Below are 230,686 nucleotides of genomic sequence, written 5' to 3' on the forward strand. Positions count from 1 at the left end.
ACCACCGATCGACGGAGATGTTTGCAAATACGGAGAAACTAATCAAGGACATTATGGTGTGGGGACAGCAAGAAGGTGAATTCACAACGGAGTACAACGCCGAGGTATTGGCGGAATATCTGCATAACGTAAGCATTGGGTTAAGGGGGATGGCCAAGACTTCGATGACCAAGGAAAAACTGCTTCGTATAGCGATGCTATCCATGGATCTCATACTAAGGTAGTCTATTTGTTACTATTATAGAATGTTCATTCTAATTGATGTTCCAGATGAAACATATTTTATAGAAAAGAGAGGCAGGTCACGATATGAGAAAGACAGTTCTAATCACAGGGGTATCGGGTGGGATCGGTAAAGAGTTAGCAAATCGGTTTGCCAAAGGTGGACATCATATTGTGCTGGTAGCACGAAGCGAGGGTAAAATACAGGATCTAGCTCAGGAGTATCGGAAAAAGTATGGCATTCAGGCGACGGTTATTGCCAAAGATGTAGCAGCACCTGGGGTACCACAGGAGATTTATCATGAGCTGAAGGAAAAGGGCATTGTTGTTGACTATCTTGTCAACAATGCAGTTTCGGTCTGTTCGGGACGTTTATGGAAACGGATATGGAACAAGAAGTTAATATGATTGACGTGAATATCAAGGCTTTAACCGTCATGACAAAGCTATTCTTGCCGGATATGATCCAACGTGGGCAAGGCGGTGTGATGAATGTGGCTTCGTTGGTAGGTTTTTTCCCTGGACCGATGATGTCGGTATATTATGCGACGAAAGCGTATGTACTATCGTTCACTGAAGCTTTGGAGAATGAAGTAAACGGTACTGGTGTTACGGTGACAGCACTGTGTCCAGGTCTGACATCTACCGGATTTGTGGATCGTTCGGGTATGGGTGTCTCGAAGATGTTGCAGGGTCCGATTATGGAAGCTGGACAGGTGGCCGAAGAAGGGTATCGAGGATTTTTACGTGGCAAGACGTTAATTATGCCTGGAGCTCGGAACCGATTCATCGCGTTTATGCCGCGGTTGTTGCCGCGTAAGATGATGACTCGCATAATTAGATCCTCACAGGACAAGACAGGACATTAAACATATAAAGAGGATAAATCAAGTCTTCCTCAAGTCGATCGATACACATTGTCCTTCATCTTGTCTTTTACGACAAACATATACAAAAACAGGAGGGAAGCTGAAAGGCACAAATTGAATTTTCTCCATCTCAAATAACTCAGCTAATTGTTTCCTCATATGAAGGGAGTACTGGTATAAAACTAACGTGCCTCCAGGTCGGAGCGCTGTATGGATCTGTGACAGGATGTTTTGTCTCATTTCTCTGGAAAAATTAAAAAAGGGCAGTCCGCAAATGATGCTATCCAACTGTTGGATATATTCTTGATTGATCCTTTTTAATAGATAGGATGCATTGGAATGGAACATGAATTCAGGATATGTTTTCTTCAGATTACTTCTCATTTTGGGGTCTCTTTCAAATAAAAACACGGTTGCAGATTTCGGTAAATGTGCTCTCATGAGATGTGTGACGGCCCCTGTTCCTGGCCCCAGCTCAGCAATGGTTCTTACCTCATCCCATCGTACAGACTGGACAATTTTCTTAGCCAAATATTTGGAGCTGGGGAGGACACTGCCTACTCGTTTGGGGTTCCTCAGAAATCCTTGCAGAAAAAGAAGTGGTTCGAATGTTTTCATCGCGGTATCCTCCATTATCAATGCTATTGATGTATCACTGGATGTTAGAAGGCAAGCTTAGTTGGAATATAAATACGTTACGCGTATGTTTTAGTGTTAAAGTCCCCTGATGTAAATCCGCAATATTTCTCGCAATAGAAAGTCCCAGACCAGATCCTGATTGAATACCTTCGCTATTCCTCGAATAATCCACCTTATAAAAGCGATCAAACAGTCTGTTTTTTTGTTCTATCGTTAGTGGTATGCCTTTATTCTCTACTTCAATGGTAACGTGATTATGCTGCACACTCATTCGAACATGAATCGTGCCCGGTTTAAAGGAATACTTGAGTGCATTCATGAGGAGATTGTCGATGGCTCGAGCGATCTTATCACTATCCAGGGAAACCATGATTGGAGCATTACCGAGTGTTTTTTCAATACGAATCCCATGCTCCTGAGCTAAAGGTTCGAATTCAAACAACAATTGGTCCAATAGCTGACAGAAGTCAATATTTTTCAAATCCAATTGGGTGTTCACTTCGTTAAGACGCGTATATTCAAATAAATCATCGAGTAACTTCTTCAAATGCGTTGCTTTGTTATAGGTATTTTGGATGAAACGATCATACTCTGCTTTGTCTTGAAATGATTCTGATTTGAGAAGCTCAATATAGCCAATTATGCTGGTAAGCGGTGTACGCAGGTCATGTGAGATGCCAGTGATCATGTCCATCTTGGATTGCTCCAATTCGCGTTCTTTAGCAATCTGTTGCTTTAACTGTTCTGTCATATGATTGATGTTGGAAGCAACGCGTCCAAGTTCATCTTGTCGATTAACGGGCACCCTATAATTCAGATTTCCTTCAGATATGATTTGAAGTCCTTGCTCTAATGTAATGAGATCTCTCACAATTTTTCGTGTGGAAAACAAAAAAAATAACGTGAAAATTACGATAAAGATTGGTGTTAGAACGTAAGGGAAAATGTAGAGGAGCGAAGGCCAATTAAATCTTTCACTAATTTTTGCGGCAGCTATGATCAACATATTATTTACACCCACAGAGCCAACAAACGAAATCAATAAACTGATCAACATTTGATATAGGATGTTAATCTGTATCTTTTTTTTAAAATGTGGTAATCGTTTAATCAATTTTATATCCCACTCCCCATACCGTTTTAATGTAATGAGGTTCCCGCGGATTTACTTCCAATTTCTCTCGCAGGTTACGAATGTGGACCATCACCGTATTATCTGAATACCCGTAAGGTTCTTTCCATACGGTTTCGTAAATTTTCTCGGAGCTAAATACTTGTCCAGGATGGCTGGCAAGCAACACCAGAATGGAGAACTCCAGTGGTGTAAGCGAAATGTCATTATCTTGGAGCTTCACAGAATGTTTACTGGTATCAATGACAAGGTCCTTGATCAGGATAAGTGAATTGGATTCTGGTTTTCCGATCAGTGTTTGACGTCGTAACTGAGCTTTAACGCGAGCCAGCAATTCTAGTGGATTAAACGGTTTGACCATATAATCATCAGCCCCGGTAGTCAGGCCCGTGATTTTATCAATGTCTTCTTCCTTGGCGGATAACATAATAATGGGAGTGGGTGATACTTCTCTTATTTTGAAGCAGGCTTTGATTCCGTCCATGATGGGCATCATAACATCCAGTATTACGAGTTGGACCGATGTTGTTTTGATAATATTTAGTGCTTCCTCACCATTGGCTGCTTCAATGACTTGATATCCTTCGTTACGTAAATAGACATGAATGACATCCCGGATATCGGGTTCATCATCAACAACAAGAACGGTATTCATAATTCAACACTCCTTAAAAATTAGGATAACATCAGTGTAAACGATCGTCCGGAATGTTTAAATTGTTTCCTTTTTGCGACAGACATAAACGAACGCAGAAGGTATATTCAAAGGCACGAATTCTATTTTTTCGATGATAAAGTGTTCGGATAATGTTTTTTTCATTTGAAGTGAATATTGAAAGGCGATGAATAATCCTCCAGGTTTGAGTGCCTTATGGATCTGGTCTACCAACGTATTTCTTAATTCAGGTTCAAAGTTGAAAAACGGCAATCCGCTAAAAATGTAATCCAGTTGCTGAATGCCCTCTTGATTCATAGATTCTACCAATCGAGCGGCGTCTGGATAACAGGAGAACTCCGGGTATGTCGTCTTAAGAGTGTTCCTCATCGTTTCGTTCATCTCAAACAATAGGACTTTGGTGGAATCCTGTACTTGTTGATGAATATAACGAGTGATCGGACCTGTACCCGATCCAAGCTCGGCGACTGTTTTTGCCTCTAGCCAAGAGGCTTGCTTCACCATTTTGCTGGCGAGAAACCGGGAACTGGGTATGATACTGCCGACATGTTTAGGGCTTTGCAGAAAGCTTTTCAAAAATAAAACAGGTTCATTGGAATTCATAGGGTTCCTCCATAATGTGATGGTATGTTATCCAAACCAGTTAGAAATGTAATAAATGAAGCGTAGATAGAATGGGGCCACCGAAGTAAATTCCCGCTGTAAAATACGTTATGGTCCATAACAAAGCACTGGAATAGGAGATAAGAGCAAATTTTCTATACTGCACGCCACTGAGTCCCATCACTAAAGGGAGAATATATCGCACGATTGGAATGAACAAACCGATGCACATCGCCCAATTGCCACTTTTATTCAGAATGAGTTCAGCCTTAACGAAGTGTCTATGATGTTGGAATCTGTGTTTTATCTTGGGTCCAAATAACTTCCCTGCAAAATAAGCAAAGGTAATGGCTGTTAATAGTCCTGATAAAATACAGAAGTATGTGATCCATGAATTGATAACTCCTGTGTGGCTCAAAATGGCACCGCTGATAATCGTGATTTCATTTGGGATTGGAATACCGAAAGGCCCTAATGAGAAGGCAAAATAAAAAATCAGATAACCATACTGATGAAGTAGCTCTAAGATCGTATTACTGATCATTGTTTTGCCTCCTCTCTTGTTGATATAGCAATCTTAATTAAAAAAACTAAGGAATTAATGAGCATAAATCTAAAGAAAATCTAAAGAATACATAAGCAAAGCCAAACAACTTATGTTTAAGAGAAAAAAGCCTTGCCAACGTACTGGCAAGACTTGAACAGGTAGACATATTTAGGAGCGGTGATCAAGTGATATGAATTTCTGAATACCAAATAAAGTTTGCCTCAAAAAGGAACGTATAGGCGAGCTCGAGTTGATTACCTATATCTTTATCTGCAAGGAAGAGGATGATCAAAGAAGAGCCGAGACGTCATAATGACGACTCAGCTCTTTTTTGATGTCCCTGGGGATCAGACTTCTTTGAAATCAGATTATTGTAGGAAGTAGAACCAGTTAAATTTTTTACCAGCAACAAAAAACAAAACAATCCATCCCCATAGAAACAACAAACGTAAAGGTCGTGGAATCAGGAGATATTCTGAGTACAATTTGCTGAAAAGTTTCATTACAGTAGTGACCACCCCTGCTAAGTTACTCCCTTATATCCGCTTTCGAAAGAAAAAGAGACGATAAGATAACCAATATCCCAATAAGTCTGTATACCGTGGCGTAGGCCGCGAAGTAGCTTCTGGCGATTACCAATCCGATGATCGAAATAAGATAATAGCAAAAGACCAAAGGGGATCTTATAACTCAGATGCAGAAACTCCAATAATAACAAAATTAGGTATATTATATCATGATAAACACCAGATCAATAAATAAATCGAACGATATGATGCTGGCATGCCAATATATAGTGTAAGGAGGAGGGGGATAGATAATGAGTGAGCAAGATGAGTACATAGAACTTGTAACGTTAATACGGGCGGGGCATGAAGAAGCTTATGGAGAATTATATGAGAAAACAGTGACGAGGATATATCAAACTGTGCGATTTCTCATCAAGGACAAGTCTGATGCGGAGGATGTAGTACAGGAGATTTACATTCAGGCGTATCGATCATTGGCGCGATATGATGCGGAGCGTGCTTTTCGTCCCTGGTTGATGGGGGTGACGATGCGACAGGTTCAGAGTTATCGACGCAAAAGGTTGATGCAGTTTCGGTTTGGCAAGCGGATCGAAAGATCTGACGTGGGACTAGAATATGATTTTTCCACTGATCTGGTCAACAAACTGGCAAATCGTCCTCTGCTGGAACAGGTGCACCGTTTGCCGTACAAGTTGCAGCAGGTGGTTACACTTCATTATTTGAATGAATACACGCAAGAGGAGATTGCTGGCATATTGGAGATTCCGCTTGGAACCGTAAAATCGCGCATACATGCGGCGCTGGCGAAGTTAAGACAGAAAGAGAAGATGAATCCAAGATTGCGGGGAAAGGTGGAGGATCTGCATGAAACTCGATGAACAGTTGCGAACAGCCTACCAGGAAGAGACCAAAGACTGGTCCGTTCCTGCGAGAATTAAACATAAAATGATGGATGGTATTCGAAGTAATTCGCACATCAGAAGAAATCGAAAAAAATGGCTGATCACTGGACTATTAGCTGTTGTGCTCATTATTCCCACCGGAGCCTACGCAGGATACACCTATCTCGCAGACGGAATATATGGTTCGCAGGAGAATATCAAAGCTATGGGGGGAACAGCTGAGGATTATATGAGGTTGGAAGCAAAGCTGCAGACGGCCAAGGCCCATTTCAGCGAAGAAGAATTTGTTCAATATATGGACTTGCTGAAGCAATTAGGGCAAATGGCCGTGAAGTATGCCGATTCTCAGGGCAATATGTATCCAGAGCAGTGGAGTACAGTGGAGCAGGAACGATATAACCTTCTTGTAGCTGAGCTGGAACCGTTTTTCGAGAAGCTGGAAGCTGTGAGTACTGCTTCACAAAAGGATCCTATGAATGAGCAACAATTCTGGACGGAGCAGTTGGCGCGGGCGGAGGAGATGTTAACTAAAGAGGAGTTTACCGAGTTCAAATCTGTGTATGAACAAATGAAGGCGTATGAAGTGATGGTGGTAGACAAGGATGGAAGCATTCATGATGAGCGCTTGTCAGTGGAACAGAAGGATGATTTGAGGCAATTAAGAGAGCGACTTATTCCGTATTTGGAGAAGTTGGGGCTTGATGTGCGGTGAAGCAAGTGAAATCGGTTTGTACGAGAAGAAGCGGAGAAGTGAATTCTTTCGCTTCTTTCTTGTTGTTGTGATCCATTACTTCCTCCCCTGCACTTTCAGCCGATATTGATGTGGTGTAGAGCCTGTGGTAGTACGGAATACTTTGCAAAAGTAGGAGGGGCTGGTCATACCAACACGGTGACCGATTTCGGGAACGGTGAGCGAGGAACGGGTGAGCAGCACACAGGCATGACGAATGCGGGTGGCTTGAGCATAAGCAACGATTGTGGTTCCGGTCGCTTTTTTGAAAACATGAGACAGATGATAGGGAGATAAATGAAGTGTATCTGCGATATGCTCCAAACGAAAAGGCTCATGGTAATGCTGTTCAATCCATTGCATGATGGCTTCGGCATGAGGTGGAAGAACGCTTGCACTGGACGAGAGTACATCCTGGGAGCGGCGCTGTTGCCCATCTTGCCACAGATAGCGAAGCTGTGCGAACAGATCCAATAAAAAGAGGTGTGTATCCTCTTCTACTTCGTGGGGAAGCAGACCTGGATACGTATCTGCATATTGCTCCATTCGTTGAACGAGTGGGGAAGTGTCAGCAAGTCGGATCGGCTGAATGGGGGATTGCTCTCCCAGCAGATCCTGTATGAAGTAGTGATTCGCCACAAAATGCGACCAAAGTGCCTTCAATATATCAAGCTCAACCATGAGTACATTTCGAATGAAAGGCTGCTGTCTGGATACTTGAATCTGGACGTGATGCAATTGAAAAGGTCGAAAAATCATGAGCATACCAGGTTCAAGGGAGAAAACCTGACCTTCGGTTATCAACTGCCCATATCCTTCATGGATATATGTTATCTCCATCTGCGAATGAGCATGAAACACTTCGCGAAACGTAGTGTTGGATGCACGACGACAGACCAGATTAAATTGTTCTCCCAGAAAGATGGACTTCATCAATGCCTCCCTTATCATGCGCAAGATAGTTTTATTTTAGCACAAGATGAACGCATAAAAGCGCTTTATTATTGTGTATTGTGAAGGGAATAAGGGAGGTATGCAACGATGTTAAAAGTGGCGATTATCGGAGCAGGTGCAATTAGTGGAGCACATATCTCAGCATATTTGGCGTTCCCTGAGCGATGTCAGATTGTTGCTGTGGTCGATATCTACGTGGAAAAAGCACAGAAGCGAATTAATGAATATGGTCTGGAAGGTGCACAAGCTGTCACGGATTACACAGAGTTACTTGCCCTAAACATTGATCTGGTATCAGTCTGTACACCACCGTATACGCATGCTCCCATTGCGTGTGATTTCATGCAAGCAGGTGCACATGTGTTGGTTGAAAAACCGATGGCATCTTCCCTGGAGGAAGCGGATCTGATGTTGAGGGCAGCGCAAGCAAGTGGTAAGTTGTTATCCGTAGTAGCACAGAATCGTTTTACGACACCAATGATGAAGCTAAAAGGTGTGCTGGACAGTAAACGGATGGGACCGATTGTACATGTGCAGGTTGATTCGTTCTGGTGGCGGGGCCACAATTATTATGATCTGTGGTGGCGCGGGACATGGGAAAAAGAAGGCGGAGGCTGTACCCTTAATCATGCGGTGCATCATATTGATGCCATGCTTTGGATGATGGGACCTCCAGTGGAATTACAGGCGATGATGGCAAATACGGCACATGATAATGCCGAAGTTGAGGATATATCCATGTCGATGCTTCGCTTCCAGGAAGGGGCGCTTGGCATGATTACCAGTTCCGTCGTACATCACGGAGAGGATCAGCAGTTAATTTTTCAGGGCAAAGAAGCCCGGGTATCTGCACCTTGGAAAGTCGTTGCTTCTACCGCCCGGAATAACGGATTTCCGGAACCGAATCGAGAGTTGGAACACCAGATTCAGAAGCTCGCTGACGAATTACCAGATGTTATTCATGTCGGTCACGCTGGGCAAGTTGAGAATGTGTTAAATGCTATTGAGACAGGATCTCCCCTTCTGGTGGATGGCCAAAGTGGTCGGAATACGCTTGAACTGATTGTGGGTATCTATAAGTCGGCAAGTACGGGAGAAAAGGTTGTTTTTCCACTTGGGTCGGAAGACGCGTTTTACACAAGAGAAGGAATTATGCAACATGCCGTACACTTTTATGAAAAAAAGACGACTGTGGACAACTTCGAGGATTCGAGTATTACACTCGGGAGCAAGTTGGATTCGTAGTATTTTACGTGAAAAAGATGCTCCTCACATAAGTGAGAATGGGCATCTTTTTTTGTACTAGGTCGATTACACCTACATCACCATAAAAAATAATACCCCCGGTTTTTCCATCCATTTAATTCGCAATCGCTTCAAGATCATAATCTCCATAGTCAGGGATTGGATCGATGAGAGCTACAATCAGTCTCGTAGTCGTGTGAGGGAGAATAGGAAGAATCAGTGCTGTTTTGCTTCAGATTTTGAGTCGGTTGGATCAACAGAAAGAAGGCGCAAATGAAACGCTTTCACATTTAGCGGATTCACGTCATTTGAGACACTCGGAGAAGAAGATGTAGTGGATTGAAAAGCATTTCAAATATGAGATCAAATTGGACCAGATGGCGGCAGATGTTCACCTGTCCAAATCGTATGCTTACCGTATTTTTCATCAAGAGACAGGTAGCAGCATTACGGATTACGTCACAGCTCGAAGGTTGAAGCAGGACTACTTACGCCTTGATATATAATAACATTTTCGGTGGAGGAGATTGGCAGACGTGCCAGATTTCCGAACGGATGTATTTCATCCAGTTATTTCGCAAATCTGCCGGGACGAGCCCGTTGTATTATCGGAAAAAGTTTGAACGGTGCAGTAAGCATTATTTTGAGTTTGCAAAATAATAGCGTTATTACGTCTCTATATATACAATTAGTATTTACCGTTTGAATTAGAAAAATCCCGGATACGGATTGCATTAGCCAATTGCTAAATGCGATACTCCACCTCCGGGATTACACATCGGTAACCTTCAAGCTAAATAAACATTAAGGTTTTCCTCAAGCTGTTACAGCCACTTATCAGCCCAACGTTCCACGGCGCTTAGCGCTCTCCCCAGTTCCGTTCCTTTTCGTGACAACATATATTCAGTCCGAACTGGACGTTCCGTGACCACATGGCGAACCACAAGTCCTTCTTCCTCCAATTCCTTCATTCGCTCATTTAACACACGTTTGCTCAAGTCAGGGATATAAGCGTGAATCTCACTGAAGCGTTTGGGTTCCTCCATCAACGCATGGATAATGAGGGCTACCCATTTTCGGCCAATGATCTGATAAGATTGTTCCACTTTTGTACATATTTGCTTGGCATTCTCATCATCGCTCATGATTGTACTCCTTTGGTTTAGTATTGCTTGTAATATCATTAGTATACTTATTGTAACCTACTTGTCCACAGGCCATATGTGTAAAATGTCACATACCAATTGTTCTTAATGTTACCACATAAAGCGTTATCATCAAATAAAAACCCTATAAACACTGGAGTTCACAGGTTCGACACGATTATTGACGAATTGTGACGACAGGTGTAATATGGGTAACGTTAATTCAAATGGTTACAATTTATAACCTAAACACAGGTTGTGGAGAGAAGGAATGTTCCATGGTTGAATTCAGGCGTGTTATATAAACGGAGGCAAGGCGGGGAACACACCCACTTATTCCGTCTTTTGTCATGCTTGGATTTGAACATTTTGCAACATCATATACTATACTGCACAGATCACAGGAGGCACTCCAATGGATGCAATGACATTTGTCCTGTTCGGGGCAACAGGCGATTTAGCCAAACGCAAGATTTACCCTGCATTATATAACTTGTACATGGATCAGAAAATGCCGAAATCTTTCTCCGTTATCGGATTGGGACGACGTGAATTGTCGGATACGGACTTCCAGGCGAATGTTGAAAAGTCACTGCATGAATTCTCACGTCAGACGCCGGAAGAAGCATCTCAGGTTCGTGATTTCATTGGAGCTTTCCGTTATTGTTCTTTAAATAATACGAAGCTTGAAGATTACACCAAACTGTTGGAACTGGTTCAACAGCGTGAACAAGAGCTTAACATTCCCGAAAACCGCATGTTCTACATGTCGGTGGCACCGGAATTCTTTGAGCCAATCGCATTGAACATTCAAGAAAGTGGCCTGGGTAACACCAAAGGCTGGAAGAAACTGATTATCGAAAAACCATTCGGACACGACCTGCAATCAGCTCGTGATCTGAACGAAAAACTGAGCAATACCTTTGCGGAAGAAGAAATCTATCGCATTGACCATTTCCTCGGTAAACCGATGGTTCAAAATATTGAGACGCTCACCTATGCAAATCCGGTGATTCAGGCGTTGTGGTCTAACCGTTATATTGCCAATGTACAGATTACGGCAAGTGAGACGGTGGGTGTTGAAGAACGTGCCGCGTATTACGACCAAAGTGGAGCCCTTCGTGACATGTTCCAAAACCATATGCTTCAGTTGCTGATGATGATTGGTTTGCATTTGCCAAAACGCTGCACACCGGAAGAAATTCAATTCAAAAAGCAAAAAATTGCTGAGGCACTTCGTCCGTTGACAAAAGAAAATATCGCTTCTGAAGTTGTTCGTGCGCAATATGCAGCAGGTGAGCTGCAAGGTTCCTCGGTTGTTGGATATTTGGACGAGCCTGGTATTCCAGCCGGATCTCAGAACGAGACCTATGTTGCCGCAAGACTTTGGATCGATGATCCATTCTGGAGCGAGGTTCCATTTTATATCCGTACAGGTAAACGCCTGGCTGAGAAATCCACCCGAATCGTTGTTGAATTCAAGTCTCCACTGAAGACCGGTCATGAATCCGAAAACACAACAGAACCTAATCTGCTGACGATTGAAATTGGTCCGGGAGAAAGTATCTCGCTTCAATTAAATGCGAAGAATCCATTGAACCATGGTGAAGTGGAACCAATGCATATGACCTTCAACTCGGGTAAACGTAACATCCCTGAAGCTTACGAGAATCTGATCTTTGATGCGATGCGTGGAGATTCCACCTTCTTTGCACATTGGAATGAAGTGGAGCTGGCATGGCAATGGGTGCAACCGATTCAGGAAGCATTCGAAGCAGGCAGCGTACCACTGGATACGTACAGCGCAGGTTCGCATGGACCAGAGTCAGCAGATCGTTTGACAGCAGCAGACGGCTATCGTTGGTGGTAAGTGAAACAAAAAAGTGAGCACAAGAGAACAGAATAGTAAAGACAACACTACAATCCGTTCTGCTCACAAATAATCATTTGCACAAATCCAAACAAACCTTTCCAAGTTAACAGGATATAGAACGAAATGTTTTATTCCCCTAGAGCTTGTACTCAGGATCAAGTTGGATCGAATGATGCAAAATACTGAGATATACAGTAACTATTACGAATCATACCGTTCCAATTTTGCATAAGTCCTTCCGGTTATTGGCCGGAAGGCCGTGAAAATTTTTGAATATAGATTAGCGGACGCACTGATTTTTTTGCCTAAGTAGCGATGTAGTGTAGGGTACGGAATCGATTCTGTAGAAGCAAAGCGTTCGCCTTTGTATCCAAATTTCATCAATTTAAAGGTTGATGAAAAGAAATTTGGATACAACAGCGATCGAAAGAACGAGCCGTAACCGGAACGGTTGCTGCGAAACGGCAATGTAGTCTGGCGCTCTGCAACAAAATGAAATTTAAACATTGTTCATAACAGGAGGATTTTGAAATGAAACTTGGACTTGTCGGATTAGGAAAAATGGGATTGAACCTGGGTAGAAACCTGATTGATCACAAACACGAAGTGGTTGCTTTTGACCTGAACGCTGAAGCAGTAAATGAAATGAAAGAATACGGCGCTGAAGGCGTATCTTCTTACGCAGAGATGGTGGCTTCGCTCGAATCCCCACGTGTATTGTGGATCATGGTTCCCCACAACGTAGTAGACGCTGTATTGGCTGAAGTTAGCCCATTGTTGTCCAAGGGCGACATCATTATTGAAGCGGGTAACTCCCACTACAAAGAATCCATTCGTCGCTACGAAGAGATGAAACCTAAAGGCATTCATTACATGGATGCAGGTACATCTGGCGGTATGGAAGGCGCACGTAATGGAGCATGTTATATGATCGGTGGAGACCCGGAAGCTTGGGCAATCGTTGAACCTGCATTCAAAGACACTTCCGTGGAGAATGGCTACCTGTATGCTGGTAAAGCAGGCAGCGGTCACTTCCTCAAAATGGTTCACAATGGTATCGAGTACGGTATGATGGCATCCATCGGTGAAGGTTTTGACGTATTGGAGAAAAGTGGATTTGACTTCGACTTCGAACAAGTGGCTCGCGTATGGAACAACGGTTCCGTTATCCGCTCTTGGTTGATGGAGCTGACAGAACGTGCCTTCTCCAAAGATGCAAACCTCGATGAGATTAAAGGTGTAATGCACTCTTCCGGTGAAGGACGTTGGACGGTAGAAACGGCATTTGATCTTCAAACCGCTACACCGGTTATCGCTTTGTCCTTGCTGATGCGTTATCGTTCCCTGGAAACAGATACATTCACAGGTAAAGTGGTAGCAGCATTGCGTAATGAATTTGGCGGTCATGCAGTAGAGAAAAATTAATTTTATATATAACTGTTAACATATGATGAACATCGGGTAATGACTTATATCGTGTTTACGAATTCATCAAGTGGAGGGAACATATCATGAAATTTTTCTTGGATACAGGGAATGTGGAAGAAATCAAACGGATCGAACGTCTGGGTCTGGTGGATGGAGTCACGACTAACCCGTCTTTGATTGCCAAAGAAGGTCGCGTATTTAAAGAAGTCATTCAGGAGATCTGTGGCGTTGTTAAAGGCCCGGTCAGTGCTGAAGTCATCGGTCTCAAAGCCGAGGATATGTTGAAGGAAGCTTATGAAATTGCAGAATGGGCACCAAATGTAGTCATTAAATTGCCGATGACCGAAGATGGGCTGTACGCTTGTCATGAGTTGACGCAAAAAGGGATCAAAACCAATGTGACGCTGATTTTCTCCGCAGCACAGGGCCTGATGGCGGCGAAAGCCGGTGCAACCTATATCAGTCCATTCGTTGGTCGCTTGGATGATATTGCGGTGGATGGTATGAAATTGATTCGTGATCTGCGTCTTATTCTGGACATGTATGATCTGCCTTCCGAGATTATCGCAGCAAGCATTCGCAATATCAAACATGTAGAGGATGCAGCCCTTTCCGGTGCGCATATTGCCACCATTCCGGGTTCGCTTCTGCCGACACTTTGGAAACACCCACTTACGGACAGCGGAATTGAACGTTTCCTGAAAGACTGGGAATCTGTTCCGAAATAAAAGGATAGACCTGGCCTGAATCTTTGGGTGGTCTGAACATAAAACCTTTCGCCTTGCAGAGTAATTTGCGGGTGAAAGGTTTTTTTATCTCTGTTTATGTAGTATCCGATTCGAGGTTAGTTTAACCAATGAGGAGTACTTGTCCCTTTCATGTTGTTGTTACTTTCTGTCCAGTGTCCACGTACTGTCCTTCTTTTTCGGGACAACGGTGCATAAGGTTAACATATAGCCTATAGCTCATCCCGTAGGGGAGGGACACTTCGATGATGAGAAGAAAATGGCGAAGCCGGAGACGCCGTAAGCCGCCAAGCGGCAAACGCAAAATGTGGTTGATCATTTTATTGGTCACCGCGTTTTGTTTGATGCAGGGCTTTGCTTATGTGGATAAAAAGATGAAGCCCCCCATCATGCACTTGGCCAAGATTAGAGTGAAGCAGATTGCAACTGAAGCGATCAACAAGGCGATTACAGCACAGGTTGCCGATGGCAAAACCAACGAAGGATTGATTGACTGGAAGACGGATACCGCCGGGAAAGTGTCCGGTTTCATGCTGAACTACAATGAACATATGCGAATCACTGCAAGTACGATGAATATTGTGCAATCCACGCTGCAGAATGTACACATGTTAAAAGAAAAAATCCCGCTGGGGCAGGCGCTGGGCAGTCCGGTGTTGGCTTCATTTGGCCCGAGTATACCGGTCCGTATTGAGCCCCAAGGCGCTGTCAAAGTGGATCTGAACACCCGTCAACAGAATGCGGGTATTAACATGATTTTGGTGGAAGTGTACATTCACATCATTGCTGAGGTTGCGGTCGTGGTACCCTTCGACATGGAACCCGAAACGGTCGATACGGAAATCCCGATTTCCTACCTTCTGGTTGTTGGGGATGTGCCAATGTATTATTACGATAATCAGGGCAAGCCAGTGGGCAGTAACGGCAGTAATGCCCCAGCTATTGCGCTGCCATCAGGTCATACGGGTGTATCAAGCGGTAATGGAGTAACTACGAATCCCCCTAGCCAGAATCAGCAACAAACGCCGTCAGACCATTTGCAAGGGAATGAACTTGAAGAAATTGAACCGGATGATCTGCCTGATGTGAATGGGGGATTACAGCTCAATAAGGACGCGCACCCATGATACACACAAATTTGAATTGTAAAGCAAAGAAAGGGGCCTCTATTAAAGAGGTCCCTTTTTCGAATACTTATCGTGCATATCCTCGTCTCACTTACTTTTCTTGTTCTTTTGTTTGCGTTCATCCTGTTCCCAATGTTTCAGTTGTGGATAAGGGTCGAACGACCATTCGTGCAGTCCGCTGTCCCGGTAGATACCATAGTGCAGATGCGGAGGAAATTTGCCCTGTGTTCCAGGTTTCCCGTAACCCGAACTGCCAACCCAACCTACGACCTGACCGGGGATAACCACTTCACCGATGCGTGCACTTTTGTCAAAACCCGAAAGATGGGCGTAATAGTGATAATGGTTGTTCAAATCCCGAATTCCGATGCGCCAGCCGCCAAACGGGTTCCAGCCTTTGATCTCCACGACACCGTAACAGGTACTGCGTACAGGCAGGCCATGCGGAGCGAAAATATCTGTTCCCTCATGAATGCGATAACCGCCCCAGCTTCTTTTTGTCCCCCAGGTACTGCGATAGGAGTAGTTGGTTCCGAGCGGGACCGGAAAGGCATGTCCGAACAGATCCAGATTGTCAAAATGCTCATATAACTTCGCGAATTGCTGTATCCGTTGCACAGCACGGGAGTTGTGATAATATTCCCACAAGGCAATGTTGAAGTCCTCTTGTTTGTTCCCGTAACCTTGAATAACAGAAGCCAAGCTGTACAGCACATCCTGATCATTGTTGGCGTCTGCTATACCGTCTCCTGAACCATCACGTCCATATCCTTTGAAAAAAAGAATGGATTCGGGATGTTGATCCGTCTCATCGGGATTTAGCCATCCTCTCCAGGCCGGAGGGGTCATGAAGATACCCGTAAGCCGCTCTGGATGCTTACGATCCTTTGGGTGTGCGCGAGTAATCGTACGTTCATACTGATCAATGGCGGCAAGCCTGTACCAGGGAATCTGAGTCATCTGACCGATGGTTTCATATAAATGGCGACGTGCAGCGAAAACTTCTGCGGGTTTTAACTCGGTAGCCTGTGGTTTGGGAGCGGCCTGGGCGGGTTCACCGTAAACTTCAACAGGCAAGAATGGGAGAAGCAGAGTACCTGCAAGTAATGTTTTGATCCAAAAGCGGTACGTGTGCCTGAAGGTCAAGCGTTGTTGCACTGGGATGCAGCCCCTTTCCATTAGAATGATACAAGGTACCCGATGAACCAAGCTAAAGGTTAGCGTTCTTCAAAAGTTCTCATTTTATCCATGTAAGCTCTTGGGGGGGAATCCAATTATACAAATTGTCCATATCGGGCATGAATGCACAAGATGTGACAAATGGGGGTTTTTCCAGCGCTTTCATGGTATAATATGTTCCGAGCAACAGCCTAACTTCAGTAGAAAGAAGGTTTATGCATTGGCTAAACGTGTTAAAGAACCGAAGCCGGATTGGATTCGGATCAAATTGACAACCGGCGATAACTATCAGGAAATGAAAACGATGATGCGTTCCAAAACGCTGCATACGGTATGTGAGGAAGCGCGGTGTCCGAATATTTATGAATGCTGGGCCAATCGAACGGCCACTTTTATGATTTTGGGCGACATTTGCACAAGGGCATGCCGTTTTTGCGCGGTGAATACAGGCTTGCCAACGGAGCTTGATTTGCAGGAACCAGAACGTGTGGCGGAAGCAGCAGAGCAGATGAATCTGCAACACTGTGTAATTACAAGTGTAGCTCGTGATGATCTGAAGGATGGAGGAGCTACGATTTTTGCAGAGACGGTGAAGGCCGTACGGCGGCGGTTGCCATTGTGCAGCGTTGAAGTTCTCATTCCAGACTTTCTGGGTAATCGGGAATCTTTGCAGATTGTAATGGATGCCAAACCGGACATTCTGAATCACAATATTGAGACGGTTGAGCGGTTGTCAGACAAAGTGCGTGCCAAGGCAAAATATAAACGTTCACTGGAATTGCTTGCTCGTGCCAAAGAGATGCAACCTAACATCCCTACGAAATCAAGCATTATGCTCGGTGTAGGTGAGGAATATAATGAAATTTTATCAACAATGGATGATCTTCGTGCGGTGAACTGTGATATTATGACGATTGGTCAATATTTGCAGCCATCGGAGAAACATCTGTATGTTGAAAAGTATTATCCGCCAGAGGAGTTTGCTGCATTGAAACAGGAAGGATTAAAACGTGGGTTCAGCCACGTCGAATCCGGCCCGATGGTACGCAGCTCCTACCATGCGCATGAACAGGTGAAATCGGCTACCAAACATGCTGAACAGGCGGCAACACACGCGTGATGGAGGATACCGGATTGGAAGAAGAAAAAATCACAGAACAGATTCAGGACCAACTTCAGGAGCAGATCCAGGAGCCGGTTCAGGAATCAGTTGTTGAATCAGTTGAGGAAAAGCCCAAAGAACCGATCATTGTACAGATCGGCGGCAAAAATTATGAAATCGTCCAGAACCACAAAGAGGGCTGGAATCCAGAGGTTTTCCGTGATCGTTACAGTGAAGTGCTGGAGCGTTATGATTATATTATCGGAGACTGGGGTTATAGCCAGTTGAGGTTAAAAGGTTTTTACCGTGATAACCATCCAAAAGCAACGAAGGATTCCACAATCGCCAGTATGGTGGATTATATCAATGAATATTGTAACTTTGGCTGTGCGTACTTTGTGCTTCAGAAGAGCAAGGATCAGCCTCAAGCCAAAGCAAAAAGCGGTTCCTGAGAAGGACCGCTTTTTTGGTGTGTTATTTTAGTCAAGAAATGCCGTGCGAACCCGGTTCCAGAATGGATAAGGGCGGAAACGTGCAAAACTGACCTTGTGACTGGATACCTGACAACGGACGGAGATCAGATCCTCCACCATCACATTCACATGATCAATCGTCATCAATAACCGCTGATCCTTGCGGGAGAAAATATCACAATGATGATGCTTGGGCAAAATAACCGGTGAACCAAGTGTACGATAGACCCGGTTATTAATCGATGCAATCTCCGCAATCTGAATCGCCTCGATGGTTGGATGAACCATGGCACCGCCAAGGGCCTTGTTGTATGCCGTGCTGCCTGATGGCGTGGATACACAGATGCCATCCCCACGGAACATCTCAAATGTCACATCGTTAATATCGACCTGGGCTACGACGGTACCGTCTACACCTTTTAACGTAAATTCATTAAGGGCGATGTAAGAGGAATTCCCCGACTTTTTACGAATCTCAAGCTCCAAGAGTGGGTATTGTACAATACGTGGTTTGAGACGCTCCGGATCTCCCTTGCCACTCATCAGCCTGACTAACTCCCGTAATTCTTCCTTCTTCCAATCGGCGTAAAAGCCGAGATGGCCTGTATGAACCCCAACAAAAGCAATATCCGGAATACGGTCGATGAAATTGTGAAATGCCTGTAGCATCGTACCATCGCCCCCGATGGAGATAACAATCTCCGGCGATTCTGCATCCAGCTTGAACCCTTCTTCCTTCGCCAGCGCATGAAACTGCTGACTGAGATCAATCGATAACTGGTCTCCGCGGTCTTGAACATAGTATCTCAAGATGAAAGCTCCTTTGTGGTCATTATACTACCGATGATAATCAATTCCGCGGAAGAACACAACGTTTGGGCGCATATTCCGTTAAATATAGATGAATCGTTCACTTATTTTTTGGCATGTCGTCTAGGCTTGAGAATGGAACTTAATATTGCAAGGAATAACAACAACACGATGAGGCTTACAAAAACAATCATTCCGGATAAGAAAATCAGTCCCCAGTCCGGTGTATACGTTGATAACGATGGGATGAAACCGGGCTCCATGAGAACGGGTGAAGAGGAATGCCCCATCATGGGTGTCCATAACAGCAGGACCAGCACAGGTGCGATTAGCGCATGGATTGCTCTGGCAAATAGAAATGGACCGTATCTCATGGGTGTGTTGCTAAGAACACTCATAATCTGTGCATGGACGGATAATCCGCCCCAGGAGAGAACAAAGGCTGCTGCTGCCACTTTATAGACGAGTGGGATGGATGCCCCGGCACTCCCAGCCTCTTTGTTCCCCAGCGTTACTTCAAACAGCCCACCGACCAAGCTAGGAGATAAGGATGGAGGCAGTCCGCTATGTCGTAACAATTGCTCGGTTATCCCGTATAATCCGCCAAGCCAACCAGTCTGGACAAGTAGCTCCATCATGACCGAGAAGAATACAACCAGCCCTCCTACGATAATAATAAGGCGAAGGGATGAGGAGACTGCCTGGCGCAGCAGTTCACCGAATGCCCGTCCGTCAGCTTTTCTTGCTTCATGCATCGCATAGATGGCCCGGACCAGTTTGTTTCTAGGTATCCCCTTCGATGGAGATCCAAAAGAACTGTCTGGGTGTGAGCCTTTTGCTGTACCCCCGTGAAAACGCATGAGCATACCCACCAGAAAAGCTGCAGCGTAATGGCTCGCAACCAATACTGGAGCAATGGCGACATTATGGAAGAATCCAACCGATACCGCTCCAATCATGAAGATCGGATCGGATGATGTAGTGAAGGCAACGAGCCGTTCTCCTTCTTCCCGGGTAACCAGCTTTTGTTCCCATAACTGAGCGGTCAGTTTCGCCCCTGTAGGATAACCGGATGCACAGCTCACGGCAAATACAAAACCACCGCTTCCGGGAACACGAAACAATGGACGCATCAGTGGATTCAGCAAGGTACCTAGAAAATGAACAATGCCAAAGCCGAGCAGCAGCTCGGACAGCACCAAAAAAGGAAAAAGGGAGGGAAACAATACGTCCCACCAGATGGACAGTCCGCGTACACCTGCATGCCAGGTTTCCGCTGGATACAAGACCATTAACACACAAAGGGTCAGGAGAGCGAGTGTGACCAGGACATGGGTGAGTCGTTGTGAAGCAGCCATGAATTCTTCTCCTTTATTTTTGGAATGGTCGGTGTGCGGAAGTCTGTGGTGTTATTGCCATCAATATATGAAAAAAAGTGGACAAACAGTACAAAATTATACGTAGAAAGCGCTTGCAAAAGTGGCTGTGTTTTTGAGTGATGTGTGCTAAAATGAGAAAAACGCCTGAACGTCACCTAATTGTCTCCAAGGTGGAATTCAATTCGGATGGAGTGATGATCATGAGTCTTGTCACCGGAATCCTGGTCTGTGCTTTTGTATATGTGATACGTGCCTCGCTGGTACGCTCTGAGGAAGAGGACTGGCGGAGTTATTAATGAAATATCTAGTGCGCCAACCCAAGCGGTTGGCGCTTTTTTTGTGTTACATTTTGAATAAGGTCCTATACACAGATGACAGGTTACATGTCCTGATGATTTCATGTTATATAGGACTTTTTGGTTTTTTTTGATAGAATGGAGATAAAGGCTTTTGTGGCCTGGATATTGTTACTGTTTTCACAATGTTCACGGAACGTGTAATATATGGCAAAATTCGACATCAGAAAGGGGAATCAGACGAATGAATCCCAGTTTGAGTATTTATGACAATCTTGGCGGTGAGAAAGGTGTTCGCGCATTGGTCGAGGCTTTCTATCCGATCGTTCAGCAGAATGAGCAGCTGGCTCCGCTTTTCCCGGAAGATATTCAGCCGGTCATCGACAAGCAGTATATGTTTTTGTCTCAGTTTTTTGGAGGACCAGGGCTGTTTTCCGAGGCGTTTGGACATCCGATGATGCGTGCCCGTCATATGCATTTTGAAGTGACTGTTGAACGGGCTGAGGCGTGGCTTGCATGTATGGATCAAGCCTTAACACAGATTGGTGTGGAGGAGCCCTTGCATTCGTTTATCCTGCAGCGTTTATCCGGGCCTGCACATCATTTTGTGAATACACCGTAGATCCGAATATGATTATAAGCGTACGGGAGAGGGATGGAAGAGATTGGAATTAGAGCCGCTGTATAAGGTGAAAGTGACCTGCCATTATTGCGAAACCGAGTATGAAACCTCACGGGTAAGACCGAGTTTGAAAAGGCCCTACCGGACGGATTCGGATTTTTGTGCTTACTACAAGCTGGAGAATCCAGATTTTTATGTGGTTCGCATCTGTCCGCAGTGCGGGTTTGCCACGACGGAGAACGCAACGGAGCATTTAAATGATGCTCAGCGCAAGGCTTTTAAGGAACAGATCGGTAACCGCTGGGTTAAACGTGATTATAGCGGAGCACGAACACTGGAACAGGCGTTGGCAACGTACAAGCTTGCCTTGCTGTGCGCACAGGTTATCCGGGAGAAAGATCGTGTCGTCGCTGGTCTGTTGCATCATATAGCTTGGTTGTATCGTTATATGGAGGACCATGCACAGGAACATCGTTTTCTTGAATTTAGCCTGGAAGCCTATGTGAAGGTGTTCGAACGTGAAGGAACGGGTGGCAATGAAGCCAAACTGTTGTATTTGCTCGGGGAATTGAACCGCAGGGTAGGCCGGTTTAATGAAGCAGTGCAATGGTTCAGCAAGGTCATTCATGACAAGCGGATCACAGATGCGGCCATGATTCGTGCTTCAAGGGAACAGTGGGCTGTGCTGCGTGAGCAGATGATTTCAAGTAAGTTGGAACTCCCTGAAGAGATGCTGGAAACAGACAAAGAGGCTGCGAAGCGCAGCCCCCTCTAGGTTGATCTTACATTAGTTACGGACAGGACGGCTGGATAACAAATAGTCACTGTCGTTGTCGATCACGGTCATGCTTGTATTACAGCAGGGAAAGACCAGTAATTTCTTTTTGCCTTCGCGAATGAGCACAAGCTCTTTGGGTTTGAGGGGGAGCAGCACGTTGCTTGCGTGACAGTAGGGACATTGCTGTACATAGATGTCTCCCATCACAATATCGTAAGGCCAGCTGTTCTCAAACGGAATCATTCTTGTTCGCCTTCTGGTGCGGAAGGTTTGGAGGTTTCTTGTTTGGCGAGTTCCGCAATCTTCTGCATCAGGATATGTTGGGGCATGTGCATCAGGTGCTCCAAAGGTACGCCTAATGATTCTGCTAATTTGACGGCTGTATCAGCCGATACTTGTAAAGGTTTCATACGTTTACCTCCTGAAAGTTACTATGAATACATGTTCAAAAAGTCTGGTTTTCAGTACCGAGAAGATGGAATGAAGCTAGAAATGGAGTAGCGGAGCGTAGGCAAACTACGTGAGCAACGGACATTTCGGCTGAATTTCATATTCGATGCTGATGATGCCGTTAGGCATGATTCGTAATCAAAAGTGGACTTTTTGAACCACCTCTGTAGCTATTTCTCTAGTATAGAGATATGGCTCACAGAAAACCAGTTTTTAATTCAATCCTAACCATCCAATTTATAGAGAGAGGTGCCTTATTAAATGAAAACACCATTACACCCCGTATGGGATCTGGAGTCCATTTTTAGTGGAGGTTCTTCCTCCGAGACATTTGCTGCGTATCTGATTGAACTGGAAGAGGATGTACGTAAACTGCAACATCTGTTGAACGAAACAGCTGCACCGAGTTCATTAGAAGAGACGGCTGCATTTGATCCGATTTTGGAACTGCTGCAAAGCTGTTATATCCGCATATCGGAAGGATCTGCGTTTGTATCCTGCCTCTCATCGCAAAACCAGAAGGACAAAAAGGCAACGCAGCTTCAAGGCGCCATCAGTTCCCTTGGTGCGATGCTGAACGGCAGCAAATCGAAGTTTGATAATACACTCAGTCAGACATCAGATTCGGTGTGGGACGCTTGGATTGCTCGGGAAGATATTCAGCCGCTGGCATTTGTACTGAACGAGAGTCGCACGCTGGCTCGTGAGAAGCTGTCGCCTGAACTGGAAGGCCTTGCACTGGATCTGGGTGTGGATGGTTACCATGGTTGGGGCAAATTCTATAACACGATTGTCAGCAAGGTGAACATTCCATTTGAGCAAGATGGGGAAACGGTGATGCTCTCCGCAGGACAGGCTGCCAACAAGCTGAGCGATAGTGATCGGAATGTACGCGAGACGGTATTCGCAAACTGGGAGCAAGCTTGGACCGATGTCGAAGATTTCTGCGCTGACACGCTGAATCACCTCGCGGGATTCCGTCTGAAGTTATATGAGAAACGTGGCTGGCATGATATCCTCAAAGAACCCCTGGCCATCAACCGGATGTCACGTCAGACACTGGATACGATGTGGGATGTGATTAACGGTGCCAAACCTGCGCTTGTTCAATATCTGGAGCGCAAGGCAGAACTGCTGGGGGTAGACAAGCTCAGCTGGAGCGACGTAGATGCACCTGTAGGTAAATCAAGTGGCAAAATCACTTACGATGAGGCAGCCATCAATATTGTTGAACAGTTTGCCAAGTTCAGTCCTAAACTTTCCTCGTTTGCAGAGATGGCTTTTGAGAAACGCTGGATCGAAGCAGAAGACCGTCCTGGCAAGCGTCCAGGCGGATTCTGTACGTCTTTGCCACTTAGCAAAGCAACCCGAATTTTCATGACCTTCTCCGGGACACCATCTAATGTGTCGACTCTTGCGCATGAACTTGGGCATGGATATCATCAACACATTATGGAAGAGTTGCCTGCATTGAATCAACGTTATGCGATGAATGTGGCTGAGACAGCGTCCACGTTTGCTGAACTGATTGTAGCAGATGCCCTGGTGCAGGCGGCAACAGATGAGCAAGAGAAGCTGGCTTTGCTGGAAGACAAGATACAGCGAAGTGTGGCTTTCTTTATGAACATCCATGCCCGGTTCCTGTTTGAGAATCGTTTCTACGAACAACGCAAAAAAGGCTTGGTCAACGCGGATGAATTATCCAAATTAATGGTGGAGGCGCAGCAGGAAGCGTTCTGCGGTGTGCTTGCATCAGATCATCCTCATTTCTGGGCATCCAAACTGCATTTCTATCTGACAGGTGTGCCATTCTATAATTTCCCATACACGTTCGGTTATATGTTCAGTGCGGGAATCTATGCAAGAGCGCAGCAGGAAGGTACAGCATTTGCAGATAAATATGATGATTTGTTGCGGGATACAGGGCGTATGACGGTCGAAGAACTTGCTCAGAAACATCTGGGTACGGACCTGACACAACCGGAATTCTGGCAAAATGCTGCGGACTTGGTTATTGCCGATATTGAGCAGTTTCTGCAGATGACAGCAACCGAAAAATAAGTTGAATATAATAGGTTGAATATATATAAAAAGGCTGCAATTCCGTGTTAACAGACACAGGATTGCAGCCTTTTTTTGTACAGAATCCTCATTTTCGATTCTCGAAGATTTTGTCGTAATTAATTGAAAAAGCTCAGTTTAAGGGAGCGGAATGGCAATTAATTGTGCAAATCATAGTTAGAAATACCCAACTTTGCCGTTCTTTGTTGAATGAGCACATATGATGTCATATAATGAGTCGTAAGTCCTTGCTGTATAGGACTATAAGCATATAAGGAGAGTGTTAATATGAAAATTGATGAGCTTTCATTAGCGAGACAGTTGGATCTGGTATTCAAAGAACTTGATAATGAGTTATCAGGGTTAGATTCAGGGGTAGTTTTTGTGCAAATACGAAACAACGTAATTGGGAAGTTCGGTATTCGACATAATCCGATAGCTGGACGAGATGGGCAGATGGATGTGGAGGAAGGGGGGCTAAACGTAACCCAGAGAACTTCTTTCCGGGCGATGGCGCTGGAGACGTTGAAATTCAAACGTAATTGGACGCATGGCGAAATATCGTACGACTTCACAGTAAGACAAGGTATGATTTTGGTAGATGCAACGATGGAGTCTAATTACAATATGGCGAGCCTGATGATTCGTTACCCTAGAACCAATACATACAAGGATTCAGATATGGAGTCGACCTCCTAATTAGTTGCACAAGAGAAAGCGGCACTTCCGAAGAAGGCCGCTTTTACTTTTGGATTCTGCTTAGGCTCAAGCAATAATTACGAGCTTACGAACGACCCGATAATTGCTGCTCAGCGATTTGCACCAGACGTTTAGTGATGTATCCACCCAGAGAACCTGTCTCACGGGAAGTATAGTTACCGTAGTAACCATCTTGTGGAATAGTTACACCCAGCTCTTGAGCAGCTTCAATTTTCAATTGTTGCAATGCTGCTGTTGCTTGGGGAACGACCAGGTTGTTGGAGCGGCTACCGCTACCTTGGTTTTGACTTCCGTACATATGTGTCACCTCCTTATGGGTTGGTGATGTTAGTATGGTTAGAGAATACGGAAATATACATGATATGGCGTAAGGGAAAATATGGATAACTATCAGTGCACAGGACACATAAAAAAGCCGACCCAATGCGGGTCGGCAAGTTGTATTTGGATATCAAAATATAGGGTGATATGCGTAAAAGCAAAATAGAGCATGATCAGCTCGCTTAGTCTGTAGGAGGTATAACCTCAATACGTGTAAATAACTCAACAGGCTGTTCCGGTTCCAAGCGAATCAACCCGGTTTGTTCATCCGATAAAGCCAAATTAGGTGCATCCGGGAGCCAAGTGTACGGTTCAATGCACAAGAACTGATCGGATTCACCTTTGGTAAAGAGAACCCAATGTTTGAAAAATGCTTCATCTGCTGAATATTTCAATGTATATCCATCTTGCCTGCGTAAGTAAGCCGTAGCCGGTTCACCTTCGGTAGCTTTCAACAGGGTATCCCAGTTACGTCTCTGCAAATTGATGCCTTCGTTCAGAGCAGACCATTCACCCAGGGATTCCAGTTCACCTGTCGGTAGTTGTTCTTCATTCTGTCCGTATATTCCGGAAACAGGCAGTTGCAGTGTCCAGTCGGCAGGTTTGCCGTCTAACAAAAACCATGTATGATATCCCATCCCAAAAGGAGCAGGTGTTGAGCTCAGATTGGTGACTCGCAGACGCTGGCTAAATACAGCGTTTTGCAGACTGAACGTCATCTCAAGTTTTAGGGGAATCGGGAATTGGGCCATCCAATGCTCTTCATTTTCGGTCAGTAATTCAGTCGTAATTGCACAGCCGTCTTCATCTTCCTCAATGTCACTGACACACCAGGATTGGGTACGGTGGAGACCGTGAATATGGTTGTCATTCGCCGTGTTCTGATCGAACTGGTAACGAACGCCTTCATATTCGAATTGTCCACGATGAATGCGCCCTGGTGGAATCAGGAGAGGAACGCCAAAATGGTACGGCTTCTGCAGATAAAAGGCAAGATCGTCTTCATCCGGACGGCGGACGACATCTCTGTCCTGCACTAAATCGCGAATAGAAATAATATTATTTCCAAGACGCGGCAGCAGGGTGATTTCCAATTCACGGCTATGTAGGATATACGTGTCGTAACCATTCCATTGGCCTTTGGTCACTTGTTTCATATCGATGCTCCTTTTCCCACTTGAAATCTGTCTGCAAGCAGTTGTGATGAAGCTACTGCTACAGGCGTGTCGTTGTGTACATGCCAGCTATTTCCTGCGCTATTTTGTGTGAAGTAGGCAACAGGATAAGCAATTCCATCATAACAGATTTTGATGTCTCGGGTAAAAAAGTTCAACTCATTTTGACATTCACGCCTGTGCGCATTAAGATGGAACTCTGAAAGCATTTATTAGAATTAAATGACATGAAATCGATGACAGGGATAAGTAGGCCAAGAGAATCCTCTCCAGAAAGCCGGTGGTTGATGTGAACCGGTGTGAGCTCTTTACCGAATGGACCCTTGAGTGTAGGTTTGAACAGGTTAAGCCAGAGATGGGCTTGCCCCACTAGAGTCTGCCGTATAATCCACGTTACGGAACAATGAAGGCATTTCTTCAGCTTGACTTGATTTCAGGGTCAGGAGCAATCGAAGAAAAGCGAATAAGGGTGGCACCACGGTCTCACGTCCCTTGCGGATGTGGGGCCTTTTTGCGTTCGCAGAGAATGGCAGGAGTTTTTTATATACAATCAGGGAGGCGTTATGTGTAATGAAAACAGTACTTTCAGGTATTCAGCCAAGCGGTAAGCTCACATTGGGTAACTATATTGGTGCAATCAAAAATTTTGTAAAACTCCAGCATGACTATCAATGTCATTTCATGGTGGTTGATCTTCATGCCATCACCGTGGCTCAGGAGCCAGCAGCATTGCGTGAACAGTCGGAAGCGGTAGCTGCGCTGTTTATTGCAGCAGGCATTGATCCGTCGAAATCTAACGTATTTCTGCAATCCCATGTACCGCAGCACGCGGAATTGGGCTGGTTGATGACAACGCTGACCTCCATGGGTGAGCTTGAACGCATGACTCAGTTTAAGGATAAATCATCCGGTAAAGATTCCGTTGGTGCCGGACTGTTTGTGTATCCATCATTAATGGCGGCTGATATTTTGTTATACAATGCTGACCTTGTACCAGTAGGTGAGGACCAGAAGCAGCATCTGGAACTGACACGTGATCTGGCAGGACGTTTTAACCACCGTTATGGGGAGTACTTCACCATTCCAGATCCGTATATTCCGCAGGTGGGTGCACGGGTAATGTCACTTGATGATGCCTCTTCGAAAATGAGCAAAAGTAACCCTAACGCTGGCAGCTATATTGCCTTGCTGGATCCGCCGGATGTGATTCGCAAAAAAATCAGCCGTGCCACTACAGATTCGGGACGTGAAGTCGTATATGATCCGGCAAACAAACCGGAAGTCAGCAATCTGATGAGTATTTATGCTGAATGTGCAGGTATGACGCTTAAGGAAGTAGCTGAGCGTTATGAAGGCAAGATGTATGGTCCGTTCAAAAAGGAACTGGCTGAAGTGGTTGTATCTGTGATTGAACCGCTGCAACAACGATATAATGAGATTCGTGAGTCTGGCGAATTGGCGGATGTTCTGGATACGTCAGCCCGTCGTGCAGAAGAAGTTGCTACTCAAACGTTGGATGCAGTGAAAGAACGTATGGGATTTGTTCCGAGACGTAAACAGTAGCCCTGAACAAGATCTTCATTTCATGCAATGAATAGTTAACATAAATAAAGAGGAGCCCTATTGAAGGACTCCTCTTTATTTGTGCGTTCATTATTGAACTATCAAATGACCTAATCAAGAAGTGGGCTCTGAAGCAGCCGAACGAACTTCCTGACGTTCTTTTTTGGCACGAATCACAAATCCCCAGCCAATGTTGGCAATGGACAGGACAAACAGTAGTGCAGCAAACCAACCGGAGTAGGAGATCATAATTGCTGAAACCGTTAACAAGATAATCGAAGAGAATGCGAACCATAAAGACAAGCCTTTACTCATTGGGAAAAACCTCCATCTACAAATTTAGTAAAACTCCGTATAACCTGTAGCCTACGAGCCATAATAATCTTGCAAGCTTGCAATTACATTACAGACACAGATTGAAGGGAGATTATAAATATGGCTCAAGGATCTCGTTCTAACAACTTGGTGGTACCTCAGGCAAATTCAGCACTGCAACAATTGAAAATCGAGGCTGCACAGGAACTGGGTGTAACTATCCCACAAGACGGTTACTATGGTAACTACACTTCCCGTGAAACAGGATCTTTGGGTGGATATATCACCAAACGTCTGGTACAAATCGCTGAGCAGTCTCTGGCTGGGTCTGGCAAATAATTTATTTTAACCAACAGCAACAAAACAGGATAAACAGAAAGCCCGGAGCGGAAACGCTCCGGGCTTTCTCGCGTATCAGTTCCTATGTCTGATTGTGCCTTGCCATGCTCACTTCGTCAAGGGCGTGCAGATAAAAGTTTTTTATCCATTTTCTCATCGCTTAACCAGCCTACATACGTATCAATCGTCTCAAAATTCCGATCCATCACAATCACAGCGACAAATGGATATTGTTTCCGGTGTCGATAACGTACATCTGCCCAGCGGACCTTGTAACCAGCAGGCAGTTCTTCAACCTCTGCCACCGCATAGGAGGTGAAATAGAGGAAGGCACTGACTTCCGGCGATTTGCGTGAAGCAGCAACGGCCGCGTGAGTAGAAGACGAGGCGTGCAGACTCCATACCAGATTAGAACCATCCATTTTACCGATCACATAACTGCCGTCCTCAACTCGTTTAACCACATGCCAGCGGTTCCAGGATATCGTTGGAATGACGATGTATCTTGCCTGCTCTGGGCTGTTGTCGAGACGTCTAACTTTTCTGACTGCTTGTGCACGAGCAATCGTTCGCCATATATAATATAAACCGGTCAAACTATACAACGTAACGAAGAGTGGTGCAGGGGCGATCAGATCAAAGGCCCATAACAGGATAGCTATGACATGGGTAGTGAATAGAAACGGATCAAAAATATGAATGATGTTCCAGGCAATCCAGCGTTCTGTAAAAGGCCGGGCGGCTTGGGTTCCATAGGTGTTGAACAGATCGGTGAATACGTGAAAGCCTACGGCCACAGCGGTCCAGGTGGCAACGTGTCCAATAGGGACACCAGGGAATATCAGTGCAATGACGCCGGTGATGAGCAAAACCCATAACAGGAGAAATGGCAGAGAGTGTGACAAGCCCCGATGATTCCGAATGTAAAGCGAATTGCTTTTGAGACGTAACGCAGTATCAATGTCCGGGGCCTGGGAACCGGCGATCGTGCCAACCATTACCGCAGCTGCAAGCATGGGACTCGCCGCGACGACAGGATCGACATAAGCCAGACCGGCTAGACCAATCCCCATGACAAAATGTGTAGAGGTATCCATAAACGTCTCCTTTGTGTGGTATATCGTTCTAAGGCATATTACTTCTCTATCTAGGTGATACCCATATATAGTGTATAATATCCGTTTGTCAGGATGCAAAACATCCCTAATTTCAAAGTTATGACAATTTCCTGTGCCACACCCAATAAATGTACGTAGTTTGTCAAACTATTTTGGCATTTCCTATGATAAACTTTATATCGGATACAGTGAGAAAATCGCCAGAGAACGTACGATACTATTCGAATGATATACAATGCTAAAATAATTTATGGGCATTGTTCCTTTAAACCGTTACAATAATATAGAATCTCATAAAAAGTAGGTTTCTTTGAATACATATGTCACAGTAGATGGATAAAGCGAAACGAACGTGATTTTGGATTCACATATGTATGCGTATTCATAAGAAAAGATACAGAAGGGACGAGGAAGATGCTGAAAAAGTACAAATGGACATGGATGCTGCTCGGGCTCGCACTGATTATGGCTGTGTATCTGATGTGGGGCACCGTATTTGCCAGTAAGGAAAAATTACCCGAGATTCGTGAAATCCAATCCTTTTCTATGGAAAATGTAGATGGCAGTACAGTATCGCTGGAGGATACTCAAGGGAAAGTCCGCTTGTTCTACTTTTATTTCACCAGTTGTCCGGATGTCTGCCCTATTACGACCTTTACGTTATCCCAGGTGCAGGATCTGTTGAAAGAGGACGACACCTTTGGTAAAGATGTCTCATTTGTATCTATTTCATTCGACCCGAAAGTCGATACAAGAGAGAAGATTAAGACGTTTGCGGACCGCTTCCACGCGGATTATTCCGGATGGTACTTCTTGCGAGGGGATATGGACAAAACCAAACAGTTTGCCAGGGAATCATTCCAGATCCTGATCGATGGGGAGAGTAAGGATGATTTTGCCCATATGAATATGATTGGTCTGGTGGATGAGAACAACCAGCTACGCAAGGTATATAATGCATTTAATACAGAGGACGTTGTGCCTGCTGTCATTGCCGAGGATATTCGCAATCTGATTAAGGAATAATCATCTGACCATCATACTGTAAAGGCTGCCTCTGGTTGGATATCAATCCAAAGGCAGCCTTTTGGTATTTCATTTTAATAGGAAGGATGTTCAGGGTATTGGATGTATGTCTCTAACCCGGCCTTCTCCAGCTGGGCAATGATATACTCATCAGGTGTTCCTTCCACACCCGCATATCCTCGTCGTGTATACATCTGTACTGCATCCGGGAAAGCATCCCGAAGTACACCTCTAATTTTTTTGCCGGAACTGTCATTATCCATAAATAAAAAGACTTCATCATAACCGACCTGCTTGCGCAGAGTCTCCAGCTTGAGGGAATTAAGTGTTCCAAACGTACATAGAATGTTGATTTCGGGTCCAACCAGACGTTTCAGTTTGCTTCGGTCATTCTTACCTTCCACAATGACATGAATAGGCATGATATTCACCTCTTGTTCGAGAGCTTATGTCGACATTCCCCGGGAAATGTTGCAGCGAAAATCGACTGATTATATAAAATGGACTCCTTTCTTTACACTGTTCACCACGCGGACAGGAGCACCTCTGATTTCTAAATTCTTTTTCACATACATTAGGAATTAATTCTGATCAGTAGTGACCGTTACGGTTACGGATCGTTCCTTCGATCGCTGTTGTCTCCAAATTTCTGATTGATTTTATTTTTTATAGGTTGAAATATGGAGACAAAGGCGAACGCTAACGCTTCTTCAAAATCGATTCCGTACCCTTCACTACTTCCAATGATCATACATACCCAATGATGGTATTCAAAAAAAGATGAAATCTTAAAGACGGTGCTGATGATCCCTAGGCCGCTCCGTTCGTGTGTAAAACGTCAGTCCATTTTATATAGTTTAGCTGTAAATGGGGGAATGATGCAAAGCTAATGAAAATACAGACCTAATTACTGTCATAACGGTAGGGAAGAAAAAGCTTGATACAGGCCTAATTCAATATACTTTTCGGATCGGACAGGGAAGCTTCGCGTCTGGATGTATAGTATGGAAGCAGCAACATACCAATCATTAACAAAAGAAACGCGATGAAATAGGGTGATAACCCAACACGAAGTTGCCCGGCTGTGATGGGGCCGATGAAAGAGCCGATGGAGGTGGCAATGGATTGCAACGAGAAAATGCGGCCCAACTTGCTTCCTCCGCTCAGACGGATAAATAGGGTTGCCATAGCTGGAAAGATGATGCCTTTGGACATCCCGAGTACAAATAATACAGTAGACAACGGAACTTGCGGAATGGCTGCCATCACAAAAAAACACAAGGACATTAACAGTACGCCCACAACCAGACGCAGCTTGGGGGAATACCGATTGAGAAATAACATGCTGAGGGTGAAGAGTGCCCCAATACTGATTATAGAGAACAGCAGTCCGGTAGACATGATGGACGATTGTCCTCCGCCCCGCAGGGGTAATTCGAAGAAGAGAATCCCTTGGGCACAGGCAATCACCAGAGGCAAGGCGAAGTATCGCCAGGACACCGGCAGGAATACGCTTGTGGCATCTGCTGGTGAAGCGTCAGGTTTAGCAGGTACCGTTACTTTCTCATGCTGTTTGACGATACCACGGGGCATGGTCATGAAAGCAATGACACCTGTGAGAATAAGCAGATAGCCCAAACCTGAGAATGTAGCAGAGAATCCCATGGAACCCACAATGATCGCACCGGCTGCTGGCGATACAACAGAAGCGAGGGTATGTACTACCCCGTGACCCGACATATACTTCCCCTGTTTCACCGGATCGCTGGATAACTGTGCAAGCAGGGCGAGACATGCAGGAGACAGGAAGGCCAGTACAAAACCGCTGATGGAACGCAGCGCCAGCAGTTGCCATGGTGTTTGGACATAGGCTTGCAGGAGCAGGATGAATCCTGCACCGAGCAGACTGAATACAATGTAGCGGCGACTGCCATGTTTATCGATTTGTGTTCCAGCAATCAGATTGCCAGGAAGATGTGTTAAGGAATAGATGCCCATCATCCAGCCAATGAAAGTAGGGGCGGCTCCCAGCGAGATGGCAAAAGGGGTCAAAATGGGATACTGGGCGTGCAAATCAAATACGGCAAGGAACAAAAACAGGTATAGCCAGATGGCCGTTTTCACATAAGCCCCTCCTTGTTAAGCGATGCATGTTCAAACTACAGGTCTTGAACGTGTTCCCCGTTCGCCCGGCAGAACCTCATGGTACTACTTGTACGCCCGGCGGGACGAACTTAGACCGTTTATTTTTAAGGGAGAGGGCTTAGCTGACAGCAGCTTCGGAAATCATGTATAATATTCGGGAGTGTTACGAATGAATTCTAATACGGAAGGTGTAGTCATGAACATAGAAGTAATCAAAGAGTTTGTGATGCAGAACTGGCTGGTGATCGTGGTTGCATTGATCATATTGTTCTTTGTTCTAAATGTGGTCAAAACCGTATTGAAATGGGCGATTGCCATCATCATTATTGCGGCTCTACTGATATACAGCGGCATCTCCATTGATCAGATCAAACAGACAGTGACAGACGTACAATCCAGCACGATGGACACATTGAAGAAGGAAGCAACCAGCATGATGCTTAAGGAGGCTTCCAAAGCGAAATACGTCAAAGGACAGGATGGAGCGTTCACCATCACAAGTCCCAATGTGGAGATTAAGGGCAGAACTCAATCGGATAAAGTTGATGTGACCTTCCGCGGAATTTCACTTGGCGAATGGAAACTCGACAATGAAACTATACGTACGTTTGTCGAACAGGCACAGGAGAACAAAACAGCACCAGCATCGTAGTAAAGGGGGAATCGGTACGTGCTGCAGAATTGGCTGGACAGCCTGAAGGAATTGAATGGCATCACGATTATGCTGTTGCTGATTGTGGCTGCTTCATTATTGCAGGGTTGGTCCAGAGGGGCTTCGCGTTCAGCAGGCAGACTCTTTGGGTTCCTGATGGATGGCATTATGGCGGTCGTTGGTATTCTGTTGTCGATCGGTTTAACGTTGTGGCTTGCGCCATATGTACAGCAGTGGCTGTCTGAGTATGCTTCAGCCATGCCTAACCGTGAGTTGAACCGGTGGGAACAGATGTATTATACGTTGGTTACGGCGATTGCAGATTTTCCGCTGATGCGGTTCGCTGTATTATTTGTACTTAGCTATGGACTCATCCGACTGATTCTCGGGTTTCTCTCTTCATTTATTTTTAGTAGCAGGCAGAGGTCAGCCGAGGAAAGTGCGCCTAAAGGTATGTTTAGTCGCTTGACGGGTGCATTCATTGGCACGATCATAGGCTCCGTCCGCGGAATGATTGTCATCGCAGTTTTGTTCATGATTGTCAGTCTTTACCCTGGAAGCATGTTCAGCCGATATGTGGAAGCATCCCCGATCTATATGCAAGGGGCCAAATCGGTTATCGAACCGTTGTCTGGCACGTTTATCAAGGACAAGCTACCCGTCTTTACGCAGGCTGTGCAGAAGGAACTGGGCGGCATCCTGCAACGCAAATATGAAGTCATCGACCACAATATTCCGACGGATATTGAATCTGCAGCGAGTGAGATTGTCAAAGGCCAATCGACAGATGAAGCCAAAGCAAGAGCGCTTTACGACTGGGTAGGTTCACGTATTCAGTATGACTATGGTAAAGTGGATGACTATGAGCAAAAGGGCATATGGCATGAACAAAATCCACAGAATACATTTGATACACGCAAAGGCGTATGTATTGATTATGCCCGTCTTTATGCCGTGATGGCCCGTTCACAAGGACTTGAAGTCAAAGTTGTTACAGGACTTGGTTATAACGGCCAGGGAGGGTACGGTCCGCATGCGTGGAATGAGGTGTATTTGAGTGGTTCCGAGAGCTGGGTTCCGCTTGACCCGACATGGGCGATCAGTGGAGACTGGTTTAATCCTCCGAATTTTGCCGACACCCATCTAAAGGATCAATCAGCTTAGCAATACAACGGACATGGGTCCGGAATATGACGACGTTGCCAGGTTATCATGCCGCGGAGAATCAGTTTGAGCGGTATGCATCAAGTCATGAAAGAGGTAGGATGGATGAAAAAACATTCCAATGAGAAGGATGAACTTACGGACAAACGGCGCTTCAGTTACCGAATGAACGTATTTTTCTTCGCTTCCTTTGTTATTTTTAGCGTTATTATTGTACGCTTGGCCTTTTTGCAATTCGTGGAAGGGCCTGAACTTAGCCAGGAAGAAGCAAGTAACATTACCAAGGATGTACCACTTCCTCCTGTGAGAGGCACGATCTATGATTCTACAGGTGAGGTGAAGTTGGCTTACTCCAAGCCCATTCAGTCTCTCTACCTGACACTGTATAAAAACTATGGGGATGTTGATGGGAAACCGAGTCCTAACATAGGGGAAGTGCAGGATATTGCAACCCGGTTGCATGATGTGTTTGAACAGTACAAGCTGAAGGACTCAGAGCCACTTACGGTGGAGAAAATTATTGAAGAGATGGACTTGAACTCCCGCAAAGCGAACGGTTTTATGCCACGTCTGATCAAGAGTGATCTGTCCGAGGAAGAAGTTGCTTATTTCCTACAGCACAAGGACGAGTTCAAAGGTATTCAGATCGTCGAGGAGAGTGTACGATTCTACGATCCGGATACGGTAGCGGTTCAGACCATCGGTTATCTGAAGAAGTTCAGAAGTTCGAAGTCCTTGAACAAATACAAAGAGGTGGACGAGGCCAATAAAACGCAAACGGATCCGGGCCTGGTGTATACAGAGAATGAATTTGTAGGCTTTGATGGACTGGAACTGCAATATCAGGATGCTCTCCGCGGCAAAAGCGGATATACATCCGTTGATGTTGATTTGCGTAACTTGCCTGAAGGTGTAGCAGGTTCTACCCCGCCGCAGAAAGGGTACGACCTGATTTCCAGCATTAACAAAAACGTTCAGGTGAAAACAGAACAGGCCATCTTGGATCAATTGAATTGGCTCCATCGCAATCCAGTTTCCGGTAAATTGCATCTCAATGCCAAGACAGGATTTGCAGTTGCGATGGAAGTGGACACCGGGAAAATCGTATCTGCTGCGAGTATGCCGGACTATGATACCAACGTATGGAGAACTGGCGGTATAAGTTCTGAAGATTACGACAACATAAAATATATTTATCAAAATGGTACCATTCGTGGATTCCCGCCAGACGATTCAGGTAAACGGGCGGAATCTGTTGTATTGCTTGGTTCCACAATTAAACCGCTCAGTGTATTGATCGGTTTGAAAGAAGGTTTCTTCACTACAAATACCGTATATTCAGATAGAGGTTCAACGACCTTTGGTGGAGACAATCGCAGAGTGCAGAACTCATCAGGGCATGTGTATGGTGCAATGTATCCTCGTGATGCGATTCGTCATTCCTCGAACGTGTTCATGATTGACGAAATTGGTAAAAAGCTTTACTCCAAGTATGGTGCAAAGGGTGTCGACGTGTGGGACGAATACATGGAGAAATTTGGGTTAGGTATCTCCACAGGTGTAGACCTGCCTAATGAATTTCTTGGGCGCAAAGAATATGGTGAGGACAGCATCGAGAGTTCTTTGACCAAGCTGGTGTATGCCTCCTTTGGTCAACAAGGAAAATATACAACGATGCAGCTTGCTCAGTACACGACAATGCTGGCGAACAAAGGAAAGCGGATGGAGCCACAACTGGTTAGAGAGTTCCGTGATTCGGAAGGCAACGTGGTCGAGAAGGTAAAACCGAAGGTACTCAGCACGGTAGAGTTTAACGACTCCTACTGGAATGAAGTGCAACGAGGCATGGCCACCGAAGTTTCGGCATTTAGCGGATTCCCTTATGACTTTGCTAGAAAAACAGGAACATCGACACAGGTAGTAGGTGGCAAACCCGTTGATAATGGGGTGTTTATTGCCTATGCACCACGTAATAATCCAAAGCTTGCTGTCGCTGTGGTTATCCCCGAAGGGGGCTTTGGATCGAGCAGTGCGGCTCCGGTTGCACGTGCGATCTTCGATGCCTATGACGAGGAATTTGGTCTCGACGGTGTACCGAAAAAAGACAAAAATAAAGATTCGGATTCGGAATCAGGCACACAGTAATGTGAGGCATTGGTTACAGAGGGGACCCTTCGTGGGTCCTCTTTTTTGTTTTTACGTGGAGAATGGATCGTAAGAGTGAACTAATTAGTTGCATTAATATGTAACCATATGAGCTGTACCACGTTTATATAAGGGAAGGGTAAACGCGATCTGGAGAGCGGGACAACGTTGATATGTCAGTGTTTACATTGAAACCGGTAGATGGGGTAGTGTAAAAGTTCTGTTTACGAAAATGTAACCAAATATTGAAAGACGTGACAGCTAACCTTTGGTAGACTTGTATGAGAAAGGATTAAAAATCGGATTGAACGCGTTCACAAGACGGATTAAATATTTTATTTTTATAGAGGAACGGGAGAGGCTTAAAACATGTTTAACCGATTGAGGAAGAAACCCATGACTGAGGAAGATACACCCGTCAACAAGCCTTCCACCGCAAGGCTGAATCTGTTTTTTTTCGCGGCATTTGTCATATTCAGTATCCTTATTTTCAGATTAGCCTTTGTGCAGTTTGTGGAGGGTCCTGAACTGACGTATATGGAAACGAGTCGTAATACCAAAGACATTCCACTCGCACCTGTTCGTGGTCCCATCTATGATGCGACAGGGGAAGTCGCGCTCGCTTATTCCGAACCTGTACAGTCCCTGTATGTGCTGTTATATGAGGATTATCGGAATGATGAACGTAGACAGGAAGCAGAGGAACTGGCTCATGATCTGGCGGCTGTGTTTAAGCAGTTTAATCCAGGGGACAAAGAGCAGCCGGACGGGGAAGAGATCATCAAACGATTGGATCTGGATTACCAGAAAACGTTTGGGTATGTGCCGAGGCTTGTGAAGTCGGATCTATCGACCAAAGAAATTGCCTTTTTCATGGAGAAAAAAGCGGAATATCCAGGCGTTATGGTGCTGGAAGAAAACATAAGAAAATATGACCCGGATGGCGTAGCGGTTCAGGTTGTGGGTTACACAAGAGAGTTCAAGCGAGCACCAGATTCCATTGCCAAATATAAGGCCATCCGTGAAGGAGCAAGTACCCAGCGTGATCCAGGGCTTGTCTATCATGAGGAAGAGAAGGTTGGCTTCGATGGGCTGGAGCTTCAATACCAGGAAGAACTCCGTGGACGAAGCGGTTACCAATCCATTGATATTGACGCACGTAATCTGCCAGATGGAACGATGTTACAAACTCCACCTGAGAAAGGCTACAGTCTGGTCTCCACCATTAACAAGGAAATTCAGATGGCCGCACAAGAGGCGATAACGGACGAATTGCGCAGACTTCCGAAGGCAATTACCGGATACGCAGTAGCCATGGAAGTGGATACAGGTAATGTGGTGGCTATGGCAAGTATGCCGGACTATGATCCGAACGATTGGGATTATGACAAAATCAAATATGTGTTCCGGAATGGAACCACCGAGTCGTTCCCACCGAATGATGCCAAGCCTAGTCGGGCGGAATCCGTTGTACTTCTTGGATCAGTAATCAAGCCGCTAAGTGTGCTGATTGGATTGAAAGAGGGATTATTTACAGCAGGAGAGACCTATCATGATCAGGGATATGCGGTTTTGGGAAAAGACGGACGACAAGTGAAGAACTCGCATTCTGCATATAATGGTTCTATTACGGCGAGAAGAGCGATTGAGAAATCCTCCAATGCCTTCATGATTGATATGGTGGGTAAACGTTTGTTACGTAATTATGGCTCAGAGAAAGGCATCGATGTCTGGCACAAACACATGCAGGAATTTGGCTTGGGTGTGTCCACTGGTGTAGATCTGCCTAATGAATTTCTGGGTAGGCTAGAATATACTAATGAAGACGAATCAGCTCTAACACGTTTGGCATTTGCCTCATTTGGGCAACAAGCCAAGTACACTACGATGCAACTCGCACAATATACCACCATGCTTGCCAATAAGGGCAAGCGCATGGAACCACATCTGGTGAAGGAAATCCGTGACGCGGACGGCAATGTGGTGAAAGAGATCAAACCTAAGGTGCTTAATGAAGTTGATTTTGCAGATGCGCACTGGAATGAAGTGCACAAAGGAATGGTTACCAAAGTAAGTGCATTTGACGGTTTCCCTTACGATTATGCTCGGAAAACAGGAACATCAGAGCAGGGAACCGGACCGAACAAAAAAGAGAATGGTGTATTTATTGCCTTTGCACCACGAGATAATCCAAAGCTTGCTGTCGCCGTTGTTGTACCGGAAGGTGGATTCGGATCAGTCAGTGCTTCACCAATAGCACGGAAAATTTTCGATGCATATGATGAAGTGTATGGTCTCGATGGAACGCCGAAAGGTAAGAAAGGCGAAGGGAAAGACAAAGAGTAATGCAAAAGAACCTCGCGGAAGTTAGCTCTTTTAACATCACATCTAACAGGTTAATGAAGTGAACAACATATGAATTTGGACAGGCAGGGGAAATAATCCCTTGCCTTTTTTTTTGGCTTCGGATAAAATTTGCACAAGGGAAACATTATTAGTATTGATTAAAACTTAATGCCTTGTACAACAAAATTAGATGTAGACAAGTATTTTAGGAGAGGGAAAGGGGTTGGTTGAATTGTTAATGGTGAAAATGAGGAGTATTCAGAGGGGGGTCATTACGCTAGCCGCTCTGGTTCTGATTGTTGTACTTACGGCATGTTCCAGTGATGCAGAGACGAGCAGTGGTGGCAAGCTACAAGTAACCGCTACAACGGGAATGATCGCTGACGTAGCACGTGAGGTAGGCGGGGGATATGTTGATGTTACCGGGCTAATGGGCCCGGGAGTTGATCCCCACTTGTACAAGGCATCCCAAGGTGATATTCGCAAGCTGGAACAAGCAAAAGTCATTTTCTATAATGGACTGCACCTTGAAGGCAAAATGACAGACATTTTGGAGAAAATGTCCTCAAGCAAGCTGGTTACTGCTGTTACAGAGACTATTCCAGTTGAGGAGTTACACTCAGGCAAAGATACAGGCGGCACCGAATATGATCCACACGTCTGGTTTAACGTCAGCCACTGGATGCATGCGGCAGAAGCCGTACGCGATACGCTCGTGGAGGCGGACCCGGACCATGCGGAAGAGTACAAGGCTCAGGCAGAGGCGTATCTGGCGAAGCTCGAAGTACTGGATGCCGAGGTGCGTGAGAAGATTCTGGAGATTCCGGAAGCAAGCCGGGTATTGGTTACGGCGCATGATGCATTTGGATATTTCGGTCAGGCTTATGGCATGAAAGTGATGGGGCTTCAGGGCATCAGTACAGCAGCCGAATACGGTGCAAAAGATGTTAGCGAACTGCGGGATTATCTCGTAGATAACCATATCAAAGCAGTATTTGTTGAATCGAGTGTGCCCGCAAAAGCGATGGAAGCCATCATTGCCGGAGCAGCTCAAAAAGGACATACGGTCAACATTGGTGGAGAACTGTTCTCGGATGCCATGGGGGCTGAGGGGACGGAAGAAGGCACATACATCGGTATGATTCGCCATAATGTTGAGACGATTGTAGAAGCACTGAAATAATGAATCACAAGAAGAGAGGAGTTACAGGATTATGGAAGATACAACTTTATTGAAACAAACTCCTACGAAACTGAACAATAGTCACTTGCAGGGAACGCAGCCAACATCGGCTCCTCTTAGTGTGAGGGATCTGGCTGTTGCGTATCACAAAAAGCCTGTGCTTAGCAGCGTATCCTTCGATATTCCGGAAGGACAACTCATCGGAATACTCGGACCAAATGGTGCAGGAAAATCCACCCTGATCAAAGCGGTTCTGGGACTCGTACCGAAGATGCATGGAGAGGTACGGATCTTTGGACAATCGTACAGGGAACAACGTCGCCGCATCGGTTATGTGCCCCAACGGGAATCGGTGGACTGGGATTTCCCTACGCATGCGCTTGATGTGGTGATGATGGGACGGTATGGTCATCTAGGATGGTTCCGTCGTCCGGGGAAAAAGGAGCGGGACCTGGCGGCGCACTGCCTGGAGCAAGTCGGCATGGGCGATTACATGTACCGCCAGATCAGTCAGCTGTCCGGAGGACAGCAGCAACGTGTCTTTCTGGCGCGGGCACTCGTGCAAGACGCGGATCTGTATTTCATGGATGAGCCGTTTGCAGGTGTGGATGCCACCACAGAGAAAGCAATCATTTCGCTTTTGGAACAGTTGAAGAAACAAGGCAAGACCGTACTGGTTGTTCACCATGATCTGGCGACAGTCGAGGAATACTTCGACCATGTGTTGCTGCTCAATGGACGACTGGTGGCAGGTGGGCCGACAAGTGAAGTATTTGTACCGGATACACTGCAAGAGACGTACGGAGGCCGGATTGCGATGATCGGAAGCCGGACGGAGAAAGGCCAGGTGTAGGGCATGTGGAACTGGATCGTTACCATCTTATCTGACCCCAATACACGTTGGATATTGCTTGGCTGTCTGTTGTTAGGATTCAGTAGCGGAATTATTGGCTCCTTCACCTTTCTTCGTAAACAGAGCCTGATGGGGGACACCCTTGCTCATGCTGCTCTGCCTGGGATCTGTATTGCATTTATGTTGACGGAAACGAAGTCGGTCGGATTATTCCTGTTCGGTGCTCTGGTGGCTGGCATTGTCGCTACCTTCGGAATCTCGTGGATTACGCGCTACTCCCGAATCAAGCAGGATGCGGCGATGGGAATTGTGCTGACCGTCTTTTTCGGGGTTGGTGTAGTGATGCTGACGCGCATCCAGCATGGGGCGAGCGGAAGTCAAAGCGGACTCGATAAATATTTGTTTGGGCAGGCGGCATCCATGGTCATGACGGATGTGTATGTCATGGGTGGCGTATGTCTCGTATTACTGATTGCCTGTCTTGCCTGGTTCAAGGAATTCAAACTGGTGAGTTTTGACCCAGGCTTTGCAAGAGGTATGGGACTGCCAGTTGCCATGTTGGAGCAGCTCATCCTGCTCTTAACGGTAATCGCGGTGGTGGCCGGAATACAAGCCGTTGGTGTCGTGCTTGTTGCGGCCTTGCTGGTAACCCCAGCAGCAGCGGCACGTTGCTGGACCGACTCACTCGCACTAATGGTGGTATTGGCTGGCATATTTGGTGCATTGAGTGGTGCAACAGGGACTATCTTCAGTACGCTTGTACCTAATCTGCCGACAGGACCTGTAACCGTTCTTGCGGCTACGGTGTTGTTTGCCGGGTCAGCCTTACTGGCTCCGCGTCGTGGATTATTAGCTCGACGTTTGCGTAGTATTCAGGCAAAATCGGCGTATATGCGTGAAGAGCGGGCTACACTCCAGACTCTCGCCACACAACGAAATCAGCAGGAACGGGGGGAGATGTAATGGCAACGTTTTGGATTATCTTAACAGCCGTATTGGTTTCTTCCGCCTGCGCCATCCTCGGTTGTTTTCTGATTCTGCGGCGAATGGCTCTGGTCGGTGATGCGATCAGCCATGCGGTCCTCCCTGGTATTGCGATTGCTTTCCTGTGGAGTGGTTCCAGAGATTCGTTATGGATGCTACTTGGTGCAACGGTGTTTGGACTACTGACGGTGTTCTTCATACAGAGTTTGCAGGCGGGTGGACTCTCGTCTGATGCCTCGATCGGAATTGTGTTCACAGCACTCTTCGCAGTAGGGGTCATTCTGATTAGTCTGAACGCCCAGCATATTGATCTGGATCTGGACTGTGTTTTGTTCGGTGAGATCGCTTATGTTCAGTGGGATACGCTAACCCTTGGGGGTACGGATGTCGGTCCGAGGGCAGTTTGGATGCTGGGTATCACTTTGCTAGTCATCCTCGTCGTTATTGGGCTGTTCTACAAACAGTTCAAGCTATGTGCCTTCGATCCGGCGCTGGCTGCGGCCTGCGGCATTCCAGTAGTGCTGTTCCACTATCTGCTCATGGGACTCGTTTCGATGACGTCCGTAGCTTCATTTGAAAGTGTTGGTTCGATTCTCGTTGTGGGCATGCTGATTGTACCTGCGGCGGCGGCTTACCTTCTCACTGATCGTCTGGGCAAAATGATTCTGTATGCCGTCCTAATCGGAGCAACATCCTCGGTTGGAGGTTATATCATGGCATATGCCCTGGATGCTTCCATTGCGGGCTGCATGGTAGCTGTTGCTGGAATTTTGTTTGTTCTCGCACTGTTGCTGTCACCGAAACATGGCATTGTATTCCGTTACGCTCGTCGCAAATTCGCGGCAAGGTAATGGAAGTTTAAGTGAATAACAGGTGAATAAATAAAATTATAAGAAGCCGTCTGCATCGCAGGCGGTTTTTTTGCGTGTCTGGTCGTATTACTTTGACAAGGGCGACCGGATATAACATATGCAATATAAATTGATAATGTAGCGTCATCCTGCTGATTACGGGTTATTTTGTTGCATACAGATGATCTGTGGTAAAATGTCGTTAGCTGTGACGTCCGGAGCGTCCGTTGTTACGGGTGCCGGGCGATCTTGTTGTGAGAGAATGTTTAAAATAGATAAAGAGAACCTTTAAGTTGAACTGGAGAACCATTGTGGAACGTAGAGGGCAGAAAGGATCTAGAGAAGGGAAATTTGTTTATGAATTTCCTTCTTGATGTTAGGTGTTATGAGCTCTAAATACAAAGGTGATGTAGTGAAGGGGACGGAATCGATCTGAAGAAGCGATAGCGTTCGCCTTTGTCTCCGAATTTCTAACCTTTAAGAAGAGAGAATCTAGAAAATTCGGAGACAACAGCGATCGGAAGACGATCCGTACACGTAACGATTACCTCGTATAATCTCAATACACTAAAGAAAAAGGTAATTCTAAAACAAAGATACTACCACTCGAAAGGTTTTCTGCCCGCGTAGTGCCTGAATGGATATCCATGAGTTCATTTTGGAGAGAGACAAAATAGGAGGAACTACTGTATGAGTGAACTGAAATACAAATTGCTTGCATTGGATATGGATGGAACATTACTTAACGATAATCATGAAATTACACAGGAGACCGCCAAGTGGATTCAAATTGCCATTCGTGGGGGTGTACATGTGTGCCTTTCTACGGGAAGAGCGGTATTCCACGCCATGCCTTATGCGGTCCAGCTTGGGCTGGAGACACCGATGGTTACTGTTAATGGTAGTGAGGTCTGGAAAGCCCCGCATGATCTGCATATGCGTCATCTGATGGACCCGGCATTGATTCGCAAAATGCAGGAAATTGGTGAGAAATATAACAGCTGGTACTGGGCATACTCCGTGGAAGAACTCTTCAATCGTGACCGCTGGACGGACAATATTGAAGGTCTGGAATGGTTGAAATTCGGCTTCAATACGGAAGTGGATGAAGTGCGTCACCAGATCATGATGGAACTGCAACAAATGGGCGGTCTGCAAATGACCAACTCCTCACCCGTTAATATTGAGATCAACCCTGCCGGCGTATCCAAAGCCAGTGGTGTAGCTGAAGTCTGCAAGCTGCTGGGCATCGAGATGTCCGAAGTTGTTGCTGTCGGAGACAGTTTGAATGATCTGGCTGTCATTGAGGCCGTGGGTCTTGGTGTAGCGATGGGTAATGCGCAGGAGCAGGTGAAGGAAGCGGCTGATCTGATCGTAGCGAGTAACAATGAAGACGGCATCGTCGAAGTGATCCGTGAACATATTTTGAAGGGGGAGTAACCTTTGCTCGCAACCGTTGCCTGGATTTTAATTGTGCTGCTGTTTGCAGTGGGGATGGCTGGAACGGTATATCCCATACTGCCTGGTGCTGTAGCGATTTTCTTCGCGTTTCTGGTCTACGGCTGGTTCTTCAGCTTTGATCCGTTTGGTGTGTGGTTCTGGATCATTCAGATTCTGATTGTTGTTGTGTTGTTTGTGGCTGATTATGTCGTCAGTGCATGGGGCGTGAAGAAGTTCGGTGGCTCCAAGTTATCAACAACGCTGAGTACCATTGGTGTTATCATTGGCCCATTTGTCATTCCGGCATTTGGACTGGTGCTGGGACCATTTATCGGTGCATTTATCGGGGAACTGATCGGAGGGTCTTCACCTTCCAAAGCGTCGAAAGTTGGATTTGGTTCCGTTGTGGGGCTATTTACGAGTACTGTGATGAAAATTATTTTGCAAATCGTCATGATTGTTCTCTTTATTATCTGGGTGGTAAGATTCGCCTAAACGTTCAGGATTAGCTTCAACGGGATGCACGTCCGGTGTGGAGGAAAGAAGGGGAATTCGTTTGTCTAAGAAAGAAACATTCATTAGGGGTACGCTCATTCTGGCGGCCGCTGCACTGATCGCAAGAGTACTCGGATTGGTTCAACGGGTGCCGCTGGAGCATATCCTCGGCGATATCGGTAACGCATCGTTTACCATCTCCAATACGGTATATTTAATGCTGTTAACTGTAGCAACGGCGGGCATACCGAGTACACTTAGTAAGATGGTATCGGAACGCTATGCGCTCGGACGCGCGAGTGAAGCCCAACAGATCTACCGTGCAGCCCTGATCTTTGCCGCTGTTGCCGGGGTAGTCATGTCTGCTTTGTTGTGGTTCGCGGCACCTTATTATGCTACGTATGTGTCCAAAGTACCGGAGTCGGTCAGCGCCATTCGCGCCTTGGCTCCAGCGTTACTACTTTTCCCGGCTATTGCGATGATGCGTGGATATTTCCAAGGACGTGGCAACATGACAGCGGGTGGTATTTCACAGATTGTTGAACAGTTCGCCCGTGTAGGTACAGCCATTATCGTGGCTTATGTCATGCTGCAATGGAATTATGATGACCAGACGATTGCTGCAGGTGCTTCATTTGGTGGGGTATTAGGAAGTGTGGGTGCCTTCGGTGTCATGCTGTACTTCACCTTGAAGCTACGTCGTAGCGACCGTGCGGCCCAATTGAATTACGAGCGTGCAGAGCAGTTGCCGATGCGAGGTATCTACAGTGATATCTTTAAGCTGTCTATTCCAATTGTGCTGTCTTCACTTGCGGTTCCAGCCATTAACTTCATCGATTCATCCCTTGTGGTACCACTGCTAAGTGGCCAAATCGGACTCGAAGAAGCGACTGGTGTACTTGCGATCCTGGGTGCGAAAGCCCAAAGTATTGCGGGTATTCCTCCGATTCTGGCTATCGCTTTGAGTCAATCATTGGTGCCTGTCATATCGGCAGCATTTGCCCGCAAGGATGAAGCGCATCTGAAAAGTCAGGTTACACTTGCCTTGCGCATTTCGATTCTGACTGGTATGCCGATTGTCATTGCACTTTGTGCGGCAGCGTATTCGGTCAACGGATTGCTGTTTACCAATCTGGATGGAACGCCGATCATTGCCTTGTTAACATTCGGTACCATTTTCCAGATTACGATGATGACCACCAACTCTATTTTACTAGGGGTAGGGAAACCGCGGATTACGATGATCAGTGTCGCAGCAGGTGTTGTGATCAAACTGATCGCAAGTCTGATTCTGGCGCCGATCTTCGGCATTTACGGCATCATTATTGCAACGGCCCTCTGCTTCTTGGTCATCACGTACCTGAATCTGCGGGTCCTTCGTAAAATCGTTGATTTCTCCATCATGGGAGATCGTTGGAAAGGATTTATCATTACAGTGTTGCTTGCAGCAGGTGTAGGATTTGCAACGAACTGGATTGGCAATACGATCTTTGGACTGTTCCTGCCAGCGCGTGTATCCTTCTTGTTTACCTGCCTTGTGGTTGGTGTGCTTGTTGTAGTGGTGTATCTGGTTCTCATGGTTGTGCTGCGTGTACTGCGCAAGGACGAGCTGGGCAGTTACCCCCGTATTCTGCAAAAAATTCTTCGTCCACTTATGCGTCTTCAACGTGGAGCTGGGCAAAGAGGTTAAACATGCAAGGAGCATCATCCATGCTCCAATATTTTGTGAAAATAGGATACAGGCTCTGTCTGCTGTTTAGCGGACAGGGCTTTTTGTATAGTTAAGGAGAGTTGAGCGACTGAACTCGACATTAGCCCAGCAAGCGAGGATTAGCGGTACATCGGGTATCACATCATCCGTCTTTGCCTGCTCTATATGATTTTTAGCATTAGTGTGTGATGGCCTTGGCATCATGAGCCAGTGCTGTTTTCAGCATGCCATACCGGTGTTCGTGACTCATCTCAAACAGCCATGGCCGACGCGGTGCCGTCAGATAACCGAGACAATCCCGAGTCTGAAGCCAGTCCTGTCTGGTGATCGGTTCATAAGGCGTGTCCCCCCATACGGAGAGCAGTTCCGGACTATATAATCGTTGCCCTTCTGGAAGCCATTCTTCATCCATTAGCTCCTGAGCATAAAGTGTATGTTCCCCTGCCTCGTCTTCACGATTGGTAAACAGCCCAGGCCAATATTCAGCGCGCGAGCCACGATGGGGAACCAAGCGTGCGAACTCCAACACTTGTGTGTGTACTTGCTCCACGCCAAACAACAGGGCATATAGCCCTTTACCAAACATGATTCGCTCATCTAGTTTGCCAAAATGTTCAATGACGCGTCCTGCGAGTCCTGCTCCCTGTCCAAGAGGAAAGACGATATGATTCAGACCGGCCAGATTATGCAGATGGAATGCGGGTTTGGAAAGTACTTCTTTTTGAAAATAAGGATGTTGCACCACCCGGCTCTCGATATAGTTCTGCTCATTAATAATTAATGCCACACTTAGCAGTGAACTGCATCGTTCCAGCCAAAAGCGTTCCCAAAACGGCGTCATAAACGCCGATACGTGAAAGTGCGACAAGAGATGGAAACAGCTACGTCCGATCCGGCGACTGTTCATATACAGCAGAAGCTGTGGATATGCATCCTGGAAAATGAGTGCATTGCACCGCTCCAGCAGCCGATACATATGCTCGCGATCGCTTTGATTCTGTAGATTATGCATTAAGTCACTCTGAAGATCTGTCATGTGATATCCGCCGTTGCGAGAGACCATATGGGCAAGTAGTGCCCAATGCAGTTCGGGATATTGTTCATAACATTCCAGATAGGCTGCCGTGCGAGTGATATTACTCCGATTGTGCTCCTGAGTCAGTGTCTTAATCTCTTCCAGAATGATGCAATCTTCTTCGCAGACGAGTGCGCTTTGAACCTGGTCCGTGCGTGCAAAAGATTTGTTGCCGGCAGGTAACAAACGCTCCACCTCAGACTGTAAGGCAGCTGCCGTATCTGTATCCCACTCGATGTCACGCAAAGGGTGACGAAGCTGTGCAGAAGCTTGCCATGCAGCCTGTTTGCCACGCCAGATTTCACGGGCAGCACCCGGAATGGAACGGACCATCTGCAGAAGGGACCCGTGATGTTGTTCGCTGGAAGAATCGGTTCTGGTGGAAGTCATGATGTGACATCCTTTCATGATGTTCTGGGTTTAATTTCACAGACTATGTGGTTTATTCTAAGTATGCGCTGATTATTTGACTTCCACTCGCCAATTTGCTTCACTTAGGGTAAGACAAGGTACAGAAAGGGAGATGAACTGAATGGAACAGATTACTTCCAAACCGGCTTTTGATGTAGCCATCCAATCCCCACGTTTGACGATTGCCGTATTCAAGGCAGACTGGTGTGGTGACTGCAAATACATCGATCCGTTTATGCCTGAGGTTGAAGAGAAATATGCACGTGAACTGACCTTGATTGAGGTCGACGTGGATCAGGTTGGAACCGTTAGTGAAGAGCAGAATATTCTTGGCATTCCGAGCTTTGTGGCGTATACAGATGGCCGCGAACTCGTACGGTATGTGAACAAGCTGCGCAAGTCCAGAGAAGAGATTGAGCAGTTCCTGGATCGCGCAGTTGAAGTGTACAACACGATCCATAAATAATGTTATATAAGTTCGATAAATGAATATTTACACAGACACACAGACACTCCGATGACAGAATAACCTTCCGATCGCTGTTATCCCCAGATTTCTTTGATCCCTTTTATAAAGGGGAGAAATCCGGGGATAAAGGCGAAGCATATGCTTCCGATGCAGCTTTCTTTCAGAAAGCTTTTAGCTCCGCTTCTTCAGGCTATTTCTGTCCTCTCCGTTATTGTGTAGATGTTTCATTGAACTTATATAAAAGTATGACAGGTTCATGTTGTAAAAGGGTATACTAGATGAAACGCCATTTCTCTTGAAATAGGGAAATGGCGTTTGCGTTTGTGTGTTCAGGATTCTGTTTAAGACACAATTGAACTGGCATATCCCTCAATTACATATCCTCAATGACCTGCGGGTCATTATTTCACCAGACGTTAACATTTTGTCACAAAGCGCGACGTCAATGAACATTTTATCCGGTATAATGAATTTAGTTGTGAAATAAGTGTCAAAGTACCGAAACAAGCGGAGAATATTCTTCGCCATCTTAAACCAACAGCGGGTGAGAAAAAATTGAAACACTTAACTTTGTTTAAATGGTTAACCGTATTAACCTGTCTTGTCATGTTTCTGGCCACTTTTGGTGGAGGCATCGTAACCAAAACGGAATCGGGCCTTGGCTGCGGAACAGAATGGCCTTTATGTAACGGAAAACTCGTTCCCGCACATACTGTGGCTTCACTCATTGAATATTCCCATCGCGCTGTAAGTGCACTGGCTGGACTGTTGTCCATTGCCTCGTTTGTTGCTTTTCTGCGGTTTGGCAAGTCACGCCGTGACCTGCAATTGTTTTCTTTCTTAACTCTGGTATTTGTTATCGTCCAGGGAATCATGGGGGCTTTTGCCGTTGTCTTCTCCCAATCTTCAGCAGTCATGGCACTGCATTTTGGTTTTGCACTGATTGCTTTTGCCAGTTCTCTAATGATGGCGCTGGGCATAAGGCAGGAGGCCAAAGATGGCGGATTGGAGCGCCTGAATAAATACCCTCGGGTTAGCAAAAAATTCAGGAATCTGGTCTGGTTCTCCACCATTTACACATATCTCGTGGTATACACAGGTGCATTTGTGAGTCACACGGATTCTGCCGGCGGATGTTCTGGATTTCCGCTCTGTAACGGGCAGATTATTCCTGAGCTTTCGGGTGGGGTAGCGGTTGCTTTTGCTCACCGTGCAGCAGCTGCGTCGCTCGTGATTGTTATCGCAATCCTGGGTCATTTCGCTTACCGTAATCATCCGGACAACAAGGAAATGCGTACTCTGGGTGTGGTATCCGTTGTTCTTATTCTGATGCAAGTAGTCATTGGTATTTTCATGATGGTGACAATGAACCGTCCGGAAGTATACATGTTCGTAGCTCTTGCTCATATGCTAGATATCGCCATATTGTTCGGAGTCTTAACGTATATGAGTTTCCTGGTGTACAAGCTACATCGCCCGGCTAATCGTTTTTAAATATGAAAGTCCACCATCCAGTGATGTACATCATTGGACAGGTGGACTTTGTTTGATGTCAGAGGGATCAGGGCAACCTATGGCAAGCAGCAATTACACGGAATGAATGATGTTTCGTTCACGGTGATGAATTCTTGTTGATTTGGAAAAGAGGAGGTTAGATATGCTGCGAACGTTGTTGGGGGAAAAGCCACGTATAAACGAAGGTAAATTGAAGGCAGCGATGGACGCAATGGCGCATACGCTTGAGCTATTTCAACGACAAATGCATGTGGACCATGATCCCACGCATGACTATCGGAAACTGTATGTGTGGACTCAGGGACTCATCTCCTCACTGGATGAACTGGAGCAAAGCTGTTTCGCTGCTGCTCATTTTCGCAAAAAGGTCGTTGCAGGCTCAACGGATGATATGACGGCGACTGAAAAAGCCGAGTATGCACGTTATGTGTATTTCTACAAAGATGGCTTTATCCGCTGCTTTGCCATTCTGGATAAAGTCGGCACAGTATTAAATGAAATATTCCAGTTGAATACTTCAAATACCAAAGCGCATTTTTCTTATTTTACTGTGTTAAGACAGTTCGACTATGCGAGGGAACATCATGATCTTGCGTTGCAATTAATACAGATCAAGGACTCTTATCGTGAGCCGATGAGCAAGCTGCGCAAGCGACGTAATATGGAAATTCACTACATGAACTCAGAAATGCACGATGACCTGTGGCAGTTACATCAGACCTTGCAAGGTAAAGTGAAATTGGAGGATCTGAATCAGCATGTGCAGGAAATGCGTCAGGGCGTCGATATGGTCTGTGAAACGTTAACAGCCTCTTATAGTTATATCAACAAAATATGGAAAAGAAATAATTCCCTTTGACAAATCGGAATACTTGGAATATACTGAGTTTCAATTGAATGTTACATGGATATAACTGATATTTCGGAAGTTACGTTCACATTATAAAGCATAAACTACATGAACTTATAAAATCCTACAACAACATATTTCTTATCGAGAGCGGCGGAGGGACAGGCCCGATGAAGCCCGGCAACCGATTTGTAATGACATGATACATGTATCATTCGTTATAGATGTTAGGTGCTAATTCCTACAAAATGGTGCAAGACACGATTTTGGCAGATGAGAAGGTATATTCTTTCACGTGAAGAGCCCTCTTTGTATCTGCAAAGGGCTCTTTTTTTGTACTTTAAGGGGAGTTTTCCTTTAGATCGGGTAAAGATACATGTAGGTGTTTGGAAAGGGGCAAGTGCGATTGATTGAATTAAAAGGTTTAACGAAAACGTACGGCAAAGGGGCAAAATCTACAACAGCGTTATCCGAGCTGAATTTGAGCATCCAAAAGGGTGAAATCTACGGTGTGATTGGCCATTCCGGAGCTGGAAAAAGCACATTGATTCGCTGCATTAATTTGCTGGAACGGCCTACGGAGGGTGAGGTATGGGTCGACGGAATCAACCTGACTGAACTGAGCAAAACCGAATTGCAGCAACAGAGACGCAAAATCGGGATGATTTTTCAACATTTTAATCTGTTATCTTCGGCAACGGTATATGACAATGTAGCTTTTCCACTAAAGCTTGTGAATACACCCAAGGAAGCCATTGATCGCAAAGTGAAGGAAATGCTTACATTGGTTGGTCTGGAGCACCACAGCAGCAAATATCCGGCTCAATTATCGGGCGGCCAGAAACAACGTGTAGGGATTGCGAGAGCACTTGCAAGTGACCCAAATGTTCTTCTCTGTGATGAGGCTACTTCGGCACTTGATCCGCAGACGACAAATTCAATCCTGAAGTTATTACTCGACATTAATGAAAAGTACAACCTTACGATTGTGCTGATCACACATGAGATGCATGTCATTCAGAACATCTGTGACAAGGTGGCTGTCATTCATCAAGGTGGCATTGTGGAACAAGGACCTGTAACAGACGTGTTCCTGAAGCCGCAGCATGCGATTACGCGGGACTTCATGATGCGTGACCATGAAGCTGGACTTGCTCTGGAAGAGACCGCTCTGGCAAATGCAGGCGTTGAATTGCAGGCAGGTGCTGCTTCCAAACTTGTGAAGATATCCTTTCTGGGTAACAAAACGTATGAAGCGATTTTGTCTAGAACGGTACGTAAAACAGGCGTGGATTTTGCCATCCTGCAAGGTACAATCTCTACGATCAAACAGGTTCCTTATGGGCAGCTGACCGTTCGGTTCGAGGGTGATTCAAATGCGATTGATCGGACGATATCAGAATTAACCGCTGAGGGACTTGATGTGGAGGTGCTTCGTTAGATGGATTTTTCAACCGTACGTTGGGAAGAGGTTGGTAAAGCTTCCATAGAGACACTGCAAATTTTGGGTGTATCAGGCTTGTTTACCGTTATCTTAGGTTTACCGCTCGGAGTACTGCTGTTCATGACAGCCCGATCTGCTTCGATTAAGTCACGGGCAGTGTACACTATACTATCCCTGATTGTGAATATTTTGCGCTCAGTCCCATTTATCATATTGATTGTTGCTCTTATTCCATTCACTCGTATACTCGTCGGTACAGCTACGGGGGTGCTCGGCGTTATACCTCCTTTGGTGATTTCAGCAGCTCCTTATTTTGCTCGTTTGGTGGAGACGACGTTGCGAGAAGTTGATCGTGGTGTCATTGAAGCGGCACAGTCGATGGGTGCATCGACCGGACAGATTGTAAGACGGGTGTTACTGCCTGAGGCACTGCCTGGACTGCTTGCTGGTATAACGATCACCATTGTTACGCTCGTCTCCTATACGGCGATGGCGGGCATGGTTGGCGGTGGAGGTCTGGGAACACTGGCAATCAACTATGGATACTTCCGTTATCAAAATGAAATTATGATCATATCCGTAGTGTCGATGATCATTCTAGTGCAAATTCTCCAGATGGCTGGAGATCGCTTGGTTACATTTTTCACCAGGAAATAACACATAGATAACATGATGGATATGCATTAATGCAGATGCCACATGACAAAATGATTAGAGAAGGGGTTTTACACATGAAAAAATGGTCTTTTGCTCTACTTAGTCTTATGTTGATTGCGGTTCTCGCAGCTTGCGGAAACAACAAGGACGCCGATAGCGGCGCAGACAATTCAGCAGGTGCACCTCGTACAGTTGAATTGAAAGTTGGAGCTTCACCTACACCACACGCAGAGATTCTGGAAAGCATCAAGCCTGAACTGGAAGCACAAGGTATCCGTCTGCAAGTCGTTACGTTCAATGACTATGTACAACCCAATCAGCAACTTGCTGATAAAAAATTGGATGCGAACTTCTTCCAGCACCAGCCTTATCTGGACACAGAGAATAAAGAACGTGGATTCAACCTCGTTTCTGTAACACCTGTTCATGTTGAACCTTTTGGTGGATACTCCAAGAAGATTAAGTCTTTGGATGAATTGGCTGATGGCGCAAAAGTAGCAATTCCAAATGACCCATCCAATGGTGGACGTGCACTGTTGTTGCTTGCGAAGGAAGGTATCATTACGCTGAAAGACAACACGAATATTACATCTACGATTCAAGACATCACAGCCAATCCGAAGAACCTGGATATCATCGAGCTGGATGCAGCCATGATGCCTCGTCAATTGGATGAAGCAGATCTGGTATTTATCAACGCTAACTATGCGCTTGAAGCGAACCTGAATCCGGCGAATGATGCTTTGCTGATCGAAGATCTGCAAGGTAACCCATACGCAAACATCCTCGTTTCCCGTGAGGACAACAAGGATGCAGATGCAATCCAAAAACTGGCTGCTGCTTTGCACTCCGAAGAAGTGAAAACATTCATCAAAGAACGTTATAAAGGTGCAGTTGAACCTGCAACTGAATAATTCACGATATGTATGATATGATGTGAAGCTATTAAGAATAAGCCGTATATCTCTTCTGAAGAGATATACGGCTTATTTTATGTTTCCTAATCTGTGCTGACGTGGCGATCAACATAAGTCAGAGTTTTTCCGGTTTATCCACGTTGGATGGACGCCCAGATTGGCGGTAGTAGGATAATTCATTCTGATCAGCATACTGCTGTTCATCGGCTTCTTGCAGGTACGTCCTCTCGGAGGGAGAGAGTTTCTCTTCTTCTCCGTGTGAGCTTTTGATTTTGTATCTGATCCAACCGATTAACCCAAGGACGACAACGAGGATCAAAGCCCATCCTTTTTTGAGCAAAAGAAGAGCACTGAATTTCTGGGAAGCCGTGTACCCGATTCCGCCCATCAGAAGACTGTTGAGCCCTATGGTGGATGTTTTGTCAGTCGAAGCATTGTACTCCTCGTAGGTATATCCTGCATTGATGCTAAGTTGATTAAGGACAGTTTCCTCGAATACCTGGCGGCTCTGTTGAAAGTTGGCCGTATCGGTAACCAGAATGGCTGTGATGTACCCTTCGCGTGTCAGGAGTTTTACATTGTAATTGACCATGGCTTGCTGATCAGCATTCTTAAAACCGAGGGAGTAAACCAACTGATGTTTGGTACTGTCATATGTCGGTTCGATCTCCCACCCCGTTATGTACGTTCTATATTCAGGATCAAGTTCTCTGTTATCTTCTTCTGTGCCTCGGATATAACTGCTTAACAGCTCTTCGGCACTCAAATTTTGATCGTCATCATGGATATGACCTGTCTTCACGTACTCGAACACAACATACCACGAGCCGAATTCACTATTGCTGGTTATGCTTCCGATTTCGTTCCCATTAGGCTTTCCATCACTGTTAAGTATCGAGCGTTGGGTATTGGGCTTATCCAGATAGGAATGGCTTTCAGGGACTTCCAGGGTGGCCTTACCGTCCAAAGAGACAGATGCTGGTCCAGTAATCCAATCGTACTCATCAGGTGCTTGCTCAGTCAAAATATATCTGGAATTAAAGGTGAATAATCCCTTGTGGATAAGCGAGTTGTAGGAGGACGATAAATCTTTTATACTGGATAGTGACTGCTCTTTGAAGAGGGGGATGAACGTGAAGGGAAAGATTGCCCTCATAACGGGAAGTGCCAAAGGTCTTGGTAAAATGACGGCCCTCAGTCTGGCAGATCAAGGGTGCCATATTGCCCTGAACTATGTACACAGCAGAACAGAAGCTGAGGCTTTAAAGGCTCAGATTATAGCCAAGGGTGTGCGGTGCATTGCCATCCAGGCTGATATATCCAAGGTGGAAGATATCTCTTCATTGGTTGAGCAGGTGGAAGGTAACCTTGGCAGCATTGATATTTTGGTGAATAACGCAGGTCCATTTGTCCGTGAACGACGATTATTTGCGGATTATTCTGAAGCTGAGGTCCAGATGCTCGTGCAGGGAAATCTGTTGGGACCGATGTTACTGGATCAGCGTGTATTGCCAGAGATGAGACGCAAGCAATGGGGACGCATTATCCATTTTGGCTTCAGTCATGCTGGAGAAGCGAGATCTTGGCCTCATCGCGCCGTATATGCGGCTGCCAAGGTGGGTCTGGTATCTTTTACAAAGACACTCGCGGTTGAAGAAGCCCCGTATGGAATTACGGTTAACATGGTATGTCCAGGTGACATTCGTGGTGCGAACAAAGAGAAAACGATTGATGAAATGGCAGGCATCATCGACGAGGAAACACCAAGAGGGCGTCCAGGCAGCGGTGAAGATATTGCACGAGTGATTACGTATCTGTGCCTTGATCATTCCGATTTTATAACAGGTAACATTATGGATGTATCTGGAGGACTTGATCCGATTCGTCCGACCATACAGCGTGAGGATACTTAAAAGGTGAATTGAAGGATTGTACGTGGAATCTGGTAAAAGGGACAGATGAAATGGACTCTCTGCATATGCACACAAAAAAAGAGCCCTCCGCTTCATGCGAAGCGAAAGGCTCTTGAGGTTTATTTCGTGAAGGATTGATTAGAATACTTGTACGACTTCTTGTACACCCTCAACTTCTTCGAGAAGGGCACGTTCAATCCCGGCTTTTAAGGTAATGGTGGAGCTTGGGCAACTGCCGCAGGCACCGACCAGTTTCAGCTTAATAATGCCGTCTTCCACGTCGACCAGTTCCACGTCACCGCCATCGCGTTGCAGAAACGGACGAAGTTTGTCAAGCACATCAATTACTTCATCATACATGGTGCTTTGTGCGTTTTCGCTCATTTTTTTCAACTCCTTTCCCCTATATTATATTACAAATGGCCACAAATTAAAATGGTCAAACAAAGCAGGTGAACCTATATGAGACCGATTATTGAATTTTGTGCCAATAATATGCATTTTGGCACAGATGAAGTCATGGATCAACTGGAAGAAAATCCAGACTACGACGTGATTGAATACGGCTGCCTCACCAACTGCGGCCAATGTTCTATGACTCCATTTGCACTGGTGAATGGCGAAGTTGTCATTACGGACAAAGTGGAAGATCTATATAACGCCATTCTGGCCAAAATTGGCGAAGCCGATGCCTGGGACGAGCTCGATCTCGACTAACCGAGATGGCGCTTGGACATCCAGAGCACACCACTTTTCAAAATACGAGGTACACGTCCCATCATGGACGTTTTGCCCATCAGCCCAAACCCAGACTTCTTGCCGAGTGCACCCAGTGTGCCACGAAGCTTGAGTGGATGTGGATTGGGCTTTTCGCCTTTCCAGAGGGCATGCTGAATATGGGCGATCTGCTCACCCTGTACTTCCGCAGCTTGACCGCTAGGTGCATAAGGTACACTGGCACAGTCACCAACGACATACACATCGGTATATTCCGGGATTTGGTAGTATTCATTCAAGACGACACGTCCCTGAGGATCTTTGGTTACGTCCAGATCCTGTACCACTTTTACTGGCTGAATGCCTGCAGTCCATACGACAGCATCTGTTAGAATCTGTTCATCCCGGTTATAGATGGCATTAGGTTCAACGCGTGAAATGGCGATATGCCCGCGTGTCTCTACCTGATGTTCGTTGAACCATTCATGCACATACACGGATAGACGTTGCGGGAAAGCGGATAATACACGTTCACCACGATCCAAAATGCTGATGTTCAGATCCGGTCTGCTCTCACGAAGTTCGGCTGCTATCTCGACACCACTTAATCCGCCACCTACGATATGCACATTGCCATAGGCTTTGACTTCATTGAGGCGCAGGTAGGTCTCGCGTGTTTTGCTAAAGCTCTGAATGGTACAGCTGTAGTCTTCGGCGCCTGGCGTGTTGTGGAAACGGTCTGTACAACCAAGTCCAATGACAAGTTTGTCGTACACGAGCGGGTCTTGGCCTTCAAATTCAATCTGACGCTGTTCCAGGTCAATCGAAGTAACTTCTCCATAACGGTAAGTGACTTTATCGCTCACTGGAAATTGGATACGCAGGTCATAATCAGATACGGTTCCTGCTGCGAGTGCGTAATATTCTGTCTTTAATCCCTGAAAGGGGCTGCGGTCCACCAAAATAATTTGTGTATCGGATGGAATTTTACCCTCCAGAAGTTCCTTGATGATGGTGAGGCCGCCATAGCCGCCTCCAAGAATGACGAAATTTTTCATGACTCGGCTTCCTTTCTGCATCAGTCCCACTGAAATGGGGCTGTAAACTGTGGAGCAGCTATGCAATAACATAGCTGCTCCTTTTGTTATGATTTAAATAATTGAAAAGTAGATATTGAAAATTGAAGATATTAATCAGCAGTTTGCACCACTCGAATTCAAACGTCTCCCTATAATGAAAGCTGCGTTCTGGAGTGGTGCTGGTGCAATATTGGTTGTAAATGGAGTTATATCCTATTCGTACACTTGAATTTCATTGTAGAACGTATCACGTTCTACCGGAATACGTCCTGCACCCTTAATGAGCCATATGAGCTCTTTACGTGTAAGGCCTTCAGGTGTGAGTGCACCTGCCGCATGACTAATCCGTTCGCGAACGATCGTACCGTGTGCATCCGAAGCACCGAATCCAAGGGCAACTTGAGCTAGCTGTGGACCGATGTTAATGAAGTATGCTTTGATATGATCGATGTTATCCAGCATCAGACGGCTGATCGCAATTGTTTTGAGATCCTCATAAGCCGAGTTACGACGCATAATGCTTGCGTTTTTACTTTTTGGTTGCATGGAAAGTGGGATAAAGACCATGAATCCGTTGGTCTCGTCTTGCAATTCACGGATCTGCACCATGTGGTTAACGCGGTCCTCATAGGATTCAATCGATCCATACAGCATCGTTGTATGGGTACGCATGCCCAGGTTATGAGCAGTACGGTGCACCTCAAGATAACGATCTACGTTCGCTTTGTCTACACGCATTTTTTTGCGATATTCATCCGACAGAATCTCAGCGCCGCCACCAGTCAATGTTTTCAAACCTGCTTTTTGCAGCTCCTGCAGAACTTCCTTGATACTGAGTCCGCTGATGCGAGTGAAGAAATCAATCTCGGCTGCCGTGTAAGCTTTCAGTGTAACATCCGGATATTTCTCGTTTAAAGCACGCAGGGAATCGACATAATATTGAAAAGGAACATGGTTGTTATGTCCGCCTACGATATGGAACTCACGTACGCCCGGATGAATATGCTGTTCCACATAATCGATCATTTCCTGACCGGATAATGTATAGGAGCCTTCTTCACCCTGGTCTTTACGAAAATTACAAAAAGCGCAGTGGGCTTCGCATACGTTCGTAAAATAAAGACTCATGTTTTCGATGAAATATACTTTCTTACCATTTTTCCGCAAGTTGGCCTCATTGGCCAGCTGGCCCAAAGTCAGCAGATCATCTGTTTCATACAGATATACGCCGTCTTCTACGTTCAGCCTTACGCCGTTCTGCACTTTCTCAACGATTTCAGCCATTCTTTTGTCTGTGAACGGTGTTACCAATGTAGACATACTGTTTCCTCCTGTTCTTAACCGGATTTGAGTTGTATGTAGGATCTGCATACAGAACTACATAGCAAAGATGCGGTCAACTGCCGCCTTCTTATATGGACTAACTCTTATTTACCCGGTCAGCGTGTGCTGCGTACGTAAAGCTAATTTTTTCATTAAAGTGAGTCTTGTGACTCTATATGCATTGGGGACTGCGGACAGTCTCGAAATGTGAAAAAAATTACAACTCTATATATGATCGTCACCTGAATAAGTCATGGCAAAATATCGACATTTCAGTGCGACCACCTATTCATTATAAACCTCGTGTCGCGGGGGTTCAATACACTGGGAAGAAAAAGGAGTTCAGGGGGAACGCGGAAATAGGCAAACATGACTTGAGACCCTTGACGGGGTGGAGTATAATTTAAAGAAGAGTTAATGAAAGGTAGTTCAAAAAGTCCGCTTTTGATTACGAAGGATGCCTAGCGGCATCTCAGCGTCGAATATGGGATTCAGCCGAAATGTCCGTTGCTCACGTAGTTTTGCCTACGCTCCGCTACTCCATTTCTATCTTCATCCCATCTTCTTGGTACTGAAAAGCGCCCTTTTTGAACATGATTTTATATGAAAAAGGAGAGTGACCTGGCATGATTAACATCAGCGAAACGGCTGCTGACAGATTGAAAGAGATGCTTGCACAGCAAGAGACACCTGGTATGTTCCTGCGTCTTGGCGTAGCACCGGGCGGTTGCACCGGATTTTCGTACGCCATGGGCTTTGACGATAAAGAGTCCGATGAGGACCTGTATATGGATATTCAGAGTATGAAGGTTGTAGTCGAGAAAGAAAACCTGAAATACCTGGATGGTCTCGAAATTGATTTTGAAGAGTCCGGTATGACGGGTGGTTTCACTATCCATAATCCGAACGCGGTAGCCACTTGTGGCTGTGGATCTTCTTTCCGTACGAAGGAAGATGCGGGTGTGCCGGATAAGGATTGTTAAGAAACTGAGTTGTACAGCGGTTTCCCGATTTTGTTTTGAAATAAGCAGTTTGCAATCCCTTTAATAGATAGCCTCTGAATTGTATCCGTTTTGCACGGGCATGATATCAGGGGCTTTTTTGCGTGTACTGATTGTGCATGGTTGACAAACTTAGTTGTAACAACTATAGTTACAATATAAAGTTCAAACATAAACAATATCGATAATTTAAAGGAGAGATCATGATGAACATTGCAATCATTGGTGCAACAGGCAAAGCAGGAAGTGTAATTTTGAAAGAAGCAGCAGACAGAGGGCATAAAGTAACGGCAATCGTTCGTAATGCATCCAAATTGGAAGATAAAAGCCTGAATACGCTGGAGAAAGATGTATTTGATCTTACAGCTGAAGATGTTAAAGCGTTTGATGTGGTTGTAAATGCATTTGGTGCCCCAGCGGGTAAAGAAAACCTGCATGTGGAAGTAGGACAAGCGTTGATCAACATCCTGAAGGATGCACCAAACACTCGTCTGATCGTGGTGGGTGGAGCAGGAAGCCTGTTCACAGACGAGTCCAAAACATTGCGTGTCTTTGAATCCCCAGGATTCCCGGATGCTTACAAAGCAACTGCAACGAACCAAGGCCAAAACTTGCAGGATCTGCAAGCATCTTCGGGTATTCAATGGACATTCCTGAGCCCGGCTGGATTCTTCAATCCGGAAGGCGTACGCACAGGCAAATACCAAGCGGGCAACGATGTTATTCTCGTGAACAGTGAAGGAAACAGCTACATCAGCTATGCAGACTATGCGATTGCTTTGGTTGATGAGATCGAGAATCCACAACACAAAAACGAGCGCTTTACCGTTGTTGGTGAAGTGAAGTAACACTTTTAAATGATAATATGGAACATACAAACGGACGCTGATCTCCACAGATCGGTGTCCGTTTTTTTATGTTATCGAAGAGGGATGTTCTGCAATAACGTTAGACAGGTTAGATGATTATCGTTCAACTTCCAACTACTCCTTTGAATCTATGTTATATTATTCTAAAGATGGGAAGGAAATGTGATTATGTGAGAACCATCATCTCTTCATTGGAATTGCTGCGAGTTCAAAAGTATAAGGGAGTGAACAGTTGTGAAGATGTATTCCAAAGGAGTTATACTATTGATCTTTGCGGTTTTTATGATTAGTGTATCGAGTGGTTCAGGGTTATCCCAATATACAAACGTTAAAAATACGATGAATCAATTTCACATCACTTCTCTTTATCCGAAAAATAAGAATGGACAGACATATGGTTCTGCCGCATATGCGACTTCTCCAGAAACGGAACCTGATTTAATCTTGGCTACTGGTGTGGATGGTACAGACGGATATCTGCTGAAAAAAGACATGGATGGCGAGCAACCAAAAACACCTGAAGAAGCTATTGCGATACAGAACAGCAGATCACCAGACGGATGGGATATTCCCCTGTATGACAAGGATGGTGAAACCGTAATTGGTGTGTTTCATGTTGGAGGAAAGTGAAACGTTACTGAAATGAACACCATTCGGCAGTTGATCAAAAGGGTCGGCTACTTTTTGATTTTAAGATTTATTTAGTTTGCTAAAGGATGTGACAGTAATATGAAATACTTCATTGGAATTACCCCTCCAGATGATTATAAAGAAAAAATTGTGGCATTTCGTGATCGTTGGTCCAGTAATCGTCTTAATGATGTAGTCGAGCCTCATATCACTGTAAAAGCGCAGGGTGGTCTTACCGTTGATCTTCATTGGTTAGAAAGTGTGAGACAGACATGCTCTTTAATGCCAAGTTTTCAATTATCATTATCAGAACCGGGATCGTTTGGAAGTGCTGTTACATTTCTTAGTGTTGAAACGAGCAATATCATTGAGTTACATCGAAATTTGGTAAAAGCGATTTCTCCATCACAAGAACTTTTAGACCGTTACTTTGAAATGGATAAATATCATCCTCATTTAACCTTGGGGCAAACCTATTGGGGTATGAACGAGACTGAGATGGAAGAAATGAAGCTCTTAACAATTAAGGAATTGGCTCCTTTTCCAACCTTTGATGTCAATTATGTACGCGTATATAAAGAAGTTGAACTAAATAAATACGTACCATTTGAAGACATCCAACTGGGAACTGAAAAAGAGAAGTGATTCAAATAACAGGACAATAAAACAAGAAAACTCCTGATCAAAGGAATTGGCTGTTTCCTTGTTTATGTAATGGCAGAATAACGCAACTAGTTAATGAACGAATCGTCAAAATGATGAATACACTTCTGCACATTGGAGGGGACTTGGTGTATTTTAAACCTATCCGTATTATATTGGGGCTAGTTTTTTTTATCATTGCTGGGTGCAATAACGAGGTCACGATGTTGGGTACAGATGAACTCACGATCACAGGTGATCAAAAGACTGCCACAGAATATGTTGAGGCAAAAGGTTATAAAATTTCTTCGTACGAAGGTCAAGTTCAGAAGTACACTCTAAACAAAGACAAACTACTCTACGGGATAACGGAAACGATACCATATAGACAGACCTGGGGGGTTCAAAAAGTAGAACCCGAACAGTATTTCGGGATGGAAATATCGGTATATAGCTTTACAGTAACAAACCATCCTCTGGGAACGTTTAACGATAGTAAATCCAAAGTTTCAATATTACTTTGTGAAGGCAAAGTTATAGGGGGGACATCCTTCCCAAATGCAGCAATGGATGGGGCACCATATTCGTTGGATGGAAAAACATTGGAAGAAGTAAAGGGGAAAAGTTTTCAAAAATGGAGTGAAGAATGGGAAAAGAAATACGGTACTTAAAAAGTCAAATGGAGCAAACAAATGTGTCCGATTGGTTGCTTCTTTGTTCATTCATCTAACGGCCAGGGAAAATGCAACATTTTTCCTGTTAAATAGGTCAATAAAGATGTACCAATTAACATTATGAGAAGAAGGTGGAAAAACTGAAGCTTCGTATATTCACGTTTATATTTTTTATATCTAGCGTGTTTTTTATCTCAAATGCACAAGATGTTAACGCTTTGTCATGTGCTGTATCGGGAAGCCCCCAAGAAGAGTTAGAAATATATGATGGAGCTGTTTATGGTGAAGTAAAGCAAGTAAAGGTCGACTTGAAGCAAGAGGGGTTTACGGGAACCAAAGAGAAAATTAGATATATTTTAGTGGAAGTTGAGAGGAGTTGGAATACTGAAGTTGACTCTCAACTAATTATCGCAACCAACTTCACATGGGGATTTGATTTCAAGGAAGGTAACAAATACTTAATATACTTTAGCGAAGTGGATGGTGAATTAAGTAGTAGTCCGTGCAGTTCAACCATCGAAATGAACAATATTAATCAAGCAACTGAACTATTCGGGGAAGGCTTTCCACCAAAACAACAAGTGAACGTAGAACACAAAATGTGGTTTATGTTTGAGCAAGATGTTGATTTGTTTATCGTAGGTGTGGTCGTATTTGCGGCGATCTTTACCTTCATCATGAGAGTAAGAAAGAAAAAGCGCAAAGCATAATTTGGTAGCGCTAAACGTGAAGCTTTTGCTCAAACAAAAAGTCATTTGAACTAGGCATGGATTCCTGTATGACCTATTACCCCCTTTACTTAAACGAGGATCGAGGCGTATAATCCGTTGAGATATCAGAGCAATAAGAGGGGATACAGTTATGAATAGTGGATTAATCAACGCGATCATTGCGTATATCATGTGGGGAGTTCTCCCGCTGTATTGGAAGTTGTTTGAAAATGTACCGGCAGGCGAGATTTTATCGCACCGGGTTGTCTGGTCATTTGTCTTTATGGGGATTTTCGTTGCCGTCCAACGTCGTTGGAGTGACATGAAGCGCATTCTGACCAGTCGTTCGACCCTGCTGTCCCTTACCGCGAGTGGGCTGCTAATTGCTATTAACTGGCTTATCTTCATCTGGGCGGTTAATAACGGTCATGTCGTTGAGACAAGTCTGGGCTATTATTTGAACCCGTTGCTGAACGTGTTACTGGCGGTTGTCTTTCTTCATGAAAAGCCAAACCGTGGACAGTGGCTCGCGATTGCCATCGCTGGTGTCGCGGTGCTTATCATCGCTATCGACTACGGACGTTTCCCATGGGTTGCGATCTCATTGGCCGTGTCATTTGGCTTGTACGGTCTAGCGAAGAAGAAGATCAAGCAAGACGCTTCAGTGGGCTTATTTTCGGAGACAGCTGTAGTTCTGCCCGTCGCACTCGGCTACTGGATCTACTTGGCCGTTGTAGGAAAAGCAACGGCATGGACGTTGCCTGCACCGATGTTCTTCGAACTGTTACTTTCCGGTGTGGTGACGGCGTTGCCGTTGCTGTTCTTTGCACGGGCAGCTGCTCGAATGTCATTGTCCACACTAGGCTTCGTACAGTATATTGGGCCGACAATCATGCTGATCCTGAGTGTGTTTGTGTTCAAGGAAACGGTCTCGCCAGTTCTGCTTGTTGGTTTCGCTCTCATTTGGACAGCGCTTATCGTATACGCTACCGCATCGATACGTGCTACGAGACTCGCTAAGGTAAGCTGAAGGCATACATATCCTTGTAACAGGTGAAGTTCTAATGGCGTTCACCTCCAATGGATGGGGAGAGATTCGAACACACCAAGAAGGCAGCCGATCAAGGAGATCGGCTGCTTTTGTTTAACCAAACGAGCAGTTCAGTGTAACGAGATATGAATTATTCATTTACAACAGTAATTTATGCAGTGATTATTTTTAGCTATGAGGGTCCGTAAGAATGACACAAAACCGGATTGTGATGGTTGTGAGTGTTTCTATAACACATAATGATAAGATACATATGATTAAGGAAAACAAAGCATCGGTTAAACATACATGGAATTTCCCCTCAGGCAGAGTTAAACATGGTGAAGATATTTTAGAAGCAGCACGAAGAGAAGTCAAGGAAGAAACTGGTTTTGATGTGACACTTACAGCTACTACAGGGGTTTACAATTTTATTAGCAGTACCAATCATCAAGTTGTTTTGTTCCACTTCAAGGGTACAATTGTTGGTGGTGCTCTTTGATTAGATACAACGGAGATCATAGATTCGATGTGGGTAGCTCCTGAGGGTTTGTTGATTCAACTTGCTAAAGTTACGAGATCCGGGAGCCATTCGACAGATTATGGAGCATATAGTCTCCCAAAAAGAATATTCCTTAACTCTATTCCATAAACAGCTGTAACATGGATTATAGAATGGTTTTCGATGGACTGTAATTTTGTTTGTATATAATTGCTAAGAAACGGAGAACGATTGTTCATGAAATCATCCTATTTAACGCGTCCTTTCTATTTCCTGTGGACCACGCAATCGGCTGCGAATGCAGCCGACGTACTATATATTATGGCGCTTACGGTAATGGTGCTTAACCAGACCGATTCGCTAATATCGGCAGCGCTTTTGCCGCTGATGCGAAGCGGGGCACAGATGCTCAGCAGCTTGATCGCCCCTTTGCTGATTCAACGTTTCAAGTTGTCTAGGCTTCTGCTACTGTCACAAACAGGGCAATTTCTGCTGTTCGCTTGTCTGGCTTTTTATTTGCAGCTCAACGGAGAGGCAGCATCCCTGGTGTTCGTATTTTCACTCGTATTTGTCATGTCCTTTCTCGACGGCTGGACAACTCCGGCTCGGAATGCCCTTATTCCACGTCTCGTGACACACGAGCAAGGTCTTCTTAAGGCGAACGGACTTATGAGTGTCAGCGATCAGGTTGTACAGTTTGCAGGTTGGGGTCTAAGCGGTGTTGTGGTCGCCCTGATCGGGGCTAGCCCGACGCTGCTGTTGACGGCCGCTATTTATGGTTTGGCCGCAGCGTTTACGCTTGGCGTCAACGAACCAACGGAGAAGCAAGCTGGAGCAAAGGAGTTGCACATTTTTTCTGATGTCTTGCCTGTACTTAAAACAAGCAGGTGGCACACCTTAACCGAAGGCTGGAAAATGATATGGAATACGCCTCGTCTACGGGTGCTTACGTTTATGGATATGATCGACATGCTTGGCGGTTCAATCTGGGTAGGTGCCTTTACATTGGCTTTTGTTCAAGTCGCACTGGGACAAGGGGAGCAATGGTGGGGATTCATTAATGCTGCATATTTTGCTGGAACCATAGGTGGAGGCTTGCTGGTCCTTGCTCTGGCACGAAGAATTGGCAACCGTTATTTCGCCGTGATGATGATCGGCATGGCAGGTTATGGAGTACTGACTGCATTTTATGCACTGAACACAGAGCCTTTCATTGCGCTCATATTCGTTATGCTGATGGGGCCGTTCGCGGAGCTTTCCATGATTAATCGGCGTACCTTGATTCAGAGTAGCGTGGCCAAACGTTTGCTGCCCAAAGTATTGTCTGCCCAGGCATCTCTTATGCATCTGGTCTTTTGCATTTCCTTGCTCGGTATGGCTGGGCTCGCCGAATATATCGGCATTGTGAACCTCTACCTGTTTGCGTCCGGATTGACTATATTAGCGATCGTTGTGGGCTTGCTGAATTACCGGGCTTTTCGGCACAAAGCCACTCCTGAAGCTACGGTGGATTAGTACGAGGGATTAGATAAAGCTTTTCTATCAATAAATTTTTTTTGAAGAAGTAACTAGTATGAATTATGAGATGTATTGGGAAAGGGAATCCCGACTCTGTGAGGAGCCATTTCCGCATTTACCAGATCCTTGTCTCACTAACTTGAACCGCTCCAAATTACCATTAATGCCGTGAATCCAGGTCCAACGGATTAGAGATTTATGAATGATGAAATCAGAGGGGATCTGTTGCCAAAATTTCCGATGGGACGTATTGGGACACCTGATGATGCCACACGTTTGATTGCTTTTCTTGCGAGTGAGGAAGCAGAGTGGATCACGGAGCAGGTCCTCAACTCGGAAGGCGGATTTATTCGAGAATAATACGGAATGTCGTGAAAAGCTGATTCCTATATTTTAATATTTGGAATCAGTCTTTTATTATGTAGCAAAACAATATGCGTTCTGCTTTTTTTGTTCCTAAACGGTGTACCACGGTCGCACTTAAGACAGCGACTGGTCTGCCGCTTATATCTCGGGGGCCAATAAGCAAGGTTTAGCTGATATCCGTGGAACCCACAGATTCCGAAATATCCACACCTTCAGCCCCATCAACTGCATCAATGACACCGACAGCGAGTGTTGTTACCGCAGCAGCAGCTAAAAGATTCTTGGCACCAAGCTTCACTCTGTCCTTATCTTCCTCTTTCATGCCCACAACAACATCTTTACCGCTGTTATATACGTACTTGGCTGATATCGCTACACCTTTTGCAGTATTGGTTACAGCACCTCCAATATCGGCAAGCCCCGCGTCTATGGCGGTATCATTTTTTCGAATTGCACCACTGGCAAGATCATATGTCCCGCTAGCCAGTTGTCCAACGGTTTTGCCTGTATTAATTGTGGCTTTCTCTACGCCGTTCCCGATTTCTTTGATAAAGGGACTTCCTGCAATTTCACCAACAACCCTCACGCTGCCGCCCAACACTCTCCCGGTAACTTCCCCAGCTAACTGACCGAACCCTTTTAAAAAACTCATCCTTATGCCTCCTCTCCAATTAGAAGTTGATCCTATGGGTTATCTCAATAAACTTATTATATTCATATGTAAGCCAAAAGAACATCAGTCTCCAGCCCGAGTGATGCACCCCTCCTCGATTGATTGCGACACGCTTTAGAGTGCCCGATCCGCCCGCGGAACGCCGACCACGCTACCCCCTCAACGCACTTCATCACCAAAAGGCGCTAATCCCCCCGGGAACAGCGCCTCAAGCTCTTGTTTTACCTTACTACTTACCATTTGACTACACACAGTTTTAGAAGTGCCTCATAGAGCAGCAACGTAGTGGAGGGGGCGGAATCGATTCTGAAGAAGCGAAGCGTTCGCCTTTATCCCCGGATTTTCCCCTTATCAGGGGAATTCATAAAATCTGGGGATAACAGCGATCATAAGAACGATCCGCCCCCGGAACGCCCACCACGCTGCCCCCTCAACGCACTTCATCACCAAAAGGCGCTAATCCCCCCGGGAACAGCGCCTCAAGCTCTTGTTTTACCTTACTACTTACCATTTGACTACACACGGTTTTAGAAGTGCCTCATAGAGCAGCAACGTAGTGGAGGGGGCGGAATCGATTCTGAAGAAGCGAAGCGTTTGCCTTTATCCCCGGATTTCCCCCCAATAAGGGGAATTCATAAAAATCTGGGGATAACAGCGATCATAAGAACGATCCGCCACCGGAACGCCACCACGCTGCCCCCCAAAGCCCGCACTTCTACCCAACGTACCTAGTCAATAAATCCTTCCATGACAACAGTTGGCATCATATTCGACTGCCAAGCGCCCTTACCATATCCACTGTTATAACCTGGTGTAGCCTGAGGCTCCCAGTAGAATACACCTTTACCTTTGCCATTTGGCAGATTGCGAATTTGGTTTTTCATCGCGGCAACAAAACTTTTGCCAGCTGCAGCCTGGTTATTGTCCATGCCAATTTCGGAGATGATGATCTCTTTGCCATAACGGTTGATCATATCCTTGGCGTTGTTTACTGTATTTGTCACAGCAGTGTTCCAGCCGGAAGCTGAAGGATAGAGTGACATGGCAATCATGTCAAAGTTAGCTCCGTTATTGATCAGACCACCAATATTCCATACATAGAGGGCGTTATCATCTCCACCTGCCAGATGCACAATGGTTTTGGTGCCGCTGCTCAGGGACTTCACTGCGTTATGGCCTGTGTTCACCAGCCACGCATAGTTTTTCATGTTGGTGGATGCTTTGCCATCTTCCCATAACATACCGTTGCTTGTTTCATTACCGATCTGTACCCAGTCAGGGGTAACGCCTTTGCTTTGCATCGCCGTCATAACTTCACGAGTGTGGTTCCATACCGCATCCATGAGCTGTTGGAACGTATAGTTTTTCCAGGCAGCAGGTTTGGTTTGCTGACCAGGGTCTGCCCAGGAATCGCTATAGTGCAGGGTAAGCATCACACTCATGCCAGCATTCTTGGCACGTTGTGCGAGTGCAGCCGCACGATCCTTATTCATGTAACCGTTCCCATAATCATTCGAAGGATTAACGAATACCCGAATGCGAACGGAATTGATTTGATAGTCTTTTTTCAAAATATCAATGATGTCGCGCTGTACGCCGTTTTTATCTTTCCATTTGTAACCCTGGGCTTCCATTCCGGGAACCCAACTGATGTCGGCTCCTTTGGCGAAACTTGGTGCTGCGCTGGCATGCTGACCTGCGGGCAACATGATGGAGGTGAATAACAAAACAAAAGCCAACATGATGGATGTCTTGAAACCCCTTACATTTTTGAACATTACAAGATGCCTCCTCGGATTTAGGTTGAGTTGCATCCTAATTATAGCCATCCTGGTTTACTCTACTAAAGGGTCCATTTCCAATATTTTGGGTGTTTTATCAACCTCTCTACAGAAAATGAGAAAACAAAAAGCCGTCCGAAGACGGCTTTTCTACCCGTGGCGCTTTTTGAAACATTGATCCGTATCCCGCGCCTCCACCAGACTCTTTTAATTTGAGCTAGTGGATCGGGTAAGGGACACGTTCAACATGACATTAGAAATGTTGACGCACCTCCTTTCCTTGTGGCAAGAGTATACAACACCTTGTTTCGGAAAGCTAGTCTTTTTTACGTATTTACGAAAAATTATTTTTCAGTCTGGAACATCGTGATATCTCGTGCATAATGGCTCTTGGTTCCGTCATTGTTTCGGATGCGCACACTGTCTTCACTGATCCGCTCCACAATGCCACAACCGACCTCGCAATAGACGCCAGCCGGGTCTTCCTGCCATGCGCTTACCATACATTGGGATAGTGCAGCCGTGAAAAACTCTATATTTTTTTGTAACGTTCTAGGTTTGTTGGATTTCATTATATACTCCTTTAATCAACTATATTTGGAATGAGAACAAGCAACCGGACCAAATCACACTGTACTTCACTTTACTCTGTCTATTGACCTTTGTAAAGGGATGGAAAAAGTTGCGGCCATGAGGTATCATTTACATAAATTTTACGTAGCGTTTACACTGCGCTGACGCTTGATGTTGATTACGAATAGTACAATTATATGAGAACTTCTAACCAAGAATAGATATGCAACACATTCGGAGGCCATACATGCATAGAGACGTCAAAACAGGCAACTACGTTAATCGTGATTTGAGTTGGGTTGAATTTAATCGGCGCGTACTTCAGGAGGCCCAGGATCCAACAACGCCTCTGCTGGAACGCATGAGATTTCTCGGCATTGTCGCTAGTAATTTGGACGAGTTCGTCAGTGTAAGGGTGGCGGAGACAAAAGAGAAGATCAAGGCCGGATTCACGCAAAAAGATTTTACAGGATACACGCCTTCGGGATTGTACCGCAGATTGATCAAACGAACCGGGACCATGGTCGCCGAACAGTATAAAACGTATCGTGAACTCATTCGTCTACTCGCCAAGAAAGGCGTGAACATTCAGGAATATACAGATCTTAATGTGACACAGCAGCGCGCAATGGACCAGTACTTTCATGAAATTATTTTTCCGGTACTCACACCGATGGCGATTGACCAGAGTCGTCCGTTCCCACTGGTACACAACAAGTCTGTCTATCTGTCCGTGATGTTACAGAAGGAAGGGGAGCAAGAGGGCGAGCCGTTTATGGCTATTGTTCAGGTGCCTTCCAATCTGCCGCGGGTAGTTCAGGCTCCCATTCGGGCGAATAGCAAAAAGAAAACATTCATACTGATTGAAGATCTTATCAAACATCATATCCATACGCTCTTCAGCGGATATATCTCGCTTGCTGCACAGGAATTCAGAGTGACCCGTAATGCGGATCTGTTTATTAATGAAGAAGAAGCGGAAGATCTGCTTGAGGCTATTGAAAAAGAATTACGCCGCAGACGCCGCGGGGCTCCTGTAAGACTGGAAGTGTGCAAGGATTTTCGTCCGGATGCCTTATTGGAATTGCAGGATGAATTTGATATTCAGGACCCGGTATATGAAATTGATGGACCACTTGATCTGAGTTTTCTGGCGGGATTCGTAGACAGTCTGGAAAGTTTCTCACATCTGAAATACAGTCCGGTGAAGCCAGTCTACCCACTTGAGTTTCTGCCAAGAGAAAGTCATTTTGAGCTACTGCGCAAACGCGATGTACTGGTACATCATCCGTACGAATCGTTTGAACCAGTCACTGATTTTATATTGGAGGCTTCGGAAGATCCAAGAGTTCTGGCCATCAAGATGACATTATATCGGGTCAATGGCGATTCACGCCTTATTCCGGCACTTGCACTTGCAGCTGAGAGTGGTAAGCAGGTCACGGTGGTGGTGGAACTGAAAGCCCGGTTTGATGAAGAGCGCAACATTGCTTGGGCGCGTAAGCTGGAGAAAGCCGGTTGTCACGTGGTATATGGACTGGTTGGACTGAAGACCCATGCCAAAATCATTCTTGTTGTACGCAGGGAACAGCAGGGGCTGAGACGTTATGTTCATGTAGGAACCGGTAACTATAATGAGAGTACAGCCAAAGTGTATACGGACGTGGGACTGTTCACCTCTAATCCAATTATTGGGGAAGATGCATCCGAATTGTTCAATGAGATTACCGGATACTCCGGTCCGAAGGCATTGCAGGCGTTCCGTGTAGCTCCGGATGGTATGAAGGATGAGTTGTTTGCACTGATTCGTAGAGAAACAGAGCACGCGCTGAAAGGCAAACCTTCCAGAATCATTGCCAAGATCAACTCCTTATCCCATCAGGAAATGATTGATGAATTGTACGAGGCTTCTCAAGCAGGCGTGCAGATCGATCTGATTGTGCGTGGTGTATGTTGTCTGCGTCCGGGGGTAGAGGGGCTCAGTGAGAATATTCGGGTCATTAGCATTGTGGATCGTTTTCTGGAGCATTCACGGTTGTTTTATTTTGAAAATAGCGGCAACCCGGATGTATTCATCTCCAGTGCAGACTGGATGACACGTAACCTGAATCGAAGAATTGAACTGATGTGTCCCGTATTTGATCCAGAGCTGAAAAAGATGCTGGTGGATATCCTTAATCTGTCCCTTATGGATAATGTCAAAGCGAGACAACTTATGCCTGGTGGCAATTATGTATTTGTAGAAAATGAAAAGCCCCCGCTGAGAAGTCAGACGGAGGCCATGGGTATTATCCCTTGGAAGCCTGCTGAATGGAGTGCGTTAACGTAGCTCCCCAGGCTTCCTTCAGATCCTTGACGGCCTCTTCCAGGCCATCAAGTTCCAGTAACGGCTCAGCTGTACAGGTGAATTGCACCTGCAGCGAGTCGTTTTCTTTTGTTGCTTTGATCGCAGCGATGCTCTCGGATCGATTGATGGCTTCAGCTACGCGGAGCAGAGAGCCTAAACGATGAGCATGCCGCTCATCCGAGTTTTTCAGAATGTCCCGGTGCTTATTCAGCAGCTGGGGCGTTCTTTTTTTGGGATGATAATCAGCTGCACTGGCACTTAGAATGGTCTCCCGATGAGAAAGTCCATAAATGCTCGAATTCATGATCCAATAGGCCGAGTGCTGTGTATAACGGAAATAGTTAATCTGCTTACCAGCCATGTGCAGCATGGAGGCTGCATACAGGATTCGGGCATCTGCTTGATCAGGAGGGTTACCTTGTAATGCCGTATACAGGGTAACCATATCCTGATGAATCCGTTGCAGACGTTTCTCTGGAATAGGCGGACCAAAATGGATAAAGTTGCGGATACTGTCTTTCAGCGCGTCCGGAACGACCGGCTGACCTCCAGCCATGTAATCACGCAACAACCCGTCTCGTAGACCCGCGCCACTAACCACATAACGATCTCCCTGTATTATCTGGAAGACAGTTCGTAGGATCAGTACGCCGGGCACAATGATGTCAGCGCGATCTTTGGCGAGCCCAGGTACCTTTTTGCGCTGTGCCGAGGTGAGATGTGGTAAGGAGCGAGCGATATTCTCCATCGCTTCCTCACTGATCTCATAATGATGGCTGACAGGCAAAGAATACTGGGTACGCTTCTGTTCCACTTTGGCGAGTGTACGCATTGTGCCGCCAAGTCCGATGAGTGGCAGACCAGGATGCTCACGAATCCAATCCTGTCCGCGGAGAGCCTCAGTGACTTCGTTGCATAATGCATTTGCATTCTCCTCAGTCCACTGATCTTCGCCCCCGTAACGGGCATGTGAATTCACTGCACCAATAGGGAGGGAGATGCTATGTAACCTTTTCCGATCCCGAAAGACCGTGATCTCTGTGCTGCCGCCTCCAATATCCACGACGTAACCGTCTGCCAGATCAATGGATTGAGTGACACCAAGGAACCCATAATAGGCCTCCCGATCTCCCGATACACATTCAATGGTAAGCCCCGTCTCTGTCTCCAGCCATTCGATAATCTCCAGGACATTGCTTGCATTACGAATAGCTGCGGTAGCTGCTGCGCGAATCAGTTTGGTCTGGTACGCTTCACAGGTCGCTTTGAATTGACTCAAGATGGTGATGGCTTTATCCAGAGAATGGCGCAGAATGGTTCCATCGGACTCAACAACGCTGCTTAGACGAGCGGCGTATTTGTCTTCATGAATGATGCGATAGGCTTCGTCCTGGTCCAGTTCATAGATAACTAGACGAATGGAGTTCGAGCCGATATCAATAATTCCTAAGGTTTCATTAGTACGTGTCATAAGCATCTCCTTCTACAGAGGTTCAACTACCCGAAGTGAAGAAGGGCAGCCATGGCTTCCGGTGAACCCGGCGGTGTGGCAGAGAAGGGCGTAGTTAACATAACAACAATGATAAAGACGATGAAACAGGCAAATATAAGACAACTCACGGCAAAGCCGCGATTACGCTTTTGCATAAACAGTCGAATACCTGTGACAAAGAGAAGTACCGTAACAGCTACCAGAACGATCGACATTGCAAAATAGGCTACGCCATAAAGTGATTTGAAAAATGCTTCCATTTGTTCTTAACGCTCCTTAGATCCTCATATTTAAGCCCTTCCAAGCCATTCCTTAGTAGCATACGACAGATTGACTTGTTTGAAAAGTAAACCGGGCGCTTGTTCCCGTTTCCGCCATCACCCCTGGGACAGGTTACATGGAAAAGGGGCCTTTGCCGTGGACAGACATCCAAGAAAGCAAGGCTTCTGTTGAGTATGTATAAGGAAGGACTATTGTTTCAAGGAAGGAGATCAACCCATGTCGAGACAACTTGCAAGCAAATGGCGGAAGACAGCGGCTCTGATGAAATATCCGGTAGCTGCTGTCCATATCCCACAGACCAAGGCATTCAACTCGGGTAATCTGCTGCAAATGCTCAGTCGTTATGGAATGGTGTATGTCAAACCTATTGTAGGAGGCGGAGGTTACGGTGTCATCCGGGTATCGGCCAGCGGTGGGGCTTATCGATACACCCATATGAAAACGACCCGTTCTTTCGCCAGTTTCAGCCAGATGTATCGCTCTCTGGTGCGTGTAAAGGCTAGACGCAAGTACTTGATCCAGCAAGGCATTCATCTGGCAACAATTCAAGGGAGACCTGTTGATTACAGAGTCAAAGTTGTCAAAACCCAACGAGGCTGGGTATTCCGTTCATTAGTAGGACGACTCGCTCGTCCCGGACTCTGTGTGACGAATCTGAGCAAGGGTGGCACCATGTTATCAGGAAGGCGAGCTCTTGGTTTATCCCTGCCACATATATCCGGTCGGCACAAACGCCGGGAGATGCGTTCACTTACAATGACATGTACGTACATTATGGAAAGTCAGTTCCCTGGTGTAGGTCAGCTTGGATTTGATTATGGACTGGATTATTCAGGCAAGATCTGGATTCTGGAAGTGAATACCAGACCCCAATAGAAAATGAATGGGAAAACTCAAGAAAATTCAAGAAAAACCGATAATATATAGAAGAAAACGGTATGAAAACCGTTTGAAATTTTACATTACCGGGTAATTTACTCGCAACAAGTCTTGAAACTATGAATTTATTCCAAAAAAAATACGCTGATAAACGTTCTGATAGTAGTACAAACTCCCTGTGCATAAATATTGTCCACACTATACACGTTGACTACTCTATATTTTTTCCATTTATCAACAAACTATGCACAGGATTTCCACATATCGTTGTGGATAACAAGAACGCTTGTTCTCTATATGAATCTCTGATATGATAGTTTTGAGGAAAAAAAAGGAAAGGTTGTGGCGGGAAATGGCTATGTTATCCGATGAGATGTTGTTGGATTCCTACCATAAAGCGATTGAGTTGAATCTCGAACGAGATTTCATCGCACTGCTGTTGGCAGAAATCCATAAGCGCAAACTGGGTACCGACGTATCTGCCATTCTTCACTAGAGATCCTCATTGCAGGCAATGTTACAAGTTTCCGGACAAGTCCCATAGTGAGACTGGCCATGGCGTGCTCGTCTGACAATGGTGACAGTACATCACATGATTGCAAACGTTTTCGACTTCGTCTGCCGTGTCAGAGGAAGGTTGGAATACGTAGGGGCTGTATGGTCCGGTGTAATCATCCAATTTGCCGCATTCTAACAGTCCCTGAAGGCAGTGGGGGCAAGCCTGCTCCGGTACAACCAGACCGTTACACAGCGGGCATATATAAGACAAGGGTATCCCTCCTGATATGGATTCACTCAGGAGTAAGATACCCTTTTTTGTATCAATATATGTTATTTCAGCAAAACTAGCGTTTCATGTTACTGCTGTGTCCTGGGGACAACTTGGCATCCGGATCGAAGTACACCTTCGCATTGTTGACGGCTGTTGGAGCTTCGCCGAATCCGACAGCGATCAGCTTCAGTTTACCCGGATATGTTGTGATATCTCCGGCAGCGAAGATTCCTGGAATAGATGTTTCCATGCGGGAATCAACAACGATGGAGTTACTGTCAATTTCGATACCCCACTCGGCAATCGGTCCGAGAGAAGAGACAAATCCGAAGTTAACGATCACGTCATCTACTTCGATTTCCTGAGTTTCTTTGGTTTTCACATGAGAAAGGGTTACCTTGGTAATCGTGTCATCCCCATGAAGTTCCGTGATTTCGGTCGGTGTAACGACATTCACCTTGGAATTCATCAGGTTTTCGACACTGTGCTCATGTGCACGGAACTTGTCCCGGCGATGGATCAGTGTCACTTGCTCAGCGATAGGCTCCAGCATGAGTGCCCAGTCTACCGCGGAGTCACCGCCGCCACTGATCAGTACTTTTTTGCCAGCGAAGGCATTCAGATCACTGATGAAGTAGTGCAGGTTGCTCTTCTCGAACTTGGCAGCACCTTCAAGCTCCAGGCGACGTGGTTCGAATGCACCTACACCAGCTGTAATAATGACGGCTTTGGCATGATATTCATTCTCATCCGTCTTCACGACGAAATGTTGCTCATCCTTTTTCTCCACCGATACAACCTTTTCTTCAAGCCGGATGTTCGGGTTAAAATGATTCATTTGCTCAACGAGGTTATTCACCAGTTCCTGAGCTGTTACTTTCGGGAATCCGGCTACATCATAGATGTATTTCTCCGGGTAAAGAGCGGCAAGCTGTCCACCAAGCTGTGGCATACTTTCAACCAGTGTAACGGATGCCTGACGCATCCCACCATAAAACGCGGCGAACAGACCCGCAGGGCCCCCACCGATAATAAGTAAATCAGTCATATCATGACTGGAATTTTGTGCAGTCAAGAATCAACAACACCTTTCATATTTTAATAGGTAGTTAACAGAAAGAATGTGCAGGCTACGTATCGTAACCGGCATGGGTGCTGAACTGTCTTTCCTATTATAAACGGTGTATTCAGGGTTGCAAAGTTAGCGGCGTCACGAAACTGGGAACAATTGATGAAGATCAGATGAGAATAGGATGAAATTGGAAATGAAAGGTTATGAAAAATAACAAAAAAAACCTTGATCTTTACTAGAAATACAGATATCCTTGACCTGTACTATGTGTTTTTTTGTCTAATTTAGAGTCAATATGTAATATGAAGACAGATCCCGTGTTTTGTAGAATCTTGTGGTTAATTTCACAACTTGAAACGATAACTTGCGTGCAAACGTATCAATTTCATAAACCCTTTAGTTGCTTCAATCAAGTCTAGATATAGATCAAAACGGTTCGATACGTCGATATCTAGTTTCATAAAATCCATTTTTAGTGAGTTATGAAATTGATGCAAACGTTTAAATAAATTCGCGAAGTTAACATTTGTCGTCATAATGGGCAAGACCTCATCAATATTTGTAAGTATGTGCATTTTGCATCTCACCCAAGATCGGGCTGATGCAAGTGAAACCGGAAGGGGTATAGACATGAGCAGTATTCCCAAAATCGTCATCCTCGGCGCGGGCTATGGCGGGATTCTGACAGCCCAGCGGCTGCAGAAGGAATTGAACTATAACGAGGCCGACGTCACATTGGTGAATCGGCATGATTATCATTATATTACTACACATCTACATATGCCGGCAGCCGGCACGGATACCATTGAGCATGCAAGAGTGCCCATTTCCAAGCTGATTGATGAGTTCAAGATTGATCTGGTCAAGTCTTCCGTGAAGGAGATTCGTCTGCAGGATCGGAAGATTATTCTGGAGGACGGCACGTTATCCTATGATTATCTGATTATTGGACTAGGCGGTGAGCCTGAGACCTTCGGTATTCCGGGGATGCTCGATCACGCCATGACAATCCGCAGCATTAACTCGGTCAGACTGATTCGAGAACACATCGAATATCAATTTGCGATGTACAAAAACGATAACAAACGAAATCGTATTCGGTTTGTCGTAGGTGGAGCGGGTTTCAGTGGTGTTGAATTCGTAGCTGAACTTGCAGATCGTATTCCACAGCTGTGCAAGGAGTTCGACGTGAATCCGAAACATGTGCACATCTATAATGTAGAGGCAGCGCCTTCGGCCTTGCCTGGATTTGACCCGGAATTGGTAGAACATGCAATGAATGTGCTCAAGAAAAAGGGTGTTACTTTCAAAATTGGTGTTCCAATCAAGCAATGTCTCCCGGACGGGGTTATTGTGGGTGAAGGTGAAAAGCTCGATGCAGCTACAGTCGTATGGACCGGCGGTATTCGCGGTAACTCACTGCTTGAACAGGCAGGTCTTGAAGTGATGCGAGGACGTGTGAAAGTAGACGACTACTTGCGTGCTCCAGGGCATGAGCATGTCTATGTCATTGGTGATAATTCACTTGTCTTCAACGCGGAAGGACGGCCTTATCCGCCAACAGCCCAGATTGCGATGCAGCAGGGTGTGAACTGCGCCAAGAACGTTGTGGCATCCATTCGCAAGAAACAGCCACAACCTTTTGTATTTACGAGCAAAGGCACGGTTGCATCACTGGGTAAAGGTGAAGCTATTGCCGTTGTGGGCGGCAAGAAATACAAGGGCTGGAAAGCGGCTCAGTTGAAGAAGCTGGTAGATCTGCGTTATCTGTTCATCATTGGTGGTATTCCGTTAGTCCTGAAGAAAGGGCGGTTTTTTGGATGAGACATTGCAGTGTTCAGGTCCGGGGACTATTAACACGTGAAGAGCTGGATCGTTACAACGCCCTGATGCAGGTCGGTGGTTATCTGGAGGAACAGGATCAATATGATCTGGCCTACATCGTGCAGAAAGAAGTGGATATTCTCATTATGCCTGCGATTGAGCGGCTTAAAGAGAAGGGTCGTGACCGTGACCGGGCCACAGCCGAATTCCTCGAATCGCTGAAAGCGGTAGATGATGAGGACGAGGATTAGAGACGATATAAGTTGAACTAAAGATGTTTACACATACACTTCAATGACAGAATAACCTTCCAATCGCTGTTATCCCCAGATTTTTTTGATTCCCTTTTGTTAAAGGGAAAATCCGGTGATAAAGGCGAACGCTTCGCTTTTTCAGGTTTTTTCTGTCCTTTCCGTTTTTGTGTAAATAAATAGTTCAAACAATATAGATCTAAATCAAGCTTGAGGTAGTAGAATATAGATAGATAATAAAGCACCGCAGACAGTATCCTTTACAGGAGATGTCGCGGTGCTTTATTGTGTTTTGTACTATTTTTATAGCTTAAGCATGTCTTCCAGTGTTCCTTCGTTCAACAGACTTCCCACATAGAACGAACCGAATTCGCCATAACGGGCGCTAACTTCATCGAAACGCATCTCATAGACAAGTTTCTTGAACTGAAGTGCGTCATCCGCAAATAGCGTAACGCCCCATTCCCAATCGTCGAAACCAACAGAGCCGGTAATGATCTGTTTTACTTTACCCGCATAGCTACGGCCAATCATGCCGTGACTACGCATCATGGTGCGACGCTCGTCCATGGACAGCATGTACCAGTTGTCATTCAGCTCACGTTTTTTGTTCATCGGATAGAAGCAGATGTATTGTCGTTGTGGCAGAACAGGTTTCAGACGGGCGATAATATCCGGATTTTGCATCGGGTCTTCGCCTTCTTTGCCAAGATAGTTGCTCAGTTCCACTACACTGACGTATGAATACGATTTGGTTGTGTATTGGGCAAACATCGTTTTGTTAAACGCGTTCTCAACAGCCTTCAGATCTTCCAGCGTTTCACGCAGGTGCATCATGACGAGGTCTGCTTTTTGACCTACAACCGTATATACAACGGTACTTCCTTTGGATGAATCCTCGACTTCTTTCCATTCTTTCCAGAATTCCTGAAGCTCGTCCAGTGCAACAGCGCGTTCTTCATCATCTGCTGCTTTCCAGGCGGCCCAGTTAATCGAGCGAAAATCATGCAGGGCGTACCAGCCCTCCAGTGTTGATGCGGCTTCGTTCATTGGTTGTGTTCCTCCTGCAAGGTATATTTCCAAATCCCTATAAGAGGTTGTTCAAAAAGTCCGCTTTTGATTACGAATCATGCCTGGTGGCATCATCAGCATCGAATATGGCATTCAGCCGAAATAAGTGGATGCTTACGAAGTATGTTTCCTTCGGAAACATTGTAGTTGCTCACGTAGCTCTATCTACGCTCCGCTGCTCCATTTCTAACTTCATTCCATCTTCTCGGTACTGAAAACCAGTCTTTTTGAACACGCACTATAAGGGACGGGTGAGTGCTTTATCGTTTACATTGTATCCCAACATGAAGCAGAAGGGCAAATGAACAGAGTATAAATATAGGGAAATTTGTCCAGAAAGTTCGTTGCTTCGCCACATTTTTTGCGGTACACTAACTACTATCCAGAAGTGAAACCTGAATGTGTGAAAGAAGAGGTGAATGTCGCCCGATGCAATTTATACCTGTGTTAGTATTGATGGTATTATTTTTCGTTATGATGTTTGGTATCGGTTTCATTCTGAACATGCTGATGAAGACAACCTGGTTTCCTTCCTATCTGTTCATTATTGTAATTCTGCCTATTGTTGTGTACTCTCTATGGGATCAGTCGTCATCTCTGATGTCACATCTGGGTTCTTTCCAGCTTGTAGACTATATGACGGGCATCGCTGGACTGGCTGGTGCGATAATCAGTGGCTGGACGATCCAGAAGTTGCGACTGGGTGGGTACAGAATGTTTTAGATTGTTGGAAAGAGGCAACACATGCCACTGTAATCGCGTGAAAGTCTTGTCTTTGTCGTAAACGCTTACGAGTACAAAGGGAAGGCTTTTTTGCTATTCATTTATATTAGAAGGATTATTGTACACTTGTACTTCATATACATCTGGAGAACATTCTCTTTAGATATTCCCTTGTATTCTGCGGCTACAGCTTTTATAGTATTCTAGCGGCTCTCGACATTTTATTTTAGAAATTTGCTGAATTCGGCGAAAACGTGAATGATGTCGACCTAGGACGAAACGGAACGAGAACAGGCCATCTTTTTACCTGTTTTTGAGCATTTGAGGATCAGACATTTATGATAGAATAGATAAACATACTTTTGGGGAGAAGGAGATCAGGCTATGCGCATGAAGAATCTGCACCATTATACTGAACATCATCGCTACTGCGTATACAGGGAGTTTGGACTTAGCGCCCTGGATGACCGTATGCTTACAGGAGCATATCAGCCCATGGTAGGTGCTTTTGCGGTTGGCTTGTATCGGCTGTTGTTTCAGCATCTTCCCGGTGAACAGGTCGGTTATTCGCCGCTTGAACAGCAACGGAGGCTGTTCATGACACTTGGCTTGGAGCCAAGTGAGAAAGGGCGCAAATATTTGTTAGAGCAGACATCCAAGCTTGAGGCAGTGGGACTACTTCAGACTTCACGGCTATATATACCGGAAAATGATGATTACATCTACGAATATGAGCTGCAACCGCCGCTTTCTCCGGCAGAGTTTTTCCGGACACAGCATTTGACACTGTTGCTTCGTGACAAGATAGGCAAATTCGCCGTACTTTCCTTGCGTTCCGGTTTCTCGGCAGTGGAAAATGGGGACGCGCCTTATCCGGCAGCCAATAAAGAGAATATTTCCGTTCCCTTTTACGATATATTTGAATTGAATACCCATGTAATTGATTACGAGTTGGAGCAAGCATTGTCGGAAGTATCAACTACGGCCCAGCGGACAGGCACGAATGATACAGCGGAAGAAAATAGTTTGAACTATGCCGACATTATTTTGCGTTTTCCACGGGAGTCGGTCAATCGTCGTCATGTAGAACAGCTGCGGTTCGATCATGAACAACTGGGCATTGTAAATTATGTAGTAAACAAGTTTAACCTCAGTGTGCAGGATGTATGCCGTCTGCTGGATGAAGATGATATCTTCAGTCCACAGGGCCAGCTGATTCTGGATGATCTTCAGCATAAGGCGAGCATGCAGTTCAGGCAGACCAAGAAGCGCCATGAGCAACAGACTGTACAGGCAGCCAAGGTCGTGGCACTGAGACAACATATGGAGGAGCCTGAACGGAAAGAGGACTCTGGTGAACCACCTGTTGAGCATGGAGTGCAGATGGAGTACTACGTCGAAGTGCCTCCACAATTTATGACCAAGTGTGATATTCATCAATACAATATGATGTTGCGGAATGAGCCGTATACGCGTCTGCTGCAGACGTTCTTCCCTGGTGCAGTACCGGACAATCTGATCGATATATTTGAGAAAATTGATCTGAGTTACAAGTTGCCTGGTGAAGTCATCAATGTATTGATTCATTATTTGATGGCATTGCTTGTATCCGGCGGCGAGCAGCGGATTAACCGTAACTTCGTTGAGGCGATCGCCTCCAACATGTTGCTCAAGCAGGTTAACTCCTACGAGAAAGCTGTTCAATATATTCGTGATCAGGCCAAGGTCAAAGGCAAACAGGCTGCTGGTGCAGCTGGAACCCGTACCCGTACATACGGCAAAGGAACCAAAGCCAAGCCCGAAATTCCGATTGTACAAGACATAAGCACCGATGGAGATGCCGTATCCGAGGAAGAGTTCGAAGAGATGATGCGGTTTGCCCAGCAGATGCAGGCGAGTAAACAAAAAGGAACTTCTTAAATATTTATTATATAGCAAAAAGGCGAGTCCCCCGATTAATGGAGACTCGCCTTTCTGCTATATAAGTTGAACTGAAGAAACGTATTTTACGTTTAATCCATTTTTTTTATTATTTTGTAGGATATTTATCTAATTTAAACCACTGCTGAAATTCCTTTTTTGTGATTCTTTTTACAGGCTTAACTTTTTTGCTTCCTGTATCGTATCTGAAAAGAATCCATTGATCTGAAGGATACTCACTAATGTAATCCATATTTTCTCCGTTCTTATGCCATAAAATTAAACCGGTACTAATATAGTTGGTTGCCCGAGGGAGATAAATAAAACGGTCTTTCTTAGTATCGTACATTGCCAAAGTGCTTTTCTCCGTATTTCCATAAGAAAATGCAATAATGTTTTCTTTTGGTGACCAATTATATGATGAAATGGTTTCTACATTTTGTTTACCTGCTTTTTCAAGACGTTCGTTTATAATCGTGTACTTTCCTGTTTTAAGGTTCATGAGAATGAGGTTGCTGCCAGCACTTTTTTCTACTTGGATAGTAATCCATTCATTCGATGGAGATACAGCAACACTAGTGATATCCAATAATCTAACTTCAAAATCTCCCGTTTGTAGGGTGTGCTTTTCTTTACCATGAGTAACTACAATGGTGTCAATGATGTTTTGCTCGAAATCAGCAGCATCTTGCTTTAAGGTGTTCGCGGTTATCGTGATGTCGTCACCTCTCCAGACAATTTTGTTTGAGCCTTTTGTTTTTTCAAACTTAGATATACTCTGGTATGTCGAAGAGTTCACAGATGTTGAGTTAGCAGCAATATGTGCTATTTTATCTGAAGTATGAAGTGAAGATGATGCAGTTGATAACGTGCCTAAGCTACCTAAAACAATGACGCTTGATAATAAAACATTGGTGTATTTCATTATTATCTCTCCTTCATTTTGGGAAGGCGGTTACATGATGTGATTCCCTCCAGAACTATTCCAATCTTTGCTTATCATTATAAATTTGTAAAGATATGAAATCATAGAGATGATATGAAATGAGATTTCAAAAAGGGTGATTAGTCCTGTAAGTAACAAACCTGAAAGGTTGAATACATATTTATTTTATATTTATGTGGCCTTCTGATCCTCTCTGGTGTCTAATTCATTGTAAATCAAGAGGAGGTTCTTACCATGTCAGGAGCTCATGACACAAAACCTGTTTATCCGGATAAACAGGAACGTATCACTAACTTTGAAAACACTTATGAGCTGTATCGTCAAAGAATTTGCAACTACTTTTCCCTGAAATTGAACCCGATGGTTGCAGATGATTTGACTCAACAGGTGTTTTTAAAAGCAGTCGAGAATCTTCACCGATTCCAAGGGAAATCAAATTTATTTACATGGATATTCAAGATTGCTCAGAATACAGTGAAAAACGAATATCGAAGATTATCGCGAAAAAAAGAAACGCCGTTTGATTTTACGGGATATGAATCACAGTCGATCTCCCTTGAATTTACGAAGTATGTTGATTTTCGAATTGATATCGGAGTTGCGCTGAAAAAGTTAAATGAAACCGACCAGGAAATCATTGCATTACGCTTTTTTGTGGACTGCACATTGCTTGAAATTTCTAAGATTGTCGGGATGCGTGAGAGTGCAGTAAAGAACAGACTCTATAGAGCTTTGGAAAAACTTAAAAAGGAACTGAAAGAATGGGGAGGCGTTACGATCATGTCTATTCAAGATTTGATTTCAATTGTTAATAAGGGTGAAAACGAGGGATTGAACAATACGCCTAATAAAGTACACCATGATTTGTTCAATGAACTAAGTGATCATATTGAACGAATCTCGTTAAAGTACAATTATCATCCATCGCGAAAAGTAACGATTGAAGTATATCCTGATATGCCATCGTTTCACCAAGCGGTCGGAGAAGCAGATGCTCCGAATTGGTTCATGGGTACCTATGAAGGGAGTATTCTTAAAATTGTATCTCCATTAAATCCAGGACCGGAGCATACCTATCAATCGATTCTTAAAGGTACGGTTCACTTGTTCACCATGTGGCTAATAAGTGAAATCAATCCGAAGGCTCCGAAATGGATAAGGCAAGGAATTGGTGGATATGAAGCCAAGCTGATGACTCAGGACTATATTGAAGGTACAACAGAAGAGGCTATCCACAATTTAGAGATCCCAACGTTCGAACAATTAGATAATGATACCTGGGATTTCGAAACGATGAAGGGTTTTCAGTTTTCGTTCCTATTTGTGGAGTTTGTTGTTCAACAATATGGAATAGACCAGTTAAACAAATTGATCCGTGACCCTCAGGATTTTAATGGTATCTTTCAATGTTCCGAGAAGGAATTGCATCAGAAGATGGTAGAGTTTATAAGTAAGTAACCCATACAAAAATGTATGTTGCCCGGGGGAAGAACCGGGCCTTTTTTAACGGGGTTATAGTTATGTTAAATGTACTATCAATTAATTGGATTATTTTGTACAATGCATATAAAAAGAGGTTGTCTATGAATCCTATGGATGAATGTAAATAATACATATGGAGGTAATTAAGTTTGAAAACTCACTACTATTTCAGTTGGTTTAATCATTTTTTTCCTGAGAAGCTGGTCCATTGTTTGCAGGAGGATATACAAGACAGAAAATCGCTTGTTATGATTAGTGCTAATCCGTCTGGTTATAAAGATGAGCAAGTTAACTTTGATGATATTTCTGAATGGACATGGTTGAATGAGGCTAACATTATTTTTGATGAATATCATTTCATCGATTACCGTATGCAGAAAGAAGATGCTCAGCGATTCATTCAGAACGCTTCTGTCATTTTTTTATGTGGTGGATATCCTGTTTTGCAGAATGATTTTTTGGCGGAATATGAATTATCCAATGTTATTAAGAATAGCAATGCCATTATAATGGGTGCAAGCGCCGGTGCGTTAAACATGGCTGCAAAATGGTTAAGCTTGAATAACACTGATGAAGTTGAAACAAGTACTATTTATGATGGTATTGGCTTTGATCATTTTGCCTACGAATCTCATTCTCAACGCGATTACGCCACGTTTGTTCAAGGCTACCTGTTCCCCTTGTCTAAAGAGATTGATATTTATGCGGCAGAACAGGAGAGCGCTATACGTGTAAAGGACGGCAAAATAGAAATAATGGGACCTGTATATTTAATTTCCCACTCAAAGATTCAGAAGTTGGTTGAGACGCTCTAATTAGGGTGAGTGGCTGTGACCTTACATAAGTAATTCCTTTTGATGTATAAAATCATGGCTAATAGGCGAATTATCTCAGGTCTCCTTTCTATGAGTTTGTAAATAGATGCAATCTTAATATTCCTAGGACCTAAAGTCGGCAGGGTGTCAGAGTGATCAGTTACTTATTTAAACTAGCGGACTGACAATAGGATCGTTGCAAAAATGCTAACGATCCTTTTTGGTATACCTTTACAGAAAGTAGAGAACACGAAAAATTATATTAGGATGATGAGCTCCTTATTAAGCTAACGGGCAGGATAGTTTAATGAAACTATGAGTTGCAATTTGAAGAGGGTTTCAACCACAATTAGATGTACATAAATAAGTTCCTGAACTAATATTCATTGTAGGAGGTGAACGATGATAAATATTAAGAGGGTCGGGGAGATCATAGCAAGAAACCGTAAAGAGTTATCCATGACGCAAACACAACTTGGTGAGGTTTTAAAAGTTAGTCATCAGGCTGTTTCAAAGTGGGAGAGAGGTGATTGTTTACCTGATATTGATATATTAGTTCGATTATCCAAGATTTTTAATAATACCGTAGATTATTTCCTAACTCAAGAAGAGAATGATGCTCATGCAACTAGAACGAATATACTTAATAACAAGAATGACATTTGGAAGTCAGTTCTAGAAAAAATAAAAGACCAAATCTCTCAGCCAAGCTTTGATAGGTGGTTTACAAGTGCTACAGCAATTCAAATTGACAACACCCTCATTATTTCAGGTCAAGATCAGTTTGCCACAGACTGGTTATATCAGAGGTACTCCCATATGATTTCAAAAACTATAGATGAAATTAGAGGGGAAAGTGATTTAGAGGTAACCTTTCGCTTTTCTAAAGGTACTGAAAATACAGAACCATAAAGTTTGAGCATTAAGCTAACGGGAAACGTTATACGATTGCGATTAAAAACTACCCATGACGCATATGCGTCATGGGTAGTTTTTAATCATTTCCATACGTTCAGGAGGGGGCCGTGTGAAATAGCGATGTCCTAATCACTTCGTTGGACAGGACAGACAGAGTTTTGTGTAAAAATGGCCACCGTCCGGGAACGACTATTCTTCGTATCATTTCCGAACCGACTTACTTGACCGGCCCCATCCAGGTTGAAATCGTCTTCTGCTGGTGCGGCAACGGCGGTTTCAACTTCCCGTTATCGATCAAATGCTTCAAAATATAAGCGACAAGCCGGCCTCCGCCGGTGTTGCCTCTCACCATGTAAGCAAGCTGCGGCTCCAAATGCTTCGGCTGATTTTGCAGGAACAGCTTGAGCATTTTATCGTAGAGCTTGCCGACAGCAGGCGCATACAGAGCGGACAAATCCGGCATTGCCTTGTTCAACCGATCCAACGTTAGCGGAGAGTCGATCCAGACCGCATTGAACTTGTACCCCTCCTCCGTCTTGCGGATGTACCCCTTCTCCAGCAGGAACGAATATTGCTCGCTGTTCTCTTCGTTGTCGGGCAGTTCTCCTTGTTGGAACGCATGACAAATCTCGACATTCCGGTATTCCAGGGAACGCCAATCCACCTGGCGGTCGCTCCAGTACGTATTGAATTGCCACAAGTATAAGGGGCTGTCTTCGACGTAGCGGAGCGACGGACCGAAGGTGATGTAACTACTCAAATCAAAACCCGGATCGGCATTGCTGCTCGTGTTCAACGCCGCATAGGCAATATACTGACCTCCGTCCTTTCGCATTGGTGCGACCGCATCGAAGTTGTCGCCCGCCGGCATGCTCCGCCAAGATTGCTCCTCGACGTTCTTGGGCAGCAAGGTCCAGAGCAGGAAGTTATAGTCGCCGTCCGGAACGTACACTCCGCTATCCTCGACTTGCCGGCGAACTTCCATTAACGCGTCGAGATGAACATCGGCCACTTCGGCGGCGCAATCTTGCCAGAATTGATGACCAGCTACGGCTAGCTCGAAGAGGTCCCAGACGATGGTATTGCTTTGATATTTGCCGGGAGAGGTTTGGATGAGAAAATTGTAATCGGCCAGGTGCCGGACTTCGCCTTCCAGCAAAGACGGCGGCATTCCGAGCTCCTCCGCGATTTGATGTACAGTACGCGCCTTATGATAAGCCGCGTAAATGATATTTTGCGCCAAGGCGCGTCCAAGAAAATCGTTGGTTTCGCCCAGGCTACCGGCCGAACCGGAATGGCCCATTTCTCCCATGCTGATCGGATTGACACTTAAAGTTCCTGTTGCACGCATACGTTTCATCCCTTTCCGTAACTTCTTTTTGGCCTCGCTCAAATGCCACTTCACCGTGTTGACAGGAATGTTCAGAGCAATCGCGATATCGCCGATTTTAAGCTCGTCGTAGTAATGCATGACCACGATCCTGCGATGGATGTCGGACAGAAACGTGACTTCTCGGCGCAGCTCGCGGTAAGCTTCGGTTACCAGCAACCGGTCAAGCGGCTCTCGGGAAGGGGCGGCCGACAGTTCGGACATGCCGTTGATTTCGATCGCTTGGGGAGCGTGCGCACGCTTTTTCAACCAATTCACCCAAGTGTATCGGGCAACCGTCCAGACGTAAGCGTCAAGGCTTCTAATGTCCCGCACCCCGGAGAAGGATTTTAACAACTGCAACATAATCTCCTGAGCCAGATCCTCCGCCTCGGCCCGCTGCTTGACCCGGTTTAACGCAAAACCGAAAATCGGTTTGACATAGCTCCGAATTGCTTCCGCCGCTTCTTTTCCGTTTTTACCAATTGAATCCATCTTTTGCCTCCATAGTTGCATCTGTAATTCCTGACAATTATATAGTGTGCCAGACGAAATAAAGGTTGGGATTATTTTTTAAAAAATTTGGACGTCCTACCGGGTGACTCATACACGTATAATTACAAACATCAACATCATGAGTAGGTCATTTAAATGGTTAAAGAGACGTTATGAATTTTTTGTTAAACGAGATGAAGATTACTTTAGATGTAAAGGACTCACTTTTAGTATATAAAGATACTTCTTTTCCGTTCAACTATGGGAGGATACAAACTAGGAGCACGAGCCGAAGTTCTTCTTCGGGTACTTGGGGTACTCCTTCGTTCCGTAGTTAACAGGAGTGGTCTCGATTAATTATTCAAATGCATAATTGAGGTTCATTATACTAACGAGAAACGTTAGTTTAATGCTCAAAGAATCGACGTAATCAACTGCGGTTTAGAACTAACGGATGACAATAGGGATCGTTGCAAAATGCTAAGGATCCTTATTGGTATACCTTTAGGGGGGGATGTACTCCAGAAAATACGGACAAAAAAAGCCCAAAAGGGCTACTTCGATAATTGTCATAGTAAACTTTTCCTAGTACTCTAACTGGAAAAAAATTACATACTTAACTTTCCCTTGTAGGAGTATGAGTAGCAACTTTCCATTTACCTTCCTCATAGGTTAAAGTTATTTTTGCAGAGAGCGACCCCTCATTGGCACGATACTTACTGACCTCTATGGCAATGTTATTATCTGATTGCTTCTCCTGCTTTTCAATTTTCAGTAAAATCCCTTTTAGCGTATTATCAGACCGTTCAGACTGTCCTTCTTCAATCAATTCTTCATAGGTTAGGTTATAAATTTTTACGTTATATTTGCTGTGAAGGTAATCCTCAATGCTTTTCTTATCAGAATCCTTTAATGGAATTCCTTTATCAAAATCTAATGAGATATACTCCATGTTTTCATTAAGAGCCGTATCTGTTGAAATTAACTCCTCCAACGCCATACGATAAGGTTCACCTGGTTCATTCTGCTGACTAGAGCCAGTAACACCACCTGCGCAAGCTGATAGTAAAAATAACGCTACAACACTGAGAATAAAATGCATTTTCTTTAACTTTATGACAATACCCTCCTTGGTACTCGTTTCCTAAATAAACGTAATGATAACGAGAAATGTTGGATTTCAGTATAAAAAGCAGTCCAATTTGATCTGCCTAATTAAGCTAGCGAGTAGGTTAACGGCAAGGATCGTCTGTGGGCAGAACTGTAATATCAGCAGAATTTATGAGTTTAATAGGGGATAATGATTACTTATTATTCCATTTATATGCTACTCTCTTTTTATTCCATAGTTTTCTTAACGGAGAAATGGAAATTTAAATGTTGGGGGTAATTGCTTGCTTCTATCCGAACGATTGCCAATTGTAGCAAGTCTGTACCCTGAGGAACCTGCGTTAATGAGACATGGGCAAACGATGAGTTATGGGGAGCTTTACGGTCTGGTTGAAAGATTCAGTCATACCCTGTATGTTGAAGGACTCCGGGCCGGTGATCGTATTGCCCTTTTAGGTGATCCAGATCCCCAGCTCGTTGTTGCGTTTTATGCAGCAGTTGGGATCGGCGCTATACCACTCGTTCCTTCTCCTATGCTAACAGTGCCTGAACTCGCTGCCATATTTCAGGATGCAGAACCCCATATGGTTATTCATGATGACCAACATGCTAAAGTAGCTATTGCCACGGTAAAGCTTCTTGGGTATTGTCCAAAACTGTTTACGACAGACGAAGAAGGGACGAATAGCAGTTCGCTCGCTGCTCTTTTACAGCAGGAACCTGCGTTCTCTCCAAAAGACCATTCCAAACGAAGTGTAGACGATACGGCAGTCCTGATTTATACGGGTGGGACAACTGGTCGGCCAAAAGGGGTCATGCATTCGCATCGCGGAATGGCTGCTTGGAATCAACTTACGCCTTCTGCAGGCTTCGGTCATGATCTCAAGCGTCGTGTGTTAGTGCTCAACTTATCCCATCTGGTGGGTCAGTTCCAGTTGTGGGCGACCATGGCTGCTGGAGGCTGTCTTGTATTCCTAGACGAATACCCGGCGGATGTACACCGCATTATAGACGTCGTTGAACGTGATCAGATTACACAACTCAGCACAGTAGGCCAACTGCTACGTGATCTTACCCGCGAGGCATCCGTAGGAAGTAGAAACTTGAAGAGTCTATCGCTTATTGGCTGCGGAGGGTCCATCATTTCCCCGGATACACTACAGGAGGTCGTATCTCAATTTCCTGAAGTTATCATTGTGAACAACTACTCACAGGCGGAATGTGGAATGTCCATAAGCCGCCTTTTTCCTGCTCAGCATATGGGCAATCCTCATCGCCTTCGATCCGTAGGTCGTCCTGCTGACTTGGCTGCCCAAAGTGAGCAGGCCTTTGAAGTTCGGATATTAGATACGGACGGAAGTGAGACAGTTACGGGCGAGGCTGGAGAAATCGTTGTTCGAGGTGCACAGACCATGCTGGGGTATTGGCGCCAGTTGGAGATTACTGCCGAGACCATGTCCGATGGCTGGATTCGAACTGGGGATGTCGGTTGTCTGGATGCCGAAGGTTACCTTTATGTGTTTGATCGCTTGAAGGATATGATTATTGTGGGCGGTTCCAATGTGTTCTGTGCCGAAGTGGAGCATGTTATTGTGAGCCATGAGTCGGTAAGCGAGGCGGCCGTAATTGGACATCCTCTTCCTGACGAAGGAGAGGAACTCGTCGCTTTCATCGTGTTACAGGATGGTGAAAGTATGGATCTGACGCGGGTGCGGGCGTTTTGTAGGCCACACCTTGCTCCGTACAAATGGCCGACTCAACTGTTCATTGTGGATACTTTGCCCAGAACAGCCGTGGATAAAATAGACAAAAAGCAGTTGCGCAAGCATCTATCCTCAATTTCATCCGAGGACTATGCTAACGGGAATGCTGTTTAATAGCTGTTGGGCAGAATAATTATTGTTAGATCAACAAAAACAGCCCTTCAACTTCCTTTTGGAAGTGAAGGGCTGTTTTTATCTCAACTGGTATGCAGGCGGGCACGAAAATACCTCGTAGTGTTACCTCAAAATCGTAGTGGCCTGATTACCCGCATAATCCTCAATGACCAGCTTCAAAGAGCTGTTGCTGGACGCTGGCGTGAAGGTCAGTTCACTCAGCTTTGTTCTTCCCCGAATGATATACGGGAATTTTTGCGATACGTAAGTGACTCCGAACTCGCGTGCCACCCCATTTTCATAAACATAAATCTTGTACCAGTCCTCCAGATCCGGGAGGGCAAGTGTGTACTTTCCATCTTTTACCGTGACCTTTTCCTTGGCGTATGGTGTAATCTGAAGATCTGCGAGCTGTCCGGTATGGGTTACCGGGTTCTGCCCGCCAATGGCGATGTTCAGCACGTAATGCTCACCATTGGTCGGAAGTCCGGTCAGGACGGCAGATTGTTTTCCTTTTTTGACCTGAAGCGACTTGGTGAAAGGCTCTTTTGTGTATTCTGTTTCTAGTGTGAGTTGAATAGACTTGTTGCCTTTTCCTTTGTCTTTATTTTTATCCTTGTCCTTATCCGTATTCTTATCTTTGTCTTTGCCCGTATCTTTCGCTTTCTTCGGGTTTTTCCAGCTTACAATAGCATCGCCATTCTTTTTGAATTTCACATCAATATCCTGAACGGCTGCATTCAGATCGTAAGGCAGGACGGTTGCTTCACTTTCGGTACCGTCTGCACCAACCGCACGTATAGACAGTTCACCAGATGGCTGTTTTAGCGATTTGATATAAAAAGTGGAATCATACACGCCGCCTACATAGGCGCCATTTTCATATAAATTGTATTGTTTGACCTCTGAATAGTCCTTCATGTCCCATGCAACAACCAGTTCGTCGGTGTTGGTCAGTGCTTTGGCAATATGGAATCGGGTCGGTGCATCCGGTACAGCCGCTGAACCGTCGGACATGCGGATCTCGCCTATATTCATCTGGTAATTCTCAATCTCCTTGCCATTCGGGTCGAAGGATAATCCCATAGCGGCAATGGTTTTGCCATGATATGCACTCAAATCCAGCGAAGTTGTCTTCCAACCTGTAGTATGCTGGCCTGACTGAGGCACTTCCACATTGACCACGTTGAATGGATCATCTTCGAAGATCAACCCAACATGCAGGGAGGAAGCGTCACTAGTCGACGGTTTGTTATACGTCAGTTCCAGTTTCGATTGCCCGTTGACGGACAGGTCGGTCTTGTACAGGCGCAGGAAGTTCTCCGCGTTCAGTGTGCCGTTCACCACGAGAGAGCTGCCGCCATTAAACGCGCCAATGGAGTCATAGTTGTACCTTGCGCCTTTCTCATAAGAGGGACCATAGTCAAAATCAACACTGAGCTTGTCGCCTTCACTATCCATCCACCATTGCCAAGTGACAGGGATATCCTGAATGTTGATATTGGACCATTCTTTATCGTTCGAGACAGCACCGTCTTCATAATATTTCAGGCCGTGGCCCGTATTGAAGTTGGTCGCAAAATTGGAGCCGTTGATGACGGATCGCTCGGTAAGATAAGCGGCAATTCCATCCCAATTTGCACCAGAAGCATACACATCCGACAGATCAGCAGACGCATTACGACGTGCATCTGTCGGGTCTTGATTTGGACCAGACCACCAGGCACGATCACGTACAAAGGTCATCCACTGGTACTCATCCTCAGCTCGGTGATTGGTGCTGCCATCGCCCATCTCTTCATCCAGAGCGTTGTGGGTGAAGTCGGCACCCAGTGTCGCAATGCTATTCATCGGTTGACCGTTCTCATCCAGGTTATGGCGCAGGTCATAGGATTGCTTCCAGCGGCCGAATTTGTCATGTCCACCTTCGACACCAGCAAATACGGTTTCCAGTGGATCCAGTCCCAAGCTAAGGGCATGATCACGGGAATCGCGGAGCATCTTGTGGTTCCATACATAGTTCAGGAAGATGGAATCCGAGACTCTGCCGAGAACGGAATCTTGTACAAAGGGGCTGTTGAGCCCATTGAATTGGTTCTGGTATTGAATTTTGCCTGTTGTATTGATGGTGGAATCATACCACTGAACGTACAGGCCTTTATCTCTTAGATATTTCATGAATTTCTTGTAGGAAGCGATATCTTCAGGGGCTACACCCCGGGCAACTTCTTCCTGATTGAAGAAATATCCATCGTAGTTGTAGTATTCTGCCATCTCGGCTAGTTTCTCGGCCACAGGGAAATTACCGTTTTCATCCTGGATCAGCATTTGTTTATAGGTTTGTGGCCCACGGTCATTGTCCGAGAAAAAGATGTTGGCAATGGACTTAACGCCGTTCTTGTGGGCTGCATTGGTGTAGGCCGGATTCGGAATGTTCAAAATGCCAAACTCGAAGTATTTCTCCGTCCATTCTTTACTCGGATCGTACAGCTCCTCAGGTACTCCCGCAGAGGCCATGCCGTGCCAATAGCTGTAGTAGTCTGTATATTGCCAATAATTAAATAGATACTGGCTGAATTCATTGGTATAAGGTGTGCTATCGAGGAATGCATTGCCGTAATCGCCACTCATTGTGAATAACTGGGTGTCCGGACTAAGCTCAGGATAAGCCTGTGTGGCAGCGAACGCTTCATTACGGGGCTGCAAGGGAACATGGGCACGAAGTAAATTGCCATGGATATCACTTTCCGGTGTCCAGTTCAGAATCTGGGCCGAGGTGTATCCATGTTGATAGGGCTGATTCACCCCTTTGGCACTTTCACCGGTGTAAGGGAGCGTGTCTCCGGCATAAACGGATGATGCAACAACTTGTCCAAGCAGAGCCGTAGTCAGGACCATGGCAGTGACCTTGGGAATGATGCCTTTTGCTTTGAGTTTGAGTGTCATGCTGTTCCTCCTTCAAGTGGAATGAATGTAAGGTATTCTTTTACACAAAGCTAAACTTATGGTTAACGATAGTGGATGAAAGCGTTTTTAAATAGGGTGAAATTAAAGAAACACAGATATAAACTAAAGAAAAGTTGCAGGTGACAAGTTAATGTCAGAAGCCTGATGGTATAATTCAAGTCAGGAAAACAGCATCGGAGGGAACATGCGAATTGAAAATTGTTAGCGTTTACAATAATTTCTTCAAAAATAATATGTTTATGAAAATGCTCCTGATTTTCTCGATGATATCGATTGTCACGATCATTACATTGTCTTATATCATCTTCCTGTCGGTGTCCGACTCCACGATTCGCCGGGAACTGGCGATCCAGAAAGCGGCGATGGAACATGTGGACCGGTACATTCATCAGCAGTATGAATCGGTACAAAACATGGTGAGGGACATGCATCAGAATGAGGCGCTGTCCGCCAACATTACGTACCTGATGAATCATTCGTACGCTGAATATGTTCAGCACATGACCAATGGATATTACGCCAATCAGGATGACTATTCGGCCGATGTATTGAAACATTTTCAAAATATTATGGATCGCAATTCGCAGATTAATCAACTCATGTTGTATAGTGCAGAACAGCAGGATCTGTCTACCTTTAATCAACACAAGCAGTTCCGCAAGCTGGACGCCAATGTAGCTCATTCCTATATTCCGGACGTGATGGCGATGGAAACGCCCAATATCAGTGCACCCAACTACTGGATTCGCAAAGAGATTAATCAATGGGACCCTGCGCTCTACTCCATCCGCGTACCGATTAACAATACACAGACCCTTCGTAATCTGGGGCAGTTTCTTGTGTTTTTCGAATCGGAGGGGATCGGGAATGCTCTGGATAACTACGAGAGTAATCTCAAGGGAGACATCGTGGTGTTATCGGCCAAAGGCACAGTCCTGTTTGACTCCAACAATCATTATTATGGCAAGCAGTACCCCTACGTGAATGTGGCCGATTCCCTGTTTGATCAGACGGATATGGATTCGATGAAAAAGGAGCAGAACATGTATGTGAACAAGTTTGTCTCCGCCGATCAGGGGTATGTGGTCATTGGCACCGTTCCGGTAGAAGAGATGGCTGAAACCTATGCGGGTATTCGCAATACCATTATCTCGATCAGTATCGTATGTATTTTGTTTGCCGTGCTGGTTCCGGCATTTTTCATTATTAACTTTGCCAAACGAACCCGTCGAATTATTCGCTTCACCCAAAAAGTGAAATATGGCAACTTAACGGCTCGCATCGACGATCCGCGAGATGATGAACTGGGGCAGATCTCACATAGCTTCAACGACATGCTGGATGAGCTGAATCTGTATATTGAACGGGTCTACAAGGCCGAGATCAAACAGAAGGAGACCGAGCTGGTCGCATTACAGGCGCGCATCAACCCTCATTTTCTCTACAATACGCTTGAAGTGATTCGGATGAGGGCGATATCCCAGGGGGCGAGAGATGTTGGCGAGATGATCTATAGTCTATCCGTATTGTTCAAGAGTCTGGTACAGCAAAAGAAAAATTATACGCTGAAGGATGAGATGGAAGCTTGCCGCTTGTATCTGGAGTTATTCCGAATCCGCTACAAGGATATTTTCATATATACGATCCAGATCGATGCTGCATATTATCAACACCCTGTGGTCAAACTTTCGCTTCAACCTATCATTGAGAATTATGTTGTACACGGCATTCAGACAGAACGTTCGGATAACCGATTATCCATTGTTGTGGAAGAGACAGATGATGTGGTGCAAGTGGAAGTCAAAGATAATGGCAAAGGCATTGATCCGGCACGCCTGACGGAAATCCTTGAAGAACTGGAACGTCCTGAAGAGTCTGGTCAGATGTTCGGGCTGCGCAGTGTCCATAGTCGATTGCGCTTCCTGTATGGGCCAGAGTTCGGTATCACCATAGAGAGCACCCTCGGAGAAGGAACACGGATCAGGGTGCGTTATCCACATACAGAAGGGACAGGTGTTTAACATGTACAAGGTGTTTGTTGTGGACGATGAGCCATTCATCATTGAAGGTTTATACGATATTGTGGATTGGTCTTCATTTGGTATGGAAATTGTGAGTCATGCAGGTAATGGACAAGCAGCGTTACAAGCGCTCTCTTCTCAGCCTGTGGACATTCTGATTACGGATATATCCATGCCACTCATGAATGGTCTCGATCTGATTCGGGAAGCAAGGCGAGTGCAACCTGAGCTTAAGGTCATTATCCTCAGTGGTTTCAATGAGTTCGAATATCTGAAGGAAGGCATGCAATTGGGGATCGAAAACTATCTGCTCAAACCGATTAATGTAGAGGAACTGGAATCCACGCTGAGCAACACGGCGTCCAAGCTGGATCATACGGTATCACCTCAAGCCGATGATGCGTATGGCATCCAGATTCTGAAAGATAACATTCTTCATCGATGGCTTACGGGGCAGATTGCAGCTACTGAATTTGAAGAACGTGCCCAGTTCATGAACCTTTCGCTGGATGCACCGGACGTTGCTGTGGCCATTCTGCGTGACAAAGGGCAAGTACCTGGCATGTTTGAACGTGTAGAAGAGATGCTGAGAGACAGACGCCATCTGAACGTATTTCATGATATCGATGGAGACATCGTCATTATTGCCAACATTCAGGGTACGAGTGACGAGGAACAGAAGTTGATGGATGGCTTGCAGGCATTATCTGATGAGATAACCGTAACCCATCCGGCGGCACGCATTGGAGCAGGCAGATTGATGAAAGGGTTATACCATGCGCCGACCAGTTATGCGGAGGCCAAAAAAGCACTCCAGTATGTGATGATTTATCCCGACCTTAAAGTCATCGACCATGCCATGCTGGAAAGGTGCGGAAATTCAACGGCGACCTTTTTCATTGAATGGAGGGAGTATGCCAAACTCATTCTGTCCCGCAATACTGAACAACTTGCTGACCGGATTCGCATGGATTTTGAACAGCATCGCGATGGGCTTACACCTGGGGAGTTACAGAATACCGCACTGGAAGTTGTGATTCGCTTCAAGATGGAACTGGAGAGCATCAAACACTCGGATGAGTCTGCCATATACCAACAAGGGCTTCAACTTGTACTGGACAGTGGCACTTTTGATGAGCTCGTGCGGGCGCTTCAGCAGGTTGGGTCGCAGACGATCCAATCCCTATTGCAGGATCTGAAAAATCCAATTGTAAACCAAGTGCTTCAGCATATCGACAAACACTACGCAGAAGAGCTCTCCTTGAAGCTATTGGGTGCCCACTATCATCTGCATCCGGTGTATTTGGGACAATTGTTCCATAAGGAGACAGGGGAGACGTTTGCCGAATACATCAACAAATACCGAATTGAACGTGCGAAGGAGCAACTACGCAATTCCAATCTGAAGGTACATGAGATCGCCCGAAATGTAGGGTATTGGGAGACAGGGTATTTCTATAAACAGTTCCGCAAATATGTGGGAATTTCACCGACTGATTTCAAGGTGTTTGGTTAATTCGGTGACGGGTAGATCCAACCATGCGGACAGAGAGCCAAGAGACATATCGGGAACAGGAATGGCATGGATGAAAATCATGGCATACGTTACCCGGCATGTCTCTTTTATGTAAGCGATTTATTTAAATAGGTACAAAATAGATGCCCAAGGACGATTTCTCTTTAATTTGTACCTCGAAAACTTAAGTTTATCTTCTTTTTGTAAATGCTTTCATTCGATAAGGTTAAAGCAGTTAGTAAGTAGAGCCTAAGGGAACACGAAAAGGGAGGATCAAAGAAATGAGTAAACAAAGAAAACGCTTCTCACTCGTTCTTGCATTGTTAATGGCCGTTACACTTGTTCTTAGTGCCTGTGGAGGAAGCAAAGATGCTTCAGAATCCGGGGGAGCTGGAGATGACGCGGTAGAGTTGATCTGGTATACCATCGGTACCCCTCAGAAAGACGTCAACAAAGTGATGGAAGAAGTCAGCAAGTATACCAAAGAGAAAATTAATGCCACGGTAACGATGAAGATGGTTGACTGGGGTGACTACCCGCAGAAGATGCAGGTTAACGTAGCATCCGGTGAGCCAATGGACATTCTGTTCACTTCTTCTGGTGGATTCGATTATGTACAAAATGCTAGAAAAGGTGCATTCCTTGAACTGGATGACCTGCTTACTGAATACGGTCAGGATCTTACCAAGACCATTGATCCTGCATTCCTCAGCGGTTCCAAGGTAGATGGACACAATTACGGAATTCCAGCCAACAAAGAGTTGCCACAACAAGAGGTATGGCGCTTTAACCAAATGCTGGTTGATAAATACAAGTTGGACATCTCTGGCGTTCGTACGTTAGACAGTCTGGAGCCTCTGCTCAAAACAATTAAGGAAAACGAGGCGAGTGTAACACCATTTGCCATGGATAAAAACTATGTTCCTTACGTGCCTTATGACTATGTCATTCAGAATCTGCCGATGGCGATCAAGCTGGATACGACGGATTATAAGCTCGTGAACATATTGGAAACACCTGAGATGAAAGAAGCACTCACCACAATGCACAAATACTACAAGGCTGGTTATGTATCGGCAGAAGCGGCAACAACAGGTTCCACGAATGATCTGACGACATCAGGTAACTGGTTCCTGGATCGTGCACAGACTCAGCCGCTCGCGGACAATCAATGGTCTGCCAGTTACGGTTATCAAGTCGTTTCCACACCTGCAAGTGAAGCCATTATAACGAATACATCTGTACAAGGCTCCATTATGGCCATCTCGGCCAACTCGGAATATCCAGAGAAAGCGATGGAGTTCCTGAACCTGCTGAATACAGATCCTGTGCTGCGTAATATGGTGGATTCCGGTATCGAGGGCACACACTACAAAAAAGTGGATGACACGCATATGGAAAATCTGCCTGAATCAAAAAACTACGATATGCCTTCATACTCCCTTGGGAACAACATGCTGCTCTACCTGAACAGCAATGACCCGGATAACAAATGGGATGAGTTCAAGAAGTTTAACGCTGAAGGTGTCAATTCCCCGATCCTCAGCTTCAACTTCGATGCAAGCAATGTATCTGCTGAACTGACGGCTGTACAGAACGTGAAAGAGCAGTATTGGGCAGCACTGATGACAGGTACACTGGACCCGGCAGCCAATCTGGACCAAGTGATTGAGAAGTTCAATCAAGCGGGATTGGAGAAAGTAATGGCTGAAGCCCAAAGCCAGCTGGATGCCTGGAGAGCGGAAAACAAGTAACGGTACATCGTAAGGATCGGGCGGCTGCTTATCGCGCCCGGTCCTTTTTCATTCAAGCTGAAGGAGGATATCCACAATGACTGCATTTTTGAAAAATCTAATTAGAAACCGAGTCATGCTATTCATGGTCCTGCCAGGCGCCATCTGGTTCTTCTTCTTCTCCTACTTGCCCCTTGTGGGCACCGTGGCTGCCTTCAAGCAATATCGTTTCAGCCGCGAAGGCTTCTGGGCAAGTCTGATGAAGAGTGAATGGGTAGGCTGGGACAATTTCAAATTCTTGTTCAGCACTAGTGATGCATGGCTGATAACACGTAACACCCTTTTTTATAACATCGCCATTATCTTCTTGGGGCTGGTATTCTCTGTGGCTTTGGCCATCCTGCTCTCGGAACTGGTCAATAAACGACTCGCCAAACTATATCAAACGGGCATGTTCCTGCCGTATTTTCTATCCTGGGTTATCGTTGGTTACTTCGCGTTCAGCTTCTTGAGCATGGATCGGGGTATGTTGAATCAGATCATCGGCTGGTTCGGAATGGAACCGATTCAGTGGTACTCTGAGGCGAAATATTGGCCGTATATCCTAGTGTTCGTAGCGTTATGGAAAACCATCGGTTATAGCAGTGTTGTTTATCTGGCGTCTATTCTGGGGATTGATCGTTCCCTGTATGAGGCAGCCATGATCGATGGAGCAAGCAAGTGGCAGCAGATTCGCAACATTACAATTCCATTGCTCTCACCCATCATTACGATTATGACCTTGCTGGCGGTAGGCCGCATTTTCTATGCAGACTTCGGACTCTTCTATCAGGTGCCACGGGATTCAGGTACGCTCTATTCCGTTACGAATGTTATTGATACGTATGTGTATCGTGGTTTAAAAACAAGCGGTGAGATTGGCATGAGTACGGCTGCGGGATTGTATCAATCCGTTGTGGGCTTTGTACTTGTAATTATCTCTAACTATGTTGTGCGCAAAGTCGATAAAGACAGCAGCCTATTCTAGGACAAGAGAAAGGAGTGAAACACTGTGGCTCAACTCGTTAAAAAACGCGACTTCCACCACGTATCTAGCGGCTGGAACGTGATCATGAACATCATCGCCGGATTCTTTGCTTTAATCTGTGTATTCCCTTTTATATTTGTAGTCATCATCTCGTTTACGGATGAGAAAGCACTGGCCCGTGACGGGTATCGACTGATTCCAGCAGAATGGAGTCTCGCGGCATATCAGTTTGTCTGGCAGAGCGGAGACACACTGATGCGTGCGTACGGGGTTACCCTTCTGGTGACAGTACTGGGTACTATTATCAGTCTGATTCTCATGTCCTTGTATGCCTACGCGATTTCCCGCAAGAGCTTCAGATATCGGAGATTTTTCTCCATTTTTGCGATTCTGACCATGTTGTTCAACGGTGGGATGATTCCGACCTATATGGTCGTATCCCAGTTGCTTGGCCTAAAAGATACGTTATGGGCACTGATTCTGCCGCTGGCGATGAATGCCTTCTATATTATGATTCTGCGGACATTCTACTCCACGAGTGTACCAGATGCGGTCATTGAATCAGCGAAAATCGATGGCGCCGGAGAATTCTATACCTTTATGAAAATAGTGATTCCACTTTCCTTGCCGGGACTGGCAACCATTGGGTTGTTCAGCACACTCGGTTACTGGAACGACTGGTTCAACGCGCTCTTATATATTGATAATCCCAATCTGGTGCCGCTGCAATCCATGCTGATGCGGATTGAGTCGAGCATCCAGTTTATCCAGCAGAACTCTGCAAATAGTTCGATGAGTTTGGCAGCCATGCAGTCCATTCCACAGGATACATCCCGAATGGCGATGGTTGTGCTGGCAACGTTGCCGATTATATTCGCTTATCCGTTCTTCCAGCGTTATTTCGTACAGGGTCTGACGGTGGGAGCGGTCAAAGAATAACCGGACTACGCTTTAGGATTGGAGAGGTGCAGATTGATGACTTACAAGGACAAGAGTAAATCCATAGAAGAACGGGTACAGCACCTGCTGAGCCTGATGACTACAGAAGAAAAGGTAGGCCAACTCACTCAGCCCTTTGGCTGGCAGACCTATACGAATGATCAAGGGAATATAACGCTTAATGATTCTTTCAAAGAGCAAGTGGAGAACGGTGGCATCGGTTCCCTCTATGGCGCGCTTCGGGCAGATCCCTGGACTGGTGTTACGCTTGAAAATGGCCTATCAGCCAGAGAAGGCGCAGAGGCGGTCAATCTCATTCAACGTTATGCGGTGGAGCATTCCAGACTTGGGATTCCCATCTTAGTCGGGGAAGAGTGCTCGCATGGACATATGGCCATTGACGGAACGGTCTATCCTGTCCCCCTTTTACTGGGGAGCACCTGGAACGTAGATCTGTACCGTGACATGTGCCGTGCTGTCGCTCGCGAGACCCGTGCTCAGGGCGGTGCGGTCACGTATTCTCCTGTACTGGATGTTGTGCGTGATCCACGCTGGGGACGGACCGAGGAATGTTTCGGTGAAGATCCGTATCTCATAGGGGAACTGGCAGTTGCCTCCGTGGAAGGACTTCAGGGTGAAAGTCTTGATCGTGGGGATACAGTAGCGGCTACGCTGAAACATTTTGTGGGTTACGGTAGCTCGGAAGGTGGACGCAATGCAGGACCTGTGCATATGGGCTGGCGTGAACTGCTGGAGGTGGATCTGTATCCATTCCGTAAGGCGGTGGAAGCTGGCGCGGCGTCGATCATGCCGGCGTATAACGAAATTGATGGCACGCCTTGCACCGTGAATACGGAATTGCTGGAAGATGTACTGCGTAAGGATTGGGGATTTGAAGGTCTGGTCATTACGGATTGTGGCGCGATCAATATGCTGGCAAGCGGGCATGATGTCGCGTCAGATGGACTGGAAGCTTCCGTACAGGCGATTCAGGCAGGTATCGATATGGAAATGTCCGGCGAGATGTTTGGGCAATATCTGGTGCAGGCGGTGGCAGAAGGGAAGCTTGATGTGCAGGTTCTGGATCGGGCTGTCGGTCGCGTATTGGCGTTGAAGTTCAGACTGGGATTATTCGAACAGCCTTATATAGATGCCGATCGGGCAGCAGAAGTGATTGGCAGTGAGCAGCATGTTCAACTGGCACGGCAGTTGGCTGCGGAAGGGGTTGTGCTGCTCAAAAATAAGGCTGACACGCTACCTCTATCGATAGCAAATGCGGGCCGAATTGCCGTGATCGGCCCAAATGCGGATCAGGCCTACAATCAACTGGGCGATTACACATCTCCGCAACCGAAGTCGAAAGTGGCGACGGTACTGGATGGGATTCGCATTAAGCTGGCTAATCATGTGGATGGGCAAACGGAGAAGAGTTCTGTTGGTGCTTTGACTGGTGACAGCAGTACAGATCAGGTTCTTTATGCACCAGGCTGCCGGATCAAAGGTGATTCGAAAGAAGGATTCGAGCGTGCGATCGAAGTTGCCAGTCAAGCGGATACGGTCATTATGGTGGTTGGCGGCTCCAGTGCACGTGACTTTGGAGAAGGAACAATTGATCTGAAGACGGGGGCTTCCAATGTGTCGGATAACTCCTGGAATGATATGGAGTGTGGCGAAGGGATCGACCGGATGACGTTGGGTCTTGCCGGAGTACAGTTGGAACTTATTCAGGAGATTCACAAGCTCGGCAAGAAACTTGTCGTTGTTTACATTAATGGTCGTCCCATCACTGAACCTTGGGTGGATGAACATGCCGATGCAATTCTGGAGGCGTGGTATCCGGGTCAAGAGGGCGGTCGTGCCATTGCAGATATTTTATTCGGTGATGTGAATCCGTCAGGCAAATTGACGATCTCCATTCCGAAGCATGTCGGCCAATTACCGATCTATTATAACGGCAAACGTTCCCGAGGCAAACGTTACCTCGAAGAGGATCTGGAGCCACGTTATGCATTTGGATACGGACTTAGCTATACCACATTTGGGTACAGTGAACCGCAGTTGAGTGCTGCATCCATGACAGCTGGTGATATGGTTTCGGTATCGGTGAATGTGACCAACACTGGCCGTTATGCAGGTGCAGAAGTTGTACAGATGTACATCTCTGACATGGTCAGTTCACTAACTCGTCCGGCCAAGGAACTGAAGGGGTTTGCAAAAGTGAACCTGGAGCCAGGAGAGACACAGACCGTGGAATTCCGAATCGGAGCCGAGCAGCTGCAGTATATTGGTCGTGATTTGAAGCCTGTCGTTGAACCTGGACAATTCCATATTCATATCGGCAGCAGCGTAAACGATACGCAAATAGCCGAACTGACCGTAAGGGAGGCGTAAGACGATGGAACGTATCAGACGATTTATTCGCGAGTTGTCCGAACATCAGTGGCTGGAGCAAATACAGCTGCGCAGCTGGGGCATTACCCGCGCTTATTATCATGTGCCAGGACAGTATGAGGATCAGGGTGAGTACCCGGAAGGCCAAGATTTTGATCGTTTTCCGAGTAAACAGGGAACGACTTATTTCTTTAGAACACGTTTGGAGATTCCTGCTACATGGCAGCAAACACCTTATGGGCTTGTATTTGAGACAGGCGGAGAAGGCTTGCTTCGGGTAAATGGGCACTCTTATCAGGGTCTGGACCGCAATCATACCTACGTCACGCTTGATCCATCTAAAGTTGGAAACGCTCCGGAACTTGAGATTGAGATGTTTGACCCGGTACCTGAACCTGTAGACCCGTTGAATCAACAGGCGGTTATTCAGCCACCGATCACATCAATTACGAGCCTGCTGGTGAGACCCAATGAAGCGGTTCGTAGTCTGATGTATACCGTCATTATTGTGCGTGATTCGGCTGTGTTGCTACCGGAAAGTGACTTTCGGCGGGTTCGCCTGTTAGAACTGGTATATCGTGCGATGGATCAATTTGTAGGCATGTCAGCAGAAGAGATTGAGCAGGGTGAGGGTATTCGTCAGATTGAGAATAATCTGAAGCATCATGTGCGTGAGATTGGCGGAAACGCGGAAGGTCTGGAGCATATGGTGGGACAGTCCCATATTGATATTGCCTGGCTGTGGCCTGTACGTGAGACGGTACGCAAAACGAGCCGTACTTTCTCCACCGTGGATGCACTCATGAATGAATATCCGGACTATGTTTATTCCCAGAGCCAACCCTTACTATATGCGTTTCTGAAGGAGCATGATCCCGAGCTTTACGCGCGGGTGAAGCAGCGGATTGTAGAAGGCCGCTGGGAACTGGTTGGCGGCATGTGGGTTGAGCCGGATCTGAACATCCCAAGCGGGGAGTCCCTGATTCGCCAGATGTTATATGGTCAGCGTTTCTATATGGAGGAGTTTGGCAAAACATCACAGATTGAATGGTTGCCGGATACGTTTGGGTATTGTGCCTCCCTGCCACAGATTTTGAAGCATGGCAATGTGGAATATTTCATGACAACAAAGCTCGGATGGAACGACACAAATGTGTTTCCATACGATCTCTTCCACTGGGTGGGCATTGACGGCACACCGATCCTGTCCTACCTCAATCATGGTGTTAACGAGCATACGTTGCCGAAGGACATTCATGATCACTGGCAGTCCTATCGTGAGAAAGCAGCGCATCCGGAGCACATGCTTCTATACGGACACGGAGATGGCGGCGGTGGCGTAACACGCGAGATGCTGGAGTATTTGGATCGCGCAGACCTGATGGTTGGACAGCCTGCGAGCCGTTATAGCACAGCTGGAGCTTTCTTTGCCGGAATTGAAAAGGAGCAGCCTGTACTTCCGAAGTGGCATGGCGATCTGTATCTTGAGTTACATCGGGGAACCTACACGACCCATGCGCGCAATAAGCGTAACAACCGGAAAGCGGAGGTTCTGTATCGAGAAGCTGAGCTGTGGAATACACTCGCTCTGCCAGATATGGAGGCAGATGCAGAAGCTGAAGTGCGTTCGAATCTGCATGAAGGCTGGAAGCTGATTTTGCTGAACCAATTCCACGATATTATACCGGGCTCGGCAATTACGGAGTCCTACGTCACTTCGAATGAGGAATATGTACAGGTATTTGAATTGGGCAGAACCGGACTGGATCAAGGCATTGCAGCATTGACAACGGGTATCAACACAGAGGGACCGGAAGGTTCAGTAGCCTATGTTGTATTCAACAGCCTGGGCTGGAAACGGAGTGCAGTCGTTCAACTTCCTGTGCAGGATGGCTTGGATCGCTACGGCATCGATGAAAAAGGCCAGCGCTTGCGGATGGATTGGGAGGATGGCAGCATGTCTATTCTCGTGACAGACATTCCGGCGTTTGGATATAAAACGATTTGGCTTGTACCGGAAAATACAAGGGAAACGAATGTACGGGAAATGACCACCCTTGCCGCACAACCAACCTTTAATGATACATGGGATACCGCCTTTTACCATGTGCAGTTCAATGAACGTGGGGAGATCACCCGCCTGTGGGATAAAACCGCAGAGCGTGAGATGTTGAAGCCGGGTGAACGAGGCAATCAACTTCACTTCTTCCACGATCGTCCAACGCTTTGGGATGCATGGGATATCGACAGTCGTTATGAAGAACAGATTGCTGGCGAAGTGGAACTTTTGGAGAAAAAGCTGGTGCTTGCGGGTTCAACGAAAGATGTCCTGCGCTTCCGCTGGAAGCTACATCAATCGGAAATCACACAAGATATCGTCTTTTATCATGACTCACGGCGAATTGACTTCCAAACACAGGTTAACTGGAACGAAAATCACAAACTTCTGAAAGTTGGTTTCCCGATTGATGTGGTGACCTCCAAGGCTACGTTTGAGATTCCGTTTGGCACACTGGAACGTCCAACACATCGCAACACAAGCTGGGAACAAGCGCAGTATGAAGTCTGTGGACATCGCTTTGCAGATGTATCCGAATATGGATACGGCGTGAGCCTCCTCAATGACTGCAAGTACGGGTACGACGTGCAGGGAAGCACCATTCGTTTGTCCCTACTGCGTGCACCCAAATGGCCTGATCGCACAGCCGATCTGGGAGAACATGAATTCACCTATTCCCTCTACCCACACGACGGTGACTGGCGAACTGCACACACCGTACGTCAGGCTGCCGAGTTAAATCATGAGGTGACGGTACAGCAGGTGAAACAAGTACAACAGATGGGGCAGATACAACAGATTGCAGGGGCTGAAGTAGACTCAACCGCAGATGCAACTGCAAATGCCAAACATTCTCGCCCAGCTACGGGCTCCTGGATTAACTTCAACAGCAGCCACGTGATTCTAGATACCGTCAAATTGGCAGAGGATGGACAAGGCACCATACTTCGTTTCTATGAATCGTCAGGCAAACGCGACAACATCACATTGCAATGGCCACATGCCTTTGAACAGGCGTATCACTCCAACGCACTGGAAGAACCGATCAAACCACTGGCCCATACCAATGGCCAGATTACATTATCTTTTAAACCTTACCAAATACAAACCGTGCTACTGCGGTAAACCTTTTTGAAATATTTTTGAGCTATACATGTTCAACTAAAAATTTACACGATAACGGAGAGGACAGAAAGAATTCGAAGAAGCGAAGCGTTCGCCTAAAAGCTTTCTGAAAGAAAGCTACATCGGAAGCATATGCTATCCCCAGATTTTACCCTTTAGAAAAGGGAATCAAAAAAATCTGGGGATAACAGCGATCGGAGGATCTTTCTGACCGCGCAGTGGTCCCGTGTAAATTTTTTGTTTCATCCTGTATAGCTATACCATTCAATTTGTTTAAGGAGTTGCACTCATCCATGGAACAGTTCAGATTACCCAAAATACCCATGCCACCTGTTGCTTTGCCACAATCCATTCAGGCCGTGCTCGAAGAAGCAGAACAGAAACTGGCTCACCGACCAAAACTGCTTCAATTATTCAAAAACTGCTTCCCTAACACTATCGAAACAACAACCAAGTTGATGGAGGACGGTACGACTTTTGTTATCACAGGAGATATTCCGGCTTCCTGGTTGCGTGATTCCGTGGAGCAGGTGGTACATTACATTCCGTTTGCAAAAGAAGACGAGGACCTGCAACGCATTATTGGCGGGCTGATCAAACGTCATATCCAGTATGTTCACATCGATCCATATGCCAATGCCTTCAATGAGACTGCTAACGACTGGCATTGGAACACCACGGACGAAACAGAGATGTCGCCTTGGGTGTGGGAACGCAAATTTGAGATTGACTCATTATGTTTTGTTGTACGTTTGGCGTATTTATATTGGAAGGAAACCGAGCTGACCGACATTTTCGATTCAAGCTTCAAGGCAGCGATGCGTAAAATCGTGGACCTGTTCAAAGTCGAACAGCATCACATGGAACAATCTCCATATCGCTTCACTCGTAATAACGGTATCCCAACAGATTCCCTGCGCAATCACGGAAAAGGTATGCCAGTCAACTACACGGGGATGATCTGGTCCGGTTTCCGTTCCAGTGATGATGCGTGTGATTTCCACTACAATATCCCTGGCAACATGTTCGCGGTTGTAGCTCTGCGCCAGATGCAGGAGTTTGCCGAGTGGGTGTTCCGGGATATGGAACTTTTGCAGGAATTGAAGGATCTGGAGCAGGACGTGGATCACGGCATTCAGTTGTATGGTATTTATCGTCATCCGGAATTTGGACCGATCTATGCGTACGAGACGGACGGTTATGGCAACCACTGTCTCATGGACGATGCGGGTACACCGGGACTCATGTCCATCCCATATCTGGGTTACGTCACAGCGGATGATCCGATCTACCAGAATACGCGCCGTTTTGCCCTGAGCAAAGAGAACCCGTTCTATTATGAAGGCAAGGTTGCCAGAGGGATTGGTAGCCCTCACACCCCACCAGATTACATCTGGCATATGGGATTGTCCATGCAAGGACTGACTGCGCAGTCTGCCGAGGAGAAACTGGAGATTATTCGCATGCTCGAAGCGACAGATGCAGATACAGGTTATATGCATGAAGGCTTCCACGCCGATGATCCAACGATTTTTACACGAAAATGGTTTGCATGGTCCAACAGCCTGTTCTCCCAGTTGGTCTATAAATCCATGAAGGATGGCCTGTTATGAGTATCCAACCTAATGATAAAAAGCTGATTATCTTCGCTGATCCTGCGTTTCCGATGGAAGGTGCTTTTCCAACTCATGAGGCTCTGAATACATGGAAAGCAGTTGAAGAGATCACCGTTGTAAACGCCGAAGAACTCGCAGAGGCTTTGAAGACCACAGCAGGTGAAGGATGTCTGGTCAATCTGCATGCACCCTATTTTCCCAAGTTCGCCTGGACGGAGATTGCCGCTTACTTGCATAAGGGCGGAAGCCTGATCAGTGTGGGGGGCGCACCCTTCAAACGTCCGGTTCGATATGAAAATGGGGCATGGGTTGTAGAGTCCGAGCAGACCGCGTATCATCAGGAACTCTATATTCATGAGGCACTGAACGTATCTTCTGCCAATGTGCAATCGTACACTTCATCCGAACAGATCCCGCTTCTCACTGGGAAAGAGGGGCTGTTCGAGAAGGCAGATACATGGAATTTGGTTCCACATACAACCAAAACAAGTGATCTGCCCCACCAGATGGGGTCATCAGGACCGATGAGTACGCAGATTTATCCATTGCTTCGTGGCATGAGTAAAGACGGGCGCAGTGTCGCCGCTCCGGTCGTTCTGTGGGAAAACTCGCGCGGGACTTTCGTAGGTTCACGCTGGATGTTTGTACATCTGCCGCTGACCACCTCATTCTGGACGCAGGATGGCGCTGCCGAGATTGTGAAATGGGCGCAATTCTGTGCGCAAGGTGTAACTGAGTTATCCCTCAAAACGAATTATGCTTCGTATGAGCCAGATGAGCGGGCTATACTCACACTTCAAGGCCAGATTTTACAGCGAGCAGGGAACAGACTTACCGAGTCCGAGCTGTGGGCATTCGACATAACAGTCGAGCATGAAGATCGCACAAGTGGCACGACGGAGAAGGTATGGAGCCATCGACTGGAGATGGAACTTTCTGGTGAGCAGCGTTTCGAACGTATACTTCTCCCGGTTTCCCTTGAAAGTGGGCTGTATCGAATCATATGCCACGCGCAGGCTCCTGACGGTGAAGTTCGGATCTTGCGTCAAGGCTTCTGGGGACAGGATGCTGCACTGCTGGCAGAAGGGGAAGTGATTACCCGCAGCAGAGACTATTTTGTAAAAGACGGACGTCCTCTGCCTGTTGTGGGCATGACCTACATGACCTCCGATGTGGCACGGAAATTTCTGTTTCTGCCGAATGCGGATGTTTGGGATCGAGACATGGCCCAGATGGCAAAAGCCGGCATTAACTGGATTCGGACGGGAATCTGGACCGCCTATCGCAACATGATGCAGGTGGACGGACATATGGCAGAGGATGTGCTTCGTGCCATTGATGCATTTATTTTAACGGCGAAACGTCACGGCTTACAGGTCACATTCACCTTCTTCTCCTTTACACCGGAGACATGGGAAGGCACGAATCCGTATTTGGACCCGCAGAGTGTCGAGGCTCAGAAACGTTTTATCCGCAGCATCGTTAGTCGTCACACGCATACAACACATGTGGACTGGGATCTGATTAATGAGCCATCGATGTTTGATCCGGTGCGTATCTTCTCGGCAGGCCCACGCTCGGCGAAGGATTCGTATGAACAGCAGGCTTTTATCGCTTGGCTTGAACAACGGCATCAGACGATTGAGGCGTTGCAGGAGGCATGGAACATGTCACCGAAGCAGCTTCCGAACTTTGCTGCCGCGGTGATCCCGGAGGCGGAAGAGATTAACTTTGATGTACAGGACATGCACAAGGCCAAAAAGGGAACACGCTGGCTCGATTACTGTCTCTTCTCTATGGAGATGCACAATGTTTGGGCAAGAGAGCTTGTAGGTACGATCAAAGACCTGGTTCCCGATCATCTGGTTACCGTGGGACAGGACGAAGCCCTTGGTGCACAGCGTCCTTCTCCGTTCTTCTATGAACGTGAAGTGGATTATACAACCGTGCATTCCTGGTGGTTGAACGATGATCTGATCTGGGATGGCATTTTCGCCAAAACGCCATACAAACCAAATCTCATTCAGGAGACGGGCATCATGTATGTGGAAACCCCCGATGGGCGAGCTAAGCGTACGGAAGAGGAGCTTCGTGGTATTCTCGAACGAAAGTACGCCTATGCTTTCTCGACAGGCGGCGCTGGCGCCGTGCAATGGATCTGGAACACCAACTTTTATATGGATAATGCCAATGAGTCCCATATTGGGGCCCTTCGTGCAGATGGTACGGAGAAACCCGAGGCGGATGTGTCTTATGATTTTGGCCGATTCATGGATGGCATTCGTGATCTCTTTGAAGACCGCGAGCTGGAGGATATTGCAGTCGTGTTCCCGTATTCCAATGACTTCTCCAACCGTGCCCTGGCCTATGATGCCACAACAAAGCTTACTCGTGTAATGTCCTATGATCTGAAATTGCCATTCCGTGCGTTATCCGAATATCATCTGGAAGCGTTGGAGCAGCAGCCACCGAAACTGATCATCGTACCGAGTCCGCATAATATGCACAGCGATGCACTACAACAATTGCTCACGTTTGCGGAGAAGGAAGGCACGAGCCTGCTCATTACAGGGCCGCTGGGACTGGACGCATACTGGAAGGCAACTGACCGGGCCGATCATATCGTAGGTAAACGCAGTCTGGGTAACGTGCAGCGGGAAGAACTGCTGAATATTAATGGTGTGAATCACCGGGTGACCTATGGACGGCGTCGTATCGCCGAGGTGGCCAAGGAGACGTTGCTTCATGGAGATAATGGTACAGCAGATGAAGTACACGTTCTGCCTTTGGGTAAAGGGAAATTAATCTGGACTCCACTGCCGCTCGAGTTAAATGGACGGGACGAGCCACTTGCTGAATTGTATCGTTATGCAACCAAGATTTCGGGCATCGAACAGGAGTTGGAATGGATATCTGGCGGAGATATCGCAGGGATCTACGGCCGGAAGCTGAGTTTTCCAAAAGGGAATCTGTATGTATTTGTATCGGAGTTTGCCTTGAACCATGAAGTTCATGTGAGAGATCAACGTACAGGTGTATCGTACTCGTTCCAATTGGAGAAAAATCGTTCGGTGCTGTTTGCGACAGATGCTTCCGGAAAGCTGACTGCAGTGTATCGCCCTGATGAGGTTGAGATTGTACAACAAGATGAAAGAGGTGGGATAACACGATGACCAAAAAAAAGAGAGCACATATTATTTCGCATACCCACTGGGATCGGGAATGGTACTTGCCGTATGAGAAGCATCATATGCGTCTTATTCAGCTCGTCGATTCACTGTTGGATCAGCTTGATGAGGGATCGGACTATAAAAGCTTTTATTTGGATGGACAAACGATTATTATCGATGACTATCTTCAGGTTCGACCGGAGCAGAAGGAACGACTGGAGAAACATATCCGCAATGGGCGGATTGTGATTGGACCATGGTACATTTTGCAGGATGCGTTTCTGACGAGCGGAGAAGCCAATGTGCGCAACATGCAGGTTGGACATAAGGACGCCAAACGTTACGGCACCCCTTCGAAAATTGGTTACTTTCCCGATACATTTGGATTGGTCGGGCAGACTCCACAGCTGATGCAACAATCAGGCATTGATAATGTGTTTTTTGGACGTGGTGTGAAGCCGACGGGATTTAACAATACGGTATCGGATGCCGGATATGAATCAAGCTTCTCGGAGCTGATGTGGGAAGGACCAGACGGATCAAAAGTGCTCGGCGTATTGTTTGCCAACTGGTACTCCAATGGAAATGAAGTTCCAGTAGACGAGGAATCGGCCCGCAAGTTCTGGGAAACCAAGCTTGCAGATGCCGAGAAATATGCATCGACCAATGAGTTGTTGTACATGAACGGATGTGATCACCAGCCGATTCAGCGAGATCTGCCAGAAGCGATTCGCATGGCTGAGCAATTATATCCCGACATTGAGTTCGTTCACTCGAACTTTCCGGACTATCTAACCGCCCTGAGAGCATCGGCTGAACATGAGCTGTCCACGGTCAAAGGAGAACTGCGCAGCCAGCGTACTGATGGCTGGGGAACCCTGGTGAACACCGCCTCGGCTCGTGTGTATCTGAAACAGATGAACCAGCTGGGCCAGACGATGCTGGAAAAAGTGGCTGAACCCCTGGCATCCTACGCCTATCTGCTTGGACATACCTATCCACATGATCAACTGACGTATGCCTGGAAAACGCTGATGCAAAATCACCCGCATGACAGCATCTGTGGATGCAGTGTGGATGAGGTGCACCGCGAGATGGTAACACGGTTTGATAAGAGCCGTCATGTAGCAGAGGCTTTAATTGAAGAGAGCACCAGCCAGATTGCTACAGCTGTTGATACCTCCATCTTTGAGCGTTACGGCGAAAATGCCCGGCCTGTTGTGGTGTTTAATACAACGGGGTGGGAACGTAGCGGTGTAGTTCAGATGGAACTGGACGCGGCTCGGTTGTATTTCCGGGATGGACATACGTTGGAAGAGATGGCGACGCAGATGAAAGCCGTTGACCTGTCAGATCGCATACTGGTAGATGAAGATGGTAATCACATTCCATGTACGGTGGAGGATCTGGGTCTGCAATTTGGCTATGATCTGCCAGATGATCGCTTCCGCCAACCGTATAGTTGTCGGCGAGTACGTATTCGTTTTGAAACAGAAAATGTAGCTGCATTTGGACTAAAAACCTATGCATTGGTCAACGTTGCGGATGATGCTAAGAGTGGTACTCCGTCGAAAACGACTACGCTGTTGCGTGGTGAACGTGGCATGGAAAATCAACATATGATCGTCACGATTGCAGACAATGGTTCATTCACACTCACAGATAAACGAACAGGCCAGACTTATAAGGACCTTGGCGTGTACGAAAATGTGGGTGATATCGGTAATGAATACATGTTCAAGCAACCAGAGAATGAAGTGGCGCGAACAACACACGAGCTTCAGGCCGAGATTCGGGTCCTTGAGGATACATCATACTTGGCCTCGTTTGAAGTGATTCATCATTGGGAAATACCGGAGTCTGCGGGTGAGATGCTGGATCAGGAACAACGGGAGCTGATTTATTATCCACACCGTAAAGCCCAGCGTTCAACGAAAATGATTCCGCTCCAGATCCGCACGGTTGTATCGCTTAGTCGTAGTGGAAAAGGCGTGCAAATAGAAACAACCTTCAACAATCAGGCGAAGGATCACCGGGTACGTGCTCTTTTCCCAACCGATCTGGTATCTGGGGTTCATCATGTGGATTCCATGTTCGAAATTGCAACGCGTGATAATACGCCTGCACCGGAGTGGCAAAATCCAAGCAATACACAGCATCAACAGAGTTTTGTAGATGTAAGTGAACAAGACGCAGGATTGGTCGTAGCCAATCTGGGTCTGAATGAATATGAAGTCCTTCAGGATGGACGCAATAGCATTGCGGTTACGCTGCTTCGTGCTGTTGGCGAACTTGGAGACTGGGGCTTGTTCCCGACACCGGAAGCACAATGCCTTGGAGAACATACATTTAAGATCGAGATCATTCCGCATGATGGCAATGGTGCAGCGTCAGGTGCATATATCGAGGCTTATCAGTTCCAGGTTCCTTGGACGCTGGCACAAACCGAAGTACACACGGGTTATCTGACACCTAACAACACACCGTTTGCATGGCAAGGAGACGGCTTGGCTTTTTCTTCACTCAAGGTGAATGAAGATTCCGGTGATGTGATGCTCCGCTGGTTCAATATGACCACCGAATCCGTCACGTTGAAGCTTGCTGCATCGCAAGCGAATCCACAGCCATTCGAAACGGCGTACAAGAGCAACATCCTGGAGGAGGAGGGCGAAATACTTCATCTCAACCGCATAGAAGAGGCATCAACATTATCATTTGCCAGCAAGGAATGGAACATACAGACAGGTTCATGCGAGATCGTTACTGTCGGCTTGCGCCGCTGATAAAAGTTGTTTGAAGAGTCGAAAAACAGACTTTTGAACACACACTAAAAGGTACAGGACTGCAAGTGTACTATAAACTAGGCATTACGTACGGTGGCAGAAGGGTTACGCTATTTACCAGATCTATGAGTTGAGTTATTGGTTGTTTTTCTATAGAATGAACAGTAGAATTGCAAATGATCGAAAGTTCCTATGCCATCAAGATGGTCACAGGTACACTTCATTGTTCATTCTATATTGAAACATTAAGGGGGCTTGAAGCCATGGAATCCTTGGGAGGACTGCTTCAGCAGCTGAACCCTGCCTTTCGTGAGCAATCGCGGCGGATTGCGGCGGAATTGATGGAAAATCCGTATGTACGTGAATTCCGCGCAGGTCATCCTGAACTGCAAGATGCACAGCTCATGACCGATCTGAGCAAGCTGTTTCAGTACGCCAAAGACTCAAAGAACTGTGCGAATTGCCCAGGACTCGACAACTGCCCTAACGATTTTCAGGGCCACTTTTGCAAACTGGAAGTAGAACATTTTAACGGTAAACCCGAAATCATAGATATAAAAGCGCCTTGTTCCAAACATATCGCCCGGCAAAATGAACATATTATTAAGCAACGCATTCGCAGTTTCTATGTGGACGAGCGTGCGCTCAGTGCCGGATACAATGACGTGGAGATTATGGGCAAGGATCGGATGCGTGCTCCGGCAGTAAATCAGGTGCTTCGGTATATTAGCGAGACCAAGGAGAACGGATTATCTCCGCAAGGACTGTTTCTGGAAGGAACATTCGGGACGGGCAAGACGTTTCTGATGTGTTACCTGTTGCATGAACTGGCGGTTGCAGGCCACACGGGTGTCATTATTTATATGCCTGACTTTGTGGAGGATCTGAAATCCATGATCAGTGAAGGGCAGAAGCTGAAGGAAATGACGGATATTTTGAAAAGTTGTGATCTGCTCATCTTTGACGATATCGGGGCAGAGAATCTGAACCCTTGGGTTCGGGATCATGTGATGGGGTCCATTCTGAACTATAGGATGAATCGTAAACCTACGTTCTATACGTCCAATTACAATCTGGATGGGCTGGAGAAACACCTTAGTTTCACCAACCGGGACGGCGAGGAAATGAATAAAGGGCAGCGTCTCATGGACCGGATTCGTCCATTCGTGGATGTTATCTCCGTTCGGGGTGAGAATCAGCGCGGTAAACGTTGAACCGATCTAATTGAACGAAACGGTTCTGGACAAGGTTAATCTTCAAATTATCGGTGGAGCTTACGATTTAGAAGCTGAGCTGATTGCAATCAAAAGCTAAAGTAGTCCCAAAAAAAGCCTGGCTTTCGCATTGTCGCGAAAACCGGGCTTTTCTGGTCCTGCGTGAGCCTGGAAGCATCCTATTCGGTGAGGAATTTGAAGATAACCATACCGAAAAAGATCACTGTCATCAGACCGGCCATGCCGGCAACACCCGCGATCAGATCAAATAGATCGTTGCGGGGTTCCTCGTTCACATGTTCACGCGGGTCGCTGATCCGCACATTTGCATCCATGTTATTGCCTCCTTATGGGGAAACAGCTTGCCCGTATGGGGGCTGAAACCCGGAGTAATTTTAGTATACTTGGAAAAGAAAGCGTTTGTAAAGATTTTGCAGTTAGTATGTTACATCCTGTAATTGTGAAGATTTGATGTTGGGAAGATGAACATTGCAGCGTTCAATTCACAAGTTTGACGTACCTGTGTTATACTGGAAGTGTCGTTCACGACGTTACAGGTTAAAATAAACCGTAAGTATATATAAGGAGGACAATTTCATGGCTATTGTTAACGTATCCGATCAATCCTTCAACGCTGAAGTAGAAGGCGAAGGAACGGTTCTTGTTGATTTCTGGGCGCCTTGGTGTGGTCCTTGTAAAATGCTCGCTCCAATCCTGGAAGAGCTGTCCACAGAAGTTGGCGATGCAGTGAAAATTGCTAAAGTTAACGTGGATGAAAATCCGGAATCTGCTTCCCGCTTTGGCGTAATGAGCATTCCAACTTTGATCTTCTTCAAAGACGGTCAACCGGTAGATAAAGTGGTTGGTCTGAATTCGAAAGATGCACTCAAAGGAATTATCGCAAAACACCAATAATTTACAGGCTTACACATACGCCTCCGGTTTACATGCCGGGGGCGTTTTGCGTCGAATACCTTTATATAGGACAATATAAAGTAAAAATATTTTTTACACTTGAATGTAGAGTACAGAACCGATCTGGAGAAGCGAAGTGCTCGCGTTTATCCCGGATTCATCTCTGATATATAGATGGAACTAATTATTTACACAGTAACGGAGAGGACAGAAAAAACCTGAAGAAGCGAAGCGTTCCCCTTTATCAACAGATTTTTCCCTTGAGAAAAGGGAATGAAAAAAATCTGGGGATAACAGGGATTGGAAGGTTGTTCTGTCATCGTAGTGTCAGTGTGAATTATCTTTAGTTTCTTCTTATAAAAAAAAAGTGACTCAGAGACAATCCGATAACGGATTGGATGACGGTACTGTAATCAGAATGGCTTAGTGTAACCTTTTATTTATACTTTTTTCGGAAAGGAGGATTCACCGAATTATGGATCAATTCATCAATGATTTGCAGGATCAGGAGAAGGCATTGGAGCAGATTCGTCACAAGCTCGCTTTGCTGCCAGACATGTCTGGATGTTACCTGATGAAAAACAGTGAAGGCACCATTATCTACGTAGGTAAGGCCAAAGTGTTGAAGAACCGCGTACGCTCTTATTTTATCGGCAGTCATAACGGAAAGACGCAGCGTCTGGTGTCCGAAATCCGTGATTTCGAATATATCGTGACGGGCAGTAACATGGAAGCACTCATTCTGGAGTGTAACCTGATCAAGAAACATATGCCGCGGTACAACGTGTTGCTCAAGGATGACAAGACATTTCCATATCTTAAAATTACAAATGAAAAGCACCCCCGGCTGGAAGTAACCCGGCGTGTGCTGAAAGATAAAGCCAAATACTTCGGACCTTATCCAAACTCGTATGCGGCACACCAAACGAAAAAATTGCTCGACCGGATGTATCCACTGCGCAAATGTGGTGTAATGCCCAAAGAAGTCTGTCTGTACTATCACATGGGACAGTGTCTTGCCCCTTGTGTGAAGGAAGTGGAGAAGGAGCAGTACGACGAGATTTCCCAAGAGATTGGTTCATTTCTGAGCGGTGGTCATGAAGAGATTAAGAAGGATTTGCAGCGTAAGATGCAAGAGGCTGCGGAGGATCTTTATTTTGAACGTGCCAAGGAACTGCGCGACCAGGTAATCGCCATCGATGCGATGATGGAAAAACAGAAAATTACGATGGCCGATGCCAGAGACCGTGATGTATTTGGTTTTGCCATTGATAAAGGCTGGATGTGTGTCCAGATTCTATATATGCGTCAGGGTAAAATGATTGAACGCCACGTATCTACTTTCCCGTTTTACGGTGAGGCGTACAGTGACTTCATGTCTTACGTAACACAGTATTACAGCGATAATCCGGCATTGCCACAAGAAATTTTGTTGCCGGAAATGCCCAAGGATCTTGCAACAGATAACGATAGTTTGGATACAGTATCTGATGCTGAGGGATCGGTGCCTGCCGTAGTTACGGTAGAATTCGAGCAGATGGGACAAGTGGAGTACAGTAACGCTTCCCAGCCACTGGTTGCTGAGAGTCGTGCAGCTTACGGAGGTTCCACAGATGCAGAAGGTGAACAACCTGATAGTATGCAAGAGGATGCTCCAATAACGGATACAACTGCTTCTACTGAAAAGCTTCCATCAGGACTGGAAGACCCAACTCAGGTTGCTGCTGCTTTACAGGAGTGGTTGGAGATCAAAGTGCTCATCCCGCAACGTGGATTGAAACGCCAGATGATCACCATGGCTGTGGATAACGCACGTGTGGCATTGGAAGAGAAGTTCCGTTTGATTGAGCGAAATGAAGAACGTACATCCAAAGCTGCCGAAGGACTGGGACGTTTTATTGGATTGGATCAGCTTCACCGTATTGAAGCGTTTGATAACTCGAACATTCAGGGTACAAACCCGGTATCTGCCATGATTGTATTTACCGATGGTAAACCGGATAAGAAGGAATATCGGAAGTATAAGGTCCGTTCGGTTGAAGGACCGGATGATTATGAAACGATGAGAGAGGTCATCCGTCGCCGTTACGAGCGGGTATTAAAAGAAAACCTGACCCAGCCTGACCTGATTGTGGTTGATGGTGGTAAAGGACAGATCTCGGCTGCGGTCGATATTTTGGAAAATGAGCTGGGGCTGTTTATTCCGGTATGTGGTCTGGTGAAGGATGCGAAGCATAAGACTTCGCAGTTGATGATCGGTAATCCACCAGAAGTCATCTCCCTGCCACGGGATAGTCAGGAATTCTACCTGTTGCAACGGATACAGGAAGAGGTCCACCGTTTTGCGATCTCGTTCCACCGGGAACAGCGTGGCAAATCGATGGTGACATCACGTTTGGATGCCATTCCGGGTATTGGAGAAAAGCGGCGTAAGTTGCTGTTGAAGCATTTTGGCTCTTTGCGCAAAATAAAAGAGGCCAGCGTTGAAGACTTCCGGCCTCTCTCTATTGGTGACAAACTGGCAAATCAGATTATTGCAGCACTTCGGGATGAGGAGTCGTAACATACGGCTTCTCTTTTTGTTTTGGATTGAATTTGTAGACCACATATCCAACGATGGCCGGCAGTACAATCCAGAAGAGTCCAGCTGTCATATTCAGGGCATCGCCCATAAAGACCAAGCTGAGTCCCATCAACAAGCTGTCGAAGATCACATGGGCAAATACAACGGCAATGAAGCCGTGACGCAGCATGATCAGACTGAACAGCAATCCAATCACCATCAGCTCAATGGGACGGGTGATTACTGGATAGATCGGATACAATGTGTGTCCAAGTGCCCAAATGATGGTTGGAATCAGACAGGCAATAAACGTGTTACGCACAATCTTTTGCATCATGCGAATGCCGAACAGTCGATAAACAGTTTCTTCACCAATACCGGCCATCCAGGCCATGATCGGGAAGAGCCAGGCATAGGTCATATTAAAAGTAGATTGATCTGCTGACGTCGTTGACCATGTGCCGATGCTTCGCTCCAGAATGAAGAACAGGATGGATTGCACACCCAGTAGAATAAATGCCCACAGGTAACCAGCAACCATGCTGTGAAGTACATATTTTCCATATCCGGTTTCTTTGGCACGAGGCCATGGGTTCAGACCTATTTTGCGCCACATGCCGTCACCAGCAACAAGGGACAGATAGATGGTTGCACTCATGACCAGTGTAATTCCCGCCTGCATTAACATCAGGAACGCTAACATGAAGCTGGAGAGCCCTTGTGCCTGAAAGAGTGGAATCATGTTCAGCGTACCAATTACCGAAGCTGCGAAATACACCAGCGAGAGAATGATCCCGCGTTTGAAAGACGTATGTGCTCGGGTCAGAATGCTATAGATGATTGCCAGCACGCCCAGAACAAAGGTCAGGAATGCATAGCCGCCATAGGTCATCCAATTAGCTTGGCGCGTTTGATCTTTCACATAATCGGTATGGGATTCAGGGACAGAGAATCCAGGATCGAAGGATCGTACCGCACCCTCTTCAAACGTAAAATTCAATTCAAGCTTAGAGTCTCCAATGGCTTTTTCAGAATCCACATACTTCAGTCCCGCTTCACCATCGCGAGTCTCCAGTTGAAGTACCGGCACTTCATAACCGAATTCGGTCAGAACGCCAGCCGCGAGCTGTTGTTTCTCGTCCAGAGACATATTGCCTTCAGCAAGTACTTGCGATGTGGTCACTCGTCCACTAACCTGCTCCGCCTCAATGGCGGTATAGAGTGAAGAAGGTAGTTCTCGTTTGAAGCCGACGACTTTTCCTGTTTTCATATGTACGTCAACATTAAGATAACCGCCCTTGTCTTGATCAGGCAAACGAACGCGGAATACATCGTAAGGATAGCTTGTTTCCCATTTCTGGTTATAGGTATCAAGTTGTTTGGTTTTGGCCATATACCCGTAGATATCCGAATGTGTCTGGTAGGTGACCAGGGTTTTTTCATCATCATTTGGCAGTGTATAGTCATTCACAGAAGCTGCGAATGATCGTGCGGATTGCTTCGCCTGCTCCTTGGTTATGAAGGACGTAGACGAAATTTCTGTCGTTTGTGATGAGGTAGCAGGAAAGATCTGAAATACAAAAAATAGAATCAGGCCAATCGCCGCAAGCAACCCCAGCCGCTTGAAGTTAGCCTTGAGTTGCAAAGGCTGCCCTAAGGGATTCATGTAATGGTGTTCCTCCTTTATTGATAGAGGTAGTTCAAAAAGTTTCTATCTTCATCCCATCTTCTTGGTACTGAAAACCGCCCTTTTTGAACACGCACTAATATGGATATTAAAGTTAACATAGCACAGGCCAAGCACCGAATGCCAATGATGTAACGAAAACAGGTGTAAATCCTTGAAAATGAATGAAAAGGACCGAAAGAATCTGATCCATCCGTCGCCATATCTGAGTTCTTCCCTTTTTGGCTGAATTCGATCCGATTTACACAAAAAACGTTTTGTCTACAAACGTCGCAGCGCTTATAATTTTGAAACAAATGTGCAATGATTCGCATGTCTTTCGCCCAACAAGGGAACGAATAGGATATATTCCAACTTCATTATATATGTCGTTTTAATCTGAATCATACTTGTTTAACGTTTGGCAACAGCATTTCAAATGAAGAAGGCTCCACGGGTGTGGAGTTATTTTCATTTTAGAAGAGGTGGAAGATACTCAAGTGAAACTGAATGTTCAATGGATGCGATTATCGCCACCCCGTATTCTTGTGTTAGGGTTTGCTGGCATCATATTGGTAGGCACAATGTTGTTAATGCTTCCGGCATCCAACCGTAACGGAGACAGTCTTGCATTTATTGATGCGCTCTTTACAGCAACTTCGGCTGTTTGTGTCACTGGTTTGGTTGTGGTGGATACAGGGACTCATTTCTCGGTGCTGGGTCAGGTTGTAATCGCGATTCTGATTCAGATTGGCGGACTGGGCTTCATGACAATGTCCACATTGGTTGCCATTGCGTTCAAACGGCGGATTTCGCTTAGAGAACGGTTGATTCTACAGGAAGCGATGAATCAGAGCACGATGGAGGGCATCGTCCGGCTGATCCGTAAAGTTGTGATCTACTCACTCATTATCGAAGGCATATGTGGCACACTGTTTGCCATTCGCTGGTCGTTCGACATGCCGATTGGACAGGCGATCTATTATGGCTATTGGCATGCGATCTCCATGTTCAACAATGCGGGCTTTGATATGTTTGGGGATTTCCGCAGTCTGACCGGTTATGTGTATGACCCGTTGGTTAATTTTACAGCAATGTTCCTGATTGTTTCTGGCGGTATCGGTTTTGTGGTGTTGTCAGACCTGGTGGATTACCGCAAAACGCGGAAGCTGTCTCTGCACTCCAAAGTTGTACTGTTAATGACTGGATTGTTAATTGTGTTTGGTGCACTTGTCATTTTCGTATTTGAATTCAGCAATCCACGGACACTGGGTGGCCTGAACTGGGGTGGCAAAATTCTCGGTTCATTCTTCCAGTCCGTTACGCCGCGAACAGCAGGAGCCAATACGGTAGATATTGCCGGGCTGAGACAGGCAACACAGTTCTTTATGATCATTCTGATGTTCATTGGTGCTTCGCCGGGTTCTACCGGAGGCGGGATCAAAACAACGACATTTATGATTATGGCTGGAGCGGTCATCGCCATGATGCGTGGACGTGAAGATATCGTGTTTTTCCGCTATCGGCTTGTACAGGAACGGATTTTCAAGGCGCTTACCATTACATTGCTGGCGCTTTTGTTCATCATAGCTGTAACGATGGCACTGAGTACCACAGAAGACGCCAGTTTTATGATGATCTTATTTGAAACGACATCGGCCTTTGGTACTGTAGGATTATCGCTTGGACTAACGCTGAAGTTGACTACATTGGGCAAACTCCTGATTTGTTTTACGATGTTTGCTGGAAGGCTTGGACCGATTACATTAGCGTATGCACTTGGGCAGAAAAAGGGTAAAGAGTTATACAGGTATCCGGAAGGCAAAATGATTATTGGATAAATCTATTTTTAGTGAGTTTTGAAATTGATTTGGATAAGGGGTTCGTGAAGAACAATGAAAACACAGCAGTTTGCGGTGATTGGGCTTGGGCGGTTTGGCTCCAGTCTGGCACAGGAATTAATGGAACTCGGCTACGAGGTGCTCGGGATCGATAAAAATGAAGAAGTCGTCGAAGACATTAGTGAATTGGTCACCCATGCCGTTGTAGCCGATGCCACAGATGAGGAAGTGCTACGCTCCCTGGGTATTCGAAATTTTGACTGCTGTATCGTTGCTATCGGGGATGATATTCAGACGAGCATTCTCACCGCGATTCTGTTAAAAGAGCTGGGCGTCAAGACGGTCGTGGCCAAGGCCATATCCGTCCTTCACGGACGCGCATTGGATAAACTGGGGATTGATCGTGTCGTTTATCCTGAGCGGGATATGGGCATTCGGGTTGCCCACCAGCTGGTTACCCCGAACTTGCTGGATTACATTGAATTATCCAATGATTACAGTATTGTCGAGATGAAGGTTCCCGCCTGTCTGCACAACAAAACCCTTTCGACCCTGAATGCACGTGTACGTTTTGGTTGCAGCATTGTGGCGTTACAAAAAGAAGCTGGGGTCATTATCGCTCCGACGGCACTGGATTCGCTTCAAATGGGGGATATCATGGTCATTATTGGTAATAATGCAGATATCGACCGATTTGAAGAAGAGGTTATCAGCCAAGAGAGCTGATAATTATCATGAGTTAAATATGGAAGCCAGACGTTAGAGCCTGGCTGTTTCAGATCAAGGCAAAGGCGTCGTAGCCCTCCGTGAGGGCAATGGCGCCTTTGCTGTAAAGAGTGCAGCCGTCTCCTTGACCCATTGTCTGGAGGTCTCGCTGAGGTCCTCTTTTTCCCCATAGATCATACAAGTTGTTCTGCGGGTCTGCTGTAATTGAGGCAAATGAACAGAAACAAGATCATTGTCCGCGAGCAATTGTGGACGAAGATATGACTTGGGCAATAGAGCAGCAGCTTTGGCGGAAGGCAGAAGTCGGATGATCGCTTCGAAGGAATCAATCTCCATGCGAATATCCGGCATCACGGCACAGCGCTGGAAGAGGTCGTCCGTTAATTTGCGATACCAGGTGCCTTTGGAGAACGTGATCATCGGCAGATCCTGCAAATGCTCCATCCCGGCTTCCTTACCGGACAAGGGGTGTGTAAGCGGCACAACCAGTTCCAGGTGATCGTCAAAGAGCGGCACACAGTTAAGCCCCACTTCGCTGATGGAGGAGGCGACAATGCCTACATCGGCTTTTTTGTCACGCACAAACGAGACAATCTCATGAGTTTTACCCGTCAACAGTTTCAGTTCGGCATTTGGATGTTTCTCCATAAAGGCATTGACGAGAGGTGGTAACGTAGTTTGAAGCGTCGTCAGACTGGCTCCGAGTGTAATGGTGCTCTGTTCTTCGTCTTTATACTGGGCCAGCATAGTGAGGAACTTCTGTTGTTGCTGCTTCTGTTCTACAGCATAGGTATAGGTGAACTGGCCCACACTGGTTAACTCCAGCCGTTTGCCACGGCGGTGGAACAGGGCAACCCCGAGTTCATCCTCCAATTTGGCAATTTTGCGTGAAAGTGCGGGTTGGGACAAGTTCAGTAGCTTGGATGCACGGTTGAGGCTGGACTGCTCCACGACCGCTGCAAATGCATTTAACTCCTCAAACATGAACAATAACCTCTTTTCCATGAATGTGATTCTTGCCCTTGCTCAATCGTTTTCCATGTTGTATAGCCTGTAAACCCAATGTTTCACTGCTTATACCTATAGGTTATAACATTTAATAATTATATTGCAATTCCCTTATAAGAAAAAAAGGAGTAACATGAACCGTGACACAAGTTGTTCACACCTGGGGAAAACGGAACAATTTGTCGAACCTTTTCATGGAAAAGGATTCGTGTCATGATAAGTGAAATCATTTATGAAAACGTTGTATTTAGCGAAAGGGGATCGACATTTTATGAAAGGGTTTTACTCCAGAAAGCTGCACTCCTTGCTTGGCGTCATTCCGCTCAGTTTGTTTTTTGTTGAGCATTTGGTGACGAACTTCACGGCAGTTGAAGGCGGCAAAGAAGCTTTTTACGGTGCCGTTGCATTTCTGAACGGTTTGCCTCTTGTTATTGTAATTGAGGCATTACTTATCTGGTTGCCGTTGTTCTATCACGGTGTTTATGGTCTTTACATTGCCTATCAGGCCAAGCCTAACGTTGGGCGTTACGGTAATGAGCGCAACTGGCGCTACACGTTACAGAGGGTAAGCGGTATTATTACGTTTGTATTCGTCATCTGGCACGTATGGGAGACGCGAGTACAGATTGCGCTGGGTAATGTATCCCATGAAGAGATTGGCGGCGTCATACATGATGCGGTGACGAATCCGATAACCTTTGCGATATATATGATCAGTGTGGTTGCGGCGTCATATCACTTTGCCAATGGTCTGTGGTCGTTCCTCGTTAGCTGGGGAATTACGGTTGGTCCGCGTGCGCAACGTGTATCCTCTTACGTATGTATGAGCTTGTTCGCTATTGTTTCCATCATGTTTATTGCTTCACTATTTGCTTTCCGGAGCATTGATTTCCAAACAGCTACTTCGATAATTGACGCAGTAAAAACAGTTCTAATTTAAGCATTTAGCGTATAAATGCTGACTTATAAGGGAGTGAACAGCAATGGCATCAACGAATGTAATTATTGTGGGCGGCGGTCTCGCGGGATTGATGGCGGCGATCAAATCGGCTGAAGCCGGAGTCCATGTTCATTTATTTTCACTGGTTCCTGTTAAACGATCCCACTCTGTATGCGCACAAGGCGGCATTAACGGAGCGGTAAATACCAAGGGTGAGGGTGACTCCCCATGGGTACACTTTGATGATACGGTATACGGCGGTGACTTCCTTGCGAACCAACCTCCGGTTAAAGCGATGTGCGAAGCAGCACCTGGCATCATTCACTTGATGGACCGTATGGGCGTAATGTTCAACCGGACACCGGAAGGTTTGCTTGATTTCCGTCGTTTCGGGGGAACGAAGCATCACCGTACGGCGTTTGCCGGAGCGACAACAGGACAACAATTGCTCTATGCATTAGACGAGCAGGTACGTCGCTGGGAAGCAGCTGGCCTGGTTACGAAATATGAGAACTGGGAGTTCCTGCAGGCAGTTTTGGATGATGAAGGCGTATGTCGCGGGATCGTGGCTCAGGATCTGAAAACGATGAAGGTACAGACCTTCCCTGCAGAAGCGGTTATTCTGGCGAGTGGTGGTCCGGGGATCATCTTCGGTAAAACGACCAACTCTGTAATTAACACAGGTACAGCAGCAAGTGCGGTGTATCAGCAAGGTGTAAATTACGCAAACGGGGAGTTCATTCAGATTCACCCAACAGCCATTCCAGGGGATGACAAGCTACGTCTCATGTCTGAATCCGCGCGTGGTGAAGGTGGACGGATCTGGACGTACAAAGACGGAAAACCTTGGTACTTCCTTGAAGAAAAATATCCATCCTACGGTAACCTGGTTCCACGTGATATCGCGACTCGTGAAATCTTCAGCGTCTGCGTGGATATGGGTCTGGGTGTGAACGGCGAGAACATGGTTTATCTCGATCTGTCGCACAAAGATCCGAAGGAACTGGACGTTAAACTCGGCGGAATCATTGAGATCTATGAGAAGTTCATGGGTGATGACCCGCGTAAAATCCCAATGAAAATCTTCCCGGCAGTCCATTATTCCATGGGCGGCATGTGGGTAGATTACAACCAAATGACTAACATTCCGGGGCTGTTCGCAGCTGGTGAATGTGAATATCAATACCATGGTGCGAACCGACTGGGTGCAAACTCATTGGTATCTGCGATCTATGGTGGTATGGTGGCTGGACCAAAAGCGGCTGAATATATCAAAGGACTTAAAAAATCGTCCGCTGATATCCCATCTTCCGTATTTGAGAAACACACCAAACAACAAAGCGACAAGTACGAAGGCATCTTGAAAATGCAGGGCACGGAAAATGCCTATGTCATTCATAAAGAGCTTGGCGAGTGGATGACAGCCAACATGACGGTTGTGCGTTACAACGACAAGCTTGAAGCCACGATTGGCAAGATCAAGGAATTGAAAGAGCGTTATGGCAAAATCAACATGTATGATAGCTCTGGTTGGAATAACCCGAGCGCAGCATTCACTCGCCAACTGTGGAACATGATTGAACTGGCAGAAGCAATGACTCTCGGTGCTCTACTCCGTAACGAAAGCCGCGGCGCGCATTACAAACCGGAATTTACGGAACGTAATGACGAAGAGTTCCTGAAAACGACTATCGCAAGCTGGTCGAAGGAAGGCCCGAAAATCTCGTACGAGCCAGTAGACGTATCCTTGATCCCACCACGTATCCGGGATTACTCCAAGGATTAAATATCACGGATTTATTTATAAAGTTAAATATTAAGCACCTGAACGAAGAGGCAGGACAACTTTGGAGAAGCAAAGCTTCTTCAAAGTTACTGCCATCAAAGTGAAGGAAAGACCCAGAAGAAGCAAAGCCCTAGCGATGCTTCAGAACTTCAATACTGCCTCCAGCATGAATGGAGTGCAGTTTTCCAGCAAAGTTACCCAGTGCACAACATAGCGAAGGAAACAGCAATGCCCAGAAGAAGCAAAGCGCCTAGCGATGCTTCAGAACTTCAATACTGCCCATCCAGCATGAATGGAGTGCAGTTTCCAGCAAAGTGACCCTGCGTGCACGACGTAGCGGAGGAAGCGGAAATGCCCAGAAGAAGCGAAGCGCTCGCCTTTATCACCGGATTTTAACCCTGTGAAGGGTTGATCAAAAAAATCCGGGGATAACAGCGATCAGAGGGGCATTCCGCTGACGAAGCGTCTCCCGTGCACCAAACCATTTTGCGCATCAGCAATACAATCATCGTCACCAGAGGAGGGGACTACGATATGGCGGAACAAGCTACAGCCAACAAAACCGTCAAGTTTATCATCACCCGTCAGGATAGCCCGGAGTCATCTTCGTACAACGAAGAATTTGAGCTTCCGTACCGTCCCAACATGAATGTGATCAGCGCCCTGATGGAGATTCAGCGGAACCCGGTCAATACGGATGGCAAATCCATTGCTCCCGTGTGCTGGGATTCCAACTGTCTCGAAGAAGTCTGTGGTGCCTGCTCCATGGTCATCAACGGCAAGCCTCGTCAAGCATGTGCAGCCCTGATCGACAAGCTCGAACAGCCCGTTCGTATCGAACCGATGAAGACATTCCCGGTGGTTCGTGACCTGGTCATCGACCGTAGCCGGATGTTTAGCGCCCTGAAACGCGTAAAAGCATGGATTCCGATCGATGGTACCTATGACCTCGGTCCAGGTCCACGGATGCCTGAGAAGAAGCGTCAGTGGGCATATGAGCTGTCCAAATGCATGACATGTGGAGTATGTCTGGAGGCATGCCCGAACGTCAATGAGAAAACAGACTTTATCGGTCCAGCAGCACTGTCCCAAGTGCGCCTGTTCAACGCTCACCCAACAGGGGAGATGAACGCCGACGATCGTCTGGAAGCGTTGATGGAAGACGGAGGCATTGAGGGCTGTGGTAACTCACAGAACTGTGTGCAATCCTGTCCAAAAGGCATTCCACTGACAACCTCCATTGCCGAAATGAACAAACAAACGACCAAGCATATGTTCAAACGCTGGTTGGGTGTATAATCTCGTCATAACATGTGCAGAAGTGTAATCTGCAACTTAAAAGAAGTCGTGATCCCGTGCAGCAACATGCCGGAGATCCCGGCTTCTTTTTGTAATGAAGCAGAGGAACCGGGCTACCCATGCAGAATATGATATACTAAGGGGATGGATTAAGAGCGTAGAAGGAGGGGGAGATATGGCAGAGACACCGCGTCAGGGCAGCAACAACTCGCCGTCCCAGCGCTCGCACAAAGCATCAGGTGCAGAAGAGTCTGTGTTTCCTGGAGAAGAAAAGGATCATGATCCCTCTCGCCGAAGTTTCTTATTGCGCATGGTTTTGATGACAGCGGGTGCCAGTTTGCTTACAGGAGGTTATGCCTGGTTATGGGAACCGCGTCGTCTGGAGATCAAGCAAGTAGAGCTGAAACTTCCGAAGTTTCCAAAGGCATTTGAGGGTTTGCGTGTAGTTCAGTTCAGCGATGCCCATCTTGGTTTTCATACCGGGGTGAAAGAGCTGAAGAAGCTGGCAACAACGATTGAGGAGCAGCGACCGGACTTGATTTGTTTTACCGGAGACATAGTTGAGAGGGAAGCAGAGCCGATGCGTGAATGTATTCCGGTACTCGCCTCCATGAAAGCGAAGTATGGCAAATTTGCTGTTTTGGGGAATCATGATTATCGGGGCGGACAGCAGAATGAAGTGACAACCATGTTCCGTGAAGCGGGATTCACTTTGTTACGGAACGAACATGTGGTGATTGAACAAGGGGGCGAACGTCTGGCCATAGCTGGTCTGGATGACGCACTTACAGGCAGTCCTGATCCTGCCCAAGCCATCAAGGGTTTGGATCATGATGTGTGGAAATTGTTACTTATGCATGAACCGGATTATGCCGATATTGCCACTCCCTATGGTTTCGGATTACAACTTTCCGGTCATAGCCATGGTGGACAGGTACGTTTTCCTTGGATCGGGGCACTGACAACTCCACGAGGTTCACACAAGTATGTTCAAGGGTTGTATTACACGGATGTCCAGGGGGTATATTACACCACCCAGACACAGATGCCGGTGTATGTGAATCGTGGTTTTGGCATGACTCAACTGCCCATTCGTTTTCTGTGCAGACCAGAATTAACGGTGTTTGAGCTTAAAGGATCAACCACATAAAAGAATATAAGATGAATTTAAAACATAAAGGATTGAACATGAATGGAGGTTATCCAGATGGAAAGAATTGCGATTGTATCCGACATTCATGGCAACATGACTGCCTGGGAAGCAGTGTTAAAAGATATCCGAAGTCGTGGCGTGGAGCGAATCTTTTGTCTTGGTGACCTCGTGGGCAAGGGGCCAGAACCGGTACAGGTTGTGGATCAGGTGAGAGCGACGTGCGAACTTGTTATCCGTGGCAATTGGGATGAACTGGTTGCGGTTAACCAAGACAACGAGAACTTTACGTGGCAAGCAGAGCGGCTGGGTGAGGAACGATTGGCGTACTTGGCGGGCCTACCCTTCAGTCATCAATTTCAACTGAGCGGTCGCACCATCCGTCTGGTCCATGCTTCACCTCAAAGTGTATACCATCGTGTACAGCCGTGGGACGCGATGGAAAAGAGGTTGGCAATGTTTGATCCTCCGGCTGATGAGCCTGAGCAAGGTGTTGCAGATGTTGTAGGTTATGGGGATGTGCATAACGCATTCTTGCAGTATATGAACGGCAAGTTACTGTTTAATGCAGGCAGTGTTGGTAATCCACTCGATCTTCCCCAAGCTTCCTACTGTATTCTGGAGGGTGAAGACAGCAACGATAACAATACCCCGTTCAATGTTCAATTCGTGCGGGTGCCTTATGATATTGAGCGAGAAGTACAGGTTGCACAGTCGGCGAATGTTCCTGCATTGGATTTCTATATTCGTGAGATTCGTACGGGTATCTATCGCGGGCTGCAGGAGTAGTCAGCATCTGGACCTTTTAGCGTGAGGAATTGAATGATGCAATATATTAATACTAAAATGCGAATACTAAAGTTCGTGGATCAGTTCAAATGGTATTACGCCGGATCATCATCAGAGCATGCTTGTCTTACCGGACTAGAGCCCGTTTAGGCAAAAGGAGCGATTGTCATGCTTACCCGAAAAATGCTGGTTCAAGGTCTGCCGGCTTTGTGGACAGAGCGTCTTGTCCTGCGATCATTACGTCAAAGTGATTACAGCACATTATCGGAACTCTTTTCCGATCCTCAAGTCATAAGATATGTGAATAGGGGAAGCCAGTCCACGCCAATCCGAGCGAGACGGTTATTGAACCAGATACGGAGCAGCAGCGCCAAGCTGGATTCGTTACATTATGGGATCTGCTGGAGAGGCAAGGAACAAGTTATTGGGATCACCTCATTCCAGCACTGGAATGATCAGAATGGTACCGCACAGATTGGTTATATCCTGAACAGGTCCTGTTGGGGCAGAGGTGTGGCTACCGAGGCGGTACAGCGGCTGCTGCAGTTTGGATTTGACGATCTTCATCTGGGGAGGGTGGAAGCACGTTGTTATGAGGCCAATGTATCTTCACAACGGGTGCTAAGCAAAATAGGGATGTCCTATGAGCGGAGTCTTCCCTCGTTCGGACTGAATGATGAGGATGACGAGGGATCAGAATCCCTGATGGATGTTAAAGTGTATAGCATGTATCGGGAACAATACGTACGCCCGCTTCAGGAAAAAGACCTGCAAACCCTGGTATCTGACAAGCCGCAATGACATAGAGTAAGAGTAGCCAAACGTGAATGAATCGAACTTCAATCATTTGTTACACAATTGAAATATAGCTGCAATTGAACTCTAACAGACAGGGGGTAAACTTATCTCATGACCCCCTTTTTGATAATAGATAATGCTGTTGGGACCCGCGCGAGCGGGTTCATTTTTTTTGTCCATATAAGTTAACTGTGGAATATTTACACTGGCCACTCCGATGACAGAATAACTTTCCGATCGCTGTTATACCCGGATTTTTTTTGATTCCCATATTTTAGAAGGGGAAATCCGATGCAGCTTTCTTTCAGAAAGCTTTTAGGCGACCGCTTCGCTTCTTCACGTTATTTCTGTCCTCTCCGTTATCGTGTAAAATATAATTATATTTCCTTATATAGGGCAATAAAAGGCCCCCACGGCGTGAACAAGTGCGCTGTGGGGGCCTTTGTGTTTGCTATATTTTTTACAGTGGAACAACCTGCATCTGTTTCTGCTTGAAGTATACCCAGTCGGTGAATCCGATCTCCTTGAGACGTGTACGAACGTCATCCAGCTCGTCTGCAACCCGCTGTGGTTTATGAGCGTCCGATCCAAATGTCACCTTCACTCCATAATGATGGGCGCGTTCCAGAATGGCATCCGAGGGATACCAGCCACCGCTGAGTTTGGTTTTGCCAGATGTGTTAATTTCGATCGCTACGTTGGATTCTGCAATGACCTGCAACGTTTCATCAATGGCCTGATCAGCGATAATTTCGGAGAAAGGTGGATAGTTTCCTTTCATCGCATCAATATGTCCAAGAATCTGGAACATACCGCTGCGAGCCGATTCCCGAATTAATGAATAATAGCTTTCTTTCACTTCAACTTTGCGAGCATTGCTTAGGCCATTCCACCGGGTTTTGTTGAAGATACTCACATCCTCGGTATGATGAACTGAACCAATAATATAGTCAAAAGGATACTGTCCCAGTGTGGTACGGTACAATTCTGCATGAACAGGGAAGTAGTCGGATTCAATGCCGAGCAGCACATCGATTTTACCAGCGTACTCTTCTTTCAAAGCAAGGACTTCTTCCACATAATGCTGCAATTCAGACTTGCCCATTGCGATCCGGGGAAATGCCTGCTCAAGCTCACTGCCAAAGTACGGCGTATGATCCGAGATACCGATCGCCTGAAGTCCTGCCTTAATACCTGCCTCTATATAATCGCGGATGTTGCCGTCTGCGTGACCACAACGAAAATGATGTGTATGAAGATCAAATTTCATATGGAATCCTTCCTTTCTCATGGCTCATTGTCATTCTGAACTGATGAATTGGGTTTCCGGCATACCTTTGAGGTCACTTATGAATTGTTGCATTGCTGAGTTAAGGTATCGACTGGACTTATAGATGACACCAACAGGGTGACTGACCTCCAGCTCACTTAAGGGTATCATTCGCAATGTACCTTGACGCAACTCATGCGCAACAGATTGTTTGGAGATGACAGCTGCCCCGAGATCAATCTCGACCATCCGTTTCACTTCTTCGCTGCTCGACAACTCCATTACAATATTAGGTTCAATATTATGTTTCTTGAAGATGGTTTCCGTAAACCTTCGTCCTACGGTATCAGGGGACAGCAGAATCAATGGTGTACTCCGGAGCACATCGACTGCAGCATGTTTCTTCTTCGCCAGCGGATGGGAAGGAGATACCACGAGTTCAAATGTGTCATAGTACAGCACAGATGTATTCAGGTTGGGATTACGCTCCGTGAGATAACCGATACCAATATCAACCAGACCATTTTCGACCTGGGTATAGATCTGTGATGAAGGAAGGGACTGGATACTGGTTTTGATCAGCGGGAACTGATCTTGGAAATAGGATAACACCCTTGGCAAGATCTGAATAGCAATGGAAGTTGTTGTGCCTAACACGATACGTCCCTGAGGCGTTTCATCGAGATCGGACAATTTTTGTTTCAACTCATCAACGATATCGAGCATCCGTTCAGCGTGCTCCAGGAATACCTGTCCACGGTCTGTCAGGGTAACGGGTTGGTTACGATCCACAAGAACGGTGCTGAATTCGTCCTCCAGACTTTTGATCTGGGCCGAGACGGCAGGCTGGGTCAGGTTCAGAAGTTCTCCCGCTTTGCGGAAGCTCATCGTTTTGGAAATGGTAATTAGTGTCTCCAGTTGGCTTATGTTCATAGGTGACCTCCTTGCAGGCAAAATTTCTTGATTATGTAGTGTTTAGTGTGATGTAATCCCGTAACTGGTTATTGTTCCGTTATCTTAAATTATAGGTGATTCAGGACAGCAGAGCAATGAAGGTAATGATCAGGATCAAAAGTAGTTCAAGAGACTGTGAAAAAAACGCGAATACAAGAATTTGATTTTTTTTACAGTTGTGAGAAAGCAGTAATAAAGTCCTAAATGCCCTTTGCCACGCACGATGATCGAAATGCTTTCTTCAAAAGAAGTGAAAAGCGCTGTTTATTCGCTAGAATCAGCTATAAACATTTGCCCCACGGATGACGATAAATTATAGTACACATGGTTTAACGAATTCTTAATGAATTCTTGTACGTGATAAAGTATAATAAATTTAATGAATATGGGACTTTTGGTGTGTGACCAATAACCCAGTGCGAGGGGGACATAGACAGTGAAAGCGGAAGTGATTAATCCTTTCCTGGAATCGGCACGGAACGTATTCGAACAGCTCATCCAGGTTTCGCCTTCCACCGGGAGTCTTGGCGTGAAAAATGTAGAGTACATTGCAGACCATGTCTGGATCGTGATCGGAATGACCGGACAACTTAGCGGAAACATTGTATTTGGAATTAATGAACAAGTTGCATTGAAAATTGTATCTGCGATGATGGGTGGTTTTGTCATTACAGAAATGGATGAAATGAGCAAAAGTGCGATTTCCGAATTGGGGAATATGATCAGTGGTAACGCCAGCACGATCCTGTCAAACCAGGGTGTTGTGGTCGATATTACACCTCCACAAGTGATGAAGTCCGAACATCTGACTACATTTAGTGCAACGAAAGCACTGAGTATTCCTTTGCTGATGGACGGCATTGGTGAGATGGATATTCAGGTCATGATCTCGTAGAATAGAACCATACGCCTCAAAAGGCAATATGTGTTCAATACGGGAGGACATCACGGATGCTGAAAGATCAGGTAGTGTTTATCACAGGTGCATCGAGTGGTATCGGTGCGCTGTGTGCGCAGATGCTGATAGAAGAAGGAGCCATCCCAATTCTAGCTGCCCGTTCACGGGACAAGCTGGAAGAGATTGGTGCCTCACTGAAAGGGCCGCATGAATTACTCACACTTGATGTTACGGATAGTGAGCAGGTTCAGGCAGCTGTGAATGCGATATTGCATAAATACGGACGAATCGACATTTTGCTGAACAATGCAGGTTACGGGAAATTCGCAGCGATGACAGAGATGTCTGTACAGGAATTCGATGAGATGATGGACGTTAATTACATGGGCATTGTCCGCTGCACCAAAGCAGTGCTTCCACAAATGCTGGAACGTGGCAAAGGTCAGATTGTGAACGTGGCCTCCATGGCTGGCAAAATTGGTACAGCCAAATCCGCTTCCTATACGGCTACGAAACATGCTGTACTTGGATTTAGTAATGCGCTGCGTCAAGAGCTTCGCAAGACTGGCGTCCTGGTGACAACGATTAATCCGGGTCCGATTGATACACCATTTTTCCATCGGGCTGACCCTTCTGGCAATTATGTGAATAATGTACGCTGGATGATGTTGAAACCGGAAGACGTTGCGGGTCATATGATTCGGGCGATGAAAAAGCGCAAGGAAGAAGTGAATCTGCCAAGACTTGCTTCTGCTGGCATATGGCTGTACCAGCTATTTCCTCGTCTTGCAGATCGATTGTCGCACGGTGTAATGAATCAGAAGTAAATGTGATACGAGGCATCATATACGGAATGAAAGAAAGGCTCCGCCGAGGGGCTTTTCTTTTTTTTGGCGTGTATACATACAATTCTGGAATAAGATTTGGTACACGGGCTTTTTTCGCATATAATGAAAGGTAATGTGATGACAGGCTTCGGTAATATACAAGCAACTTATATGTTCAACTAAACTTTTACACGATAACGGAGAGGACAGAAATAACCTGAAGAAGCGAAGCGTGCACCTTTATCCCCGGATTTTTCCTTTTGAAAAAAAGGAATCAAAAAAATCTGGGGATAACAGTGATCGGAAGGTTGTTCTGTCCTCGTAGTGTCAGTGTAATTACTCATTAGTTGAACTTATATAACATCAAAATGAATAAATTAAAAGGATGGACATACATGACGAATCAAACATTTGCTTCAATTGGCGTGGAACAGGATCTGGAGGCCGTTTTGGCGAAACATGGCATTAACGAACCTTCACCTGTACAGGCTCAGACGATCCCGGTTATTTTGGAAGGCCGAGATGTCGTATCCAAATCCCAGACGGGAACAGGAAAAACGCTGGCATATCTGCTGCCACTGTTACAATCCATCAAAATGGATATCAAAGGTACGCAGAAACTCATTATTGCACCTACGCAAGAGCTGGCGATGCAAATTGTACGTGAAGCGCAGCGTTATGCGGAAGAACGTAAGATTGGCGTATTGGGTCTAATTGGAGGCGCAGCGGCTAAACGTCAGATCGAGAAGTTGCGTGAGCATCCACAATTGGTTGTGGGTACACCGGGACGACTGAAGGAATTGATTACACTCAAAAAACTGAAAATGCACAACGTCTCTACGATTGTTATCGATGAAGCAGACCAAGTGTTCCAACTTGGCGGCGTAAGTGACGTGAACTTTGTACTTAAGAGCGCATTGCGGGACCGTCAGCTGATCTTCCTGTCAGCAACCATTGATGAGCATACAGCTGGACTCGCAAAGCGTGAGATGAAAGAGCCTGTGCAGATCGGAATTGAACCGGATCGAGCTACGGCTGCGGGCCTTGAGCATTATTATTTTGTAGAAGAAAACCGTAACAAAATTGACATGTTGCGTCGTCTGGTTAGACAGTACAATCCGGATCGGGCAATCGTATTTGTGAATGCAACCGAAGATATTGGTGAAGTTGAAGCAAAAATGAATCATCTGGGCTTGTCCGCTGCTGCGCTGTATGGAGATGCTGACAAAGTGACGCGCAGTAACGTATTGTCTGCCTTCCGTAATGGCAAACTTCAGTTGCTGATTGCCAGCGAAGTGGCTGCCAGAGGACTGGATATCGAAGGTTTGCCAATGGTCATTAACTATGACCCTGCCTTTGACTCGGAGCACTATGTTCACCGTGCAGGTCGTACAGGCCGGATGGGACGCTCGGGTATCGTTTTGTCCATTGTGGATGAAACACAGATCTTTATTATGCGTAAATTTGCACGCGAACTCGGAATTGAACTGTCAGAACGTGTACTCTTTGGCGGTAAAGTACTGGAGGCTGACCCGCGTCCGGACACGCGGCCTGAGGGACATTCGTTCTCCAGAAAACCAGGACAATCCAGAGATCGCAAACCAGGTCAGGGCAATCGTAATGGGGGAACCAGAGCTACAATCTCCAATTCGCGTCCAGCAGGTAGCAAACCAATGGGTAATACAGGCCGCACGGAGCGCGACCAGGATCGTAAAAACAAAGGAGCACCCAAGTGGAGTAAAGATAAAACGCCACGCTCCGAAGAATAGAATCTGACGAAAGGGGTGCAGGGATAGATGGAAAACGTTCAATCGCCTGTTCTGCAAATCAGCGGGTTAAGCGGAGGTTATAGTGCCAAACGGCCCGTCCTTCACGGCATCGATCTGGAAGTTGGACGTGGAGAGATGGTCGGACTAATCGGCTTAAACGGTGCTGGCAAAAGCACAACCATGAAACACATCCTCGGCTTGATGACCCCTCAACAGGGCGAAGTGCGAGTGATGGGCAAGAAGCGGGACGAGGATGCGCAGATTTACCAATCGGCTATGGCATTTGTACCGGAATCACCCGAACTGTATGATGAGATGACGGTGATGGAGCACCTGGAGTTTACGGCAAGAGCGTACAATGTGTCGGAGGCTGATTTCAAACAACGTACGGAGAAACTGCTGGAACTGTTCCGTATGAATGAGAAAAGTACAAGTCTGTCGACTCACCTGTCCAAGGGGATGAGACAAAAGGTCATGATCATGTGTGCTTTTGTGGCAGGACCACCACTGTACATCATTGATGAGCCTTTCCTGGGACTGGACCCGCTGGGTATTCGCTCTTTGCTTGATTTTATGCTGGAGATGAAAGCTTCGGGATCATCCATCCTGCTCAGTTCACACATTCTGTCCACGATTGAAAATTACTGTGACCGTTTTATCGTTCTGCACCGTGGGCAGGTTATTGCTCAAGGTACGCTGAATGAACTGCGCTCCCAATTCGGGGAATCCGATGCCACGCTGGAGCACATGTTCTATTCCCTCGTACAAGGCAGGGATTGAGCATGGATCTCAAGCTGCTATGGAAGCAAAGACGCACAGGATTCTGGAACGGAATTCTTCCTTATCTGGGTTATGTGATCCAGAGCGGTGTAGCTATGGTCTTTTTATTTCTCGTCATTGCGTTCTCCGCCTGGTATACATCGTTTGTCCAGAACATTCCGGCGGAATTTCCGATTCGCTGGGTTGCATTGCTGCTGCTGGCACCGCTAGTGCTGTTTAGCAGTTATCGTACATATCTGCTTCCGGCAGATATTGTGTTCCTGCGACCACAGGAATACCGGATGCAGGAATATTTGAAGAACAGCTTTGCCCGGGGCATCATCTATAAAACTCTGGGCTTGCTGCTTGTATTTGTTACACTGTGGCCGCTCTATGTCAGAGCAGATCTGGATGCACGGCCATTTGGCTGGTTCATTGTATTCCTGTTGCTGTGGAAAGGGTTGTCCAGTTATGGAGCGTGGCAAGAGCTAAGAATGGTTCAGGTCGGGGCAGCAAGAGGATATCGTCTCTTGCGATGGGCTCTGGCAGTGCTGGCGGTTGGCGCATGGCTGTGGCAGCCACCGCAGCGTAGCGTCTGGTTCCTGCTACTGCTGGCTGTTGTCTACATCGTCGCCTTGCGTATACCGGTGAAACATCGGGTAGCGTGGGAACGACTGATTCAGGTGGAACAGGGGCAGGCTGGCAGAGTCATGCGGACGCTCGGCTGGTTTGTGGATGTACCTTCATCCGGACAGAAAGTAAGTTCGCGTCGCTGGCTTAGCAAATTGGGGAGTGGTCTTCCCTGGAATGCAGGGAAAGCTTACCGTTACTTGATAACCAAAACGTTTGTTCGAACCGAAGTGTTCTCAATCGTGTTACGCCTAGTTGTACTGGGCATGTTACTATCCTGGTGGACAGCAGGCAGCTACTTTGGTGTCGGGGTGTATCTGTTCTTCCTGTTGCTTGCAGGTGTTCAGTTAGGTGCGCTGCGTCGCAGTCATAGTGAATCGTTCTGGATTATGATCTATCCAATCTCGGGTGAGAGTCGTCGTTCTCAGGTGTTGGGATTCATATTCCATCTACATGCACTGGCTGCGTTACTCATGTGGTTGCCTATGCTGGCTGCCGGAGCAAGCGGACTGACTGTCACCGGAGTAGCACTTATTTTGGGTATACTGGTGATTGTGATCATGCGGCGTTCGCAAGGTAACAAGTGGTTGAAGGAAGAAGAGGACGAGTAAACGATCGGACACCGGACCAACTCGGATTATTACATTGGGTTCACCAGTGAGAGGTACAAAAGATAACAAAAGAAGGGTATTCCGGGCTGTGTCCCGGTATACCCTTCTTTGTGCTGTAATGGAATCTTGCAATCAGATCACTTGGTTCTCGCGCAAGTGTGTATTGGTACTAACAGAGGAACGATTTAGTGATAATCACGAGCAAGATGAACAGAACGAGAATGGCACCTGTGTTTGTAAATCCTCCGCCGTAACCGCCGCATCCATAACCGCCTCTTGTATCTTCAACTCCAGACATGGTCATTCCCCTTTCAAGTGGTTGTTTGGCACGCCCTTGCGTACATCGTATATTATGTGCCGTGGGGGTAGGCTGATTGGGCCGATGCCCGGTAAAGCCAGAAATTAAAGCTTTTGGGCTGATAAAACACAAAAGAACCCTTCGTATATTCAGTGACATGAAACGTCGCCGTTATACAAAGGGTTCTTATAACATTCAGGGTACAGGTCTGTGTTAACTAAGTCGTCCGCAGATCCTGAACTCCACGATAGATGGTTTCATACAGATCTTCCAACCCGGATTCTTCAATACAGGAGAAGGCGATTCGAAGATCCGATTCACCCAGCGCGATTGTACCCACACCATATTTGTGCAGCAAATGGCTTCGAAGTTCTTCAGCGCCAACTTCTTTTAGCTTCAGGCACATGAAGTAACCGGAGTTGAACGGATAATAGTCCCATGCATCTCCATACTTGCCGCTATCGAGAATGGCTTTTACCTTATTGGCGCGGCCTTTCATAATCTCGAACTTCTCCTGTTTCTGTGCTTCAAATTCCGGTGCTTTGAGCGCATCCAGTACAAAAGTCTGGGAAGGATGCGGGCCACTGGAGATCGTTGCCCGGATAATACCGAGTGTTTTTTGTTCCAATGCATGCAGAACGGCTGCATCTTCATGGGCATACGTAATGAATCCAACGCGGAAGCCCCATACGAATTCTTCCTTGGTTGCACCATCCACTTTTACGGTCAACACACGTGGATGAATGTTGGCAAGTTTGCCAAACAGGGATTCATGAATGGAATCTTCGAAGAACAGTCCAAAGTAAGCATCGTCTGTTACAGCAACCACGTTAACGCCGGCTTCAGCTGCCTGAAGAATCGTGTTCACAATGGCATCTGCTTCTTCGGCTCCAGGCGTATAACCTGTAGGGTTATTCGGGAAGTTGAGCAGAACGATGGCTTTACCTTTGTCCTTTTGATCAAGCAAAGCCTGAAGCAGACCCTCACTGTTGAAGTTCAACTGATCATCGAACAGGGGATAATGAACCAACTGGCCATGACGACGAATTCCGAAGGTCAGCTCGTAATTTTCCCAGTTTTTATCTGGATATATGACAGCGTCCCCTTCATCGGCGAACAGGTCGGCTACGATACTAAGTCCATGGGTTAATGCATTGGTTACAATCGGATTGCCAAACGTTTTGCCTTCCAGAGAAGGCGTTTCCTTCAGCATCTTGTCTCTCCAAACGGTCCGCAATTCAGGTTTGCCTGCAGGTGGAGCGTAAGGATACAGATCCTTTGGTTGGAATGCAGACAGCTTCTCCTGAATAACCTGAAGATGCATCGGCACACCACCCTCCAGGGCGATACCAATCGTGGCATTATGGGTCTTGGCCAAGCTTGCTGCTTCAGCAGATTGACTCAAAATCCCCTCTTTAGGAAAATAAATTTCTTTGCCAAGCTGTGACAGCATGGAGTAGACGTGACTGCTGCCTGTCTGAATACTTTCGTTCAACTGTTCAGCCAGTGGATTCATTCTTTTCATCCTTCCAAGTCTTTGTGATTCAACTGCCTAACATTATATCACCTTGACATGCCCCCGTCACGGAAATTACGCAATATGACAGTTATATCACTTTACCGCGTTGTTGCAGAGGGTTTTCGGGTGGGTTATCGTTGTATTCGACCTTGGAGTAATCCTCAAGAAATGAAACTTATTGTTGATGAAATGGACAGTATTTCCGCATCATTTCAGCAGTTTCGGCATCTCTTCCTTCATTGCGCTGTTCCAGTTCACCACGGATATGATCCAGGCGTTCAATAGACCAATTTTGTCCAAATTTAAACTTGGCGCTGATCCGTTCAGGACTAATTCGGACTACGGCTACAGCTTTGAGGTTTCCTGTGTAACGCGAGTCAGTAGCGTCAATGGGTACATATCCGCCTTGCGGCTGGAGTTTCTCCATGAATCGTTGCAGTACCTTACCTTTGATGTCCAGATCTTTAACCGGTTCAGCCTGACCAAAGGCCATAACACTTTTGAAGAAAGAAGTTGCCGGACAAGCCAGCTCAGGATCACTGAAATAGGATGGAATCAGGGAGAACTCTTCAGCTACTGTGAAACTGACCGACGAATCCTGTTTGATCTGTTTCATCTTCTCGCCAGCCAGACTGCCGTGAAAATAAAAGCAACCGTCCATATATACGAAGTTCAGCGGTGTAACCCGTGGTTGTCCGTCCGGACTGACCGTTCCCAGAAACCCGAAGGAGCACTGATCCAGAAATGCGGTGATTTCCTGTTCTTCATCTACTGTGAATTCTTTCCGTCTCATGTGTATTCCCCCATCATTGAATGTATAATAGAACGCCATATCTTATGGATAACAATAGTTCATACATTGACAATGAAATAGATCCAATTTACATTCACTTTAGTAGGCCAATTAGTCGGGGATCACAGATGAAGACAAATGAAGAGAGGTGCAAGATGGAATTGTGGCTGCCGATGGATACCTATGAACTTCAGCATCGATATAAGTATGAGGCATTGTACCATGCGTTACGTGATGCCATTCATGCAGGTACATTGGTGGGAGGCACGCGGCTTCCTTCCACACGTGAGTTGGCAAGGCAATATGAGATGTCACGTGGTTCGGTAGCTCAGGTATACGACATGCTGCTTGCGGATGGTTATGTCCATGCACATCGGGGAAGAGGTACATTTGTCACCGAAACATTATCCACTCAGGAAAATGAAAAACAGGAAGCCGTTCTCAACCTGTCTCCCTGGGGTGAGCGGGTACAGAGGTTGAATACGCAACATGAAGTTCTGCGGACTCAGATGTCTTCACCGAAGCCGTCCGTCATTAATTTTCAAATGCAGCGCATGCCTGCGGAACATTTCCCGTTAGGGGAGTGGAAGAGTGCACTCGCTGCGGTTCATCGCAGTGGTTGGCGAGAATCGAGCGGTGTAGCCGGTGATCCGGAGCTGCGTGAGGCCATCGCCTCCCATCTCAGATGGACACGTGGTATTCAGGCTGAACCATCTCAGATTGTATTGTTCAGCGGTTCAATGCAAGGCATCACCCTTCTATCCCAGCTGTTGATCGCAGAGGGGGTAGCAGTTGTATTAGAGAATCCGGGGTATCCGGGCATCGCTCATGCCGTCAAGTCCTGTGGTGGGCATATCATCCCGGCAGAGGTGGATGCCGCAGGCATTATTCCTCAGCCTTGGGAGGCACAGACGTTATTTGTCACCCCTACCCGGCAGTTTCCAACAGGGGCCGTGCTGGGATTGGACAGAAGACGTGCCTTGCTTGCGTGGGCCTCAAAGCGGAATGCGGTCATCATTGAAGATGATTATGACAGTGAATTCCGATGGGGCGGAAGACCGATTGAACCCCTCAAAGTGCTTGATCGTGAACAGCGTGTCATCTATGTTGGATCATTCTCACAAACGATGGTGGCTTCGTTCCGACTTGGCTATGCCGTCCTGCCACCTGGTCTGGTAGAACCTCTGCTTGCCGCCAAGGCGTTGTATGAACCGGTACCTCCAGCGCTGTTAGAGCAGCGCGCACTGGCAAAATTTATGACCCGAGGAGGTTACCTGAGGCACTTACGACGGTTAACCCGGTTATATGGGGAACGGCATGATTTTTTTGTCCGCGAGATGGAACTACAGTTGCCGGAAGCATTCACGATGCAGCTTGGTGATGCAGGACTGCATATCTACGCCACCTGGAATGGCGATGTGGACAGTTATCAGCGATTTAAAAAGCTCGCTCAGGAGGATGGCATATTGTTCCGTGATGCAGAGCGATATCGGTTGACTTCAGATCATCCGGCGGCCTGCTTTGCTTTTGCACATCTGGAGAAAGAAGAGATAACAGAGGGAATCCGGCGAATGCGGCTAGCCTGGGAGAAGTGCACATTTTCGTTTCGGTGAATTCCGCTGTATAATGGGATAAGACATTTCGCTCCTGTAGGAGCAGAGATCATATATGAGCAAGTTGTATTTAATCATGCTATACAAGTTGAACTAATTATTTACACGAAAACGTAGAGGGCAGAAATAACCTGAAGAAGCGGAGCGTTCGCCTTTATCGTCAGATTTTCACCTTTGTAAAAGTGAATCAAAAAATCTGGGGATAACAGCGATCGGAAGGTTGTTCTGTCATCGAAGTGGCAAGTGTAAATGTTCTTTAGTTCAATTTCTATAGATACTGAAATACATATGGCCTGGATTGAAGAAGTGAGATTCAGATCAGAATGATGCCATATGCAGAGAGATTAACTATCAAGGGGGAGTGGCGACATGCTGCAGGCATCGCCGTCATCATTTGTTATTTTGCCCGCTGTCGCCAAAATTGTCTGTGAACCGGGCTGGAAGTGGCAGAAACGGGAAAAACCGATGCAAAACTATGATTTATTTTATGTATGGAGTGGTGAAGGAACGCTTGTACTGAATGACCAGTCGTATGAAGTTGGCAAGGGTAGTTGTTTTTTGTTCAGGCCAGGAGATCATCCTACTGCAACACATAATAAGCAAAAACCGTTGGTACTTACGTATATTCACTTTGATGTGGACGTGCCTGTTGCTGACGTTCCCCAGTCCTATCGCGAGGTACAGGAAACGGTGGAGTTTGAGCACTTGCTGGCACGTTATGTAAGACTGTTCTTATCAGATGTGTACGGACGTGATGAAGAGAGCCGATTGATTCTGAAACAATTGATGATTCATTTGCTGCGCGCTGATACGGAAGAACCTGTGGAGAAAAAGGTGAGCAACCAGTTGTCCGATGTCATCCAGGAGGTCGCCAATTATGTGCGTCAGCATCCCGGGATTACACATCGGGTGGAAGATCTGGCTGCGCGGGCTGGCTTATCGCCCCGATACTTCTCGATCAAGTTCAAGGAACTGGTGGGCTCATCGGTGCAATCTTATATTATCCGCATGCGTATTGAACGGGCGGAACATCTGCTGGTGCATACCGGCATGAATGTGACCGAAGTGGCGGATGCTCTGGGCTACCGGGATATTTTCTTCTTCAGTCGTCAGTTCAAGCAGTATACCGGCAAAAGCCCGTCCGAGATTCGTTAAAATTCTGATGAGAAAAACAGGAAACCGTTTCAAGTCTGGAATGCAAGGGTAATTATCTAGCATTCCAGATGACCAAAAGGGGGAACTTGTGATGAACGGAAAACGTCGGGTCCGCAACCGGGGATGCTCTACGAAGGGATGCAATATTTTCCGGAACCGTCTGCGTCGCTTCAAACCGGCAGAGGACTTGCAAGATGTGTGGTTTTGAGGAGAACTCAGCAGACCAATAACGACGGAGCGAAGCTTCGTATTGCATGTATATATGGATGAATATGAATTCATAAAGAGGATGGCGCAATACCTGGTTACAGGTGCTGCGCCATCCTCTTTATTTGCGTATGGACTCATTAGTTCTTCGGTTTCAAACGACCAAGCAATGCGCCCATTTTGACAGAATCGCCTGGCTGTAAGCCCGGGTTTGGTTCGAATGTGCCACTCTGCGTCAGCAGAACAACGGTGGAACCGAATTCAAAATAGGCCAGATCATCGCCTTGTGCCCAGGTACTTATGTCCGTATCAGCATATTGTATGCTACTCACGTTCATCGCACCTACTTTGACAACTGCCACTTCACCGTAATCATGTGCGATATACGTAATGAGTCGTTCGTTTCGACTAAGCACGGATCTCATATGGGTCAGGCCAAAGTCATTCACGGGATAAACTTTGCCTTTGATGTGTTCGCTCTCTATTTTGCGGCCGCTGACAGGTGCATGAATGCGGTGATAGTCGCGAGGGCTGAGATAGAGGACGAACCCGTACCCGTGCTTGTACTTCTCCAGATGGGGAGAATGGTTTAATAATTCAGCAAGTGTATAATTTTGTCCCTTAACATTCAGGAGTGTCCCTGCAGATATTGGACCGGCTGCCGTAATCTTGGCATCTACCGGGCTGATCAGTGCATGCTCTGAAAGTTCCAACGGGCGCATGCCCGGCTTTAATTTGCGGGTAAAGAAATCGTTCAGTGAACGGTATTCCTTCCAGTCTTTCTCGGCCTCCTGAACAGGGATGTCGTAGGTCCGGACAAAATAAGGGATAAATGCCTTACTTCCCCGGCTTTTGGAGAAGGCTCCCACGGTCCGGGAGATCCATTTGCGCGAAGAAAGCTCGGTCATTAATCGCAACAGCGTTTTTGCCATGAATATCCCCCTTAGGGTTAATGCGAACTTCAAGGCCGGCAAGACCGGCCGTTCTGCATAATATTGACACAGAATGCACACGAAATCAATATAGTCTCCTATCGTATGTCTGCGGTTGTCTCGGAATTCTCGAATTCTGTTCCAGCAGCAGACGCCCATAAGCCATCGGTTTGCTGTACGTTGCCTTCCAGTGTTCCGACATTCCCGCCTTGCGAAAACCGTAACGCTGATCCCGTCCATTGCATTCAATAAAATAGATCTGGCCGCTGCGCGTTATCCCGAGATCAAGGCCCAGATCAGCCAGATGTGGCAGACTGGCCGACAGGTTCTGGGCAATTCGAAGTGCAACGAGTCCGATTCTGTATTCCAGTCGAGCCAACTCGAAGCCAGATTCTCCTAATCCAAGGGCCTCTGCGAGCTTCATGACTTTACCGCCCTGGGCGATATTGCTGACAAACGTATGGGCAGGAGCCGCTTTGGCAAACATGCCTGTTATTCCCCAAAGACCATCGCTGCCACGTTGTACAGATACCCGCAAATCTACCGGCCTGCCCTCATAACGTACCAGTGGGATACGCTCTTCAATGAGGTAGGCATGGCGAAAGATCCGCCTTAGGGTGGCGGAAGGAAGCTGTCCTTTGCTCAATCGGAAGGTAGCCCACCCTTTGCGTGCCGCCTTCGTCTCACAAGTTAGTTTCCACTGTCCATCTCGCTCAAAGACTCGCATAATCCCATGACCAATGCTACCGCTACATGGTTTGATGACGAGGTCATCATGTTGTTCCATCATATAGGCCAGAGACTCTGGCGTAGCTTTAACTGCATGGGGCAAGTGTTCTCGCAAGGCGAGGTCCTGATGAAGCATGTCATGAATGTGATCTTTACGGTACCGGTTGCGAACGTTGAATACCTGGATACCCTGCAACATCAGCTTGGTAATCTGATGCTGTTCCGTCCGGCGAAGCTGGAGTGAGCGGTTATGAATGACGGAGGGCAGTGGCATGCGCTCGCGAACATATCTGCCTTCTTTTTTTACATAGGCAAGACATGTTTTTTGATCCGAATCGATATCTTCCAGCCTCAAAAAGCAGGGAGTTAATCCATAACTGGCCGCTGCCTGTTCATAATTCGCGAGTGATTCCTGACCGGTCCTTCCGGCCGGTATCCCCCGGTACATGCGTGAATCGAACATAATGCCGATCGTTTCTTGGAGCATGACCGTTCCTCCTTCGATGTTATCGCGACCATGGATCGTCCATTCATGGAATGCCGGCCTGTCACCGCATGGCTCAGACATCGCGATAACGCAGACCGGTGTGTAAGATGCATCGCCAAGCACTAGTGCTTGCTCAGGGCGTGTCTAAAACTCTGAAGGAAGCAGGTTTTGCCGAATTTTTGTTCCAAGCAAGGAAGTTCTCCGCAGGCGTGCCGGGGCACGTCTAGGGAAAGTGACACAGCAGGGGGCGAAAAGACGGTTAAAGATGCACTTCAGCGAGTTTTCAGACACGACCTAGATATAATATCCTATGACATGACTGGGACGGGGGCGTGGACAGCCGCCTTTCCTCTGCAGCCCTGACACGCCTATTTCCACGAAGATCATCGAACCTTCCTGTCTTGACGCCTGTACATTCGTGCTCTGGAATCCGCAAAAGTCATAAATGAAGTGGCAGATGCCCATATGGAAGCATATGATGCCGGAGACGAACGTTAGAGGAAGGAGCAAGCTGCATGAGTAAAAATGGCAAAAAGAAGGTTCCGACGCCGAAACTGCGGCATGTGAGCCCGAAATACAAGGAATTGGAACTGACTGATCGCCGGGCAGACAAGATGAACTCAGGTTTCACTGTGAATAGGGAAGAACGCTTGAATACAAATAAAAGGGATTCGAGAGCTGTTCAGGAGTCGGAAGAATTCCTATTCGACTCAATGGAGTTACCTGCTTCAACAAACGAGCTGGAAGAGTTGGAGATCGAAGCCGAAATCAAGCCGGAACCCGTAGAGTCTGATAGCAAGGAAATCGAGACAGAAGATATCTCGGATAAGCAGATTCAGGTTAGCAGTGTGGCTCCGCTTGTTCTGGAAGAAGAGGTGGGTATCATCAAGCAAGAAACAACAAACAAGGACCGGCTACAGATCCTGAACCAGAACCAGATGCCGGGTCATACCGGACATTACATCTACACGGACGACTTGAGTGAATTTGCTGTTACGGAGAGCAAATTGGCTCCTTTCTCTGTAGATGCCTCCAAGCTGAAACCGGATGCGGTCGGCAGTGAAGCATTGCAGGATTATGCGGTGACCAGTATTCACATTGCAGACGGGGCCATTGTTTCAGCGAAACTTGCGGAAGCGTCTGTATCTGAGGAGCACCTGATTGACGGTTCTGTGTCTGGTCACAAAATACGAAATGCTTCGATTGCAGGCGAGAAAATCAGAGATGGCAGTATTACTTCTCAGAAGCTTGGCAACCAGGCCATCGATTCGGCCAAAATTGCCGACGGTTCTATCAGCACAAGACATCTCAGCCGCATGCTGGTAACGGAAGAATTAATCAAGAATCATGCCGTAACTGGAGACAAGATCGCGATTAGCGGGGTGGATACAAGGCATCTCACGGGAGGAGCTGTGAATACCTCCAAACTGGCTGACGATGCAGTGACTACAACCAAAATTCGTGAAGCTGCTGTCACAGGCAGCAAAATCGAAGAACACTCCATCGAGTCTCACCATATTCAGGCAGGTGCTGTTAAACAGACACATCTGGCAGAAGGGTCTGTCGGTCGTTCACAACTATTAAATGGCAGTATTGGAAGTGACCAGATAGAGGATGGATCCATACAAACAAGACATTTAGCTGAGGGTTCACTAACGGGAAGACATCTGCTGGACGGTTCAATCGGATCAAGTCAGATTCGAGCTCATTCCGTTGGCAAGGAGCAGATTGGTAATGGAGAAGTGGGCAGTGAGCATTTGACAGAAGGTGCAGTAACCAGTAGCAAACTGGCAGACCAGTCTGTTGGAACAGCAAAATTGCTGGAACAGTCCATTACGGCATCCAAGATCTCTGATCAGAGCGTCATTTCTTCCAAAATTGCGGATGAAGCCGTACAGGGTAAACATCTTGCCAAAGGGTCCATTCGTGCGGAACACATTGCAAATCGGGGAATTACGCCGGTACATGTGGACAATTCCGCAATTCACTCTATTCACATTGCAAGTGGAAGCATCGAGGCAGCTCATCTATCTGCCGGAAGTGTGTCCGGAGACGCTCTTGCAGACGACGTGGTGTGTGAGCGGCATCTTGCAGAGTCGGCCGTGGGTACGTATGAATTGCAGGATGCTGCCGTTACAGACGTTAAACTCGCGGATGGAAGTGTGACAACAGAAAAGCTTGGAACGGCATCGGTGAGTAGCAGAGCGCTTGCCCCGGGAAGTGTTATATCCTCGCATCTTGCGAGTGGTGGAGTCACAGGGACACATCTGGCTCCAGGCAGCGTGGGTTCCGAGGCCCTGAGACCTTATGCAGTGAAATCGGAACACTTGACAGAACATGCTGTAGGTGTACCTCATCTTCAGCCGGGCAGTGTTGAAACGGATGCGATTGCACGGGCTGCGGTCACAACAGACAAATTGGCTATTGATAGTGTAACTTCAGCCCAGCTGGCTGGCGGGTCCATTTTTCCGCCTCATCTAACAGATCATGCGGTTACCTCCCCCAAGCTCTCACCAGAAAGTGTTGCCACAGATAAACTGGCGGATTTTGCTGTCACGTCAGCTAAACTGGCAGACGGCAGCGTGACTTCTTCCAAGATTATGGCAGAGAGTATTAACGCCAAACATATTCCAGCAGGAACCATTCGCGGATATCACTTGAAGCAGCATGCCGTTTCCCTGGAACATTTGTCGGAAGAAATACGCTCGCCGGAATTATTTGCTGATGGCAGTATTACCGGCAACAAACTTCAACATGGCTCCATAAGTGCGGACCATTTGACAGCAGACTCGGTATCCGGGACAGAACTGCAACAGGCTGCTGTAGGTAGCGAGCACTTGCAGCCATCCGTTGTACAATCCGTCCATCTGGCTGAAGGCAGCGTGAAATCTGACCATTTGGGGACTCAAGTAGTGAGCTCACAGCATCTGAAGCCAGACATCATTCATGAGGAGCATATTGCTGAACAGGTGGTAACATCGCATCACTTGGCACCCGGATCTGTCGAAACAGACCATCTGGCACCTTTATCCATTACAGCGGCCCACCTTCAGCCAGGTTTGATCAGTGGTTTGCATCTTCAGGCAGAGTCGACAAGTGCTGTTCACCTACAGCAAGGAGCTGTGCATTCCCGTCATATTCAAGATGGTGAAATTCTTCCTCATCATATCCATGAACGCAGCATCGGAACATCTCATCTGGAAGAAGAAGCGGTAAGTACGATTATTTTGCAGGATGAATCTGTAACACGCTCCAAACTAGCAACGGGTAGTGTGGATGGCAGCAAATTAGCCGCAGAAAGCGTATCGGCTACTCACCTTGCCAATGAAAGTGTGCACACCCGTCATATCCAAGAAGGCGCAATCCTTGCTGATCATATTCAAGAGTGCAGTATTGGCTCAGTTCATCTGGATGAGGAGTCTGTAAGTGCAGTTCATTTGCAAAATGGATCTGTAACAAGTGCCAAACTGGCGGATGGCAGTATCAACGGCAGCAAATTGCTTGAAGGAACCGTATCGGGGGTTCATATTGCATCCGAAAGTGTGCAAACCGGGCATATTCAGGCTGGGGCCATTCATGCTGACCATATTCAGGAGCGGAGCATCGGCACAACCCATCTGGAGGAGGAAGCAGTAAGTGCGATTCACCTGCAAAATGGATCTGTCATCAGTGCCAAACTGGCTGACGGCAGTGTAACCGGCAGCAAGTTGATCGAAGATGCGGTGTCGGGAATCCATATCGCTTCTGAAAGTGTGCAATCCCGCCATATCCAGGCAGGAGTAATCCTTGCTGACCATATTCAGGAACACAGCATTGGCATGCTTCACTTGGAACAGGAAGCAGTAAGTGCCATTCATCTGCAAAATGGATCTGTAACAAGTACCAAGTTGGCCGACGGCAGTGTAACCGGCAGCAAGTTGCTCGAAGGAGCAGTATCAGATATCCACATTGCAGACGATAGTGTGCAATCCAGTAAGATTCAGGCAGGAGCCATTCATGCTGATCATATTCAAGAGCGGAGCATTGGCACAGCACATTTGGAAGAGGAGTCTGTAAGTGCCATTCATTTGCAAAATGGATCTGTAACGAGTGCCAAACTGGCGGATGGCAGTATAACTGGCAGCAAGTTACTCGAAGGTACGGTATCCGGGATTCATATCGCATCGGAAAGTGTGCAATCCGGGCATATTCAGGCAGGAGCTATTCATGCTGGTCATATTCAGGAGCGAAGCATAGGCACAGCCCATCTGGAAGAGGAAGCCGTAAGTGCGGTTCATCTGCAAAATGGGTCCGTAACAAGTGCCAAATTGGCTGACAGTAGCATTAGTGGCAGCAAATTGCTCGAAGATACTGTATTGGGGAGCCATATCGCGTCGGAAAGTGTGCAAACTCGCCATATCCAGGCAGGAGCGATCCTTGCTGATCATATTCAGGAGCACAGCATTGGTACGTTCCATCTGGAAGAGGAAGCAATAAGTGCGGTTCATCTGCAAAATGAATCTGTAACGAGTGCCAAACTGGCGGATGGCAGTGTGAGCAGCAACAAACTGCTTGAAGATGCGGTGTCGGATGTCCATATTGCCAATGGAAGTGTGCAATCGCGTCATATCCAAGAGAAAGCCATACATGCTGACCATATTCAAGAGCGAAGCATTGGAATCTCCCACCTCAAAGCCGAATCGGTAAGTTCGATTCATCTGCACAATGGTTCCATAACAAGTGCCAAAATGGCTGACGGCAGTGTAAACGGTAATAAATTGCTTGAAGGTGCGGTATCGGCTATCCACATAGCCGACAAAAGTGTGCAAACACGTCATATCCAGGATGGAACCATTCATGCTGATCATATTCAAGAACGCAGTATTCGCACAACTCATCTGGAAGAGGAAGCAGTAAGCGGGGTTCATCTGCAAAATGGGTCCGTCACCAGTGCCAAATTGGCCGATGGCAGCGTGAACGGCAGCAAGCTGAGTGAGCAGAGTATTACCTCTAATCATTTGAATGCGGGGATTGTAGGTCCAGCGCATCTGAGCGAAGAGATATGGAATGCGATCCGTCAGTTCAGTGGAGAAACGCTGGAGCAACTGGCAGCTATCAAAAGACAAGAGGGATTGCTTCAACCAGAAAATGAAGGTGTACAGCAATCACAGCAGGTAATCGTCGAGGCAATACCGAGTGCTGGTCTGGAGCAACAACAAGAACTGATATCCGAAACAGATCAGCTTGGCGAACTACCGGCAGCTTTGTTCACGACAGAGCCGGCAGAACAGGCTCAGCAACCACAGCTTGAACAGTCACAGGAGATCGCTGGAACTACGGAGTTTATGTTAAGTGAACAATCGATTAAACAGGAGCATCTGTGTGATGATGCCGTGGGCAGCAACCAGTTGCAATCGGGGGCAGTTCAAGCCAAACATCTGGCCTTCCAGCCCGTTCGCAGCGTAAGCAAACAACCGGTTGTACAACAATTCGGAATGGAAGCTTTTGTACTGCCAGAGAGTGAAGTATGCACAGAGGTAACTGTTGTTTTTGAAGAATCATTTGCTTCAGAACATTATGTGATTGTGGGCATGAGTAATGATCGGGGATTCCAGATTTCCTTGCTCTCGCAGAGTGAGGATGAAGCGGTACTTGAAGTGTCACGTACAGCAGATTGCAAGCATACGTACGGATTGTTGTCATGGATTGCTGCGGGACCTTCGCAAGGATAGTGCAGGATTGTATCCGTAATAAACAAATGACAAAAGCGGTGTCCAGAGTTGTCCGGGACACCGCTTTTGATTGATATCAGCTTAATCCGTTCGGACGGTGAGGGGTGTCTGAACGTTTTGTTACCATTAGGATGAGTACATTATAAGTTCAACTACAATAAAATAAGATTTTACAGGCCTACAGCTTGATACGCTTTGGTAATAGCAGTAGCTTCAGCGGAAGTTGCTCCGTACAGATCTTTGGCTGCTTGAATGGTAGCTGTTTTGGCAGCGGCAAATTTGGACGTTGGTGTCAGGTAGTTCACCAGTGTGCTGTAGAAAATCTGGATCGCTTTATCCCGGCCGATTCCGGTAACAGTCACACCATTATGTGTTCCGCCTTGAGCAGCAAGGAAATAGGCTTTATTGATGATACCACTGTTGATATGGACACCGCCGTTGTCCTGTGAGCCTGTGTAGCGATCGCTGTATTTGTCAGGTTGACCATACAATGTAGGGTTGGAGAGGGAGCGCAGCGCATCTCCTGGAGTGTTAGGTGTGTAGATATCATCACCGAGCAGCCAGTTTTTGCTTTGGATCGTATTACCGAAAATATCGGCAAAGGCTTCATTGAGTGCGCCTGGTTCATTGCGATATTCCAGATTGGCTGTATATTCAATAACACCATGCGTCAATTCATGACCCACAACATCCAGATCACCAGACAGGGATCGGAACATCGTTCCATCTCCGTCACCAAAGACAATCTGTGCCCCGTTCCAGAAGGCGTTATTGTAATTGGAGCCGTAGTGCACGGTTGATCTGATCAACAATCCGTTACCATTAATACCGTTACGGTTGAATTTGTTTTTGTAGAAATCATACGTAGCAGCGGCATGAGCATGAGCATCTACACCTGCACGATCGGTCCATACATTATCCGAATCTGTAAGCAAGCTACCAGGCAGTGAGGAGCCATTGTTTGCCGTATACGTTTGGATGCCATTGCCACGAGTGGTGTCTTTCAGTTGGAAGGTGCTGCCGGATTGGGTGGTTGTCAGGGTTTTGGTATCACCGAGTACACCTGTACCTGTTCCAGTAGCGAAGTTAATGAGGTCAAACTGGGATACGATACTGCCATCCACTGCGTTAATGAAATATTTGGTCCGTAGAGGGGCAGGTTCCAGTACGTTTACTTCCGTAATGTAAACCAGATATGTCTGACCATCTTCTTCATGATGATAGATGTTCAATTCAGCTTGAGGCGTGATTTCCGCGGCACCAAGCTCTCCAATCCGGGAGGTTGCTTCTTCGGTTGCAATCTGGATCGCGTCTTCTCCGCTGATCTCGGCTACACCATCATTCGGAATGGCCTGCTCTTCAATCGGTGGAAGATCGCCAAGTGCGGAGCTCACGGCTCCGGTTTTGTCCAGGTGGACCGTCTGTTCTGCACCATAAACCGGGATACCTTTAATATACTGTTTCAGGCGGAAGTGTCTTACGCCAGATGTATCTGTGTTTCTTTTGACAATTTTGAGCTGGGATTTCACATCGGAATTCAGAAATTGTTCCTGCTGTCCAAGATAATTAAAGATAGTGTCATCTGTTCCACTGTTCAATGGAATACCCTCCTCAGAGGCATAAGGGGCCTGAAGTGGAATGGATTGATCAGACACTGGAGCTGCAGTAGCAGAGGATACGGAAGCGAGCAAAAGAGCTCCTCCAAGAATTGTTGGCATAACTTTGGCAAATTTCATAGTAAACTCTCCCATTCTTAAACTTATTTTTGGTTGGAAAATGTTCATGCCAGTCTCGGTTGGAATTCCGTCTGCAACTTGGGCAGCGCGGAGCGTGGGGCTAGACCTGAAGCGTGGAATGAGACAAGAAACGATTGGAACAAAATCGGCTTGGCCTTAGCTCGGGAAGTGTTAAGCACGACACCAAACAAAAAGGATAACCGTTTATTCAGTTCAACCCGAAGGTTGAATCGTCTATTGTGTTCCTCTTTCAGAAAGCCGGGGGTTGTCCAATTGCGCAGGTAGAAGATACGTTCACGGAAAACTGGGGTGTTCAATCCGGGTTTGCGTAAATGACAAAGGCAGTATGTTCTGAACGGCATCACTCCTCTCAAGAGTAGAATGTATCTGCTTAACAAGATCTGTGAATGAGGTCATAATCTAATCAACCTAAGGTCAATAAATTGATTTAAAAAATATAGGGGAACTTATGTTCACCACAAGGTTATTTTTGTAAATAAAACTGCTTGGAACGTATATTATCACAATGTAAAACTTTGGAAAAGATACAATTTTAGATTTTTGTTAAATTTGTGTCTGAAGTAGGGGAGAGGTAGCGTTTTTCACATATTTTGACGTATTTTGTCTAAAAGCAAGGCCTGTACCCTCGTGTTCACAGGGAGAACCTGCTTAGTGCAAGGACAAACGCCGTTTCCACTGCTCCACGAATACATAGAATAACGTGTACTCCCTTGGCATGCCGATGATCGAATGCGGGAGGTGAAACTGTTGCGCAAAACCCGTACCACAGCACGTTATGCAACCCGAACCAATGTGACACGAAGAAAAACAGTGCTGAAGAAACGAAGATGGAAGTCTGGACACAAAAAGGGTACAAAGGCCTATACGTTCGTTATTCCATCCAAACAGCTGATGTCACAGGCTAAGGATGGAGTAGAGAATGGAGCGGAAAATGGCATGAGTGATGCTCCTTCACACAGGGGGGGGTCTCAGCGACCGATGCTCTCGGTCATTATCCCTGCTATGAATGAGGAGAAAAGGATTGGTGCAGTTGTCCGTGAAGCGCTGCGGATATGCCGTGATGCTGAAGTGCTTGTCATTGTGAATGGTTCTACAGACGGTACGGCTAACGCAGCCAAACGGGCTGGAGCACGAGTGCTCACGTATGCCGAAGCACTGGGGCATGATGGAGGACGAAAAGTAGGCGCAGCGGAGGCGCGCGGTCAGGTATTGTTATTTACTGATGCAGATATCGCAATTCCCGCAGAGCACCTTGCACCTTACGTGAAGGCTGTGCTGAAGGGAACGGATGTGGCGCTTAACGACTACCATGGGCCGGTCACTCATCATCCCGTTCATCCGGTAGTGGAGGCCAAACACATGTTGAACAGCATACTCGCAAGATCCGATCTCCGGGGGGCATCCATGACAGCAATTCCACATGCAATAAGCCGAAAAGGGCTTGAGGTCATGGGGATATCCTCACTGGAAGTTCCGCCACTCGCACAAGCGAAGGCAGTGATCGGCGGACTTCGGGTACGCGCTGTTCATCACGTACCTGTGGGTAGAATGAATGCAGTACGAATCAAGAAGCGAAGAGGACCTGATCCGCTCAGTCAAGTGGTACTGAATGATCATATGGCAGCGATTAAGTGGATTACGGATACGCTCGGTCCCCGCGGAGGTTATACCGATCTGCAACGTGTTCGCAACCTGGCGAGGTAAGCATGTCGCATCGGATGATGCAACATGCTGGAGGTGAGGAAATGAAGGGACGTTCAGGGGTTGTCCGCCGCAGGCGGACAACAAGTAGACAAATGACAGCAGGAAGAACAGTAATGAACAAGCGTCATAGGAACAAGAAACATGTAGATATTCAAAAAAAAAGAAGAAGCCGAGCAAAGTCTGGCCAAGTAGATCTACACTTGATGTGGAAAGCGGGGCAAGTTGCAGGAAGGGAGGCAAAGGCGAACAACACACTATCAGAAGAACATGCACGTCTCGTATGGAATGCACACGCGGTGAACGTTGCGGAGCTAAGCAACTTCGAGCTAGCTCTGAAGGCAGGTAAGGCATTTATGCAAGGTTATGCTCAGGCCTCGGGGCATTCATTCCAGATCGTGCCTCTACCTCTTCGTCATTCGGCTGTTGCTGTTGTCTGTGCCTGTAATGAGGAACACACACTGGGGCAGGTGTTATTGCAACTAAAGCGGTTGCCTCTGACGGATATTATTGTGGTACTGAATGGAACGACAGATGACAGTTTGAAGCAGGTACTAAGGCAGCCGGGACTTACAGTAATCTATGAACCGGATCGGGCAGGACATGATGTGGGCCGGGCACTTGGAGCCAAGATGACGGATGCGGAGACGGTACTTTTTGTGGATGGGGATATGGTCGTCTCGGCTGAACAGCTTGCACCCTTTCTGTTCGCGGTTGATCGGGGACAGGATGTGGCGTTGAATAATCTGACGTCTTTGCTGCCTGCGTTTGCAGGCCAGGATGAGGTAAGCCGGATCAAAGCATATCTGAACCGGACATTAGGCAGGGCAGATCTTGGTTCCAATTCCATGACAGCCGTGCCTCATGCATTGTCTCGTCGTATGATTCAGACCGTGAAGTCAGCATCACTGGCCGTTCCACCTAAGGCACAAAGTCTAGCTATTCAGCATGGAATGAACGTCTCGGCACCAAGTCAGGTGGATGTTATTCGTTCCAATCGGTTGCGTCCTGGTAACACGGGAAGTGGGAATGATGTCGCCAAATTGATCATCGGAGATCATCTGGAGGCACTGGCTACATTGCTGGGTACAGGTTGGAATCCAGCCCAAGCACATACACTCTCCCGTGTAGAAGTCGCTTACAGGAGGAACGCCTAATGACACTGACGAGTATGATTATCCCAACTTACAATGGGCTGGATCTGATCAGGCCCTGCATCGATGCCATACGTCAATACTCGGGCGATCCTGCGTTATATGAAATTATCGTGGTAGATAACGGTTCGACGGATGGAACGGCTGAATATTGTGCGCTGGAGCGAATTCGATTTGTAAGGTTCCCGGACAATCGGGGGTTTCCGGCAGCGTGTAACGCTGGACTTCGTGCAGCTTGCGGGGATGAGTTGTTGCTGTTGAACAATGATGTTACGGTCACGCCCCGTTGGCTGGAGAACCTGCGAACGGCTCTGTACAGTGACGCAAGTATTGGGATCACGGGTCCTGTTACGAATTATGCAAGCGGCATCCAGCAGATTAAATTGCAGTTTCGGGACATGGAACATTTTCAGGAGTTGGCCAATTCCAATAATGTTGCGGATTCTTCAAGGTGGAGGGAAGTACGCCGGATCGTCGGTCTGTGCATGCTGATGAAACGAGATGTCGTGGAATCAGTTGGGCTGCTTGACGAGGCATATTCTCCGGGACACTATGAGGATGACGATTATTGTTATAGAGCAAGATTGCAGGGATATCGCCTGCTGGTATGTGGAGATGTTCTCGTGCATCATCAGGGAAGTGCCAGCTTCCAGAAGACAGATCCGGTAGCGTGGAAACAGCTGCTTGAGCGTAATCGTTCGATTTTTATGAACAAATGGCATGTCGATCCGCTTGAATATATGGACATATCCGATGAAGGAGGGAACGTGGAATGAAAGGTGTAATTCTTGCCGGCGGAACAGGAACTAGACTGTATCCGCTGACCCGGCTCATTAACAAACATCTGCTTCCAGTCGGTAAACATCCGATGATTATGTATGGCATCGACAGGCTCCGTCAGGCAGGCATTGATGAACTATTGATTGTGATCAACAAACATTCCGCCGGGTTATATACAGAGTATCTTGGTGGGGGAGCGGATCATGGGGTCAAGTTGACTTATCGCATTCAGGAAAAGGCAGGCGGGATTGCGGAAGCGTTGGATCTGGCGACCACATTTATCCTTCCTGGCGAAAAATTCGTTGTGCTTCTCGGTGATAATCTCTTCAGCGATGATCTGAAGCCTTATGTGGATCGTTACATGCAGCAACCTGCTGGTACAGCGCGAGTACTGCTCAAAGAGGTGGATGATGCACGACGTTACGGGGTGCCTGTTTTTGATCCAAAGCATCCAGAGCAAATCTCGTACATTGAGGAGAAGCCAAGCCAGCCGAAAACCTCTTATTGTGTGACGGGCATATACATGTATGACGATCATGTATTTAACCTGATTCGCAACATTGCGCCGTCTGCGCGTGGAGAACTTGAAATTACGGATGTGAATAATTACTACGCGTCTGCTGGCGGACTGGAATACGACATTTTGCAGAAATACTGGAGTGATGCAGGTACATTTGAATCGCTCCAGGAAGCAGCTGTCCGTATGAAAGGACAATTGCCCTAAAATATATGCGACTGATGCTGCCGCTGTGCGGTGCCCCATGGGAGCAGAACACTCTGCGCCGGAGCTGGAAGGATGCTCCGGCGCTTTGCGCAGCGACAATCCTCGTGCATGCCAAAGGAGGGAATGGCGTGAGAGTAGTGACACGCACCGGGGCCGCTAGGGTCTCCGTGTCGGGTAAACCCCGGGGCATCCACCCGGCCGTATTTATGGGCAGTGGCACTCCGGCATCAGCAGATACAGGGTCTGCTGGAGTCAGAGGTGTGAAGTCAGGGAAACGTAGTACCCCGACTAAAGCGGGTACATCTGCCGGCGCAGCGCATAAGGCTGCTGCAAGGAAAGCGAGCAGCACAGGCAGTGCTGTTGGCAGAGCAGGCAAAGCTGGCCGTGCGAGCGCGAACAAAGCGGCAAGAGCTAGCCGCACCGGCAAAGCAGGCCTGCGCCGGGCCACTGCTGGGCGCAGGCCTGCATCCGCGCGGGGCCGGCGTGCCGCTGCCCGCGCCAAGCAGCGCACGGCGATGCGCCGTGCGCCCATGCCAGCACCGCAAGCCAGCACGCCACAGGCGATGCCTGCCAGCGGTGCTGGCCCCGCCCCGCGCCAGGCGACACACCCGAAGGGTGTCGCCCCCGCGGGGCGGGGAGGCGCTGCCGGCGCGAAGGCGGGCAGCGCGAAGGGCTTGCCGCCTCCGCCCGCGGAGCACGCAGTGCAGGCGGAGGCCGTGCCCGGCGGCTACGCCGAGGGCTACCGCGACGGCGTATTCGCCGGCGGGGAGGCGCTGGTGGCGCAGCACATCCCGCCGGATCACATTCTGCCTGCCGTGGCGGCGGCAGATCTGATCGCGGCGGGATTCCGCCAATACGCGCCCAGCCTGGCCCGGCTGTCCAGCCCTCATGAGATGGCTGGACACATCACGGCGGCGCTGGATGCGCAGCGCCCATTGTCTGTCGTTCGCCTCGGAGATGGCGAACTGCTCACGCTGGCAGCCGATACGGTGCTGCCAGGCCACGAAGTACAGGAGCTGGCACCGTTTCTGCCCTATGCAGGGGTGCCATGCTCAACCCCCGACATCCGCGCGATGCTTGCGGAAGCCATACAGGCCGCCGACTGGGTTGGCGTGCCGATCTCACGAGCGCCGACATTCCAGGGGCTGTTATTCCCGGTATTGCGCCACTTCGGGATTGACTGGTCCCGGCTGAAATTGACCAGTTCCACGATCAATTACAGTCTGCATCAGTCCGGTCTGGTGTTGCCCTTGCTGCAAGGACGGCGGGTTCTGCTCATAGGCAGCCAGGCACCAGAGCTTGCGGCACTGCTGCATAACCGGGGGATTCATGTCACAGGTATCATTGGTTCTGTGGCGGGAGTTATGGATATTCCGAGGGTGATGCAGCAAACCTCAGAACATGCTTTTGATATCGCGTTGGTGGCGGCGGGAATTCCGGCGGTCATTCTGTGTCGGCGAATTGCAGGTGAACTCGGCAAGGTTGCTCTGGACTTTGGACATTTGGCTGACAAACTGGTAACAGGAGAGCTTCAACTCTAGTGGACGTCCGGGGGCTGGTTATGTGCGTGTTAGCCTCACGGACAAGTGGAAATGGAGGGAGCAACATGAGCACACCCGATCAACAGCGCGGGGAAGAACGTCATAGCCGTAGCAACAAGGTTAAGGCTCGAAACGTAGTCCGTCGAAAGGGTCACAGTCATCTGAACATCATTCCAAATATCAGCACTCGCAGTGAGAACAGCCGCAGTGAGAACAGCCGCAGTGAAACCAGCAGGAATGGCAGCATAAGCAACGAAAAAAAAGCGGCCCGCCGTGCCACACAAAACGATGTCTCGCGATCTGACATGGCAGTCCTGCATGCAGCAGGTCGTCGCTCAATACGGAAATCCAGACGTAAAGGCAAAAGCAGGCGCACACCCAAAGGCGCCAGGCTCTACAAACAGGGGTATACCAGAGGATACAACGAAGGTGTCCGCCAGGGACAGAGCTCGTTTGGTCTTGTTTTTGAAGGAGTTAGCATCATTATCCCCACGTACAATCAGCGGGAGTATGTGCTGCAATGTGTGTCCAGTATCGAGAAGCATACCCCTGCTCCCTTCGAGATCATTGTCGTGGATAATGCCTCCAAGGATGGAACTGCCGAGGCGATGCTCCGCAAAGGCGGCATGGTGAGGGTGGCTGCCCTGGATAAGAACCGGGGGTTTGCCGGAGGTGTCAATCATGGACTGATGATGGCGAGAGGACGACATATCATCGTGCTGAACAACGATACGCTCGTTACTCCGGGCTGGCTGGATAACATGATGACTTGTCTTGCCAGTGATCCGAAGATTGGTGTGGTGGGCCCGGTGACCAACTATATTGGCGGGGATCAGCAGATTCAGGTTCCGTACCGTGAGGTAGAAGAGATGTGGTCTTTTGCCGCCACACATAATCGTCCGGATGCAGACAAACATCGAATAACCGATCGCTTGGTCGGATTCTGCTGGTTGTTCTCACGGGAGCTGCTGGAACGGGTAGGTTATCTTGACGAAGGGTACGCGGTGGGCAATTTCGAAGATGATGACTGGATCATCCGGGTGAAGCTGGCAGGATACCAACTTGCGGTAGCCGGGGATGCTTTTATCCACCACTTCGGAAGTGTCAGTATGAAAGCCTTGGGTGAGCAAGACTTTGCTGTAGTGAATAAGGATAACGAGCAGTTTTATAGCCAAAAGTGGGGAGATCCCCATGCGCTGGTTGCCGAAACCTCCCGCTTGGCTAGACAACAAACCTCTGGTACCCCATCCGGTCAACAAGAGGAGGGTGACACAAACCCAATGGATCCGCGTCAGCGAATCTCAACGCAGGGCAGCCAAGATCCAGCATTACAGTTCAGACACAGTTATGACTTCTACCCGGAAGGTTCGTTCCTGTCCGATGCCAAAGGAGAGGTCTATACTTTAACTGGCGGTCGGCGGCGTAAGTTGAACATCCCTGTACCGCGTGGAATATCTCCTGTTCAGGTTGCCAAACCGGACCTGCTCGCCATTCCTGCCGGAGAAGCACTGATATCAGCGGGGGACGTGCAAAGATGGCCGAGGGAATCACAACAGGTGCATACGACAGCGGTTCATGGTTCTCCCCATGGATGGGCAGAAGGAAGTATTATTGCCGCAGTGGATGCACCCGAGATTCGATATCAGATCAGTGGAGACAAGCGGAGACGATTTGTATCGGTCTATGCGGCAGAACGTTGGGGTGTACATTCTGGGCATATTATCAGCGTGTCTGCGGACCAACTGAATTCGATGGAAGAAGGCTGGCCCATTATCGCCCCACCTCAGCTCTTGAACCCAGATCTGTAATGTCAGGCGATCTGTTTATCCAGATTAGCAGTATGATGCGGAATGGAAAATGTAGCGGTACCCTGTGTAATCGCTCTGATTCATTCCGCGTCCGAATATTACATATGAGTTGTTAGCTAGACTACTGAAGCAGAGCGATTCATTCCTGTAAAATAAGCCATCTTTCAAATTTATAATTTAATCTTTCTATTTGGTTATAGGTTTATTCTATTAGCAGATCCATTGACGTAGGAAGGGCACGGGAGTACATTTAGAGCCATAATTCTTATTTAACAGATGGGAATTGAAGGTCTAGGTCGTTCATAGTTAATCGCCCAGATCTTGATCTTAAAAACAATCAGGAGGTATGTCGATGTCATCATCAACCAAAAAAGTCGTGCTGTGGAGCAAAACAGGCTGTCATTTCTGCGGGGAAGTGAAAGCATTTCTGACAGAGCGAAACCAGCCTTTTGAGAACATTGAAGTGCAGGGTAATGACGTGCTGCGTGATGTGCTTGAAGCAAAATATGGCATTCGGCATGTACCCGTTATTGAAGTGGGAGGGGACGGCAAGTTTGAAGCCTTGCTGGAACCTGATCTGGAGAAGCTGGCTGAACTTCTGGCACGAGCGGACGAAGCGACAGCAGTCTAACGGGAGTTGATATATACCTTTGGAGCAAGTTGTTCCGGTTGCTGCATGATGCAAGATCGCATTTGTACAGCAGCTGGAACGTTCATAAGTTATGGCTTATTTGGGATGTAAATGGTCTTATTTACATCTTCAATGTTCATATAGAAAAAATCTATTAGTCACGCTGTTGACCCTTTAACGGGGCAGTGATAAGATTTGTGAAATTAAAACAAACCAAACTCATAGGAATAGTTAACTTTTAAGTTATTTCGCATACGTAATCAGTTCAGTTGGCCCTTGATCATTCTTTTGAAGATTCTAATCCAAGGAAGGCGGAGTGCATATGACAGCGAAACGCAGTTTGAAATTTGGAGCCATTATTCATGGGGTTGGAGGAAGCAACACCACATGGAGACACCCGGAGGTTCTGTCGGATGCCAGCGTTAACTTTGGATTCTACAAACGTCAGGCACTGAAAGCGGAGGAAGGCAAGTTCGATCTGGTCTTTATCGCAGACGGTCTGTATATTACCGAGAAATCCATTCCGCATTTCCTCAATCGCTTCGAACCAATCAGTATCCTCTCCGCTTTGGCTGCCGTTACTTCACATATTGGACTGGTAGGCACCCTCTCGACATCCTATAGTGATCCGTTCACCGTAGCCAGACAGTTCGGTTCCCTCGATCAGATCAGTGATGGCCGTGCAGGCTGGAACGTCGTGACTTCTCCGCTGGAAGGTACAGCGAAGAACTATAGCAAGAGCAGTCACCCTTCGCATCCAGAACGTTATCGCATTGCCGCGGAATATTTACAGGTAACCAAAGGGTTGTGGGACTCTTGGGAAGATGATGCCTTTGTAAGAGACAAAGAGAGCGGTGTATTCTTCGATCCATCCAAGCTGCACACGCTTAATCATGAAGGAGAGTTTTTCTCCGTACAAGGTCCGCTCAATATTGCCCGTTCACGGCAAGGACAGCCGGTGATTTTCCAGGCAGGTTCATCGGAAGATGGCAAAACGCTGGCGGCGCAAGAAGCGGATGCTGTCTTTACTGGACACGATACGATTGAAGATGCACAGGCATTCTATAAAGATGTCAAAACACGGGCGGCTTCCTATGGACGTTCTGCACAGGATATTGTTATTCTGCCAGGCATCAATCCTATTGTTGGACGGACGGAAGAGGAAGCTGAACAGAAATATCAGGAGATCGCAAGTCTGGTTACCATTGATAAAGCGCTGGATTATCTGGGACGTTTCTTCGAACACCATGATTTTTCCCAATATCCGCTGGATGAACCGTTCCCGGAGCTGAATGGCATTGGAAGCAACAGTTTCCGCAGTGGAACCGACAAGATCAAGAAGGATGCCAAAGAGCAAGGATTGAGCTTGCGTGAAGTGGCTCTGCGGGCAGCAACACCACGCAGCAAATTCTTGGGCACACCGGAGCAGGTCGCTGACAAGATTCAGGAATGGTTTGAGACGGAAGCGGCGGATGGTTTCATTATTGCTTCGGAGCTGCCAAGTGGATTGTCTGATTTTGTGGAACTGGTTGTTCCGATTCTGCAAGAACGCGGCCTGTATCGTACGGACTATGAACACGATACATTGCGAGGTAACCTTGGGGTACAGATTCCGGTTAACCGTTATACGGCTGCGAAGAAGCAAGTTGTATCTGATTTGGCATAACGGATAGGGAGCGAACGAGCATTTGATTTTGTCTGTTGTGTTCTCCAAACGGTAATAAAGTAATTACTACGTTTCGTACTATATTAAAACCGACTTAACTCATAGGATATATAGAGTATTGGTATAAACATCAATTTAATGACACCTGTATACACAGAGGGGGAAGCGATATGAACAGGTCTATCTCATGGATGAAATATATGGCATTGGCAACAGTATTGGTGATGGTATTATCCGGTTGCGGAGCGGCGGGAGGCAGCACGAACAGTACGGCACAGGCATCAGGTGGGGGGCAGGCCGGGCAAGCTGAAGGAGGCAACCTGACTTTTGCACTCGCCACTTCACCGGATACGCTTGACCCTCATCGCAGTGGGCTTGCCGTAACGGTACGCGCCATCCGGACGATCTACGACAATCTGGTCGTGCAGCTGCCTGATGGTTCCATCAAACCTTGGCTTGCCACGGAATGGAGCGTATCCGAGGACGGCAAGAGTTATACATTCAAGCTGCGTGAAGGTGTGAAGTTCCATGATGGTACACCGTTTAATGCGGAAGCCGTGAAATACAATCTGGACCGGGTGATCGACCCGGCCACCAAAGCTGCCAATTCTCTGGCCCTGATTAGACCGTATAGCTCCTCCGAAGTCATTGATGAATATACGATCAAGGTAAATCTGGAATCACCAGCGCAAGCCTTTCTCGGTAACTTGAGCCAGGCACTTCTGGGGATCGTATCCCCAACAGCTGCCCAAAAATATGGTGACCAGCTAGGTAAAAATCCGGTGGGCACAGGTCCGTATACCTTTGTAAAATGGGATGAAAATGCGGATATCGTCGTTGCCAAAAACAAGGATTACAACTGGGGACCTGAGACGGTTGAAAATAAAGCCGCGCCCCATGTGGATACGATCACATTCAAGATTGTACCGGAAGAAGCAACGCGTATCGGAAGTGTACAGAGTAGTCAGGTACTCGCTGCCGAGACGGTTCCACCGCAAAATATCGCTGCATTAAAAAACGATCCGAACCAGCAATTGTTACAGGCCAATACGGTTGGACTGCCGTACACACTCTTTTTCAATCTGCGCAAAGCGCCTTGGGATGATGTGAAAGTAAGGCAGGCAATACAATCCGCTGTAGATGTGGAATCGATTGTCAAAACATTGTATCTGGGTAACTACGAACGTGCGTGGTCCGCACTGTCTCCTGGAATCCTGGGTTATGATGCATCGCTGGAAGGAAGCATCAACCCGGACATCAACAAAGCCAATCAACTGCTCGATGAACAAGGCTGGGTGAAAGGCGCTGATGGAATTCGTGCCAAAGACGGCCAGAAACTGACCCTGCGGTATGTCGATGGTTCGCCCAATCGGGAGAAACGCAATGACATTGCCGCCATTATCCAGCAACAGTTGAAACAGGTTGGCATTGCGGTTGAAGTGGAAATTACAAAAGACGTAGCAACGGTCATCTATCAGAACTGGGATTATGATCTCTATGGCAACAGTCAGGTCAATTCTGATCCAAATGCCTTGTACGCTTTCTACCATACGAGTGCAGAGGGCGAGCGTCCCACATTGTCCGGTTTGTCTGATCCAAAGATCGATGAACTGTTAGAGCAGGGAGCGGTCGAGACGGATCCTGATAAACGTGTTCAGATCTACAATCAAATCCAGCAATACCTGATTGAGCAAGCGGTAATTCTGCCGATCTATGTATTCCCGTATACCGTCGCTGCATCCAAAAAGGTCGAAGGCATCAAGTTTGATTCATTGGGTTATCCACTCTTTAACGACGTCCGCATTCAGCCCTAACAGAGGTTGTTCAAAAAGTCCACTTTTGATTACGAGTCATGCCTAATGGCATGATCAGCATCGAATATGAAATTCAGCCGAAATAAGCGGGGGGCTTACGAAGGATGTTTCCTTCGGAAACATTTCAGTTGCTCACGTAGTTTCCTACGCTCCGCTACTCCATTTCTAGCTTCATTCCATCTTCTCGGTACTGAAAACTGGTCTTTTTGAACACGCACTATAGGAACGGCCAATCCAGATTGAGGAAGGAGATATCCCGGTATGGTTCAAACGATACTGTCACGACTTGCAACATCGCTTCTGGTTATTTTCGGAGCTTCGGTGCTGGTGTACTGCATCATGTATCTTCTGCCGGGTGATCCGGTTCTGCTCATGCTGGACCCATCCTCGGCTACCCCGGAGATGATCGAAAATCTGCGGGTTCAGCTTGGACTGGATCAACCGTTTTACATCCAGTTTGCGAACTATTTCGGTGATATGCTGCGTGGGGATTTCGGTAAATCAATGATCAATTCCGATCCAGTTCTGCCAAAAATACTGGAACATTTTCCAGCCACACTGGCTTTGACCGCACTCAGCTCAATCATTGCCATCACGATTGGGATTACACTTGGTGTATTGTCTGCAATTCATCGCAATGGCGTGATTGATTTTGTCGCCCGGCTCGTTGGACTGTTTGGCATCTCCATGCCAACCTTCTGGACGGGGATTCTGCTCATCCTTTTATTTTCAGTACAGCTTGGCTGGTTCCCGGCGATGGGTTCCGACGGATTCAGCTCACTGGTTCTTCCGGCAGCTACGCTGGGTCTCGTGGGTGCAGGGTTTATCGTACGGATGGTGCGGAACAGCATGCTGGAAGTCATCAATGAACCGTTTATCGTGGCATTACGGGCCAAAGGACTTTCGGAGCGTGCAATCATGTATAGCCATGCACTGCGTAATGCGCTTATTCCTGCTGTAACGGTAATCGGCATGCTGATCGGTGATCTGCTTGCGGGAACCGTTGTGGTGGAGACCGTCTTCTCCAGACAGGGGATCGGCCGAATTATTGCGGATGCGCTAATGGCCAAGGATCTGCCAGTGGTGCAAGGCGTTGTTTTCTTTACATCCATTATCTATGTGGTCTTGAACCTGCTGGTGGATATCTCGTATTCGTACATTGATCCCCGGGTTCGGCGTGCAGTCCGAACATGATATCGGATAGAACAGTCAGAAGTGTCCTGACACGGAGTATGAAAGGAGGAGTTGTTGCTCATGAGCATGAAACCTTTGGCTGGTGACAAAAAAGCATGGGCCGGCAGTGTAGGACGTATCCATCTGTGGAATCGCCGCCCTTGGCGTTATCGCGTCTCATTCGCGGTATCCCGATTATTCTTTTATGCAGCATTGCTGGTGGTGGTGTTTACCGTGGCATGTGCGATTGTACCGGGCTGGATTGCGCCCTATGATCCAACTCAGATGATGACGGATGCCATACTGCAGGCTCCTTCTGCTACGCATCTGTTCGGGACGGACTACTTTGGCAGGGATATCTTCAGTGTGGTTGTGCATGGAAGCAGGGATTCGCTGCTCATTGGATTTGCTTCCGTTCTAGTGGGCGGTATTGTCGGTAGTGCGCTTGGTATTATCTCCGGTTATGCCGGAGGAATTGTTGATACTGTCACGATGCGGGCTGTCGATATTCTGATGGCTGTACCCGGCGTGCTCCTTGCATTGTCTGTTGCAGCTGCTCTTGGGCCAGGACTGATGAACATTGCACTGGCTGTTGCGGTTTCCTCCATTCCGGGCTACGCACGGGTGATGCGTGGGCAGGTCATATCAGTTAAAGGTCTGCCTTTCATTACAGCGACACGTTCACTGGGCGGTTCCAATACCCGTATTTTTTGGAAACATGTACTGCCACATTCGTTGTCACCCTTGCTGGTCATGGCTACGCTGGGCGTAGGGACATCAATCCTGACGGGCTCCGGACTCAGTTTTCTGGGACTTGGGATGTTGAAGGAAATACCGGATTGGGGCGCATTGCTCTCACAAGGTAGAGGTTATCTGACGGTTGCCTGGTGGATCTGTACGTTCCCGGGTCTGGCGATCACGTTGTTTGTACTGGCGGTTAATCTGATTGGAGACGATATTCGCGATCGGCTGGACCCCAAAGTAAAAGGAGCGGCTTGACCGCTATTCCAAAATATAAGAATTTATAAGTTTCACCCTATCCATTTTTATATTTCACTGCGAAACGGTAGCTGTGCCACCAAAGGACGGCGACAGCCGTTTACGCTTGAGGAGGAGATATTCATGTCACATGTTGTCATTATTGCCGGATCACCTTCCAAACGTTCGCGTTTGACAGGTCTGACGGATTACAGCAACCAAAAATTAACGGAGGCAGGCATCACTGTTGAAGTCATTCATGTTGTGGACCTGCCCGCTGAGGATCTGGTGCAAGCCCGGTTTGACAGCTCATTCATTCGTGATGCACTCGCTGTCGTGGAAGCGGCGGATGCAGTTATTGTGGCTACACCGGTATACAAGGCATCGTACTCGGGAGTGCTCAAGCTGTTCCTGGATCTGATTCCGCAAGAAGGGTTGCGGGGCAAGTTGACACTTCCGCTCGTTATCGGTGGCTCTATAGCTCATCTGCTCGCCATTGATTATGCATTGAAACCTGTTCTGGCAGCCCTTGGTGGAAGACATATCTTGGGTGGCGTGTATGCTGTGGATCAGGGAATTGAGCGATTGGATGATGGAAAATTTGTACTCTCGGCAGATGTGACTACACGTTTGGATCGCTCGCTGGATGAATTGATATTGACACTGGAAAAGGATGGGATTACGATATCATAAAACCAAGTAAGTGTATTGGATAAATCAATATAAGATCAAACGTCTGAGGACGTGGATACGGAGGCGCTCATGAATATCGAGAATATTGAAGCATTTGTATATATCAATCATTATGGAAGCTTCAATAAGGCTGCCGAAGTACTCTTCTTGTCCCAACCTTCGGTCACAGCTCGCATTCAGTCACTGGAAAGGGAGCTGGGCTGCAAGTTGTTTGATCGGCTTGGCAAACAAATTGTGCTGACAGAGGAAGGTCGAAAATTCCTTCCATATGCGCAGCAAGTGCTGCAAGTGATTCAGAAGGGCAAGCAGAAGATTCAGCAACGGCGATCAACACCGGATGCTCTTCGACTCGGTAGTACAGTATCGGTATCCAACTATGTCATTCCTGATTTTTTACCCAAGATCAAGGAAGCTTACCCCGAAATTAATATCAAATTGACGACCGCAACGACGGATCAGCTGATTGCCAAACTTCTTGGTCAGGAGATCGATCTTGCTTTTGTCCGCAAGGTCATGCATCCTGCGATCCGTACGGTTGCTTTTTATGAAGATCCGATCCAGCTCTATGTGTACAAAGGGCATCCATTCATTGAGAGCGGGCATGTCAGCATGGAAGCCATCCGGAATGAGCAACTGGTCTTTTTTGAATGTGGTTCACTGGACTGGCTTCGCATTCACCGGGCTTTCGACTCGCTGGAACATCCGCCGAATATTACATATCATGTCGATAATTCGGAGACGGCGAAGAAACTGGTTATGCAAGGGGCAGGCATTGCCTTTCTCCCAGGACTTACGGTGAAGAAGGAAGTGCAAAATCAGGAGCTGTTCCCCATTCAGGTACATGAGGTAGCAGGTGTATCGTTGCAGATCAGCGTCGTTACTTTAAAAGAAGAATATTCGCCATTGGCAGAGCCCTTTGGGGAACTGCTGCGGCAACTATAAAGCGTCTAACGTTGAATCTGACTTTTACACCAAAACGGAGAGTGCAGAACCAATCTGAAGAAGCGAAGCGTGATCGGAAGATGGTACTGCAATCGGAGTGATAAAGTGTAACATCTCCAGTTCAACTTAATAATGATTCAAGAACAGTGGTTCAGCACAATCAAGGAGGAGAAGGATATGAGTATTCGTGTTGGCATTTTGGATCAGACTCCCATCTATGAAGGGGAAACGGCGGTGGATGCTTTTCGGCATACGATTGAGCTGGCACAGCGGGCAGAGCAGCTTGGATTCCATCGGTTCTGGGTGTCGGAGCACCATGATTCAGGGCATGTTGCAGGTTCCTCCCCGGAAGTACTCATCTCCCACTTGCTTGCGCATACAAAGCGGATTCGGCTGGGGTCTGGCGGAGTAATGCTTCAGCATTACAGTCCATACAAAGTCGCCGAGAATTTCAATATCCTCGCCGCGCTCGGACCAGGAAGAGTTGACCTGGGAATCGGTCGTGCACCAGGCGGGTTACCACGTTCGACACAGGCGTTGCAGGAAGGTATTCAGGAAGCCGCATCTCTTCAAGAGAAAATTGTTCAGGTGAAACGATACATCCACAATGAGCCGCTTGAAGATCAGTCGCATCCACTTGCAGGTCTCAGCGCTTCGCCAGTGTCGGACATTCCAGCGGAGCTGTACGTACTTGGAGCAAGTGTCGATAGTGCGGGCATGGCTGCGGAACTGGGACTCCCATATGTCTTTTCACTGTTCATTAACAGTAATATAGAGGTAGCGCTTCAAGCGATCCGTGTATATCGTGAACAATTTGATCGTTCCCAAGGACGGGAGCCCTACGCTGCACTAGCCATATCGTTAATTGTGGCCGAGAGTGAGGAGGAAGCGGAAGGACTTGCGAGCGAGCATATGCTGGTGAAGATCCATCTGGAGAGTGGGAAAGTACTCACTGTCGGTTCTGTGGAACAGGCGGAAGAATTCGGCCGTCAATCAAACGAAACCTATCGGATCGAGATTTTGGAGCCAAGTGTGACCCGGGGTACGAAGGAAAGCGTAGGTCAGGCACTGCTGAAGTTCCAGCAGGAGTTTGCTGTGGAAGAGTTCATTGTGACTACAGCTACACGGGACTTTACCAAGCGAATTCGTTCATTCGAATTGTTGCGTGAGATTCTGGCAGAGCAGGGACTCAGTGAATTTGCACTGGAATCCAAGGAACAGGAAGCTGCAATCGGATAGAGTTAGGCAGTTAATATAGCAGTGAATATATACGAATGGGAGGCCATGTGATGAAAAGTGATCTGGAACAGCCCAAGCAGCATTCTGACCAACAAGTACAGGGCCCCGAGCATGAACTTCACGGTGAACGGGCGGAAGAATTCGTGGAAAGATTAATCACCATTCGGCGACATCTGCATCGTAACCCGGAATTGTCCGGCGAGGAAAAGGAGACGACGGCAGCCATTCGCAGTTGGCTGGAAGAGGAAGGCGTCCGTATTGCAGACGAATATGCGCTGCGGACAGGGCTTGTTGCTGAAGTGGGTCAAGGGGACGGTCCTGTTGTCGCCCTAAGAGCAGATATTGATGCGTTGCCCATTCAGGAAGAGACAAAGCTGGAATTTGCCTCCCAGGTAGATGGAAAGATGCACGCATGCGGACATGACGCACACACGGCAATTCTGATCGGTGCTGCACGATTACTGAAACAGCGCGAGTCCATTCTACCGGGAAAAGTACGGTTGATATTCCAGCCATCGGAGGAAAAAGCAACGGGTGCTCGGCAAGTGATCCAGAGCGGCGCATTATCCGATGTTCGGGCCGTATTTGGGTTGCATAACAAGCCTGATCTCCAGGTAGGTACGGTGGGCATTCGGGAAGGCGCATTGATGGCAGCAGCAGACGGTTTTGTTGTCAAAGTGGAAGGTGTAGGCACCCATGCAGCCGTGCCGGAAGCAGGCATTGATCCAATTGTGGTTGCCGCACATATTGTTACGGCATTACAGGCCATTGTGAGTCGCAATGTGGGAGCACAGGAGAGTGCTGTAATCAGTGTCACCAAGCTCCACAGTGGCACAGCCTGGAACGTTATTCCGGATGAAGCGATCCTCGATGGCACAGTGCGTACCTTTGATGAGAAAGTGCGTGCACGGATTCGCGAGCGTTTCAATCAGGTAGTCGCCGGTGTGGCGGCAGCCTATGGCACACGGGCTACGGTTCGCTGGATTCAGGGACCTCCTGCCGTGGTCAACGATGAAGCTCTGGCATCTGCGGCGGAGCAAGTTGCAAGTCAGATTGGGCTGAATAGCATCAGACCGCTGCCTTCTCCGGCAGGAGAGGACTTCTCTTTTTATCAAAAAGAAGTTCCCGGCCTGTTCCTCTTCCTGGGCACCTCTGGCCCGCATGAGTGGCATCACCCTGGCTTTGATGTGGATGAACGGGCTCTGTCGCTGGGAGCACATCTTCTGGCTACACTGGCTGAGAAAGCACTGCACAATGTGCAAGCACATCAAGCGTGATGAGTACAGTGAATCACTGGATCATATCCAGATCGAAACGGTTCCGTTCGACGGCAACCGTTTTTCGTATTCCCTTTTTTAAGTAAGAGCGGGGTAGGAACGACGATTGTTGAATCTTAATATATGGTGTAGTTATGGCTAGGGTTGGCGCAAAAGCGTCAGCTCTGTTTGGGTTTTCTTACAGGAAGGGCAGCTAAAGGTATTATGAAATTTTATTTTTTTAAATGGAAATATTTGTTGACGCTCCCCAAAAGGATGTGCTATATTTTTCTCGACCTTTTAATCGTAATAATTACTATTAGATAAAAAGAAGAACAGGAGTAGTCGCTGCGATGAAACAGGAGATCGATTTTATCAAGTTCAGTCCCACCCAAAACATGACGATTCTGGTTAAAACGGATCATGCAGCCGAGAAATACAATCATATTGCAACTCGTCTAATGTCGTATGATAACGTTTACGCTGAACAAGTGGGATTCATTGAACCAACGAGGAGACCGGAAGCTGCTGCCCGTCTGGAAATGGCCGGAGGAGAGTTCTGTGGCAATGCCTGTATGGCACTTGCAGCACACCACGCATCTGAAGCAGGACTGGCACATCAGGAGTCTATGGACATCATGCTGGAGGTTTCCGGAACCGATCAATTGATCATGTGCCATGTGAAGAAGCAGCAGAACGAATATGACTGTCAGGTAACCATGCCGATACCAAAGCAGATCGAACAACGAACAATCCGATACGAAGGCATCGATCACGATATGGTGATCATCCGGTACCCTGAGTTCATCCATATCGTGATCGAAGTTGATGACTTTGACGATACGATGAAGAAGAGGGCACAGACCCTTGCAAGATTACTGGGATTAACCCTGGGAGATAAGCTGATCGGTATCTTGTTATATCAATCACACTTGGAAGAAATGGCCCCACTCATCTATGTTCCGGAGCTGGATAGTCTGATCTGGGAGAGAGGGTGTGGCTCGGGTACGGCCTCCGTGGGAGCGTATCTCGCATGGAGCCAGCAGAGGCAGATTACGCAGTACATCAAGCAGCCTGGTGGTGCGATCAAAGTGGTAGCCCAGTGGGATGGCACAGAATTTGAGAGTATTACGATTGAGGGATCTGTTGGCATCGTGGCTCAGGGCAAAGCCTTCATAGATGCTCCAGCAGAATGGAGCGTTGTAAACGCATGAGGTACATGATACATGATCGAGACAACGTATAGGGGGAAAAGAAATGATCACATTGGTCCATTTTCAGACATGTTTGAGTGAATTTTCAGAGAAATTCGATAAGCTCGCGAGCAAGTATGATCATACGATTCAGCATAGTGCAGAGCTGGAAGCTGTGATCAATGACTACTCCCGCTTTGTGACCGATCAGGACAATAAGGCAGCATGGGAACAGTTGGAGCATTCCGAGCTGGAAGAGCTTGATTCGCTTGTGTGGGCGTTAAGAAATAAATCCGCCCAGTGTGTGGCGATCATGGAGAAATATCGTGCATTAAAGTTAGAGAACGGGGATGTGCAGATTGCCGATTATTTCAAAAACATAGAAGAGTGTATCGATAAAGAATTCGGCAGCTTCCATGTCACCTCCGATTCCAACGTATTGTTGGTAGGCTCCGGTTCCTTCCCTATGACACCATTACTCATCGCCAAGCGAACAGGTGCACAGGTCGTCGGGATCGATATTGATGAAGAATCCATTAGACTCGGACAGAAGGTGGTGGAGACGCTGGGCGCGGGTTTGAAGATTCGTTTGGAGTCAACATTGCTGGAGAATCTGGAGTATACCAAGGAAGCAACCCATATCATTTTCAGCTCTACGGTGGCCCCTAAATATGAGCTGCTTGATCAACTGCATGCCCTGACGAATGCACAGGTGGTTGTAGCCATGAGATACGGTGATCAGTTGAAGTCCTTGTTCAATTATCCGATGAGAGAGACGGACAGCAACAAATGGAAGCTGGTGGATACGATCCTGCGCCCGGATGATGTGTTTGATATTGCGTTGTATCAAAAAGCATAGGTATGCAAGTGCATCCAAGTGCGTCCAAATGGATTACAGATTGAACATTGAATTAAGGAGGCTTATATGAGCAATCTTCAGCGAATTCTGATACTCGGAACCGGACCTGCATCCATTCAGCTTGCGGTAACGCTCAAAGATCATCTCAACTGCTGTATAGGCATTACGGGGAGACAATCGGTTCGTTCAGCGTCTGTATTCTCAGCCCTCGAACAGAGCAATGGGCGTATTCAGGTCAGCATTCAAAATGAGAAACATCAATCGCTCGCAGGTGAGTGTTACGTTGATCATGTGTTCAAGGGATATGACACCATTGATGGTAAATGGGATACACTCATTTTGGCGGTTACCACCGATGCGTATATCGATGTACTGGAACAAATGAATGATGAATTCATCAAACAACTGAAATGTATCATTTTGATTTCTCCAACGTTTGGGTCGAATCGACTCGTGACCCATTATATGAGAGAGCGGAATGCGGCGCTGGAATTGATCAGTTTCTCTACCTACCTCGGAGATACTCGTTGGATGCACGAGCATCCGTCGAATCATGTGATTACTACAGGGGTCAAGAAAAAGGTTTATATCGGTTCCACTCTTTACCCTTCTGAACAGGTCAGTAAGCTATGCCAAGTGTATGAGCGTTTGGGTGTTGCGCTGGAAGTGATGCGATCCCCACTGGAGGCGGAAACGAGAAATATTTCGTTGTACGTGCATCCACCTTTGTTCATGAACGACTTCTCATTAGAAGCCATCTTTGGAGCATCGAATATTCAGAAATACATATACAAGATGTATCCTGAAGGTCCGATTACACAAGTTTTAATACGGGAAATGCGGGCACAGTGGCAGGAGATTATGAATATTACGGACCGACTCCATATCCAGGGAGTGAACCTGCTTCAATTCATGACGGATGACAACTATCCGGTTCGATTAGAGAGTATATCACGCCAGGATATCGAGAATTTCAATCAGCTGCAGGTCATTCATCAAGAGTATTTATTATACATACGGTACACCTCATTATTGATTGACCCATTCTCGGAACCCAATTCGGAAGGGAAATATTTCGACTTTTCAGCAGTCCCATTCCGCAAAACGTTCATGAACCGCGAAGGGGAACTGGACATCCCCCGTATGCCCAAGGAAGATTACTACCGCATCAAAATCATTCAGGGCATAGCCGGACATCTCGATGTGAGCTGTCCAACCATTGATCAATTTATCGCCAGATATGAAGCTAAGCTTCAGGAAGTGGCTGACGCACACCCGGATCAGCGCTTGTCCAGCGCCTTTTCAATCCAATCCTTTGAAGAGGATATCCGCATGATCTGCACCGGACTTTGAGTAATAGGGTTAATTACATCTCAAATTAATCAAGTTGAACCTGATGTTTACATCATAACGGAGAGTGCGGAACCAATCTGAAGAAGCGAAGCGGTCGCCTAAAAGCTTTCTGAAAGAAAGCTACTTCGGAAGCATATGCTATCCCCGGATTTTCTCTTTGGAAAAGAGAATCAAAAAAATCTGGGGATAACAGCGATCGGAAGATGGTACTGCAATCGGAGTGGTCCGATGTAACCTACAAGGTCTGCTTGTAACTTAATCATCAGGAGGAAATGTTGTGAAAAAGCGTCTTACTTTTACATCTATACTATTGCTGGCGTCAGCCATTGCGCTGCTCGCCGGATGCGGGCAGAGTCCAAAAGAGGAAGAGAGCGCCCAAACGGAGTCTGTAAATAGCCAAGTACAAACGGAACTTATCTATGCTTCTGCCAAAGATATTAATGATATGAACCCCCATCTGTATACAGGCTCCATGCCTGCGCAAGGGATGATATATGAGTCTCTGGTGGAAAACACGCCTGACGGAATCAAGCCATTGCTGGCTGAATCATGGGATATTTCCGAGGATGGCAAGACCTATACTTTTCATCTGCGACAAGATGTGAAATTCCATGATGGAGAGCCGTTCAACGCAGAGGCGGTTAAACAAAATATCGATGCAGTACAGGCGAATGCCGAAAAACATGCCTGGATCAAGCTGTCTACCAAAATCACGAGTGTAAAAGTTATCGATGAGCATACGGTGGAGCTGACACTGTCAGAAGCCTACTATCCAGCACTGGTGGAACTGTCCATGACAAGACCTTACGTCTTCATTTCACCCAAGGATTTCAAGGATGGCGGAACCAAAGACGGAGTAAGTGGTTTCCACGGCACAGGACCATACAAGCTCACTGCTCATAAAGTCGAAGAGAATGCCACGTTTGAAGCCAATGAAGACTATTGGGGTGGTGCACCTGCAATCAAGAAAATCACTTCCAAGGTTCTTCCCGCAGGTGAATCAACATTCCTGGCATTGCAAAAAGGAGAGATCAACTTTGTGTTCACCGATGACCGGGGAGCAGATAGTATCGATGTCGAAGCCATGGACCAATTGGCTGAATCTGGTGGTTATCAAGTGGTCCGAAGTGAAGCGATGAATACCAATATGATCGTAGCCAATAGCAGTCGCGAGAATAGTCCGGTTCAGGAAACGGCAGTGCGAGAAGCGCTATGGGTTGCCATTGATCGCGAAACGATCAGTAAGGATATTTTCAACGGAACGCAGACTGTAGCGGACACGCTATTTTCAGCCAATGTCAATTACGCCAAGGTAGACCTGAAGAAACGGGAGTATGATCCGGAAATGGCTAAAAATCTTTTGGACCAAGCTGGCTGGACATTGGCGGATGGTAAAGAGGTGAGAACGAAGAACGGTCAGCCTTTAGCCATGAAACTATACTATGACAGCAACTCGTCTTCACAGAAAATACAGGCTGAATTGATCCAGTATTCGATGAAAGAATTGGGTGTTCAGCTTGAGATTGTGGGCGAAGAATCCACTTCCATTGCGAATCGGAGAGCCACCGGGGAATATGACTTGCTCTTTAATCAAACCTGGGGACTGGCCTATGATCCACAGAGTACCATTGCTGCATTTACATCCGATTCGGCATACAAGCATACGACAAGCGGAATTGCCAAAGCAGATGAATTGTACAAAAAAATCGATGCGGTCATGGTTTCCACGGATGAGGCTTCACGCCAATCCCTGTATGCCGACATTATGAAGATCGTCCATGATGAAGCGGTCTTCATCCCGATTACCAACGGGCGTGTCACCATAGTCGCTCCTGAGAATCTCGATGGAATCTCATTCAAGCAGACCCAATATGAACTGCCATTTGAAAAAATGAATTTTAAATATATAAATTGAACTAAACATTTACACAAAACGGAGAGGACAGAAAGAACCTGAAGAAGCGGAGCGTTCGCCTACAAGCTTTCTGCAAGAAAGCTACATCGGAAGCATACGCTATCCCCGGATTTTCCCTATATAAAAGGAATCAAAAAAATCTGGGGATAACAGCGATCGGAAGGTTGTTCTGTCATCGGAGTGTAGTGTAAATATTGTTTAGTTCAATTTAAATAGAGCGGAGATGGATATGGGAAGTTATATCGTCAAAAGGATTCTGTTAACCATCCCTTTACTGATTATCATTTCATTTATAACGTTTGTTCTGATTAATCTATCTCCCTTGGACCCGGCGGTTGTTGTGTTACAGGCACAGGAAGTTCCGCAGATCACGGATGAACTGATCGCCCAAACGAATAAAGCGCTGGGATTTGATCAGCCGTTCATGATCCAGTATGCGAACTGGATCATGGCTGTTGTACAGTTGGACTTTGGCAACTCTTATGTATCTGGTGAACCTGTGTGGTCATTAATGGGGCCGGCTTTTATGAACACATTGAAGTTAACGCTTGTCTCATCGGTATTTATTATTGCGCTGTCCATTCTGCTGGGTGTGATCTGTGCCATGAGAGAAGGCAAGTTGCTGGATCGATCGGTCAGAGGCGTATCATTTTTCCTTACAGCCATGCCGTCCTACTGGCTTGCAGCCATGATGATCTGGTATTTTTCCGTCAAGCTGGACCTGTTACCTACCAGTGGCATGGACTCGTATCGAAGCTATATTCTACCGGTGATTGTGATCACGGTGAGTTATACAGGCATTTATTTCCGAACGGTTCGAAGTTCCATGCTGAGCAATATGAATGAGGACTATGTGTTATATGCACGGGCAAGCGGTCTGAGTGAGAAGAAAGTAACCCTGCATATTCTGAGAAATTCATTACAGGTGGCCGTGTCCATCTTTTGCATGGCGATCCCAATTGTGTTGGGCAGTACGGTAGTCATTGAAAATGTATTTGCCTGGCCGGGGCTCGGGAGGCTCAGCGTGAAATCCATTTTAAGCAGGGATTTTCCGATTATTCAGGCGTATGTTCTGATGTTGGCTGTCACCTTTGTCTTGTTTAACACGTTATCCGACATCATTAATGCGGCGATGAATCCCCGGTTGAGAAAGGAATACTGATGCGAATATTGAAAAATCTGCGCAAAGACAAGCTTGCGATGACCTCTTTGGTAGTGATTATGTTCACGCTTATGGCGGGCATATTGGCTCCGCTTATTGCGCCGCATGATCCTGGACAAGTGAACATGAAGCTTCGATATGCCTCCTCGTCCTGGGAGTATCTATTAGGCAATGATCATCTGGGCAGATGTGTATTATCCCGGCTTATCTATGGCATCCGTCCAAGTGTGTTATGGGTTCTGGTTGCGCTCAGTCTATCTGTTCTGATCGGGGCTATTGTTGGATTCATCGCAGGTTACTTTAAGGGGAAAGTGGATGCATGGATCATGAGAGTCTGTGATATCATGCTGTCTTTTCCCGGATACGTGATGACACTGGCGGTGGTTGGCATTTTGGGTGCAGGACTGGAGAATATACTGATTGCCTTTGTGTGGATGAAATGGGCCTGGTTTGCCCGTGTTATTCGCACATCTGTGATGCAATTCTCTGATATGGATTATGTAAAATTCGCCAAAGCCTCCGGCACACCCAATTTGAGAATTATAACCAAACATATTGTTCCGGTTACCTTTGCCGATATTGCCGTCATTGCGAGTGGTTCCATGTGTTCAATGATGTTGCAGATCTCCGGCCTTTCCTTTCTGGGGCTTGGCATTCAGGCTCCGCATGCGGAGTGGGGGATGATGCTCAATGAGGCGAGGGAAGTCATGTTCTCCAGACCAGAATTAATGTTGGCACCGGGCCTGGCCATTGTGGTGGTCGTGTCTGCTTTTAATTTTCTATCGGATGCCCTTCAAGTGGCTCTGGACCCCAAATTGATGACCTCTCAAGGTAAGTCTGACAAGTCTTACGAAAGTGAGGTGAGAAAGGCCACTTATGAATATAGTCGAGGTTGAACATTTGAAAGTATGGGATACCAATACAGGTAAAGTGATCATTCATAACAGTTCATTCGAAGTTAAACAGGGAAGCTGTATGGCCATCGTGGGGGAAAGTGGTAGCGGGAAGTCCGTTACGTGCAGGGCTATCATGCGACTGAACAAGCCATGGATTCGCCAATCGGGCAGGATGTTATTTCAGGGCGAAGACCTGAACCAGCTTTCGGAACCGGAGATGCGGCGTAAGCGGGGCAAGCATCTATGTATGATTTTGCAGAATGGCATGAGTGCATTTGATCCTTCCTGTGTCATTGGTGTTCATATTCGGGAGACGCTTCAGCAGCATTTTGGCTGGAATACCCGCGAGAGTGAACGGAAAATCATCAATGCCATGGAAAGCGTCATGCTCAGACATCCGCGCGAGATTCTGAATCAATATCCACATCAGCTGTCCGGTGGAATGCTGCAACGAATCATGATTGCACTGGCATTAGTGCTTGAGCCTGATCTGATTATTGCGGATGAGCCGACAACGGCGCTGGATACGATCTCTCAATATGAAGTGGTGGAGCAATTGATTCATTTACGCGAACGCATGGGCTGTTCCATGATGTTCATCTCCCATGACCTCGGCGTCGTTCAGAAGATTGCAGATGACGTGATGGTCATGAAAGACGGAAACATCGTAGAGCGTGGCAACATGCATTCTGTTTTGACGGAACCGGAGCATGCCTACACGCAGTATCTGGTCTCTACCCGATTGGAGTTGAGCAATCATTTTAAGGCGTTGATGCAGGGGGACTTATAGATGCTAAAGGTGGAAAGTATCGAAAAATCATATAACCAAGGCGGACTGTTCTCCAAGCACAGACAACAGGTATTGAAACAGGTTACCTTTGAATGCCAACAGGGTGAATGTCTGGGTATCATCGGTGAAAGCGGAAGCGGTAAATCGACGTTGGGCCGTCTGATTCTGGGCATTGAACGCCCAGATCTTGGAACGATCTTGCTGGATGGTCAGGACGTACAGAATCGGCGTGTACGGATGGGAAACCTCAGCGCTGTTTTTCAAAACTATACATCCTCCATCAATCCATTTCTTACCGTGGAAACTGCCATTATGGAACCGATGCAAGCGCAGCAAAAGCTGCGAAAGCATCAGGGAAACTCAGAGAAGGTAGATCTGTTGCTGAACCAAGTTGGACTGGGCCCTTCCTATAGATCCAAATATCCGCATGAACTATCCGGCGGGGAGGCTCAGAGAGTGTGCATTGCCAGGGCCATCTCGACAGCCCCAAAACTTATTGTGTTCGATGAAGCGATCAGTTCACTGGACGTGTCTGTTCAGATCCAGGTGTTGCAATTACTGAAAGAGTTGAAAGAAATCTATAAGCTGAGCTATGTCTTTATCACACATGATATACAGGCGGCAGCCTATATCTGTGACAGGGTAATCATTTTCAGAGAGGGACAGGTTGTAGAGATCGTTCCGACCAAGCAACTCAAGGACGTACAGTCCGACTATGCGAAGCGATTATTGAAGCATTTAATTACATTTTAGGGGGAACACCCATTGTGAGTGGAGCGATGTCTTGGCCTTTTCTGCGCTTGTACATACTGGTTCTTCTATATTTCAGTGCCAATGCCATTCTTAACGTGATCATCCCATTACAAGGGGAGTCTTTGGGTGCGAGCGGTACAACGATTGGACTGATCATGGGCGCTTATATGTTCACAACGATGTTTTTCAGACCCTGGGCAGGTCGGATTATTCAAAAGCACGGTCCGATTAAGATATTGCGTCTAATTCTGATTATCAATGGATTTGCGCTGATTTTATATACCTTTACGGGACTCGGAGGTTATTTGGTTGCTCGTATTTTGCAGGGGGTATCGACAGCGTTCTTTTCTATGGCTTTGCAGATTGGCATTATTGATGCACTTCCGGAGAAAGATCGGTCACAGGGAATTTCGTATTATTCGTTGTTTAGTTATATACCGGGGATTGTGGGGCCTGTTATCGCGCTAGGAATCTGGCAGACGGGTGGTATGGATTATTTTACAGTGGTTCTGATCGGTATTGCCGTCTGTACGGGCGTCTTCGGATATACCGCCAAAATGGAACCAAACAAGGAGCAACCTGCTGAGAATCTTTCGGAGCAGAACGTGAGCATGTGGGAATCCTTTGGTCAGTTGGTGAAGAATCCACATTTATTTCGTTGCAGTGTGTTAATGCTCGCCGCTTCGGTTGTATTTGGCGCGATTACCACCTTTATTCCGCTGTATGCAAGTCAAGTACCAGACGGGAATGCGGGTGTATATCTGATGCTTCAGGCAGGAACAGTGGTGTTGGCTCGAATTATGCTCCGAAAAAGGATTCCGTCCGATGGTAGTTGGCATTCTCCTTTCATCGTGGGTACGATGTGTCTGCTCGCCGTAGCTGCGCAATGTGTCAGTTTTGCCGTGACAGGCGGGGTGGTCTTTTTCTATGCGGGCGCTGTATTCATGGGAATCGGTCAGGCGATCCTGTATCCGACACTCACGACCTATTTATCTTTTGTCTTGCCTAAGCTGAATCGGAACGTTCTGATCGGGTTATTTATTGCAATGGCGGATCTGGGTATTTCTCTGGGTGGGGTGATTATGGGACCCGTCGCTGACTTCTCTTCCTATTCATTTATGTACATGATCTGTGCTATTCTAGGAGCGGTAATGATCGTTTTTGCCTATGAACGGCGTAGACCCGGGACAGGTACATCTGTGAGTTGATTGCCAGAAGAGAAAGTGGTGACGAACGTTTGAAGTCTTCGATGAATGCAACATCCAATGGGAAATTAAATCCGGTATCCTTTTCGTTTATCCGGTTTTATATGCTGGCCTTTTTATTTTTTGCGGCAAATTCAGCTTTGACGATTATTCTGCCCCTGAGAAGTGAGGCTGCGGGATTAAATCAGGCTGAGATTGGTCTGATGATGGGAGCATATATGTTCACTTGTATGCTCTTGAGACCTTTTGCAGCACAGCTGCTGGGTAAGCATGGGCCGCTTCGTGTGATGCAATGGTTATTGATTTTGCATGCCGGAACGCTGCTGCTGTTTGTTGTTTTTGGTGTGGAGACGTATCTGTGGTTGCGGGCCCTGCAAGGGGTGGCTACGGCTTTTTTCTCCATGACGATGCAGGCAGGCATTGTGGAAAAGCTGGAGGACAAGGACCGGGCACAAGGGCTGTCCATGTACACCCTGTTTACGATGGTTCCTTCACTGGTCATTCCGATCCTTGCCATACAAATCTGGGAAAATGCCAGTGATCTGGCGTTTACGCTGCTGATGATCGGACTGGCGGCTTTGCCACTTCTGATTGGATATAATGTGGATCTGCCGCGGAGTACCGTGCAGAACAAATCGTACACCTTGGGCGATATGTTTCGTTCATTCGGCGGCATCTGGCGCAGTACGCCACTGCTGATTAGCAGTGTGGTGATGTTGTTTGCGTCCTGCGTCTTTGGGGCGACAGCGACCTTTCTTCCCCTGTATATGGTATCCACTGGACTGGCGAGTGCAGGGGTATTTCTGACGATACAGGGATTGGTTGTGATCCTGTGCAGGTTTATTTTGCGTAAAAAAATTCCGTCCGACGGTAGCTGGAATACTTGGCTGATGGCAGGGTTAATGCTGTGTGCAGCACTGGGAACCCAGTTACTCAGCTTAATGGAGATCATCGGGCCATTGGTGTATCTCTCCGCGGTGTTCAGCGGTTTTGCCCTGGCACTGTTGTACCCGACATTAACCACATATCTGTCCTTTGTGCTGCCTGCGGATTCCAGATATGTACTCATGGGGATTTTCATGTCCTCGTATGACCTTGGATTCTCTCTGGGTGTACTGGCAATGGGGCTTATTGTGCAAGCGAGTTCGTATTCGACCATGTTTATGATCTGCACGTTGCTCTCTATTGCAGCGATGGTACTGGTGTTGGTGTTCAGGCAACGGATGGAAGCGGGCAATAAGGCCAGATCTGGAGTGACTATATAAATTGAACTAAAGAACATTTACAGAGGAGGTTTATGACTCACTTCTTGCCAAAACGTATCCTCAGGATGCGAAAGTGCAAGGGCTGGTCGTCAGCCTTTTTTTGTTTTTTTTGCAGGTTGAAATCAAAAATAGTTTGACAACGACCGTGCAACAGGATTATAGTCATTGTTGTTAATCGTAATAATTACTATTAAAGTCTAAATTACACAGACTGCAAATATAAGGAGTAGATTTCTATGACACAAAAGCAAGTTCCGGTAACCGTACTAAGTGGTTACCTCGGTTCAGGGAAAACGACGGTTTTGAATCATGTGCTCAACAACAGACAAGGGCTTAAGGTTGCTGTGATCGTTAACGACATGAGTGAGGTTAATATTGATGCAGCGCTGGTTAAGGGGGAGGCAACCTTGTCTCGAACGGAAGAGAAGTTGGTGGAGCTGTCCAACGGCTGTATCTGCTGCACCTTGCGGGATGATCTGATGCAGGAGATTGAGAAGCTTGTGAACGAAGGGAAGTATGACTATATTTTGATCGAATCCACCGGCATCAGTGAACCTGTTCCAGTTGCACAGACCTTTACATACGCCGATGCCGAGTCGGGTATTGACCTGACTAGTCTGGCCCGATTGGATTGTTTGGTAACGGTAGTAGATGCCAATCGATTCTGGCATGATTTTGGATCAGGACAGAGTCTTCTGGATCGTAATCAGGCGACCGGAGATGAGGACACCCGTGACGTTGTAGACTTGTTGATTGATCAGATCGAAACCTGTGATGTGCTGCTACTGAACAAATGTGATCTGGTCGATGACACCGAGCTGAACAAGCTCGAAGGCATCATCCGGAAGCTACAGCCTAACGCCAAGATCATTCGGACTGAGAATGGAAAGGTGAATCCGTCCGAGATTCTGAATACAGGCCGCTTTAATTTTGAGAAGGTGAGCATGTCCGCTGGATGGATTCAGGAGCTGGAGAAGGAGTCGCATACACCGGAAACTGAGGAATATGGCATTGGTTCCTTTGTATATCGCCGCAGAAAGCCGTTCCATCCTTCCCGTCTGGCTGAATTCATGAGTTACTGGCCGGAAGAAGTGGTACGTGCCAAAGGTTTAGTATGGCTTGCGGCTGAAGGGGATGTTGCTGCAAGCCTCAGTCAGGCAGGGCCATCCATCCAGTTCGGTCCTGCGGGACATTGGGTCGCTGCGTTGCCGGAAGCGGACAAAGAAGAGATTTTACGTAACGAGCCGGATGTTCTGGAGAAATGGGATGCCCAGTGGGGAGATCGTCAGACGGAGCTTGTCATGATTGGGATCGAAATGGAGCGTGCGAGCATTGAAGACGAGCTGGACCAGTGCCTGCTCAGTGATGAAGAAATGCTGGGAGACTGGGGCCATTTCGACAATCCACTGCCATGGCCTGTGGAAGCGGTATAACTCGGAAGTTGATGTTCTAAACATAAATTTAATGGATAAAGGAGCTGTAATTCATGGCTAAAAAATCTAAAGTGGTACGTGAGAAGCAACGTCAGGCGATCGTGGCAAAATATGCGGACCTGCGCCGGGAATTGAAGGAAAAAGGGGATTACGAGGCATTGCAGAAATTGCCGCGTAATGCATCTCCGACCAGACTAAAGAACCGTTGTGAAGTGACAGGTCGCCCGCGGGGTTATCTACGCAAGTTCAAGGTATCTCGAATTAAGTTCAGAGAACTGGCTCATCAAGGACAGATTCCTGGTGTAACAAAATCCAGCTGGTAAAATGATCAAGGGATGTAGCTGACCACCATTGCATGAAGGCAGGTTGTTGTGTGCTTGGAGCTGCATGTGGTGCGTAGAACAGAGGTGGTATTTTGCTGAAAGGATGTGCATCTCATGTTGGACTTGTTTACGTTACGAAGAATTCAGTCCGTAATGAACGGATATATTCACGAGAAGGTACCTGCGCCACTGCGTACGATGGTGAAGTTGACATATGAGATGAATGACAATGAATTGATCCTGACCGAAGAAAGACCCGCCGAGGAACGTTATCAATGGGATAAGATGCATATTGCCCGATTTTACTGGGAAGAAAATCAGTGGAAAGTGTATGCCAGAGATGAACAGAGCAGCTGGAATCCGGTAGATGTTATTACACCTTGTTCCGATTTTGAGAATGTGCTCGAGCAGGTGGAACGGGATGAGGCGGGGTTGTTCTGGCGTACGTGAGCGAGTTCGAAGCTAGCGAAACAGTGGCTAGCATCGGGCTTTTTTTGTGTCAAAGAATCATTGAAGCAAAGAGGGGGGCGATCTTTTGGTCTGCCTTCCTTAATGGGAAAAAGAATAAATAAAATCTGTTTTACAATAAAAATTTATTGTAAAACGATAAATATTATGATAAATTCATATCACTTAAAACAAGTGAGGTGCTTTTTGTGAAGCGAGGTACAACCATCTTTTTAAAATTGGCTGTGTTGCTTATTGGTGTTCCCATTCTTGCCTTATGTATATTCGGCATACCCTGGTTAGCAAACAATCCGGTGAATCCGAATTATGCAGGTGCACTATACCCCATAGTGATTATTATGTATGTGTCCGTTATTCCGTTTATCGTTGCACTGTACCAGGCATTCCGTCTGCTGAGCTACATCGACAAAAATGAAGCGTTCTCTCTAATGTCAGTGAAATCCTTAAAAACAATAAAATATTGTGCTATTGTAATCAGTAGTCTCTATTTTGTGATGTTGCCATTTGTTTATGTTGTAGCAGAGAAAGATGATGCCCCAGGCCTCATTCTTATGGGAATGGTTCCTGTTTTTGCTTCATTGGTCATTGCAGTGTTTTCAGCGGTGCTCCAAAGATTGTTACAGGAAGCGATTGATATCAAATCAGAAAATGACCTAGTGGTCTGAGGTGAATATATGGCCATTATAATCAATATTGATGTGATGTTGGCAAAGCGGAAAATGACGGTTACCGAGCTTGCAGAGAGAGTTGAGATCACAATCGCCAATATTTCCATATTAAAAACAGGAAAAGCAAAAGCGATCCGTTTATCCACTCTGGATGCGATCTGTAAAGCACTGGATTGTCAGCCTGGAGATATATTGGAATATAAGGCTGATGAGGACGAAGATACAAATGAACATCTATGAAAAATGAACGAAAAAGACTCTGCATGTTATATGCAGAGTCTTTTTTTGCATCAGCTTGTTCAAGGAATACGTCCCGTACCTTATAACGAAAGATTGTGCATCATACGGAATTGCATAGGTGTTACGTTTTCCTGGGTTTTAAAACAGCGGATGAAGTAGCTTGACTGTGAAAATCCCGTTTCCAGCGTAATTTGTTTAATGGAAAGGTTGGTTGTTGCGAGCAGTTGTTTCGCATGTAATAACCTGGATTCCAAGAGGAATTCCGGGAAGGAGATGCCAAACGTCTGACTGAACTTGCGGCTAAAGTATGTTGTACTGTATCCGGCAATTCCGGCAGCGTGATCAAGTGTGATGTGCTCATTACTATGAGAGCGAATATAATTCCCTGCTTCACGAATTCGCTCTGAAGTGTGATTTAAAGAAACATTGATTTGACTCGCTGCGGATTGCAATCGGGTCAGAAGTTCATATAATGTTGCTGCCACACTGTGCTCGTCCTCCACCTGATAGCCTCTGCCTAGCTCCAGCAATCGATCCATGAGCGCGGTAACCACCGGAAAGTTGGAACATTGAAACAGCCAGGGCTCGTCAACGCCTTTTCCATTTAACAGTTCTTCGAGACGAATGCCGTAAAAGTGAATCCAACGAATACTCCACGGATCATCCAAATCTGAATAGTAGGTTTGTCTGAGACCGGGACCGTAGAGGAATCCCTGCCCTCGTGTTAGCTCATAACGAGTGGTTCCCGTGTCCAGGAATCCTTTACCTTCAAGTACAAGGTGCAAATTATAGCAATGATCCAAGTTGATATCTTTCGTTCGATATTCCCGATTCACATAATGTTTCGGAAAGTCACTGTACCCTCCAATAAAATCGGGAAAGCATACATGTCTGGGGAAAACCGGCTTGGGGAGAAAGATGTGTTCTTTCACGTGCATCCTCCATTTAAACGCAATATTTTTATGTAGTGAACTGAAATAGATTCAGCCTACTGTTATTTGAATCTTGGACAATGACAATATTTTATTATAAGTCGCATAATCTTGTCATTTATTATATGTGAAGGTTCCAATAGAATGGAGGCAATATGGCAGGTTAAGGGGGCAATCAAAGGTGGCAAAATCAATCCAATTGGATGAATTAAAAATGGGGGTCTGTTATTACCCTGAGCACTGGTCGGAAGCGTTGTGGGAGGACGATTTCCGTAGAATGAAAGAGATGAATATCACAGTTATTCGGATGGCTGAATTTGCATGGTCCATCTTTGAACCGGAAGAAGACCAGTTCGATTTTAGTTTTTTCCAGAAGGCATTGGATCTGGCGCATCAATACGGTTTAAGTGTTATTTTGGGAACACCTACTGCAACTCCACCAGCGTGGTTAACATCCAAATATCCTGAAGTATTAAACGCAAATAAGGACGGGGTATTGTATCAACACGGCATGCGGCGTCATACCAACTACAGCAGCCCAATCTTCAGACAGCAATGTGAAAAAATCGTGCGCAATATGGTGATTGCCTATAAAGATCATCCGGCTCTTATTGGATGGCAGATTGATAATGAATTTAATTGTCATATGGATGTTTTCTATGCTGAGGCAGATCATGTCTCCTTCCGTGAATGGCTCAAGAATCGTTATGAATCGTTGGAGAATCTGAACCAGGCATGGGGGACTGTTTTTTGGAGTCAGACCTATACCGACTGGGCGCAAGTTCACCTTACCCGAAATATGGTCAGCCAATCTCCAAATCCTCATTTGGCATTGGATGAGAAGAGATTTATCTCAGCCAATACGATTTCTTTTGCCAAGCTTCAGGTGGACATTATTCGCGAATTGGACCCTGAACATTGGATCACAACAAATGGTACGTTTGGACATTTGGATAATCATGAAATGACAGAAGACCTGTTGGATTTCTTCTCCTATGATTCGTATCCGCAGTTTGCCACGATCTTCCCAGGGACAGACGATAACTCATTACAAGATCGGGCCTGGAGCATGAAACTGTCGAACGTACGTAACATGTCACCGAACTTCTGCGTCATGGAACAACAGTCTGGGCCAGGAGGCTGGGTTGACAGTATAGGCATGGGTACGCCAAGACCGGGCCAGATCCGATTATGGTCGTATCAATCTGTTCTTCACGGAACAGATCTACTCGTCTACTTCCGCTGGCGGACAGCAACATTTGGCACCGAGATGTACTGGCATGGCATCAATGATTACCATAATCAACCCAACAGAAGAGTACGCGAGGTTGCACAAGTAGGGAAAGAGTTTGCCAAGATCGGGCGTGTTATTGCGGGCACTACATATCAAGCCGATGTTGCGATCCTACAGGATTACGATAACATCTGGGATGGAGAGTTGGATGAATGGCACGGCCCGCTTCAGCAACAGAGTGTACGCTCCTGGTATAAACAGCTCCAGTATCGTCATATTCCGACGGACATGGTTACACTGCAACCAACGACAACACTGGAAGAGTTATCCGATTATAAGGTGATCATCTATGCTCACCCGGCCATCATGACAGACGAGACAGCAGAACTTCTGCAAGCCTATGTCAGTCAAGGAGGCACGCTGTTTTTCGGTGCGCGCACTGGATATAAGGATCTCAGGGGGCATTGTTATATGAGACCGTTCCCTGGGGCTGTCGCTGAGTTGTGTGGTGTAACCGTAGAGGACTTTACCTTAATCAAAGGAACCATTCCAGCAGCTGAGCTGCAATGGAATGGGGCGAGTGAGCGACTTCAGGAGGGAACGTCAACGGCCGGATTTAACGAAGTTCTTTATGTGGAGCATGCTGACGTACAGGTTGTGGCTGAGTATACATCCGAATATTATGCAGGTAGTCCTGCATTGACCAAACGTACGGTAGGTCAGGGGCAAGTATGGTATTATGGAGCGGCTTACAATGAACCGGTCGTAGATGCTCTCCTGGATGAAATAGAGCTATCTTCACCTGTGGGTGACCTGGTAGAGGTATCGTCCGAAGTTGAGCTTGGTATCCGTTCTGGTAAGGATAAAGCTTATGTCTTTTTACTCAACTACTCGGATCAACAAGTCCCCATTAAGCTTAAGAAGCAAGCAAAAGAGTTACTGTCAGGTACAACACTTCAGAATGAGATCAACATGCCCGCGTATGGTGTGTTCATTTTTGAGATCGATTTGCCACATTAAGCAATCCATTCATCGATATCATGCGTTATATATAGAAAGAAACACCAAAAACGCCTTGCAGCCCTTGCAAGGCGTTTTGTATATGCATGATGTAATGTGTAATACACGTTGAGCATGGGCTGTTATTGTCTAGATTTGGTATAACTATGCTTCGTACAAAATCTCACCTGTCCGGGATACGTCATATCCCTCGAATGATTGCAGTTCCTGCCTGAACTCCGGCGATTGGAGAATTCGCAGTACAGATTCTGTCCAGGCTTCATTACCTTGCTTCCTCAGCATGACCAGATCATAACGTTCCTGAATGAGCGGGATAAAATCAACCTGTCCCACAAGTCGTGCAGCTTTCTCAATGCCAACTCCGACATCAGCTTCGCCTGAACTGACTTTGGCAGCCACGCCCATGTGACTGGTTTCCTCGGTTTCATATCCGATCAGACCTGCGGCAGGAATTCCATGCAGTCGAAGTTGCTCATCCAGCAATACTCGCGCGCCAGAACCTATCTCCCGATTAGCGAGTCGAAGCTCAGGCTTGCTCAGATCGGTCCAATTCTGTAAGTTCTGCGGATTACCACGCTGTACGTACAGTCCGGCAGGACGTGATAGCAGGTTCACCACAACATAGGACCGTCCTGTCAGAATTTTGCGAATGTACGGCAGATTATACTCACCGGTATCTCCGTCGAGCAGATGGGTGCTGACCAGATCGGACTCACCGCGATACATCGAGATAAGCCCATCCAGACTACCCATGAACGAACGTAGCGGACGAATGTCCCGAGTTTGTTTTTCCATATGGCGCATTAGGATATCCAGACTGACATCCTGACCTGTTATGACCAGATGCCGTGGTACAGCAGTCATTGCATGAGCAGAACTCGCTGGAGTAATCGCATGCGCAGACCCAACGGGTGTAGTCGATTGTAAGGAAGTTCCCTGAAAATCACCCGGACTTGGCTGAGTCCCTGATTCCGAGGTCTGATGAGGAGTCGGGATACGCTGACCTGAGGACTGAAGTTGCTTGGAGCGACGTTTATATGCCTCCAGATCGGTTGCATCAATTCGCATTTGTTTACCTACACGGTATGCGACGAGGTCTCCTTTTTTGATTAGGTCATAGACCGTCAGTTTCGATATTTTGAGCAGCTTGGATATTTCTTCGGTTGTGTAGGATTGCTCCTCCGTCATAAGTGAAGATCCTCCTTCAAAGGTATAGAGCAATTATGGTTTTATTATGAATGTTTCTTGTACTATATCATTAATTGAGGGATGCCATAAACCTGAGAACACGCAATAAACGCATAGGACAGATAACAAAAATCAAATGTGATCTTAATCACCTTCCCATTTTATTTGTCTTGTGTATAATTAGATATAATCAATTATAACTAGTTATATCTAAAGATAACGTTGGGGGAGAAATGAATGAGAAAGAGAATCGGATATGTGTTGGGAAGTATGTCACTGGGACTGGCTCTTGTATTGGCTGGTTGCGGCGCAAACACGGGCACTACGGATACATCCACAGGTGCAGAACAAACGACCTCAACGCCAGCGGCATCAGGTGAAAGTTCATCAGCAGGAAATAACGATCCTCAGGAAACGGTAGATCTGACGATCTCTGCGGCGGCCAGTCTGACCGATGCAATGAAAGAGATTGAAACCAATTATGAGCTAGCTAATCCTTATATAGAACTTAATTTTAACTTTGGCGCCTCGGGTGCCTTGCAACAGCAGATTGAACAGGGTGCCCCGGCTGATGTCTTTGTATCGGCGGCAACGAAAAATATGAATGCGCTAGTGGATGAAAACCTGATTGCATCGGGCGATCAGAAGAATCTGCTACAGAATTCACTGGTGGCCATAGTGCCAGCAGATGGGACCCACACAGTAACCAGTGAAACGGATCTCACCAGCGACTCCATCAAGACGGTAGCCATTGGGATTCCGGAAAGTGTTCCTGCGGGAACCTATGCCAAGGAAGCTCTGACCAATGCCAAGCTGTGGGATGAACTGGAAAGTAAGCTTGTGCAGGGGAAAGACGTTAGACAGGTTCTTCAATATGTAGAGACGGGTAATGCAGATGCAGGATTTGTATATAAAACGGATGCTCTTACTTCGGATCAGGTGAAAATTGCGTTTGAGGTGGACAAGAACAGCTACACACCAGCCAACTATCCAATAGGCATTATTGAAGGAACCAAACACCGTACAGAGGCCGAACAATTTTATGCGTATTTACAAACCCCTGAAGTGCTCGATATCTTCGCGAAATACGGATTCACAATTCCGGAATGAATGTGAACGCCATAGACTGGTCCGTATTCTGGTCACCGGTGCGCCTATCGCTTCAGGTAGCGTTATTATCCAGCGTAGTGGCCACTGTGCTCGGAATTGCGATAGCCTGGAAGATGTCACGTTCTTCATTTCGGGGAAAGATTCTGCTGGAAACGGCATTTATGCTGCCGCTAGTCCTTCCTCCGACGGTGGTTGGATTTCTGTTACTTGTCATATTGGGGCGTAAAAGTCTGTTTGGACAATGGATTGAAGCCATATTCTCCGCACCGGTTATTTTCACCTGGTGGGCTGCGGTGATTGCTTCGGTGGTGGTTGCTTTTCCACTGGTGTATCAGACGATGAAATCGGGATTCAGTGGTGTGGATCGTGATCTGGAGGATGCGGGTCGTTCGATTGGGGCGAATGAGTGGCAGGTCTTTCGTTACATTTCCTTGCCGCTCGCAGGCAGAGCATTGATGACCGCCTTCATCCTGGGCTTTGCCCGTGCACTCGGTGAATTCGGAGCCACACTTATGATTGCAGGCAATATTCCGGGCAAAACACAAACGGTACCCACGGCAATCTATGTCGCTGTGGATTCGGGCAATCAGACCATGGCTTGGGCATGGACTGTTTCCATTATCATCATCTCGTTTCTCATGTTACTGATGACCAGACAGCAGCGAGATGGAAAAAATGACTAATTTGATATGTGTTAATATTATATATAAAATGATGAAAAATCCGTTTTGAGGAAAGCACTTTTTTCCTTAACGCGGTTTTTTATTACCAATTTCATATGTACCAATATCAATATCCTGCCAAATTGGTCTTAATGGAAATGTAAAGCTGTTTTAACATAAAAAAATAAAAATTTTCCCGAAATTTAATCGTTCAGTACTCGCTTTCAGTGGGCTTGTTCCTGTAAGATAGAAGTAATGGATTCCAGCCAAGTACTGAAATAAGGAGAGACGACGATGAACACTAAATCTGATTGCGGCGTTTCGTTGCAAATTGATGACTATCTGGATCTTTTGCATTTTGCCATCCAAATTCAGGATCAGGAATGGCAACAATCCCTTATCCGCCAACTCAAAATATTTCAGACGGCGACGGAGCAGCAACGCACACCTGAAGAGGAACTATGGACACGGTTTGATTACATCAACAGCAAACTGACAGGTCTGTGCCACCAGATTCATGCCGCTCATTCCATGGACGAACGCAAGAAGTTCGAGGAACGGATCGGTCTCTTACAATTACAGCGAGTGGAAGTTGCACGTAAAATTAAATGGGCGAGTCGCAGATAGATGAGTAGTGTACACACCAAGTGATGCACCGCCAAAATGGTATAATCAGTGAGAGTCATACAAGAAGAAGCCATCCGCCAATCGATATGGGGGATGGCTTTTTCTTGTACTATAGAGAAGTCCTATAACCATATCAGGATGTCCTATTAGTTTAGTTATTGCCCTAAGATGACTTGTAATGATATTCTTTGTTCAACCTAATTCCGACTATACAAGTAAGAATGGTTTGTTAACAGGAAGAGGAATGGGAGCACACATCATATTTGCTGTGATAACAGCCTGTGGAGGAGATTGGGAATGGTTAAAAAACGGGGGATTCAAAAATTCCGGACAGCACTGCTGTTCATTACAATGCTGGCGGTACTGGCTGGATGCAGCACAGGAACTGCAAGTAATGATTCAGAATCTGCTTCGGCAGCAGGCGACACCAAAGTGAAAAAGATCATTGTAGGAACAGGTACACAGTTCCCAAATGTCTGCTTCATTGATGAGAATGGCAAGTTAACAGGTTATGATGTGGAACTGATCCGGGAGATCGACAAACGTTTGCCTGAATATGAATTCGAATTCAGCACGATGGATTTTAAAAATCTGCTGCTGAGTCTGGAAACAAAAAAAATTGACCTGATCGCTCACCAGATGGAAGTCAATGATGAGAGACAGGCCAAGTTCCTGTTTAATGATGAAGCCTATAATATTTTTCCAAATAAAATTGTCGTAAGTCAGAAAAATGAGGAAGTAAAATCGATTGAGGATCTCAAAGGGAAAAAACTGATTGTTGGTGCTACAAGTAATGCGGCTGTACTTGCTGAGAAATGGAATGCAGCGAACGGCAACGGGATTGATATCGTTTATTCCGGAGCGGGTGAGGATACCATTACCCAGATCAAAACAGGCCGGGTGGATGCCACCATCAGCACGCAGTTTGCCATTGATTATCAGAATAAGGCGGTTGATGCTCAGCTGAAAACGGTAGGAGATGCCCTCTCCAACTCCAAAGTATACTTCATTCTGAACAAAGATGAGCAGGAGCTCAAAACCAAAGTGGACGAAGCGCTCAAAGCGATCAAAGAAGATGGAACGTTAGGCAAACTGAGCACAGAGTGGCTTGGAGCTGACTATACGGTTGAAGAGTAGTCTAGAAAGGTGTGCAGCGGTAATGGGAAAATCATTTGATCTGTCATTGGTTCTGGATTTCATCCCGGAACTGCTACGATATTTGCATATAACACTGATTGTACTGGGTGGTTCCATCGTGCTCGGACTGGTGGGCGGCGTGCTTCTGGCCGTTCCCCGGCTGTATCGGATTCCGGTACTAAGCCAGTTGGCTACACTGTACGTCTCATTCATGCGGGGCACACCGATCCTGATCAAATTGTTCCTGGTGTATTATGGACTTCCCGAGTTGCTCAAACCCATTGGCATCGATCTGTCGAGAACCGACCCTTTGTTATTTGTCATTGTGACCTATGCGCTTAGTGATGCGGCGTCCTTTGCCGAGATCTTTCGCGGAGCGGTGCGCAGTGTGGATAAAGGTCAGACGGAAGCAGCCTATGCTGCGGGTATGACCACATTCCAGTCTTTTCGGCGGATTGTTGTTCCGCAGGCACTGATTGTTGCTTTTCCGAACATGGCTAACACGTTAATCGGTTCATTAAAGGATACGTCTCTGGCCTTCTCCATTGGTGTCATGGATATGGTGGGCAGAGGGCAGACGTTAATTTCGGCTACATCGCATGCACTTGAAGTGTATATCAGTCTGTCTGTGGTCTATTATGTCATTGTTATTGTTCTTGAAAAAGGATTTGCCTTTGCAGAACGCAGACTCCAGCGTCATGAACGCAAGAGAGTTGTACACAAACCGGCAATTCGAGCCAAACGCCTGAAAGAGGTTGTTCAAAAAGTCCGCTTTTGATTACGAATCATGCCTGGCGGCATCTTCTCGGTACTGAAAACCAGACTTTTTGAACTCTCACTGAAACGAATAGCGGGGTGAGCATATGTCGATTGATCTCCAGTTTATCTATACATCTTTTTTTCAAATCCTGAAGGCATTGCCACTGACACTTGTCATTACGATTGTTCCGTTGATTGCAGGGTTCGGAATCGGTCTGGCTACGGCTCTGATCCGTATCTATCGCGTGCGGTGGATTCACCGCATTGCTGAGTTCTACGTTTCATTCCTGCGTGGAACACCGATGTTGATGCATCTATTCCTCATCTATTACGGTATTCCGATGATTATCGATAAGCTGGCGGAACGTTACGGTTGGGCTTTCCAATCCTCGTCGATTCCAATTCTCGTATTTGTACTGATTGCTTTCTCACTCACTGCGGGCGCCTATATGTCCGAGATTATCCGTTCAGGCATTCTTGCTGTGGATATCGGCCAGATGGAGGCGGCTCACGCTGTAGGCATGAGCACATTCCAGGCTTTAAGGCGCATCATCATCCCTCAAGCGATCGGGGCTGTATTGCCTAACCTGTGCAGTATGTTTGTTGGGTTCCTGCATGGATCAACACTCGCTTTTACCGTGTCTCAGATGGACATCCTCGGTAAAGCGGATGTGGTGGCATCCGTCAGTCTGAAGTTTCTGGAGGCCTTTATCGCCGCAGCGTTCATCTATTGGGGGCTGACCATCATTGCCGAGCGGATCACTGCTCTGCTTGAGCGTCGGGTTGCCGTGTACAGCAAAGGAGGCGTGTCATGATTACACTAACCAACATACACAAAACTTTTGGCAAGCAGGAAGTATTGAAGGGAATTGATCTGACCGTGGAACAGGGCGATGTCGTAGCGATCCTTGGACCGAGCGGATCAGGTAAAACAACGCTGCTGCGCTGTGTCAATTTTCTGGAACGTGCCGATGAGGGCGAGGTTCAGATCAGTGGATTAACCGTCGATTGCAAGCATGCACGCAAACATGACATTGTGCAGCTGAGACGAAAAACGGCGATGGTGTTCCAGCATTATAATCTGTTCAAACACAAGACGGTGCTGGATAACGTCACGGAGGGTTTAATTATTGCCCAGAAAATGTCCAAATCCGATGCCCGCACGCGTGCCTTGCGTGTGCTTGAACAAGTCGGACTGTCTGCCAAAATCAATGAGTATCCAAGTATGTTGTCAGGTGGACAACAGCAACGGGTGGGCATCGCCAGAGCATTGGCACTGAATCCCGAAGTGATTTTGTTTGATGAACCGACCTCGGCGCTGGACCCCGAGCTTGTGGGAGAAGTGTTGTCTGTCATCCGCTCCATTTCTCAAGAGGGGATTACCATGATTGTAGTCACCCATGAAATGGGGTTTGCCCGTGAGGTGGCAAATCGGGTTGTTTTCATGGATGGAGGTTCCGTTGTGGAGGAAGGAACCCCGGAGGAGGTGTTTGTACGTCCCAAGCAGGAACGTACTCGCCAATTCCTCAGTCGATATTCTTCCGACTGGAGTTATGTCATCTGACGATATAGGCGCAAGCTGTAGTAACTGACGATCCCGGCCCGGCATATGCTGTAACAGGCAAATGCTGATAGGCCGGGTTTTTCTATGGGTGAAGCAGGCCGTGACGGTAAGGAGGAGGACCATGCAGAGCAAAATCGATGAAATCATCACACATATTGCACACTCTCACCAGCAGATCGCACGTGTGCTGGATGCCAAACGCCAAGTCGCTGTACGCATGTCTGAAATCATCAATCATTTGCCAGATATCGAACCGGAGTTGGATGGCGTTGACGGTCTGCTGGATAGCTCTGGGCAAATCAACAAAAGCATTATCTCTTACTTGGGGGGCCTTGCAGATCTGGAAGAGGCTGTAGCCGAAACGCTGACCCAAGTCATGCGGGAGATCGCGGTTCAAGAAGAAGAATAAGCCCGGAAGGCGGGTGAAGGAACATGAGTAGAGAACAGAGCCTCATTCTGATGCTGGACGCAGCAGCCAAAATGCAGTGGAATATTGCCCTGATCCTGGAGGCAAAAGCGATTGAGGCCGAGAAGGTACGGAACTGGACGCTGAATCATTTGAATGGGGATACCTTTCTGACGCATGGGGATCAGGTAGGCGAGCCGCTCAAAATGCATGATCAGCTGGTGGAATTGCTGGAAGGATTAACCCGGATGGAGACCGGACTGTGCAACAATCTCAAAGCGGTGATGGTGCAGAACGATAGCGAAGATGGCGGCGGTATGGACGGCGGCATGTTTGGCGGCATGGATCTGGGAGACATGGGAAAATGAGTCTGATGCGGCGTGAGCAGGAAGCCAAACTGGCGCTCATTGAATCCATTGCACACAGTCAGCAGGCGCTGGCACGCATTCTGGACAGTGTAGCCAGTGTAACCGCTCATTCGGAAGTATCCGCCCGCAGTCTGGCCGAAAACATTCGTTTGCTGAGTCGCTATCAGGCAGAAATGTCTCGTATGGTTACGGGAATCAGGCTGGCCCGAATCCAGCATGGGGAGCCTGGCTTGCCGTGGCTCAAAGACCCCGGGTGTGCAATTCGTATCGTTCGGGACATACAGGAGGAATGTTGACATGTTAAAGAAAAAGAAAATACGACTGAGAACCAAAAGAGCTTTGTTAATCCGTGGAGCCCGTCTGCGCAAAATTCGCAAACTGCGTGCGCTCAGAGCCAAACGTGTTCTTCACAAACGCCCACTTAAAGGACGCAGTGCGTGGCTCAAAAAAAAGAAACGTGCGGTACGGCGGCACCGGAGTCCAAAGCCCGTACAACCAGTCGTCCCGGCTACCCCTACCGATCCGAACCCGGACGGTGCGTACAGCCAGGGATACAACGAGGCGTACAACGAGGGATTCAACGCGGGTTTCGCCAAGGGATTCGAGGACGGACATCAGCTGGCTTACAAAGCACAGTAACCGATTAGACCGGATTATTCCTGCATGGAATGATACCTACTAACAGTGCCAGTTCAAAAAGACCGGTTTTCAGTACCGAGAAGATGGGATGAAGCTAGAAATGGAGTAGCAGAGCGTAGGGAAGACTACGTGAGCAACGGACATTTCGGCTGAATTTCATATTCGATGTTGGTGATGCCGATAGGCATCCTTCGTAATCAAAAGCGGACTTTTTGAACATCCTCTAACAAATGATGTTAGCCCGGGGGGACAGATCCCTCCGGGCTATTTGCATCGCCGCAAAAGCGGACATGCCCGTACAGGCGGATGTGGAGGGCATGCGCCAATTTTGCGCCTTGCAGGACACCCGTCCATGATGCATCTGACCCCGAGGCATATCCTTTAGAGGGAAGACCAATCTCGGGGAGAGTCTGGAAGTGAGATCTCCTGAAGGAAGACAGGGTGAATAATGTGGCAAAACGAAGGCACCGTCCGCTGACCGAAGCGGAAACGGCTTACCGCGGCGGATATGCAGAAGGCCGCAGATTTGGCGGCTGTCAAGCCATGATGGAGCGGGTGCAGATGTTTGAACCGACCCTGCGGGACATGAAGGTGTTATATATCCCGCAAGGATTCGATGCCATCGATGAAGGTGTCACCTTGGCTCTGCAGCAATCTGTACGTGAATGCGTTGTTGGATCGCCAGCAGCGATGTTGCAGGAAGCCAGTCAGCATCGGCCCGATGTTGTTCTCGTTATGAATGGTCTGCATGTATTTCCCGCAGATCATGTAGAGCAGGTGAATGGCATACGTGCACTCGGTATCCGAACTGCCGTGTGGTTTGTGGATGATCCGTATTTCACCGAAGATACAACGTCCCTTTGCCAGCACTATGATGTCGTGTTCACGCATGAAGAGGCCGCCGTACCCTTCTATCTGGGACATGGAGCGAACCAGGTCATCTATATGCCACTCGCGGTGAATCCAGGCATGTTTCAACCGCGGCGCGCCGCACCGCAGCATCAGCACGACATTTGTTTTATCGGTACCGGATTCTGGAACCGGATTGCCTTGTTTGATGAGCTGGCCCCTTTTCTAGCGGACAAAAAGGTATTCATTGCTGGTAGCCAGTGGAATCGGTTGACACGCTATGATGTACTAGGCCGTTTCATCCACGAAGGATGGATTGCTCCTGGAGAGACAGTAGATTATTACAATGGCGCCAAGATTGTCATTAACATTCACCGGACTTGCGAGAATGGGGAAGACAATCGCAATACACATCATCTTGAAGGTCACTCAATTAATCCACGCACGTATGAGATCAGCGCATGCGGCACAATGCAGATTACGGATTCACGTGCAGATTTACCTCGTTATTATAAGCCGGGATATGACATCGAGACGTTCACCAACGCAGCAGAACTTCAGCGCAAAATCCACTATTATCTGAAGCATGAAGAAGAACGACAGGCGATGGCGTGGCGTGGACTTCTTACCACGATGAACCAGCATACATTCACTCGCCGGATCGGTCAGTTGCTGGAACATTTGTAATCCCCGTCTGAAGTGCAGCATCAACAAGAACACTATCCCAAAAAATAAAGGAGTGGCGGTATGTCTCTCAAACACCGTAAAACCAAAAAGGTTCATGCACCCGTACTGAGCCTGGCTGATCAAGCACGCAAAAATGGGCAACATGCCGGATATGACGCAGGTAAAGAAGAAGGATATCTGCGCGGTCGCGCCAACTATATAGTGAATTGTGCACAGGAACCGTTGCCTTTCCGACAGCTTCACGTGCTGTATGTATCCTCGGGTAAAGGCTTCCCTTACTCCCCGTTGGATGAGGCCATTATGGCCACGCTACAGGGTATGGTAGCTCAAGTAACCCTCTCTGATCCGCGTCAACCGGTTTCTGAAATTGCACTGCAGACGCGTCCTGATCTTGTGCTTGTGCTGGATGGAATGGATATCCCCATCGAGCATATCGATGCGATTCGCCAAGCGGGCATTCAGACGGCGATCTGGCTCACGGATGACCCGTACTATACAGATATGACGCTGGATATTGTGACACATTTTGACCATGTCTTCACGTTGGAACTGAACTGTATCGATCTATATCGACAGATCGGCTGCGCGTCCGTTCACTACCTCCCTTTTGCCGCATTCACTAATCATTACTTTCCGATTACAACTCCTTCCCCGTTAAAACGGGATGTCAGCTTTATCGGCTCGGCCTACTGGAACCGGGTATACTTCTTCAATCCGATCATGCCTCAGTTGATGTCACACAATACGGTATTTAACGGAATCTGGTGGGACCGTCTGCCTGACTATACTGCCTATGGCGAGAAGATTGAGCTCGGGCGCTGGATGAGTCCGCCGGAGACCAATGATGTGTACAATGGCACCAAAATTGTCATCAACCTGCATCGATCCCACGAAGATGATTCCGTCAATAATAATCACCTCAAAATCGCGCCAGCTTCACCGAACCCGAGAACGTTTGAAATTGCCGCGTCCACGACGCTACAGCTGACCGACGCCCGGGATGACATTGCGCGTTTCTACAAACCGGGTGTGGAGATTGAGACATATTCCTCGCCGCAGGAGTTACTCGACAAAGTGGAATATTATCTTACTCATGAAAAGGAACGCCGTGAGATTGCACTTCGTGGACTTGAACGTACACTGAAAGACCACACGTATGGCAAAAGAATTAATGAAATGTTAACCATCATATTCCCTTAATTCTGGCCGGGAGGAGGTGTGCACAGTACCCTGTATCGGATAATCGTGTACAGGGTCCGTGCGGCCATGGCAACGAAACCAAAGATGATGTTATTTTCACATGTGTGCAATACTCGCAGCATTACAGGTGCCGAGAAGCTACTGCTTCATTTTATGAGAGAGATCGGTACGATCTTTGAATGTGTGCTCGTAGCCCCTCAGGAGGGGAAGCTTGCGGGGCTTGCGCGGAGATTCGGCATTCAGGTCAAAATATGCACTCTGCCGATGCTTCACGGTGTGTACACACCTTACCTGGGCATTGCAGATGATGCGGAGCATCTTCGCCATACGCCAGCGTATCAGGAAGCAGTCTCCCTAATACGGGAGACTGCTCCCGATATAGTGTTAACGAACACCTGCGTTAATGTGATGCCGGCTGTAGCGGCAAAGTCCCTTCAGATTCCGATCATCTGGAAGATTACCGAGATTATTCATACGAATGAACATACAACCGAGGCGATCCAGATGATTGGCCGTTACGCGGATTGGATTATCGGTATATCCGAGACAGCGGTAGCCCCTTTCCAGGAAGCCGGCATGGGTGACAAGGTGACCATCATATCCCCAACTTGGGAACCTGCGCTACCAGCACCGGACCGCTGGGTTCATCTGCGCGAACGCAAGCGTAAGGAGCTCGGTTTCAAATCATCGCAGACCTGTATCGGTTATATTTCTTCATTTATATATGATGCCAAAGGGTTGAAACCTTTTGTGGATATGGCCTTGAGGATCTGTGAAACACATTCGCGCTGTCGCTTCTGGATCATCGGGGCAGCATCGGATAAAAAGTATTACGACGAGTGTGTATCACGGGTGAAAAAATCCGGGTACTCACGCCGGTTTACCTTCACCACATTTGAAGAGAACGTATCTCTGGCGTATACCGCGATGGATATCCTGGTCATCCCAAGCATGGTCAAAGAAGGGTTTGGCATGACCGCACTGGAGGGTCTCTATTTTGCCAAACCGGTCATCGCTTTTGCTCAGGGTGGACTGAAGGAATTAATGGAATCCGTAGGCAGTGATGCATTTTTGGCCCCGCCGGGTGATACCGAAGCGCTTGTCACCTTGGCAACAACCTTGCTGAATGATGCAGAGCTGGCCTCGAATACGGGGTGGCGTAATCGGACAGAAGCGGAAAGGCTCTACGGCGTTGAAACCTACCGAACGAAACTGCATACGATGGTGACACAGTGGTTATTGCGTTTTCCCGGATGGTTTGCTTATATCCAACCTCCGAATGGACCTGTGTATACCCATGGGGAGGGAGGACTGCGCACTGTACTGGTTCTGGAGCCAACTACGGTTCGGGCACTATTATTCCCACTGACCGTCATACAGGCGTTGCCACATTCCTCATTACCTCCAATCGCATTGGGTCACGATGCTCCTGTTGCCTCAGGTACTGTCCCGGCTGTAAAGCCGATTCAACAGAGGGGCAAAACGCGGAAACGTCGTCGCAAGCCACTTGCACCTCATTCACGCCGAGACCGTGAGGGGCTGAAACGTACTTCCGGAACTGGCAGACGTAAGTGGAGAACCCGTACAACGAAGGGACCGCGTCCGCATATGGGGAAATCGGCTAGTCGCAGACGCAAATCTGCCAAAGCGGGACGTAGCCGAGCAGGGCGCAAGGGTTCCAATACAAGATGAAGGCAGGGATTACGATGAAGATCATGACGGTGCTGGGTACGAGACCTGAGATCATACGGCTCAGCCTGATCATCTCCAAGCTGGACCAGTACGCGTCCAAACATATTCTGGTGCATACGGGACAGAACTTCACGGAAAGTCTCAGCGGTCTCTTTTTCAAGGAAATGGGCCTGCGCGCACCGGATTACGTTCTTCAGGATGAAGCGGCCACTCTGGGACGACAGCTATCCTCGATGTTTACGCAGATGGAAGATCTGATATTGCAGGAGAAACCCGATAAATTGCTGCTGCTCGGCGATACCAATAGCGCATTATGTGCAGTATTGGCTGAGCGCATGGGTGTTCCTGTTATTCATATGGAAGCAGGCAATCGTTGCTTTGACCTGGATGTGCCTGAGGAGAAAAATCGTAAGGTTATTGATGCCATCTCCACCGTTAATATGCCTTACACGGAACAGAGCAAGAAACATTTGGTCAGCGAAGGGGTACCAAGCAGGCGCATCGTGCTAACGGGCAATCCCATCTATGAAGTCATGCAACACTACGACGCGCAAGTAAGTTCCAGCAAAATACTGAAGAAGCTCAAGCTGAAGTCTGGGCAATACTTCCTGGTTACTGCCCATCGAGCTGAGAATGTGGATCATGCCCCTCATTTGCTGGAGATTATGAAAGGACTGAACCAGGTCGCAGAGGAACACGGGTTGCGTGTGATCTGCAGTATTCATCCGCGTACAGCAATCCGGATTGCGGAGCATCTGCATCTGGAGATGAACCCGCTGGTGGAGTTTCACGAGCCGTTTGGATTCTTCGACTTTGTAATGCTTGAACGTCATGCACGCTGTGCACTTACGGATAGCGGTACCGTGCAGGAGGAGTGTTGCATTATGGGCGTGCCGACCGTAACGATGCGTCGAACTACCGAGCGGCCGGAAACGGTCGATTGCGGCAGCAATGTAGTCTCCGGTCTGGATGCCGCGCGCATCGCTGATTGCGTGAAAGTCATGACAAAGATGTCTAGCGACTGGGATTGCCCGCAAGGTTACAAAGCCACAGATGTATCCAGTAAAGTGGTTAAATTTCTGCTTGGAGGGAAAATGCATGTTTGAAAATAAGCGTATACTCGTGACTGGCGGTACGGGATCATGGGGTTATGAACTTGTGGCTCAACTACTGCCCCAGCAGCCCAAAGAAATTATTGTATATTCCCGGAACGAGTCTAGCCAAGTGGCTATGAGTCGTGAATTTGAAGACCCGCGTCTTCATTTCCGGATTGGAGATATTCGTGACAAGGACGCTTTGACGGCGGCTTGCCAGCATGTGGACTATGTATTTCATCTGGCAGCGCTCAAGCATGTTCCGGTGTGTGAAGACCAGCCGTACGAAGCACTCAAAACCAATGTGATTGGTACACAGAACGTAATTGAGGCCGCTATTGAGAACAAGGTGGAAAAAGTAATCTATATCTCGACTGACAAGGCTGCCAATCCGTCCAACTTTTATGGCATGACAAAAGCGATCGGCGAGAAATTAATTGTATATGCAAACTTGTTACACAGCGATACCAAGTTTGTTACGGTACGGGGTGGGAATGTGCTGGGAACAAATGGAAGTGTGGTACATCTGTTCAAGAATCAAATCCGCCAGAAAGGGCAGGTCTCCATCACGGATATGAGTATGACTCGATTCTTTCTTACGCTGAAGGATGCAATTACCTTGCTGTTCAAAGCTTCGGTGGAAAGTGTCGGCGGAGAGATCTTTGTCATGACGATGCCTACCTGCAAAATCGTTGATCTCGCGGAAGTACTGATTGAGGATTCCGGTGTGGAGAATGTGAGCATTGTGGAACGTGGCATTCGTCCAGGGGAGAAAATCCATGAAATATTGATGAGTGAATTCGAGAGCATGACCACCGTTGTTTACGATGAGCAGTACCTGGTAATTCTTCCTACCCTGGGCATACCGGGTCTGCGTGAACATTATACCAATTGTCCCCCGGTCTCCTTTAACAGTTTCAGTTCTGAACACCAACTCATGACCAAAGAGGAGATTCGTGAAATTCTGAAACGCGGAGGATTCTTGTCATGAAACTGCTGATACTTGGTGGAAACGGAATGGCCGGCCATATTTTGGTCGACTATTTCCGCCGTCAAGGTGTACACAGCGTCTTCTACACATCTCGGGATGTAACAGACCCCAATGGTCTGCTCTTGGATGTGAACGACAGCTTCATGGTTGATCGATTGGTAGAAGCTGTGCACCCGGATGTGATTATTAATGCTGTAGGTGTGTTGAACAACTTCGCAGATGAGGACAAAATTACTGCATATCATATTAATGGTTTCCTGCCACATCGTCTGCGGCGGGTTGCAGATACGATTGGTGCACGCCTGATTCATATCAGCACGGACTGTGTGTTCAGCGGAGAACGGGGAGCATACCGGGAAGATGATGTTACGGATGGGACTTCAGCTTACGCTATCACCAAAGCACTTGGCGAAGTTCAGGATGAAGGTCATCTGACGATCCGTACGTCCATCATTGGACCCGAGATTCGCCAGGGCGGCATTGGTCTGATGCAATGGTTTATGTCCAGCACAGGTGAAGTCGGGGGGTATACCCGCGTATTCTGGAACGGTGTGACCACACTTGAGCTGGCCAAATGGGTAGACCATTACCTGTCCTCATCGGTTAGTGGTCTGATCCACCTAGCTCATCCGGCACCTGTCAGCAAGCATGACCTGCTTATATTGTTCAAGCAGACCTGGGATAAGCAGGATGTGACGATTGTGCGTGATGACAGTGTAGTGCAGGACCGTACGCTGGTGTCCACTCGCGAGGATGTGAAGACAGACCTGCCGGATTATTCTACAATGCTGAAGGAGTTGGCATTATGGATGGAGCAGAGCTGAGAGGCAAGAAAGTGCTGATTACAGGCGCCTCCGGTTTTACCGGGCGACATGCCGTATCTTATTTTCGGGAAGCGGGTGCAGTGGTTGCAGCGGTAGTCCGGAGGCCGGATGTGTATTCATTCGGTAAAGGTGCACAAGTCCATGTCTGTGATCTGAACGATAAACAGCAAGTACGTCATCTGATCGGCGAGGTGCAGCCCGACTATGTGCTGCATCTCGCTGGCAAAAATTCAGTGCCTGATTCGTGGTCTGATCCGCTACTGGTCCTGGAGACCAATGTGATGGCCGTGCTGTATTTGCTGGATGCGCTTCGCAGTTGTCCGACAGCACGTACCGTTATTGTAGGATCGCGGTTAAAATATACGCCGGAACCTGGCCGGATTCCCCAGCCTCCGCATCCATACAGCCTCAGTAAAGCGCTGGAAGAGATGGTGTCCTTGTCGTGGATGTCGCTCTTCGGACAACAGATCATGCTGGCGGAGCCAGGCAATCTGATTGGTGCGGGTCCTTCCACAGGCATCTGTTCACTGCTTGCACGCCATGTTGTTGCCTGTGAGCAGGCGGGGAAAACCGAGGCATTCCGTCTGTCCGGACGGGACAATACCCGTGACTTTCTGGATGTGCGGGATGCAGTCAGAGCGTATGCAACCCTCTTGATACAAGGGTCCAGTGGTACAGTATACCCGGTGGTGTCTGGAGTTGAGCGCAGTCTTGGTGAAATTGCAGAACTGCTGTTGTCCATGACAGAAGCGGAAGTTCCTGTTCGCTGGGATGGGGCATCTTCTGGTCCGGATGGTTCGGGGAAACAAGAGGAATTATCACTGCTGCGCAAGCTTGGCTGGCAGCCGATGATTCCATTTGCCACATCACTTCAGGATATCCTGAGTGATGTTCGTGTCCAGCAAGGGAGGACGACAAGTTGAATCCGAGAGTATCCATTGTCATTCCATTCTATAACTGCCCTTATGTGCCTCAGGCGATTCAGAGTGCGCTGAACCAGACGTATCCCCATGTGGAGATCGTTGTTGTGAATGACGGTTCAACCCGGCATGCAGAGTTGCTTCAACCCTATCTTCCTTATATTAATGTGCTTGGCAAAAGCAATGGCGGGACGGCTTCGGCACTTAATCATGGCATACGCCATGCCTCTGGTGATTATGTAGCCTGGCTCAGTTCGGATGATTATCTGTACCCGGATAAAATTCGTTATCAGCTGGAGTTTATGCAACGCGAGAATGTGCTCGTCTCACATACGAACTTTCATTATATCAACGAGCATTCGGCAGTTACCAAAATGCATGGTGGGCCTGAACCGATGTCGGATATGGATTTACTAAGACGGTTTGTTAACGGCAATCCAGTGAATGGCTGCACGGTCATGATTCGCAAGGATCTCTTTAGTGGGGTGGGGCTGTTCGATGAACTTCTTCCCTACACCCATGATCTGGATCTCTGGATGCGTATTGTACTGAACGGTCATCGGTTCCCATACCTGAATGAACCGCTTACTGCCTATCGGTGGCATGGGGGAATGGGATCGGTACGTCATGCGGATGTCATCGGCAGAGAGGCATCCATGGTATGGTCCAGATATCGGGAACCGCTGTTGCAGCGAATAGCGACGCTTGGCGGGTAGCGTAGGGAGGGCAGTTATGAAAGCCAAAAGATGGCTGATTAACGCCCTCTTTGCGCAGCATTTTACCTAAGACAGTAAGAGGAGGGGAAGGCCCGAATGGAGCCAAAAGTATCGATCGTCATTCCATTTTACAATTGTGCTTATATCGAGCAGGCTGTTCACAGTGCCATTCACCAGACGTATCCGCATATCGAAGTCATCGTGGTGGATGATGGGTCAACCGAGCACGTGGAGCGGCTACAGCCATTCATGGATTCCATCCGCTATATTCGCAAAGAAAACGGTGGAACCGCGACAGCATTAAATGAGGGCATCAAACATGCAACAGGGGATTACTTTGTTTGGCTCAGCTCAGATGATGTGATGCTGCTGGACCGGGTGGAGAAACAACTGACGTTTATGCGCGAGGTCAAGGCTTCATTCTGTCATGGTGCCTACCATTATGTGAATGAGAAGAGTGAATGGTTGGATACGGTGCATCCGGAAGTGGGCAGTCGTCTGGAGATGTTGCAGGTACTGCTGGAAGGTTGTCCGATCAACGGCTGTACTGTCATGTTAGAGATGGCAGCATTTGAGCGGTTCGGACTGTTCGACACTGATTTTCGCTACACCCATGACTATGAGATGTGGATGAGGCTGTTTCCAATGTATGAGCTGTTCTACTACAATGAACCTCTGATGTGTTACCGATTGCATGAGTCGATGGGAACCAAACGTCACTTCAAGGCACTGGTTGCCGAGATGGAACAGGTTCAGGCGAAGCATCGGCCTATTCTGTTCAACTTACTTCAGGTTGGCGGGTACTGGAAGTAGATGGTTTTGGCAACGATGGCTGAATGGAATAGGTGTTAATTGGACAGGAGAGCACCCTTATGAAACACTTTTTAAGTGTTATAAGTGGAAGCTCTTTTTTTGCTTTATGGACAGATACGTGGACACAAAGGGTGATCGATTGCTGAAGTCTCTGTATAATGAAATGATTCATACACAGAAGGGACTGGACTATGCGCAGATATCAATATCTTAAACCCAACTATTAATAAACTAATGGAGGTAAGAGTATTGATTACAGAGTTATACACAGAACGGTTATATTTGCGACAAATGAACGTATTGGATGCGGCCAGCTTGTTTAAAATTTGGTCTGATCCGGATGTAACTAGATTTATGAATATCACTCATTTTACGGATGAAAATCAAGCTATAGCCATGATTAATCTTCTGAATGATCTTGCTCAGGAAAACAAGGCCATTCGGTTCTCTATCCTTGTGCAAGAGTCCAACGAAATCATAGGTTCATGTGGTTATAATACACTGGATTTTGACAATCTCAAAGCAGAAATCGGGTATGACATTGCCAGATCACACTGGGGGAAAGGATATGCTACGGAAGCGATCTCTTCTTTATTAGCTCATGCATTCTCGACTATGAAGCTGAATCGTATTGAGGCAAAGGTTGACCCCGATAATGTGAATTCTATCAAGCTATTGCAAAAGCTCAATTTCACATACGAAGGTACTCTCAGAGCATACGAGAGGGTAGGCGAAACGTTCAGTGATCTGAATATGTATTCCAAGTTGGCGACAGATTAAAACGATCTGTAATAGCGTGTTCTCGGTCCGTTAGAACACATTTGAAGCGAACAAAAGGGGTGTCCTCAGTCATTCATATGACAGATGGGACACCCCTTGTTTGATATTTCGGCATGTTATATGAAGACGGCATATCATTGGACAACTCAATCTTTTGAATTCATGATCACCATGGATGCAGGATCGGGAAATACATATCCTTTAGGCAGCTTCTTCATCAATTCATTCATTACAGCGTAATCCACGTTGATGTGAGGTGTGGAAACTGGAGTCGAAAACCAGCGATTGTATAGATCACTTGGTACAAGTAACGTCATATTGTATGTCCTCCTCTGTAGATGGCTTCTTGGTAGACTTGAAATGTACGAAATCCCATCACTTCCAGTGAACGATTTTGTTCAGCCCAAGCTTTCGCCGCCGCCCCCACTGTTCTTCGGGTAACATCATCCTCAAGTAGTGCATCCAACAGTTCACGGAGCGAGTCGACATCCTGCGGAGGAACAACCCATCCCGTACGTCCAGATTCAACCATCTCGGGCATGCCGGCTGTGCCACTGACGATAACAGGTACACCCGCCAGTTGCGCTTCAGTAACGGAGAACGGCTGGGTGTCCTGCAGACTGGGCTGGACATAGATATCTGCATGGCGCAGGAAGGAAGGAATATTGTCCAGCTTGCCCCAGAACACAACATCGGCTCCAATCCCCGTTGACGCGGCCTGTGAACGCAATTCATCGGTTAGATTGCCTTCTCCTGCGATCCAGCAGACCCAATCGGAACGTTTATTTTTCAGACTGGCTAAGGCCTTGATTAACACATGAACGCCCTTGATGTATTCAAGTCGTCCGGTAAAGGCAATGACTTTCTTGCCCGCAGGTGGTCGCTGGCGGAACTTCACAGTTGCTGAGGCACGGTAGGCTGGGAGATCTACAGCATAGGGAATCTGTCTGAACTTTGATTCAGGAACGGCAAGCTCTGTAAGCGTACTCTTGATCCAGTGGCTTGACACGAGAATGAGCTCGGACTGTGCTGCACTTCGCTCTTCCAATGAGAGAAAATAACGTCCACGCTTGGATTGCAAATATGAAGGGAGAGTAAGCTGTGGGTTGGAATTTTGAGCATCGTAAAAGGCTTCGCGTGCAAGAGCGCCATGATAGCTTGTAACCAGTGGGATATTGCGGTTCAAGATACGTTTTATGGCTACGGCAGCTACCGGATCTTGCGCATGAATAACGTCGTAGTGGTCCACCCCCAGATAAGCGGCTGCCATCTCGAATGCATATCTATTCAGTTCATAATAAGCGAGGAGAGGATCGGCAGTGAATTGTGGCAGATCAGTCGGATTGAGTTTGGCTTGCAACATGGGCCACACCTTATCCTTGGAGAAAGCTCGGTTCAGATTACGAACATATACTTCGTTATTGGCACCATTTGTGCCCATGATATCAACCTCTACACCAAGTGCGATTAACCTGTCGGCCAGTTGTTTAACATATGTCCATATGCCTCCCATATGTGTAAGCTCCCAATACGTAACGAGCAGAACTTTCATAGCTACCTCCTTGTCACGGCCTGCACCGGCCGAGCTTCTATCCTTTTATTCTATGAAAAAAGAGGACCGGAAGGTCGGGCATTTCCGTGTAATTGGTCGAAAATGGGTGAATGCAAATGGCAATGGACGAGAGGAAGCATATCCTATGTACAGGAAGGTTCGTGTGCTCCGAAGGAGGGATCTACAGTGGCGGTATATTTACTTGAGATTCATGAGAATCTGTTACAGACATTTGTTCCCGTCAAGTACATGGATGTGGAGTTGGCCTATGTGGGCGGCGAGGAAGGGACGGATGTATTTGTTGGTGGAGCCAGTATTCACGGAGAACTGTATCGACACCTTTTTCACCTAACGTCAAATTCGGGGGGAGCGGGCGGTAATCAGGTCATTCATAATCTGGATGTGTCATCCGAGCCTTATGAACTGAGGATCATCAGCAACAGTTCTTCACCGAAGCATCTGGTTATTCGAATATATTGCAGAAGTATTCACGGTCAGACATTGGGCATACTGTCAGAATATCAGATGATGAAGCTTGCAGATTGATATGGGCATCATTGCATAATCATGATTAACCAACGTGTGGAGCAGGGAAGGTGCCTGTTCCATTTTTTTGTGGTGCATCCATAGTAGAATTGTCTGAAAAAATAGCTTGACAGCAAAGGTATTTTCATTAGAATTAGATCAGTATTAAACGAAAGTTTAAAACGACGATTTAAAACGATAGTTTGAAATTGGTCGTCAATATAGGCTGAGTGAGACGCATGGATAAGCCTGCGATCTCCTGGCTGGAAAAGAGTGTGGAGAACGTGAAAGAACAAACAGCAGCACCCCAGGAGCCGGCAGAGTTTTCGCTTAAAGCCATTATACTGCCACTCCTGGCAATTATCGTCGGAATGATTATGGTTATTCTGGACAGCACGGTGGTGAACGTGGCCATTCCGAATCTCGTTCAATATTTCGAGACCGACCTGAAGACCATTCAATGGACGGTTACGGGTTACACCTTGGCTTTGTCTGCAGTTATTCCACTGGCAGGCTGGTTAACGGACCGCTTTGGTGCCAAAAGAGTATTCCTGTTCACCATTGCCATGTTTACCTTGGGTTCAGTGTTATGCTCGATCGCTCAATCACCTGAGCAATTAATCATTTACCGTATCATTCAAGGCCTTGGTGGAGGCATGGTTGCTCCAATTGGTATGGCGATGGTCTTTCGTCTGGCTCCGCCTGAGCGAAGAGGTTCCATCATGGGGATGCTGGGAATTCCGATGCTGCTTGCCCCTGCATTGGGTCCGGTGTTGTCCGGGTGGTTTATTGAATCACTGAGCTGGCACTGGATCTTCCTGATTAACTTGCCCATTGGTATTGCAGCTTTCATTCTATGTATCAAGTTTCTGCCGGATACAGATCGTGGACGCACACCTGCACTGGATCTGCTCGGCATGATTCTGGCGCCAATTGCGTTCTCGATGCTGGCTTACGGTGTGAGTGAGGGTGGAACGAGCTGGACGTCTGCAACAACTTTGACGGGTGTCATTGTGGGTGGTGTAGCGCTCATTTTGTTCATTATTGTGGAGCTTCGCCATCAAAATCCATTGCTCGAACTCCGGGTATTCAAATCATCTGATTTCTCACGGGGAATTATTCTCGCATGGGTGTCACAAGTGGCGCTGTTCGGTGCGATGATCCTGATCCCGCTTTATTTGCAGCAGATCAAAGGATACACTGCACTGGAAACAGGATTGATTCTACTGCCACAGGCGTTGGCTTCCGGAGTGGGTATGCCTCTTGGTGGTCGGTTGTTTGATAAAATCGGTGCTAGACCTCTGGCCTTCGTGGGTCTGGGTATTATCTCGGGAGCATTGTTTATTCTGTCCTCTATCACGGCAGAGACAGGTCTTGGCCTGATTATAACGGCTCTGGTCATGATGGGTCTGGGTATGGGCTTGTCCATGATGCCACTCAATACGCATGTATTAAATGCTGCTCCGCGTAAGTTGGTTGGACGGGTGACACCGCTCACGGCTGCTGCACAGCAAGTGGTCGTGTCCTTTGCGGTTGCAGGGCTTACAGGCTTCCTTACTTCAAGAATCGCAGACAATACAACGAGTACAGAGCCGACCGCTATCGTTCATGGTTTGGTAGCTGGTTTCAATGATACGTTTTTCCTTGCCGCTTGTATTGCATTGTTCGGATGTTTGCTCAGTCTGATTCTGCGGAAACCAAAACCGATGCCGAAAGAAGAACTTCAAAATGGCGACAAGCCTGATCCCGCGATGATGATGGGACACTAAGACTCTATAAAAATCATACTAAGGCAGTTCAGAGAAATTTTGCTGAACTGCCTTTTTTCTATGCTCAATGGAAAATTCGTAGTGCTGTCATCATTTCACGGAAAGAAATGGCATATCGATCTGGTGAAAAAGACAAGCTCATATGCTGTCTGCCCTGAATGCGAATATACTCACGCAGTTTCTTGTTATTCATGAGGTCTCTTGCTTCGGCTACAGCGGCCTCTACATTTCCAATTGGATAAAACTTACCAGTCTTATTATGTGTGATAAATGAACGAACACCATCCGAATCCGTGCTGAGCACCGGGCAGCCACAACTGATGGCTTCAGCGACGGCATAACCGAATCCTTCAAGCAGGGAAGTGGATAACATGATTCCCCCTGAAGCGGCAATCATGGAATAATATGCAGGCATCTGAGAGTGAGGAACATTGATGAAGATCCCAATCCGATCCTCAAGCCCGTATTCTGCCAGCATGTGCCGGAACATGACTTCATCTTCTGGATTAGCCAAAGTTGGATCGTGGAACAACCATAGTCTGGCTTCCGGATTTTTTTTGACAATTTCACTCGATATGATTAGATATTCACGCCAGTTTTTGTTGTGTTCAAGTCGTCCTACCCAAGCCAGCACCGGATAGGGTGGGGTATCCACCAAGATTGGTGCGAAGGTGTCTGTATCGAGCATATTGGGAATAACAAACCGATGAAGCCAAGGACAGATATGAATGAACATATCCAGCAGGTGGTCTGTGGGAGGTATAACGGCAGCATCACAATGAGCTTGGAGGTATGGGACACCCATCTGTATCGTTTCCAGAGCTTGATCGCGTGCTCCGAGTCCCTGCGCTTCAAAAATAATTCGTCCGGTATAACCAAGTCCTCTCAAACGGCCGGGCATAGCGATGTCTGAAGTGGCAATGATGGCATCATAATGATGAGTATGGATGATATGATGGATATCCTCGTCACTGGACGCGGTGAAAATGGGTGTATCACTGTTGTTCTGCAATCCCGAGCCTGTGCTGAGATACAATAGGTGCGCTTCAATGCCATGGCGTTTCAGAACAGCGGTGCGCAGTCGATTTAACGTATCCACGCCACCGCTCGGAACATAAAACGTGAATAATACTTTCACACGATTCACCCTCTGACTTTTGGTCAGGAGCACATTCTCCTGTACTCTATGTTACGTTGGCTTTAAGCGCAGGGTGTGGGTGTTGGTCAGAATGTTCACATTTTGGACAAATATTTTTAAGCTGTCTTTTAAGTGTCATTAAGCTGAGGCTAGGATAGCTCCCGTAATATACAAGGAACTTCCCGTGCCCATCATCTATTACATAAGTTCAACGTAACATTTACACGATAACGGAGAGGGCAGAAATAACTTGAAGAAGCGAAGCGGTCACCTTTATCAGCGGATTTTTCCTTCTGAATGAAGGAATCAAAAAAATCTGGGGATAACAGTGATCGGAAGGTTATTCTGCCATCGGAGTGCAAGTGTAAATATTTTCAGTTGAATTTATATAACGAACGATGCTGCACGGGTATTTTAACGGGAAAGGATGAATGATGTGCTCGAAGTGAAACAGGTCAGCAAAGTTTACGAAGGGCAACGCGGCGTACATCAACTGGATTTCACCATGGAACGTGGTGAGATTGTTGGCTTTCTCGGACCCAATGGTGCTGGGAAAACAACAACGATGCGTATGATTACGGGTTATGTGCATCCAACTGCGGGTTCCATTATGGTGGATGGAGTATCGGTGCATGAGCAGGGTCAGCGTGTTCGTTCCAAGATTGGGTATCTGCCTGAAACGCCGCCACTCTATCCGGATATGACGGTGCAGTCCTATCTTAAATTCGTAGCCAATTTGCGAGATGTCCCGGCACGTGAGGTTAAGCTGCGGGTCAGTGAGATGGTTAGCAGACTGGGACTTCAGAGTCGGGAAAGACAAATGGTACGTGGGTTATCCAAAGGATATAAGCAACGCCTCGGGCTGGCAGGAGCCATTATTCACAAGCCGGATCTACTGGTCCTGGATGAGCCAACATCGGGCCTTGATCCAAACCAGATTATCGAGATCCGGGATTTAATCCGAGAATTGGGCGAGAACCATACGGTGCTGCTCAGTACGCATATTTTGCCTGAAGTGAGCACGCTCTGTAATCGAATGTTGATCATCAATCAGGGACAGCTCGTGTTGGATGGTTCACCTCAGCATTTCGGATCAGCAATGGGGGATCAGTTCAAGGTATCGATTGAAGTGAAGGCCACTGCGGAGCAATTACATAATGTGCTGACACCATGGGAGAAGGTGCGGAGTGAAGTCATTCAAGCATCGGATGTGAATACCAGCAAAGATACTTCACTTACTTCAGATTCAGCGGATACGGTTAAAATGCTGCTTACTGGAGAAAACTCGGAAGATTTCCGGGAGGAGCTGTTCTACCTTTTGTCAGGTGCAGGATTACCGATACTGGAGATGAAGAAGGAGAACCTGAGCCTGGAGCAAATCTTCCTGAAGCTGACCACAACCGAGGCAACAGACACGGACGCGATTTCGGCAGATGTGGATAAGGCTGCTGGGGCAGAGATGGATCAGGACGTAACTTCGGACATCGACTCGTCGAGTATATCGGGAACATCAGTTGGTACATCAGCCGATGCTTCGCCCCAAGCTCGCAAAGGGGAGGACTCCAAATGAGACGAATGATGGCGGTATGCAATAAAGAGCTACAAGCTTATTTTCTGTCACCAACGTCCTATTTTGCTTTTGCTGTATATGTACTGATGACCAGTCTGTTGTTCTATTCCAGCTTTGTATATTACCAGCCGAGCATTGTCGATTATCGTCTCGTGTTGGGGGACACGTTGTCCATGCTGCTGTTCGTCGTGCCATTGTTAACGATGCGACTGGTTGCAGAGGAATTTAGACAGGGAACGGATGAATTGTTGCTGACTTCTCCGGCACGAGTAACAGAAATTATTTTTGGCAAATATCTTGCTTCTCTGGCCATTCTGGTCGTGCTCATCCTGTGCAGTCTCGTGTACCCTTTCATCATGTCGTTCTATGGGACATTGGATATGACGACGGTATGGATGTCTGCGCTGGGGTTATTTTTCCTGGGCGGAAGCATGATGGCGATTGGACTGTTCGCTTCTACATTATCCCAGCATCAGATGGTGTCTGCGGTGGCGGGTTTTATTATTTTGCTCGTTTTGTGGATGCTTGATTCATTCGCAGGCAATACAGGTTCTGCTTTGCAACAGTGGCTGGACCCATTTGCCCTGACTAACCGGTTCGACAGCTTCATGAAAGGTGTGCTTAGTGGGCCGGATATCTTGTATTATTTCACCCTTTCGGGTGTGTTTCTGCTGTTAAGCATTCAAATTGTGGAACGGAAGCGGTGGAGGTGAGAAGATGAAAAAATGGTTAAGTCATACCAACAGTACCGTGCTGTCCGTAGCGGTGATTGGCATCTTTATTTTGCTAACACTGTTCCTGAATTCACTTGGCGGCTTCCAGCTGGATCTGACCTCGAACAAACAATACACGTTATCTGACCAATCCCTTACTGCGATCAAAAATGTGAAGGATGACGTCAACATTCTGGTGTTAACCGTTGAAAATGCCAACAACACCGTCCTGAACCGTGAGGTCACGGATATGGTTGAGGAATACACGAAACGCAATAGCAAGTTGAAGCTAAAACAGTATAATCTGACGCAGGAACCTGCGCTTGCATCCAAATACGGCATAACAGGCAGCTCCATTGTGCTGGAGCAGGGAGATCAACACAAAGTGATTGATATCGCCAGTCTGTTCACCGCGACAGGTGACGGAAGTGACGGATCATATCAGTTCACAGGTGAGGAAAAACTTACGCAGGCGCTCATGAATATGTCATCCACGGAGATGCACAAAATGGTCTTTTTGACTGGGCATGAAGAGCTGAGTCTCGCTCAGATGACTACGCTGCAATCCTCCTTGGAACAAAATAATGTGCAGACGGAAGAGTTGCAGCTGAATCAAGCAGGGAAGGTTCCCGAAGATGCAGATGTGCTCGCCATTATTGGCCCACAACGCGATCTCAGTGATACCGAAATGAAAGCCATTCGCACATATCTGAGTAATGGAGGCAAGCTGTTATTATCCCTCGGATTTGTAGAAGATATGAAATCCAGTTGGAAAAACATCGATGCCCTCATGGCTGACTATGGCGTCGTTGATGAGCATGCGGTCATGGTGGATAATCAGCAAGCCAGTACGATGGGGCCACTCTGGGTGGTGCCGGAGTATGGTACACATGCAATTACGGACAAACTTACTGCAAGCCAATTGTATCCGATGTTGTCGTTGTCGATTGCACTGACCAGCAAAGAACAGGATAAATATACCCTTTCACCTTTAATGCATTCTTCGAATGACAGTTATGGGGAGACGAATATCGGCGGCTTATTGCAGAATGAAACAACCAATGATGCCGAAGAGGACATTCAGGGACCCGTTGAATTAGGATATGCAGCCGATACAACGGATGGTAAACCGAAGGCAGTTATTCTGGGTTCGTCCATTTTCATGCAGGATTCGGAAATTGCGAATGGTGGCAATCGGGACTTTATTTTGAATACGGTAAACTATTTGAGTGAGAAAGAAAATGGATTGACGATTCGTCCAAGGGTACAAGCTGGGTATGAGATGGCATACCTGAATGGCGAACAAGCCAGAACGATTTTCTTCGTGGCTATTGTAGCATTCCCACTCATCTTTGTTATCATTGGTGTACTCTTATGGTGGAGGCGCAGACGAGTATGAGAAAATGGGTTCCAACGATTCTGGTGGTCATCGTACTAATTGTGGGCTGGATGTACGCGGCCAGTCAAAATTATTTTCGGGAAGAAGAAGCGGTTCAAGCCAAGTTGCTTGGTATTCAATCCGGGGATATCCAATCCATTACAATACATGACACAACGGAAGAGACATCCGGTACAACAGCATCTTCGACTTTGTCGCTTGAAAATGGCGTATGGCAGATGCTTGAGCCAAAAGCCTATCCTCTGAACGGTTACAGTGTTAGCAGCTGGCTGGATGCTCTGAGTGGTGCAAATCAGGAACTGGTGGTGGAAGAAGCGCCAACGGATCTGGATAAGTATGGATTAGGAACAGATGCTACACGTATGGATATCAAACTCAAAGATAATCGGGAAATCAAACTGGCTATTGGCGGCCAGCTTCCAGCAGATGATGCACGTTATGTGCGTGTTGATTCGGGCCCTGTGGTTGCCGTGCAGACAGAGGCGATTACCAGCATAGCTTTGTCTCGTCGTGATTTGTTGGACACGACACCTTTCAACATGGATGAGACAAATGTTGGGTCTCTGGAGTGGGAGGGTGAGGCAGCTACCTGGATGTTAACATCGACATCGGAGAACGATGCGGCAGAACAGACCTGGACACTGAATGGAAAAACGATTGAAGCCACAGATGCCATATCTCTTATCGGCAAAATCAAAAACTTGTCGACAGCAGATGATGTGCGCAAAGCGTCCGAGCTGAAGAATTCGGTTCCCCGATTCACCCTGTCTGTTGAACAGACGGTCAATGGGCAACAAGTTCGAGATGTGTATCGGGGACTTACGGTGCCATCCGAATCGGATCAGATCTGGGTTATTACGCCGGATGGTCAATGGGCATATGGCATGGATACGACAAGTCTAACGGAAGCCGAGAAATTCCCGGATACAATTAAAGCATCAACAACTTCTTCGGAAGAATCATCGAGTTCTACAAATGACGAAACATCAACAGACGGGAAATGAGCGGGGCGGAAGATAAGTGATATTGTTGTGTTGAAATGCAAATATGATTTCGAGGCAGTGCTGCGAACAAGCAGCACTGTTTTTTTTATTTTATATAGCGAAGAAACTCACGGTCCACAGATCAAAACTAAAGTCAATAAACAAAGACCAAAACCAGAATACCTGAATCTACAGGGTAAGGTACCATATCCTTTCAGCATATCGGTACGTACAGAAGCGCATCCTATCTTTGTGACCAAAACCAACAAACATTGGAGGATGAGTACATGCCAGCAGTCAAAAAGGCAACAGCTATTACGTTATCATTATCTACTGCAATCTTTGTAATGGCCGGTTTGACAGGTTGTGGCACGAATCGGGATACCAACAATATGCATACGCAAAGTGTTCGTCAGCAAGCCAACGGCATTAACCGTTATGGTGTGGAAACAAATGGCATGGATGGCATCCGTGCGAAAAGTTACCGAATGCACAATGTTACTGACCTGAAATCCAGTGAAGAGCTGGCAAAACGTATCACGGAGATGAAGGAAGTAAAATCCGCCCGTGTCATGTTAACGGATCGTAATGCTTATGTCGCGGTTCGTTTGGCAGATGGTCATGCAGGCAAGTTGGAGAGCAAGTCCAATGGTCGTACGAGCATGCTGAATGGAACGATGCGTAATCATGCCAGTGATACCATGCGTGGGGGCAACATGAATCACGATATGGGTGGTATGCGTGTGAATGGTGGTACGGGCACAATGTCTCCGTACAGCACTAGCGGAATTGCTCCAGGACTGAACACAAATTCGGCAACGGATCGCAGCCATATGGGGAATGACCGCAGCATCTATGGAACCATGGGCACAGGCGCCGTTGGTATGATGCGTGGTCTGACAAACAGCGGCAAAGCACGTGGGACGGACGATGGGCATTATGGTATGAAAAGTGAGGGACAACGTGTAGATAGCTCGGACGATAACACATCAGCTGAGATTAAGGGTAAGATTTCAGCCAAAATCAAACAGTTTGCACCAAATATCGAGAATGTATATGTATCAGCCAATCCAGACTTTGTGGAGCATGTCGAGAACTATGCCACAGATATTCGTAACGGTAAGCCCGTTAGTGGCATGATCGATACGTTCCAATCGATGGTGGAGCGCATCTTCCCAACGAACGGAACAGATACGAATCACCGTGATGGCATCCTTGACGATGGCCTGATGAACCGTAATAATAACGATGGCATGATGAACCGAATGAATCGGTAGTTCTGAAGACAGATGAACAAGTGTGCCTTTGCGCGGATGGCAACATCTGCTGCAGGGGCATGTTTATCTTACATAATCTCAACAGGATTCACTTTGAATGTTTCTTCAATAAATTCAGAATATTTGTCTTCCATATAGACTAAATAGACTAACGAAATGAAGTACCATCTAATATTCTTGCGCTCCTAAAAGAATTATGTTCTGCTCTTACGTCTAAGTGCAGAGTTTTTAGTGAATAATAAAGGGGATTGAAATTAGGGTGTGGAATAGTTATGGATTAGAATGAACTTGGAAAGAAAATTCTGAACAGATCCAGATAAGGCAAGAAATGCACGCGCAAATGTGAATGGTGGTGAGTGTATGAACGAGAAAATTGTAGTTGCTGCAATGCGAGTATTTGAAGAACAGCATGGTTTTGCTCGAACAAAAGATTTTATAGAAGCGGGCGTATCCCCTTACTACATAAAAAAACTGGAGTCCGCTGGTGAAATTGAACGGGTAAAACAGGGGATTTACCGACAGTCTGGTCAATTTAATGAACCGCCTCATGAAATGGTTGAGGTATCCAAACTTGTTCCCAAAGGAGTTATATGTCTTCTCTCTGCGCTCTCCTTCTATGAACTGACAACTTACAATCCATGGGAATATCAGATTGCTATTCATCGTGGCGGTAAAAAGCCAAAGCTTCCAGACTATCCTCCTATTAAAGTAATCTATTTGGCAGATGCTCAATACAAAATTGGAATTGATGAAGTCTATATTGATGGCTCGGCAGTTAAAATTTATGATCGTGAGAAAACAATTTGTGATATGGTGAGGTATCGTGAGAAAATTGGAATTGATTTGATGAAGGAAGGGCTGAGGAATTACCTTCAATCCCCCCACAAGAATATAACAAGGCTTGTCTCCTATGCTGATAAGCTACGAATTCGAACGGTTTTGCAAAAGTATCTGGAGGTGCTGATCTAATGAGTGAAATTAAAAATATTCCCGCCTCTGTTTCTGAACGTTTGAAAAATATAGCTGTAAAATCAGGAAAAGCATTTGATACCTTGCTGTTGCTTTATTTTCAGGAGCGTTTCTTATATCGTTTATCCATTTCTGAGTACAGGGATAAATTCATTTTAAAGGGCGGGTTGTTTTTGTTCTCACAAACTCAATTCAAGGCACGTCCAACCAAAGACGTTGATTTTCTCGCCAGACAGATTGCTAATGAACTGGATTTATTAAGAGAGTCGTTTGTCTCCATTTGCTCAATAGTGGTTCCTACGGATGGTATTGCATTTCAGTTGGATGAACTGACAACGGAGAGAATTAAAGAAGATGCTGATTATGAGGGAGTAAGAATTAAAGTAACTGCTCTTTTAGGGCGGATGAGAAAAAGTTTGCAGTTTGATATCGGATTTGGTGATGTGGTGGTCCCGAAGCCCCAGCTTATTGAATATCCTGTTCTCCTGGATATGACAGCACCACAAGTTCAAGCCTACTCGAGGGAATCCGTCATTTCAGAAAAATTTGAAGCCATGATCACATTATCTGTGATGAATAGTCGGATGAAGGATTTTTATGATATTTATACGCTGTTAACAACGAACAACTTTGATGGTCGAATCCTTCACGAGGCAGTGTCCGAAACCTTCCAACAACGGGGCACAATATTTTGAAAAAGAGCATCCTCTGTTTCATGAAGAATTTGCTGAAAATGAAGGTCGGACAAAACAGTGGCAGGCTTTTCTGCGTCGTTTAGGGGTTGGAGAACAACTTGCATTTCAGGATGTGATGGATGCTCTTGTTTCTTTTCTTGAACCTGTTTATCATTCAATAATTGATGAGAAAGAGTTTTTTAAGCGTTGGAGTTATACCGAAAGGGCATGGAAGAACAATAACTGATTAATACATAATTTTTTGAACTATGCACCAACTATTTTAGAGGGATGTATGCAAATTACTGCCCATTTTTCTTATAAAACTGAACCAACGCCCTTGACCTGACATAAGATGAGTTGACTGTATCCCCTTAACCTTGTTACACCAACACAACCCGAGCAAGGAGGGGTGAACATTGAAGGGTATCGATCATAAAAGCAAATTTTTGTTGACCCACCGTGAACGCGAAGTATTCGAATTACTGGTTCAAGACAAAACAACGCGTGACATCGCAGGGCAGTTATTCATCAGCGAGAAAACGGTGCGTAACCATATTTCGAATGTGATGCAGAAACTCAATGTTAAGGGTCGTTCGCAGGCAGTTGTCGAGCTGATTAAGCTTGGAGAACTGAAGATTTAGTTGCGAATTACAGTTAGGATTAAGTAGCAGCATGAAAGCCTTTCTCTATTCTTTGTCATGAAGAATGGGGCAAGGCTTTTTTGCTGTGCTGGATCATGAATTTAAGAAAGATCCGAAACGTAGCATCGCTTGTTTTCATTATTTTAGTAGACCATAATGATTACATATATGAAACAGATAAGGTAGTAAGTAAGGCTTGAAATTGAAACAATGGTAGAAAGGATGATCTAAATGGACCTTTTCTTAAATGAATTTGAAGACCATTTTCGTGCGGGTTTTCTGCCCGATCTAGAACAAACGCTGGCTAAGGTTCAGGATGAGGAAGTATATGCTTGTGCATTTGGAACGGACAGTGATTGGGTAACGCTGTTCATGGCGGTAAATACAGAGGAATCCCTTGCTGGGCATATTGTGAGTATGAAAGAGCAAGGGCTATGTGATAGTGAGGAGGACGAGATCTATTACAGATGGGGCTGCTCCGAATATCAATATGGCGAGGATACGCACTTTAACCACATCAGCCGATTGTTGTATGTAACAGAAGAAGTTCAGGAGTATAAAGATGAGATCATTCGAATCATCGCCAAAGTTGTAAATGAGACAGCAGATGACGTTTTTGCCCGATATGGACAAGCAAAAGCAGACATTACGTTCTTTGTTTCTCTAACAGATGACGATCTGGCGGAGGAGATTGAAAATCAATCGGTTCATCACATGACTGTCCCCAGCTTAGCCAGTAAGTTCTTAAAACGATATGATGGCATCAGTTAGAACGAGTTAACTTGAGTTAAATTGAATCAAAATGAATTGAATCGTTGTACCGCGAAAGTCTTTCCTATTCTTTTATCCAAAGAAGGGGAGAGGCTTTTTTTGTTTTAGAGTGAAAAATGAAATAACCGAATTTATATCACTTATAGATTCCTATTCATTTGAGTGAACATCCTCCATCTTTTCTTCGATAAAGGCTGATAAAAAAGCTGCTCCAGCTGCTCAAACTGTGCTTCGTTTAGATGAAGATGGAGTGCTCTTTTCGCAATTTTGGCGGCAGGCTGGGAAGAAGATTTTCGGCCTCCGGCTTTTCGTTTGATCGGAATATGAAATTGCAGCAGGTCTTCGAGCTGATTCCAGCCCTCCCAACTCAACCGACCTCCGCGTTTCCAGTCAATAGCATAAAGGGCATAATAGGCATGTGCTTCTGTTTGTTTGGTTGCAATAATCCAGGTGGAAGGAATGAACTTTTTCCGTTGTCTTCGATTCATTGAATTGCTCCTTCTTTTGATATTGCAAAAGTCATGTTAAATTCCTCTTGATTTGCAGGGTCGTCTTGATTAGAATAAAGTTATAAAAATAATTTTCTTAATTTATTAAAAATAAATAAAAATAATTTTCATAAAGCGAGGTCCTCATGGCAGCCATATTACGTGCGTTGCAGCAAGAACTGAATAACCTTCCGTCTCAGGAGCGACGTATTGCCGAAGTCATTATGCAATCTCCATCGGACATTCCCGGCTGGACGATTAGTCATCTGGCAGAGCAGAGTGGCACAAGTGCGGCGACGGTGACCCGCTTTTGCAAGTCGTTTCATTTCAAAGGTTTTCCCGATTTCAAAATGAAACTCGCTGCAGAATTGTCCCACGCATCTGATGAAACGGCGTATCAGGATATTGTAGCGGGCAATTCACTATCCAAAATTGTTGAAGCTATCGAAGCCAACCACCTCGCGTCTATTGCAGATACCACCCGTTTGCTGGATTTGGGCAGATTGGAGCAAGCCGTTCAATTATTGTGCCAGGCTCGCCGCATCGACCTGTACGGTGTGGCCACCTCTTCGATTGTTACACAGGATTTCTATCAGAAACTGGTGCGGATCGGCAAGAGCTGTACGGCTTTCTCCGACTCACACATGCAGATTACATCCGCATCTTCGCTCGCCGAGGGAGATGTGGCGATGGCCGTATCCTATTCAGGCGAAACACCAGAGACCATCGATGCCCTGCATTGTGCCAAACAGGCCGGAGCTTCTACGATTTCACTGACTTCCTATGGCAGTAACAAGCTTGCAACTGTATCCGATATCCCACTCTTTACGTCCTCTCTGGAAGAAGGCATGAGGCGTGGAGATATGGCTTCCCGTATTGCACTCCTGCATGTGGTCGATATTTTGTTCACAGGCATGGTAAGTGCCGACTTCGACCGTTTTATCCCCAGACTGGAACAATCCTATCACAATGTGCAATCTTATCGAGTCCAACACAACGGAGGTGCCTGACAGATGAAGATGAATATACGCATTTTTGAAAATGAAGAAGATTTGAACGCCACAGGTGCTGGCCTCATTTCTAGCTTGTTGCAGACCAAACCACGGGCTGTATTGGGGCTTGCGACAGGAAGTTCTCCTGTAGGCATATATAAACAGCTTATCACGCTATATCAGAAGGGGCTTGTCAGCTTCTCACAGGCTTCTTCTTTTAATCTCGATGAGTATGTCGGACTTCCAACAGAACATCGTGAAAGTTACCGCAGTTTCATGAACGAACAATTATTCAATCATATCGATATAGATATTACTAGAACGCAAGTGCCTGATGGTCAGGCTGCCGATCTGGAACAGGAATGTAATTCCTATGAACAAAGGCTGGACGATCGTGGCCCGGTAGACCTTCAACTGCTGGGCATCGGACATAATGGTCATATTGGCTTCAATGAACCGGGAACTGAACTTACAGGACGAACACATGTCGTGGATCTGAAAGACGAGACGAGAAAGGCAAACGCACGCTTCTTTGACAGCATTGATGAAGTTCCGGCTCAGGCGATTACAATGGGTGTCGGTACCATTTTGAAAGCCAAACAGATTCTGCTCATTGCCCGTGGCGAGGAAAAAGCCGAGATTATTCGCGAAGCTTTTATGGGCCCAATCACAACGGCCTGTCCTGCATCGCTTTTGCAATGTCATCCAAATGTGGTGGTACTGCTGGACCGTGCAGCAGGGAGGCTGGTGAGATGACCGGAGCGAATAGCCATGAACCTGGGAGCCAGCGTGATGAAAATATTTCTCTTCTTCGGGGCAAGCTGCTCCTTTCAAATGAGATATTGGAAGACGGTGTATTAGCTTGGAGGGATGAGAAAATCCTCTATGCTGGGTTACCTGAAGGTCTGCCCGAACAGATTCGAAGAGAGGCTTTGCCGCTGTCTGTACCGGAACGCGGCCTCATTGTGCCTGGATTCATTGATATCCATGTGCATGGTGGGAACGGAGAAGACTTTATGGACGCAAGCCCGGAGGTGCTGGACAAGATCTCTTCTTTTCATAGTACGCAGGGAACAACAGCGATGCTTGCAACTTCCATGACGGCTCCGAAAGAGCGACTGGACAGCGTACTTGCTGAAGTGGACCGCTACCGTTCCGGTGAAATGCCATATGCACAGCTTGAGGGCGTACATCTGGAAGGTCCATTTTTCAGTCCGAAATGGCCTGGTGCGCAAAATCCGGAACATATCATACTGCCTGATGTATCCTGGCTCGAAGCATGGGAGAAGCAATATCCTGGCCTGATCCGTCAAGTTACGTTGGCACCGGAACGTGAAGGCGCGCTGGAAGTCATTTCATGGCTGCGAGAACAACGGATTACAGCGGCACTCGGTCACACGGATGCGACCTATGAAGAGGTGGAGCGGGCAGTTGAGGCAGGACTACATCATGCAGTACATACGTTCAATGCCATGACACCGCTGCATCACCGGCTACCCGGGGCTGCCGGAGCCGTGCTGAGTGATCCACGTATCAGTGCTGAGGTGATTGCCGACGGAATTCACGTGCATCCTGCGGCGATCTCAATCTTGGCTCAGCTGAAGCAACATGATGATCAACTCGTGTTGATCACGGATGCCATGTCTGCTACGGGACTGGATGATGGGGAATACAAGATCGGCGATCTGCCCGTAATCGTGAAGCATGGGGAGGCCAGACTGAAGGACGGCGGCGCACTGGCGGGAAGCACGCTGACGATGATACGTGGTTTCCGTTACCTGGTACAGGAAGTGGGCTTGAGCCTGAACGCTGCATCACGTGCAGCAAGTCTGACCCCGGCACGCCTGCTGGGCATTGATCACCGGACAGGTTCCCTGGCTCAAGGCAAGCAGGCAGATATCGTTTTGCTGAATGCGGAGTTGGATATTGAGGGTGTGTGGGTGAAGGGCAGACGGATCGGCGAGTCATATTAGATTTAGAAAATTAGTATCGTGCTAATAACTCTCATTTGTGATGAATTAGTCTTCGGAGTTAAAACTTGGCTTTTATCTGTGTAGAGGCAACACCTTGCACAATATGTTAAAATAGATCTCAAAAAGACGGGATCTGCGGATCACGCATAACGGAGGCGTGAAACATGGAACGTAACGCTATGCTCGAACATGATCCGTTCATCACAGTGTTGGCGGAGAAGTTGCACATACACGGATATTATGCCTTTTATGGCGAGCATTACAATGAGACCGATATGGAGCTGTACCGCAGGCATCTGTTCACATCATTCAGCAACATCGTATGGGTAGAGCTGGATGCACGCAAAAAGTATATGATTGTTGATCATCGTGGACGCAACACGGTTATGAAACTGATCGAAGGTATGCTGAACACGCGCAGAACGCTCCGAGCAAACCAGGCAATGGCAGGTACGGACACCGCTGGAGTCCAGCAGGAGATCACACATTTATCCAAGCTTGTGCACATGCTGAAGTTCACAACATTCCGCACATAAACGAAGTGTGATATGTAGGCTGTAATAAGCGGCGTGAGTAGGAAGAGTATAATATGTGGCATTCATAAGGGATGAGTATCAACGAAAAAATGAAAAGTAACACCAAGAATAATAAGAACAATAAGAACAACCACATGAGTATACATGAGTAACTAGGAAGAGTTATAAGTTAAGTCTCAAGAAAGAATGAACTAGGATCTCGAAAACAACATTTCACTACGATTCTATTCTCATAAGTAGTTTTCTCCGTAGGCCGCGTAGCGCTAACGAATCTGTGAAGCCTTACTCCAATGATTTGGCAGTCATAGAAAATGTAACGAATCTCAGACACGCTATTTAATGGAATTTAACGATATTTCGTTACTTAAACATGTCTAAAGCACAAATAAAGTGTCTACGATTCGTTAGATTTTCAAACCTGCGAAATTTTAAGTAATAAGGTTTGTGAGGTTCTTTAGACGACAGTTGGCAATCTCGATGAAAGCTATGGGTTGGACTTAGATAGTACACGAGTAAACGAAAGAGAGAGTCCTGTCATAGCTGACGGAACTCTCTCTATTTTCTTTATACAACGACTCTTCAGTTTAGCAACAACCATATTCACTCATTAACTCGTTCAACGGGGATGCAAGCTTCTGAAGCTAACTCATGTAGTAACTCATATCTTACTAACTTGGCACTATCCGTAGAATTAAGATAACAAAGCTTCCTAAAGATCACAAAGTTACTCACCGAATTCTATAGATATCTCCAAAGATCTATCCCCATCCACAGATCCATCCAACATTCCTTCATTCATCTAATGTCTGAATCCTCATGAAAAGCAATTATCTAAACGAAGTCACAAAACTACTGAACAGCGTCCGAACATCATACTGATACTTATTGATCGGCTCAATTGGCCGGTTCTCTCCGAGAAGAGTGTAGACGGCGATTCGTGCTGCTCGGACCGAATATTCTTCTGTGAATACCACGTCATCGGGAATCTCGCAGAATTGGCTGATAAAGGCCAGATTGGTGGAGCCTTCAGGTACAACCTTTGGTCTGTCGCTGTTTAGTCTAGGCATGAATTGCGCTGTAATGTATGGCATCATGCAAGGAATGCAGTTGGCGGTAGCCATGATGTCCTCTTGATGTTCCTGAAAATGAAGATGGCCGATCAACTCCTGCATAATCTCTTCCCCTGTACAGTCGCACATTCTTTTCTTCACGTAATCGCCCACGTTATCCGGGTATAATCCGTATCCCCAGAATACGTTGACATGCTCCGGCTGACCGCGAAAGTGCGGTTGAAAGGCTAGAACGACAGACATGAACCAGCTGGAATCCTTGAAAGTAACCAGAGCACCGGTACCTGCCCGGTTGCGTGTGAATTTCTCCATCAGATCAAAGAAGACCGAATCCTGGAAGGTGGCCGTAAACGATTCCCATTTGGACTCATCCACATGATCATTAAATGAAGAAGGATTGCCCAGCAACGGTTTCTTGGCGGCAATGTTCTCCCACAGCTTCCATGAGCTGCCCTTGCCGTTCAGTTTCGGTGCGGAAGTCATGGAGCCGATATCGGCCCCTTCGGTCATCGAACCGTTTGTGACAATGACGAGATCACCTTCGAGGATGTCAATGACTTCCTCTTCACCTTCCCTGAGCACATGCATCCGACTTACCGTAATGCCGTCTCCGTCTTTGAAATCCAGATCGGTAACCGTACATTTCAGCGTGAAATCTACGCCAAACGGCTCCAGGTAGTTATGCAATGGCAGGATAATCGAGTCATATTGGTTGAACGGTGTGCGGGTGACACCTTCCAGCGTTTGAATTCTTGGGAATTCGTGAAGAAAGCGAAGCATGTATCTTTTGAATTCCACGGCGCTATGCCAAGGCTGGAAAGCGAAGGTGGTCGCCCACATATACCAGAAGTTTGTTTTGAAAAAATGAGGGCCAAACCAGTCGTTGATTCGCAATTTACCCAGCGTGTCTTCAGGAGTAATAATCAGTTTGCCCATCGCCAACCGGTCCGCCATATCAAAACCCATGGAGAGCACATCTTCGACCTTGCCGTCACGGTTGATGAGCCGCGCATTGGAATGTGTGGGATTGGCATCGTCAAATTCGGTGATTTCCTGTCGGACAGATATGCCCGGACGGTCGATGGAAGGGATGGAAGCCAGCAGCTCCCATAGATTCTCATAGGCCTCGTCATTGAGCATCCGTCCGCCACGGATGATATATCCTTGATCGGGATTACCAGCACCGTCATTGCTGCCGCCGAGAATCGGCATTTCTTCGATAATGTGAATGTGTTCTCCAGGAAAGCCACAATCTCTAACCAGATAAGTTGCACCCGCCAAAGATGCAATGCCGCCGCCTACAAAATAGACCTGTTTATTACCATGTTCTTTCTTCACGATCATTCGCCTCCAAAAGTTACTGTAATCACATCCCTAATGTAAACCTTGCAGGTTCCGTAAGGTATGATCAAAAGAAAGGGAATGTCCAATTTTTGGTCACTTGTAGTAAAGTGTCTAAAACCTAGGCATAGATCACATGTGAAAAAAGCCGCGCATCCTTAAGTGGATGGCAGCTTATTCTCATACCTGTGCAGTGCTCTCAGGACATTGCCTTCGATTAGCTCACTGAGCTTCTCAATAATCTGTTTTGGCGGTTCTTGCATGTTGCCCCTCATCCATTGAATGATCAGCCCGGTGAAAGCCAGGGTATAAAAGTTGGCGACAAACTCTTTGTCTTCACCGCAGACCTTAATCCCACAGGCCAGCTCATCAATAACACCCATGATCAGATCATGGGTTACTTCATAGAGGTATACATCCAGGTGGGTACGCCCGAGCGAGTTGAGTGTGTTGCAGCA

At 46.8% G+C, this 230,686-nt stretch carries 211 protein-coding genes, 1 pseudogene, 1 riboswitch and 1 other annotated feature (2 of these 214 cut by a window edge); of the genes and pseudogenes, 157 read left to right on the forward strand and 55 right to left on the reverse strand.

Translation table 11 applies throughout. The features are described from left to right. The 3 genes from MHI01_RS23865 to MHI01_RS23875 all read left to right on the forward strand — a co-directional run. Positions 1–224: the final stretch of a TetR/AcrR family transcriptional regulator gene (locus MHI01_RS23865; RefSeq protein WP_340984266.1), read on the forward strand. It extends 355 nt beyond the left edge of the window; only the last 224 of its 579 coding nucleotides appear in the window; its start codon lies beyond the left edge, outside the window; it ends in the stop codon at positions 222–224. Positions 225–309: 85 nt separating this feature from the next. Continuing rightward, a complete protein-coding gene (locus MHI01_RS23870) occupies positions 310–630 on the forward strand; it encodes an SDR family NAD(P)-dependent oxidoreductase (RefSeq protein ID WP_340984267.1) in 321 nt (106 codons plus the stop codon). Continuing rightward, positions 609–1,091, forward strand: a complete 483-nt coding sequence (locus MHI01_RS23875; RefSeq protein ID WP_340984268.1) for an SDR family NAD(P)-dependent oxidoreductase — start codon at positions 609–611, stop codon at positions 1,089–1,091. Before MHI01_RS23870 ends, MHI01_RS23875 begins: the two co-directional genes overlap by 22 nt. A gap of 18 nt (positions 1,092–1,109) precedes the next feature. Here MHI01_RS23875 and MHI01_RS23880 read toward each other — a convergent pair whose 3' ends face one another. The 5 genes from MHI01_RS23880 to MHI01_RS23900 are packed head-to-tail and all read right to left on the reverse strand — an operon-like array spanning position 1,110 to position 4,685. After that, positions 1,110–1,724: a class I SAM-dependent methyltransferase gene (locus MHI01_RS23880; protein WP_340984897.1), complete on the reverse strand. Its 615-nt coding sequence runs from the start codon at positions 1,722–1,724 to the stop codon at positions 1,110–1,112. A gap of 19 nt (positions 1,725–1,743) precedes the next feature. Further along, positions 1,744–2,787: a sensor histidine kinase gene (locus MHI01_RS23885; protein ID WP_340033064.1), complete on the reverse strand. Its 1,044-nt coding sequence runs from the start codon at positions 2,785–2,787 to the stop codon at positions 1,744–1,746. A 49-nt stretch (positions 2,788–2,836) separates the two neighbouring features. Continuing rightward, positions 2,837–3,517, reverse strand: coding sequence for a response regulator transcription factor (locus tag MHI01_RS23890; protein WP_340984269.1), 681 nt, complete (start codon positions 3,515–3,517; stop codon positions 2,837–2,839). 57 nt (positions 3,518–3,574) lie between these two features. Next, complete coding sequence (locus tag MHI01_RS23895; RefSeq protein WP_127548142.1) at positions 3,575–4,141, reverse strand: class I SAM-dependent methyltransferase; 567 nt, start codon at positions 4,139–4,141, stop codon at positions 3,575–3,577. A 40-nt stretch (positions 4,142–4,181) separates the two neighbouring features. Beyond that, complete coding sequence (locus MHI01_RS23900; RefSeq protein WP_127548144.1) at positions 4,182–4,685, reverse strand: DedA family protein; 504 nt, start codon at positions 4,683–4,685, stop codon at positions 4,182–4,184. Between the two features lie 823 nt (positions 4,686–5,508). Here MHI01_RS23900 and MHI01_RS23905 point away from each other — a divergent pair. Together MHI01_RS23905 and MHI01_RS23910 are read left to right on the forward strand one after the other, a co-directional pair. After that, entirely contained in the window at positions 5,509–6,096 is a 588-nt protein-coding gene (locus MHI01_RS23905; protein ID WP_127548146.1) for a sigma-70 family RNA polymerase sigma factor, read from the forward strand. Beyond that, positions 6,083–6,832 carry a DUF3600 domain-containing protein gene (locus MHI01_RS23910; RefSeq protein ID WP_127548148.1) on the forward strand — a complete coding sequence of 250 codons (750 nt, stop codon included), beginning with the start codon at positions 6,083–6,085 and terminating at the stop codon, positions 6,830–6,832. Before MHI01_RS23905 ends, MHI01_RS23910 begins: the two co-directional genes overlap by 14 nt. A 75-nt stretch (positions 6,833–6,907) precedes the next feature. Here the strand turns inward: MHI01_RS23910 and MHI01_RS23915 are convergent, their stop codons facing one another. After that, a complete protein-coding gene (locus MHI01_RS23915; RefSeq protein ID WP_340984270.1) occupies positions 6,908–7,783 on the reverse strand; it encodes an AraC family transcriptional regulator in 876 nt (291 codons plus the stop codon). 108 nt (positions 7,784–7,891) lie between these two features. On the opposite strand from MHI01_RS23915, the gene MHI01_RS23920 reads away from it, so the two are divergent. Both MHI01_RS23920 and MHI01_RS31030 read left to right on the forward strand, forming a co-directional pair. After that, the gene (locus MHI01_RS23920) at positions 7,892–9,049 is read left to right on the forward strand and encodes a Gfo/Idh/MocA family protein (RefSeq protein WP_340984271.1); all 1,158 of its coding nucleotides are present in this window, start codon (positions 7,892–7,894) and stop codon (positions 9,047–9,049) included. Between the two features lie 377 nt (positions 9,050–9,426). After that, positions 9,427–9,555 (forward strand): helix-turn-helix domain-containing protein, encoded by a 129-nt coding sequence (locus MHI01_RS31030; RefSeq protein WP_143781133.1) that lies wholly within the window; start codon positions 9,427–9,429, stop codon positions 9,553–9,555. Positions 9,556–9,873: 318 nt separating this feature from the next. On the opposite strand, the gene MHI01_RS23925 is transcribed toward MHI01_RS31030, so the two are convergent. Beyond that, entirely contained in the window at positions 9,874–10,194 is a 321-nt protein-coding gene (locus MHI01_RS23925) for a winged helix-turn-helix transcriptional regulator (RefSeq protein WP_036605715.1), read from the reverse strand. 415 nt (positions 10,195–10,609) lie between these two features. On the opposite strand from MHI01_RS23925, the gene zwf reads away from it, so the two are divergent. The 4 genes from zwf to yunB all read left to right on the forward strand — a co-directional run bounded on the left by zwf (position 10,610) and on the right by yunB (position 15,368). Then, positions 10,610–12,064 carry a glucose-6-phosphate dehydrogenase gene (zwf, locus tag MHI01_RS23930; RefSeq protein ID WP_074096395.1) on the forward strand — a complete coding sequence of 485 codons (1,455 nt, stop codon included), beginning with the start codon at positions 10,610–10,612 and terminating at the stop codon, positions 12,062–12,064. Between the two features lie 534 nt (positions 12,065–12,598). Then, entirely contained in the window at positions 12,599–13,492 is an 894-nt protein-coding gene (gene gnd / locus MHI01_RS23935; RefSeq protein WP_017692367.1) for a phosphogluconate dehydrogenase (NAD(+)-dependent, decarboxylating), read from the forward strand. Positions 13,493–13,578: 86 nt separating this feature from the next. Next, entirely contained in the window at positions 13,579–14,223 is a 645-nt protein-coding gene (fsa, locus tag MHI01_RS23940; protein ID WP_036605718.1) for a fructose-6-phosphate aldolase, read from the forward strand. Between the two features lie 263 nt (positions 14,224–14,486). Further along, positions 14,487–15,368: a sporulation protein YunB gene (gene yunB, locus MHI01_RS23945; protein WP_051446910.1), complete on the forward strand. Its 882-nt coding sequence runs from the start codon at positions 14,487–14,489 to the stop codon at positions 15,366–15,368. An 87-nt stretch (positions 15,369–15,455) separates the two neighbouring features. On the opposite strand, the gene MHI01_RS23950 is transcribed toward yunB, so the two are convergent. Beyond that, the gene (locus MHI01_RS23950) at positions 15,456–16,526 is read right to left on the reverse strand and encodes a M23 family metallopeptidase (protein WP_339195450.1); all 1,071 of its coding nucleotides are present in this window, start codon (positions 16,524–16,526) and stop codon (positions 15,456–15,458) included. A 241-nt stretch (positions 16,527–16,767) separates the two neighbouring features. Between MHI01_RS23950 and lipA the strand changes: the two genes are divergently transcribed. Both lipA and MHI01_RS23960 read left to right on the forward strand, forming a co-directional pair. Beyond that, a complete protein-coding gene (lipA, locus tag MHI01_RS23955; protein ID WP_340984272.1) occupies positions 16,768–17,667 on the forward strand; it encodes a lipoyl synthase in 900 nt (299 codons plus the stop codon). Between the two features lie 14 nt (positions 17,668–17,681). Continuing rightward, complete coding sequence (locus tag MHI01_RS23960; protein WP_340984273.1) at positions 17,682–18,101, forward strand: YutD family protein; 420 nt, start codon at positions 17,682–17,684, stop codon at positions 18,099–18,101. A gap of 27 nt (positions 18,102–18,128) precedes the next feature. Here MHI01_RS23960 and MHI01_RS23965 read toward each other — a convergent pair whose 3' ends face one another. Next, positions 18,129–18,932: an NAD kinase gene (locus MHI01_RS23965; protein WP_036673293.1), complete on the reverse strand. Its 804-nt coding sequence runs from the start codon at positions 18,930–18,932 to the stop codon at positions 18,129–18,131. Between the two features lie 104 nt (positions 18,933–19,036). Then, positions 19,037–20,290 (reverse strand): sporulation integral membrane protein YlbJ, encoded by a 1,254-nt coding sequence (ylbJ, locus tag MHI01_RS23970; protein ID WP_340984274.1) that lies wholly within the window; start codon positions 20,288–20,290, stop codon positions 19,037–19,039. 152 nt (positions 20,291–20,442) lie between these two features. On the opposite strand from ylbJ, the gene MHI01_RS23975 reads away from it, so the two are divergent. The 3 genes from MHI01_RS23975 (at position 20,443) to MHI01_RS23985 (ending at position 22,004) form a co-directional block, all read left to right on the forward strand. Next, positions 20,443–20,607: a hypothetical protein gene (locus MHI01_RS23975; protein ID WP_155984997.1), complete on the forward strand. Its 165-nt coding sequence runs from the start codon at positions 20,443–20,445 to the stop codon at positions 20,605–20,607. A gap of 244 nt (positions 20,608–20,851) precedes the next feature. Beyond that, positions 20,852–21,229: a globin domain-containing protein gene (locus MHI01_RS23980; RefSeq protein WP_036605723.1), complete on the forward strand. Its 378-nt coding sequence runs from the start codon at positions 20,852–20,854 to the stop codon at positions 21,227–21,229. 43 nt (positions 21,230–21,272) lie between these two features. After that, positions 21,273–22,004, forward strand: a complete 732-nt coding sequence (locus MHI01_RS23985; protein WP_036605724.1) for a DUF2225 domain-containing protein — start codon at positions 21,273–21,275, stop codon at positions 22,002–22,004. Positions 22,005–22,016: 12 nt separating this feature from the next. Here MHI01_RS23985 and MHI01_RS23990 read toward each other — a convergent pair whose 3' ends face one another. Beyond that, complete coding sequence (locus MHI01_RS23990) at positions 22,017–22,250, reverse strand: hypothetical protein (RefSeq protein ID WP_017692378.1); 234 nt, start codon at positions 22,248–22,250, stop codon at positions 22,017–22,019. Then, positions 22,247–22,417: a YycC family protein gene (locus tag MHI01_RS23995; protein ID WP_074096390.1), complete on the reverse strand. Its 171-nt coding sequence runs from the start codon at positions 22,415–22,417 to the stop codon at positions 22,247–22,249. The genes MHI01_RS23990 and MHI01_RS23995 overlap by 4 nt, the downstream gene beginning before the upstream one ends. A 301-nt stretch (positions 22,418–22,718) precedes the next feature. On the opposite strand from MHI01_RS23995, the gene MHI01_RS24000 reads away from it, so the two are divergent. Both MHI01_RS24000 and MHI01_RS24005 read left to right on the forward strand, forming a co-directional pair. Further along, complete coding sequence (locus MHI01_RS24000) at positions 22,719–24,518, forward strand: M3 family oligoendopeptidase (RefSeq protein ID WP_340984275.1); 1,800 nt, start codon at positions 22,719–22,721, stop codon at positions 24,516–24,518. A gap of 288 nt (positions 24,519–24,806) precedes the next feature. Continuing rightward, on the forward strand, positions 24,807–25,217 hold the full coding sequence (locus tag MHI01_RS24005; protein WP_282320259.1) for an O-methyltransferase: 411 nt from the start codon (positions 24,807–24,809) through the stop codon (positions 25,215–25,217). 85 nt (positions 25,218–25,302) lie between these two features. Here the strand turns inward: MHI01_RS24005 and MHI01_RS24010 are convergent, their stop codons facing one another. Further along, entirely contained in the window at positions 25,303–25,536 is a 234-nt protein-coding gene (locus tag MHI01_RS24010) for an alpha/beta-type small acid-soluble spore protein (RefSeq protein WP_047841310.1), read from the reverse strand. A gap of 205 nt (positions 25,537–25,741) precedes the next feature. Continuing rightward, complete coding sequence (locus MHI01_RS24015; protein WP_047841309.1) at positions 25,742–26,716, reverse strand: aldose 1-epimerase; 975 nt, start codon at positions 26,714–26,716, stop codon at positions 25,742–25,744. 245 nt (positions 26,717–26,961) lie between these two features. Beyond that, positions 26,962–27,230: a binding site (T-box leader), on the forward strand. Between the two features lie 74 nt (positions 27,231–27,304). Between MHI01_RS24015 and trpS the strand changes: the two genes are divergently transcribed. Continuing rightward, a complete protein-coding gene (gene trpS / locus MHI01_RS24020; protein WP_340984277.1) occupies positions 27,305–28,297 on the forward strand; it encodes a tryptophan--tRNA ligase in 993 nt (330 codons plus the stop codon). Positions 28,298–28,411: 114 nt separating this feature from the next. Here the strand turns inward: trpS and MHI01_RS24025 are convergent, their stop codons facing one another. Further along, on the reverse strand, positions 28,412–28,612 hold the full coding sequence (locus tag MHI01_RS24025) for a hypothetical protein (protein WP_017692385.1): 201 nt from the start codon (positions 28,610–28,612) through the stop codon (positions 28,412–28,414). Positions 28,613–28,732: 120 nt separating this feature from the next. Between MHI01_RS24025 and MHI01_RS24030 the strand changes: the two genes are divergently transcribed. Beyond that, a complete protein-coding gene (locus MHI01_RS24030; protein WP_017692386.1) occupies positions 28,733–28,951 on the forward strand; it encodes an alpha/beta-type small acid-soluble spore protein in 219 nt (72 codons plus the stop codon). A gap of 116 nt (positions 28,952–29,067) precedes the next feature. Here the strand turns inward: MHI01_RS24030 and MHI01_RS24035 are convergent, their stop codons facing one another. Further along, the gene (locus MHI01_RS24035) at positions 29,068–30,048 is read right to left on the reverse strand and encodes a metal-dependent hydrolase (protein WP_036605731.1); all 981 of its coding nucleotides are present in this window, start codon (positions 30,046–30,048) and stop codon (positions 29,068–29,070) included. Between the two features lie 435 nt (positions 30,049–30,483). On the opposite strand from MHI01_RS24035, the gene MHI01_RS24040 reads away from it, so the two are divergent. Continuing rightward, positions 30,484–31,095 (forward strand): SCO family protein, encoded by a 612-nt coding sequence (locus MHI01_RS24040; protein WP_036605732.1) that lies wholly within the window; start codon positions 30,484–30,486, stop codon positions 31,093–31,095. Between the two features lie 74 nt (positions 31,096–31,169). Here the strand turns inward: MHI01_RS24040 and MHI01_RS24045 are convergent, their stop codons facing one another. Together MHI01_RS24045 and MHI01_RS24050 are read right to left on the reverse strand one after the other, a co-directional pair. Beyond that, entirely contained in the window at positions 31,170–31,517 is a 348-nt protein-coding gene (locus tag MHI01_RS24045) for a toprim domain-containing protein (protein ID WP_036605733.1), read from the reverse strand. Positions 31,518–32,043: 526 nt separating this feature from the next. Continuing rightward, positions 32,044–33,219: an MFS transporter gene (locus MHI01_RS24050; RefSeq protein ID WP_340984278.1), complete on the reverse strand. Its 1,176-nt coding sequence runs from the start codon at positions 33,217–33,219 to the stop codon at positions 32,044–32,046. Positions 33,220–33,409: 190 nt separating this feature from the next. Here MHI01_RS24050 and MHI01_RS24055 point away from each other — a divergent pair, with 190 nt between their 5' ends. From MHI01_RS24055 to MHI01_RS24105, 11 genes are all read left to right on the forward strand, one after another. Then, a complete protein-coding gene (locus tag MHI01_RS24055; protein ID WP_174806458.1) occupies positions 33,410–33,892 on the forward strand; it encodes an ATPase in 483 nt (160 codons plus the stop codon). Positions 33,893–33,910: 18 nt separating this feature from the next. Next, positions 33,911–35,056, forward strand: a complete 1,146-nt coding sequence (locus tag MHI01_RS24060) for a transglutaminase domain-containing protein (RefSeq protein WP_340984279.1) — start codon at positions 33,911–33,913, stop codon at positions 35,054–35,056. A gap of 105 nt (positions 35,057–35,161) precedes the next feature. Further along, positions 35,162–37,201 carry a peptidoglycan D,D-transpeptidase FtsI family protein gene (locus MHI01_RS24065; RefSeq protein WP_340984280.1) on the forward strand — a complete coding sequence of 680 codons (2,040 nt, stop codon included), beginning with the start codon at positions 35,162–35,164 and terminating at the stop codon, positions 37,199–37,201. Between the two features lie 396 nt (positions 37,202–37,597). Beyond that, positions 37,598–39,547 carry a peptidoglycan D,D-transpeptidase FtsI family protein gene (locus tag MHI01_RS24070; RefSeq protein WP_164783271.1) on the forward strand — a complete coding sequence of 650 codons (1,950 nt, stop codon included), beginning with the start codon at positions 37,598–37,600 and terminating at the stop codon, positions 39,545–39,547. 238 nt (positions 39,548–39,785) lie between these two features. Beyond that, positions 39,786–40,730 carry a metal ABC transporter solute-binding protein, Zn/Mn family gene (locus MHI01_RS24075; protein WP_340984899.1) on the forward strand — a complete coding sequence of 315 codons (945 nt, stop codon included), beginning with the start codon at positions 39,786–39,788 and terminating at the stop codon, positions 40,728–40,730. A 31-nt stretch (positions 40,731–40,761) separates the two neighbouring features. Continuing rightward, positions 40,762–41,583, forward strand: coding sequence for a metal ABC transporter ATP-binding protein (locus MHI01_RS24080; RefSeq protein WP_235193917.1), 822 nt, complete (start codon positions 40,762–40,764; stop codon positions 41,581–41,583). A gap of 3 nt (positions 41,584–41,586) precedes the next feature. Beyond that, the gene (locus MHI01_RS24085; protein ID WP_340984281.1) at positions 41,587–42,546 is read left to right on the forward strand and encodes a metal ABC transporter permease; all 960 of its coding nucleotides are present in this window, start codon (positions 41,587–41,589) and stop codon (positions 42,544–42,546) included. Further along, positions 42,546–43,418: a metal ABC transporter permease gene (locus tag MHI01_RS24090; protein WP_340984282.1), complete on the forward strand. Its 873-nt coding sequence runs from the start codon at positions 42,546–42,548 to the stop codon at positions 43,416–43,418. Before MHI01_RS24085 ends, MHI01_RS24090 begins: the two co-directional genes overlap by 1 nt. Before the next feature lie 690 nt (positions 43,419–44,108). Continuing rightward, entirely contained in the window at positions 44,109–44,858 is a 750-nt protein-coding gene (locus tag MHI01_RS24095; protein WP_340984283.1) for a Cof-type HAD-IIB family hydrolase, read from the forward strand. A gap of 54 nt (positions 44,859–44,912) precedes the next feature. Further along, entirely contained in the window at positions 44,913–45,353 is a 441-nt protein-coding gene (locus tag MHI01_RS24100; RefSeq protein WP_047841365.1) for a DUF456 domain-containing protein, read from the forward strand. Between the two features lie 61 nt (positions 45,354–45,414). Then, positions 45,415–47,043, forward strand: a complete 1,629-nt coding sequence (locus MHI01_RS24105; RefSeq protein WP_076319823.1) for a putative polysaccharide biosynthesis protein — start codon at positions 45,415–45,417, stop codon at positions 47,041–47,043. A gap of 199 nt (positions 47,044–47,242) precedes the next feature. On the opposite strand, the gene MHI01_RS24110 is transcribed toward MHI01_RS24105, so the two are convergent. Continuing rightward, entirely contained in the window at positions 47,243–48,529 is a 1,287-nt protein-coding gene (locus MHI01_RS24110) for a DUF2515 family protein (protein WP_340984284.1), read from the reverse strand. Between the two features lie 142 nt (positions 48,530–48,671). Between MHI01_RS24110 and MHI01_RS24115 the strand changes: the two genes are divergently transcribed. The 6 genes from MHI01_RS24115 to MHI01_RS24140 all read left to right on the forward strand — a co-directional run bounded on the left by MHI01_RS24115 (position 48,672) and on the right by MHI01_RS24140 (position 54,399). After that, a complete protein-coding gene (locus MHI01_RS24115) occupies positions 48,672–49,016 on the forward strand; it encodes a thioredoxin family protein (protein ID WP_017692403.1) in 345 nt (114 codons plus the stop codon). 609 nt (positions 49,017–49,625) lie between these two features. Beyond that, complete coding sequence (locus MHI01_RS24120; protein ID WP_243391500.1) at positions 49,626–50,513, forward strand: COX15/CtaA family protein; 888 nt, start codon at positions 49,626–49,628, stop codon at positions 50,511–50,513. A 163-nt stretch (positions 50,514–50,676) separates the two neighbouring features. Next, positions 50,677–51,393: a Cthe_2314 family HEPN domain-containing protein gene (locus MHI01_RS24125; RefSeq protein ID WP_047841300.1), complete on the forward strand. Its 717-nt coding sequence runs from the start codon at positions 50,677–50,679 to the stop codon at positions 51,391–51,393. Between the two features lie 129 nt (positions 51,394–51,522). Further along, positions 51,523–51,664, forward strand: a riboswitch (SAM riboswitch). Positions 51,665–51,790: 126 nt separating this feature from the next. Then, on the forward strand, positions 51,791–52,825 hold the full coding sequence (locus MHI01_RS24130; RefSeq protein WP_340984285.1) for a methionine ABC transporter ATP-binding protein: 1,035 nt from the start codon (positions 51,791–51,793) through the stop codon (positions 52,823–52,825). Then, entirely contained in the window at positions 52,826–53,485 is a 660-nt protein-coding gene (locus MHI01_RS24135) for a methionine ABC transporter permease (protein WP_036673326.1), read from the forward strand. A 74-nt stretch (positions 53,486–53,559) separates the two neighbouring features. Beyond that, positions 53,560–54,399, forward strand: coding sequence for a MetQ/NlpA family ABC transporter substrate-binding protein (locus MHI01_RS24140; protein WP_036605748.1), 840 nt, complete (start codon positions 53,560–53,562; stop codon positions 54,397–54,399). Positions 54,400–54,517: 118 nt separating this feature from the next. Here MHI01_RS24140 and MHI01_RS24145 read toward each other — a convergent pair whose 3' ends face one another. Next, positions 54,518–55,426 (reverse strand): DUF2167 domain-containing protein, encoded by a 909-nt coding sequence (locus tag MHI01_RS24145; RefSeq protein ID WP_340984286.1) that lies wholly within the window; start codon positions 55,424–55,426, stop codon positions 54,518–54,520. Positions 55,427–55,535: 109 nt separating this feature from the next. On the opposite strand from MHI01_RS24145, the gene MHI01_RS24150 reads away from it, so the two are divergent. After that, the gene (locus tag MHI01_RS24150; RefSeq protein WP_076328983.1) at positions 55,536–56,315 is read left to right on the forward strand and encodes an SDR family oxidoreductase; all 780 of its coding nucleotides are present in this window, start codon (positions 55,536–55,538) and stop codon (positions 56,313–56,315) included. A gap of 138 nt (positions 56,316–56,453) precedes the next feature. Here the strand turns inward: MHI01_RS24150 and MHI01_RS24155 are convergent, their stop codons facing one another. After that, positions 56,454–56,699, reverse strand: coding sequence for a NifU family protein (locus MHI01_RS24155; RefSeq protein WP_017692412.1), 246 nt, complete (start codon positions 56,697–56,699; stop codon positions 56,454–56,456). 78 nt (positions 56,700–56,777) lie between these two features. Between MHI01_RS24155 and MHI01_RS24160 the strand changes: the two genes are divergently transcribed. Further along, positions 56,778–57,032 (forward strand): YuzB family protein, encoded by a 255-nt coding sequence (locus tag MHI01_RS24160; RefSeq protein WP_076328984.1) that lies wholly within the window; start codon positions 56,778–56,780, stop codon positions 57,030–57,032. Here MHI01_RS24160 and MHI01_RS24165 read toward each other — a convergent pair. Beyond that, positions 57,029–58,090 carry an NAD(P)/FAD-dependent oxidoreductase gene (locus tag MHI01_RS24165; protein WP_036605751.1) on the reverse strand — a complete coding sequence of 354 codons (1,062 nt, stop codon included), beginning with the start codon at positions 58,088–58,090 and terminating at the stop codon, positions 57,029–57,031. The two genes, MHI01_RS24160 and MHI01_RS24165, sit on opposite strands and share 4 nt — an antisense overlap. Before the next feature lie 234 nt (positions 58,091–58,324). Next, entirely contained in the window at positions 58,325–59,431 is a 1,107-nt protein-coding gene (mqnE, locus tag MHI01_RS24170) for an aminofutalosine synthase MqnE (RefSeq protein ID WP_047841294.1), read from the reverse strand. Positions 59,432–60,060: 629 nt separating this feature from the next. Between mqnE and MHI01_RS24175 the strand changes: the two genes are divergently transcribed. The 10 genes and pseudogenes from MHI01_RS24175 to MHI01_RS24220 form a co-directional block, all read left to right on the forward strand. Further along, positions 60,061–60,417: a HesB/IscA family protein gene (locus tag MHI01_RS24175; RefSeq protein WP_036605753.1), complete on the forward strand. Its 357-nt coding sequence runs from the start codon at positions 60,061–60,063 to the stop codon at positions 60,415–60,417. 224 nt (positions 60,418–60,641) lie between these two features. After that, positions 60,642–61,283 (forward strand): NAD(P)-dependent oxidoreductase, encoded by a 642-nt coding sequence (locus MHI01_RS24180; protein ID WP_047841293.1) that lies wholly within the window; start codon positions 60,642–60,644, stop codon positions 61,281–61,283. Positions 61,284–61,568: 285 nt separating this feature from the next. After that, on the forward strand, positions 61,569–61,934 hold the full coding sequence (locus MHI01_RS24185) for a hypothetical protein (protein ID WP_340984287.1): 366 nt from the start codon (positions 61,569–61,571) through the stop codon (positions 61,932–61,934). Positions 61,935–62,033: 99 nt separating this feature from the next. Next, positions 62,034–62,579 (forward strand): 2'-5' RNA ligase family protein, encoded by a 546-nt coding sequence (locus MHI01_RS24190; protein WP_340984288.1) that lies wholly within the window; start codon positions 62,034–62,036, stop codon positions 62,577–62,579. A 221-nt stretch (positions 62,580–62,800) separates the two neighbouring features. Beyond that, the gene (locus tag MHI01_RS24195) at positions 62,801–63,247 is read left to right on the forward strand and encodes a hypothetical protein (RefSeq protein WP_340984289.1); all 447 of its coding nucleotides are present in this window, start codon (positions 62,801–62,803) and stop codon (positions 63,245–63,247) included. A gap of 134 nt (positions 63,248–63,381) precedes the next feature. Continuing rightward, positions 63,382–63,960 carry a hypothetical protein gene (locus MHI01_RS24200; RefSeq protein ID WP_339284216.1) on the forward strand — a complete coding sequence of 193 codons (579 nt, stop codon included), beginning with the start codon at positions 63,382–63,384 and terminating at the stop codon, positions 63,958–63,960. Positions 63,961–64,111: 151 nt separating this feature from the next. Continuing rightward, on the forward strand, positions 64,112–64,990 hold the full coding sequence (gene rarD / locus MHI01_RS24205) for an EamA family transporter RarD (RefSeq protein ID WP_074096366.1): 879 nt from the start codon (positions 64,112–64,114) through the stop codon (positions 64,988–64,990). A gap of 211 nt (positions 64,991–65,201) precedes the next feature. Then, complete coding sequence (locus MHI01_RS24210) at positions 65,202–65,492, forward strand: NUDIX hydrolase (protein WP_315372953.1); 291 nt, start codon at positions 65,202–65,204, stop codon at positions 65,490–65,492. A 237-nt stretch (positions 65,493–65,729) separates the two neighbouring features. Further along, positions 65,730–67,007, forward strand: a complete 1,278-nt coding sequence (locus MHI01_RS24215; RefSeq protein ID WP_315372954.1) for an MFS transporter — start codon at positions 65,730–65,732, stop codon at positions 67,005–67,007. A 102-nt stretch (positions 67,008–67,109) separates the two neighbouring features. After that, a pseudogene (locus MHI01_RS24220) lies at positions 67,110–67,370 on the forward strand (SDR family oxidoreductase); the annotation flags it as partial. 172 nt (positions 67,371–67,542) lie between these two features. Here the strand turns inward: MHI01_RS24220 and MHI01_RS24225 are convergent. From MHI01_RS24225 to MHI01_RS24235, 3 genes are all read right to left on the reverse strand, one after another. Continuing rightward, positions 67,543–68,028 (reverse strand): hypothetical protein, encoded by a 486-nt coding sequence (locus MHI01_RS24225; RefSeq protein ID WP_315372955.1) that lies wholly within the window; start codon positions 68,026–68,028, stop codon positions 67,543–67,545. Positions 68,029–68,777: 749 nt separating this feature from the next. Further along, positions 68,778–69,827, reverse strand: coding sequence for a glycoside hydrolase family 53 protein (locus MHI01_RS24230; RefSeq protein ID WP_036605759.1), 1,050 nt, complete (start codon positions 69,825–69,827; stop codon positions 68,778–68,780). Positions 69,828–70,174: 347 nt separating this feature from the next. Beyond that, positions 70,175–70,402, reverse strand: coding sequence for a hypothetical protein (locus tag MHI01_RS24235; protein WP_017692425.1), 228 nt, complete (start codon positions 70,400–70,402; stop codon positions 70,175–70,177). A 248-nt stretch (positions 70,403–70,650) separates the two neighbouring features. Between MHI01_RS24235 and ppk1 the strand changes: the two genes are divergently transcribed. After that, entirely contained in the window at positions 70,651–72,732 is a 2,082-nt protein-coding gene (gene ppk1, locus MHI01_RS24240; RefSeq protein ID WP_036605760.1) for a polyphosphate kinase 1, read from the forward strand. Here the strand turns inward: ppk1 and MHI01_RS24245 are convergent. Both MHI01_RS24245 and MHI01_RS24250 read right to left on the reverse strand, forming a co-directional pair. Continuing rightward, positions 72,692–74,221 carry a Ppx/GppA phosphatase family protein gene (locus MHI01_RS24245; RefSeq protein ID WP_340984290.1) on the reverse strand — a complete coding sequence of 510 codons (1,530 nt, stop codon included), beginning with the start codon at positions 74,219–74,221 and terminating at the stop codon, positions 72,692–72,694. The genes ppk1 and MHI01_RS24245 overlap by 41 nt on opposite strands. A 26-nt stretch (positions 74,222–74,247) precedes the next feature. Next, entirely contained in the window at positions 74,248–74,502 is a 255-nt protein-coding gene (locus tag MHI01_RS24250; RefSeq protein ID WP_017692428.1) for a hypothetical protein, read from the reverse strand. Between the two features lie 238 nt (positions 74,503–74,740). Here MHI01_RS24250 and MHI01_RS24255 point away from each other — a divergent pair, with 238 nt between their 5' ends. Next, positions 74,741–75,400 carry a YheC/YheD family protein gene (locus MHI01_RS24255; RefSeq protein WP_036605763.1) on the forward strand — a complete coding sequence of 220 codons (660 nt, stop codon included), beginning with the start codon at positions 74,741–74,743 and terminating at the stop codon, positions 75,398–75,400. A gap of 355 nt (positions 75,401–75,755) precedes the next feature. Next, positions 75,756–75,899, forward strand: coding sequence for a sporulation histidine kinase inhibitor Sda (locus MHI01_RS24260; RefSeq protein WP_017692430.1), 144 nt, complete (start codon positions 75,756–75,758; stop codon positions 75,897–75,899). Between the two features lie 21 nt (positions 75,900–75,920). Here the strand turns inward: MHI01_RS24260 and MHI01_RS24265 are convergent, their stop codons facing one another. Next, the gene (locus tag MHI01_RS24265; RefSeq protein WP_074096361.1) at positions 75,921–76,172 is read right to left on the reverse strand and encodes a hypothetical protein; all 252 of its coding nucleotides are present in this window, start codon (positions 76,170–76,172) and stop codon (positions 75,921–75,923) included. Between the two features lie 76 nt (positions 76,173–76,248). Beyond that, a complete protein-coding gene (locus tag MHI01_RS24270) occupies positions 76,249–77,223 on the reverse strand; it encodes an NAD(P)/FAD-dependent oxidoreductase (RefSeq protein WP_207765610.1) in 975 nt (324 codons plus the stop codon). A gap of 654 nt (positions 77,224–77,877) precedes the next feature. On the opposite strand from MHI01_RS24270, the gene MHI01_RS24275 reads away from it, so the two are divergent. Both MHI01_RS24275 and MHI01_RS24280 read left to right on the forward strand, forming a co-directional pair. After that, positions 77,878–79,071, forward strand: a complete 1,194-nt coding sequence (locus tag MHI01_RS24275) for an NAD(P)/FAD-dependent oxidoreductase (RefSeq protein ID WP_036605766.1) — start codon at positions 77,878–77,880, stop codon at positions 79,069–79,071. Continuing rightward, on the forward strand, positions 79,068–79,322 hold the full coding sequence (locus MHI01_RS24280) for a hypothetical protein (protein ID WP_036605767.1): 255 nt from the start codon (positions 79,068–79,070) through the stop codon (positions 79,320–79,322). The genes MHI01_RS24275 and MHI01_RS24280 overlap by 4 nt, the downstream gene beginning before the upstream one ends. A 303-nt stretch (positions 79,323–79,625) precedes the next feature. Here the strand turns inward: MHI01_RS24280 and hemQ are convergent, their stop codons facing one another. Then, the gene (gene hemQ, locus MHI01_RS24285; protein WP_036605768.1) at positions 79,626–80,372 is read right to left on the reverse strand and encodes a hydrogen peroxide-dependent heme synthase; all 747 of its coding nucleotides are present in this window, start codon (positions 80,370–80,372) and stop codon (positions 79,626–79,628) included. A gap of 450 nt (positions 80,373–80,822) precedes the next feature. On the opposite strand from hemQ, the gene MHI01_RS24290 reads away from it, so the two are divergent. Together MHI01_RS24290 and MHI01_RS24295 are read left to right on the forward strand one after the other, a co-directional pair. Beyond that, entirely contained in the window at positions 80,823–81,116 is a 294-nt protein-coding gene (locus MHI01_RS24290; RefSeq protein ID WP_036673352.1) for a YuiB family protein, read from the forward strand. Positions 81,117–81,500: 384 nt separating this feature from the next. Beyond that, positions 81,501–83,036, forward strand: a complete 1,536-nt coding sequence (locus MHI01_RS24295; RefSeq protein ID WP_282320277.1) for a helicase DnaB — start codon at positions 81,501–81,503, stop codon at positions 83,034–83,036. 109 nt (positions 83,037–83,145) lie between these two features. Here the strand turns inward: MHI01_RS24295 and MHI01_RS24300 are convergent, their stop codons facing one another. Further along, positions 83,146–83,961, reverse strand: a complete 816-nt coding sequence (locus tag MHI01_RS24300) for a hypothetical protein (RefSeq protein ID WP_340984291.1) — start codon at positions 83,959–83,961, stop codon at positions 83,146–83,148. 255 nt (positions 83,962–84,216) lie between these two features. On the opposite strand from MHI01_RS24300, the gene MHI01_RS24305 reads away from it, so the two are divergent. The 3 genes from MHI01_RS24305 (at position 84,217) to MHI01_RS24315 (ending at position 87,191) form a co-directional block, all read left to right on the forward strand. Continuing rightward, positions 84,217–85,440, forward strand: coding sequence for an RNA polymerase sigma factor (locus tag MHI01_RS24305; RefSeq protein WP_340984293.1), 1,224 nt, complete (start codon positions 84,217–84,219; stop codon positions 85,438–85,440). A 173-nt stretch (positions 85,441–85,613) separates the two neighbouring features. Beyond that, positions 85,614–86,279 (forward strand): cyanophycinase, encoded by a 666-nt coding sequence (locus MHI01_RS24310; protein ID WP_340984294.1) that lies wholly within the window; start codon positions 85,614–85,616, stop codon positions 86,277–86,279. Positions 86,280–86,681: 402 nt separating this feature from the next. Continuing rightward, positions 86,682–87,191: a helix-turn-helix domain-containing protein gene (locus MHI01_RS24315; RefSeq protein WP_340984295.1), complete on the forward strand. Its 510-nt coding sequence runs from the start codon at positions 86,682–86,684 to the stop codon at positions 87,189–87,191. 223 nt (positions 87,192–87,414) lie between these two features. On the opposite strand, the gene MHI01_RS24320 is transcribed toward MHI01_RS24315, so the two are convergent. Next, positions 87,415–89,061 carry an RNA polymerase sigma factor gene (locus MHI01_RS24320; protein ID WP_340984296.1) on the reverse strand — a complete coding sequence of 549 codons (1,647 nt, stop codon included), beginning with the start codon at positions 89,059–89,061 and terminating at the stop codon, positions 87,415–87,417. 616 nt (positions 89,062–89,677) lie between these two features. Then, entirely contained in the window at positions 89,678–90,163 is a 486-nt protein-coding gene (locus MHI01_RS24325; RefSeq protein WP_340984297.1) for a hypothetical protein, read from the reverse strand. Between the two features lie 292 nt (positions 90,164–90,455). Here MHI01_RS24325 and MHI01_RS24330 point away from each other — a divergent pair, with 292 nt between their 5' ends. Beyond that, positions 90,456–92,048 carry a class I adenylate-forming enzyme family protein gene (locus MHI01_RS24330; RefSeq protein ID WP_340984298.1) on the forward strand — a complete coding sequence of 531 codons (1,593 nt, stop codon included), beginning with the start codon at positions 90,456–90,458 and terminating at the stop codon, positions 92,046–92,048. A 123-nt stretch (positions 92,049–92,171) separates the two neighbouring features. Here MHI01_RS24330 and MHI01_RS24335 read toward each other — a convergent pair whose 3' ends face one another. Further along, a complete protein-coding gene (locus MHI01_RS24335) occupies positions 92,172–94,994 on the reverse strand; it encodes an endo-beta-N-acetylglucosaminidase (protein WP_340984299.1) in 2,823 nt (940 codons plus the stop codon). A gap of 212 nt (positions 94,995–95,206) precedes the next feature. Here MHI01_RS24335 and MHI01_RS24340 point away from each other — a divergent pair, with 212 nt between their 5' ends. From MHI01_RS24340 to dnaI, 11 genes are all read left to right on the forward strand, one after another. Continuing rightward, positions 95,207–97,036: a sensor histidine kinase gene (locus tag MHI01_RS24340; RefSeq protein WP_445744909.1), complete on the forward strand. Its 1,830-nt coding sequence runs from the start codon at positions 95,207–95,209 to the stop codon at positions 97,034–97,036. Between the two features lies 1 nt (position 97,037). After that, positions 97,038–98,552 (forward strand): response regulator transcription factor, encoded by a 1,515-nt coding sequence (locus MHI01_RS24345; RefSeq protein WP_127547020.1) that lies wholly within the window; start codon positions 97,038–97,040, stop codon positions 98,550–98,552. A 281-nt stretch (positions 98,553–98,833) separates the two neighbouring features. Beyond that, entirely contained in the window at positions 98,834–100,306 is a 1,473-nt protein-coding gene (locus MHI01_RS24350) for an ABC transporter substrate-binding protein (protein WP_340984300.1), read from the forward strand. A gap of 76 nt (positions 100,307–100,382) precedes the next feature. Then, positions 100,383–101,312: an ABC transporter permease gene (locus MHI01_RS24355; RefSeq protein ID WP_340984301.1), complete on the forward strand. Its 930-nt coding sequence runs from the start codon at positions 100,383–100,385 to the stop codon at positions 101,310–101,312. A gap of 84 nt (positions 101,313–101,396) precedes the next feature. Further along, complete coding sequence (locus MHI01_RS24360) at positions 101,397–102,251, forward strand: carbohydrate ABC transporter permease (RefSeq protein WP_340984902.1); 855 nt, start codon at positions 101,397–101,399, stop codon at positions 102,249–102,251. A 36-nt stretch (positions 102,252–102,287) separates the two neighbouring features. Continuing rightward, positions 102,288–104,642: a glycoside hydrolase family 3 N-terminal domain-containing protein gene (locus MHI01_RS24365; RefSeq protein WP_340984302.1), complete on the forward strand. Its 2,355-nt coding sequence runs from the start codon at positions 102,288–102,290 to the stop codon at positions 104,640–104,642. A 4-nt stretch (positions 104,643–104,646) separates the two neighbouring features. Further along, positions 104,647–107,826: an alpha-mannosidase gene (locus MHI01_RS24370; protein ID WP_340984303.1), complete on the forward strand. Its 3,180-nt coding sequence runs from the start codon at positions 104,647–104,649 to the stop codon at positions 107,824–107,826. 293 nt (positions 107,827–108,119) lie between these two features. Next, positions 108,120–109,439 (forward strand): glycoside hydrolase family 125 protein, encoded by a 1,320-nt coding sequence (locus tag MHI01_RS24375; protein WP_315370498.1) that lies wholly within the window; start codon positions 108,120–108,122, stop codon positions 109,437–109,439. Beyond that, positions 109,436–112,615: a beta-galactosidase gene (locus tag MHI01_RS24380; protein ID WP_340984305.1), complete on the forward strand. Its 3,180-nt coding sequence runs from the start codon at positions 109,436–109,438 to the stop codon at positions 112,613–112,615. The genes MHI01_RS24375 and MHI01_RS24380 overlap by 4 nt, the downstream gene beginning before the upstream one ends. Further along, positions 112,612–115,395, forward strand: coding sequence for an alpha-mannosidase (locus MHI01_RS24385; RefSeq protein WP_340984306.1), 2,784 nt, complete (start codon positions 112,612–112,614; stop codon positions 115,393–115,395). Before MHI01_RS24380 ends, MHI01_RS24385 begins: the two co-directional genes overlap by 4 nt. A gap of 263 nt (positions 115,396–115,658) precedes the next feature. Next, positions 115,659–116,609, forward strand: a complete 951-nt coding sequence (gene dnaI, locus MHI01_RS24390; RefSeq protein ID WP_036605787.1) for a primosomal protein DnaI — start codon at positions 115,659–115,661, stop codon at positions 116,607–116,609. A gap of 179 nt (positions 116,610–116,788) precedes the next feature. Here the strand turns inward: dnaI and MHI01_RS24395 are convergent, their stop codons facing one another. After that, positions 116,789–116,944, reverse strand: a complete 156-nt coding sequence (locus tag MHI01_RS24395; protein ID WP_017692450.1) for a hypothetical protein — start codon at positions 116,942–116,944, stop codon at positions 116,789–116,791. Positions 116,945–117,206: 262 nt separating this feature from the next. Here MHI01_RS24395 and trxA point away from each other — a divergent pair, with 262 nt between their 5' ends. Together trxA and uvrC are read left to right on the forward strand one after the other, a co-directional pair. Beyond that, on the forward strand, positions 117,207–117,524 hold the full coding sequence (gene trxA / locus MHI01_RS24400) for a thioredoxin (RefSeq protein WP_017692451.1): 318 nt from the start codon (positions 117,207–117,209) through the stop codon (positions 117,522–117,524). 475 nt (positions 117,525–117,999) lie between these two features. Beyond that, the gene (uvrC, locus tag MHI01_RS24405) at positions 118,000–120,087 is read left to right on the forward strand and encodes an excinuclease ABC subunit UvrC (RefSeq protein ID WP_340984307.1); all 2,088 of its coding nucleotides are present in this window, start codon (positions 118,000–118,002) and stop codon (positions 120,085–120,087) included. Here uvrC and MHI01_RS24410 read toward each other — a convergent pair. Continuing rightward, positions 120,056–121,753, reverse strand: a complete 1,698-nt coding sequence (locus MHI01_RS24410; RefSeq protein ID WP_340984308.1) for a type II CAAX endopeptidase family protein — start codon at positions 121,751–121,753, stop codon at positions 120,056–120,058. The genes uvrC and MHI01_RS24410 overlap by 32 nt on opposite strands. A gap of 521 nt (positions 121,754–122,274) precedes the next feature. Here MHI01_RS24410 and MHI01_RS24415 point away from each other — a divergent pair. Both MHI01_RS24415 and MHI01_RS24420 read left to right on the forward strand, forming a co-directional pair. Beyond that, positions 122,275–123,594, forward strand: a complete 1,320-nt coding sequence (locus MHI01_RS24415) for a TrkH family potassium uptake protein (protein ID WP_076253330.1) — start codon at positions 122,275–122,277, stop codon at positions 123,592–123,594. A 54-nt stretch (positions 123,595–123,648) separates the two neighbouring features. Further along, complete coding sequence (locus MHI01_RS24420) at positions 123,649–124,320, forward strand: potassium channel family protein (RefSeq protein ID WP_017692455.1); 672 nt, start codon at positions 123,649–123,651, stop codon at positions 124,318–124,320. Between the two features lie 54 nt (positions 124,321–124,374). On the opposite strand, the gene MHI01_RS24425 is transcribed toward MHI01_RS24420, so the two are convergent. Further along, on the reverse strand, positions 124,375–125,304 hold the full coding sequence (locus MHI01_RS24425; RefSeq protein ID WP_036673385.1) for a LysR family transcriptional regulator: 930 nt from the start codon (positions 125,302–125,304) through the stop codon (positions 124,375–124,377). A 295-nt stretch (positions 125,305–125,599) separates the two neighbouring features. Between MHI01_RS24425 and MHI01_RS24430 the strand changes: the two genes are divergently transcribed. The 6 genes from MHI01_RS24430 to MHI01_RS24455 all read left to right on the forward strand — a co-directional run bounded on the left by MHI01_RS24430 (position 125,600) and on the right by MHI01_RS24455 (position 132,093). Further along, complete coding sequence (locus MHI01_RS24430) at positions 125,600–126,268, forward strand: succinate dehydrogenase cytochrome b558 subunit (RefSeq protein ID WP_253503088.1); 669 nt, start codon at positions 125,600–125,602, stop codon at positions 126,266–126,268. 43 nt (positions 126,269–126,311) lie between these two features. After that, positions 126,312–128,054, forward strand: a complete 1,743-nt coding sequence (sdhA, locus tag MHI01_RS24435; protein WP_036673387.1) for a succinate dehydrogenase flavoprotein subunit — start codon at positions 126,312–126,314, stop codon at positions 128,052–128,054. A gap of 534 nt (positions 128,055–128,588) precedes the next feature. Continuing rightward, on the forward strand, positions 128,589–129,353 hold the full coding sequence (sdhB, locus tag MHI01_RS24440; protein ID WP_036605794.1) for a succinate dehydrogenase iron-sulfur subunit: 765 nt from the start codon (positions 128,589–128,591) through the stop codon (positions 129,351–129,353). 175 nt (positions 129,354–129,528) lie between these two features. Continuing rightward, positions 129,529–130,503, forward strand: a complete 975-nt coding sequence (locus tag MHI01_RS24445; RefSeq protein WP_253503086.1) for a metallophosphoesterase — start codon at positions 129,529–129,531, stop codon at positions 130,501–130,503. A gap of 57 nt (positions 130,504–130,560) precedes the next feature. Continuing rightward, the gene (locus MHI01_RS24450; protein WP_253503083.1) at positions 130,561–131,292 is read left to right on the forward strand and encodes a metallophosphoesterase family protein; all 732 of its coding nucleotides are present in this window, start codon (positions 130,561–130,563) and stop codon (positions 131,290–131,292) included. A 168-nt stretch (positions 131,293–131,460) separates the two neighbouring features. Continuing rightward, positions 131,461–132,093, forward strand: a complete 633-nt coding sequence (locus MHI01_RS24455) for a GNAT family N-acetyltransferase (protein WP_127547036.1) — start codon at positions 131,461–131,463, stop codon at positions 132,091–132,093. 457 nt (positions 132,094–132,550) lie between these two features. On the opposite strand, the gene MHI01_RS24460 is transcribed toward MHI01_RS24455, so the two are convergent. Together MHI01_RS24460 and MHI01_RS24465 are read right to left on the reverse strand one after the other, a co-directional pair. Next, positions 132,551–133,360 carry a histidinol-phosphatase gene (locus MHI01_RS24460; RefSeq protein ID WP_127547038.1) on the reverse strand — a complete coding sequence of 270 codons (810 nt, stop codon included), beginning with the start codon at positions 133,358–133,360 and terminating at the stop codon, positions 132,551–132,553. A 30-nt stretch (positions 133,361–133,390) separates the two neighbouring features. Continuing rightward, positions 133,391–134,293: a LysR family transcriptional regulator gene (locus MHI01_RS24465; protein ID WP_036605798.1), complete on the reverse strand. Its 903-nt coding sequence runs from the start codon at positions 134,291–134,293 to the stop codon at positions 133,391–133,393. A gap of 457 nt (positions 134,294–134,750) precedes the next feature. On the opposite strand from MHI01_RS24465, the gene MHI01_RS24470 reads away from it, so the two are divergent. The 5 genes from MHI01_RS24470 (at position 134,751) to MHI01_RS24490 (ending at position 139,808) form a co-directional block, all read left to right on the forward strand. Continuing rightward, a complete protein-coding gene (locus MHI01_RS24470; protein ID WP_036605799.1) occupies positions 134,751–135,209 on the forward strand; it encodes a chemotaxis protein CheX in 459 nt (152 codons plus the stop codon). A gap of 56 nt (positions 135,210–135,265) precedes the next feature. Then, positions 135,266–136,039, forward strand: coding sequence for an SDR family NAD(P)-dependent oxidoreductase (locus tag MHI01_RS24475; protein WP_127547040.1), 774 nt, complete (start codon positions 135,266–135,268; stop codon positions 136,037–136,039). A 395-nt stretch (positions 136,040–136,434) separates the two neighbouring features. Then, positions 136,435–137,808 (forward strand): DEAD/DEAH box helicase, encoded by a 1,374-nt coding sequence (locus MHI01_RS24480; protein WP_339185823.1) that lies wholly within the window; start codon positions 136,435–136,437, stop codon positions 137,806–137,808. Between the two features lie 27 nt (positions 137,809–137,835). Continuing rightward, positions 137,836–138,588 carry an ABC transporter ATP-binding protein gene (locus MHI01_RS24485; RefSeq protein ID WP_036605802.1) on the forward strand — a complete coding sequence of 251 codons (753 nt, stop codon included), beginning with the start codon at positions 137,836–137,838 and terminating at the stop codon, positions 138,586–138,588. A 2-nt stretch (positions 138,589–138,590) separates the two neighbouring features. Further along, positions 138,591–139,808, forward strand: coding sequence for an ABC transporter permease (locus tag MHI01_RS24490; RefSeq protein WP_047841267.1), 1,218 nt, complete (start codon positions 138,591–138,593; stop codon positions 139,806–139,808). 169 nt (positions 139,809–139,977) lie between these two features. On the opposite strand, the gene MHI01_RS24495 is transcribed toward MHI01_RS24490, so the two are convergent. From MHI01_RS24495 to MHI01_RS24505, 3 genes are all read right to left on the reverse strand, one after another. After that, positions 139,978–140,106: a hypothetical protein gene (locus MHI01_RS24495; RefSeq protein WP_017692471.1), complete on the reverse strand. Its 129-nt coding sequence runs from the start codon at positions 140,104–140,106 to the stop codon at positions 139,978–139,980. Between the two features lie 217 nt (positions 140,107–140,323). Beyond that, the gene (locus MHI01_RS24500) at positions 140,324–141,622 is read right to left on the reverse strand and encodes an aminotransferase class I/II-fold pyridoxal phosphate-dependent enzyme (protein WP_036673403.1); all 1,299 of its coding nucleotides are present in this window, start codon (positions 141,620–141,622) and stop codon (positions 140,324–140,326) included. Between the two features lie 178 nt (positions 141,623–141,800). Next, positions 141,801–142,418, reverse strand: a complete 618-nt coding sequence (locus tag MHI01_RS24505; protein ID WP_017692473.1) for a pyridoxamine 5'-phosphate oxidase family protein — start codon at positions 142,416–142,418, stop codon at positions 141,801–141,803. A gap of 155 nt (positions 142,419–142,573) precedes the next feature. Here MHI01_RS24505 and pdxR point away from each other — a divergent pair, with 155 nt between their 5' ends. Together pdxR and MHI01_RS24515 are read left to right on the forward strand one after the other, a co-directional pair. Further along, positions 142,574–144,031 (forward strand): MocR-like pyridoxine biosynthesis transcription factor PdxR, encoded by a 1,458-nt coding sequence (gene pdxR, locus MHI01_RS24510; protein ID WP_340984309.1) that lies wholly within the window; start codon positions 142,574–142,576, stop codon positions 144,029–144,031. A 369-nt stretch (positions 144,032–144,400) separates the two neighbouring features. Next, positions 144,401–145,186: an AraC family transcriptional regulator gene (locus MHI01_RS24515; protein WP_036605807.1), complete on the forward strand. Its 786-nt coding sequence runs from the start codon at positions 144,401–144,403 to the stop codon at positions 145,184–145,186. Positions 145,187–145,533: 347 nt separating this feature from the next. Here MHI01_RS24515 and asd read toward each other — a convergent pair whose 3' ends face one another. Next, entirely contained in the window at positions 145,534–146,325 is a 792-nt protein-coding gene (gene asd, locus MHI01_RS24520) for an archaetidylserine decarboxylase (RefSeq protein ID WP_036605808.1), read from the reverse strand. Positions 146,326–146,410: 85 nt separating this feature from the next. After that, entirely contained in the window at positions 146,411–147,541 is a 1,131-nt protein-coding gene (locus MHI01_RS24525) for a YheC/YheD family endospore coat-associated protein (protein ID WP_340984310.1), read from the reverse strand. Positions 147,542–148,056: 515 nt separating this feature from the next. Between MHI01_RS24525 and MHI01_RS24530 the strand changes: the two genes are divergently transcribed. Then, a complete protein-coding gene (locus MHI01_RS24530; protein WP_340984311.1) occupies positions 148,057–153,252 on the forward strand; it encodes a WIAG-tail domain in 5,196 nt (1,731 codons plus the stop codon). A gap of 170 nt (positions 153,253–153,422) precedes the next feature. Here the strand turns inward: MHI01_RS24530 and MHI01_RS24535 are convergent, their stop codons facing one another. Beyond that, a complete protein-coding gene (locus tag MHI01_RS24535) occupies positions 153,423–154,988 on the reverse strand; it encodes a M4 family metallopeptidase (protein WP_036673412.1) in 1,566 nt (521 codons plus the stop codon). A gap of 44 nt (positions 154,989–155,032) precedes the next feature. Then, the gene (locus MHI01_RS24540) at positions 155,033–155,350 is read right to left on the reverse strand and encodes a hypothetical protein (protein WP_143781285.1); all 318 of its coding nucleotides are present in this window, start codon (positions 155,348–155,350) and stop codon (positions 155,033–155,035) included. A 397-nt stretch (positions 155,351–155,747) separates the two neighbouring features. Here MHI01_RS24540 and MHI01_RS24545 point away from each other — a divergent pair, with 397 nt between their 5' ends. From MHI01_RS24545 to MHI01_RS24690, 30 genes are all read left to right on the forward strand, one after another. Next, entirely contained in the window at positions 155,748–156,713 is a 966-nt protein-coding gene (locus MHI01_RS24545) for a glycosyltransferase family 2 protein (RefSeq protein ID WP_256720139.1), read from the forward strand. Positions 156,714–156,754: 41 nt separating this feature from the next. Beyond that, positions 156,755–157,867 carry a glycosyltransferase family A protein gene (locus MHI01_RS24550; RefSeq protein WP_340984313.1) on the forward strand — a complete coding sequence of 371 codons (1,113 nt, stop codon included), beginning with the start codon at positions 156,755–156,757 and terminating at the stop codon, positions 157,865–157,867. Continuing rightward, positions 157,867–158,640: a glycosyltransferase family 2 protein gene (locus tag MHI01_RS24555; RefSeq protein WP_036605811.1), complete on the forward strand. Its 774-nt coding sequence runs from the start codon at positions 157,867–157,869 to the stop codon at positions 158,638–158,640. Before MHI01_RS24550 ends, MHI01_RS24555 begins: the two co-directional genes overlap by 1 nt. Further along, complete coding sequence (locus tag MHI01_RS24560) at positions 158,637–159,368, forward strand: sugar phosphate nucleotidyltransferase (protein WP_340984314.1); 732 nt, start codon at positions 158,637–158,639, stop codon at positions 159,366–159,368. Before MHI01_RS24555 ends, MHI01_RS24560 begins: the two co-directional genes overlap by 4 nt. Before the next feature lie 893 nt (positions 159,369–160,261). Further along, on the forward strand, positions 160,262–160,909 hold the full coding sequence (locus MHI01_RS24565; protein ID WP_255319776.1) for a GT-D fold domain-containing protein: 648 nt from the start codon (positions 160,262–160,264) through the stop codon (positions 160,907–160,909). A gap of 65 nt (positions 160,910–160,974) precedes the next feature. Next, positions 160,975–162,717: a glycosyltransferase family 2 protein gene (locus MHI01_RS24570; RefSeq protein ID WP_340984315.1), complete on the forward strand. Its 1,743-nt coding sequence runs from the start codon at positions 160,975–160,977 to the stop codon at positions 162,715–162,717. A gap of 352 nt (positions 162,718–163,069) precedes the next feature. After that, positions 163,070–163,348 carry a glutaredoxin family protein gene (locus tag MHI01_RS24575; protein WP_340984316.1) on the forward strand — a complete coding sequence of 93 codons (279 nt, stop codon included), beginning with the start codon at positions 163,070–163,072 and terminating at the stop codon, positions 163,346–163,348. Positions 163,349–163,670: 322 nt separating this feature from the next. Beyond that, a complete protein-coding gene (locus MHI01_RS24580) occupies positions 163,671–165,014 on the forward strand; it encodes an LLM class flavin-dependent oxidoreductase (RefSeq protein ID WP_253503056.1) in 1,344 nt (447 codons plus the stop codon). A 170-nt stretch (positions 165,015–165,184) separates the two neighbouring features. Continuing rightward, complete coding sequence (locus tag MHI01_RS24585) at positions 165,185–166,828, forward strand: ABC transporter substrate-binding protein (protein ID WP_340984317.1); 1,644 nt, start codon at positions 165,185–165,187, stop codon at positions 166,826–166,828. A 261-nt stretch (positions 166,829–167,089) separates the two neighbouring features. Further along, positions 167,090–168,022, forward strand: a complete 933-nt coding sequence (locus MHI01_RS24590; RefSeq protein ID WP_076253262.1) for an ABC transporter permease — start codon at positions 167,090–167,092, stop codon at positions 168,020–168,022. A gap of 60 nt (positions 168,023–168,082) precedes the next feature. Further along, positions 168,083–169,000 (forward strand): ABC transporter permease, encoded by a 918-nt coding sequence (locus tag MHI01_RS24595; protein ID WP_340984318.1) that lies wholly within the window; start codon positions 168,083–168,085, stop codon positions 168,998–169,000. 123 nt (positions 169,001–169,123) lie between these two features. Beyond that, entirely contained in the window at positions 169,124–169,672 is a 549-nt protein-coding gene (ssuE, locus tag MHI01_RS24600; RefSeq protein WP_340984319.1) for an NADPH-dependent FMN reductase, read from the forward strand. A gap of 69 nt (positions 169,673–169,741) precedes the next feature. Continuing rightward, positions 169,742–170,614, forward strand: coding sequence for a LysR family transcriptional regulator (locus MHI01_RS24605; RefSeq protein ID WP_017692495.1), 873 nt, complete (start codon positions 169,742–169,744; stop codon positions 170,612–170,614). A 177-nt stretch (positions 170,615–170,791) separates the two neighbouring features. After that, complete coding sequence (locus tag MHI01_RS24610; protein WP_036673426.1) at positions 170,792–171,853, forward strand: LLM class flavin-dependent oxidoreductase; 1,062 nt, start codon at positions 170,792–170,794, stop codon at positions 171,851–171,853. A 50-nt stretch (positions 171,854–171,903) separates the two neighbouring features. Continuing rightward, positions 171,904–173,130 carry an amidohydrolase gene (locus tag MHI01_RS24615; RefSeq protein WP_255319773.1) on the forward strand — a complete coding sequence of 409 codons (1,227 nt, stop codon included), beginning with the start codon at positions 171,904–171,906 and terminating at the stop codon, positions 173,128–173,130. A gap of 332 nt (positions 173,131–173,462) precedes the next feature. Next, positions 173,463–174,323, forward strand: a complete 861-nt coding sequence (locus MHI01_RS24620) for a diaminopimelate epimerase (RefSeq protein ID WP_127547073.1) — start codon at positions 173,463–173,465, stop codon at positions 174,321–174,323. Between the two features lie 43 nt (positions 174,324–174,366). After that, positions 174,367–175,161, forward strand: a complete 795-nt coding sequence (locus tag MHI01_RS24625; protein ID WP_339284168.1) for an SAM-dependent methyltransferase — start codon at positions 174,367–174,369, stop codon at positions 175,159–175,161. A 66-nt stretch (positions 175,162–175,227) separates the two neighbouring features. Continuing rightward, on the forward strand, positions 175,228–176,514 hold the full coding sequence (locus tag MHI01_RS24630) for an opine metallophore biosynthesis dehydrogenase (RefSeq protein ID WP_340984320.1): 1,287 nt from the start codon (positions 175,228–175,230) through the stop codon (positions 176,512–176,514). Between the two features lie 277 nt (positions 176,515–176,791). Further along, a complete protein-coding gene (gene cntA / locus MHI01_RS24635; protein ID WP_340984321.1) occupies positions 176,792–178,429 on the forward strand; it encodes a staphylopine-dependent metal ABC transporter substrate-binding lipoprotein in 1,638 nt (545 codons plus the stop codon). Between the two features lie 229 nt (positions 178,430–178,658). Beyond that, on the forward strand, positions 178,659–179,591 hold the full coding sequence (gene opp1B, locus MHI01_RS24640; protein ID WP_076253269.1) for a nickel/cobalt ABC transporter permease: 933 nt from the start codon (positions 178,659–178,661) through the stop codon (positions 179,589–179,591). After that, positions 179,591–180,487: a staphylopine uptake ABC transporter permease subunit CntC gene (gene cntC, locus MHI01_RS24645; protein WP_076253270.1), complete on the forward strand. Its 897-nt coding sequence runs from the start codon at positions 179,591–179,593 to the stop codon at positions 180,485–180,487. The genes opp1B and cntC overlap by 1 nt, the downstream gene beginning before the upstream one ends. After that, positions 180,468–181,277 carry a staphylopine uptake ABC transporter ATP-binding protein CntD gene (cntD, locus tag MHI01_RS24650; protein WP_076253271.1) on the forward strand — a complete coding sequence of 270 codons (810 nt, stop codon included), beginning with the start codon at positions 180,468–180,470 and terminating at the stop codon, positions 181,275–181,277. Before cntC ends, cntD begins: the two co-directional genes overlap by 20 nt. Beyond that, positions 181,278–182,030, forward strand: a complete 753-nt coding sequence (locus MHI01_RS24655) for an ABC transporter ATP-binding protein (protein ID WP_076253272.1) — start codon at positions 181,278–181,280, stop codon at positions 182,028–182,030. It abuts the gene before it with no gap. Between the two features lie 14 nt (positions 182,031–182,044). After that, the gene (gene cntE / locus MHI01_RS24660) at positions 182,045–183,238 is read left to right on the forward strand and encodes a staphylopine family metallophore export MFS transporter CntE (RefSeq protein WP_076253273.1); all 1,194 of its coding nucleotides are present in this window, start codon (positions 182,045–182,047) and stop codon (positions 183,236–183,238) included. A 41-nt stretch (positions 183,239–183,279) separates the two neighbouring features. Next, positions 183,280–184,500: a staphylopine family metallophore export MFS transporter CntE gene (gene cntE / locus MHI01_RS24665; RefSeq protein WP_340984322.1), complete on the forward strand. Its 1,221-nt coding sequence runs from the start codon at positions 183,280–183,282 to the stop codon at positions 184,498–184,500. Between the two features lie 236 nt (positions 184,501–184,736). Beyond that, positions 184,737–185,933 carry a GTP-binding protein gene (locus MHI01_RS24670; protein ID WP_076253274.1) on the forward strand — a complete coding sequence of 399 codons (1,197 nt, stop codon included), beginning with the start codon at positions 184,737–184,739 and terminating at the stop codon, positions 185,931–185,933. A gap of 53 nt (positions 185,934–185,986) precedes the next feature. Further along, entirely contained in the window at positions 185,987–186,256 is a 270-nt protein-coding gene (gene rpsN, locus MHI01_RS24675) for a 30S ribosomal protein S14 (RefSeq protein WP_036605831.1), read from the forward strand. Between the two features lie 114 nt (positions 186,257–186,370). Then, entirely contained in the window at positions 186,371–186,706 is a 336-nt protein-coding gene (locus MHI01_RS24680; protein ID WP_076253275.1) for a DUF3024 domain-containing protein, read from the forward strand. A 206-nt stretch (positions 186,707–186,912) separates the two neighbouring features. Beyond that, positions 186,913–187,389, forward strand: a complete 477-nt coding sequence (locus MHI01_RS24685) for a DUF2975 domain-containing protein (protein ID WP_036605833.1) — start codon at positions 186,913–186,915, stop codon at positions 187,387–187,389. A gap of 9 nt (positions 187,390–187,398) precedes the next feature. Then, complete coding sequence (locus MHI01_RS24690) at positions 187,399–187,632, forward strand: helix-turn-helix domain-containing protein (protein WP_076211193.1); 234 nt, start codon at positions 187,399–187,401, stop codon at positions 187,630–187,632. An 80-nt stretch (positions 187,633–187,712) separates the two neighbouring features. Here MHI01_RS24690 and MHI01_RS24695 read toward each other — a convergent pair whose 3' ends face one another. Beyond that, on the reverse strand, positions 187,713–188,564 hold the full coding sequence (locus MHI01_RS24695; protein ID WP_340984323.1) for a helix-turn-helix transcriptional regulator: 852 nt from the start codon (positions 188,562–188,564) through the stop codon (positions 187,713–187,715). 181 nt (positions 188,565–188,745) lie between these two features. Between MHI01_RS24695 and MHI01_RS24700 the strand changes: the two genes are divergently transcribed. After that, a complete protein-coding gene (locus tag MHI01_RS24700; protein WP_340984324.1) occupies positions 188,746–190,818 on the forward strand; it encodes a beta-galactosidase in 2,073 nt (690 codons plus the stop codon). A 144-nt stretch (positions 190,819–190,962) separates the two neighbouring features. On the opposite strand, the gene MHI01_RS24705 is transcribed toward MHI01_RS24700, so the two are convergent. Continuing rightward, on the reverse strand, positions 190,963–192,006 hold the full coding sequence (locus MHI01_RS24705) for a substrate-binding domain-containing protein (RefSeq protein WP_076253278.1): 1,044 nt from the start codon (positions 192,004–192,006) through the stop codon (positions 190,963–190,965). Positions 192,007–192,243: 237 nt separating this feature from the next. Between MHI01_RS24705 and modA the strand changes: the two genes are divergently transcribed. The 21 genes from modA (at position 192,244) to MHI01_RS24810 (ending at position 209,844) form a co-directional block, all read left to right on the forward strand. After that, positions 192,244–193,116: a molybdate ABC transporter substrate-binding protein gene (modA, locus tag MHI01_RS24710; RefSeq protein WP_047841236.1), complete on the forward strand. Its 873-nt coding sequence runs from the start codon at positions 192,244–192,246 to the stop codon at positions 193,114–193,116. Then, on the forward strand, positions 193,113–193,799 hold the full coding sequence (gene modB / locus MHI01_RS24715; RefSeq protein WP_083669918.1) for a molybdate ABC transporter permease subunit: 687 nt from the start codon (positions 193,113–193,115) through the stop codon (positions 193,797–193,799). The genes modA and modB overlap by 4 nt, the downstream gene beginning before the upstream one ends. A 273-nt stretch (positions 193,800–194,072) precedes the next feature. Further along, positions 194,073–194,405, forward strand: coding sequence for a hypothetical protein (locus MHI01_RS24720; RefSeq protein ID WP_017692504.1), 333 nt, complete (start codon positions 194,073–194,075; stop codon positions 194,403–194,405). A 315-nt stretch (positions 194,406–194,720) separates the two neighbouring features. Continuing rightward, a complete protein-coding gene (locus tag MHI01_RS24725; RefSeq protein WP_036673581.1) occupies positions 194,721–195,542 on the forward strand; it encodes a transporter substrate-binding domain-containing protein in 822 nt (273 codons plus the stop codon). A gap of 22 nt (positions 195,543–195,564) precedes the next feature. Further along, a complete protein-coding gene (locus MHI01_RS24730) occupies positions 195,565–196,320 on the forward strand; it encodes an amino acid ABC transporter permease (RefSeq protein WP_036605839.1) in 756 nt (251 codons plus the stop codon). Between the two features lie 85 nt (positions 196,321–196,405). Next, positions 196,406–197,116 carry an amino acid ABC transporter permease gene (locus MHI01_RS24735; protein ID WP_076319761.1) on the forward strand — a complete coding sequence of 237 codons (711 nt, stop codon included), beginning with the start codon at positions 196,406–196,408 and terminating at the stop codon, positions 197,114–197,116. Then, positions 197,113–197,865 carry an amino acid ABC transporter ATP-binding protein gene (locus tag MHI01_RS24740; protein WP_340984325.1) on the forward strand — a complete coding sequence of 251 codons (753 nt, stop codon included), beginning with the start codon at positions 197,113–197,115 and terminating at the stop codon, positions 197,863–197,865. The genes MHI01_RS24735 and MHI01_RS24740 overlap by 4 nt, the downstream gene beginning before the upstream one ends. Positions 197,866–197,986: 121 nt before the next feature. Further along, entirely contained in the window at positions 197,987–198,274 is a 288-nt protein-coding gene (locus MHI01_RS24745) for a hypothetical protein (RefSeq protein WP_017692509.1), read from the forward strand. Positions 198,275–198,297: 23 nt separating this feature from the next. Then, positions 198,298–198,639, forward strand: coding sequence for a hypothetical protein (locus MHI01_RS24750; protein ID WP_017692510.1), 342 nt, complete (start codon positions 198,298–198,300; stop codon positions 198,637–198,639). Beyond that, complete coding sequence (locus MHI01_RS24755) at positions 198,636–198,935, forward strand: hypothetical protein (RefSeq protein ID WP_017692511.1); 300 nt, start codon at positions 198,636–198,638, stop codon at positions 198,933–198,935. Before MHI01_RS24750 ends, MHI01_RS24755 begins: the two co-directional genes overlap by 4 nt. A 1-nt stretch (position 198,936) precedes the next feature. Next, positions 198,937–199,278 (forward strand): hypothetical protein, encoded by a 342-nt coding sequence (locus MHI01_RS24760; protein WP_051446920.1) that lies wholly within the window; start codon positions 198,937–198,939, stop codon positions 199,276–199,278. 441 nt (positions 199,279–199,719) lie between these two features. Continuing rightward, a complete protein-coding gene (locus tag MHI01_RS24765; RefSeq protein ID WP_340984326.1) occupies positions 199,720–200,814 on the forward strand; it encodes a CgeB family protein in 1,095 nt (364 codons plus the stop codon). A gap of 60 nt (positions 200,815–200,874) precedes the next feature. After that, a complete protein-coding gene (locus MHI01_RS24770; RefSeq protein ID WP_047841233.1) occupies positions 200,875–202,014 on the forward strand; it encodes a CgeB family protein in 1,140 nt (379 codons plus the stop codon). A gap of 45 nt (positions 202,015–202,059) precedes the next feature. Next, positions 202,060–203,706 (forward strand): glycosyltransferase family 4 protein, encoded by a 1,647-nt coding sequence (locus MHI01_RS24775; RefSeq protein WP_340984327.1) that lies wholly within the window; start codon positions 202,060–202,062, stop codon positions 203,704–203,706. A 14-nt stretch (positions 203,707–203,720) separates the two neighbouring features. Continuing rightward, positions 203,721–204,812, forward strand: a complete 1,092-nt coding sequence (gene wecB / locus MHI01_RS24780; RefSeq protein ID WP_036605946.1) for a non-hydrolyzing UDP-N-acetylglucosamine 2-epimerase — start codon at positions 203,721–203,723, stop codon at positions 204,810–204,812. Further along, a complete protein-coding gene (locus MHI01_RS24785) occupies positions 204,805–205,791 on the forward strand; it encodes a polysaccharide biosynthesis protein (protein ID WP_017692517.1) in 987 nt (328 codons plus the stop codon). Before wecB ends, MHI01_RS24785 begins: the two co-directional genes overlap by 8 nt. After that, positions 205,788–206,615, forward strand: a complete 828-nt coding sequence (locus MHI01_RS24790) for a dTDP-4-dehydrorhamnose reductase family protein (RefSeq protein WP_127547105.1) — start codon at positions 205,788–205,790, stop codon at positions 206,613–206,615. Before MHI01_RS24785 ends, MHI01_RS24790 begins: the two co-directional genes overlap by 4 nt. Then, positions 206,597–207,538, forward strand: a complete 942-nt coding sequence (locus tag MHI01_RS24795) for an NAD-dependent epimerase/dehydratase family protein (RefSeq protein ID WP_036673459.1) — start codon at positions 206,597–206,599, stop codon at positions 207,536–207,538. Before MHI01_RS24790 ends, MHI01_RS24795 begins: the two co-directional genes overlap by 19 nt. Continuing rightward, on the forward strand, positions 207,535–208,251 hold the full coding sequence (locus MHI01_RS24800) for a glycosyltransferase (protein ID WP_127547109.1): 717 nt from the start codon (positions 207,535–207,537) through the stop codon (positions 208,249–208,251). The genes MHI01_RS24795 and MHI01_RS24800 overlap by 4 nt, the downstream gene beginning before the upstream one ends. Positions 208,252–208,347: 96 nt before the next feature. Next, positions 208,348–209,064 carry a glycosyltransferase gene (locus MHI01_RS24805; RefSeq protein WP_340984328.1) on the forward strand — a complete coding sequence of 239 codons (717 nt, stop codon included), beginning with the start codon at positions 208,348–208,350 and terminating at the stop codon, positions 209,062–209,064. Positions 209,065–209,313: 249 nt separating this feature from the next. After that, positions 209,314–209,844, forward strand: coding sequence for a GNAT family N-acetyltransferase (locus MHI01_RS24810; RefSeq protein WP_340984329.1), 531 nt, complete (start codon positions 209,314–209,316; stop codon positions 209,842–209,844). A gap of 146 nt (positions 209,845–209,990) precedes the next feature. On the opposite strand, the gene MHI01_RS24815 is transcribed toward MHI01_RS24810, so the two are convergent. Then, complete coding sequence (locus MHI01_RS24815) at positions 209,991–210,161, reverse strand: hypothetical protein (RefSeq protein WP_179086550.1); 171 nt, start codon at positions 210,159–210,161, stop codon at positions 209,991–209,993. Beyond that, positions 210,158–211,396, reverse strand: a complete 1,239-nt coding sequence (locus tag MHI01_RS24820) for a glycosyltransferase family 4 protein (RefSeq protein WP_340984330.1) — start codon at positions 211,394–211,396, stop codon at positions 210,158–210,160. Before MHI01_RS24820 ends, MHI01_RS24815 begins: the two co-directional genes overlap by 4 nt. Before the next feature lie 186 nt (positions 211,397–211,582). Between MHI01_RS24820 and MHI01_RS24825 the strand changes: the two genes are divergently transcribed. Continuing rightward, the gene (locus tag MHI01_RS24825; RefSeq protein WP_076253288.1) at positions 211,583–211,942 is read left to right on the forward strand and encodes a hypothetical protein; all 360 of its coding nucleotides are present in this window, start codon (positions 211,583–211,585) and stop codon (positions 211,940–211,942) included. A 218-nt stretch (positions 211,943–212,160) separates the two neighbouring features. Then, complete coding sequence (locus MHI01_RS24830) at positions 212,161–213,690, forward strand: DHA2 family efflux MFS transporter permease subunit (protein ID WP_340984331.1); 1,530 nt, start codon at positions 212,161–212,163, stop codon at positions 213,688–213,690. A 64-nt stretch (positions 213,691–213,754) separates the two neighbouring features. On the opposite strand, the gene MHI01_RS24835 is transcribed toward MHI01_RS24830, so the two are convergent. Next, a complete protein-coding gene (locus tag MHI01_RS24835; RefSeq protein WP_307720256.1) occupies positions 213,755–214,837 on the reverse strand; it encodes a glycosyltransferase family 4 protein in 1,083 nt (360 codons plus the stop codon). A 427-nt stretch (positions 214,838–215,264) separates the two neighbouring features. Between MHI01_RS24835 and MHI01_RS24840 the strand changes: the two genes are divergently transcribed. The 9 genes from MHI01_RS24840 to MHI01_RS24880 all read left to right on the forward strand — a co-directional run bounded on the left by MHI01_RS24840 (position 215,265) and on the right by MHI01_RS24880 (position 223,828). After that, complete coding sequence (locus MHI01_RS24840; protein WP_340984903.1) at positions 215,265–216,398, forward strand: ABC transporter ATP-binding protein; 1,134 nt, start codon at positions 215,265–215,267, stop codon at positions 216,396–216,398. Beyond that, positions 216,395–217,111 carry an ABC transporter permease subunit gene (locus MHI01_RS24845; protein ID WP_339284129.1) on the forward strand — a complete coding sequence of 239 codons (717 nt, stop codon included), beginning with the start codon at positions 216,395–216,397 and terminating at the stop codon, positions 217,109–217,111. The genes MHI01_RS24840 and MHI01_RS24845 overlap by 4 nt, the downstream gene beginning before the upstream one ends. Before the next feature lie 4 nt (positions 217,112–217,115). Continuing rightward, positions 217,116–218,510: a GldG family protein gene (locus MHI01_RS24850; protein WP_339284128.1), complete on the forward strand. Its 1,395-nt coding sequence runs from the start codon at positions 217,116–217,118 to the stop codon at positions 218,508–218,510. Further along, positions 218,507–219,514, forward strand: a complete 1,008-nt coding sequence (locus MHI01_RS24855) for a DUF4340 domain-containing protein (RefSeq protein ID WP_340984333.1) — start codon at positions 218,507–218,509, stop codon at positions 219,512–219,514. Before MHI01_RS24850 ends, MHI01_RS24855 begins: the two co-directional genes overlap by 4 nt. A gap of 266 nt (positions 219,515–219,780) precedes the next feature. Then, the gene (locus MHI01_RS24860) at positions 219,781–220,770 is read left to right on the forward strand and encodes a YhcN/YlaJ family sporulation lipoprotein (protein WP_340984334.1); all 990 of its coding nucleotides are present in this window, start codon (positions 219,781–219,783) and stop codon (positions 220,768–220,770) included. A 360-nt stretch (positions 220,771–221,130) separates the two neighbouring features. Then, entirely contained in the window at positions 221,131–221,739 is a 609-nt protein-coding gene (locus tag MHI01_RS24865) for a type IV toxin-antitoxin system AbiEi family antitoxin domain-containing protein (RefSeq protein ID WP_076211329.1), read from the forward strand. Continuing rightward, positions 221,739–222,434 carry a nucleotidyl transferase AbiEii/AbiGii toxin family protein gene (locus MHI01_RS24870; protein ID WP_339284122.1) on the forward strand — a complete coding sequence of 232 codons (696 nt, stop codon included), beginning with the start codon at positions 221,739–221,741 and terminating at the stop codon, positions 222,432–222,434. The genes MHI01_RS24865 and MHI01_RS24870 overlap by 1 nt, the downstream gene beginning before the upstream one ends. A 398-nt stretch (positions 222,435–222,832) precedes the next feature. Continuing rightward, a complete protein-coding gene (locus tag MHI01_RS24875) occupies positions 222,833–223,057 on the forward strand; it encodes a helix-turn-helix domain-containing protein (RefSeq protein WP_017692532.1) in 225 nt (74 codons plus the stop codon). 231 nt (positions 223,058–223,288) lie between these two features. Continuing rightward, complete coding sequence (locus MHI01_RS24880; protein WP_340984335.1) at positions 223,289–223,828, forward strand: DUF4303 domain-containing protein; 540 nt, start codon at positions 223,289–223,291, stop codon at positions 223,826–223,828. 140 nt (positions 223,829–223,968) lie between these two features. Here MHI01_RS24880 and MHI01_RS24885 read toward each other — a convergent pair whose 3' ends face one another. Further along, complete coding sequence (locus MHI01_RS24885) at positions 223,969–224,316, reverse strand: hypothetical protein (RefSeq protein ID WP_340984336.1); 348 nt, start codon at positions 224,314–224,316, stop codon at positions 223,969–223,971. Positions 224,317–224,462: 146 nt separating this feature from the next. On the opposite strand from MHI01_RS24885, the gene MHI01_RS24890 reads away from it, so the two are divergent. From MHI01_RS24890 to MHI01_RS24905, 4 genes are all read left to right on the forward strand, one after another. Further along, the gene (locus tag MHI01_RS24890; RefSeq protein ID WP_076211241.1) at positions 224,463–225,326 is read left to right on the forward strand and encodes a MurR/RpiR family transcriptional regulator; all 864 of its coding nucleotides are present in this window, start codon (positions 224,463–224,465) and stop codon (positions 225,324–225,326) included. Between the two features lie 9 nt (positions 225,327–225,335). Continuing rightward, entirely contained in the window at positions 225,336–226,064 is a 729-nt protein-coding gene (gene nagB / locus MHI01_RS24895; RefSeq protein WP_047841345.1) for a glucosamine-6-phosphate deaminase, read from the forward strand. Beyond that, the gene (nagA, locus tag MHI01_RS24900) at positions 226,061–227,281 is read left to right on the forward strand and encodes an N-acetylglucosamine-6-phosphate deacetylase (RefSeq protein ID WP_340984338.1); all 1,221 of its coding nucleotides are present in this window, start codon (positions 226,061–226,063) and stop codon (positions 227,279–227,281) included. The genes nagB and nagA overlap by 4 nt, the downstream gene beginning before the upstream one ends. Before the next feature lie 164 nt (positions 227,282–227,445). Beyond that, positions 227,446–227,817 carry a hypothetical protein gene (locus tag MHI01_RS24905; protein ID WP_047841215.1) on the forward strand — a complete coding sequence of 124 codons (372 nt, stop codon included), beginning with the start codon at positions 227,446–227,448 and terminating at the stop codon, positions 227,815–227,817. Positions 227,818–228,644: 827 nt separating this feature from the next. Here the strand turns inward: MHI01_RS24905 and MHI01_RS24910 are convergent. Together MHI01_RS24910 and MHI01_RS24915 are read right to left on the reverse strand one after the other, a co-directional pair. Beyond that, positions 228,645–230,231: an oleate hydratase gene (locus tag MHI01_RS24910; RefSeq protein ID WP_340984339.1), complete on the reverse strand. Its 1,587-nt coding sequence runs from the start codon at positions 230,229–230,231 to the stop codon at positions 228,645–228,647. A 155-nt stretch (positions 230,232–230,386) separates the two neighbouring features. Then, positions 230,387–230,686, reverse strand: partial view of a TetR/AcrR family transcriptional regulator gene (locus MHI01_RS24915; protein ID WP_340984340.1) — the 3' portion only. Its footprint extends 276 nt past the window's final position; only the last 300 of its 576 coding nucleotides appear in the window; the start codon falls outside the window, past its right edge; it ends in the stop codon at positions 230,387–230,389.

Origin of the sequence: Paenibacillus sp. FSL M7-0656 (genome assembly GCF_038003225.1) — a bacterium.
In the GTDB taxonomy this organism is placed as follows: Bacteria; Bacillota; Bacilli; order Paenibacillales; family Paenibacillaceae; genus Paenibacillus; species Paenibacillus amylolyticus.

Bases quoted from the DNA above. Each gene is read 5' to 3' on its own strand.
- MHI01_RS23870 (WP_340984267.1), top strand. From the start codon at position 310: ATGAGAAAGACAGTTCTAATCACAGGGGTATCGGGTGGGATCGGTAAA.
- MHI01_RS23875 (WP_340984268.1), top strand. From the start codon at position 609: ATGGAACAAGAAGTTAATATGATTGACGTGAATATCAAGGCTTTAACC.
- MHI01_RS23880 (WP_340984897.1), bottom strand. From the start codon at position 1,724: ATGGAGGATACCGCGATGAAAACATTCGAACCACTTCTTTTTCTGCAA.
- MHI01_RS23885 (WP_340033064.1), bottom strand. From the start codon at position 2,787: ATGTTGATCAGTTTATTGATTTCGTTTGTTGGCTCTGTGGGTGTAAAT.
- MHI01_RS23890 (WP_340984269.1), bottom strand. From the start codon at position 3,517: ATGAATACCGTTCTTGTTGTTGATGATGAACCCGATATCCGGGATGTC.
- MHI01_RS23895 (WP_127548142.1), bottom strand. From the start codon at position 4,141: ATGAATTCCAATGAACCTGTTTTATTTTTGAAAAGCTTTCTGCAAAGC.
- MHI01_RS23900 (WP_127548144.1), bottom strand. From the start codon at position 4,685: ATGATCAGTAATACGATCTTAGAGCTACTTCATCAGTATGGTTATCTG.
- MHI01_RS23905 (WP_127548146.1), top strand. From the start codon at position 5,509: ATGAGTGAGCAAGATGAGTACATAGAACTTGTAACGTTAATACGGGCG.
- MHI01_RS23910 (WP_127548148.1), top strand. From the start codon at position 6,083: ATGAAACTCGATGAACAGTTGCGAACAGCCTACCAGGAAGAGACCAAA.
- MHI01_RS23915 (WP_340984270.1), bottom strand. From the start codon at position 7,783: ATGAAGTCCATCTTTCTGGGAGAACAATTTAATCTGGTCTGTCGTCGT.
- MHI01_RS23920 (WP_340984271.1), top strand. From the start codon at position 7,892: ATGTTAAAAGTGGCGATTATCGGAGCAGGTGCAATTAGTGGAGCACAT.
- MHI01_RS31030 (WP_143781133.1), top strand. From the start codon at position 9,427: ATGGCGGCAGATGTTCACCTGTCCAAATCGTATGCTTACCGTATTTTT.
- MHI01_RS23925 (WP_036605715.1), bottom strand. From the start codon at position 10,194: ATGAGCGATGATGAGAATGCCAAGCAAATATGTACAAAAGTGGAACAA.
- zwf (WP_074096395.1), top strand. From the start codon at position 10,610: ATGGATGCAATGACATTTGTCCTGTTCGGGGCAACAGGCGATTTAGCC.
- gnd (WP_017692367.1), top strand. From the start codon at position 12,599: ATGAAACTTGGACTTGTCGGATTAGGAAAAATGGGATTGAACCTGGGT.
- fsa (WP_036605718.1), top strand. From the start codon at position 13,579: ATGAAATTTTTCTTGGATACAGGGAATGTGGAAGAAATCAAACGGATC.
- yunB (WP_051446910.1), top strand. From the start codon at position 14,487: ATGATGAGAAGAAAATGGCGAAGCCGGAGACGCCGTAAGCCGCCAAGC.
- ylbJ (WP_340984274.1), bottom strand. From the start codon at position 20,290: ATGGCTGCTTCACAACGACTCACCCATGTCCTGGTCACACTCGCTCTC.
- MHI01_RS23975 (WP_155984997.1), top strand. From the start codon at position 20,443: ATGAGAAAAACGCCTGAACGTCACCTAATTGTCTCCAAGGTGGAATTC.
- MHI01_RS23980 (WP_036605723.1), top strand. From the start codon at position 20,852: ATGAATCCCAGTTTGAGTATTTATGACAATCTTGGCGGTGAGAAAGGT.
- MHI01_RS23990 (WP_017692378.1), bottom strand. From the start codon at position 22,250: ATGATTCCGTTTGAGAACAGCTGGCCTTACGATATTGTGATGGGAGAC.
- MHI01_RS23995 (WP_074096390.1), bottom strand. From the start codon at position 22,417: ATGAAACCTTTACAAGTATCGGCTGATACAGCCGTCAAATTAGCAGAA.
- MHI01_RS24000 (WP_340984275.1), top strand. From the start codon at position 22,719: ATGAAAACACCATTACACCCCGTATGGGATCTGGAGTCCATTTTTAGT.
- MHI01_RS24005 (WP_282320259.1), top strand. From the start codon at position 24,807: ATGAAAATTGATGAGCTTTCATTAGCGAGACAGTTGGATCTGGTATTC.
- MHI01_RS24010 (WP_047841310.1), bottom strand. From the start codon at position 25,536: ATGTACGGAAGTCAAAACCAAGGTAGCGGTAGCCGCTCCAACAACCTG.
- MHI01_RS24015 (WP_047841309.1), bottom strand. From the start codon at position 26,716: ATGAAACAAGTGACCAAAGGCCAATGGAATGGTTACGACACGTATATC.
- trpS (WP_340984277.1), top strand. From the start codon at position 27,305: ATGAAAACAGTACTTTCAGGTATTCAGCCAAGCGGTAAGCTCACATTG.
- MHI01_RS24025 (WP_017692385.1), bottom strand. From the start codon at position 28,612: ATGAGTAAAGGCTTGTCTTTATGGTTCGCATTCTCTTCGATTATCTTG.
- MHI01_RS24030 (WP_017692386.1), top strand. From the start codon at position 28,733: ATGGCTCAAGGATCTCGTTCTAACAACTTGGTGGTACCTCAGGCAAAT.
- MHI01_RS24035 (WP_036605731.1), bottom strand. From the start codon at position 30,048: ATGGATACCTCTACACATTTTGTCATGGGGATTGGTCTAGCCGGTCTG.
- MHI01_RS24040 (WP_036605732.1), top strand. From the start codon at position 30,484: ATGCTGAAAAAGTACAAATGGACATGGATGCTGCTCGGGCTCGCACTG.
- MHI01_RS24045 (WP_036605733.1), bottom strand. From the start codon at position 31,517: ATGCCTATTCATGTCATTGTGGAAGGTAAGAATGACCGAAGCAAACTG.
- MHI01_RS24055 (WP_174806458.1), top strand. From the start codon at position 33,410: ATGAATTCTAATACGGAAGGTGTAGTCATGAACATAGAAGTAATCAAA.
- MHI01_RS24065 (WP_340984280.1), top strand. From the start codon at position 35,162: ATGAAAAAACATTCCAATGAGAAGGATGAACTTACGGACAAACGGCGC.
- MHI01_RS24070 (WP_164783271.1), top strand. From the start codon at position 37,598: ATGACTGAGGAAGATACACCCGTCAACAAGCCTTCCACCGCAAGGCTG.
- MHI01_RS24075 (WP_340984899.1), top strand. From the start codon at position 39,786: ATGGTGAAAATGAGGAGTATTCAGAGGGGGGTCATTACGCTAGCCGCT.
- MHI01_RS24080 (WP_235193917.1), top strand. From the start codon at position 40,762: ATGGAAGATACAACTTTATTGAAACAAACTCCTACGAAACTGAACAAT.
- MHI01_RS24085 (WP_340984281.1), top strand. From the start codon at position 41,587: ATGTGGAACTGGATCGTTACCATCTTATCTGACCCCAATACACGTTGG.
- MHI01_RS24090 (WP_340984282.1), top strand. From the start codon at position 42,546: ATGGCAACGTTTTGGATTATCTTAACAGCCGTATTGGTTTCTTCCGCC.
- MHI01_RS24095 (WP_340984283.1), top strand. From the start codon at position 44,109: ATGAGTGAACTGAAATACAAATTGCTTGCATTGGATATGGATGGAACA.
- MHI01_RS24100 (WP_047841365.1), top strand. From the start codon at position 44,913: ATGGCTGGAACGGTATATCCCATACTGCCTGGTGCTGTAGCGATTTTC.
- MHI01_RS24110 (WP_340984284.1), bottom strand. From the start codon at position 48,529: ATGACTTCCACCAGAACCGATTCTTCCAGCGAACAACATCACGGGTCC.
- MHI01_RS24115 (WP_017692403.1), top strand. From the start codon at position 48,672: ATGGAACAGATTACTTCCAAACCGGCTTTTGATGTAGCCATCCAATCC.
- MHI01_RS24120 (WP_243391500.1), top strand. From the start codon at position 49,626: ATGTTTCTGGCCACTTTTGGTGGAGGCATCGTAACCAAAACGGAATCG.
- MHI01_RS24125 (WP_047841300.1), top strand. From the start codon at position 50,677: ATGCTGCGAACGTTGTTGGGGGAAAAGCCACGTATAAACGAAGGTAAA.
- MHI01_RS24135 (WP_036673326.1), top strand. From the start codon at position 52,826: ATGGATTTTTCAACCGTACGTTGGGAAGAGGTTGGTAAAGCTTCCATA.
- MHI01_RS24140 (WP_036605748.1), top strand. From the start codon at position 53,560: ATGAAAAAATGGTCTTTTGCTCTACTTAGTCTTATGTTGATTGCGGTT.
- MHI01_RS24155 (WP_017692412.1), bottom strand. From the start codon at position 56,699: ATGAGCGAAAACGCACAAAGCACCATGTATGATGAAGTAATTGATGTG.
- MHI01_RS24160 (WP_076328984.1), top strand. From the start codon at position 56,778: ATGAGACCGATTATTGAATTTTGTGCCAATAATATGCATTTTGGCACA.
- MHI01_RS24165 (WP_036605751.1), bottom strand. From the start codon at position 58,090: ATGAAAAATTTCGTCATTCTTGGAGGCGGCTATGGCGGCCTCACCATC.
- mqnE (WP_047841294.1), bottom strand. From the start codon at position 59,431: ATGTCTACATTGGTAACACCGTTCACAGACAAAAGAATGGCTGAAATC.
- MHI01_RS24175 (WP_036605753.1), top strand. From the start codon at position 60,061: ATGATTAACATCAGCGAAACGGCTGCTGACAGATTGAAAGAGATGCTT.
- MHI01_RS24180 (WP_047841293.1), top strand. From the start codon at position 60,642: ATGAACATTGCAATCATTGGTGCAACAGGCAAAGCAGGAAGTGTAATT.
- MHI01_RS24190 (WP_340984288.1), top strand. From the start codon at position 62,034: ATGAAATACTTCATTGGAATTACCCCTCCAGATGATTATAAAGAAAAA.
- MHI01_RS24195 (WP_340984289.1), top strand. From the start codon at position 62,801: ATGTTGGGTACAGATGAACTCACGATCACAGGTGATCAAAAGACTGCC.
- rarD (WP_074096366.1), top strand. From the start codon at position 64,112: ATGAATAGTGGATTAATCAACGCGATCATTGCGTATATCATGTGGGGA.
- MHI01_RS24210 (WP_315372953.1), top strand. From the start codon at position 65,202: ATGACACAAAACCGGATTGTGATGGTTGTGAGTGTTTCTATAACACAT.
- MHI01_RS24215 (WP_315372954.1), top strand. From the start codon at position 65,730: ATGAAATCATCCTATTTAACGCGTCCTTTCTATTTCCTGTGGACCACG.
- MHI01_RS24225 (WP_315372955.1), bottom strand. From the start codon at position 68,028: ATGAGTTTTTTAAAAGGGTTCGGTCAGTTAGCTGGGGAAGTTACCGGG.
- MHI01_RS24230 (WP_036605759.1), bottom strand. From the start codon at position 69,827: ATGTTCAAAAATGTAAGGGGTTTCAAGACATCCATCATGTTGGCTTTT.
- MHI01_RS24235 (WP_017692425.1), bottom strand. From the start codon at position 70,402: ATGAAATCCAACAAACCTAGAACGTTACAAAAAAATATAGAGTTTTTC.
- ppk1 (WP_036605760.1), top strand. From the start codon at position 70,651: ATGCATAGAGACGTCAAAACAGGCAACTACGTTAATCGTGATTTGAGT.
- MHI01_RS24245 (WP_340984290.1), bottom strand. From the start codon at position 74,221: ATGACACGTACTAATGAAACCTTAGGAATTATTGATATCGGCTCGAAC.
- MHI01_RS24250 (WP_017692428.1), bottom strand. From the start codon at position 74,502: ATGGAAGCATTTTTCAAATCACTTTATGGCGTAGCCTATTTTGCAATG.
- MHI01_RS24255 (WP_036605763.1), top strand. From the start codon at position 74,741: ATGTCGAGACAACTTGCAAGCAAATGGCGGAAGACAGCGGCTCTGATG.
- MHI01_RS24260 (WP_017692430.1), top strand. From the start codon at position 75,756: ATGGCTATGTTATCCGATGAGATGTTGTTGGATTCCTACCATAAAGCG.
- MHI01_RS24270 (WP_207765610.1), bottom strand. From the start codon at position 77,223: ATGACTGATTTACTTATTATCGGTGGGGGCCCTGCGGGTCTGTTCGCC.
- MHI01_RS24275 (WP_036605766.1), top strand. From the start codon at position 77,878: ATGAGCAGTATTCCCAAAATCGTCATCCTCGGCGCGGGCTATGGCGGG.
- MHI01_RS24280 (WP_036605767.1), top strand. From the start codon at position 79,068: ATGAGACATTGCAGTGTTCAGGTCCGGGGACTATTAACACGTGAAGAG.
- hemQ (WP_036605768.1), bottom strand. From the start codon at position 80,372: ATGAACGAAGCCGCATCAACACTGGAGGGCTGGTACGCCCTGCATGAT.
- MHI01_RS24290 (WP_036673352.1), top strand. From the start codon at position 80,823: ATGCAATTTATACCTGTGTTAGTATTGATGGTATTATTTTTCGTTATG.
- MHI01_RS24295 (WP_282320277.1), top strand. From the start codon at position 81,501: ATGCGCATGAAGAATCTGCACCATTATACTGAACATCATCGCTACTGC.
- MHI01_RS24300 (WP_340984291.1), bottom strand. From the start codon at position 83,961: ATGAAATACACCAATGTTTTATTATCAAGCGTCATTGTTTTAGGTAGC.
- MHI01_RS24305 (WP_340984293.1), top strand. From the start codon at position 84,217: ATGTCAGGAGCTCATGACACAAAACCTGTTTATCCGGATAAACAGGAA.
- MHI01_RS24315 (WP_340984295.1), top strand. From the start codon at position 86,682: ATGATAAATATTAAGAGGGTCGGGGAGATCATAGCAAGAAACCGTAAA.
- MHI01_RS24320 (WP_340984296.1), bottom strand. From the start codon at position 89,061: ATGGATTCAATTGGTAAAAACGGAAAAGAAGCGGCGGAAGCAATTCGG.
- MHI01_RS24325 (WP_340984297.1), bottom strand. From the start codon at position 90,163: ATGCATTTTATTCTCAGTGTTGTAGCGTTATTTTTACTATCAGCTTGC.
- MHI01_RS24335 (WP_340984299.1), bottom strand. From the start codon at position 94,994: ATGACACTCAAACTCAAAGCAAAAGGCATCATTCCCAAGGTCACTGCC.
- MHI01_RS24345 (WP_127547020.1), top strand. From the start codon at position 97,038: ATGTACAAGGTGTTTGTTGTGGACGATGAGCCATTCATCATTGAAGGT.
- MHI01_RS24350 (WP_340984300.1), top strand. From the start codon at position 98,834: ATGAGTAAACAAAGAAAACGCTTCTCACTCGTTCTTGCATTGTTAATG.
- MHI01_RS24355 (WP_340984301.1), top strand. From the start codon at position 100,383: ATGACTGCATTTTTGAAAAATCTAATTAGAAACCGAGTCATGCTATTC.
- MHI01_RS24360 (WP_340984902.1), top strand. From the start codon at position 101,397: ATGAACATCATCGCCGGATTCTTTGCTTTAATCTGTGTATTCCCTTTT.
- MHI01_RS24365 (WP_340984302.1), top strand. From the start codon at position 102,288: ATGACTTACAAGGACAAGAGTAAATCCATAGAAGAACGGGTACAGCAC.
- MHI01_RS24370 (WP_340984303.1), top strand. From the start codon at position 104,647: ATGGAACGTATCAGACGATTTATTCGCGAGTTGTCCGAACATCAGTGG.
- MHI01_RS24375 (WP_315370498.1), top strand. From the start codon at position 108,120: ATGGAACAGTTCAGATTACCCAAAATACCCATGCCACCTGTTGCTTTG.
- MHI01_RS24380 (WP_340984305.1), top strand. From the start codon at position 109,436: ATGAGTATCCAACCTAATGATAAAAAGCTGATTATCTTCGCTGATCCT.
- MHI01_RS24385 (WP_340984306.1), top strand. From the start codon at position 112,612: ATGACCAAAAAAAAGAGAGCACATATTATTTCGCATACCCACTGGGAT.
- dnaI (WP_036605787.1), top strand. From the start codon at position 115,659: ATGGAATCCTTGGGAGGACTGCTTCAGCAGCTGAACCCTGCCTTTCGT.
- MHI01_RS24395 (WP_017692450.1), bottom strand. From the start codon at position 116,944: ATGGATGCAAATGTGCGGATCAGCGACCCGCGTGAACATGTGAACGAG.
- trxA (WP_017692451.1), top strand. From the start codon at position 117,207: ATGGCTATTGTTAACGTATCCGATCAATCCTTCAACGCTGAAGTAGAA.
- uvrC (WP_340984307.1), top strand. From the start codon at position 118,000: ATGGATCAATTCATCAATGATTTGCAGGATCAGGAGAAGGCATTGGAG.
- MHI01_RS24410 (WP_340984308.1), bottom strand. From the start codon at position 121,753: ATGAATCCCTTAGGGCAGCCTTTGCAACTCAAGGCTAACTTCAAGCGG.
- MHI01_RS24415 (WP_076253330.1), top strand. From the start codon at position 122,275: ATGCGATTATCGCCACCCCGTATTCTTGTGTTAGGGTTTGCTGGCATC.
- MHI01_RS24420 (WP_017692455.1), top strand. From the start codon at position 123,649: ATGAAAACACAGCAGTTTGCGGTGATTGGGCTTGGGCGGTTTGGCTCC.
- MHI01_RS24425 (WP_036673385.1), bottom strand. From the start codon at position 125,304: ATGTTTGAGGAGTTAAATGCATTTGCAGCGGTCGTGGAGCAGTCCAGC.
- MHI01_RS24430 (WP_253503088.1), top strand. From the start codon at position 125,600: ATGAAAGGGTTTTACTCCAGAAAGCTGCACTCCTTGCTTGGCGTCATT.
- sdhA (WP_036673387.1), top strand. From the start codon at position 126,312: ATGGCATCAACGAATGTAATTATTGTGGGCGGCGGTCTCGCGGGATTG.
- sdhB (WP_036605794.1), top strand. From the start codon at position 128,589: ATGGCGGAACAAGCTACAGCCAACAAAACCGTCAAGTTTATCATCACC.
- MHI01_RS24445 (WP_253503086.1), top strand. From the start codon at position 129,529: ATGGCAGAGACACCGCGTCAGGGCAGCAACAACTCGCCGTCCCAGCGC.
- MHI01_RS24450 (WP_253503083.1), top strand. From the start codon at position 130,561: ATGGAAAGAATTGCGATTGTATCCGACATTCATGGCAACATGACTGCC.
- MHI01_RS24455 (WP_127547036.1), top strand. From the start codon at position 131,461: ATGCTTACCCGAAAAATGCTGGTTCAAGGTCTGCCGGCTTTGTGGACA.
- MHI01_RS24460 (WP_127547038.1), bottom strand. From the start codon at position 133,360: ATGAAATTTGATCTTCATACACATCATTTTCGTTGTGGTCACGCAGAC.
- MHI01_RS24465 (WP_036605798.1), bottom strand. From the start codon at position 134,293: ATGAACATAAGCCAACTGGAGACACTAATTACCATTTCCAAAACGATG.
- MHI01_RS24475 (WP_127547040.1), top strand. From the start codon at position 135,266: ATGCTGAAAGATCAGGTAGTGTTTATCACAGGTGCATCGAGTGGTATC.
- MHI01_RS24480 (WP_339185823.1), top strand. From the start codon at position 136,435: ATGACGAATCAAACATTTGCTTCAATTGGCGTGGAACAGGATCTGGAG.
- MHI01_RS24485 (WP_036605802.1), top strand. From the start codon at position 137,836: ATGGAAAACGTTCAATCGCCTGTTCTGCAAATCAGCGGGTTAAGCGGA.
- MHI01_RS24490 (WP_047841267.1), top strand. From the start codon at position 138,591: ATGGATCTCAAGCTGCTATGGAAGCAAAGACGCACAGGATTCTGGAAC.
- MHI01_RS24495 (WP_017692471.1), bottom strand. From the start codon at position 140,106: ATGTCTGGAGTTGAAGATACAAGAGGCGGTTATGGATGCGGCGGTTAC.
- MHI01_RS24500 (WP_036673403.1), bottom strand. From the start codon at position 141,622: ATGAATCCACTGGCTGAACAGTTGAACGAAAGTATTCAGACAGGCAGC.
- MHI01_RS24505 (WP_017692473.1), bottom strand. From the start codon at position 142,418: ATGAGACGGAAAGAATTCACAGTAGATGAAGAACAGGAAATCACCGCA.
- pdxR (WP_340984309.1), top strand. From the start codon at position 142,574: ATGGAATTGTGGCTGCCGATGGATACCTATGAACTTCAGCATCGATAT.
- MHI01_RS24515 (WP_036605807.1), top strand. From the start codon at position 144,401: ATGCTGCAGGCATCGCCGTCATCATTTGTTATTTTGCCCGCTGTCGCC.
- asd (WP_036605808.1), bottom strand. From the start codon at position 146,325: ATGGCAAAAACGCTGTTGCGATTAATGACCGAGCTTTCTTCGCGCAAA.
- MHI01_RS24525 (WP_340984310.1), bottom strand. From the start codon at position 147,541: ATGCTCCAAGAAACGATCGGCATTATGTTCGATTCACGCATGTACCGG.
- MHI01_RS24530 (WP_340984311.1), top strand. From the start codon at position 148,057: ATGAGTAAAAATGGCAAAAAGAAGGTTCCGACGCCGAAACTGCGGCAT.
- MHI01_RS24535 (WP_036673412.1), bottom strand. From the start codon at position 154,988: ATGAAATTTGCCAAAGTTATGCCAACAATTCTTGGAGGAGCTCTTTTG.
- MHI01_RS24540 (WP_143781285.1), bottom strand. From the start codon at position 155,350: ATGCCGTTCAGAACATACTGCCTTTGTCATTTACGCAAACCCGGATTG.
- MHI01_RS24550 (WP_340984313.1), top strand. From the start codon at position 156,755: ATGAAGGGACGTTCAGGGGTTGTCCGCCGCAGGCGGACAACAAGTAGA.
- MHI01_RS24555 (WP_036605811.1), top strand. From the start codon at position 157,867: ATGACACTGACGAGTATGATTATCCCAACTTACAATGGGCTGGATCTG.
- MHI01_RS24560 (WP_340984314.1), top strand. From the start codon at position 158,637: ATGAAAGGTGTAATTCTTGCCGGCGGAACAGGAACTAGACTGTATCCG.
- MHI01_RS24565 (WP_255319776.1), top strand. From the start codon at position 160,262: ATGGCTGGACACATCACGGCGGCGCTGGATGCGCAGCGCCCATTGTCT.
- MHI01_RS24570 (WP_340984315.1), top strand. From the start codon at position 160,975: ATGAGCACACCCGATCAACAGCGCGGGGAAGAACGTCATAGCCGTAGC.
- MHI01_RS24575 (WP_340984316.1), top strand. From the start codon at position 163,070: ATGTCATCATCAACCAAAAAAGTCGTGCTGTGGAGCAAAACAGGCTGT.
- MHI01_RS24580 (WP_253503056.1), top strand. From the start codon at position 163,671: ATGACAGCGAAACGCAGTTTGAAATTTGGAGCCATTATTCATGGGGTT.
- MHI01_RS24585 (WP_340984317.1), top strand. From the start codon at position 165,185: ATGAACAGGTCTATCTCATGGATGAAATATATGGCATTGGCAACAGTA.
- MHI01_RS24590 (WP_076253262.1), top strand. From the start codon at position 167,090: ATGGTTCAAACGATACTGTCACGACTTGCAACATCGCTTCTGGTTATT.
- MHI01_RS24595 (WP_340984318.1), top strand. From the start codon at position 168,083: ATGAGCATGAAACCTTTGGCTGGTGACAAAAAAGCATGGGCCGGCAGT.
- ssuE (WP_340984319.1), top strand. From the start codon at position 169,124: ATGTCACATGTTGTCATTATTGCCGGATCACCTTCCAAACGTTCGCGT.
- MHI01_RS24605 (WP_017692495.1), top strand. From the start codon at position 169,742: ATGAATATCGAGAATATTGAAGCATTTGTATATATCAATCATTATGGA.
- MHI01_RS24610 (WP_036673426.1), top strand. From the start codon at position 170,792: ATGAGTATTCGTGTTGGCATTTTGGATCAGACTCCCATCTATGAAGGG.
- MHI01_RS24615 (WP_255319773.1), top strand. From the start codon at position 171,904: ATGAAAAGTGATCTGGAACAGCCCAAGCAGCATTCTGACCAACAAGTA.
- MHI01_RS24620 (WP_127547073.1), top strand. From the start codon at position 173,463: ATGAAACAGGAGATCGATTTTATCAAGTTCAGTCCCACCCAAAACATG.
- MHI01_RS24625 (WP_339284168.1), top strand. From the start codon at position 174,367: ATGATCACATTGGTCCATTTTCAGACATGTTTGAGTGAATTTTCAGAG.
- MHI01_RS24630 (WP_340984320.1), top strand. From the start codon at position 175,228: ATGAGCAATCTTCAGCGAATTCTGATACTCGGAACCGGACCTGCATCC.
- opp1B (WP_076253269.1), top strand. From the start codon at position 178,659: ATGGGAAGTTATATCGTCAAAAGGATTCTGTTAACCATCCCTTTACTG.
- cntC (WP_076253270.1), top strand. From the start codon at position 179,591: ATGCGAATATTGAAAAATCTGCGCAAAGACAAGCTTGCGATGACCTCT.
- cntD (WP_076253271.1), top strand. From the start codon at position 180,468: ATGAATATAGTCGAGGTTGAACATTTGAAAGTATGGGATACCAATACA.
- MHI01_RS24655 (WP_076253272.1), top strand. From the start codon at position 181,278: ATGCTAAAGGTGGAAAGTATCGAAAAATCATATAACCAAGGCGGACTG.
- cntE (WP_340984322.1), top strand. From the start codon at position 183,280: ATGAATGCAACATCCAATGGGAAATTAAATCCGGTATCCTTTTCGTTT.
- MHI01_RS24670 (WP_076253274.1), top strand. From the start codon at position 184,737: ATGACACAAAAGCAAGTTCCGGTAACCGTACTAAGTGGTTACCTCGGT.
- rpsN (WP_036605831.1), top strand. From the start codon at position 185,987: ATGGCTAAAAAATCTAAAGTGGTACGTGAGAAGCAACGTCAGGCGATC.
- MHI01_RS24680 (WP_076253275.1), top strand. From the start codon at position 186,371: ATGTTGGACTTGTTTACGTTACGAAGAATTCAGTCCGTAATGAACGGA.
- MHI01_RS24690 (WP_076211193.1), top strand. From the start codon at position 187,399: ATGGCCATTATAATCAATATTGATGTGATGTTGGCAAAGCGGAAAATG.
- MHI01_RS24705 (WP_076253278.1), bottom strand. From the start codon at position 192,006: ATGACGGAGGAGCAATCCTACACAACCGAAGAAATATCCAAGCTGCTC.
- modA (WP_047841236.1), top strand. From the start codon at position 192,244: ATGAGAAAGAGAATCGGATATGTGTTGGGAAGTATGTCACTGGGACTG.
- modB (WP_083669918.1), top strand. From the start codon at position 193,113: ATGAATGTGAACGCCATAGACTGGTCCGTATTCTGGTCACCGGTGCGC.
- MHI01_RS24720 (WP_017692504.1), top strand. From the start codon at position 194,073: ATGAACACTAAATCTGATTGCGGCGTTTCGTTGCAAATTGATGACTAT.
- MHI01_RS24730 (WP_036605839.1), top strand. From the start codon at position 195,565: ATGGGAAAATCATTTGATCTGTCATTGGTTCTGGATTTCATCCCGGAA.
- MHI01_RS24735 (WP_076319761.1), top strand. From the start codon at position 196,406: ATGTCGATTGATCTCCAGTTTATCTATACATCTTTTTTTCAAATCCTG.
- MHI01_RS24740 (WP_340984325.1), top strand. From the start codon at position 197,113: ATGATTACACTAACCAACATACACAAAACTTTTGGCAAGCAGGAAGTA.
- MHI01_RS24745 (WP_017692509.1), top strand. From the start codon at position 197,987: ATGCAGAGCAAAATCGATGAAATCATCACACATATTGCACACTCTCAC.
- MHI01_RS24750 (WP_017692510.1), top strand. From the start codon at position 198,298: ATGAGTAGAGAACAGAGCCTCATTCTGATGCTGGACGCAGCAGCCAAA.
- MHI01_RS24755 (WP_017692511.1), top strand. From the start codon at position 198,636: ATGAGTCTGATGCGGCGTGAGCAGGAAGCCAAACTGGCGCTCATTGAA.
- MHI01_RS24760 (WP_051446920.1), top strand. From the start codon at position 198,937: ATGTTAAAGAAAAAGAAAATACGACTGAGAACCAAAAGAGCTTTGTTA.
- MHI01_RS24770 (WP_047841233.1), top strand. From the start codon at position 200,875: ATGTCTCTCAAACACCGTAAAACCAAAAAGGTTCATGCACCCGTACTG.
- wecB (WP_036605946.1), top strand. From the start codon at position 203,721: ATGAAGATCATGACGGTGCTGGGTACGAGACCTGAGATCATACGGCTC.
- MHI01_RS24785 (WP_017692517.1), top strand. From the start codon at position 204,805: ATGTTTGAAAATAAGCGTATACTCGTGACTGGCGGTACGGGATCATGG.
- MHI01_RS24790 (WP_127547105.1), top strand. From the start codon at position 205,788: ATGAAACTGCTGATACTTGGTGGAAACGGAATGGCCGGCCATATTTTG.
- MHI01_RS24795 (WP_036673459.1), top strand. From the start codon at position 206,597: ATGGATGGAGCAGAGCTGAGAGGCAAGAAAGTGCTGATTACAGGCGCC.
- MHI01_RS24805 (WP_340984328.1), top strand. From the start codon at position 208,348: ATGGAGCCAAAAGTATCGATCGTCATTCCATTTTACAATTGTGCTTAT.
- MHI01_RS24815 (WP_179086550.1), bottom strand. From the start codon at position 210,161: ATGACGTTACTTGTACCAAGTGATCTATACAATCGCTGGTTTTCGACT.
- MHI01_RS24820 (WP_340984330.1), bottom strand. From the start codon at position 211,396: ATGAAAGTTCTGCTCGTTACGTATTGGGAGCTTACACATATGGGAGGC.
- MHI01_RS24830 (WP_340984331.1), top strand. From the start codon at position 212,161: ATGGATAAGCCTGCGATCTCCTGGCTGGAAAAGAGTGTGGAGAACGTG.
- MHI01_RS24845 (WP_339284129.1), top strand. From the start codon at position 216,395: ATGAGACGAATGATGGCGGTATGCAATAAAGAGCTACAAGCTTATTTT.
- MHI01_RS24850 (WP_339284128.1), top strand. From the start codon at position 217,116: ATGAAAAAATGGTTAAGTCATACCAACAGTACCGTGCTGTCCGTAGCG.
- MHI01_RS24855 (WP_340984333.1), top strand. From the start codon at position 218,507: ATGAGAAAATGGGTTCCAACGATTCTGGTGGTCATCGTACTAATTGTG.
- MHI01_RS24860 (WP_340984334.1), top strand. From the start codon at position 219,781: ATGCCAGCAGTCAAAAAGGCAACAGCTATTACGTTATCATTATCTACT.
- MHI01_RS24865 (WP_076211329.1), top strand. From the start codon at position 221,131: ATGAACGAGAAAATTGTAGTTGCTGCAATGCGAGTATTTGAAGAACAG.
- MHI01_RS24870 (WP_339284122.1), top strand. From the start codon at position 221,739: ATGAGTGAAATTAAAAATATTCCCGCCTCTGTTTCTGAACGTTTGAAA.
- MHI01_RS24880 (WP_340984335.1), top strand. From the start codon at position 223,289: ATGGACCTTTTCTTAAATGAATTTGAAGACCATTTTCGTGCGGGTTTT.
- MHI01_RS24885 (WP_340984336.1), bottom strand. From the start codon at position 224,316: ATGAATCGAAGACAACGGAAAAAGTTCATTCCTTCCACCTGGATTATT.
- MHI01_RS24890 (WP_076211241.1), top strand. From the start codon at position 224,463: ATGGCAGCCATATTACGTGCGTTGCAGCAAGAACTGAATAACCTTCCG.
- nagB (WP_047841345.1), top strand. From the start codon at position 225,336: ATGAATATACGCATTTTTGAAAATGAAGAAGATTTGAACGCCACAGGT.
- nagA (WP_340984338.1), top strand. From the start codon at position 226,061: ATGACCGGAGCGAATAGCCATGAACCTGGGAGCCAGCGTGATGAAAAT.
- MHI01_RS24905 (WP_047841215.1), top strand. From the start codon at position 227,446: ATGGAACGTAACGCTATGCTCGAACATGATCCGTTCATCACAGTGTTG.
- MHI01_RS24910 (WP_340984339.1), bottom strand. From the start codon at position 230,231: ATGATCGTGAAGAAAGAACATGGTAATAAACAGGTCTATTTTGTAGGC.